The organism is Streptococcus suis, from assembly GCF_017601095.1.
GTDB classification, from domain to species: domain Bacteria; phylum Bacillota; class Bacilli; order Lactobacillales; family Streptococcaceae; genus Streptococcus; species Streptococcus suis_Z.
Genome location: NZ_JAGFUX010000001.1, coordinates 115,186 through 298,117, shown reverse-complemented (window position 1 = coordinate 298,117; position 182,932 = coordinate 115,186). Strand labels below are relative to the sequence as shown.

Sequence of the window (182,932 nt, the reverse complement as noted above, 5' to 3'; positions counted from 1 at the left end):
GAAATCCATGTTGCTATATCGAATCCTGTATATTCATCTTCCGAATAGACAGTCTCAGTTTCAAATTCATCGTATAGACCTTCACCAGGACCAGCAGATAGTTGGATCTCAGATAGGACTTCCACAGCAAATAGCGGAATAATTTTATTGTGAGTCCCTTGTTCTTGAAGTAATTCTTCAGCATACTTATCTACTTTTTCCTGGTTCTGTAAAGAAAGCAGAAGATAAGTATTGACTATTTTATATTCTGACTCAAAATATGTTTCAGGAACATCTAATAGGATAGCCAGTTGTTTGAGATTGCTTTGGTTTGGTTTAGTCTTTTCATTTTCCCAATTGAAATAAGAAGAGCGGTTTATATCAAGTTTATCTGCTAGTTCAGATTGAGAATAGCCAAGTGTTATTCGTCTTTCTTTTAATCGTTTACCAGAAAACATACTACCTCCTGAAAACTATTGTTGTTTTATAAACTAACAAAATTATATCATAAAAGATTTAAGATGCAAGAGGAAAGTAATGTAAAACATATCCTGAATTTGTAATTTAAAAATAATAGAATAATTTATGTGATATAATTTCAATAAATAACTTTTCAAACTAAATATGCGAGGTTCAGATAGTCTGTATGATATCAAGAATTATAATACAAAACTTTAAACGTTATCAGAATATTGATTTTACTTGTAATTCTGAAGTTAATATTTTTGTTGGGGAGAACGGTTCTGGGAAATCAACTCTATTATATGGAATTGGTTTAGTGCTGAGCGGTAGTCACAGTCAAATTGAAAGAAGTAGTTTGTCTAGTATCATTAATCAAGAAGCGATTATAGAATTTATGGGGACAAGGGATATCAATCAGCTCCCTGAGGTCTTCGTTGAAATTTATTTTGATGAATCAAGTACTGAAATTTCCTCTAACTTCAATATTGAAGGGAAGCATAACTCTCAAAAAATCACAGCTTTTGGACTTTCATTAAAAATAACACCTAATCAAGACTACATAGCTGAAATTACTTCTGTCTTAAATAATAGTAATTGGACAGTCTTTCCTTTTGAGTTCTATAGAGTTGAATTTTTGACATTTTCAGGGAAAACCTATTCCTCTTACAATAAACCATATAAGTTTCTACATTCAATGATAAATACAAGTCTTATTGATACACAGCAAGAAATTCAAAAACGTATTCATGAGGTATATTTAGATAATATATCAGCTGAAGATAGAGCAAAAGTTAATCATAAATATAGAATAAATTCACTTAATTTTTTAAATTCTTTAAGGAAGGACGAATTGTTGAAGGAGAATGCTTCAGAATTCCAACTTCATTTTGATGAATCAGAAAATTCATTTAGAAATTCAGTATCAGCTGTAAAAAATGGTATAGATATAAAAAATTTAGGGCAGGGTGAAAAGGTATTATTAGGGGTAGAGAATGCATATAGTCACCTCAAGGAAACAGTTAAAATACTACTTATTGAAGAGCCCGAAAATCATTTGAGTTTCCAAAATCTCCAGAAATTAGTCAATATGTTGAGTTCAAATACTGGAGTTCAAGTTTTTATTGGAACACATTCAAATATGATTGCTTCAAGATTAGGAGTAGATAATCTGCATTTCTTAGACAATGGTCAGATATCTAAACTTGAAGGACTGAATAGAGATACGATACGATTTTTCCAAAAATCTACGAATCAGAATTTATTAAATTTTTCTCTTGGTAAGAAGATTATGCTTGTTGAAGGGAATGCAGAGTATATTTTAATGGAAAAATTTTTTGAAATGATTCATTCAAAAAAGCCTGAGGATTTTAACGTATCAATTATCTCTGTAGATGGATTAAGTTTTGAAAGGTATTTAGAAATTGCTACTTGTTTTGTAGATAAGAAGGTGGTAGTAATTACGGATAACGATAGTGATTATGCAGGAAATGTACAGTCAAAGTACAGTTCATATCAGCAATTCCAGAATATAAAAGTTTCTTCTGATTTAGATAATGATAATCAAACATTTGAAATATGTATTTATAAAAATAACAAAGGTTTGTTAGATTCTTCAGGTTTAACTAAATCCAAAGATTTACAAGGATACATGCTCAGAGAAAAGGCTGAATTTGCATTAAGATTACTAGAGCACTTGGAAACTGATAATATAAGCAAAAAATTTATTATACCTAATTATATTAAAGAGGCGATTGAATGGATAATAAAAGATTGATTCATGCGGTTGCTGGAAGTGGCAAAACAACTAAAATAATTGAAAGTATTGATCCTCAAAAAAGAAATCTTATCCTTACGTACACAGAGACGAACCAGAATACAATCAGAGCAAAGCTGATTGACAAATTTGGCTACATTCCTGAGTCTACTTTTATTTTTGGTGTCTTTGAGTTTCTATATAGTTTTTGTTTAGTGCCATATTTAGGGAAACGACCAAAAGGAATAAACTTTGACTATGAAACTCAAGGAAAGATTGACAATAATTCTATAGATACTACTGGTAGAATTATTCAGAATCAACTTTCTAAGTCATTATTAAGGGGGTTCTTAATTTATAAAAGGAACAATATCCCATTTGATAATTCATATTTGGAGAGAATTGATAAATTTTTTGATTGTATTTATGTAGATGAGTGTCAGGATTTTGAATCAGATGATTTTGATTGGCTTCTGAGTTTAAGTAATCTTAAAGCAGAAGTGTTGTTGCTTGGAGATTTTTACCAAAAAACCTTTAGTACCTCTAGGCGAGGGAATAAAGGAAAAGGAATCCATTCGAGTTTTGAGAATTGGATAAGAGTTATTTCTGATTCAGGATTTGAAATTGATTTGTCAAGTTTGTCAAAAAGTTATCGCTGCCCAAAAATAGTTTGTGATTTCATTGTTGAAAAATTAGCAATTGAAATTTCATCACAGCTAGAAGAGAAGTACTCTGCCCAAATTACTCTCATAGATTCACAGGATAAAATAGAATCAATAATGGCAGATGACAATGTTATGAAACTTTTTTATCAAAAATCTTATGATTATGATTGCAAAAGTCAGAATTGGGGGGATAGCAAAGGCTCTGAATATGACAATGTTTGTGTAGTATTAAATCCAACAACATATAAATTATTCGCAGCTGATTGCTTAAATGAACTTTCTTCACAAACTAAAAGTAAATTCTATGTTGCATGTACACGTACGAGAAGAAGCTTATATTTTGTAAAGCAATCTGATATAGAAAATTATCGAAAAAGGAGATAACATGAAAATAGTTAAAGATATATTTATTAAAAGACCAATGATGTGGCAGTATTATCTATCACTTTTTTTAGAGATTCCTATTGTTTTTTGGTTTATTAGAAATATTCCTCAAAATTTATTTGAATGGGTTACCATGGTAGGTTATATTATTATTTCTGTTAGATACTATATAATAAATCGTGGAGATATGAAATATTATTTTATTTCGGTATCTAATCAGTTAAATAAGGAATACACTCTCAAATTTTGGAAATATTTTTTTAATTCACTACGTACAAGTACTAAGTATATTTTTATGGGAATTTTTTTCCAAACTATGTTACAAAGTTTATTTGGGGAATTAATTATACCAGGTATAGGAATTTCAACTTATAGTTTTCCATTATTAGTAGTAATGTGTCTTATTATATCGAAGATTTTATTCGATATAGCTAGAATGCCCCCTGTATATCTTTTGAGCTATGTGACTATTCCTTTGTTTACTTTTTCTTTAGTAGGAATAGAAAAATCTTTGCTAAGTTGGACTTTTACATCAATAATACTATCAAGTTTAGTACCTCAATTTTTAAATGAGGATATAAAAATATTACAAAAAAAGAATTTTTTAAAAATTATGAATAATACAGCTGACAATGAGAATAAAGAAAAATTTACAAGATTAAAATATCAGGTTTTATTATTTATACCATTCATATATCTTGCACTCATTATTTCAGAAGTTTTAATATACAATGATGAATTTAATTTCTTATACAATTATTTATACGATAGGCATGAAAATATTCTAAATATCTCATATTTGTCAGATTTAAATATGATTGTTACGATTGTTAAAGTATTGGTAGTATCATTTATCTTGATTGTATTCATTGAGTTTAAAGATATTATTATTGATAAGTTATCGAAATTTATTATAATTAAAGTTTTAAAAAATGAATTTAATGTTGCCTTATATGGACAATATAATAAGGTATTTTTTAGAGATAAAAAATGGCAGTTCGATGAGTCAGATAATTATTGCTGTACTAAAAATAGATTTCAAAGTAGTGAAAAAAATGTATATACTTATGAGAAAGGGATTATAAAAACTAAGTCTGGTAATTCCAAAAATATTAAAATAATATCCGAGGACATTTTGATTATTGATGATACCTATTATGTAAAATCTACTTCTAAAATTTACAAAACATTGCCACAAAAAAATAAGTCAATTGGATTAAAATTATTGAAAAGACCAGATTATAGCATCATTATATTCCCACTTATTTTGTTAACTATCTCCATAGTTGGATCAATACTAGCAAACAATTTTATGACTAATAATTTTAGAGGAGAATATGTTTTTGCTGATGTGAAAGATGGAATTATAAACAGTGTTGATAAGTCTAAAAAAATTGAATTTAAGAATAATGAAATTTTATTAAATAAGCAAATTTACAAAGTAGATAATGTCTCCATGCAAATAATAGATAGTAATTCTGAAGTAGTTGGATCATACAATAAACAAGGTATTCTTGTATTTAAAGACGATTCCCAAAATATAAGCTATTATATTTTGAAGTCTTCTCAATTATTTACAAATATAACTACAAAATAATATTGTTTGTATGTTATTTTTGAGAGCCTTGGCTCTCTTTTTTCTTACTCTTATTTTCAATTCTGTGATACCTTTTCCAAATCTTTCTTGTTATCCTAATCTCATTCAATTGAAAATCAAATCTTGATTTTTTCACTGGGGGTTTGGGGGCGAAGCCACCAAGTTATCTTATCGTCGGCTGACAAACCTGCAAGGTTTGTGATCAGCTGGCGATATGATTTTTGGGATATTGTGGACACAATATCTGAGCTCGCAAAAGCCGAAAAAGGAAACTTTGAGGCTTTTAGGAAGTTCCCGTATCAGATACGGTATCGGTGCTAACCCGATAGAGGGAAATGTAAGAAGGAGTGAATCATCATGACAGAGACTTATCGGACAATTCGTAAGGAAATCAACTTGACGCTTGAGGAATTTGAGCAGATTCAACAACTGATGATGAAAGAGAATGCGGAGCAGTTTTCTCCCTTTGTCAGACAAAAGCTGTTGGACCTTGTCAATAACAAGGATGATATCAGAGATTGGTTTATTTTTTGGCAATCTCAAAAAATCGAACAAATCAGTAGAGATATTTTACAAGTAGCAACTCTAGCAGAACGAGACCAACAAGTCACATCAGAACACTTAAGAATTATATTGACTTGTGTTCAAGAACTGATGGCAGAAGTGGAGAAGACAGTACCACTCAGTTTAGAATTTCGAGATAAGTATATGAGAGGTTAGCTATGGAAAATCGTTACCGAACTAATCTCAAAAAAGTATTTCTAACAGACCAGGAACTTGCGACCTTGAACAATCATATCAGTCAAAGTTCTTGCACAAATTTTTCTGCTTATGCCAGAAAAGTTCTACTTAATCCCAATATGACCTTTTTAACAATTGACACTAGCAACTATCAAGACTTGATTTTTGAATTACGCCGAATTGGCAATAATATTAACCAGATAGCCAGAACCGTCAATCAGACAAAACTTCTGACGGTAGAGCAGCGAGATAATCTGAAATCTGGCATAGGTCAACTGATTGCGGAAGTCGATAAGGACTTCGATGTCAAGTGCCAAAAGTTGAGGGCATTTTATGGTAGTCACTAAGCATTTTGCTGTTCATGGCAACAAATACCGTAAAAGTCTTATCAAGTATATTCTGAATCCAGATAAGACTGACCAACTCAAATTGGTTTCAGATTTTGGAATGAGCAACTACCTAGACTTCCCAAATTACGAAGAAATAGTTGAGATGTATCAGGCTAATCTTGTCAATAATGATAGGCTTTACAATTCTAGAAATGACCGACAACAGGTCAAGCAAACTAAAATTCATGCTCATCATCTTATCCAGTCATTCTCGCCCGAAGATAATTTAACACCTGAAGAAATCAATCGTATTGGTTATGAGACGGTAAAGGAGTTGACTGGAGGAAACTTTCGCTTTATTGTGACGACCCATACAGACAAACATCACCTGCATAATCATATCCTCATCAATTCAGTTGACCTCAATTCTCATAAGAAACTCAAATGGGATTATGCCCAGGAGAGAAATTTACGGATGATTTCTGACCGCCTTGCCAAAGAAGCAGGTGCCAAAATTATCACACCGAACCGCTATTCTCATGAGAAGTTTGTGACCTATCGCAAGAGTAATCACAAATTTGAGTTGAAGCAACGTCTTTATTTTCTGATGGAGAATAGTAAGAACTTTGGTGACTTTATATCTAAGGCAGAAGCCTTGAATGCTCAGATTGATTTTTCAAGAAAGCATGCTCGATTTTTGATGACAGATATGCCTATGAAGCAAATCATCCGAGGCAAGCAGTTAGATAAGCGTCAACCCTATACCGAGGAATATTTTCGAGAGCAATTTGCCAAGCGAGCGATTGAGAAACGCTTGGATTTCCTCTTACCCAGAGTTTGTGACCTTTCACAGCTTTTGGAATTTGCACAAAAACTCAACCTCACTATTTCGATGAAACAAAAGCATGTGGCTTTTACTCTAACAGAAAATGGCCATAGCATTACAGTCAATAATCAAAAACTTAGTTCTACAAATATCTATGATGTTCAATTTTTCGAGAGCTATTTTGAGAAACGCGGTGAAGTTCCTGCTATTGACCAGTCGCAACTTATTTTTGACTTTGAGGGATACTGTGAGGAGCAAGATAAGGACAGGCTAGCTTATGAAGACTTACAAGAGGCCTATCAAGCATTTAAGGAGAAACGAGACCAGGTTCAGGAGTTTGAGGTTGTTTTAGCTGACCATCAGATTGATAAATTAGTTAAAGACGGTCTTTTTATTAGGATGAATTATGGCGTAAAAAAAGACGGCTTGGTCTTTATCCCAAACCGTAATTTAGATATTAAAGAGACAGAGAGTGGCAAACACTACTATGTTTTTATCCGTGAGACCGCACAATTCTTCATTTACAACAAGGAGGCGTCCGAACTCAATCGCTATATGCGAGGGCGTGAACTCATTCGTCAGTTAACCAATGATAGCAAGAGTATTCCAAGAAGACGACCAACCATTGATACACTTAAGAAAAAGATTGAAGAGATAAATCTCCTTATTGACTTGGATACGGAGAATAAGTCTTATCAAGAGGTTAAAGATGAGATTATTAAGGATATTGCTCAATTAGATTTAACCATTACAGAGTTGCAGGATCATATAGCTCATCTCAACAAGGTTGCGGAAGTCTTGCTTAATCTGAACAACAACGATATAGAGAACCGCCGCTTGGCCAGATATGATTATTCCAAGATGAATCTTACTGCAGCTATAAAACTAGAAGAAGTTGAGAAAGAGATTGAAGTTTTTCAAAATGAACTTAGTAAGTGCATAGATGAATATGAATATCTAGTTAAAAAATTAGAAAATTTTAGTGAAATTTTAGATAATATTGGTATAAATAATAGGAATGTTGAGATTAAATTTAATGAAACTATTCCACTTTAGTCACCAACTAGATGGATAGAAAAATTAACAAACGGACTCTTTAAATTTTCATAGACTCCATTTGTTAGTTTTTGGTTTCATATTTTCAATTTTAGGCGGGCTAAGATATTTTTTGAGACTCAGCTTTATATATAATAATCTACTTTATGTAATCAAAATCACTGTCAATCCAATTATTCTTTGAATCACCTTGCTTTTGTAAAACGATATTTCTACTTCCATTATTATATGATACAATAATTTTATAGCGTTCACCCTCTTTATCGTGACCTGTTAATTTCATATCAAAATTAGTAATTGCCATTATATCTTCAATAGTTGAACAATTTTCGTAAGTTTTCAATAAAGTTTTATCAATACTTAAGATTTGGTCCTTATCCCAATTTGGTTCATCAATTGTAACACTATCAAAAATGAAGTCTATGTATTTGTTTGGTTTACTGTTAATGTATTGAATTAAGAATTGATTATCATCAATAACTATTTGCTTCACCTCTAAATCAGGATATTGATTTATATAGTTTCCTTCAAGGAATTGCAGATAATTTTGATTTATTATCTTAATCAACTGAGGCTCTATCTCTTGGTAGTATTTTGCATAAACTTCATTAATGTAATTATATGCCGGAGAATTTTTTCGATAAGCTACTACACTTTCTGATTTTTTTATTATCAACTCCCCTTTATCATAAGTAAAAGTTGATTTTAGCTGATCCTTATCTGTGAAAGTCATAGTTCTTTCATCAACTACACCAGTAGCTGCTTTTCCTTTTACATTACCATTTTCTATAGTAAATGAAATCTCGTCATTACCCTCCAAAATTGCGGCATAAGAAGAGTAGTCACCATCATATGAGGTTGGTTTGTCATTTGATTTTTGACTTGAACAGCCAGTAAAAGTGAATATAGCAAGTAAAATAATCAATAATTTCATCATATTAGCTTTCCCTTTCTTTACGTACTAGTTTACCTGTCTCGATATCGAGTATGAAATCACATACATCAGCGACTTTATTCCCATGATCAATAAACAATAATATATTATCTTTGAGATTTTCAAACATAAATTTTAATAACTTATTTTCTGTGTCAGAATCTATATTGGAGAAGCCTTCGTCGAAAATTAATATTTTCCTACTACTCAATATCGTTCTGCAAAATGAAATAATTTGTTTTTGTCCTTCAGATAGATTGCTACCATTTTCATATATACTAGTTTCAAAACCGTAGTCTAAATTTTTAAGAAGATTTTCGAATATCCCTGATCTTACCATTTTATTAAATAGTTTGGTTTGTTCAGATGAGTTTCCGTTAACAAATAGATTGTCATACAAGGAACCAGAGAAAACTTTATTTTCAGATGATGAGTAACCGATGGTGTTCCTTATGGTATCTACTGATAATTTTTGATAATTTTTACCATCTAAGTAAATTTCACCTTGATAATTATCAATTAATTTTATTAAAATTTTAGCAAATGTACTTTTTCCGCTTCCATTAGGTCCTTTTATAAATATTTTATCGCCTTCGTTAAATTGAACAGATAAATTATTTATTAGATTTTTGGAACCATAAGAAAAAGTCAGGTTATTAATTTTTATATTATAACTATCCAATTGTTGGTTTTGTCCATAGTTCTCAGATTCTACTTCTTTATATTCTAAAAGTCGTTCAAAAGATACTACAAATTGTTGATGCTCTTTTTGTAAAATAAACAAGCTTGCTATAGAGGAAAGAAACATACCGGTTAAATTTTGGAAAACTATCATGTTTCCTAAAGAAAGTCTATTCGATTGAATTAGACCTATGCCGAACCAGGTAATCAACAACATACCTAGTTCTTTTATGTTAGTGGTTATAAAATTAAACTGATTTTCTAGTAAATTGGCAACTCTTCTAATATCCATAAGTTTTTTAGTAGCTATTGACAATTTTTGTAAATAATTTTTTTCAAGTATTTGAACTTTTATAAGTTCAAATATATCTATACTTTCACTAAATTTGGTTATTACTCTAGCTTCATACTCCATTGTTTCTCTTTGCTTTTGAGAAAATTTCGGAATCATATATAAACAAGTGATAAGATAGAGAAGACAAATTATGATTACAATCAGAAATAAATCTACCCGAATATTAATCAATGTCGTTCCAATAACAATAATCATAATAATATCTGATAAAAATGTTGTAATAACTTTAGAGATAAAACCACTTAAAGAATTTATATCATCAAGTCTTGTTAATGAGTCACCTACTTTTTTTGATTTGATAAATTGTGAAGGTAATGAGATGAACTTTTCAAAAAATTCATTTTGTAATAGTAATTGAATTTTTATGTCAATTTTAGTAAGCAAATTTGAGGTTATATAGGATATAATATTTTTAAAGAAATAGAAGCCTACCAACATTGAGAAGAAAATATTTTTTTCTATTAGTATTGAATTAAAAACTGTAATACTATTATTATTTCCAATGTGAATGAAATTATCAATAATTACTTGATATGCTTTTGCACTTATAATTGAAAAGACAGAAACACCAAAAATTAGTGTAGAAGCAACATATAAAACTCTTCTATACGGGTATATTAAACTTAATGTATCTTTAATGCTTGTTCTAGCATAGATTTTGAATTTCTGAGATTTTGGATCAAACGCTACAATGTTTCCTGTCCATAAATCATTAAATTCATTAATATTTAGTTGTTTATCACCTGAACTAGGGTCAAATATAAATACTTTGCTATTGAAAATATTTTTTATTACTATAAAATGTGTAAGTCCTTCGCCCTTATTAATATGTGCAATAAAAGGAAATTTTATTTCTTTCTTCTTTATAGCCTGTATTAGTTCTTCCAAATTACCTTGAAGCCCTTCAGCATAAACACCAAATATATTAGAGGTTTCGATTATATCTTGAATGGATGAACCATATGCTCCTCTATGCATTCTTTTTTTTACTTCATGTAATGATACTTTATTTTTAAATCTACTTAAAACGGTCGAAAGAGCAGCTGCAGCACAGTCTAACTCATCATATTGAAGAAATTTTTTGTAAATCATGTTAACCTCACGTATTTCTTATCTCTATATTTTTTGAGTTTATATATAAGGAATGATAAAATAAGTGCAATAAAAATCAAGGATAAATAAACCAAAAATTCATGTACCATTGGAACAGAGCGTAATTCTATTATATTAATGGTTGTTAGCTTTATTTTATCTAAATTATTATATATAGGAATGTCGTCTTGGATAGGAAATTTTGGAGAGTATTGGCTAATATAGTTTATATAGATATTGGAACAATAATTTGATAGTCCTATCCCTAAAACAAAGGATAGCATGATAGATAAAATATGATGTTTTATAAACTGTTTGTTATTTCTTATGTTTGAAAATGAATAGACATAGTAAATAACCAATGATATAAATGAAATAACTACGATTGAAATAGTTATTTGAGGAAAAATTTGATAGACATCATATCTCTCCAGACTATATAATACTTTAACATATGGGAATAGTTTTAATTTCGATGCAAGTTTGTCTTTTATACTATTTGTTGCTCTATTATTTTTAGGAACAATACTGATTTCATAGGTTTGAAATGACTCTAGATGTTTTAAAAGTTTATCATTATCTGTAATAGTGTTTCCATAAAAATCTTTTATATTTTCAAACTCAGCAGGAGATGTTTCAATTTGTTTAGCTAATAATTTTGAATTAATTATTTTTGCATAATTATTTGTAATATAAATATTTGTTGATAGTAAGTTAGTATAAAATTGTGATTCTTTAGAATCTTGACTTACCAAGGAAGTAGTATTAGCTTTAAAAATACCAATAATTTCAATTGGAATTAATATAATGTCATCATGATCGGTAGAGTCATGCTCGTGTTCGTGTTCGTGTTCAAAGCGATTACCGATAGCTTTTATATTATAACTATCTCCAATTTTTAAATTATTTTTCCTGGCAAAATTCTCGGATATTAATGCTACATTTGATTCTTGAGTTATTTCTTGCTGATTAAATACCCTACCATCTATTAAAAGTATTTTTTCGATAAACAAGTCATATGGAAATGGCTGATTACCTCCAATAAATTTTATATGTTTTAAAGGATCGTTTTCGCTCAGGTTATCTTGTACAACATATGCAGGTGTACTTACACTCATGTATTCAACTTCAGGGAAATTACTTATTTGATCTAAAGTATCTTTATCTGGATAAGTTCTTATAATAACTTTACCTGCGTTTATGTCTGATGCAATTGTATTAAAATTTTGAGCAATCCCTATCTTGTTACCAATAATAGTCTCAAGATAATAGTTCAACCTCACATTTCCTTCTAATATGCTCCACGAAAAAATTAAACTTAATAATATTAGTAATTCAAGTAATATTTTTCTAGTTTTCAATTTTTTAAACATAAAATAATCTCCCCAATCTTATACTATATAACTATTATACATTATTTGTTTAACGTTGTGTGATAGAAAACGTAAAAAAATTAAGCGCTTTCAATTAAATTATTGCTTTTCTGCCTTAATTATGTTATCATCAATTTAAAGTACAATACAATCTATTGTTAATTACATTTTTTGCTTATAAAGGAGGCAATCATGAAAAAATTATCAATTAAACAAAGTTCAGAAGTAGTGGGTGGATATCGTTGGAAATGTAAGCATACGTACCATAGCAAATGGGCTGGTAATACTTTTGTTAGTTCTTGGCATGCTTTCTTCGACACAGCCAATACTGCAATGAATGAACATAGACGCACTTACGGTCACACAGATACTTGGATTTCTGCATAGTAATATTTAATTTTTGTATTGTACCTTAAAAGCCGATAAAATCGGCTTTTAGATTTTTATTATGCTAAGTACAGGCAAATAATCATCATCCTTTTAGACTATGAATCCGTTAACTTTTTGGTAGTGTATATATATTTGTATTTTTATAAATTCTTTTTTAGACTCATAATTTAAAAAATATTGAATATACTAATATGCTCTTCTGTTATTTAATAAATTCCAAGGAGAATTATGATTGACTTCGAAAACAAATAATAAATATCTACACTCATTTTTTTTAATAGGCTTAGCCTCCCTCATTCTTTGTTTACCTCAAATTATATCAGGAAAAATGATTTTAGGTTCGGACTCAATATTTCATTTCAATCGATTTTATGACACGTCTCAACAATTCAAAAATCTAGATTTTCATTATTTTATTTCATTATATGGCTTTCAAGAATCTGGTCGTATTGTTAATGCCTTATATGGTCCTTTTTTTGCTTATTTTCAAGGAATATTAGTTTTAATCAGTAGGAATTGGTTTACATATCAGTTATTTTCCAATTTCTGTTTGTATAACTTAGCAGGATTTTCCATGTATATTTTTTTAACAAAAGCTAAGTTGGAAAGGAAGTATACACTTATTGGAGCTATATTATATTTATCAACTTATTCTATTCAATATTGGATAATTAGGCAGGGGTTTACCTCTTGGGGAGCTGCCTTACTTCCTCTAGCATTGAGCATATTGTTTAAGTTTTATCAAACAAAGAAAATACCAAAGTGGTATTTGGGAATCTTAACAGCCTTAGTATCACAAATCCATATGTTGTCAGCATTCATTTTAATACTGATGTATATTCCATTTTTTATTTATATTTTTTTGAAAAATAATAAAAAAATAGTCTTTTTAAAGGATTTGTTTATTGAAATATGTCTGTTCTTCTGCTTAACGTTGAATATTTGGGGTAGTTATTTTATTGTATTAAAAGGTAATCGTCTAATACCTCCAATTGTCAATATTAATATGAGTTTGAATACTATTAATCAAAATAGCTATTATTGGCTATTAAATCCTGCGATTCTGTTTTTCATGTTAGTAGCAATTTATCATATATTTTTTTTAAAATGGAAGAGGATAAATAATGCAGAGATAAAAATATGGTTTTGGGTTATGACGGCGTTTTTAGTGCTATCATCTAGTTTAATACCATGGTCTTATTTGGTAAAGATAAAAAATCCTTTCGCAGAGTTAATTCAATATCCGTTCAGATTTTTTGTACCTGTTTCTATTATTATTATTTATCTTTTTCTAAAATTGGTTCAATCTAAGCAACTCCTTATATATCATAAAAAAATGCTTCTCATTTCATTCCTTGCATTATCCTTACTTCAAACACTTACCTTAGTTGCTATTACCACGAATAATTGGGATTCTAACAGTAATTTCATGCCCTCAAAGTATAAAGTACATTTTTTGAGCGATAGTGCTAATATCAAAAAGTCATTTTATGATGCTAATAAGGAGAAAGCTCTGAATATGGTTGCCAAGGGAACTCCCGATTATCTACCACTCTATGGTGAAAAAGATGAGAATATTAATTACTATGACATGTACTTAGAAAAGATTGCTTATCAGAAAAAAATAAAAAAATCTATTAAGGATGGGAAACTGATTATTGAGTGGACGGCAAATGCAGACAAGGAAGTAGAATTACCAATCATCGTTTACAAAAATACCATTTTAGAAATAAATGAAAAAATAATACCACACGATCAAATATCTTTGAGTCAAATAGGTACACCAAAAATTGGTCAAATTCCTTATAAGGAAAATCGCATAACCCTTTCATATAAAATACCAAGGGAGTTTACAATATTTTTAGTTATAACTTTTTTGACATGGTTACTGATAGTAGTTATCTTGTTAAAAAAAATGATAATTTGCCTAAGGAGTTAATATGTCGAAACAAGAACTTTCAATAATTATTCCGTGTTATAATGAGGAGGAGACAATACCTTCTTTCATAACTACAACAAAATTAGTAGAAAAACAGTTGAAAGAAAACTTGCAATTTAATTATATATTTGTTAACGATGGTTCCAAAGATAAAACTCTAGATGTTCTTAGAAAAATTTCCGATAAGTTTGAAAATGTCCACTATCTTTCATTTTCTCGTAATTTTGGGAAAGAAGCAGCGCTCTTAGCAGGTTTAAAAGAAGCAAAAGGTGATTTTGTAGCGATAATGGACGCAGACCTTCAAGATCCACCAGAAATGTTGACTGATATGTACCGAATAATCCAACATGGTTTTGATATAGTTAGAACTAAAAGAATTGATCGCAGAGGTGAGCCGATTATTAGATCGTTGTTCGCAAAACTTTTTTATAAGTTGATAAATGTTGTATCTGATACGAAATTAGTTGATGGAGTTCGTGATTTTAGTCTTATGACTCGGCAGGTTGTCGACAGTATCCTAGAATTTAATGAAGTTAATCGTTTTTCTAAAGGTATTTTTTCCTGGGTTGGATATAATGTTACCTATTTGCCTTATGAAAATAGAGGACGTGTAGCAGGAAAAACTTCTTGGAGTTTTTGGGGTTTACTTCGTTACTCGTTGGAGGGTCTTGTTAATTTTTCTGAGGCGCCTTTAAATATTGCATTCTGGGCCGGGACATTTTCCTTTATCTTATCTTTAATAGGTGTTTTGTTTGTTGTTGTGAGAAAGCTAACAATTGACGGAAGTGTATCTGGTTGGGCTAGTCTTGTTACAGTTATTTTATTTTTAGGTGGATTGCAGTTGATGGCACTTGGAATAATTGGTAAATACTTATCAAAAATATTTTTAGAAACTAAGAGAAGACCAATATATATCATAAAAGAGAAGAGTTTATAGTTTGTGCCAAACTCTATTAAACAAAGCAACGGATTTGATGCCGTTGCTTTTTCTTTATAAAATTACACCGTATCTCGCAGTTTTTCTAAAATTGATATAGTAATGACTTATCCTTAAATAGTAAGAACTTAATTTAAAAACTATCTGATTTTTGGTCGAGGTGTCATAAGATAAAATATGTTTTAAATGATTTTTTTCAATAAAAATTGAATTATTCTAGTTCATGGAATAGAAATTGCCAAGAAAGATTACTTACTTTCTTTTAAATATTTAGACTATTGCCAAAGGTTTATAGTGGAAAAAAATTAAGTATAGTTACTATTATACTACAATAGCAACTTACTCAATATTTTACTCATGGTGCTAGTTAATCTTGAAGTATCTCAGATTGTAAGCCAGTATAATTTGCTCCAGCCTTAACCGCAGACCTGCTAAACCTCTAGTCAGTGTGTGTTCTATATCAAAAAGACCGCAAATCTCTGAGAAGCAAGTCTCAATGGTTCGTCTCATAGCCATCAATTTCCAATGATTATGTTGTTTAGCTCCTGCCATATTTTGGCGTTAGGGAGTCCATAGATGATAGCCTTTTAAGATCAAATGATCTTTAAGTTCCTTACTAAGATAGCCTAAATCTGCCAAAATATAAGGTTGTCGGCAATTTTCTAGTAAGTCATCAACTGCCCTACTATCATGGACTGATGCAGGTGTCACAACATAATTCAGAATATAGCCTGATAAAGTTACCAACATGTGTACTTTGAATCCATAGAACCACAGATGTTTGGAAGCATTGTAGCCAATATCTGCTGAGTCGTTAAAAATACGTGTTCTATAGTTACGAACAGGTTGGCAAAGTGGCAAGGGAAAGCTATCTATAATAACAATGGAACCAGGTGAGATTTGAGTATTCATTGCTTGTCTAATGACTTGAACTAACCAAATTAATTGTCTTGCTCGTCGATTAAAGCGACTTCTTTCAAGAAGTTGGCCGCAAGGAAAGAGTTGGCAGATACGGTAGAAATGCCGTTGTGACTTAATCCCTAGTTCAGCGTGCAAAAGAAGCAAGACTAATAGAGATTCGTCTGAGACCTCGGACAAGCTAATGTTACGACGGTGTTTTAAGCCATCTAGACAATAATCACGATAGAGCTGATGGCAAATTTTTGATAATTGCTTCAAATTCCATTGTAAGTGATGGGATTTAGCGGTATACTGTAAGTGGCTCATTTGGACTACCTCCTGTTTGTTTCGGCACTTACAGTATAGTCCTTTTGGGCTTTTTATTTATTTTGAGATTAACTAGCACCACGATTAATATTTTATTTAAAATTAATTCATGCATATTTTGCATAAATTAGTTAATTTGATTATCGCTCACTTACAATATTAGTAAGAGGATTGATAATGTATATTAGATTAAAGAATTTAAGAGAGGATAACGATTTATCTCAAAATCAGATTGCTATGTATCTTCACTGTTCACAATCGGCTTATTCCAGAATAGAGAGTGGGAGACAGGATGTGCCTACTCTATATCTAAAGCAATTAGCGAGATTGTATGATGTAACTACAGATTATATTTTAGAAATGGAAAAATCTAATTATTAATAATCCTTTGTCCTTTGACAACTGAATAGACCAAGGTGGGACTTTCTTATTTGTTGAGCAGTTTAGTCTGGTTCGCCATGATATGAGCGACAATAATCAGCTATAAAATAGAATGGTAATCTATTTGCCAAGATACAAACTAAGGACAATGATACTTCTGCACGTTCAGGCTGCCAGCGATAAAGGACAGCGGGTGAGATTCCCATGTATGACCTAACCAGTCATTCCCACTGAGGTCATTATTTTAAATTTAAGGAATAATATAGTATGACAAAAACAACAACAGAAAATGAGACATCGCAGGTGGTCATTGAAGGCTACAAGGTAACGGTAAAGATTACCGATAAGCCACTAAGTCTAACGGATATTTTAGATGATTTACTTGGCAAAAAGTTAGAGAAAATATAAACTTTTAGCGGACAATTAACAGTACATTATGTAAAATAGAATGGTAGAACTTTAATCCTTGATCGATCCGCACCTAAGAATATCGATTAAGGAGAAAACAATGACACAAGCCTGTATTTATTTACGCCTATCACGAGATGATGGAGATAATATCGAAAGTAACTCCATTGTCAATCAGCGTTCACTTTTAAGAGACTACGCTGAAAAGCATGACCTTATCATTTTAGAAGAATTTGTAGATGATGGTATTAGTGGTTTAACCTTTAATCGTCCTGATTTCAACCGCATGATGACAATGGTTAATGAGAAAAGGATAGATACAATTATCGTCAAAGACTTATCTCGGTTTGGGCGAGACTATATTGAGACTGGGAAGTATATTCAAAGGATCTTCCCTTCTATTGGTGTGAGGTTTATCTCGGTCAATGATCATTATGATAGCTTGACTGCGGATACAAATGAAACACACCTAGTTCTGCCGATTAAAAGTCTTATCAATGATAGCTACTGTCGGGATATTTCCATGAAAGTCCGTAGCACACAAAAGGCTAAGCGCCAGAACGGAGAATTTATAGGAGCATTTGCTCCTTACGGTTATTGCAAAGACGATAACGAGAGGAACCACCTAGTAGTGGATGAGAGTATTCGTCCTATCATTGAAAAAATCTTTACGCTCAAGCTAGAGGGGTATTCTTCAAATAGGATTGCTACTTATCTTAATCAAGCTGGCATCGCAACCCCACTTCAACATAAGAAATCTTGTCAAGAAAATTACAAGGGATTTTATGGTACCTCTAATCAGTGGAGTGCCAAATTGGTTAATCGTATTCTGGTCAATAGAGTTTATACAGGGACTTTGGAGCAGGGAAAACATACGAAACTGAATTACAAATCGCAACAGTCTCTAAAGGTCAGTCCAGATGACTGGGTGCGGGTAGATAACACACATGAAGGTATTGTATCTGAAAGCACCTTTGAGATTGCCAATCGCTTATTACTTAGAGATGTCAAGAATGGAAAAGGTCAGCCTTCCTTGTTTGTAGGCTTACTCTTTTGTAAAGACTGTCAATCGCAGATGATACAGCGAAAAGTCCGTTACAAGCAAACAGAGACTAATCAGTACATTTGTAGTACATACAACAAGGGACAAGGTTGTAGCCGTCACGCTATTAAGCACGATAGTCTACTGGAAGTCATTTCAACCTTGATAGCTCAACACCTAGAGTGGAAGTCCTATCTGATTGAACGTATCCCTGACTATCTGTCAGAAGAGTCATTTCTTGAAATTGACTTTACGCTACTAGTGACCGAACGAAAGAAGTATGAGCGATTACTCCACTCCCTGTATGTGGACCTAGATGATGGTCTTATCAATGAGTCGGAGTATCAGGAATTTCAGCGACATTATCGCCAAAAGCTGAAGCAGGTTGAAGAAACCATTGCTCTTAAAAAAGGATTGGCTCAGGAACTCTATCATAAGCTTCAAGATAAGGAAGCTTGGTTGAAGCAGTTAAGTGAGTTGAGAGACACAGACTACTTAAACCGCTTGACATTGGTTTCTCTCTTAGATCGGATTGATATTGGAGAAGACCATGAGATTACGCTAGTCATTCATGATATGAAAGAGATGGATATGCTCCAACAGTTTTCACATCTGGAAACGGAGGTGGTTTGATGGCTCGCACGAAGAACCGCTACCGTACAGAAGAAACAGAGACCATTCAGGTTACAACTTATCGAACTGGTATTTACATTAGATTATCGAAGGAAAGAACAGAAACTTGGAGAAATAAATCACAGTCATTAGAGACACAAGAAAGCTTGGCGAGAACATTCGCCAAAGATAAGGGCTTAATGGTTGTTAAGACATATACTGACTATGAGTATTCAGGCACGAAGTTTAATCGCCCTGCCTTTCAAGAAATGATGGAAGATGTCAAAAAGGGCCTTATCAATTGTATTCTGATTAGAGACTTATCACGTCTAGGTAGGGATTATATTGAGATGGGGCGTCTTATTGATAAAGTTTTCCCTTTCTTGGGTGTTCGTTTCATCTCTATCAATGATAACCTTGATACCCTTAACGGATTTGAAGAAAAGAAGTCGTTTGAGGTAGAAATCAAGAATTTGGTTAACGACCTTTATTCTAAGGATATTTCAAAGAAAGTGACAGCTAGCCATATTTACCAAGCTAGTCATGGCTATTTTATTGGAAGTTTTGCCCCCTATGGGTATCAGTTGGACAAACAAGAACATGGTGTCAAACTGATGATAGACTCTCTTGTAAAGCCGATTTTAAGAACAGCTTTCGATATTTTAGCCCAAGGAAAATCCATTAGTAAAGTAACGGCATATCTCAATAAAGCTAGAGTTGCAGTTCCAACCGTATATAGGCGAACTGGACAACTCTATCGTAGCGAAGGTGATCGAACAGAGTGGAGAAATTCGACTATCCTTCGTTTAATCCAAAGTCCTGTTTACCAGGGACATCTTGTGCAGCGTAAAGCCAATAAAACTCTTACGGAGACGGATTATATTCGATTTGAATACGCTCATGAAGCTTATATTACTCGAGAAGAATATGATAAAATCGTTGCCTATCTTCAGAGCAGACGGAGTATTAAAAAAAGGACACAGCCTAAGACGACTAATCGATACAAGGGATTGATTTATGCTCAAGGAAATTCTAAGCAAATGTATCGCTATTGTCGTCACTTTTCAAATCAGAAATCTGACTATGATTATTATTACTTCACGGACTATGTTTATGATCCTCAAACATCTGAAAAACAGACGGTTTATATTAGTGAGATAGCTTTGGATAAAATAATCTCAGAGTTGCTTCAAGCAGAAATCGAACGTTTAGGAATAGCTGAGCAGCTACTGTCTAAGTTGAAAACTAAAAAAGATGATTGTATTAAGGTTTATTATAGGCAATTAAGACAACACCAACAAGCTATCTTACGATTACGAGAAGAAATAAGTGACTTATATGCTTCATATAGTTTGGTACGAACGGACAAAGTAATCTATCTCACTCAAAAATCCGGAAAGGAAGCCCAAATCGAGACACTATCACAGGAAATAAGACATTGTGAGACGGCTATCGGGCAACTGGAAGAAGCACATCAGAAGCAGATAAGTTGGGTAAAATCGCTAACTCAATGCCAAGAAACAGAGACTCTAACCTCAGAACTATTACAGGCAATTATTGAACGCATCGAAGTTGACGTGAATAAACAAGTAACGATTACTTTTCGCTGTCAGATAGGAGGTGCAGACAATGTCTAAAGTGGCTTTATATCTTAGACTATCTGTCGATGAGGCTGGAACTGATGAAAGCAATTCTATTGTCAATCAAAGATACTTGCTTCATCATTTTCTTGATAATTCGTCTGATTTTCAAAACTTTCTGCGGGAAGAATTTGTGGATGACGGTTTCTCAGGGACAAGCGTCAATCGCCCTGCTTTTCAGAGATTGATGGTCAGAGTAAAATCTGGCGAGATTCGTCATATTATTGTTAAAGACCTCTCACGATTTATGCGTGATTATCTGGAGTTAGGGAACTATCTGGAAAATATATTTCCCTTTCTAGGTGTGAGGTTCGTTGCCCTAAATGACCAATATGATAGCCTGACTTCAGAGAATAATGGTGTAGAGATTGACGTTCCCTTTAAGAATTTGCTTAATGAATTTTATGCCAAGGATGTTTCAGAGAAAGTTAAAAGTGCGATGAACAGCATGAAACGCTCTGGAAAAAACATGAGTTGGTTGCCACCATTTGGCTATATCAAGGATCCAGAAGACCGATTCAAGATTATCATTGATGAGGCAGTTGCACCAATTGTTAGACGTATTTTTACCTTGTACCTTGATGGTAATAGTTATCAAAAGATTGCTCGCATCTTGAATAAGGAACAAGTCATTACCCCTGCAGAGCGAAAAATGCAAATTAGTCAGGCACGTTACGAAAAGTCTCTCCGACTAACAAGAGAGCAAGAGAGAAATGTATGGAGCGTAATAAATGTTGCTCAAATTTTGAAGAATGAAGCCTATAAGGGAACTTATCTCTATAATACTCGAACCTACATAAGGGGGAAGCATGTTTTTCTACCAGAATCAGAGTGGGAGCGAATTGAGAATAATCACGAAGCGATTATTTCGGCAGAACTATTTGAACAAGTTGCTCGATTAAAAGCTAAGAAGGTTACCCAGAAAAAAAACTCTCAGCCTACGAAAATTCCTAGTATTTTGACAGGTCTTATTCGTTGCGAGCATTGTGACCATTCTTTAATTGGACATTACAATCATCAAGGTTACCAATATTTTTCCTGTCGCTATTGTAAAGGACAAGGTGAAAAAATGAAGTCCTGCCGAGTAGATAGGATAGAACAATCAATCAAGGAGAAGCTTGGACAAGAGGTGGTTAAGCCTCGTCGAATTGCTTCTAAGACTAGAGTTCTTAGAGAGATTGAGCGATTAAAGAGACAAAAACTATCCTTTTTCCAAGACTACAAGGATAGCCTGATGACTAGGGAGGATTACATTACTAAGAAAATGGTAATAGACAAAACTGTTAGGAATTTAGAAGAACAGCTGAAAGAAGTTAATACATTTCAGTTGTTGAGTAATGATAGGTTAACAAAAGAAATAGTTAGCACTCACATTGAAAAAGTAGTTGTTGACTGCCTCGGATTTTTTACAGTTATCTATAAATAGTTGAAGAGGAGACTTGAATCGTATCAAGTCTCTTTCTTGATAGGTTGATTTGTGATACAATTAGTGTGAAATCTAGTAAATAAATAGTGTCAGTTACTTGACATAAGAGGGTCACGTTGAAGAAGGCGAAAATTTCCACGATTCAGTGGTCCGTGAGGTTCAGGAAGAAACTGGCTTGGTCATTCACAAGGCCCGTCTAGTTGGTATTAAGCATTGGCCTGATCAGGATGGTCATCGCTACATGGTCTTGCTCTACAAGGCGACTGACTTTTCTGGGCAGATTCGTTCCTCAGAAGAAGGTGAGGTTTTGTGGGTGGACAAGGCAGAGCTGGCAAACATGGACCTAGCCTATGACCTGCTTGAAGTCCTCAAAGTCATGGATAGCCCTGATTTGTCGGAATTTTTTTATACCCAAAAAGATGATAAGGGAGAGTGGGATAAGAATTATCGTTAAGAAACAGGTTTCAAACCGGTTTCTTTTTTATTTTTTTCAAAAGATACAAAAAATGAATAAATATTCACTTTCATGTTGACAAATGTATAAAAATAAATTATACTGAGAACATCTTTTAATGAGAACGGTGGAAAAATATGGTTATTATAGGTTTTAAAGCCCGATGGGCTATCAAATGAAGTGGGTATAAATATACGTTTTTTGAATGGAAGGAGAATAAGTATGAATTTGAAAAAGATTGTAATGGCAAGTTTTACAGCAGTAGCTGCTATGACCTTGGTAGCTTGTGGGAGTTCTGCAACTGATACTGAGGACACATCTCTGTCAAAAATTGAGGAAAAAGGCAGTCTGGTTGTGGCCTTGAGTCCTGAATTTGCACCTTTTGAATTTAAGACCTTGGTGGATGGAAAAGATACCTTGGTTGGAGCAGATATCGAATTGGCGAAGGTTATCGGTGAGGAACTGGGTGTGGAAGTTGAATTTTCAGCAATGAGTTTTGATAATGTCTTAACCAGCGTTCAAAACGGAAAAGCAGATATTGCGATTTCTGGAATATCAGCCACTGAGGAACGGGCAAAGGTATTCGACTTCTCTCTCCCTTATTACACCTCGACAAATAAAATTATCATCAACAAGTCGGATGTGAATGAATTTACCGATCTTGATTCCTTAGCAACAGCCAGCTTTGGGACACAAAAAGGTTCCATTCAAGAGCAAATAGCCAAAGAGAAATTTACTTCAGCTACCATCGTCTCTCTAACGTCAAATGGTGAGCTGGTCAATCAGCTCAAGTCGCAACAATTAGATGCGGTCGTATTTGAAGAACCAATTGCTATGGCCTATGTTGCCAAAAATGATGACTTAATGCTTCTTGATGTCGAAGTAACAAGTAGCTATTCAGATGCCTATGCTATTGCCATGCCAAAAGGAAGTGAAGCCTTGAAGGAAAAAATTGATACCATTGTGAAAGACTTAGTTGAATCTGGTAAAATGGATCAATTTGTTCAAGAAGCATATGATCTTTCTATTCAGCAATAAATCTTAACACTAAGCGTTCAATATACAGTAAAACTCCTAGAATTCTAGGAGTTTTTTGATGATAGAATGATAATTTTAGAGTGGTAGAAGGGGAGGTCTGAAGCTTAGCTTTTTCTTGAATGAAGTAGCCATTGTGCCACTAGTTTGATTATCAAAGTCGAGCTGAACAAGATTGCAAAGAAATAACCTGAGAATACCATCAATTGTTTCCAAACAGGCTGGCTGGTTAAGCCTGGTTGTAGTATGGGATAGTCCAGTTGGAAGCTAAAGGAAAATAGACGAGAAGAAATATATAAGCTTATCAATAAGCAAGTGAACCAAGCCAGTCCTAGACCCAAGCAGGTCAAACTGAGATGGGTAGAGTAGGATGCCGGGCTAATTTGATTCATGATTAAAAAACTGCGGTGGTGTTTGCGGTCGGAAATGACCAACCAAAGGGCATGAGCAATAAGCAGCAAGGGGAAAACGTAATAAAGAGATGGAAAGAGATTGCTTAATAACAAGTAGAAATCTTTAGGAGCTTTCTGATAGCGATGGATTTTGTTCCTGCTGACCAGTTCGCCGAGAAGGAAGGTTTCTTCCTGAAGTTGGTTCAGGGTAAAACCGTATACTTGCTGTCCTGCTTGTTTCCAAGTCAGTAGTTGCCTGTAAAGTTCCAATTGTAGGCGGACTACCGTTTGACTTTTTCCTTCCAGGTGTTCTTTTTCTAGGTAATCTGCAGATAATTGCATCACTGTTCGGTAGTGATTTTCCATCTCAGCTGTCCAATCTTTCTTCGCTCGATTTTCTGGCAAGAGGGCTTGGCTACTTTCCTTGTTTAGACGGATAAGTTCTTGTCGTTCTTCCTGAGCCAACTGGTCGGCTTGAAAAAGGGTGCGATAAGATAGCCCAAAAACGAGTCCACTGATGGCTAAGAAGGAGATTAGCAGGATATGGTGACGCAGCAAACGTCGTAGAAAAAACGGAAACAAGCTCATTCTTTTTTCTCCTCTCCGAAAATTTCTGTATAGAGCCGCTCAGCTTGACCTTGAACAGGATGGATAGAGAGTAATTGGATTGGGAGACTTGTCAGGGCCCGCATCACCTGATCAAGACTGACTTCATGACTATCGATTTGTATCAGATTGTCTTTCAGATAGAGGGGAAAAGTCTTTGAAAGAGCTTGAAAAGCTAACTGATTGTCACTAGTATCAATTTGATAAACCTGCCCTACTGTCGATAAGCTTCGTTCGATTAATTTACCATTTTTCAAAAAAAGGAGCTGGTCAGTCAGTTGATCCACTTCGTTGAGGTGATGAGAGGAGACGATGATTGTTGATCCATTTTTTGCCATTTTTAGCAGTAAATTCCGGGTTTGGATATAGCTGGCTGGGTCGAGTCCATTGAGTGGTTCATCCAAGAGAATCAGTTCAGGCTCAATCATGATTCCAAGAGCTAGCAAGAGGTGTTGCTTCATACCAAGTGAGTAGGATTTGACAGGTCGATGGACATAGTCTGCAATTCCGATTTCTTCAATGACCTGTGCAGTTCGTTCTTTATCCAATCCTTGTGCCTTTTGCACGAATTTTAAATGCTCTAAGCCAGTTAATTCAGGGTAGAGAATGCGGTTGTCTTGTAAATAAGCAAACTTTTGATAGATTTTTCGATCGGTATTTGGCAGTCCTAGAATATCAATGCTACCTTGGTCGGGTGTTTGGAGGTTGGCGATGCAGTCCAATAAGGTTGTTTTTCCTGCCCCGTTTGGACCGATCAGCGCCCAAATCCCTGGTCGGTCAATTTCTAGAGACAATTGATCTAGAATGCTACGTTTTCCATAGGTTTTTGATAGATTGTGAATGGCTAATTTCATCATTTAAACCTCCCTAGTATCGTGAGTGAGACTGAAATAGAGTAGTCCATAGACCAAGCAACTTGCAATAGAAAGAACAAGGTAGGCATGGGAGAAGGAGAATTGCTGGTTATTGGTATGAACCAGTAGGCTGCCATCTGCGATAGCGCCAGCATTCCAAAGGGCAAAAGGATTTAAAGGATGCTGGATCCAAGATCCTCCGAGGGCAAAACCCAAGGTCAATAGACAGCCAGCCAAGGGACTTTTTGTCACATGTGTCACCAATTGAGCCAAACCGAGGATTAAAAAGAGATAGAGAAGTTCCAGCCCAAAACTGATCAAAACTGCCTGATAAATCGGCTTGATGATTAGCTCCACCTGGGAATGAGGGACAAAGGTATCGATTCCATTTGAGATATAGTGAGTGATAGGGTAGGACCAGCTAGAGGCGCCATTTACCAGAAAAATGATTGAATAGTGAAGAGTATAAACAGTTATATAAGAGAAAAGGAAGAGTCCAAGAAAGGCAAGGGCCTTGTGACTAATGATGGTTCGAGGTGACAAGCCCACAGTTTTTAGGAAGCGCCGTTGCCGATTGAGCCCTGTTTGATCTTTTGTATAAAAATCAGCAAAGAGCAGAAGAAAAAGTGGAAGTAGGTAGAGAATTCCCCAACCTTTCAGGCTAAACCAAATCTGATGACTAGTACCTTTTAGAGCCTGCTTGCCCAGTCGATAGATTAATTCCCTGTCAGCCTCAGTCTCAAACTGATCAAATTCGGTCAGGAAATAATCAACAGGAAAGGCAGTAGGTAGTTGGAGCTCTTTTAGATAGCGGGAAACTGCAACAGTGTTTTCAATCGTCTGGCTAGGAATATCATAACTATCATAGGTCGTGGAGACATAAGCACCATCTCTAAAGAGATTCTGAATATTTTTCGTGTAAAAATAATTCCAATCTTCCTTTTCAACTGCTTCCAGTTCCATTTTGTAAGTATCTAAATAGCCCTCAATAAACTCTTTTTCCTCTTGATAGCTAGCCTCATCAATTAGCTCTTGTTGGTAGGCTGCCTCGATTTCATCCCCAAGATGCTCGAATCTGGACAGGAATTGCTGGTAGTATTGAACCTTTTCTTCTTTTGCTACCTGATGGTTGTAGGAGAAATAAAGGGATTGGCCCAAAAGCAGAGCGCCTAGAAGAAACATGAGGAAAACAAGTTTTTTCTGTCTAAAGAATTGTTTGAGTTCGATTTCTAGCATGTCTTCTCCTTATATTTTTTTGTATTTGCAAGTATATTATATAATATACTAATTTTCTATGCAAGAAATCCTACTAGAGAAAGCTAAAAAAAAGAAGAAAGTAAGCAATTTTGCAGGTTTTTATCCAGAAAAACTTGAATATTTGCAAAAATATGCAAAAAAATTGAATAAAAATACAACAAATTTGTTGACAAGTGAATAAAATTCATTTACAATAGACTCATCCCTAAGAGATTGGATCTAGGGGGGAAGAAAAAGAAACAAAGGATTATGATATCATGGGAATTAAAAAAATTTTACTTGCAGCTACTACATTGATAGCAGGTTTTAGCTTGGCAGCTTGCTCTTCATCGACTGATTCTAGTCAAACAACTCTTGAAAAAATTCAAGAAAAAGGGACCTTGGTAGTCGCAACCAGCCCAGACTACGCACCATTTGAATTCCAAACCTTGGTAGATGGAAAAAACCAAGTGGTGGGAGCAGATATTCTCTTGGCACAAAAAATCGCTGATGAGTTGGGTGTTGAACTTGAAATCTCATCTATGAGTTTTGACAATGTCTTGTCAAGTGTACAATCAGGTAAGGCAGATATTGCTATTGCAGGTCTTTCTTATTCAGAAGAAAGAGCTCAGGTTTTCGATTTCTCTGAAAGCTACTATCAAATCGAAGATGTCTTGTTGATTCAACAATCAAACTTGGACAGCTATACTAGTCTAGATGCTCTATCAGGTAAAAACCTTGCGGTACAAAAAGGTTCAACTCAGGAAACCTATGCCAAAGCTGAGATGAGCATGGCAAATATCGTATCTTTAACTTTAATGGGTGAAGCAGTCAATGAATTGAAATCAGGTCAAGTAGAAGCAGTTTTGATGGACTCTCCTGTTGCAGCTGGTTATGTTTCACAGAACTCTGATCTTGCGGTTGCTAATATTAGCTTCCCAACAACGGAAGAGAACTCAAAAGTTATTGCTATGCCAAAAGGAAGTGATGATTTGAAAGCAGCTATTGATGCTGTTATCAAAGAAGTCGTTGCTTCAGGCGAGTTTGAAACCTTCTTAGAAGAAGCAGCAACCTACACCGTTTCAGAATAATAAAATAAAAAAACTTGCCAGGCAAGTTTTTTTATTTGTCAGTCAAAGGAGCTACTTTGGCTTGCAAGTAATAGGTTGTCAAACGAGGGATGGTCAACTTAACACCAGTTTGGTCTGGATAGATGGTAAATTGCTCGATTGGAAGAGCGTTAGATGAGAATACAAGTTTGTATTCCCTATCAGCAGGCAGATCAAGCTGAACATCATAAAGGTCTTGGTCATTAAAATTATTGACAACTAGAATCTCTTGCTCATCACTAGTCCGAGAAAAAGCATAGAGATTGGCTTCAGGATCAATCTTAACCCAGTTGAAGCCTTTTTCATAAGCCTTGTAGTCGTATTTCCAGAAGGCATCGTGTTCTCGATAGAAAGTTGCTAGTTCCTTCATCATCTGGTGGAAGGACTGGTGAACAGGGAAGTCTAGCAAGGTCCAGTCCATTTCTGTGTACTCATGCCATTCACGGATATGGCCCCATTCATTGCCCATAAAGAGCAATTTTTTACCTGGATGAGCAAAATAATAGCTGTAATAGGCACGGGCAAGGTGGAACTTATCTTCATAGTTGCCATTCATCTTGTCAACGATGGAGAGTTTTCCGTGGACCACCTCATCGTGTGATAGTGGCAAAAGAAATTGCTCGGTTTGGTTGTAGTACATACCGAAGGTCAATTCATTAGAATGGTGCTTGCGGTAGATAGATGGTCGCTCCATGAATTTTAGGGTATCGTTCATCCAACCCAGGTCCCATTTCATATCGAATCCGATACCACCTTGTTCGAGTGGATGAGTAACTCTCGGATAGCTGGATGAGTCTTCCGCAATCATGAGAACACCCTTGAATTCTTGATGGACGAGGGCATTGACCCTTTTGATAAATTCAACAGCGGAATGGTTGATTTTACTTTCTTCTGTTTCTCCACGCCAGTAGAGTAAGTAGGAGAGGGCATCGACACGGATTCCATCAAAATGAAACTCCTTGAGCCAATATTTGATATTGGAAAGGAGGAAGGAGCGTGTGAATCCCTTGCCTAAGTCAAAATTGGCAGTTCCCCACTGACGGTTTTCACGGTCGTGTTCCTCTGGATATTCATACAACCAACTGCCATCAAACTGATAGAGTCCATGAGCATCCTTGCAGAAATGTAGTGGAACCCAGTCTAGAATCACACCAATACCAGCTTGATGACATTGATCCACCAAGTATTTGAGTTCATCAGGCTTTCCGTAGCGACTGGTTGGACTGAAATAGCCAGTTACCTGGTAGCCCCAAGATGCATCAAGTGGATGTTCCATGACAGGCATGAGTTCGATATGGGTATAGCCGTTCTCTTTGACATAGTCAATCAAGAGCGGAGCGATTTTCTTGTAGGAATAAAAGGCTTCTGCAGGTGCCCCCGATTCGTTTTTATTTGCAAATTTCTGTTTCCATGAACCTAAATGAACCTCGTAGATGGAGACGGGGGCTTCTTTGAAGTTGTAATCAACGCGCTCATACATCCAGACATCATCTTTAAATTTATAGCGGCTGTTGTAGGTTAAGGAAGCAGTATCTGGCCGCAGTTGGCTAAAACGCGCAAAAGGGTCAGCCTTGTATAGTTCCCATCCCTGGTGGGTGACCAATAGATACTTATAGGATACCAAGGACTTAATATCTGGGACGTAGAGGCCGAAAATTCCTTGGCCCTGATTTTCCATCTGGTGGGTCCGTTGCCAGTCATTAAAATCTCCAATGACAAATACCTGGGCAGCATTTGGGGCATAGACTGTAAACTGGATCCCCAAGATCTTGTTCCCTTTTTTGACAAAATGGGCACCGAATTTATCATGGAGGGAGCTATGCTCACCTGACTGCATGAGGTAGAGGTCGAAATCACTAAAATTGGTCATATATCTCCTTTCACAAAACCAGCCTAGCTGGCAGTTTGTCATTTTGGGAAAGCGTGAGTAGACGAATCCCACTTCCTGTTTGAATTTGGAAATTGAATGTTCAGAGGAATGCTCTAATAGCTATACTTTTTCTAAAAACCTCCAACAACCAGTGTGATTGTTGAAGGTTTATCTTTTTTCAAATGAACGATTAGAGGTTCTCTAGGCTGTAATTTCCTCGTAGAGCCAAATATATTTTTGGGCGGAAGCCTGCCAAGAAAAGTCTCTTGTCATGGCTTCTTTGACCATAGTTTCCCAATCGGCAGGACGAGTATAATACGTTTCAAGGGCAAAATCATAGACTTGTTTCATGTCGTAGGCGTTCTTACCTCCGAAACTAAAGCCTGTTCCTTCCTTGGTTTCGATGTGGTATGGGGTTACAGTGTCAACCAAACCGCCTGTCTCACGAACTAAAGGTAGGGTTCCGTAGTGCATGGAAATGAGCTGACTGATTCCACATGGTTCAAACATAGACGGCATCAAGAAGAGGTCGCTTGCTGCATAGATTTGATGAGCAAGAGGCTCATTGTAGCCACGGTAGAAGGCAAATTTTTCAGGATAGGCATGCTTGAAGTGATGGAAGGCATTTTCAATGTCTGTTTCACCATTTCCTAGAATAACAAACTGCACCTGAGCCTGAAGGAGATGGCCAAGAACTTCTGTTAATAGATAGAATCCTTTTTGCCAGGTCAAGCGTGATACGATTCCGACCAAGATGACATTTTCGTCTTGTGGCAAGCCAAATTGAGCTTGAAGTGCGAGTTTGTTCTTTTTCTTATCGGAAAGGTTAGCGAGACCATAGTTCGCAACCAAGAGTTTATCTGTTTGACTGTCCCAACTATCGTAATCAATACCGTTGACAATACCGACGAGGTCATGGCGCCGAAGTTCTAGCACATGCTGCATATTTTCACCGAATTCTTCGGTCAGGATTTCACGAGCATAGGTCTCAGAAACAGTTGTCACCTTATCTGCATAGAGGATACCAAGCTTCATAAAGCTGATACAATCATCATGGAAGCGAGCAATGCCATCGAGATAGTAACTATAATTCATTCCCAAAGCAGACCAAAGGGCCTGTTTATGGAAAATACCTTGGAAGGCAAGATTATGGATGGTAAAGACGTGTTTGATGCGGCAGAATTCTTCGCGGTAACTATAGAAAGTTCGGCAGAGGAAGGGGATAGCCGCAGCATGCCAGTCATGGCTATGGATAACATCTGGGAAGAAGTGAAGGGCTTCCAAGAGTCGACAAGTCGCATGCTGGAAGAAGCCAAAGCGCATGGCATCATCGTCATAACCATATAGTTCATCCCGTTCAAAGAAATCACGGTGTTCGATGAAGTAAAAGGTTACTCCGTCAACTACCTGGCTATAGACATTGGCCATTGATTGGATATCGCCAGCCCGTACATCAAAACTAGAAACATAATCGAAATCAGCATGGTTGTTGATGGCGATTTTTTTATAGAGTGGAAGGACGACACGAATATCCAAGCCCTGATGAACTAGCTCTTTTGGTAGAGAACCAATTACATCGGCCAAGCCACCTGTTTTAATGAATGGCAGTCCCTCAGATGCGACAAAGAGAACGGATTTTTTTGTCATGGATACTCCTTATCTAGATGATCTGGTGAGCCTTTAAGTAGGCAGGTGAAGTCGTACTTCCTTTGATATCTGTTGGATGGATAATCTTGGTTGATTTATCGATAATGGCATTCTCAATGTTGGCGCCGCTCTTAATGGTCACACCATTCAAGATGATGGAGTTTTTGACAACAACGCCTTCTTCGATGACAACATCCCGGTCGATTACAGAATTTTCGACTTGACCATTGATATTTGCACCGTTAGAAATCAAGCAACGTTTTACTTCAGCGAGTGGGCCATAAAGGCTTGGAGAACTGTCGCTTGTTTGTGTGTGGATTGGCCAATCGTGTTTAAACAAGAGTTTGCGCGTGTCTTGGTCAATCAATTCAATCTGAGTATTGAAGTAAGAAGAAACGGTATTGATGCATGCAACAAAGTCACGGTGGGCATAGCCCATGATCTTGTACTGGTCCACCATATCGCGGAGAATATCTTTGAGCCAATAGAGGGAAGACACCTTGTTGGCACGTGTAATCAACTCGATAAAGGTAGTGCGTTTCATGATATAGGCTTCAAGTGAAACGGGACGATTTTTGTATTTGCCGTGGTTCTCTTCGAAGGCAATAACTCGCTTATCGTCACCGAATTTCAAGGTTTGACAACCAATAAAGTTTTCCTTGGCATCCGATACATTTTTATACAAGACGGTAATGTCTGCTCCTGTTGCTTGATGCTCAGCCATTACTTTTGTAAAATCTTGGCTGTAAATAAAGTAAGAAGGTGCAATGAGGACGTACTCTTTGGTTGAATTTTCAATGTAGTGGATGTTTTCTGAAAAGGCATTGATATCGTGTTGGTAAACGGAATTTGGATCAGTCGCACTATTTAAAAGACGCAGTGAGCCACGTTTGCTGTTGATATTGTAATGCTTACCAGTTCCTACGTGCTGGATAGTCGACCGCATTTTTGCAGGCATATAGACTTGGAATTCTGTGATTCCAGAGTTTGACATGTTTGAAAGTGGGAAGTCGATTAAACGATAGCGTCCCAAGAAACCGAAAGCTTGTACGCCGCGGTGGTCCATGACATCACCAAAATGAACATTGTTTCCTTCGATATTGACGATTCCGAGAGTATTTCTTAACATAAGCTTCCTTTCTTACTTGGTTACATTCTTATCAATGAGGAGAATTTGGTCTTCTGTTCCAGCTAGAGTAACGCCTGCAGCGATTTTGACATTTTCTGCGACGATGACATAGTCTAGAGAGGCGCCTTCACCAACGACAGCACCTGGAAGGAGAACAGAGTTTTTAACAATTGCTTCGTGCTCAACTTCAACATCAGTCGAAATCACAGAGTGTTCTACGAAGCCATCAATAATTGCACCCTTGTCGATATAGGCTGATTTGACAGTAGCAGAAGAACCAATTACTTGAGCAGGAGAACCCTTGTCCTCTGAATAAATACGCCAAGTACGGTCTGACAAATCTAGGTCTCCTGCATGATCAATCAAGTCCATGTTGGATTCCCAAAGACTGTTGACTGTACCCACGTCTTTCCAGTAGCCACGGAATGGATGAGCAATCAACTTGCGGCCATCTGCTAAGTATTTAGGAATAATATCATGTCCGAAATCGTGAGAAGAAGTGTCCAATTTGTCGTCTTCTTGTAGGTATTTTTTCAACGTCTTCCAAGTGAAGATATAGATACCCATTGAAGCTAGGTTGCTCTTTGGATTTTCTGGTTTTTCTTCGAATTCTTCAATGCGGTAATTTTCATCCGTGTTCATAATGCCGAACCGAGATGCTTCTTTGATTGGGACTTCAATGACTGCAATGGTTGCATCCGCCTTATTTTGAACGTGTGTATCAAGGAGTTTATCGTAATTCATCTTGTAGATGTGGTCACCAGAGAGAATCAAGACAAACTCAGGATCATGAAGGTCGATAAAGTCGATGTTTTGTGTAATGGCATCAGCTGTACCTTTGTAGAGTCCAAAGCCTTCGATTTTTTCACTCGGTGGGAGGACAAAGACACCAGATTCCTGTACATCCAATCCCCAACGTTGGGATTGGGCAACATAAGAGTTAAGCAAAACTGGTTCATACTGGGTCAAGACACCAACGATATCAATACCAGAGTTTGCACAGTTACTGAGTGGGAAGTCGATGATGCGGTATTTACCACCGAATGCGACAGCAGGTTTGGCAACTTTCTTTGTCAAACCCTCTAGACGAGTACCTCGTCCACCAGCAAGAATCATAGCTAATAATTTATTTTGTGCCATGTCATCACTCCTTTAACATATGATAGGTATATTATAGCACAAAAAAAAAAAGAATGAAAGCGATTTCTGTAAATTCGTATAGAAAAGTTACAGAAATACTTTCATCCTTGTTATTACAACAAGTAAAACGATTTTGTTAATCGAATTTGACTTCCTCCAATAGGAAGTTGATGAATCGTTCACCCATATCCGACAGCATGGTTTTTTCATGCTGGATATAGACTAACTCAATCTGGTCGTCGTAATCAAGTGGAATGGACACGATATTGTCACCATTTAGGTTGGAATTAAGGATACCAGTTGCGATGGTATAGCCATCCAAACCAATCAAAAGATTAAAGAGAGTCGCCCGGTCAGAAACGACGATGGACTTTTTATGGTGTTCTTGAGAGAGGATTTCTTCTGAAAAATAGAATGAATTGTGAATACCTTGCTCATAACTGAGATAAGGAAAATCAACCAAGTCTTCCAAAGTCAAGACTTCTTTTTGAGCGAGCGGATTGGTCTTACTGACAAAAACATGAGGATGAGCAGTAAAAAGATGAGTGTGGCTAAGGCGATTGTCGTCCAAGAGTTTTAAAAGAACATCCCGGTTAAAATTATTGAGGAATAGCACGCCAATCTCTGAACGGAAGTTTTTCACGTCATCGATAATTTCCCAAGTCCGCGTTTCCCGCAAGAAGAGCTCGTAGTCTTCCATCTCTGTCTCTTTTAAGAGAGAGACGAAGGCATTGACTACAAATGCGTAGTGTTGAGAGGAGACACTAAAGAGTTTCCGCTTGGCACCAGGATTTTTATAGCGTTCTTCTAATAGCTCAGTCTGTTCAACCACCTGACGAGCATAGGAAAGAAACTCCATACCATCCTTGGTCAAGGTAATTCCTTTTGGATTGCGGTAGAAAATCTTGATCCCCATCTCTCTTTCCAAGTCTCGTACGGCATTAGACAGGCTTGGCTGGGTGATAAATAACTGCTTAGAAGCTTCGTTCATACTGCCTGTTTCGGCAATCTTGATAATGTAGTGTAACTGTTGTATTCTCATAATTCTATTGTACCATGAATTGACAAAAATATAAGAAAAATGTATAATGCCAACAATAAACCTTTAACTGAGTCCAGAGAGGCGAAGAAGGAAACAGGAATAAGAAGGCACATTCTGCCTTTTTTCGTGTAACCTTGCTAGCCAGCAAGGTTTTTTCTCTCTATCGACCTTTCTGTTTTCCCTGAAAATAGAAAAGGAGTACAGATGGCGTTAAAAGAAGATTTAGTGATTGTTGCGCAGCAGGAGATTGCCAAAGGGATTTTTTCCCTCATCTTAGAAGGCGATATGGTTAAGAGCATGTCCTGTGGCCAGTTCGTTCATATTCGAGTTCCTGACCAGTCCATGGTTCTCCGCAGACCTCTTTCGATTTCACAGATTGACACCGCAGCAAGACAGTGCCGCCTGATTTATCGAGTGGAAGGACGGGGGACGGATTATTTCTCCAAAATGACAGTGGGACAGACCCTGAATGTTCTGGGCCCCTTGGGTAAGGGATTTCCGACTGACTTTTTGGAAAAAGGCAGAGCTGTTCTTTTGGTTGGAGGAGGGATTGGTGTTCCCCCTCTGGTTCAAGTCGCAAAAGAGGCTGCTCAAAAAGGATGTCGCGTTTTATCAGTCATTGGATTTGCTCATAAGGATGCGGTCATATTAGAAGAAGAACTGTCAGCTTATGGTGATGTATTGGTGACCACTGATGACGGAAGTTACGGTCAGGAAGGAACTGTCGCAAAGGTGATTGATAACTTGAAAGAAGACTTTCAAGCCATCTATTCTTGCGGTGCAGCGGGGATGTTAGTTTATCTGGATAAGACTTTTCAGGACCATCCTCATGCTTATTTGTCTCTTGAGGGGCGGATGGCATGTGGCACAGGAGCCTGCTATGCCTGTGTTGTCAAGCCTAAGCAGGGGAAAAACCATGAAAATGTCCGAGTGTGTAAAGAAGGGCCAGTTTTTGAGACTGGCAGTCTGTCCTTATAGGAGGTAAAGCATGAAAAATCCACTGACTGTTTCCTTACCAGGTTTAGAGTTGAAAAATCCCATTATTCCCGCATCTGGCTGCTTTGGATTTGGGCAAGAATTTGCGGAATTTTATGACTTAAATCGCCTTGGATCCATCATGATAAAAGCGACGACTCGACATCCTCGCTATGGCAATCCAACACCTCGAGTCGCAGAGACACCGGCAGGTATGCTCAATGCCATCGGTCTGCAAAATCCAGGAGTGGATGTGGTCCTGGCTGAAAAGCTTCCCTGGTTAGCTAAACACTATCCATCATTACCAATTATTGCCAATGTCGCTGGTTTTTCTAACGACGAATATGCCTATGTATCAGGAAAGATTTCACAGGCTCCGAATGTCAAAGCCATTGAACTCAATATTTCCTGTCCCAATGTAGATCATGGCAAAAATGGCTTGCTGATTGGGCAAGTTCCTGAATTGGCCTATGCAGCTGTAAAGGCGGCGGTAGATGCTGCATCTGTTCCAATTTATGTCAAGTTAACACCAAGTGTGGCAGATATTACCCAACTTGCTAAGGCGGCTGAAGATGCTGGTGCAGCAGGACTCACCATGATCAATACCCTTGTAGGCATGCGGTTCCATCTCAAAAATAGACAACCGATTTTGGCGAATGGAACAGGTGGCATGTCAGGTCCAGCTATTTTTCCTGTCGCTCTAAAACTCATCCGACAGGTTGCACAAACAACTCGTTTGCCAATTATCGGTATGGGGGGTGTTGATTCAGCTGACGCTGCCCTTGAAATGATGATGGCTGGGGCGTCAGCGATTGGTGTAGGGACTGCCAATTTTACAGATCCATTCGCCTGTCCCAAGATTATTGATCAGCTACCAGTGAGGATGGATACGTATGGAATCGAGAGTTTGGAAAGTTTGCATCGACTTGTACAGTCTGACCTGGGGTGGGCTGATCATTGACAAGCACCAAATAAAAGAGTAGTATAGAAATAGTTAAAAACCTTTAACTGAGTCCAGAGAGGCGAAGAAGGGTCACAGGATAAATAGAGGCGGAGTCTAGGCTCTCACTCTCTTTTGGTGCAACCCTTGCTGATTTGGCAGGGGTTTTTGTGTCTGAATTTTGGAGGTCTTATGAGAGAATTATCCCCAATTATCGCCCTAGATTTTGCCAGTTTAGAGGAGGTCAAGGCCTTTCTAGCTCAGTTTCCAGCAGATGAGCATCTCTTTGTCAAGGTTGGGATGGAGCTGTTTTATGCGGAAGGTCCAGCGGTCATTCGTTATATCAAGTCACTAGGTCATCGGATATTTTTAGATTTGAAATTGCATGATATTCCACATACGGTTGAGTCGGCCATGCGGGTACTAGCGACACTGGGTGTCGATATGACCAATGTCCACGCAGCAGGCGGCTTTGAGATGATGCAGGCGGCTCGGAGGGGACTAGGGCAGCAGGCTCGCTTGATTGCGGTGACCCAGTTGACGTCCACTTCAGAGGAGCAAATGCAGAGCGACCAGAACATTCAGACCAGTTTGCAGGAGTCCGTTGTCCACTACGCTCGGTTAGCAGACAGGGCCGGTTTAGACGGTGTCGTCTGTTCAGCTCAAGAAGTTGGTCTTATCAGAGAGGTTACCCAGCCAGACTTCATCTGTCTGACACCCGGCATTCGACCAAGTGGCAGTGACATCGGAGATCAAAAACGTGTCATGACTCCAGGACAAGCGGCGCAAATCGGATCTTCCTACATCGTTGTCGGCCGTCCGATTACGCAGGCGGATCATCCTCTTCAGGCCTATCAGGCTATCAAGCAGGAGTGGAGTGGTCATGACCAGTAAGATTTATCAGGCAGTGATTGACCGTCCGCTAGGCTACCAAGATTCTTGGGGAAATGTGTATCCCCTTAACTACGGCTACATTCCCAACCTCATAGCTGGTGACGGTGAAGAGCAGGATGTCTACGTCCTTTCAAGAGCCGTTGAGCAGGCAGTGACGCACTTTGAAGGTCGACTGGCTGCTGTCATTCATCGGCGAGATGATAATGAAGACAAGTGGGTCCTGACAGGAGCAGATGAAGTGGTTAGTTTGACACAAATCACAGAAGCAACATACTTTTTAGAACAGTATTTCGATTCATGGATCGAAATGATATAGAAAAGGAGTAAAATTATGACACTTTCAAGTAAAATCGCATCGCACTTATTGGATATTAAAGCAGTTTATTTGCAACCCGACAAGCCATTTACTTGGGCTTCAGGCATCAAATCTCCTATCTACACAGACAATCGCATCACCTTGTCCTATCCAGATACACGCAACTTGATTGAAGATGGTTTTGTTCAAGCAATCAAGGCAGAATTTCCAGAGGTCGAAGTCATTGCAGGAACTGCAACAGCTGGAATTCCTCATGGTGCGATTGTGGCTGACCGCATGAACCTGCCATTTGCCTACATTCGAAGCAAGGCAAAGGAGCACGGTGCAGGTAATCAGGTTGAGGGCCGTATTGTCAAAGGGCAAAAAATGGTTGTGATTGAAGACTTGATTTCAACCGGTGGCTCTGTTTTAGATGCCGTTGCAGCTGCTGAACGAGAAGGGGCAGAAGTGCTTGGTGTGGTGGCAATTTTCACCTACCAGCTTCCAAAGGCAGACCGAAATTTTGATAATGCAGGTGTTAAACTGGTTACGCTCTGCGATTATTCTGAGCTCATCAAGGTGGCAAAAGTGCAGGGGTATATCAACGCGGACGGCCTCAGTCTCTTGAAAAAATTCCGCCAAAATCAAGAGGATTGGCAAGATTAAGAAAAACTGCGCATGATTAGTGGGAAGAAATTCATGAAAATGGTATAATTTTTTTCATGTATAGATATTTCTTTTCCATTTTGCAAAAATGCATGCTAGTGCTGACTATTTTTTGGTTGGGCACAGCCCTATATTTTCTATTTAACCTTTCTTTGCTTGCAGGATTGGCTAGTCTGATTTTTGGTTTTTTAGCTGTTCGCAAACGTGACTGGGTCAAGGCCTGCTGGAGGTACCTGATGGCACGTAAGCCATGGGTTATGGTTGTAGCTCTGCTGTTTCAGTTACTGGTCTTGTTTTCAGCAAACCTGCTGGTCCGTTCCGATGCGGCAGTTGTCTTGAATGGTGCCCTAAAAATCTTGCCAGACTTGTCCGTTTCGAGTTATTTGTCGCGCAATCCCAACAACTTGTCTTTATTTTTAGCGGAGCGCTGGCTTTATAATCTTTTGGGTGAGTGGACGATTTGGGTTTTAGAAGCCATCGGTTTTATCTGTATGAATGCAACAGCTCTCATTTTATATCGAGCCGGTAAGGACTTTCTAGACCAACAATTGGCGGATATGGCCTTTACATTTTACATGTTGATGTTGGGATTTTCTCCCTATGTCATTCAAACTTACACGGATGTTGCGGGCTTGCCTTTTTTGGCGCTTCAGGTTTACTTGATTTTGAAAGCCCTGCAATCAGAGACGGTGTCGTGGAAGAACATGTTTGGTTTGGGCCTAGTAGCAAGTCTAGCCTTTACCTTTAGACCAACTGCTGCGATTTCCATTATTGCCTTCTTCATGGTTTCGTTGTTAAAAGGCAATTGGAAGAAATTGATGCTCTCATTTTCTCTCTTTTTAATTAGTTTTGGTTTATTCTACGGTGGAAAAACCATTATAGAACAAGAGCAAAGGGAAGTTGTTATTATTCAAGATGAGGCCTTGGCCAAGAGTTGGTTGACCTTTATCAACCTTGGTTTGACCTATACAGGAACGGATCAAGAGGACATGAAGGCAGGGCTTTTGACCTACATTGATGAAGAACTGCATACTGTCTATAACAACGGAATGTTTGCTAATAAAAATGAATGGGCAGAAATCAAGCGCCGTTTGTCAGAATACACTGTTTGGACCTTTGCCCAGCATTTGGTGGTCAAGTTGAACAACACCCTATACGACGGGACCTTGAATTGGATTTATCGTAGTCCAGAATTGGAAAAAACTACCTACATCTCTCCCCACTATCCGCTTACTCAAAATAACGGGCTTGCCCAATGGGTGCGAGAAACGATCTTGGAAAAGGATGGGGAAAATTTTAAGGCCTATCAGCTTGTGAAACAAATTTGTTGGATTTTGTTGGTGATTGGCTTGGTGTATTCTGTTACGCATTATGTACCAGATGAAAGAAGGCAATTTGTTATCTTGACGGTGTTTGGTGGTATTCTCTTTTTGATGATTTTTGAAGGTGGTAAGGCGCGCTACTTGCTTCAATTCCTACCTCAAATTGTCTTTATGGCAGCCTTTGGCTGGTCAGATTTAGTAAAGAAAGAAGGTAGAAAATGATCTCAGTAATCGTACCATGTTACAATGAGGAAGCCTCTATTCCCATCTTTTATCAGGCCATGGAAGCCGTGCGTTTGGAAATGGGAGAGGTATTTGAATATATTTTTGTAAATGATGGTTCTAAAGATCAGACGCTTGCTGTTTTACGAGAAGTTTCCAGCAAGGATCCAGCTGTGAAATACCTGTCTTTTTCACGCAATTTTGGCAAAGAAGCTGCTCTCTATGCAGGTTTGAAGGAGTCAACTGGTGAATTTGTGACAGTCATGGATGTTGATTTACAAGATCCTCCACGTATGCTGATTGAAATGAAGACCATGTTAGATGCGGATGCAGAGCTGGATTGTGTCGGAACACGTCGTGTCAATCGTGATGGTGAGCCTCCTATTCGGAGTTTTTTTGCAAAACTTTTTTATGCCTTGATGAACAAAATCAGTCAAGTAGAGGTGGTTGATGGAGCTCGAGATTTTCGTTTGATGAGACGGCAGATGGTGGATGCTATCTTAGAAGTGTCGGAATACAACCGCTTTTCAAAAGGCATTTTTGCCTGGGTTGGGTTTGAGACCAAGTACCTTCCTTACCAGAACGTTGAGCGTGTAGCAGGGGAGACAAGTTGGTCTTTCTGGTCGCTCTTGTCTTATTCGATAGAAGGGATTATCAATTTTTCCGAAGCCCCGCTTAATATCGCTTCATTTGTTGGTTTTTTCACCTTCTTACTCTCTCTCTTTCTCATGGTTGTAGTGGTTGTTAAGACCTTGGTTTTCGGAGATCCGACAATCGGCTGGCCATCGACTATTTGTATTATCCTCTTTTTAGGTGGGCTCCAATTGATGACGATTGGTATTTTAGGGAAGTACCTAGCAAAAGTCTTTATGGAAACGAAAAAACGCCCTATCTACTTGATCAAAGAAAAAAATAAATAAGGAGCTGTGATGCAACATTCTGCCTGGCATGAACAGATTAAGGCTCAATTGCCTGAGCACTATTTTGGGAAAATCAATCAGTTTCTAGATACTGTCTATGCAAGTGGGACGATTTATCCACCTCGTGAAAAAGTTTTCGCTGCCATTCAGGAAACTGCCTTAGAAGATGTCAAGGTCGTGATTCTAGGGCAAGATCCCTATCACGGACCTGGTCAGGCTCAAGGTTTGTCCTTTTCAGTTCCAGAAAGCATACCCGCTCCGCCTTCTCTCCAAAATATCCTAAAAGAACTAGCGGAAGATGTAGGGGGGAAAGCAAGCCATGATTTGACATCGTGGGCGCGTCAAGGAGTTCTCTTGCTCAATGCCTGTCTGACTGTACCTGCTGGCAATGCCAATGGGCATGCAGGTCAAGTTTGGGAGCCCTTTACTGATGCGATCATCCAGGTGGTGAATAACTTGGAGCAACCGGTAGTTTATATCCTCTGGGGAGCATATGCTCGAAAGAAAAAGGCTCTGATTACCAATTCACGCCATCTGATTATCGAGTCTGCCCACCCGAGTCCTCTATCAGCCTACCGTGGATTTTTTGGTAGCAGGCCCTTTTCTCAAACCAATGCCTTTCTAAGAGCCAATGGGGTTCAGGAAATCGATTGGACTCACTCTTAGAGAGATTACTGCCTTGCTTCAAAGCACTAGATAAAGGAGACGTTTTATGCTATTGATTAAAAATGGTCGGGTTTTAGATCCAAAGTCGCAGGTTGATAAGGTATGTGATATCCTAATCGATGGTCAAAAGATAGTAAAAATAGCAGAGCAGCTGGACAGTAAGGACTGTGAAGTCATTGATGCGACTGGACTGGTTGTCGCTCCAGGGCTGGTTGATGTCCATGTTCACTTTAGAGAACCTGGTCAGACCCATAAAGAAGACATTCACACTGGTGCCTTGTCAGCAGCAGCGGGTGGCTTTACATCGGTAGTGATGATGGCCAACACCAATCCAACAATCTCGACAGTTGAAACCTTGCAGGAAGTCTTGGTGTCAGCTCAAAAAGAAGCCATTCATATTTATAGCGTTGCAACGGTTACCCATCAGTTTGATGGGAAGAATATCACGGATTTTGCCGCTTTGAAAAAGGCTGGCGCTGTTGCCTTGTCTGATGATGGCATCCCATTGACTAATGCGGCGGTTGTCCGTGCTGCCATGCAAGAAGCAAAAAAACAAGACATGCTCATCAGTTTACATGAAGAAGATCCTGATTTAAATGGAATTCTGGGTTTAAATGAAGGGATTGCTGCCAAGCATTTTCATGTCTGTGGTGCAACTGGTCTGGCTGAGTATAGCATGATTGCACGAGATGCCATGATTGCTTATGAAACAGGTGCAAAAGTCCATATCCAGCACCTATCAAAAGCTGAATCAGTCAAGGTTGTGGCCTTTGCCCAAGGATTGGGTGCCAAAGTATCGGCGGAAGTTGCTCCCCAGCATTTTTCACGAACAGAAGACCTGCTCCTGACCAAGGGAGCCAATGCCAAGATGAATCCCCCGCTTCGGACAGAGTCGGATCGATTGGCTGTGATTGAAGGGCTGAAATCAGGTGTCATTTCGGTAATTGCGACAGACCATGCACCGCACCATGCGGATGAAAAGGCTGTCTTAGACATCACGCAAGCTCCTTCTGGTATGACAGGTCTTGAGACCTCGCTTTCCTTGGGCTTGACCTACTTGGTTGAAGAAGGACATCTCAGCTTGATGGACTTGCTAGAAAAGATGACCCTGAATCCAGCGCGTTTGTATGGCTTGGATGCGGGTTACTTGGCTGAAGATGGTCCAGCAGATTTGGTCTTGTTTGATCCACAGGCACAACGACTGGTTGGAGAGACTTTTGCTTCAAAATCCTCAAACTCTCCATTTGTTGGTGATTTATTAAAAGGCGAAGTTCTGTTGACTATCGCTTCTGGGAATATTGTTTATCAAAAAGTCTAGGTCATCTAGGCTTTTTCGTTTGAAAATGGCAAGAAAGTTTTCAGGCGGCATTTTCAGAATGACGAACATTTTTTGTTTGAAAAGGGTTGCAATATTTTGTTTTTCTGAAAAATAGTGTATAATACTTCAGGAATTATATTTTAGAAAGGATTTTTATGAAGAAGAAAACCTTACTTTTGCCAGCTTTATCTGGTCTTTTGTTGGCACCCTTTGTTTTGACAGAGGCAGTGTCAGCAGCAGAAGTTACCACAACGCCTACGAGTGAGGCAGTTGCGGTAACAGCAGATTCAAGCAGTACAACTGCTTCAACAGCGGCTACTGGAACAACCACAACAACCAGCACTCCTGCCACAGAGACTCCTACGTCTACTAGCGCAGCAACTCCAACTAGTGAGACAGCAAGTTCGACCAGTGAGACAACTACTTTAACAGCAACTGAAGCAACAACGGTTGCGACAAGCGAAGTGGAAGCGGTTATTTTGCATACTAATGACGTGCATGGGCGAATCTTAGAAGACCGTGGTGTCATTGGTGATGCGAAGGCAGCAGCCATCATTGCAGATGAGCGGACAAAAGCGACAACTACAATCGTTGTTGATGCTGGAGATGCCTTCCAAGGGATGCCAATTTCGAACAGCACTCAAGGTGAAGACAGAGCAGCCATCATGAACCAAGTTGGCTACGATGCCATGGCAGTTGGGAATCATGAATTCGATTTCGGCTTGGATCAGGCAGTAAAATACAAAGAACTGTTGAATTTCCCACTCTTGAGTTCCAATACCTATGTAGATGGTGCCCGTTTGTTTGAATCCTACACAATCGTTGATAAGGATAAAACAGTTGTCGGTGATGAATTTGTTGTCATCGGTGTGACAACACCAGAAACAGCTACCAAAACTCACCCACAAAACATTGTTGGTGTTACCTTCAAGGAACCAATTGACGAAGTGAATTTGGTCGTTGATGAAATTGAGGCAAGAGCAGATTCTGCTGGTGTTACCTACAAAAACTACATTATTTTGGCTCACTTAGGTGTGGACACTACAACTCCAGAATCTTGGCGTGGTGATACACTTGCAAAAGCCCTCTCAACCAATGCTAAGTTGGCTGGAAAACGTGTCATCGTAATTGACGGTCATTCCCATACAGTTTCTTCAACTACTTATGGTGATAACGTAACTTACAGCCAAACTGGTTCTTATCTGAACAATATTGGTAAAATCACTCTCAAGTCCAACCAACTCTTGGCTGAAACCAGCTTGATTTCAGCTGCAGATGCAGCAAGCGTGACACCTGATCCGACAATTGCAGCCTTGGTAGCAGACATAAAGGCAAAATATGAAGCTGAAAACGCAGAAGTTGTAATTGCCAATAACCCAGTCGAACTCAACGGAGAACGTTCAAATGTTCGTGTTCGCGAAACAAACCTAGGTAATATTGTTACTGATGCCCTCTATGACTATGGACAAACAGGATTTAGCAACAAGTCAAGCTTGGCTGTGACAAATGGAGGAGGGCTTCGAGCAAGCATTAATAAAGATCAAGCTGTCACAAAAGGCGATATCATTGCAGTTCTCCCATTTGGAAATAGCATCTCACAAATCACAGTAACAGGTCAGCAAATCAAGGATATGTTTGAGAAGTCGGTTTCTGCACCACACCAAGTCAACAAAGAAACTGGCGAAGCTGTCTTAGACGCAAATGGCCAACCATTGCTTGAAGCAAGTGGAGGATTCTTACATGTTTCTGGCGCCCAAGTTTTCTATGATGTAAATCTTGAAGCAGGCAATCGAGTGCAGTATATTTCAATCTGGAATCCAGATACGGAAAGCTACGATGCTCTTAATTTGGAAGCGACTTATTATCTAGCGACAAACGACTTCTTGGCTGCAGGTGGTGACGGCTATACCATGCTCGGTGGTGCCCGTGAAGAGGGTCCATCTATGGATAGCGTATTTGCTACCTACTTGAAAGAAGTAGCAAGTGTTAATCTTCTGAACCTTTATGAAGAAGTAAACCCTGAAACACGCCTCTTCTCAGTGAATAGCAGTCTGGATTCAGATGGTGATGGTTTTGTTGATTTTGTAGAAGAGATTCTTGGATTCGATCCGAATGATGCTGCTTCAAATCCGGATGCTGTTGTGACTCCACCTGCTGACAATTCAAATAACCAGTCAGCAACGGATTCATCAGGTCAAATCTCATCTGACACAAACAAGGATTCAAACAAACCAGGAACTCCTGCTGTGAAAACTCCAGGTCAAGCAGGTCCGAAGCAAGTAAACCAAGCTAGTCTTCCAGCTACTGGAAGCAACCAATCTGCCCTTGTTAGCATGATTGGACTCGGATTGGCAGGCATCGGATTTGCCTTGAAAAAACGCAAAGAAGTAGAATAAAAACTTTTTATCAAGAGTTTTTAATGAAATCGTGACGAACAACCCTAGGGGGTTGTTTTTCTCTTTTTACCAACCACCCTTTGGCTTTTTTACTCAATAAGAAAAAGCACCATTTTGAGGTGCTTTTGTAGGTTAGAACTTATTTTATCTTGACTTGTTTCGTAAGGTTGAGACCAAAGGGAACGAGATTTTCCTCTTTTTTCAGGATACGTTGGATATTTTCCTTATGTCTCACAATGACGAAACTACCAAGAAAGACGACAATCACCGTAAAGAGTCCGTCATAGCTAGTCAGTAGAAAGTGTATTGCGGGAAATAGCAGAGCTCCTAAGATAGCTGCTCCAGCCGCCACTACACTTGACATGGAAACCATGGAAGTCAGGTAAAGGCAAAGGGCAAATACTAGAATTAAATAAAAACAGAAGGCCGGAGCAAATCCCATTAACATACCTGCTGACGTTGCCACAGCCTTTCCACCCTTGAAATTAGCAAAGATTGGGAAAGTATGTCCTAAGACCGCCACCAAGCCAAAGACGATTGGAGAAATGCCCTCTGCATGAAGCAGAACTGGCAACAGGGTCGCAAGCGTACCTTTTAGAAAATCAATCAAAAATACAATGGTTCCAGCCTTTGGCCCCAGTATGCGAAAGGTATTGGTTGTCCCGGTATTTCCAGAGCCATGCTCACGAATATTTATCTTAAAAAAGGCCTGGCCGATCCAGAGACCTGATGGGATAGATCCCAATAAATACGCTGTCAATAATAGTAAAACATTCAATAACATGGTTTCATTATAGCATATTTTTAGACAGTCTGAGACCAAAATGTTTTTGAAACCCTGTTCCATCGGATTCTCCAGCAGAAAAATTTTGCAAAAATGCTCAAAAACTTGTAATATAGTAAGGATGACAAGTATGGAGGTCAGTTTTGGCTAAGAAAGAGATTAACATAAATAACTATAATGACGATGCCATTCAGGTACTGGAAGGGTTGGATGCTGTTCGCAAGCGCCCTGGTATGTATATCGGCTCGACAGATGGGAACGGTCTGCACCACATGGTCTGGGAGATTGTCGATAACGCTGTCGATGAAGCGCTGTCTGGTTTCGGTGACCGAATTGACGTGACCATTAACAAGGACGGCAGTCTGTCCGTTTCCGACCGTGGTCGTGGTATGCCCGTTGGTATGCACGCTACCGGCAAGCCAACCGTAGAAGTCATTTTTACCGTTCTCCACGCCGGTGGTAAGTTCGGTCAAGGGGGTTACAAGACCTCTGGTGGTCTCCACGGGGTTGGTTCTTCGGTGGTTAATGCCCTGTCCAGCTGGTTGGAAGTAGAGATTACTCGTGACGGTGCTGTTTACAAGCAACGTTTTGAGCAGGGCGGAAAGCCAGTCACGACTTTAGAGAAGATTGGCACCGCACCAAAATCAAAAACAGGTACAAAGGTGACCTTTATGCCTGATGATACCATTTTCTCAACGACTGATTTCAAGTTCAACACCATTGCCGAACGCCTGAAAGAATCAGCCTTCTTACTCAAACAAGTCACCATGACCCTGACAGATGAGCGGACAGGCGAGCAAGAGGAGTACCACTATGAAAATGGCGTTCAGGACTTTGTATCCTACCTCAACGAAGACAAGGAAACTCTGACACCAGTCCTCTATTTTGAAGGAGAAGATGCAGGATTCCAAGTCCAAGTGGCCATGCAGTACAACGATGGTTATTCAGACAACATTCTCTCCTTCGTTAACAACGTTCGGACCAAGGACGGCGGTACCCACGAAACAGGTCTCAAACTAGCCATTACCAAGGCCATGAACGACTATGCTCGCAAGACCAACTTGCTCAAGGAAAAGGACAAGAACTTAGAAGGTTCTGACTACCGTGAAGGTCTGTCGGCAGTTCTTTCAATCCTTGTACCAGAAGAGCATTTGCAGTTTGAAGGACAGACCAAGGACAAGCTGGGCAGCCCGCTTGCTCGTCCTGTGGTGGACGGCATTGTGTCGGACAAGCTGACCTTCTTCCTTCTGGAAAATGGCGAGCTAGCATCGAATCTAGTTCGCAAGGCCATTAAGGCGCGTGACGCCCGCGAGGCTGCTCGTAAGGCGCGTGACGAATCCCGAAACGGAAAGAAAAACAAGAAAGATAAGGGCCTTTTATCAGGGAAACTCACCCCAGCCCAGTCCAAAAATCCAGCAAAAAATGAACTCTATCTGGTCGAGGGAGATTCGGCTGGAGGCTCTGCCAAACAGGGCCGTGACCGCAAGTTCCAAGCCATTCTACCCTTGCGTGGTAAGGTGATCAATACCGCTAAGGCGAAGATGGCAGACATCCTCAAAAACGAAGAAATCAACACCATGATCTACACCATCGGTGCAGGTGTTGGTTCAGACTTTACGCTAGAAGATGTCAACTATGACAAGATTATTATCATGACCGATGCAGATACGGATGGTGCCCACATTCAGACCCTCTTGTTGACTTTCTTCTATCGTTACATGAGACCCTTGGTAGAAGCAGGTCGGGTTTACATCGCCCTTCCGCCGCTTTACAAGATGTCCAAAGGCAAGGGCAAAACAGAAAAGATAGCTTATGCTTGGTCTGATGGGGAATTAGAAGATCTCCGCAAGGATTTTGGCAAGGGCTTTATCCTCCAACGCTACAAAGGTCTTGGTGAGATGAATGCCGATCAGCTCTGGGAAACAACCATGAACCCTGAAACCCGTACCCTCATCCGTGTCACCATTGAAGATTTGGCGCGTGCTGAACGCCGTGTATCTGTCCTTATGGGCGACAAGGTTGAACCACGCCGGAAATGGATTGAGGATAATGTTAGGTTTACGCTAGAAGAAAACACAGTATTTTGATGAACAGTTTTTCTCTTATGACAAAGAAAGTATGGAAGACAAGATGAAAAAAAGATTTTCTAAAAAACAGGCAATCGAGGAAATTCAAAAGAGATACCAGAAAGCTGAGTCACTATTGAAAGATGATTCCAAAATGGAACCCTTCTTGGAAAAAATAGAAAAGAAAATTAAATGGATTCCCTTTTTAGCTCAGGAATTTAAAAATATTCCCATCATGATAAGTATGGTTCGAAGCTATTTGAAACGAGATTATACCAAGATTCCTAAGAGGACTATTCTCGCAATTGTTTCGGCTTTAATCTACTTTCTCTCACCTGTAGATGTAGTTCCAGACTGGATTCCATTTTTCGGGCAGATGGATGATGCGCTGGTTATAGCAACTTGCTGGAACTGGGTTAATAAAGACATTGAAGATTATCGGGCATGGAAGAAGCTGCGCTCGGCAGAAAATATAAACAAACCCTAAACAAGGTGGTGTTCCCATTGAGCAACGCTTTGAAAAAAGAAGATATAGATATTATTATGCTGTTACAAGTATAATTAGCAGTAAACTTTTTAACACAAAATAATAAAATAAGAAAAAGGAATATTATGAGTAATATTCAAAATATGTCCCTTGAGGACATCATGGGAGAGCGTTTTGGTCGCTACTCCAAATACATTATTCAGGAGCGGGCTCTACCGGACATTCGGGATGGTCTGAAACCTGTTCAGCGCCGTATCCTCTACTCTATGAATAAGGACGGCAACACATTTGACAAGGGCTACCGAAAGTCTGCCAAGTCAGTCGGGAATATCATGGGGAATTTCCACCCGCACGGTGATGCCTCTATTTATGATGCCATGGTCCGCATGAGTCAGGACTGGAAAAACCGCGAGATTTTGGTGGAGATGCACGGGAACAACGGTTCCATGGACGGCGATCCGCCAGCAGCCATGCGTTACACTGAGGCTCGCCTATCGGAAATGGCTGGTTATCTGCTGGCCGACATCGAGAAAAAGACCGTGCCTTTTGCTTGGAACTTTGACGATACGGAAAAAGAACCCACTGTGCTACCAGCTGCCTTCCCTAATCTCTTGGTTAATGGAGCGACAGGAATTTCAGCAGGGTACGCGACTGACATCCCGCCGCATAATCTGGCGGAGGTCATCGATGCCGTTGTTTACATGATTGATCATCCAACAGCTAAGTTAGAAAAGCTAATGGAGTTCTTGCCTGGACCAGACTTCCCAACAGGTGCCATTATCCAAGGGGCTGACGAAATCAAGAAAGCCTATGAAACTGGTAAGGGCCGTGTCGTAGTTCGTAGCCGTTGTGAAATCGAACAACTCAAGGCTGGTAAGAAACAGATTGTCATTACCGAGATTCCGTATGAAGTCAACAAGGCTGTTCTGGTCAAGAAAATTGATGATGTACGTGTCAACAACAAGGTTCCTGGTATTGCCGAGGTGCGTGATGAGTCAGACCGAACAGGGTTGCGGATTGCCATTGAGCTGAAAAAAGACAGTGATGAGCAAACCATTCTCAACTACCTTTACAAGTACACCGACCTGCAAATCAATTACAACTTCAACATGGTGGCCATTGATAACTTTACACCGCGTCAGGTCGGCTTGCAGAAAATTCTGTCCAGCTACATCGCCCACCGTCGTGAGATTATCATTTCCCGGTCTAAGTTTGACAAGGAAAAAGCAGAAAAACGCCTCCATATCGTAGAAGGTTTGATCCGTGTCATTTCCATCTTGGACGAGGTTATTGCCCTTATCCGTGCTTCTGAAAACAAGGCTGACGCCAAGGAAAACTTGAAAATTAGCTATGACTTCAGCGAGGAACAGGCAGAGGCTATCGTGACCTTGCAACTTTACCGTCTGACCAACACCGATATTGTGACCTTGGAGAATGAAGAAGCGGCTTTACGCGAGCAGATTCAAACCTTGGCAGCTATTATCGGCGATGAGCGGACCATGTTCAATCTCATGAAGAAGGAACTGCGTGAGGTCAAGAAGCAATTTGGCAATCCTCGTTTGAGTGAATTGCAGGATCAGGCAGAAACGATTGAGATTGACACCGCCAGCTTGATTGTCGAAGAAGAAACTTTTGTCAGCGTGACCAAGGCAGGCTATATCAAACGGACCAGTCCGCGTTCTTTCAATGCCTCAACGCTGGAAGAAATGGGCAAGCGGGACAATGACCAGCTGATTTTCTTACAGAATGCCAAGACAACCCAGCACCTCTTGCTCTTTACCAACCTTGGAAATGTCATCTACCGACCTGTCCATGAGTTGACAGATATTCGTTGGAAGGATATTGGTGAACATCTGAGCCAGACTCTCATGAACTTTGATACCAATGAAGAAATTATCTTCGCTGAATTGGTAGAGAATTTTGAAGAAGGAACTTATTTCGCGGTGACCAAACACGGTCAAATCAAGCGTGTGGAGCGGAAGGAGTTTACTCCATGGCGGACTTACAAGTCCAAGTCAACCAAGTATGCCAAGCTCAAAGATGCGGATGATGTGGTCATTACTGTATCGCCTGTAGTCTTGGATGACATCATGCTCATCACAGAAAAGGGCTACGCTCTGCGATTTAACATCGAAGAAGTGCCAATCATCGGTGCCAAGGCGGCCGGTGTCAAGGCGGTCAACCTCAAGGATGAAGATGTGGTGGCTGCGGCCTTTATCAGCAATACCAGCTCCGTCTATCTCCTGACCCAGCGTGGTAGTTTGAAGCGGATGGCGTCGGAGGAAATCCCTGTGACCAGCCGTGCCAAGCGTGGTTTGCAGGTGCTTCGCGAACTCAAGGCTAAGCCTCACCGTGTCTTTGCGGCGGGGCCAGTATTGACGGATCAGGGTGATTTTGACCTCTTTAGTACGGCAAATGAAGATGAAACGACTAGTCAAGTGCTTCATGTCCAGTCCAAAACGGGTAAACTCTATGAAGTCGATGTGACCCAGCTCAGCCTGTCTGAACGCACCAGCAACGGTAGCTTCATTTCGGATACCATTTCTGATGAGGAAGTTCAATCTGCCTGGTTGAAATAGGAGAAGCAAGTGAAGAAGAAATACCTTGTACTCCTGATTCTGATAGTAGTCATGGTTTTGACATTGCTTGCTATGAATCTCTTTCCTGCTTTTGAGGAATGGCTTCACCAGCTGTTTGGTTGGTACTAACAAATGAAGAAATCAACCCGCTCAGGCGGGTTTTTCTATTACATAATTTATTTGAGTATTTTCTGTAAAATGATATAATTAGAATGTATCTTTGAATTATCATCGTTTGATTTATGTAATTTTTAAAATTTTATAGAGGTGAGCATATGAAAAGATTTGTTCCGTTTTTGTTTTTGCTTCTGACCTGTCTTACAGCTTGTCAAAAAAATAAGACTGATAGTGTGGAAGATACAGCTGCTAGCATTTCATACATTGATAGTTCAGACAAATTATATGGAAAATGGCAAAAGAATTTTAGATATGCATTTGTAGCATCGGATACTTCCACTTTGATGATGGCAGGTTTTTCTTTGGAGGAGAATCAAGAGGTTCAACTCTATCGTTCAGGTAGTGAATTGATGGCTTGGAATCAAGGAAAGATTGTCCGAGGGACCTTTAGACTAAAATCCTATGATAAAAAGGAAACTGTTGAAACGTATTTGATTTTGGATGGAAAAACGACAACTGGTACGGAACCAGAAAGGATAAAAGTTTTACCAGACTTAGTTGTGCAAATTGATGTTTCTGAAGCAGAATTACAAAAAGCAGATCCTGAGCGTAAAGGGGATGAGAAAACTACTTTTTATGCCTATCAGACAAGCGATGGGATTTTGGTGCTGACAAATGGTAAGACAGACGAAGACTTGCAGGTCTTCATAGCTTCCAATGATGCTGTACAAACATCATCCTCAGTTTTTCCAGAGACTTTGCTTGGGACGTGGTATGGTTGGGAACCTAGCTTACAAACCACTTTTACTAGAACGTTTTATGAGGACGGTCGTGTGGAGAAGAGGGGATCGAATGGACGAATCGATGTTGCCTATGTGGAGAGAATGGTCCCAATAGAAACGATTCCACATCTTTACCATTATATTTTAGATGCCGATAAAGAAAATAGCATCTTTGCAGTATATGATGGTTTCGGCGATATATTTACCCCTAAAGTTGAATATGGAATATTTGTGCATCCAGAAGGGAAATTCCTCAATTCGATTGTATGGGGATTAAAAGAAGATGAAGAGTTTAATTATCGTCCGGACCCTAGTTTTTTCCAAGGATTTGTTCAACATTCCTATAGTATGATAAGAAATAAGGAACAACTATTAACAAGTGATTCGAATAATGGATTGATGCACCTTTGGAGTCGCAATCAGTCCCAAGAACTTGCAACTTTTATGGCGAGTTTTGGAGAGAGAATGGGGCAAAGTCCTTATAACTTGATACATCAAAGTGAGCATGTTTTATACAACGAGAATCAATTAGAAGTAAGTTACAATTTGTTGACACCCAAAGATTATACAATCGTAGCTACTTATGAGTATATTATTGATCAATCTACCGTTCATCGTTATTATTTTGCTATACGAGAAGACCAAACTGCAACAGTTCTGTACACTAATGTCAGAGATGCGTCGTTGTATTATGTAAAAACCACCGAAAACCAAGAATTATTGCAAGGATTTTCTGAACTTGTGAATCTACCAATCAGTTCGGAACAGTTAGCGGAACAGTAGTATCATGTTTTTGTAGAGGTGTTATAAAAATGCGGGTTATTTGAAAAAGCTAAATCTAGTGCTGGCTGCAGTTGTCTGCTTGCTCCAAGCAGGATGTCAAATACAACAGGTCACAGTAGAAAATGTGGCTGAAGGGACAGCCACAACAGAAAAAATAATCCTGCTTGGCAGGGGCGTTATCGACAGATTAGTAGTCATGGCAGTTTGAATCTTGTAGAGATAAAAAATAATGCTGAATTTGTAGCGAGTGGAGAGAGAGGAAGTACCTGGTTTAGTCTCGAAAAAGTCTATTATGAATAACATTTCATAGGATTCTAAAATTTTCAGAAAATTCCATTATTTCCTTGTGAATTTCTTTAAAAAAGGTTATAATAAGAAAATCAATTGTAAAGAAGGATTACAGTTATGACAGTAAACATCGACTGGGAAAACCTTGGTTTTTCCTACATGAAATTGCCTTACCGCTTTATTGCCCAGTTCAAGAACGGCCAGTGGTCTGAGGGCCAGCTGACAGAAGATGCAGAACTTCACATTTCAGAAAGCTCACCAGCTCTCCACTACGGCCAGCAGGCTTTTGAGGGCCTCAAGGCCTATCGCACCAAGGAGGGAAAACTCCAGCTCTTCCGTCCTGACCAGAATGCCAAGCGTCTGCAGCGAACAGCCGACCGCTTGCTCATGGAGCCTGTTCCGACGGAACTCTTTATCAAGGCCTGCAAAGAAGTGGTCAAAGCCAACGCAGACTACGTTCCTCCCTATGGAACTGGCGGTACCCTCTATCTTCGTCCGCTCCTGATCGGTGTTGGCGACATCATCGGCGTAAAACCAGCCGAAGAGTACATTTTCACCGTTTTTGCTATGCCGGTTGGCAACTATTTCAAGGGCGGCCTAGCTCCAACCAACTTCCTCATCCAAGACAAGTACGACCGTGCAGCACCTAACGGAACTGGGGCAGCCAAGGTCGGCGGTAACTACGCAGCATCGCTCTTACCGGGTCAATATGCCAAAAAGCAGGGCTTCTCAGATGTGATTTACTTGGACCCAGCTACCCACACCAAGATTGAAGAAGTCGGGTCTGCAAACTTCTTTGGGATTACAGCCGATAACGAGTTTGTTACACCAATTTCACCGTCAATCTTGCCGTCTATTACCAAGTATTCTCTCTTGTATCTAGCAGAGCATCGTCTGGGTATGAAGGCTGTGGAGCGTGAAGTCCTTGTCGAAGAATTAGACCAGTTTGTCGAAGCAGGAGCCTGCGGAACAGCAGCCGTTATTTCTCCAATTGGAGGCGTTCAAATAGCAGACAAACTCCATATTTTCCACAGTGAAACAGAAGTGGGTCCAGTTACCCGAAAACTCTATGAAGAATTAACAGGCATTCAGTTCGGTGACATCGAAGCACCAGGAGGATGGGTTGTAGAAGTAGAATAAAGCTGAGTGCTTTTCAATGATAAAGAAATAAAATTGCTTTTTTACAAGGCAATTTTATTTTTATTGACTGTATGGTGAAGTTAATGAATATTGACTTTGAAAGTCTATCTGTATTACAAAATTATTCCGTCAAGATTTTAGAGGTGTTTTACTTCAAATTACGAACATTTTTGATATAATGGAATGTAGAGAAAAAATTCTCTGCATCATAGAAAGGAATATCATTTATGGATAAAAAAACAGATGATATATTGAATTTTCTAGATATTATTAATCTTTTTAAGAAAAATATTATATTAATCGCCGTTTGTGCCTCGATTGGAGGCGTCATTATGGGATTGTATGCCAGTTTTGGTGTAACTCCCCAATATGAATCAAGTGCACAACTTTTGGTTGCACAGGATCCTATTGACATGGGTACTACTAATACCTACGCACAAGCAGCGACTTCTATTCGAACAAATTTGGAAATGATTCCAACCTACCGGGATATTTTATACGGTGTTCCAGTGTTAGGTAAGGTTTCAGAAACCTTTGGTAGCGACTATTCAGCTGCCTATTTGAAAGAGCGACTTAGCTTTGTTCAAACAGAGGACTCTCAGGCCTTCGTTGTGAAACTACGGTTAGATGATGCGACAGAAGCGCAAGCGGTTTTGGAAGAAATTACAACTGTCTTTAGCCAAACTTTACAAGAAATTTATAGTGAAGGTTTTGGGAAAGTTGTTGTTCTATCCCCAGCTTCCTACAATAGTAGTAAGGTTTCACCAAGTATTGTGAAGAATATTGTAACTGGTATTCTGGGAGGGATTTTCCTCTCATTTGGCTTTGTTCTTACACGAAATCTCTTGGATAGAACTGTCAAGAATGATGCAATCTTGCAAAATCATAACCTAACACTCTTAACAGAGTTATATGGTTTGAATACAAAAGAAATTGGAAGTGCACATTATCATGAGAGAGTAATGGTAGAAAGTGAGTTAAAGTAATGTTTTTTGGGAAAAAGAAAAGACAGCGGATCTTGCATAAGCAACAGATGCAAGGGTCACCACTTTATTCTGCAACTCAACCAAACAGTTTAAATGCTGAACAGATTCGCGTTCTCCGTACAAATTTGGAATATGCTCAATTAAACGGTAAAGTGAAGTCAATAGGTGTTACATCCTCTATTCCAGGGGAAGGAAAATCGACTGTTTCCGCCAATTTGGCACACAGTCTGGCATCTGCAGGTAAAAAGGTATTAATTGTGGATGCAGACTTACGAAAACCAACAGTTCACCGAACTTTTAGATTAAAAAATGTTCGTGGGTTAACAGACTTAGTTATTCATAGTGAAGATCGGTTTACGCGGCATTTGAATTATTTGTCAGATATTGACTTGTATGTGTTGACATCCGGACTAATTCCTCCGAATCCTTCAGAATTACTACAGTCAGAACGAATGACTCAGTTAATGACTGAGTTGGCAGATTTTTTTGATTATATCATTTATGATTTACCTCCAGTAAACAGTGTAACTGATGCACAAATCATGTCGAGAAAAGTAGACGGAATGATTCTTGTGGTTCGTCAGGAATATGTTTTGAAGACGGAATTGGAGAAGAGTTTGCGTAATCTGAATACTGTCGAAGCAAATATTTTGGGCTATGTAATGAATGATGTAGCCATTGGACAAAAGGATTCATACTATTACTATTATGGTTCTGATACAGAACAGTCAGAATAAAAGCAATCATTATAAAAAAAGAGGAGCTAGATTCGTTAGCTCCTTTATTGACTTTATTTTGAAAGCATAGATGACAAAAGGCGTCCAATTGTATAGTTTGATGGGAGAATATACACTTTGATGAAGTAGCGGTGGAAAGACAGGGAATCCTTATAGAATGTCTTCACAAATGGATTGCTCAGATAATGTAGTGAATCTAGGTGTTTTTTTGCATACCGATAAGCTGATTTATCTCCAATTTTGACTGCATTTGCAATCATTTGAAGTAAGTCTTCAATCATCTTAAAGTGAAAATAGTCTTTGTAGTCTGGATTTCTTTCACCCATGATACGGTTGTTTTCCATTGATTTTCGATTGTTTTCAGGTGCAGGTGTTGTACTAAGAGATCCTTCTCTCGAACGATAGATATACAGTTTTTCTGGTACTGTTGTGATGTTCTCCGCATGAATCATCAACTCAAAGTAAATACCTTCCCCCATACCTGGTAAAAATCGAAAGTTGATTTTATCTATTAATTTCTTGGCAACCATTCGGGCAGTTGGTTGGGTATTATGAAAAATATCCTTTAGTTCTGCTTTGCCATAAATCGGCTTGTACCAGACGGATTTTTCTTTTCCGTCAGAGGAATAGGTCCCTGTGTCACAAAGAACTAAATCTGCCTCATCAATGGAGGCTTGTTGATAGAGTTTCTCAAACATATCTTTTTGAAGGAAATCGTCTGAGTCAACAAAAGAGATAAACTGACCAGATGCTCGCTCTATTCCTTTATTTCGTGCTTCACCAACGCCAGTGTTGGTTGGTGAGTTGATTACAAGCACCCGAGAATCTTCTTGTTCATATTTTTTCATGATGGATAAAGATTGGTCAGTCGAGCAATCGTTGACTAAAATAAGCTCGATATCTGACAAACTTTGATTTAAGATGGATTCGATACATTCACCAATATATTTTTCTGTATTGTAAACTGGGACGATGATTGAAACTTTTGGCACAGTTGATGTCCTTTCTTTTTTTACATTATATCATAGAATGTTACAATTTTTGAGAAACTGATGAATTCAAAAGAAGTATGACCCAATTATTTTTATTTTATTGTTTCAAATGTTATAATGGAGTGTTAGTATGATTGTGATAAGGAATGAATTATGAAAAAAAGAAATGGAAAATGGGAAAAGGATAGTCTATGGAATCCTAGTCATTTCTACCCTAGACTCGTCCATTGTACACATTATTTCCAGCTAACAATGCAAGGAGAAGTGACTTTTTATGGATAATAAACAGTTTAACAAGTGGAGTGTTTACTTTTTCTATATTTCAATTGTTATTTTTCCTCTTAATATGTTATTGTCGCTTCTTCTTCAGAAGACTGGATTTGCATTTCTCGCTGCGAGAAGTATTTATATTTGCTATGCAATTGTTTACATGTTTGCAGTGGTCATATTTGCGCGCTTTGGAGTGTCAATAAAGAGGGTAGTTGCACTCTACGCCATTTATTTTTTATATTTTATCTTCTATTTGACAGCTGATCCCTTTGTGAAAGATATTTTTTCTGGGGTAGTAATGATGATGATCTACCTTTACTATCTTCCTTACTCTGTTTTGATTCTATCTAGAATAACGGACTTCTCTTTGCTGTTTTCAAGTAAGTGGATTGAATATACTAACTATTTTGTCATCTGTATTGCTTTCATTGTTAAGTATGTCTTCAATGATGTGACCAATTACATGACTTATTCCTATAACTTACTGCCGATTTGGATTTTGTTCACTTTAAATTTTATCCATCGTCCAACTTTAATCAAGGCTGGAATCGCAATTATTATGCTTTTGGAAGGTGTTATTTATGGAGCGCGTGGTCCATTAATTTGGTTGGCAGTGGGTGGAGTATTGGGTTTGTTTCTAGAACTGATAGAAAATAAGGTCATTCGACATCTTACCCTAAAGAAATTCTCACGTTTCATTTTTAGCCTTGGAATATTTGCTGGAATCTTCTTTCTCGTAAGACAACGATTGGGATCCATCGAAATTGAGGGTTCCTATATCCTTAGTCGATTACAACAGGGAGATTTAGGAGATAGTACAGGAAGGGTTGTCATGATTGACACTGCACTTTCGTATTTGAAGCTTATGGGGGGGGAAATTAATGGCCTATTCTTTGATAGAACCATTATGCCTGAAAAAATATACGTCCATAATTTTATACTTGAAACTTTGCTTGCATTTGGTTGGTTTCTAGGTGGTTTCATATTACTGTTTATTTTCTTGATTTTTTGCAAGTGCTTCCTCATGTCAAATGCTGTCAATAAAAAAATGATAATCTTCGCTGTATCTTCTTTCTTTTTAAAATATTTTTTATCAGGTAGTATGTATGAAGGTGAAAGTTTTATTATTTTACTAGCTATTTTCTTTGCTATATATCAGCAAGAAAAAACAAGGAATTCCAATTTATGATTCATAAAAAAAACTCCGTCAATTTCAAGTAAGGTTACTTGATAACTGATGGAGTTTTCTTATTTCTTAAATTGAAGGAGATTCTTGTTCAAAATGATTCTATTCAAGAAGTAGCTGATAATTGTTGTCAAGAAAATGCTGATGCATCCAAAGACAATCCAAGTGAAGAAGGAATGAATTTTATTTACTTGAGGTAATAAAAGTAGGTTTGAAAAGAGAAATACACATGCATCAACGAGCAACTGTTTATTCAGTAATCGTAGGCCGATTTTTAGAATATGAGTATAGGAGTACCACATGTAGTAAATCAAGCTGAATAAAAGGGCAGTGGCAGTTCCAATTGCAACCCCGACAATCTGCCATTCAAAAACAAGAGCGAGAGACAGGCCAAGATTTAATATTGCTTCGAAATATGTTCCAAACTGGGTATTTTTAAAGTCTCCTTTGGAAAAAACCAGGGTCCGGTAGGGCAAGCGTAAGGCATAAAACAGAATAGCAAGTGTCATTAGATAGCCGAATGCAGGTTGGTTATAATTGGCATCGGTAATTTTTTGGGTGTACAGTACAACAAAAGGTGTGACCAGTTGGAAGGTACTACTAATAAAAATAGTAGAAGCCGTGTGTAAGAGCCATTCCATTTTATGAAATTGAACTTGTAAAAGCTTTGTATCTTCCATGTGTAGAGCACGGCCCAAAAAAGGACGAAGTCCACTTGTTGCAGCATTTAAAAATGTCTTTATTCCTTGAAAAACGGTATTGTAAACGGCATAAACTGAAACTTGTGATAGGCTGGCAAACATGGACAAAATGACAATATCCGTGCTCTCTTGGATGGTGTAAGCAATGTGTTGACCAATGCCATACCATTGTTGGTGGATTTGGTAAGCACTATCTCGAAGAGTTTTGGAAATCCGATAATGATGATGGACATAATAGTTGATAAAAACTGGAGGAAGGATAAAAACTAGAGCTGAGGCAAATTTAACCATAAGGACAGTCTGTCCTGACTGGATTAAAACTAGGGTAAGAAGTAGATTGAGGATATTGGCTGTTCCTTGTAATATTTCCTTGATATATGCCTTTTGGTCGGAGCCAAGGATAATTTGACTGGTAATCCCGAGGAAAAATTGTAGTAAGTGTGAGAGTGACAAAACCAAAATCAATCCTATAATTTGTCTCTGAGAAAAATCTCCAGAGAGTTGAGTGGGTAAGAAAATACAGAGGCAGCCGATATATATAAAGAGGGCAAAGCCGATTCGGTTAAAAAAAGCTTGCGATTTATAATAGATAGTCGAGAGTAGTGCCGTATCTTTATCTAATAAAGGTTTGTACATACTAGCTTGAATGACGGCTCCCATCCCCAAATCTAAGAGACTAATTAGGGTCAAATATTGAGAAATACTGGACATAAGTCCATTGACCTCAGACCCGTAGGCAGTGATGAAGAGTCGAGGTAAGATAAGACTACAAACGATGGAGATGACCTTATTTAGCAAGGAAATAAGACCATTTAGTTTAAGAGATTTTGTATTCACGGTGTTTACTTTCAAGTGGAAATTTCATTTCAATATCTTTGATATATCTAAGGAATTTTGATACAATAAATTGATTGAAATGGAAAAAATATACTGAGACTTGACCTATCTTCTAACGCAAGTTGAAGAGATATTTGGTTTTTAGAAACGTTTTAAAGGCTGAATATCCTAATAGAGAAACTGTCCAATAGAGTATTGGAATAGGTTTTGGACTAATTAAAATGGATTGATGAAGGTGTTTGCGAGTTTGTTTGATATTTTCTAATTTGAAATGGCGCATAGCTAGGTAGTATTCTTGAAAAGCTTTCAACTCTTTCGGAGGAATTAATTGTAGTTTTTCGTTTATTTCAGTTGCTCTCTCTGTGACAATTGTATAGCCTTGTATAACCTTAGTTGCGTTTTTAGAGATACTATCTGTTTGAACTTCGTAGATAACAAGGTCCTCTTCAATTTTGTAGCCCTTGCTAATTTGCAGTAATTTTAGAAAGAGGTCCCAATCTTGACAGCTGAGGAGTTCCTGATCTAGCCCACCAACTTTGAGAAAGAGAGATTTTCGAACCATTAAGGTAGAAAAACCTCCAAGGTTATTTTGTTTCAATGTTCCTTGAATGGGGATAGTTCCTTCAGGTAGGTTATGTATTCCTTTAGCTCCAAATCCAGTTACAACAAAACCAATATCTTTTTGGTTTTGAAGAATCCTCATTTGTTTTTCGAGTTTTGTAGGTAGAAAGAAGTCATCTGAATCGAGAAAAGCTATGTAGTCACCTCCGGCATGCTCGACACCGATATTACGACAGGCATTAGCACCACAGTTTGTTTCTAGAGCAATGAGTTTGATATTGTTTTGATTCACTTGTAGAGACTGGATAACATTTATGGAGTTATCTGTTGAACAATCATCGACTATGATGATTTCAACTGGGGAATAGGTTTGATGATTTACGCTATCAATGACCTGCTCAATCATATGGCCACGATTGTAGTTTGGGATAACGACGGATATTAACGGATTCATATTCTCTTCTTTCTATTTAACTTCGAACATTATCTTACTACACATTTCATTATTTTTCAAATAATACTCTAAAAAGGATTTAGAATGACTAATATAAAAGATATGCCACTTGTAAGTGTTATCATACCTATGTATAATGCGGAGCAGTTTATTCAAGAGACTATTCAGTCAGTGCTTGCCCAGACTTACCAAGTATTTGAAATTATTGTAGTGGATGATCAATCTAGCGATAACTCTATGGAGACTGTTCGGTCTTTAATAGCTAAGGACAGTCGTATTAGGCTACTACAAAATGAGGTAAATTCTGGTGTTGCTGTAGCCAGAAATGCTGGTGTAGCAGAAGCGAACGGTCGTTTTATCTGTTTTCTTGATGCAGATGATCTCTGGTTATCAGATAAGCTGGCCAAACAAGTGAGTTTTATGTTAGAAAATAGCTATGCCTTTTCTTTCACTTCCTATCAGTTTGCGGATGAGAATGGTTTGCCAATCAAATCTCCTGTCCATGTACCAGGTAGACTATCTTATAAAGAAGCTTTACGGAAACATACTATTTGGACATCTACTGTCATGCTAGACTTAGAACAGTTAACTAAACAACAAATTGAAATGCCGAATGTACGCAGGGGGCAAGACACTGCAACATGGTGGAAAATTTTAAAAGTGACAGACTATGCATACAGCATCGATGAGGTACTTTCATTGTATAGAAGAACCTCTGACTCATTATCAGCTAATAAATTGTCAGCTATCAAAAGAACTTGGAATCTATTTCGAAATGTCGAGGGATTATCTTTTTGGGAAACTATTTTACCGTTTTGTGGCTATGCATACAACGCAATAAAAAGAAGAATTTAAGGAGAAATCATGGTTGTACTTGTAGCGACACTGGAACACGAAAATATCGACCAACTGTTGATGGAAATGAATCTAAGTACAGTTGAATCGATTGTTATCAACCAATCTCGTTCAGCTAGAGATGAGACAAGTGTACTTCAAAGAGAACAAGCAACGATTGTTCATAGTCGTAGGCTTGGCTTGAGTGCCAGTCGAAATGAAGCATTATCTTATGCGAACAGCGGAGCTATCTGTCAAGTTGCAGATGACGATTTGGTATTTGTCGATAACTATCAAGAGATTGTGAATCGGGCTTATCAAGAATACCCTGATGCCGATATTATTATTTTTTATGTTGATTTTGAGAATCATGCTATTAAAAGACCACGACTCTCAAAAGGGAAACTATCCTATCTAGATGCTATGCGAGTATCCTCTGTTCAGATTAGTTTTAAAAAATCTAGTTTTGAAAAGGTTGGATTATCGTTTGATGAACGATTTGGCATAGGCGCTCAATATGGATCAGGAGAAGAAACAATTTTGTTGTTTGATGCATTGGGTAAAGGCCTCAAAATCTACAGTTATCCAGAAAAAATTGCCAGTTTGAGAGACAGAGAATCCCACTGGGATCGTTCCAATACACCGGAAAATTGTCGGAAACGAGGAGCCATATACAAACGAATGACAAAGAGATGGTACTGGCTATTGATACTTCAATTTGCTATTCGAAAAAGAAAAATGATGTTGCCAGAAATATCAATGGTTCAAAATATTCGCTACATGTTACAAGGTGCAAAAAATTTTGAAACTTTTGATTGAAATATGATACAAAGAGGAATTTACTATACGAAAAATGATGACTTTTAGGAAAAATCAACACCAGAATCCAAGAAAAAAATTCTTAATATTTAAGAAAGATATCAACAGTACTTTACACAGAAATTATGGGGGGGGGACGTTTTCAATGATCGAAAAAAATAGCTTCTGGTCCAACCTTATATTTATTCTAGAGGCTGTATGTATGCTAATTGGTTTGTATTTAGCACTCCATCCAGAACATAGCCTTAGTTTTTCGCCTGAAGAATTGGATGAATTTGTGCTTGCAATTCCTTGGTTAATACTCTTCTATATTTTTATAAATAATGTATTCGATACGAATATTTATTATAATCAAACAAAAACGAATATTGTCATCAACACCTTAATAGTACAAGTCATTTTCTCAATTGTCCTTTCAATTGTTTGTACACTTTATGTTGAAACATTTTTGATGGATTTAAAATTTATTGTTTTCTACTTTATTTTTTCATCAGTAGTTGCTATTACCATCCATCTTGGGATTTTCAATTTCTTTATCCATATGATTAGACCAAGGCGGGTTCTCATTTTAGGTAAGCCAAAAGCTGTTTTTAAGGCAGTAGATAACTTTGATTATTCATCCGAAACTCTTCATCGCATTACACATTTAGTGATTGGAAATTATTTTAACAACTTGAAAAAAGTTGTTGAAGAGGTTGATGTAGTTTATATTGCTGGTGTTTTAGAACCAGCAATTAGCCAAGAGTTGTATAACTATTTGATTCGTAAAGACAAGATTGTTTATCTAACTTCGACAATTGAAAATTCCGTTTCGATTAATGCTCAATTATTGAATATTTCAGATGAAAGTATCATCCAAGTTTCTCCTTACTATCTGACTAAAGAACAAGCGGTAGTAAAACGTCTTATGGATATATTGGTATCATTCACATTGCTAATTTTGCTTTCTCCAATTATGTTGCTAACTATTATTGCCATCAAGTTAGAAAGTAAAGGTCCAGTCTTTTACCAACAGGAACGTGTGACACTTGGAAATACAGTTTTTCCAATTTTAAAATTCCGTTCAATGGTAACCGATGCAGAAGCTAAGACAGGCCCTATCTTAGCTCAGAAGAATGACAGTAGGGTAACAAAAGTTGGACAGTTTATCCGAACGACACGGATAGACGAAATACCGCAATTGATAAATGTATTAAGGGGTGAAATGTCGATTATCGGTCCGCGACCAGAGAGACCAAATTTCGTTAAAGAGTTTACAGAGATCAACCCGTTTTACCCATTGCGCCACAATGTGAGAGCCGGTATCACTGGCTATGCACAGGTTTATGGAAAGTATACTTCCGATTTTGAGAGTAAACTTAAGTTTGACTTATTGTATATAAAGAAATATAACTTTTTGCTGGATGTTAAACTCTTATTAAAAACTATATTGACAGTGTTCGACAAGATGAGCTCTCAAGGACAATCTGATGAGTCAAGTGTTGCAACCCCTTCTAAATTGAATAATGATATTCAAATTTTAAAATAAACATAATTTCTCATTCGCAACAGCTTGGACTTGCAAGCTGTTGCCTTTTTTTGTAAAATGGGAGGAGTGGTTTGACAAAATAGGAGGGAATTATGGCAAAAAAAGATAAGAAAATTGAGATCCAAATTGAGGATAGCAAGGTGTCAGTAAACGGACAAATGTTTCCTGGTTATCAACTAACAATCGGAAAAAAGGTGATCGGTGAGATCGCTGAGTTGGAAGAAAACCAGTTTGCTGTTGTAAAAAACGGAAATACGGAAAGTTTTTATAAAAAATTGGAAAAAGCAGTCGGAAATGTCATTGAAAATTATAATTTGAGTAACTAAGCCCTTGTAATCATAGCTTTTTTATGGTAGAATAAAGGCTGTTGGTGCTTAGGAAAGATAGCGAAGAGGCTAAACGCGGCGGACTGTAAATCCGCTCCTTCGGGTTCGGGGGTTCGAATCCCTCTCTTTCCATTGAACAGGATACAAAAGACATTAAGAAATCCGTATGAAAATAGGAGGCTGACGCTGAGTGTTGTTTACACTCAAGGAAGGCTATCTATTTTCCTAAGAAATGAATCTCGAGTTCAATTTCTTAAGATGAGATTTGTTTGTATCTATCTTTGGGGTATCGCCAAGTGGTAAGGCAAGGGACTTTGACTCCCTCATTCGTTGGTTCGAATCCAGCTACCCCAGTCAAGGTACTAGAGGAAACTCTAGTTCGTCAAAGATGTCATATTGTTGTTTGTCCTTGCGTGTGCCTTAAATAAAATATATTTTATGTTGGGTCGAGAGGCCTGATTGTCGGAGGTTTTTTTATAATGAACGAATTTGAAGATTTGTTGAACAGTGTGAATGAAGTAGCACCTGGTGATGTGGTAACTGCTGAAGTGTTGACAGTTGATGCAACTCAAGCTAACGTAGCTATCTCGGGTACTGGTGTTGAGGGCGTATTGACTCTTCGTGAGTTGACAAACGACCGTGATGCTGATATCAACGAACTCGTTAAAGTTGGTGAAACACTTGAATTGTTGGTGCTTCGTCAAGTAGTAGGTAAAGATACTGATACAGTAACTTACCTTGTTTCTAAGAAACGTCTTGAAGCGCGCAAGGCTTGGGACAAGTTGGTTGGTCGTGAAGGTGAAGTCGTACCTGTTAAAGTAACTCGTGCGGTTAAAGGCGGTCTTGCAGTTGAATTTGAAGGTCTTCGTGGGTTCATCCCAGCTTCAATGATTGACAGCCGTTTCACTCGTAACACTGAGCGTTTTGTTGGTCAAGAATTCGATGCTAAAATCAAAGAAGTTGATCCAGCTGAAAACCGCTTCATCTTGTCGCGTCGTGATGTAGTTGAAGAAACTGCAGCAGCTGCACGTGCAGAAGTATTTGGTAAATTGTCAGTTGGTGAGGTTGTAACGGGTACAGTTGCACGTATCACTAGCTTTGGTGCTTTCATCGACCTTGGTGGTGTGGATGGTTTGGTTCACTTGACTGAATTGTCACATGAGCGTAACGTATCTCCTAAATCAGCTGTAACAGTTGGTGAAGAAGTGGAAGTTAAAGTTCTTGCTATCGATGAAGAAGAAGGACGCGTATCATTGTCATTGAAAGCTACTCAGCCTGGCCCATGGGATGGTGTTGAGCAAAAATTGGCAGCTGGCGATGTGATCGAAGGTAAAGTAAAACGCTTGACTGACTTCGGTGCATTTGTTGAAGTATTGCCAGGTATCGATGGTTTGGTTCACATTTCACAAATCTCACACAAACGTGTTGAAAATCCAAAAGATGCTTTGTCAGTTGGTCAAGAAGTAACTGTTAAAGTTCTTGAAGTGAACGCAGCTGATGAGCGTGTATCACTTTCTATCAAAGCTTTGGAAGAGCGTCCAGCAGCAGTTGAAGGTGAAGAAAAAGAAGAAAAACGTGCACCACGTCCACGTCGTCAAAAACGTGAAGAAAAACGTGATTACGAATTACCAGAAACTCAATCTGGATTCTCAATGGCTGACCTTTTTGGTGACATTGAATTGTAATTCACATAAAAACTTGCCTCGTGCAAGTTTTTCCTTTCCACCCTTAGTGTAATGGATATCACGTAAGATTCCGGTTCTTGAGATGGGGGTTCGATTCCCTCAGGGTGGATTAGAAACACCTTAAAAAGCCCTTTAAATCGGGCTTTTTTTGTTCCTTATCCCAAATTCGACCCAAAAGATTATAAAAGTAAGCTTATTAGAACATCTATTGGCTAAATAAATTTGCGATGTTTCGTTATTTTTGGTACTATATCAATGCTAACCTTTTAGTTCTGCTTCCTTAGGACAGACTAAATAGTAGAAAAATCCTGGAGTGTAGGCTTTTCTATATACTTCTGATTTTGGAGGGCACTCGTGCTACATTTTGAAAATGATTACAATAAAGGAGTTCACCCGGCACTCTTGCAAGCCTTGGTGGAAACAAACCAAGAAGGAGTGTCAGGTTATGGTACAGACCGCTATACCCAGTCAGCTATCGAGAAAATTCGTCACGCGACCGCTTGTCCTCAAGCTCAAATCACTTTTCTGACCGGCGGTACTCAGACCAATCAGATTGCCATCAATTCCATGCTAGCTTCTTTTGAGGGTGTCATAGCAGCAGATACAGGTCACATTTCTACCCATGAAGCAGGAGCGATTGAGTTTTCTGGTCACAAGGTCTTGACCCTTCCGCATCAAGAAGGCAAGATTTTTGCAGCGGACATCGATCAGTTGCTGGCAGACTTTTACGCCGATTCCAATCACGAGCACATGGTCCATCCCGGTATGGTTTATATCTCCCACCCGACTGAGTATGGCACGCTCTACACCAAAGCGGAGTTAACTGCCATTGCTTCCGTCTGTCGGAGCTACCAAATTCCTCTGTTCTTAGACGGGGCTCGTCTTGGCTATGCCCTGGCTTCTCGTGACACAGACGTGGATTTGCAGGCAATAGCAGAGCTGACAGACCTATTTTACATTGGTGGAACTAAAATGGGTGCCTTGATGGGAGAAGCCTTGGTCTTCACCAAAAACAATCAACCCAAGCATTTTACCAGCATTGTCAAGCAACACGGGGCCTTGTTGGCTAAGGGGCGTTTGAATGGTGTGCAGTTTGACCGTTTATTTACAGATGACTTGTATCTGGAACTAGGCCGTCATGCGATCGAAATGGCAGAGCAACTCACTCAAATTTTGGAAGAAAAAGGCTTTCAATTCTATCTCAAATCACCAACCAATCAGCAATTTGTCATCGTAAAAAACGACGAATTAAAACGATTGACAGAGGCTGGTATTGCTTATGGTTTCTGGGGAAAATATGACCAAGACCATACCGTTATCCGCTTTGCGACCAGCTGGTCAACCAGCCAGGAAGATATGGATGCATTGAGAAATAGATTATAGAAAATAAAAGAAGAAAGGATTAACCTTTCTTTTTTGACTGTAGAAAATGGTAACGATAAACTGCATACCGTTCAATCAGTCGGTAGCAGATAACTCCTGTGATTGCTTGAACTAGGAGGACGATGTGTTTTTCTAACGGTGCTTGTATGGTAATACCAAATAAGATACCGACGAGTGTTCCGCCTAGCATCATCCACCATAGGTACTTAAAGGGCTTGTATTGCCCGTCTTTCTCTTTGACTTCATTAGAAAGTCCAACAGTACAACCTGCCAAGACCCCCATTGGAATGTACGAATGACTGTCAAAGGGAGCAGGTAAGAACATTGAGAGAAGAAATATTTGAATCAGTGAAAAAAGTAACAACCATACTAAAATAGGTATTCTGAGAATAAGGTATTTCATACAGCACCTCCTGGATTTAGTATAACAAATCCAAGGTCGCCTATCAAGTTTTTTTACGCTACTGATCAGAATTCGAACCAGTTGATTTAGACTCTGTTGACGTTTCACTAGTAAGTTGACTAGGGGCGAAATTGGTTGCCCTATCGCTTGAAGAAGGGATGGTTGATGAGGCTGTATCGGCGGAGCTAGTAGTGCTTTTTGAAGACACAGAGCTAGTGGAGGGTGGGAGTGTAGTAGTTTCTTCATTAGAAGAACTAGTGTGGACAGTCTCATGTTCAGTTCCTGTGTTGGTATCTTGGTATATGATAAGGGTCGTAGAATTTGTATTTTCCTGCGTCTGACTATTCGAACTAGCTGAGAAGGAATAGATGGTAATGGTAGCAGTGATAATACCAAGTATTGAGGCTATGGTTGCAATGACTTTTTGTAAGGTCGAAAAGTGGTGCCTTTCAGTTTTAGTCTTACTATTTTGTTCAAATTTTTGTTTACGAGAGTAGATTTCCGTCATGGTCATTCCTCCATTTTTCAGTATAGAATGTTAGAGTTAAAAATGTCTTAAAGAGTGGAAACAAGATGTGAAACATGATAAAATAGGTCTATTGCAAACAAAGGAATGAAGACATGATTTATTTTGACAACGCAGCCACGACCCAGGTCTATCCAGAAGTTCTCAAGACCTATACGGAAGTGGCGACAAAAATCTGGGGCAACCCATCCAGCCTCCACAATCTTGGAAGTCAGGCAACCCGTATTTTAGAAGCATCCCGCAAGCAAATTGCAGAGTTGTTGGGGAAAGATAGCAAGGAAATCTTTTTCACATCAGGTGGCACAGAGGGGGACAACTGGGTCATTAAGGGAGTAGCTTTTGAAAAGGCACATCTGGGCAAGCACATTATCGTCTCAGCTATCGAGCATCCAGCGGTAAAAGAGTCAGCTCTTTGGCTCAAAACACAAGGTTTTGAGGTGGATTTGGCTCCGGTCAATGCCCAAGGTTTTGTCGATGTTTCAGCCTTAGAAAGCTTGATTCGTCCAGATACCACATTGGTTTCTGTCATGGCCGTCAACAACGAAATTGGTGCCATTCAGCCCATTCAGGAAATTTCTCAACTGTTAGCTGATAAGCCAACAATCACCTTCCATGTGGATGCCGTTCAGGCAATTGGCAAGGTGCCAACGGAAGGGTATTTGACAGACCGAGTTGATTTTGCTAGTTTTTCAGGTCATAAATTCCACTCTGTCAGAGGAGTAGGTTTCGTCTATGTCAAAGCAGGCAAGAAAATCGCTCCGCTATTGACAGGAGGAGGACAGGAAAGCGACAAACGTTCAACCACGGAAAATGTGGCTGGTATCGCAGCAACAGCTAAGGCGCTCCGCTTGACCTTGGACAAGGCAGCAGAAAGCCAGAAGCGACTGACAGCTATGAAGCAGATCCTGGTGGATGAATTGGGCAAGTATGCTGATGTGACGGTCTTTTCTGGAATAGATGGCTTTGTACCCAGCATTTTGACCTTTGGGATGAAGAACATTCGTGGTGAAGTCATCGTCCATGCTTTTGAGGAACATCAGATATATATTTCGACCACCTCAGCCTGCTCGTCCAAGGCAGGTAAACCGGCTGGAACCCTGATTGCCATGGGAGTACCTCAGAAGCTGGCTCAAACGGCCGTCCGTATCAGCTTAGACGATGATAACGACATGGGGCAAATCGAGCAATTTCTCACCATTTTCAAACAAATTTATCAGAATACACAGAAAGTAAGGTAGTATGAATTATTCAGAAATTATGATTCGCTATGGCGAATTGTCAACCAAAGGGAAAAACAAGATGCGGTTTGTTAACAAACTGCGTAACAACATCAAGCACGTCCTTTCAGTCTATCCAGAAGTGACCGTTTACTTTGACCGTGACCGTGGGCATGTCTATTTGAATGGGGCGGATTATCAGGAAGTGTCAGCTTCTTTGAAGAAGATTTTTGGTATCCAAAATTTTGCGCCATCTTATAAGGTTGAGAAGTCTGTTCCAGCCTTGAAAGAAGCTGTTGTAGCGATTATGCAGTCTATTTACAAGGAAGGGATGACCTTCAAAATTGCGGCACGTCGCAGTGACCACAGTTTTGAATTGGACAGTCGTGACCTTAACCAAGTCCTTGGAGATGCTGTTTTTACTGCCATTCCAAACGTTCAGGTACAGATGAAGTCGCCAGACATTACTTTGCGAGTGGAAATTCGTCCAGACGCTGCTTATATTTCCCATGAAGAAATCAAAGGGGCAGGCGGACTTCCAGTTGGTACTTCTGGAAAAGGAACACTCATGTTGTCAGGCGGTATTGATTCGCCTGTTGCGGGCTATTTGGCTCTCAAACGTGGGGTAGAAATTGAAGCTCTTCACTTTGCTAGCCCTCCATACACTAGTCCAGGTGCTCTTAAAAAAGCCCATGATTTGACCCGTAAATTGACAGCCTTTGGTGGCAATATTACATTTATTGAGGTACCATTTACTGAAATTCAGGAGGAAATCAAAGAGAAGGCACCTGAAGCCTACTTGATGACCTTGACACGCCGCTTCATGATGCGGATTACAGACCGAGTTCGTGAAGAGCGTGGTGCCATGGTTATTATCAATGGTGAAAGTCTAGGACAAGTGGCAAGTCAGACCTTGGAATCCATGCAGGCTATCAATGCGGTGACCAATACACCTGTTATCCGTCCAGTCGTGACCATGGACAAGTTGGAAATCATTGATATTGCTCAGGAAATTGATACCTTTGATATTTCCATCCAGCCATTTGAGGATTGCTGTACTATCTTTGCCCCTGACCGTCCAAAAACCAATCCAAAAATTAAAAATGTTGAACAGTACGAAGCTCGCATGGATGTTGAAGCCTTGGTGGAACGTGCTGTAGCAGGAATTATCGTGACCGAAATCACACCCAAAGAAGAAGTGACAGATGAAGTGGATAATTTGATTGCTGATTTATTATAAATTGAGTTATAAATTGAATCTCCGATTTGCGGAGATTTTTTTTCTTCCTATAGTGAAATTTGTATGGTAAAATTATACATTGCAAAATATTTTTCTATATAAGGAGAAGTTATGAAAAAAGGAGCGCTAACAGGATTACTTCTGTTCGGCATGTTTTTTGGTGCGGGGAATTTGATTTTTCCTCCTGCACTTGGTGTACTTTCGGGTGAGAATTTCTGGCCGGCTATTTTAGGCTTTGTGGTTTCAGGTGTTGGGATCGCGGTTATAGCTTTGATTGTGGGAACTCTCAATCCCAAAGGCTATATTCATGAGATCTCACGGAAGATTTCACCGCTTTTTGCAACTGTTTATCTGGTAGCCTTATACTTGGCTATCGGACCCTTCTTTGCTATTCCACGGACTGCGACAACGGCTTTTGATATGGGGATTGCTCCCTTGTTGGAAGGGCAGAATCTACAAGTATGGTTGTTTGGTTTTACGGCCTTATATTTTGTAGCTGCTTATTTGATTTCACTGAATCCATCTCAAATTTTGAATAGTATTGGTCGTATTTTAACTCCTGTTTTTGCGATTCTGATTGTCATTCTGGTTGTACTTGGTATTGTGAAGTATGGTTCAATAAGTTCTCTCCCTGCTTCTGAAGCTTACTCAGCAGGTCAGGCTTTTGGTACTGGCTTTATCGAAGGGTATAATACTCTTGATGCTTTAGCTTCAGTTGCTTTCAGTGTGGTTGCTGTGGCAACTCTGAAACAGCTAGGTTTTGCTTCTAAAAAAGAATATGTTTCAACCATTTGGGGTGTGGGCATTGTTGTTGCCTTGGCTTTTAGTGCATTGTATGTAGGATTGGCTTTCTTGGGCAATCATTTCCCTGTTCCAGCAGATGTGTTGGCTTCTGATACACACAAGGGTGTGTATGTTTTATCGGAAGCTACACAAGCAATTTTTGGTCCGTCTGCTCAGATATTTCTAGCTCTTATGGTAACGGTGACCTGCTTTACGACAACGGTTGGCTTGATTGTTTCTTCAGGTGAATTTTTCGCGGAGCGTTTCCCACGTTTTAGCTACAAAGTATATGCGACAATTTTTACTTTGATTGGTTTTGGGATTGCCAATCTTGGTCTAAGTAAGATTATCGCTTTTTCGATTCCAGTTCTCTTGGTCCTCTATCCGATTACTATTTGCTTGGTAATGATTATTATTGTGAACAAATTGTTGCCACTTTCTGTTTATGGAATGCAGTTGACAATAGGAGTAGTAACGGCTATGTCCCTTGTGGAAGTATTGGCAGGTCAATTTGGTTGGACAGCTGTTTCAAAAGTTATCTCAGCTTTGCCATTGGCTGGACAATCATTAGCATGGTTATTACCAGCCTTTATCGGAATCGTCCTTTCTCTGTTCTTACCAAACAAGCAGGAGAGCGAAGTTTTCGAAATGTAGAAAAAATGAATTAAAACACTTGCTTTTGCAGGTGTTTTTGGTATAATAGGAGTGTTGACTATGCACACATCCTGTGCAACCGCACGAATGCCGTTCTTTCGTTGAGAGTAGAGTAAGTGGTTCGTCCCACGGTACTAGGCGAGTCTTCACATCAAATTCGGGCAAGACCCAAAAATCATAGGAGGTGCATAATGAGCACATATGCAATCATTAAAACTGGCGGCAAACAAGTTAAAGTTGAAGTCGGTCAAGCTATCTACGTTGAAAAATTGAACGTTGAAGCAGGTCAAGAAGTTACTTTCGAAGAAGTAGTTCTTGTTGGTGGTGAGAAAACTGTTGTGGGTACTCCACTTGTAGCAGGCGCTACTGTTGTTGGTACTGTTGAAAAACAAGGTAAACAGAAAAAAGTTGTTACCTTCAAGTACAAACCTAAAAAAGGTAGCCACCGTAAACAAGGTCACCGTCAACCTTACACAAAAGTTGTTATCAACGCTATCAACGCTTAATCGCGTAGCTTGAAGCAATCATTACAGAAATTCGGAGGAATAACATATGTTAAACTTGAATCTTGCTAACTTGCAATTTATGGCCCACAAAAAAGGTGGAGGTTCAACGTCAAACGGTCGTGACTCACAAGCTAAACGCCTTGGTGCGAAAGCAGCTGACGGCCAAACTGTATCAGGTGGTTCAATCCTTTACCGCCAACGTGGTACGAAAATCCATCCAGGAGCTAACGTAGGTCGTGGTGGAGATGATACTCTTTACGCTAAAGTAGAAGGCGTTGTACGCTTTGAACGTAAAGGTCGCGATAAGAAACAAGTATCTGTTTACCCAATCGCAAAATAAGTCTGAAAATGGCTTAACAATAGGCTTTCCGAGATTTCGGAAGGCCTGTTTTTTTGTTTTGGTACCCATATTTCAAAAAGTCAATGTAGCATGTGAATTTACTGACCACTTTAGAGTTGTCTGGGTATCAATTGCAGACACACAAAGCCCCCGTTTATCCTTGGTGTGAATAAAAAGCCTGATTTAGATGGAGATCAAAAAGGCATCATTCCAGAGCAGGCTATCGAGAATGCGAACGCTCAGGCCAACCAGAGAGCCCTAGAGCGGTCTATTCGGCACACCAAGGAACAAATCTATGAAGCAAAGAAACTAGACAACACAGAGCTAATCGAGCGCTATACATCGAAGTTAGGCAAGCAGAAAAGTGCTTTAAAATCCTATCTTGATAAACACAAGTTTCTTTATCAGGATAGAGAGAGGGAGAAGTATCAGAAGGACCCTGTGTATTGGGCAGATACAGAGTTGAGGCAGAGAAATAAAATCAAGAAGGAAAAGTCTGAATACGATGAAATTAAGAACTTATTAGGTGAATACGCTCCATCATCACTAGCAAAATATCGAAATATGAGATATAATAACAGTGAAGAATACAAAGAGCTAAAATCCTTGGTCAATAGCATTGAAACAATGCTAGAAGTTAGAAAAAACACTGTTACACTTGATGACGAAAAAGTTCCCGTATTATCTCAACCTAATAGCGCTATTGATTTATACAAAGATGGCGAATTAATTCAACGTCGCTACTTCGGTAAGACTGGTAAAGCTAAGTTTGACATTGATAACACCGATCATATGAGGCCTGATATCCATAAGATAGTCCCACATTCCCATGATTGGACTTGGTGGAAAGATGAGAAAGGCAATCCTAAGAAGAAACGTTCAAAAGAGAGAGAATTAACTTTAGCTGAACGAATCGCAAATAAAGATTTGAAAGGAATTAGACATGATGAATAGTTTTTTTAAATCCCTAGACGATTTCAGAGAAAGCATAGAATGTGGTGAAGAATATAACCTCAAGTTGAATGGAATAGACTACTACATTGGCTATTCAGGGGATGATAATGTAATTTCTGAACCTTTTGGTGTCAATGAGCAAAAATTTAGTAGCTTTGATGAATTGTTAGACCTTGACTTGCACGGTACAACTTTAAGAAAAAGCTGGATGTTGTTAACAGCATAATAATTTAAGCATTCGAGATATCGAGTGTTTTTTGTTTCAAAAAAACAGAAATGAGAAACTATGAATAGGCGAATGAAGCATTAATATCACCTAGTATTATCCGAATTAAACGAGAGTTTCAACAAATTTGTACATTTTTTGATATAATAGGAAGAATAGTAATTTGAAGGAATTAGATATGAATATTCAACAATTGCGCTATGTGGTGGCGATTGCCAACAGCGGGACTTTTCGTGAGGCGGCTGAAAAGCTCTATGTCTCCCAACCGAGTTTGTCCATTTCTATTCGGGATTTAGAGAAGGAGTTGGGGTTTCAGATTTTTAGTCGGACCAGTGCTGGTACAGTTTTAACCAAGCGAGGGATGGAGTTTTATGAGCAGGCTCAGAACTTGGTCAAGGGATTTGATAAGTTTGAAAATTATTACTTGCAGGTTGAAGAAAAGGAGAAGAGCTTTTCCATTTCCAGTCAGCACTATGATTTTCTTCCCCCTCTGATGACAGAATTTTCAAAAACACATCCGCAATACCCTCATTTTCGGATTTTCGAATCAACCACTGTTCAGATTTTGGATGAAGTGGCTCAGGGCTATAGTGAACTGGGGATTATCTACCTCAACAATCGTAATACCAAAGGCATTATGCAAAAATTGGAAAAGTTGCAACTGGAAGTTTTTGATTTGATTGATTTTCAGACCCATGTTTATCTGAGAGAAGGGCATCCATTAGCCCAAAAAGAAGTAGTCCAATTGGAAGACTTAAAGGGCTTGCCGACGGTTCGGTTTACCCAGGAAAAAGAAGCCTATCTCTACTATTCAGAAAACTTTATTGATACATCGGATTCGCCCGTTGTGTTTGATGTAACCGATCGTGCAACCTTAAATGGAATCTTGGAGCGGACGGATGCCTATGCAACTGGTTCAGGATTTTTGGACAGTGAGAGTGTGAATGGTATCGTTGTGGTCCCATTGGAACATGGGATCGACAATCGAATGGTTTATGTGAAGAGAGAAAACTATGAACTTAGTCAGTGTGCTAAGGATTTCGTAGTCTTGATGGAGGATTATTTTGCAAAACAAAAACATACTAACTAGAGTGCTAGGGATTCTCGTGTTGGTTGCAAGTTTGATTGGCTTGGATCAGTGGCTCAAGGCTTGGACAGTAGCCACTATTGAGCTCGATACGGTTGTGGATTTTATCCCAGGTTTTATGAGCCTGGCTTACTTGCGCAACTATGGTGCGGCTTGGTCAATCCTGCAAAACCAGCAATGGTTTTTTACGATTGTAACGCTAGTTGTAATGGCAGGCTTGGTTTGGTATTTGGCAAAATCAATCCGTGGCAGTTTGTTTACCTTGTTTAGTCTATCCTTGATTATAGCAGGTGGTTTGGGAAACTTTATTGATCGCTTGCGCTTGGGTTATGTAGTGGACATGTTCCACCTGGATTTTATCAGCTTTCCTGTGTTCAACCTGGCAGATGTTTGCCTGACTGTTGGAGTGGGCTTGCTGTTAATTTGTATCATGAAAGAAGAGAGTAATGGAAGTAAAAGTTGAGATTGGTGGCGTTCGTCTAGACAAGGCCTTGGCGGATTTGACAGATTTGTCTCGTTCAGTTGCCAATGAACAAATTAAGGCTGGTCTGGTTTTGGTCAATGGCCAAGCCAAGAAAGCTAAATATAGTGTGCAGGCAGGAGATGTGATTTCTTATCAGGTGCCAGAAGTGGAAGAAATCGACTATGTGGCTGAAGATATCCCTTTAAAAATTGTCTATCAAGATACGGATGTTGCTGTGGTCAATAAACCTCAAGGTATGGTGGTTCACCCATCTGCAGGCCACACATCAGGAACCTTGGTCAATGCCCTCTTATACCATGTGAAAGATTTGTCAGGCATCAATGGTGTTTTGCGACCAGGAATTGTTCATCGGATTGACAAGGATACATCTGGCTTGCTCATGATTGCCAAAAATGATGAAGCACATACAAAACTTGCAGCTGAATTAAAAGAGAAAAAATCCCTCCGTAAGTACCTGGCCATTGTACACGGTAATCTGCCAAATGACCGTGGTGTGATTGAGGCGCCGATTGGTCGTTCGGAAAAAGACCGAAAAAAACAGGCTGTGACTGCTAAAGGGAAAGAAGCTGTCACTCGTTTCCAAGTTTTGGAGCGTTTTTGCGATTATACCTTGCTTGAGTTGACCTTGGAAACAGGACGAACTCACCAAATTCGTGTCCACATGGCCTATATTGGGCATCCAGTTGCGGGTGATGAAGCTTACGGTCCAAGGAAAACTCTTAAAGGGCATGGCCAGTTTCTTCATGCACAGACACTTGGATTTACTCACCCAAGAACGGGAGAGTTAGTCGAGTTTACGGCAGAAGCGCCAGCTATTTTCCTAGAAACACTTGAAAAACTACGTAAGACAAATGGTTTATGAAAACCTGTTCATCTTGCCCATTTGCAAAAAATCTGCTAGACTAGTAAGGAAAAATAGAAGGAGATTGTGAAAATGGAAACTTTGCCAAATTGCCCAAAGTGTCATTCTGAATATGTTTATGAAGACGGTGCCCTCTTGGTTTGCCCTGAGTGTGCTTATGAGTGGAACCCAGCAGATGTAGCTGAGGAAGAAAGTGGACCTGTTGCAATTGATGCCAATGGTAATCGTTTGGCGGATGGTGACACGGTAACTCTGATTAAGGACTTGAAAGTCAAGGGTGCACCAAAGGATCTTAAGCAAGGTACGCGTGTTAAAGGTATTCGTATCGTCGAAGGTGATCACAATATCGACTGTAAAATCGATGGTTTTGGTGCCATGAAGTTGAAGTCAGAATTCGTTAAGAAAATCTAAAAAAAAGGACTGGTCAATCCAGTCTTTTGTCGTTTTTGAAAGGATAGTATGAAGAATCAAAGTTTTTTATTTTATAGCAGGTGTTTACTGGCTGCTTTAGCGATTGCGGGAACTGCTCTAGAAATCATTAAATATGGTATTGGCATGCTCATGTACTACACGGTGCAGTCTAACCTGTTGGTATCCGTTTTTGCGGTCTATATGGTTTATGCCATGACCAAGGGAACGGACTTGCAGACTAGCAAGTTTCTACGGATTAAGGCAGCGGTGACTATGTCCATTTTGATTACCTGTGTGGTCTATCATTTTATGTTGGCACCTTTGGCAGATGATTTTTGGCGACTGGAAAATTTGCTCTGCCATTACATCGTTCCTCTCTATTTCTTGTTGGATACCTTGCTGGTGGACCGTCAGCGGCAGTACAAGTGGTTTGATCCGATTTGGTGGACCGCTCTGCCCTTGTTTTATATGGTTTTTGGTTTGATCAATGGCTTTTTTATCAAGATTCCCATCCCAGATGCCAAGGACAGTCCCTTTGCTTATTTCTTCCTAAACGTGCCAAAGTATGGTTGGCCTTATGTTTTGACCTATGCAGGTGTAATCTTTGTGGCTTATCTCGTTGTTGGATTTTTCTTGTTTTTTGTCAAAAGCTGGCGCGCCAATCGAGTAGGGGCTAACCAGCCAACTGCCTAAAGACGAACGATTTTCAGAAAAAATGGAAAATCTTGTCTTCTGGCACAATTTGTGCTATACTTTGCTTAATCAATCCTTTAATATCTGTCCCGTGAGGCAGTCAAGGAGAATCAAGTAAAGAAGGTGGCTGGCTCTACCTGTATTTTCTGAAGTCTCCGAAAAGGAGACTTTTTTTCATGAAAAGGAGTAAGGAATGAAAACAAAAGTGATCGTCGATGACATGACCATGAAACGGGCCATTACCCGAATTACCTATGAGATCATCGAGCGCAATAAGAATTTGGACACTATTGTCCTAGCTGGGATCAAAACCAGAGGTGTCTTTATTGCTCGTCGGATTCAAGAGCGATTGAAGCAGTTGGAAGGAATCGATGTTCCCCTGGCTGAACTGGATACCAAACCATTCCGAGATGATGTGAAGGTGGAGGAAGATACAACGCTTATTACAACGGATGTCAATGACCGAGATATTATCTTGGTTGATGACGTGCTATATACCGGCCGAACAATCCGTGCTGCGATTGACAACGTGGTTTCTCTTGGTCGTCCTGCCCGTGTCAGCTTGGCCGTACTCGTTGACCGTGGTCACCGTGAATTACCTATCCGTGCAGATTATGTTGGAAAAAATATTCCAACCAGCCGTTCGGAGGAAATTATTGTACAAATGGCTGAAATTGATGAGCAAGATGCGGTCTTGCTAGTTGAAAACGCCTAGTCTTGGCTAGAAAGTTTGGGGATTCCTGATGACGGTTGACAATGGACAGGTGAAATTGCCACATGTGGTGTCAATGGAAGAGCTGACAACTGAAGAGGTGATGGGACTAATTCAGCGAGGGCTAGCTTTTAAAAATGGGCAGGCCCAGCCAAATTCTGTTTCGCATCTTGTAGCAGCAAATCTCTTTTTCGAAGACTCCACGCGCACGCACAAGTCGTTTGAAATGGCAGAAATTAAGCTAGGAATGGAACGGATTGATTTTAACGCCAGCACAAGTTCGGTAAATAAGGGTGAGACCTTATATGACACAATTTTAACAATGTCAGCTCTGGGTGTGGATGTCTGTGTTATTCGCCATCCAGCGGTTGAATATTATAGAGAACTGATTGACAGTACGACTATTAAACCAGCGATTGTCAATGGAGGGGATGGCTCTGGTCAACATCCCAGTCAATCTTTGCTGGATTTGATGACAATCTATGAAGAATTTGGATCTTTTTCAGGTTTGAAGGTTTTGATTGCTGGTGACTTACGTCATTCGAGAGTAGCTCGTTCCAACATGGATATTCTCCACCGCCTAGGCGCTCAGCTATTTTTCTCAGGGCCTAAGGAATGGTATGATTCTGCATTTGATGTGTATGGAAGCTTTGTGGACTTAGACCAGGTGATTGAGGAGCTGGATGTTCTCATGCTCTTGCGTGTCCAACATGAACGCCATGATGGGGCAACAAGTTTTTCAAAAGAAGCCTATCATCAGACCTTTGGATTGACAGAAAACCGCTATAAGCTATTGAAACCAGAAGCCATCATCATGCATCCTGCCCCTGTCAACCGCGGGGTTGAGATTGTAGACCAGCTTGTGGAAGCTGAAAAATCTCGGATAACAGTCCAGATGGAAAATGGGGTGTATGTACGGATGGCCATTTTAGAGGCAGTTCTAGCCGATCGGGCATAGGATTGAAACGTTAAGAGACTCCAGAGAGGGTCCACGAAAGAGGAAACAATGGGAAAAAGACTTTTAATTTTGGAAGATGGGACAATTTTTGAAGGGCAAGCCTTCGGAGCTAACATTAGTGTGACTGGTGAAATTGTCTTTAATACTGGTATGACAGGTTACCAAGAATCTATTACGGATCAGTCCTATAATGGGCAAATTTTGACCTTTACCTATCCCTTGGTTGGAAATTATGGGATAAACCGTGATGACTATGAATCGATTCGTCCGACCTGTAAAGGTGTGGTCGTGAGCGAGTGGGCAAGACGGGCAAGTAACTGGCGCAATCAGCTTACTTTGGATGAATTTTTGAAAGCCAAAAAAATCCCTGGTATTTCAGGAATTGATACGCGGGCTCTGACAAAGATTATTCGAAAACATGGGACCATGAAAGCGACGATGGCGGATGTTGGGGATTCTGTCGAACACCTATCAGATCAGCTGCGTGCGACAGTCTTGCCGACCAATAATATTGCACAGGTTTCTACGAAAACGGCCTATCCAGCTCCAGGAACGGGTAAGAATATAGTTTTGGTGGATTTTGGATTGAAGCATTCTATTTTGCGCGAGTTGGCAAAGCGAAACTGTAATGTAACTGTTGTCCCTTACGATACCAGTGCCCAAGAAATTCTAGACTTAGCGCCAGATGGAGTGATGCTGTCCAATGGCCCGGGAGATCCAGATGATGTTGCTGATGTTTTGGAAATGATTCGGACTGTACAAGGTCAGATTCCAATCTTCGGAATTTGTATGGGACACCAGTTGTTTGCCAAGGCCAATGGCGCCAAGACCTACAAGATGAAATTTGGTCACCGTGGTTTTAACCATGCTGTCCGAGAAATTGCAACTGGTCGAGTAGATTTTACCAGTCAAAACCATGGATTCGCAGTATCGAGAGAAGACTTGCCGGAATGCCTTATGATAACTCATGAGGAAATTAATGACAAATCCGTTGAAGGAGTACGTCACCGCCATTATCCTGCCTTCTCGGTCCAATTCCACCCAGATGCAGCGCCTGGTCCACACGATGCAAGTTATCTTTTTGATGAATTTATGGACTTGATTGATGCCTTTCAATCGCAGAGATGATTCTGCCAAATTGGAAGGATTAGAGTGAGTGATGGGAAGACAAAATAGACTAATCTGTTAGAGTATTTTGTCCTTCTAGCCAAAGTTCTAGTGACCTTTGCTAACTTTGATACTAGCAGTAAGGTTTATCTAATATCGAGCTAAACCTTACTGCGTCGGACTTATCTTATTTAATGTCGCTCAGAGAGGCGACGAATAGAAAGGAGAAGATACAGGTTCGAGTTTCCTATTCGAACACGCCCTAAGGTCTGTGCGAAAAAGATAAACGTCGTCTTGATGCTTGAAGCATCAGCGTCGCGTTTCCTATTTTCGCTTTGTCCTCTTAACGGGCTTTGTATCATACATTATGCCAAAACGTACGGATATTAAGAAAATTATGGTGATTGGGTCTGGTCCGATTATTATCGGTCAGGCTGCGGAGTTTGATTATGCTGGGACTCAGGCTTGTTTGGCTTTGAAGGAAGAAGGCTATAGTGTTGTCTTGGTCAATTCAAACCCTGCGACCATTATGACAGACAAGGAAATAGCAGACAAGGTCTATATTGAACCGATTACGCTTGAATTTGTCACACGGATTTTACGGAAGGAGCGTCCAGATGCTCTCTTGCCAACCCTGGGTGGTCAGACTGGTCTCAATATGGCCATGGAATTGTCTAAGGCTGGTATTTTAGATGAGCTTGGAGTTGAGTTGTTGGGAACTAAACTGTCTGCAATTGATCAGGCAGAGGACCGCGACCTCTTCAAACAACTCATGGAAGATCTCAATCAGCCTATTCCTGAGTCAACGATTGTAACGACAGTTGAAGAAGCTTTGGAATTTGCTGCTGAAATTGGTTACCCTGTCATTGTTCGCCCAGCCTTCACGTTGGGTGGTACTGGCGGTGGTATGTGTGCCAATGAAGAAGAACTGCGTGAAATTGCAGAAAATGGACTAAAATTGTCACCGGTGACCCAGTGTTTGATTGAACGTTCGATTGCTGGTTTCAAAGAAATTGAATACGAAGTGATGCGCGATGCGGCTGACAATGCCTTGGTCGTATGTAACATGGAAAACTTTGACCCTGTGGGAATTCATACAGGAGATTCTATCGTATTTGCCCCAACACAGACGCTTTCAGATATTGAAAACCAGATGCTGCGTGATGCCAGCCTCAGCATTATTCGTGCCCTCAAAATCGAAGGGGGCTGTAATGTGCAATTGGCACTAGATCCACATAGTTTCAAATACTATGTCATTGAAGTAAACCCACGGGTTTCTCGTTCATCTGCCTTGGCATCAAAAGCAACGGGCTATCCTATTGCAAAATTGGCAGCAAAAATTGCGGTTGGCTTGACCTTGGATGAAATGGTGAACCCTGTTACAGGAACAACCTATGCCATGTTTGAGCCTGCACTTGACTACGTTGTGGCAAAAATTCCACGTTTCCCATTTGATAAGTTCGAAAAGGGAGAACGTCGCCTTGGAACGCAGATGAAGGCAACTGGTGAGGTCATGGCCATTGGTCGCAATATCGAAGAAAGTTTGCTCAAGGCTTGCCGTTCTTTGGAAATAGGAGTCTATCACAATGAAATGCCTGAACTCAGCCAAGTGACAGATGACCAATTGGTTGAAAAGATTGTCAAGGCACAGGATGATCGTTTATTCTATCTTTCAGAAGCCATTCGACGTGGCTATACAGTAGAAGAATTGGCTCAGTTGACCAAGATTGACCTTTTCTTCCTTGATAAGCTGCTTCATATCTTAGAAATCGAGCAGGAATTGGCAACGGATTTTGATAATATTGATTTATTGAAAAAAGCCAAGAAATATGGTTTTGCAGACCGCAAGATTGCGGAACTCTGGGGCAGAACTGAATCCTACATCCGTCAACTACGGACAGAGCACAAGATTGTCCCTGTTTACAAGATGGTGGACACCTGTGCGGCCGAGTTTGAAAGTGCTACACCTTATTTCTATTCAACTTATGAGTGGGAAAATGAGTCCAACCGTTCGGAGAAAGAATCTGTTTTGGTGCTGGGTTCTGGCCCAATCCGTATCGGACAGGGTGTGGAGTTTGACTATGCGACGGTGCATTCTGTCAAGGCTATTCAGGCGGCTGGCTACGAAGCCATCATTATGAACTCAAACCCTGAAACAGTGTCAACTGACTTTTCGGTCTCGGACAAGCTTTACTTCGAGCCCTTAACCTTGGAAGATGTCTTGAATGTGATTGACCTTGAGAAACCAAAAGGGGTTATCGTTCAGTTCGGTGGCCAGACGGCCATCAATTTGGCAGAGCCATTGGCCAAAGCAGGTATTCCAATCTTGGGGACACAGGTGGCGGATTTGGATAGAGCTGAAGACAGGGATTTATTTGAGAAAGCTCTGAAAGACCTAGGTATTCCACAGCCACCAGGCCAAACCGCAACCAACGAAGAGGAAGCACTAGAAGCGGCCCGCAAAATTGGTTTCCCGGTACTTGTTCGTCCCTCTTATGTCTTGGGCGGTCGTGCTATGGAAATTGTCGAAAATGAAGCGGATTTGCGTTCTTATATGAGAACGGCGGTCAAGGCTTCGCCAGAACATCCTGTTTTGGTGGATTCTTATATCGTCGGTCGTGAGTGTGAAGTCGATGCCATTTCAGATGGTAAGGATGTCTTGATTCCAGGTATTATGGAACACATCGAACGTGCAGGGGTTCACTCAGGTGACTCGATGGCCGTTTATCCGCCACAAACCTTATCTAAAGAGGTGCAGGCGACTATTGCAGACTACACCAAACGCTTGGCAATCGGTCTCAACTGTATCGGTATGATGAACATCCAGTTTGTTATTAAGGATGAAACGGTCTATGTCATTGAGGTCAATCCTCGTGCCAGTCGTACGGTGCCATTCTTGTCCAAAGTCACAGACATTCCAATGGCTCAGGTTGCAACCAAATTGATTTTGGGGCAAAGTCTTGCGGAACTGGGTTACCAAGACGGTCTTTATCCTGAGAGCAAGCAAGTGCACGTCAAAGCACCTGTATTCTCATTTACAAAATTGGCTAAAGTTGACAGTTTGTTAGGACCAGAGATGAAGTCAACCGGTGAGGTAATGGGGTCAGATATGACCTTGGAGAAGGCTCTCTATAAGGCCTTTGAAGCAAGTTACCTGCATTTGGAAGATTTCGGCACTATCGTCTTTACAGTTGCAGATGAGGACAAGGAGGAGGCCTTCCGTCTAGCGGAAAGATATCGTGAAATTGGCTTTATTATTGCGGCTACAAGTGGTACGGCAACTGCCTTCCAAGCCAAGGGCTTAGACTGTCTGCCTGTTGGTAAAATCAGTGGAGACCAAAGAGAGTCGATTCCTCAGCTGGTCCGTAAAGGCAAGGTGCAAGCCATTGTCAATACAGTAGGCAAAAAGCGTGTGGCAGACGTGGATGGAGAGGTCATTCGTGCATCTGCTATCGAAGCAGGAATTCCGCTTTTTACAGCCTTAGACACTGCCGCGGCCATGTTGGCTGTGCTAGAAAGTCGCAGTTTTTCGACGCGAGCAATTTAGGAGATAAAAAATGAAGGTTCATTTAGTGGATGAGTTTGGGAAAGTAAAAGAAGTGAAGGCTGGTTTTTCATGGACAACCTTTTTCTTCAAGTTTTTTGTACCTCTGATTCGTGGTGATCTAAAATGGTTTGCGATTATTTTAGTAGCATTCTTGTTTGCCTTGTCAATTGATCGTCGCTTTGATATTCCCTTTATCAATACTGGCTTTGGGATTTTGTGGGGCTATCTCTACAATAGAATCTATATCAAGGAAGCCTTGGCAAAAGGATGGCGTCCGGTTAGTGAAGCTGATCAGGAAGCCATTCGCCAATTTCTACAATCTTAAGCCTTGATTCACAAAGAGATTTAAGCGTGACTTCGTAAGAAGTCACGCTTTTCCTTTTCATGTCACGTAGTAGAACTCTTATATGTACATGCTTGATTCGTATAGTATTTGATTTTTCTTTGAGAAATAGTATAATAAATTTAAAGAGAGGTGAGAGTGATGAATAGACCTAAAAGTACACCAACAATTCAGATTATTCTGAGGATAATTTATGTGATTGCGTTGATTTATTATTTATGTAACGGTAATGTATTTTTTGATTATGTCATCATTGCCACAGGAATCGGAGCATTTTTTTCTCCAATAATATATTTTTTATTAGTAGGGGTTGCTGTTTTTACAAATTATAATAAGTAGCTGTTACTAGTTTTAGATAGATTTCCAGAATTGACACCTAATATTTCATTTTAGGTGTTTTTTTTGTATTCAAAAGAAGGGAGAGCAAATGGTAACACCTCTTGGTGCAATGCGAATTGAACTAGAATTAGATAGTTCAAAATTTTCGAGTGGACTCAATGCCAGTAAGAAGGCTGTTAATTACTTTAAAGCTGAAGCTAAGGCGTTAGATGGCGATGGGGCTTATTCAATTTCAGCAGAATTGAGTTTTTTTGATATAATGTTCAATATGAATGTAATCGTCACAACAAGTCTACGGATGAATCAGACATTGGTTTTATGGGCACAGGAAATAGCAGAGCAGCTCAATCTAGACTATCAAGACCGTCGAAAGAGGTCTGTCCAGTCTATCCTAGCAAAAACAGAAGCTGATGCGGTACTGGTTGTTTATCAGGACCAGCTAGTCTTGGAAGAAAAAACTGGGCAACGGTTCTTTTTCCATCCCGATACAGCTATCTTGCGGATCAAGTCTGGTCGAGATCCGCTTTTGGAGTTGCTTGGACCAGATGAACAATCTGTCCTAGACTGCACCATGGGTCTAGCATCTGATAGTATTGTCCTAGCTAGTGCGGGTCATCAGGTGACAGCCTTGGAGAGTTCACAGCTTATTCATTTTATGGTGAGCCAGGGGTTAAAAGAGTATGATAGTGGCAAAGAAGTGGTTAATCAAGCCATGCGGTCTATTCAGACAATTTGGGCAGATAGTTTGGCATATTTGAAAGAGCAGGCCGATTTATCAGTTGATGTCATTTACCTTGACCCCATGTTTTCGCAGGAGATTACGGAATCGGATAATCTTGCCGGACTAAAACCCTTTGCCAATTACTCAGCTCTTTCTGAAGAATTTTTGAGCGAATGTAGGCGCGTGGCGCGTGAAAAGATTATTTTAAAGGCGCATTTTAGAGATCAGACATTTGAAAAATTTGGTTTTAGACGCCATATCAGACCCAATCAAAAATTTCACTATGGAGAAATCATCTTGGAGAACGAAAAATGAAAATACTTGTAACAGCCTTTGATCCTTTTGGCGGAGAGTCCATCAATCCAGCACAAGAAGCTGTCCGTTTATTACCGAAAAAGATCTTGGGTGCAGATATAGAAACCTTGTTTGTTCCGACTGTGTTTCACTTGTCTGCCCAACAATTGGAAGAGAAGTGGGAAAGAAGTCAACCGGATGTCGTCTTGTGTATCGGCCAAGCAGGAGGGCGGCCTGATCTGACTCCGGAGCGCGTTGCTATCAATTTAGACGATGCACGAATTCCAGATAATCAGGGGCAGGCTCCGATTGATGCAAGCATTCGTCCAGATGGTCCAGCAGCCTATTTTTCAACCTTGCCCATAAAAGCAATGGTTCAGGCTATTCGTCAGGTTGGACTACCTGCTTCGGTGTCAAATTCGGCAGGGACCTTTGTCTGCAATCATCTCATGTATCAGGCCCTTTATTTGGCTGAGAATCGCTTTCCAAATTGTAAGGCAGGTTTTCTTCATATTCCTTTCTTACCGCAACAGGTAGTTGATAAGCCAGGTCTTCCATCGATGAGTCTGGCGGATATTGTCCGTGGTTTGGAAGCAGCCATAGAAGCACTTGTTCAGGTTGGAGATGGTCAGGATATCCTCATGCAAGATGGAAAGACACATTGAGGTGTGAGATGAGAGAAGAACGAATTCAAGAGATGGAGGCTGCCTTTCAGCAACAAGAAGCCTTAATGCGTCAAGTGGAATCCTTGCTAGCTCAACTAGAAACTAGTCAGCCTATTTTTCAAGAATTATTAGCTTATTATCAGTCGTCACAATTTCTATCTGATATGGAATGGGCAGATCGTCAGGAAAGCCTGCCATTTCCTTGTGGAATATTGAGTCAAGATGGTTTTTACAATTTTTTACTGGAGCGTCAGGAAGTTGGGAAAAGTCTTACAGAAATCGGCAAGGAATGGAGTCGTTAAAAAATCAAAAGGATGTCAAGTTTTTTTCTTGACAGGCTCAAAATATGTGTTATAATAGAACATGTGCTAAATAGCTCTGCTATTTCACCGAATAAAAAATATAAAGAAAAGAGAATATTTAAAAATGGCAGTAAAAATCCGTTTGACTCGTATGGGTTCTAAAAAGAAACCTTTCTACCGTATTAACGTTGCAGATTCACGCGCACCACGCGATGGTCGTTTCATCGAAACAGTTGGTACTTACAACCCACTTTTGGCTGAAAACTCAGTAACTCTTAAAGAAGAGCGTGTTCTTGAGTGGTTGGCAAAAGGTGCACAACCATCTGACACAGTTCGTGCCCTTCTTTCAAAAGCTGGTGTATTGGCTAAATTCCACGATCAAAAATTCTCTAAATAAGAATAGTAAGCGAGAACACTTATGGACATGATTGAAAATCTGATTATCTCAATTGTGAAACCCTTGATTTCACAGCCTGAAAGTCTGACGATTAAAATCGAAGACACACCTGAATTTTTGGAATATCATTTAGACTTGGATCAGTCTGATATTGGCCGTGTGATTGGTAAGAAAGGTCGCACAATTTCGGCAATCAGAACAATCGTTTATTCTGTTCCAACAAGTGATAAAAAAGTTCGTCTCGTTATTGATGAGAAATAAGTAATTCCACCCTTGGGTGGTTTTTACTTTTGCTTGGGGGGCTAGATAAGTCCCCTCTTCTTTTGAAAGGGGTAATGATGCAGTTAATTTGGTCCTATTTAAAAAAATATCCAAAATGGTTGGTTTTGGATTTGGTTGGTGCCTTGTGTTTCGTGGTGGTCAACTTGGGTCTGCCAACTTTCTTGGCTCGAATGATTGACCAGGGGATTACCAAGCAGGATCAGGGGCAGCTTTATTACTGGGCTTTGATGATGCTCTTGATTGTGGTCTTGGGGATTGTTGGTCGGGTTGTATTGGCCTATGCGGCGGGGCAGTTGACTACCAATATTGTCAAGGATATTCGAAATGATCTCTATGAGAAAATACAAGATTATTCCCACCATGAGTACGAGCAGATTGGGGTTTCGTCTTTGGTGACACGGATGACCAACGATGCCTTTGTTCTTATGCAGTTTGCGGAGCAGGTCTTGAAGTTGGGGATTATCACGCCTTTGATGATGATTGCCTCTGTTATCATGACCTTATTGACCAGTCCAGGTCTGGCTTGGACGGTGGCAGTAGCTATGCCTTTCTTGGTTTGGGTTATTGTCTATGTGGCTATTAAGACCCGTCCTCTGTCTGAGCAGCAGCAAAAACGCTTGGACACCATTAACCAGTATGTGCGTGAAAATCTTATGGGTTTGCGGGTCATTCGTGCCTTTGCTCGTGAAGATTTTCAGGAGGAGCGGTTTGAGGAGGTCAATCAGGACTATACCCAGACCTCGAAACGCTTGTTTAACTTGACGGGTTTGACCGAGCCGCTGTTTGTGCAGATTATCATTGCGATGATTGTGGCGATTGTCTGGTTTGCCCTTCCTCCTTTGGCAGAGGGAAGTTTGCAGATTGGGGACTTGGTGGCCTTTATCGAGTATAGTTTCCATGCTCTTTTTTCATTCTTGCTCTTTGCCAATCTCTTTACCATGTATCCTCGTATGGCGGTTTCGAGCCGGCGGATTCAGGAAGTTTTGGACATGCCCATTTCCATTTCCAAGAATGAAGACGGGATTACAGAGACAGAAACGCGTGGTTACTTGGAATTTGATAATGTGACCTTTGCCTATCCTGGTGAAACGGAATCGCCTGTGTTGCACAATATTTCCTTCAAGGCTAAGCCAGGAGAAACCATTGCTTTTATCGGTTCGACAGGTTCTGGTAAGTCTTCTTTGGTCAACTTGATTCCGCGTTTCTACGATGTGACCTTGGGTCGAATCTTGGTAGACGGTGTGGATGTTAGACGTTACAATCTAAAGGCTCTCCGCAGCAAGATAGGCTTCATTCCGCAGAAAGCTCTGCTATTTACCGGAACAATCGCGGAAAACCTCAAGTACGGGAAGCTGGATGCGAGTTTGGCGGAGTTGCATGAGGCGGCGGATGTGGCCCAGGCCAAAGACTTTATCGAGAGCAAGGAGGAGCAGTTTGACACCCACTTGGCAGAGGGCGGGAGCAACCTGTCGGGCGGGCAAAAGCAACGCTTGTCCATTGCCCGTGCTATTGTCAAGCAGCCGGATATCTACATCTTTGATGATTCCTTCTCGGCCTTGGACTATAAGACGGATGCAGTTTTGCGGGCTCGCTTGAAGGAAGTGACAGAGAATGCGACGGTGCTGATTGTGGCTCAGCGGGTCGGGACCATTATGGGTGCGGACCAGATTATCGTGCTCAATGAAGGCGAGATTGTCGGTCGCGGTACCCATAGTGAGCTCATGGAAAACAATGACATTTACCGTGAGATTGCTAATTCACAACTTAATCGCCAGTCCTTGACTGAGACAGAAGAATAGGAGGAAGTCATGAAAGAACAGAATGTATTTGGCCGTATCTGGCTCTATTTGAAAAACTATCAGGCTTCCATTTATCTGGCTGTTTTGATGAAGGTTGTCAGTGCGGTTATGAATGCCTTGGAGCCCTTTGTGTTGGGCTTGATCATCACGGAGTTGACCGCTAATCTCTTGGATATGGCAAAAGGTGTGGACGGTGCTGGTATCAACACCAGCTACATTGCAACTATGTTGGCAATCTACGCCCTGCGTGCCCTTTTTTACGAACTGGGTGCCTATTTTTCCAACTATTTCATGACCAAGGGTGTGCAGTCGGCTATTCAGCAGCTCCGCAATGACCTGTCTGCCAAAATCAATCGGATTCCAGTTGCCTATTTTGACAAGCACCAGTACGGTGATTTGCTGGGTCGATTTACTAGCGATGTGGAAACGGTGTCCAATGCCCTGCAACAGAGTTTCTTGCAGATTGTCAATGCTGTTTTGACCTTGACTTTGGCCTTGAGCATGGTCTTCTACCTAAATGCTTCTTTGGCGGTAGTGGTCTTAATTTTGGTGCCTGTAACTTATTTCTCGTCCAAGTTTATCATCGGCAAGTCCCAGCCCTATTTCAAGCAACAGGCTGATGCTCTCGGCCGCCTCAACGGCTTTGTGCAGGAAAACTTGACAGGTTTCAACGTCCTCAAACTCTACGGACGCGAGGAGCAGTCCACTCAAGAATTTCGCCAGATTACCGAGGATTTGCAGGCAGTTGGTTTCAAGGCTAGCTTTGTTTCAGGCTTGCTCATGCCAGTCGTGCAGGGCTTTTCCAACCTGACCTATGTGGTCATCGCCCTCTTGGCAGGTCTCAAAGTCCTAGCGGGGCAGTTGACCATTGGTAACATGCAGGCTTTTGTTCAATATGTCTGGCAGATCACCCAGCCAGTTCAAACCTTGACTCAGCTGGCACCCCAGTTGCAGTCTGCCAAATCCTCCCTGGAACGCATCTTTTCTGTCCTCGATGAGCTGGATGAATCTACCGCCAATGCGAGCGAACTAGACCAAGCCCTGACCGGACAAGTCAGCTTTGAGAACGTTGAATTTGGCTACGCAGCCGATAAGCCCCTCATTCGCAACTTCAACTTGGAAGTTAAACCTGGTGAAATGGTGGCTATTGTCGGACCGACTGGTGCAGGAAAGACAACCTTGATTAACCTGCTTATGCGGTTTTACGATGTCAATTCAGGATCTATCAAGGTGGACGGTAAGGATATTCGGGACTTATTTCGTCAGTCCTACCGTCGCCAATTCGGCATGGTCTTGCAGGATGCCTGGCTCTACGAAGGGACTATTAAGGAAAACCTGCGTTTTGGCCGTCTGGATGCGACGGATGAGGAGATTGTCGAAGCAGCAAAAGCAGCCAATGTTGACCACTTTATCCGTACCCTACCAGGTGGCTACAACATGGAGATGAATCAGGAGTCCAGCAATATCTCTCAAGGACAGAAGCAGCTCCTGACCATTGCCCGTGCCCTCTTGGCTGATCCAGCAATCTTGATTCTGGACGAGGCGACTTCCTCAGTCGATACCCGTCTGGAACTCTTGATTCAAAAAGCTATGAAACGCCTCATGCAAGGGCGGACCAGCTTTGTCATTGCCCACCGCCTCTCAACTATTCAGGAAGCGGATAAGATTCTCGTCCTCAAAGACGGACAGATTATTGAACAGGGCAACCATGATAGCCTACTGGCGGACAAGGGTTTCTATTATAACCTCTACCAAAGCCAGTTTAGTGAAAGTAAATAACGAAAGAGGCTGGGACAAAAGTCCTGGCCTCCTTAGTTTTTTTTTTCGATAGTTAAACTTGACGCAGTGGTTGAGTGGCTTTAACAGTCCAGTGGAATGTTAAAGGTTGGAGATAAGATTTGAACAGCAAATCTCAGCAATTCGTGTTTTACACTCCAAATCTGGCCTCTACGGCTGACGCGAACAAAGTTCGCTCTATTTCCAACCTCCAAAGGTTCCCCAAACCTTTGGAGCTGTGCGGGGGTGGGCTAACGAATCATCGAACCCTGCAGGTTACCGATTTTTGTCCCACTCCCTTTTTCAACTTGTGAAATCAACTCTATCATGGTAGAATGGAATGATAGAAATCCAAAGGAAGTTTGTATGAATTATTTTAACGTTGGTAAGATTGTCAATACCCAAGGCTTGCAGGGAGAAATGCGGGTTCTATCTGTATCAGACTTTACAGAAGAACGCTTCAAAAAAGGATCAAAACTAGCTCTTTTTGATGATAAGGACGTGTTTGTCCTGGAAGTGGAGATTGCCAATCACCGCAAGGCCAAGAACTTTGATATCATCAAGTTCAAGGGGATGTACCATATCAATGACATTGAGAAGTACAAGGGCTTCAGCCTGAAAATTGCGGAAGAAAACCTGTCAGACTTGGATGAGGGTGAATTCTACTACCACGAGATTATCGGTTTGGATGTCTATGAGAATAACCAGTTGATCGGACAGGTCAAGGAAATTTTGCAACCTGGTGCCAACGATGTCTGGGTTGTCAAGCGAAAAGGTAAGAAAGACTTGTTGCTTCCCTACATTCCACCGGTTGTTCTTAATGTTGACATTGAAAACAATCGGGTCGATGTGGAGTTGCTAGAGGGGCTGGACGATGAAAATTGATATTTTGACCCTCTTTCCAGAGATGTTTGCCCCCTTGGAGCATTCTATTGTTGGCAAGGCACGGGAGAAGGGTTTGCTGGAAGTCAATTACCATAACTTTCGCGAACAGGCAGAAAAATCACGTCACGTTGATGATGAGCCTTATGGTGGTGGACAGGGCATGTTGCTACGGGCCCAGCCCATTTTTGATACCATGGACCAGATTGAACATACCAATCCTCGTGTTATCTTGCTAGACCCTGCTGGGCGGACTTTTGACCAAAGCTATGCAGAAGAACTTGCACAGGAAGAGCAGTTGATTTTTATTTGCGGTCACTATGAAGGCTATGATGAGCGGATTAAGACCTTGGTGACAGATGAGATTTCCCTCGGAGATTATGTTCTGACAGGTGGAGAATTGGCAGCCATGACCATGATTGATGCCACGGTCCGCCTGATTCCAGAGGTTATTGGCAAGGAAGCCAGCCATACGGATGACAGTTTCTCATCAGGCTTGCTGGAGTATCCGCAGTACACCCGTCCTTACGAATATCGGGGCATGGTCGTGCCCGATATCCTCATGAGCGGCCACCATGAAAATATCCGCAAATGGCGTCTGGAGCAGAGTTTGAGAAAAACCCTGGAACGCAGACCAGACTTGCTGGAGCGGTATGAATGTACGGCAGAAGAAGCAAGATTACTAGAAAAAATAAAAGCAGAGAAGACAGCAGACTAACTGTCTTTTCTTGATAGGAGAAGACATGGTAGAGTTTAGAAAAGAATTTGAAACGGCAGAGCCCTATAAGATTGCTAGCCGTGCCACCTACAACCTAGGGGACAATGAAAATCGCCTGATTGACTGGTCCTTTTTAGCGGAAGAAACCCTCAAAAGCCTGCAAACCAGTGAGCTGACCTTTTATGGCGACAACCGCTATGCTGAACTCCTGACAGCTTATGCTACCTACGCCAAAGTCAAGCCAGAGCAGGTGACGGTTGGTGTGGGCTCAGACTTCCTCATTCACATGATTATCACCACCTTTCTCAAGAACGATGATGTTTTCTTGACTGTCAATCCAGACTTTTTTATGTACCAGGTCTATAACACCATGCACGGCAGTCAGTTTGAGCGGGTGGATTTGGATTGGGAAAAAGGCAGCCTCAGCTTGTCTGCGGATAAGGTGCTAGCCCATGCCCAAACAGTAGGAGCCAAGGTCATCATGCTGTCCAACCCCAATAATCCGTCTTCTGTGGCTCATGACCCACAGGAATTGGAAAAGATTATCGCCAACTTTTCAGGCTTGGTGGTCATAGATGAAGCCTATATCGAGTTTGCAGCTTGTCCTAGCTTTGTTGAAAAAATCAATGACTATGACAATCTGATTGTCTTGCGGACCTTGTCTAAGGCTTTTGGCTTGGCGGGTGTCCGACTGGGCTTTGCCCTTGCTAATGAAGGCTTGATTTACGAGATTGACAAGGTCATTCCGCCTTACAGCTTGTCCAATTTAGCCGCTCGAATGGGTACCGTTGCTCTCGGTTATACTGAGCAGGTTCTTGCCTGTATCGAAGACATCAAAGAACTGCGACAGGACTTTTTAGCCTTCTTAGAGACCTTGCCAGAAGTACAAGTTTTGCCAAGTCAAGCTAGCTTTGTCACCTTCACGGCACCCTGGGCAGCCCAGTTGCATCAGGAAGCAATAAGTAATGGCTGGAATTTCAAATATTACACCGAGGGTCGATTAACCAACTATATCCGCATGTCCATGGGTCGTCCTGAAGAGATGGAAAAGATGAAAAGTAGAATTAGAAAACTAGTGGAAGGATAATTTCCGCTAGTTTTTTAATTTTTTGAAAGTTTTTGATAGAAAATGATTGACATTGATAGATTTTCCTGTATAATGATTTTTGTAAACGATTGCAGGAGGTGGACAAAATTCTAAAGTCTGAACGCAAACAATTGATTCTAGATAGGTTGGCTGAGCAGCAGTTTGTCCGATTAGAAGAATTAATTGACATTCTAAGTACATCAGAATCAACTGTTCGTAGGGATTTGGATGAATTAGAAGCTTCTGGAAAACTACGCCGTGTACACGGTGGTGCGGAGGCACCGACCAATTTACAAACGGAAGAATCCATTCAAGTAAAATCTGTCAAAAACGTTCAAGAAAAGCAGCAATTAGCACAAGCTGCCGCGGCTTTGATTGAAGATGGTGATGTGATTTTTATCGATGCAGGAACAACGACGGACTTGATGATTCCTTATTTGAATCAAGTAAACTTGACCGTTGTGACTAATTCGATTCACCATGCGGTGAAATTGGTGGAACGTGCTATCAAAACGATTATCATTGGTGGTTTTGTTAAGGAATCAACAGACGCTTCTGTTGGTCCCCAAGCTGTTGAGCAGATCCAACGATTGAACTTCGACAAGGCTTTTCTAGGAATGAACGGAGTTGATAAGGACTATCTCACCACACCTGATGTGGAAGAGGCAGCTATTAAACGAACAGTTTTGGAAAATGCCAAGCAACCCTTTGTTCTGGTAGATTCTTCCAAGTTTGGACAATATTCCTTTGTAAAAGTTGCTCGAGTCGAGCGGGTCAGCCTCATCACTCAAAGTCGTGACACAGTCTTGTTAGATAGTTTAAGAAAAAAAACGAGGACAATAGAAGTATGATATTTACAGTAACGCTGAATCCAGCGATTGACTATATCATTCGCTTAGAACAGGTTGAAACTGGTAGTGTCAATCGAATGGACAGTGATGATAAATATGCTGGTGGAAAAGGGATTAATGTTAGTCGCGTCTTAAAGCGCTTGGGCTATCCCAACACAGCAACAGGTTTTTTGGGCGGCTTTACGGGCCAGTTTATCAAGGATGGCTTGGATAGCGAAGGCATTACAACTGATTTTGTAGCTGTTGACCAAGATACACGGATCAACGTGAAAATTAAGGCAGACCAAGAAACGGAAATCAACGGTTTAGGTCCAATTGTGACCGATACTCAATTGGCAGAATTAGAAATGGTTTTGGCTGGTTTAACTGACCAGGACACAGTTGTCTTTGCCGGTTCAGCACCGGCTAGTCTTGGAAATGAAGTCTACAATAGACTGATTCCTGTGGCGAAAAAAGCGGGGGCTCAAGTAGTTTGTGACTTTGAAGGGCAAACTCTTCTAGACTCATTAGCTCACCAACCACTCTTGGTCAAGCCGAACAATCATGAATTGGAAGCTATTTTCAATGTTGAATTGAGTGGCATTACAGACATCGAGACCTACGCTAAGAAAATCTTAGAAATGGGTGCTCAGAATGTTATCATTTCCATGGCAGGGGATGGGGCTTTGTTGGTCACTCCAGCAGCTACTTACTTTGCCAAACCAATCAAGGGTACAGTGAAAAACTCTGTCGGAGCCGGAGACTCCATGGTGGCAGGATTTACTGGCGAATATGTTCGCTCACAAGACCCAATCGAAGCTCTCAAATGGGGAGTTGCTTGCGGTACGGCAACAGCCTTTTCAGATGATTTGGCAAGTATCGAATTTATTAAGGAAACTTATGAAAAAGTTGAGGTAGAAACACTATGAAAATTCAAGACGTTTTGAGAAAAGATGTCATGTTGCTTGATTTGCAAGCGACAAGCAAGGAAGCAGTTATCGATGAAATGATTGCTAGTTTGGTTGATAAAGGTTATGTCACTGATTTTGATGTTTTCAAAACAGGTATCATGAACCGTGAAGCACAAACAACTACTGGTCTTGGCGACGGTATTGCCATGCCACATGCTAAGAATGCTGCTGTAAAAGAGGTAACAGTTCTCTTTGCTAAATCAAACAAGGGCGTTGACTATGCAAGTCTTGATGGTCAACCAACTGACTTATTCTTCATGATTGCAGCTCCAGAAGGTGCCAACGACACACACTTGGCTGCCCTTGCTGAATTGTCTAAATACTTGATGAAAGCTGGTTTTGCGGACAAACTTCGTGGCGTTTCTAGCCCAGAAGAAGTCATTGCAGTCTTTGATACAGCTGAAGCAGCAGACAAGGCGGCAGAAGAAGTGGTTGCAGCTCCAAGTGGCGATCGTCCATTTATCGTTGCTGTTACAGCATGTACAACTGGTATTGCTCACACTTACATGGCAGAAGAAGCTCTTAAGAAGCAAGTTGCTGAGATGGGTGTTGATATCAAGGTTGAAACAAACGGTGCTTCAGGCGTTAGTAACAAACTAACTGCTGAAGACATTAAGAATGCGGCAGGTGTAATCATCGCAGCAGATAAGGCTGTTGACATGCCTCGTTTCAATGGTAAAGCATTGGTATCTCGTCCAGTTGCTGCTGGTATCAAACAACCAGAAGAATTGATTAACATCATCTTGGACGGTAAAGCGTCAACTTATACAGCGACAGAAGGAGCAGCTACTGTGGAATCTTCAGAAAAACTCAGCCTTGGTAAAGCATTCTATAAACACTTGATGAGCGGTGTTTCTCAAATGTTGCCATTCGTTATTGGTGGCGGTATCTTGATTGCCCTTGCTTTCTTGTTTGATAACTTGCTCGGTGTACCAAGCGACAGTCTTGGTAGCCTGGGGTCATACAACGAAATCGCAGCGATGTTCATGAAGATTGGTGGAGCAGCCTTTGGCTTCATGTTGCCACTCCTTGCAGGTTACATTGCTTACTCAATCGCTGAAAAACCAGGTTTGGTTGCAGGTTTCGTAGCTGGTGCAATTGCTAGTAGCGGTCTTGCTTTCGGTAAAATCCCTTATGCAGCTGGTGGTGAAGAAACCCTTGCCCTTGCTGGTGTATCATCTGGTTTCTTGGGTGCCCTTGTTGGTGGTTTCCTTGCTGGTGGTGTAGTGCTCGTTCTTCGTAACGCTTTGCGTAACATGCCAAAATCACTCTAAGGTTTGAATGCAATCTTGCTCTTGCCACTTTTGGGTACAGCTATCACTGGTTTCTTGATGTTCTTTGTCAACATCCCAATGGCAGCTATCAACACTGGTATGAACAACTTCCTTGCAGGTCTTGAAGGTAGCTCTGCTATTCTCCTCGGTCTTGTCCTCGGTGGTATGATGGCAGTCGATATGGGTGGTCCAGTCAACAAGGCAGCTTATGTCTTCGGTACGGGTACCCTTGCAGCAACTGTTGCAGACGGTGGTTCTGTTGCCATGGCAGCGGTTATGGCAGGTGGTATGGTTCCACCGTTGGCAGTATTCGTTGCAACCCTTCTTTACAAAAATAAATTCACGCAAGAAGAGCGTAACTCAGGTTTGACAAATATCGTAATGGGTCTGTCATTCATCACTGAAGGTGCGATTCCATTTGGTGCAGCTGACCCAGCTCGTGCAATCCCAAGCTTTATCGCTGGTTCTGCTCTTGCAGGTGCCTTGGTAGGTTTGTCGGGTATTCAATTGATGGCTCCACACGGTGGTATCTTCGTTATCGCCTTGACTTCAAATCCATTGCTTTACATCCTTTATGTATTGATTGGTGCGGTTGTGTCTGGTGTCCTTTACGGAGCTCTTCGTAAAGCTAAATAAGTTTGAAAACCTTGTCAAGTGACAAGGTTTTTTCTCTTTTCTCCTATTATTTATGGTATAATAGGGATGAATATTTTCGTGTAAGGAGTTTAGTTATGGAGATTATCCGCGATAAAGAGTTTGTTAACCAGTACCATTTTGACGCCCGTAATAAAGAATGGGAAAAGGAGAACGGTGTTCCAACCACCAAAATCAAGGTTGACTTTCAACTTTTAGAAAGAAGTCAAGAAAAAAATACTACAACCTTAGTTAATATCCTACGATTCATGATTGTCTTAGAGCATCATGTGATTTCAGGTGCGTTTAGCCAACGTGTGCAATTGGTTGACCGCTTGGTACAAGAACCAACAGAATTTACAGCTGAAGAGAAACATACCTTGATAGAACCACTATTGGATATCTTAAAACGAATGACATACGATGTGACAGAAATCGCATTCGATGCACCTGGTGTGAACTTGGAGTTTTAATCAATGAAATTAGCAATTATCACGGATTCTTCAGCAAGTTTGGCCATTTCAGAGAGTCAAAAGAACAATCTTTTTGTTCTTACCATTCCTGTTACTATTGATGGTGAATCCTATGTTGAAGGTTTGAATCTAACGGTAGAAGAATTCTACGAGAAAATGGCCCAATCCAAAGAATTACCAATGACCAGCCAGCCTAGTTTGATGGAACTGGAAGAGATTTTGGCGAGTTTGAAAGAGCAAGGTTATACTCATGTCATTGGTCTCTTTTTGTCATCAGGAATTTCAGGTTTCTATCAGAATATCCAATATTTGAAAGATGAATTTGACGGTTTAATAGTTGCCTTTCCAGATACCAAAATCACTTCAGCTCCTTTGGGAATGATGGTAGAAAATGTACTCAAATGGGCAGAAATGGGTTTGGATTTTGAGACTATTTTGTCTAAACTAGATCAGCAAATCCAAGCAACTAAGGCCTTCATTATGGTGGATGATCTCAATCACCTGGTAAAAGGTGGCCGCCTATCAAATGGTGCTGCCTTATTGGGCAATTTGTTGAGCATCAAACCCATTCTTCATTTTACTTCCCAAGGAAAAATTGAAGTTTATGAAAAAGTTCGGACGGAGAAAAAAGCAATCAAGCGCTTGATTGATATTCTCCAAGAAGAAACAGCAGAAGGGCAGTACCAGATTGCTATTATCCATGCCAATGCGCCTGAAAAAGCTGAAAACTTTAAAGTGCAGCTGGAAGAAGCAGGTGTTGGTAGTGATTTGCCAATTGTATCATTTGGTTCGGTTATTGGCACACATTTGGGAGAAGGGGCAGTGGCCTTTGGAATTTCTCCCATTATTGAATAGGAGTTTGCATGACAATTAAGGTAATTATCGCAGGATTTAAAGGAAAAATGGGCTCTACGGCTGTTGAAATGGTCAAGGGTGACGCAGAACTTAGTCTGGCTGCCTTTGTGGACCCCTTTGCGACAGAGACAGAAGTAGATGGTGTTCCAGTTTTCAAGACAAAAGAAGAAGTGGCTGGCCTAGAAGCGGATGTTTGGGTAGATTTTACAACGCCAAAATTTGCCTATGAAAACACTCGCTTTGCCTTGGAAAACGGCTTTGCACCTGTGGTTGGAACAACGGGCTTTACCCCTGAAGAAATCGAGGAATTGACTGCCTTGTCTGCTGAGAAGGGCTTGGGAGGCTTGATAGCCCCTAACTTTGCTATTGGCGCTATCTTGCTCATGCAATTCGCAGCTCAAGCAGCCAAGTATTTCCCAAATCTTGAAATCATTGAATTGCACCATGACAAGAAGAAGGATGCACCGAGTGGAACAGCTGTTAAGACGGCAGAACTGATTTCCCAAGTGCGTCAGTCACAAGTTCAAGGGGCAGCGGATGAAGAAGAGTTTATTGCTGGAGCTCGTGGAGCAGAATTTGATGGCTTCCGTATCCACTCAGTACGCTTGCCAGGCCTTGTTGCCCATCAAGAAGTGATTTTTGGGGCACAAGGGGAGGGTTTGACCATTCGTCATGACTCTTATGATCGTATTTCCTTTATGGGCGGTGTCAACCTTGGCATTAAAGAGGTGGTCAAACGCTCACAACTCGTATATGGTTTGGAACACTTACTATGAAATTAACCAATGTGCCTTCTGAATTTCAGGAGGCTTTGCCGATTTTAGAGAAAATAAAAGCAGCTGGTTACGAGGCATATTTTGTTGGCGGATCTGTGCGGGATGCTATTTTGGGCAGAGCCATTCACGATGTCGATATTGCCACCTCCAGCTATCCGCAAGAAACTAAGCAGATTTTTCCGCGGACTATCGATGTGGGGATTGAGCATGGAACTGTCCTAGTCTTGGAAGGCAACAAGGAGTATGAAATCACCACCTTTCGGACAGAGGAAGAGTATGTAGATTACCGTCGTCCCAGTCAGGTTTCTTTTGTACGTTCCTTGGAAGAGGATCTGAAACGCCGCGATTTCACGGTCAATGCCTTTGCCCTCGATGAAGAAGCGGAGATTATTGACCTCTTTGATGGGATGACGGACTTGGAAAACCGTACCCTACGTGCTGTTGGTATTCCTGCTGAACGCTTTAACGAAGATGCCCTTCGGATCATGCGAGGTTTTCGCTTTGCGGCGACCTTGGACTTCGTGATTGAGCCGACGACTTTTGAAGCCATGGTCCAAACTGCACCGCTTTTGGAAAAAATCTCCGTGGAACGCAGTTTTATCGAGTTTGATAAACTCTTGATGGCGGATTTTTGGCGAAAAGGCTTGCGCGCTATGATCGATTCTAAAGCCTACAATTTCTTGCCTGACCTAGCAGAAAAGGGAGAGCAATTGGATAATATGCTGACCAGTTTAGTAGAGAGCTTCCGATTTTCTACTTCTGAACAGGCTTGGGCTATGCTCTTTGTCTGCCTAGGTGTTGATAACATCAAGTCCTTCCTGAAAAAATGGAAAACCAGCAATGATTTCCAACGCAGCGTGGTCAAGCTGGTAGAGATTTACCAGCTCCGCCAAGTAGGACCTGTTACCAAACAAATCTCTTTCAAGTATGGCAAAGAATTCTTGTGCTTGGTAGAGGAACTTCGTCAGGCACAAGGACTTGTCACAGATTTTGAGGGAATTGACCGCATTGACCAAGATTTGACTATCCATGACAAGCATGAAATTGTTGTCAATGGAGGACATCTGATGAAGGCATTTGACCTCAAACCAGGTCCAGTCTTAGGCAATTTGCTCAAAGAGGTGGAATTCCAGATTGTGGAAGGACAGCTAGAAAACGAAGAGCAAGCGATTATGACATTTGTGAAAGGAATCTTAGAGAATGAGTGATTTTATCGTTGAACACCTGACTAAATCTGTCGGAGATAAAACGGTCTTTGCTGATCTGTCTTTCATCATCCATCAAGGCGACCGTATTGGAATTATTGGTGTCAATGGTACTGGAAAGACTACGCTTCTGGATGTCCTGTCAGGTCGTATCGGTTTTGACGGAGACGTGTCGCCTTTTCGCACAAAAAATGCCTATAAAATTGCCTATCTGACCCAAGAACCTGATTTTGACGAAAGTAAGACAGTTTTAGACACTGTTCTTTCTTCTGACCTTCGTGAAACCCAGTTGATTCGTGAATATGAATTGCTTTTGTCTAACTATGACGAAACCAATCAAGCAAGACTGGAGAAAGTCATGGCAGAGATGGATTCTCTCAATGCTTGGGAGATTGAAAGTCAGGTCAAGACTGTCTTGTCGAAACTCGGTCTCACAGAACTTAACGTAACCGTTGCTGAGTTGTCAGGCGGTCTGCGTAGACGAGTGCAATTGGCTCAAGTCCTCCTTGGCAATGCTGACTTGCTCTTGCTGGATGAACCGACTAACCACCTTGACATTGATACCATTGAGTGGTTGACGACTTTCTTGAAAAATACCAAGAAATCTGTTCTCTTTATTACCCACGACCGCTATTTCTTGGACAATGTGGCGACACGGATTTTTGAATTGGACCGCGCCATCTTAACCGAATATCAGGGCAATTACCAGGATTATGTTCGCTTAAAGGCAGAACAGGACGAGCGAGATGCCGCTCTTCGCCATAAGAAAGAGCAGCTCTACAAACAAGAGCTGGCTTGGATGCGCAGACAACCTCAAGCTCGTGCTACCAAGCAGCAGGCCCGCATCAATCGTTTTCATGATTTGAAAGGCGACTTGGCCCACAAGGTTGACGATAGCGAATTGGAAATCAATTTTGAAACCTCTCGTATCGGTAAAAAGGTCATTAACTTTGAAAATGTCAGCTTTTCCTATCCTGACAAGCCCATTTTAAAAGACTTTAACCTGCTCATTCAAAACAAGGACCGCATCGGTATTGTTGGTGATAATGGTAAAGGAAAATCCACTTTACTTAATTTAATTGCTGGTGATTTGGTAGCTAATAGCGGTAAACTGGATATTGGGGAAACCATCCGTATCGGCTATTTTTCTCAGACCATTAAAGGTTTAGATGAAAGCAAGCGGGTCATCAATTTCTTGCAGGAAGTGGCAGAAGAGGCCAAAACGACCTCTGGTATGGTTTCTATTGCTGAACTCTTGGAGCAATTCCTCTTTCCACGTAATACCCATGGTACCCTGATTGAGAAATTATCAGGTGGGGAGAAGAAGCGACTTTATTTGCTGAAGATTCTCTTGCAACGGCCCAATGTTCTCTTACTAGATGAGCCAACCAACGACTTGGACATAGCGACTTTGACAGTCTTGGAACATTTCTTGCAGAGCTTTACTGGTCCAGTCATTACCGTTAGTCACGACCGTTATTTCCTAGACAAGGTGGCTAATAAAATCTTGGCTTTCGAAGATAGCGGTATAGAGACTTTCTTTGGCAACTACACAGACTATCTGGATGAGAAGGCCTTTCTGGCTTCCAGCTCTGCTATTTCATTGGAAAAACCAAAGGAGAAAATCGAGAAGGTAAAAGAAAACAAGAAGCGGATGTCCTATTTTGAAAAGCAGGAATGGGCGACCATCGAAGGGGATATTGCAGGCATGGAGGAGCAGATTGCGGCAATCGAGGCGGAAATGTTGACCTGTGGTAGTGACTTTACAAAATTGTCCGATTTGCAGAAGGAGTTGGATGGGAAAAATGACTTGCTCTTGGAAAAATACGAGCGCTATGAGTATCTGAGCGAACTGGAGGGCTAGATGAAAGTTCTTGTCATGTCTTATATGGTCATCTATCTCTTGGTGACCTTGGGTGCAGCCCTCTATAGCTATTTTATGACCAAAAAAATGAACGCTTTGCGCTTAATCTTGACGGTTTTATCCATGCTCTTGCTAGCTGTTTCACTCTATTTTTACAGTCAGGCCTATCACGATGTACAAATGGTGGGCTTTGCTATGGGCTTCACCCTCATCTCCACTCTTTTTCTTTATAATGGAACCAAGGAAGGCAGTAATTTTACAATCGTTATGCTGTTTTCCGTTGGACGCTTTATCTTACATATTCAATTTTTGGTATTGCTCTATCTTTTCAGATAGGGCATTTTTGTCCGTACAAATTTATGAAAAGGCTTTACGCAAACCTTTGCGTTATGGTATAATAAAGAAAATATACACGCAAGGAGAAGCTTATGTCAAAAAAAATAATCGGTATTGATTTGGGTGGTACTTCTGTTAAGTTGGCGATTCTAACAACTGAAGGTGAGATTCAAGAAAAATGGTCTATCAAAACCAATATTTTGGATGAGGGAAGTCACATTGTTCCTGATATTATTGACAGTATCCAGCATCGCTTTGAAACCCACGGTCTAACCAAAGACGATTTCCTAGGAATTGGTATGGGGTCACCTGGTGTAGTCGATAGTGAAGCTGGAACGGTTATTGGAGCCTATAACCTCAACTGGATGACCTTGCAATTGGTCAAAGAGCAGTTTGAAACTGCCCTTGGTTTGCAATTCTTTATTGATAATGATGCCAACGTAGCAGCTCTTGGTGAGCAGTGGGTTGGAGCAGGTAACAACAATCCAAACGTTGTCTTTATGACCCTCGGAACTGGTGTTGGTGGTGGAGTCATCGCTGCTGGAAACTTGATTCGTGGTGTCAAAGGTGCTGGTGGGGAATTAGGTCATATCACGGTTGACTTTGATGAACCATTTGCTTGTACCTGTGGTAAAAAAGGGTGCTTGGAGACCGTAGCTTCTGCGACGGGAATTGTCAACCTCAGCCGACGTTATGCGGACCAATACGCTGGTGCTTCTAAGCTTAAGCAGATAATTGATGACGGGCAAGATGTAACAGCAAAAGATGTCTTTGACTTGGCAAAAGAAGGCGATGATTTGGCCTTGATTGTTTATCGTCATTTCTCAGAATACCTTGGTGTAGCTTGTGCCAACATTGCAGCTGTCCTCAATCCTGCCTACATCGTACTAGGTGGTGGCGTTTCTGCTGCAGGAGAGTTCTTGCTAGACGGAGTTCGTAAGGTGTTTGAGGAAAATAGCTTCCCACAAATTAAGGAAAGCACGCAAATTGTCTTGGCAACTCGTGGCAATGATGCTGGTGTCTTGGGGGCGGCGTCACTCGTTTTGAAATAAATTTGGAAAGCAGGGGTATCTCTGCTTTTTTTGTTCTTTGCAATTCCGGACTGTTTAAACATACTGTTTTCTATATGAATGTGTGATGAAAGTTACACATAATATTTCCAAATTTACCTTATATTTTTGATTAAAATTTTTCAAACACTCTGTCACATGGAGAGCAAATTTTCTGTAGTTATATTTCTCAAATTATCTTTTCTATTGTAAAAAGTAATAGATTTCACATTTTAATTTTATAATTATTCAAAAAACAAGTTCTGTTCTATGAAAGTTTATAAATAGTTATATAATTGTTTGAAATATTAATATAAAAATGGTAAAATCATCGCAAAAATACTATTAATATAGACTATATACTTTTCTAGGAGGATAGATAGTGGAAAAGAATAATAAATATGGTTTTCGTAAACACAAAGCAGTTAAAGGGCTAGGTGTTGCTCTACTAGGTACTGTAAGTGTTCTTGCAGGCTCATCATTGGTATCTGCTACTGATCAAGCTACTTCTGAAGTAGTCCAAACCAATCGAATGATAGATGCCACAATTAGAAGGGTAAATTATCACGATTTATCTGAAGAACAAAAAGACCGCATTAAATTTGGTAAGATTGACGAACAACTGTCCTGGATTAATTCAGAAACAGGTAATTTCGAATGGATTACTGGATTTGTAGCTGTATATCAACCAAATGGTGAAAGTCAAGTAGTGCCAATTTCCCCAAGTACGGATAATCCCCAAAAATCAACCACAGGTTCTGGTGTGAATCAGAATACTTTGAAAAACATTTTACCAAAGAGTGGTACAGCGGAAGCAAATACACTATTTGTCGCAGGGTTAGGACTTCTTTTATTTGGAGGCTATTTACTCTTTAAAAATAAGAAAACTGGTAAAAGAATTGCTGTGGCCTTGTTAGTTAGCGGATCAATTGGTGTCTCTGGCCCTGTACTAGCTAATTCAACATCCTTTATTGAATTGGTTGAAAATGTTACACTTCAATTAAATTCAAGATTCACATTTACACCTAAATCGGAGGCTAATTGGGAATACATTGGATACTATCCAGAAATTGCATCTGTACCTGCAGAAACACCTACAAGCCCAAATACTCTAACTTCATCAGATTTGAAATCTGAGTCACAGGAGCACAAAGGAAAGGTTACAGTTCACTATGTTGACGAAAACGGAAACATAATAGCTGATTCGAAAGAGCTAGTAAACGCAGTTGTTTCCACCACTTATCGTACTAAAGTGACAATCAATGGTCTAGAAAAAGTCATAGAAAACACTGTACCTACTGAGGTTGACTATGATACTTCGGCACTTAAAGTCAATACTATTTTGTTTAATGGGGCAAGCTATGAATATGTATCTGTTAAAGGTAGTGAAACAGGAAAAGTTGTGGCAGGTGAGACGGAAGTTACTTATGTTTACCGCAAAGTGACTCAACCTGTCGTAATTCGTGAAGAGCTTGAACCAATCCAAGAAACAGGTAAGGTCACAGTTCATTATGTTGATGAGGCTGGCAATAAACTTGCAGATTCTAAAGAATTGGTAAATGCCATTATTTCGACAACCTTCCGTACCAAAGTAACCACTGACGGTGTTGAAGAAATTACAGAAAACAAAGTAGTTAGCGATGCTAGGTACAACGCAGCCTCTGTTAAGGCAACTAGCTTGGAATACAATGGTGCAAGCTATGAATATGTATCTGTCGAAGGTACCGAAGCAGGCAAAGTTGTGGCAGGTGAGACGGAAGTTACTTATGTTTACCGCAAAGTGACTCAACCTGTCGTAACTCGTGAAGAGCTTGAACCAATCCAAGAAACAGGTAAGGTCACAGTTCATTATGTCGATGAGGCTGGCAATAAACTTGCAGATTCTAAAGAATTGGTAAATGCCATTATTTCGACAACCTTCCGTACCAAGGTAACCACTGACGGTGTGGAAGAAATTAAAGAAAACAAAGTAGTTAGCGATGCTAGGTACAACGCAGCCTCTGTTAAGGCAACTAGCTTGGAATACAATGGTTCAACTTATGAATATGCATCTGTCGAGGGTAGCGAAACAGGCAAAGTTGTGGCAGGTGAGACGGAAGTTACCTATGTTTACCGCAAAGTAACTCAACCTGTCGTAACTCGTGAAGAGCTTGAACCAATTCAAGAAACAGGTAAGGTCACAGTTCATTATGTTGATGAGGCTGGCAATAAACTTGCAGATTCTAAAGAATTGGTCAATGCCATTATTTCGACAACCTTCCGTACCAAAGTAACCACTGACGGTGTTGAAGAAATTACAGAAAACAAAGTAGTTAGCGATGCTAGGTACAACGCAGCCTCTGTTAAGGCAACTAGCTTGGAATACAATGGTGCAAGCTATGAATATGTATCTGTCGAGGGTAGCGAAACAGGAAAAGTTGCGGCAGGTGAGACGGAAGTTACCTATGTTTACCGCAAAGTAACTCAACCTGTCGTAACTCGTGAAGAGCTTGAACCAATTCAAGAAACAGGTAAGGTCACAGTTCATTATGTTGATGAGGCTGGCAATAAACTTGCAGATTCTAAAGAATTGGTCAATGCCATTATTTCGACAACCTTCCGTACCAAAGTAACCACTGACGGTGTTGAAGAAATTACAGAAAACAAAGTAGTTAGCGATGCTAGGTACAACGCAGCCTCTGTTAAGGCAACTAGCTTGGAATACAATGGTGCAACCTATGAATATGTATCTGTCGAAGGTACCGAAACAGGCAAAGTTGTGGCAGGTGAGACGGAAGTTACTTATGTTTACCGCAAAGTGACTCAACCTGTCGTAACCCGTCAAGAACTCGAACCCCTTCTTGAAACTGGTACAGTAAATGTACACTTTTCTGATGAGGAAGGTAAGGTTCTGGCACCATCAAAAGTTCTAGTAAACACGATTGTAAGCTTCACCGAACGGACCGAAACAATTACTGATGGAATCTCAAATATTGAAGAAACCAAGCGTGAAACCAATGCAAGCTACGATGCAAGCAATCTAAGACCTGATCGTATCGAGTTTGAAGGTGCATTATACGAATATACTTCTGTAAATGGAGCAGTATCTGGTAAAGTCTTACCGGGTGAGAACCATGTAACTTACATCTATCGCAAAGTACCGAATACGGTTGAAGAGTCAACACGAGAAATCAAGGGTAAAGTTATTACTCGCTATATCGATGAAGTGACAGGTCAAGAAATTCTTCCTGAAACCATTGTAAAAGAGGGGGTTATTGCCCTTGAGAAGACAACGGTAACTAAAGATGCCTTGGGCAATACTGTAGACACCCAAATTTCGAGTACTCCTGCTAGCTTTGACTACAGTACTGAAGCTGATAAGATTGTCAAAGAGGTAGAGATTGCTAAGAAGCGGACTGTTGCGACAAATTGGATTAACCCTGAAACCCAGCAAACTGGCCTTGTTGAAAATAATGCAGCTCAAGGTTTATTAGATAGTCTGACTAGCCGTGTTCGTATCTATTCTCCAAGTAACTCAGGGGATCCTGATAATATTGCTGAAACACTGGATTACGTTCGTAATGAAGGATTTGATGAATCTTCGCAAACGATTGTAGAAATTGGAACAGGTAATAATACTACCATATATGGTACGAGGGATTATACAGACTATAGTTATTCCTATACAAGACCATCTAGAGCTATCGTACCTGAAGCTGAATATGAATTCAGTCGTGTGGTTGGTGAAGAAGTGGGATCTAGTAATCAAGAAGTACAGACCATCACCTATTATTACAGGCCAAAAGTTGTAGAAGTTAAACCAATTATCCAAAAAATTGAACCAGCGGTTCTGCCTGTTGAATCCGTCAAACCTGCCAATACCGTGGAAGAGAGCCAGCGAGAGATTCATGGTAAAGTCATAACACGATATGTAGATGAGACGACTGGTCAAGAAATTTTGACAGGTTCAACTGTTGCTGAAGGGGTTGTAGCAATCGAAACAACCACCACAACCAAGGATCACAAAGGCAATGTAATAGATACCCAGGTGACCACAGAACCAACAAATCTTCAATACGATACTACTGCAGATAAGGATTTAAACAACTCACGGATTGCTACTATGAGGGTTGCACCGTTAGAAGCTCTTAATGCTCTGACAGGTCTAACAAGTCCGATTGAAAACGGTAGAGCAACAGTTGCGGCAGAAACCTTGGATGTGTATATACCTCTGACCGATCCTCAGTTGGATGGTAAATTCCTAAGCGACCGCTATGCAAGTGAGAGAGGCTTTGATACTACAACTGCCCAACTAATTGAATCTTCTTCGGTAACTTTAAATAGAGGTCCAAATAAACCTCAAGCGATTCTAATCTCTAACATAGTGACACAAGAAGGAGTTGTAACTCCTGAGCTAGAGTTTGCTAATGGTCAAGTTTATTATGTACAGCACTATGTTTATACCAAGCCAGTTGATCTTGAAGAAAACCCTGTACCATATGCATTTACCAGAGTCGACAAAGCTGAAACCGGTACAGTTGAGGAAGGCGTAACAGTTGTAACTTACTACTACAAACGAGTCAGTCTATCAGTAACTCCTCAATCAGATTCAATAAATATTTACTTTTCAGAAACGACCTTGAAAGCCTGAGTAAAGCTATTAGGAGGACCACTGTGACTGTATATACTCTAAGAAGTTGGATGACCGATAAGTCATTTGGATATGAAACCACGCAGGTTTTTCGACAAAACGTATTAAATAACTTGGGTATTTCCAACTACATTTTACTCGGAACTCCTTATTCAACACCATTTTGGAAGGAACAGCTTCAAGCACAAGGCTATAAACTGGATAATGTTATTATCTTACCTCATCTTTTTTCGGATATTGACACTTGCCTGCGTTCCTATCAACTAGCTGACTTTGAAGCTGATTTAACAAAAAAGCACATCATCTGGAAGGATAAACAAATTCTCTCTCCAACGACAGCAATGTATACAACTGAGGAGGGTTATTATGACCTGAACTTAACTGCTGAAGGAAATATATTATCCATCATTGAACGAAGTTTGAAGTTGGAGTTAAAGTCAGTAACTTCTGTTTTTGAAAAGCCATTTTTTACCAATTTTTCGGATGACAGCTTCTGTTATTACGATAAAAATGGCAATATTGTCCTACAAGGGAGAATTGAAGATAAAGAGTGTTACTATTTTTTCCAAGGTAAAAAATGGACCATGATCGATCTATTTGTGAACTTTTTGTCAGAGAGAATTGTTCCTAATCAAGATATTGTCTTAAACGACCAGTTTATTAGCCAGACGTTAGAAAAATTTTGTCAAGATCAAGGCATTACCTATCGCTTTATCCTTCATTACAACCATTACTTTTCACAAAAGAATGTCGAAGGCTACAATATTAAACTTGGAAAAGAAATTTTTGTTGCTAGTCCCTACATTATTGAGCCACTGGCTAAAGATGGCATTCATGCAGAGTTCCTTCCTCCTATTGCAATTCAAGTAGCTCAGCAGCCGCCTAGAGGCTTGAAGAGCAATAAGCTACTTCTGGTTGGTAATATATATGATCACAAACGAGTGGCTATGGCAATCCAGGCTATGAGAGAAGTTCCTGACTTAGAGCTTCATATTTATGGAGGTCGGGTTGAAGCAATTCAAGCATTAAAAGAACAGCACACGATTCCAGACAACGTGATTTTCAAAGGCTTTGTCCCTAGTGGACAAATTCCTCGGTCAGATTATTGTGCTTATCTATCTTGCTCCCTTAGTGAAATGTTTGCTAACGCAATGGTAGAATGTCTTGGACTTGGCTTGATACCTATACTTTCCAGGGTTGATTTTGGACATAATCAAGTCTTGGAAGAGTTGGGTATCTACCAACAATGTGGTTTCGATAGTGTGGAAGATCTTGTGAAAGCCTTGAAAAATCTAGCAAGTCTACCTCTAGAAGATAGGCAGCAATTGTCTAATAAAATTCTTGACTATGCCAACAAATTCAGCTATGCGGAAGCACAAAAGCAGTATAAGTTTGCTTTAGGTTATAACTAAATTCATGAAAGCAGGGCATCCCCCTGCTTTTTTCAATTCCGTTGTCACATTTTCAATATATACATATATTGAAAATAATTGTTTGATGGTTTAAACTAGAAGTAGAAAGGAGTGTCGGTTCATGAAACAAGTAAACATATCTAAACTGCTTGATTATCTAACTATCGTTGGTCTTTTGATTTTACTGTCTGCATTTTTCCTTGATTACTGGATTCGTGACTGGTTTTTCCCATCGAGTTGGGGTAACGTAGCGACCATGATGATTTTGCCAATATTTGGGGCGCTCATTCTCATCTTGTCAATCTATTACAAAAAACTTTGGACGGGTATCATCAGTATTCTATTGATCATTTCCTTTCCTTTGTTCTTTGGCTTGGGCTATGTTCTCTTCGGTCCATAGAAGGAGTTATTTATGAATATGACCCTATTAAGACGGCTAAATATTGTCCTCTATAGCATTGCTGCTATTCTCATAATCATGCTATTTTTACCAATTGGCCAATGGTTTAATCTTGCAAATGTGAATTTTAAACTGACATTTTTCATCATTCCATTTTTCGGACTAGCTAGCTTACCAACGGCAATTTATACGAAAAATGTTCGTCAGATATTGTTGAGTGTCGCCTTGGTTGCTTTGTATTTTATACTGTTCAGCCTAATAACTGCTCTATCTGGTTTATTCCAACTTAATTACTTTTCATTCTTTTTCAAATGAGAACTTCGGTGCAAAACTGGAGTTTTTTGCTAGAGTTTGCTATACTAAGACCATGACGAAAGCAGATAGTATTTTTAAAGAAAACATTCATAAGATTATGGAAGAGGGCGTTTTTTCAGAAAATGCTCGTCCACGATACAAGGATGGAAACGTTGCCAACTCCAAGTATATTACTGGTTCCTTTGCTGAGTACGATTTGGCCAAGGGGGAGTTTCCCATTACCACACTAAGACCAATTCCGATTAAATCCGCCATTAAAGAAATTCTCTGGATTTACCAAGACCAAACCAATGACCTGTCTGTCTTGCAGGAAAAATACGGTGTTCAATATTGGAATGACTGGGAAGTAGATGGAACAGGGACCATCGGTGAACGCTATGGTGCAATTGTTAAAAAGCATGACATCATCTCAAAAATCCTCAAACAGCTGGAGGAAAATCCATGGAATCGCCGCAATGTGATTTCTTTGTGGGATTATGAGGCTTTTAACCAATCGCCAGGCCTATTGCCTTGTGCCTTTCAGACCATGTTCGATGTTCGTCGAGTGAATGGAGAGATTTACCTTGATGCAACACTGACTCAGCGGTCAAATGATATGTTGGTGGCTCATCATATCAATGCTATGCAGTATGTAGCTCTTCAAATGATGATTGCCAAGCATTTTGGTTGGAAGGTAGGGAAGTTTTTCTATTTCATCAACAATCTCCACATCTATGATAATCAGTTTGAACAGGCTGAGGAATTGCTCCGTCGAACGCCTTCAGAAATTGAGCCTCGTTTGGTCTTAAATGTCCCAGACGGTACCAATTTCTTTGATATTCGGGCAGAAGATTTTGAGTTGGTGGACTACAATCCAGTTAAACCGCAGTTAAAATTCGATTTAGCAATTTAACTGGATTAGCAGTCAGAACTTCGTTCTTTTACTTCGCTTCTTTAATTATAAGCTCGGGCTGAAACAGTTCCCCGAACTGTTTCACTTTCCAACTTTCCACAGTCCTGGACTATGGAAGCCAGTTAAACCGCAGTTAAAATTCGATTTAGTAATTTAAGATGAGGGCTGTTTTCCAACAGCCCTTATTTCCAACTACCACTACATTTGTTTCGTGAGTGGCGGTACCTGCTAGAAATTATTTTAGGATATACTTGTTTAGATTTTACTAAAACTTTGCGCTTGCCCCTACTTGGCAAGTGCATTTTTGTTGGAAATTTGATAGAATGGTAGAATGAGAAAGTGAGAGGCTATGACAAAGAAAATTTCAGCTATTTGGGCTCAGGATGAGAAGGGCTTGATTGGGAAAGAGGGGCATTTGCCATGGTCTTTGCCAGCAGACTTGGAACATTTTAAGGCAGTAACATCTGGACATGCCATGGTTATGGGGCGATTAACTTTTGATGGTATGGGCCAGCGTGTTCTTCCGAATCGTCAGACCCTAGTCTTGACGAGAGATGAAGATTATCATTTTGAACATGATAGGGTGATGATTTTCCACTCCGTAGATGAAATATTAGATTGGTACAAACAGCAGGATCAAAACCTCTATGTGATTGGAGGTAGTCAAATTTTTTCAGCATTTGAACCATTTTTAGACCAGGTAATAATGACCGATATTCATGGGCAATTTGAAGGTGATGTTTATTTCCCCAACGACTTTGATTGGTCAGCTTTTGAGGAGAAAGACTTGCTTTTTCGTGAGAAAGACGCTGCTAATCCAGCGGACTTTACAATTCGTGTTTTTGAGAGAAGAGTGAGCTAATGCAGAAGAGTTTATTTGGGCTTTTTACAGCCTTTTTGTGTGGAATATGTGTGCTATGTTCCTTGCAAGCCATGCAGAAAAGACGCTATGGGCTTGCAGCCTTATTTATGCTGAATGCTTTTACAAATCTTGTTAATAGCATTCACGCCTTTTATGGCTTTTTGTTTTAAGAGAAATATGAAATATTGAGGTAGTCATGGCTGTACAAACAGAATTTATCCATTGTTCTTTTTGTGGAAAAAACCAAGAAGAAGTAAAAAAAATCATCGCAGGTAACAATGTATTTATCTGTAACGAGTGTGTGGAATTAGCACAAGAAATCATCCGAGAAGAACTAGCAGAAGAAGTGCTAACTGACTTGGCAGATACACCTAAACCACAAGAGTTATTGAATATTTTGAATCACTATGTGATCGGACAAGATCGTGCCAAACGTGCCTTAGCAGTAGCGGTCTACAACCATTACAAACGCATTAATTTTCAAGATAGTCGTGATGAAGATGATGTGGATTTGCAAAAATCCAATATTCTAATGATTGGCCCAACTGGATCAGGAAAAACCTTCTTGGCTCAGACCCTGGCAAAAAGTTTGAATGTTCCCTTTGCTATTGCGGATGCGACAGCTCTTACAGAAGCAGGTTATGTTGGTGAAGACGTGGAAAACATCCTCTTAAAATTGCTTCAAGCCGCGGATTTCAACATTGACAGAGCTGAGCGAGGCATTATCTATGTCGATGAAATCGATAAGATCGCTAAAAAAGGTGAGAATGTTTCCATTACTCGTGATGTCTCAGGTGAAGGTGTTCAGCAGGCATTATTGAAAATCATCGAGGGAACAGTTGCCAGCGTGCCACCACAAGGCGGACGTAAGCATCCAAACCAAGAAATGATTCATGTTGACACTAAGAACATTCTATTTATTGTCGGCGGTGCCTTTGATGGTATCGAGGAAATTGTCAAACAGCGTCTTGGTGAGAAAATCATTGGTTTCGGTCAAAACAATCGTGCTATTGATGAACAGGATTCCTATATGCAAAATATCATCGCAGACGATATTCAGAAGTTTGGGATTATTCCTGAACTGATTGGGCGCTTACCTGTTTTTGCTGCTCTCGATCAGTTGACCACTGAAGATTTGGTGCGCATTTTGACAGAACCGAAAAATGCCCTTGTGAAACAATATCAGACCCTTCTTTCTTACGATGATGTGGAATTGGAATTTGACCAAGATGCACTTCAAACGATTGCTGAAAAAGCCATCGAACGAAAAACTGGTGCACGTGGTCTTCGCTCAATTATTGAAGAAACTATGTTGGATGTCATGTTTGAAGTACCAAGTCAAGCAGAAGTCAAGCGTGTACGTATTACCAAAGAAGCAGTTGACGGGACAGATAAGCCTCTCTTAGAAACTGCGTAACTCAGTCAGTTGGTTTCCAACTGACTTTCTTTCAGAAAGGAATCCTATGGAAATCAATACCCATAATGCCGAGATTGTACTTAGTGCAGTCACAAAAGCCCAGTATCCACAAGATGATATGCCAGAAATTGCTTTAGCAGGCCGATCCAATGTTGGAAAATCCTCATTTATTAATACCTTGCTAGGACGAAAAAATTTAGCCCGGACATCCAGTAAGCCTGGTAAGACCCAGCAACTAAACTTTTATAATATTGATGATAAACTCCGCTTTGTCGATGTCCCAGGCTATGGCTACGCAAAGGTTTCAAAAACTGAACGTGCAAAGTGGGGCAAGATGATTGAGGAATATTTGACTAGTCGAGAAAACTTGCGTGCAGTTGTGAGCTTGGTTGATATGCGCCATGATCCGTCAGCAGACGATGTACAAATGTATGAGTTTCTCAAGTATTATGAGATCCCTGTGATTATAGTCGCAACAAAAGCAGATAAAATCCCACGAGGAAAATGGAACAAGCATGAAGCTGCCATTAAACGGAAACTGGACTTTGAAAAATCGGACCGCTTTATTGTCTTTTCATCCGAAACCCGACATGGCTATGATGCAGCTTGGGAGGCTATTTTAGATCATTTATAAGAATTTCTAATCAATTTAGAAATTCTTTTATTTTTTTGAAGAAAATCCTTGCAATCAAGAAGAAGATATGATAAGATGATTAAGGTTTGAAAAAACTGACCTAAGACAGTAGGGGAGCTGGACTCATAAACATCCTACCGAGGCACAAAACGATTATTGAGATAAACGTATTTGTACTTTCGTGTCTAGGTTTAGGTGCGATTTTTTTGTACCTAGCCCAAAATAAAAACGGAGGTAAACTAAATGAGTGAAGCTATTATTGCTAAGAAAGCAGAATTAGTGGACGCTGTTGCTGAGCAGATGAAAGCAGCTACATCTATCGTTGTAGTTGATGCGCGTGGTTTGACTGTTGAACAAGATACTGTTCTTCGTCGTAACTTGCGTGGCGAAAACATTGAGTACAAAGTTATCAAGAACTCAATCTTGCGCCGTGCTGCTGAAAAAGCTGGTCTTGAAGGACTTGTTGAATTGTTCGTAGGACCATCAGCTGTTGCATTCTCAAACGAAGATGCAGTAGCACCAGCAAAAGTTATCTACGATTTTGCTAAAACTGCAGATGCTCTTGAAATCAAAGGTGGTGCAGTAGAAGGTAAAGTTTCTACTAAAGCAGAAATCGAAGCCCTTGCTACATTGCCAAACCGCGAAGGAATGCTTTCTATGCTCCTTTCTGTACTTCAAGCACCTGTACGCAACGTTGCATACGCTGTCAAAGCAGTTGCAGAAAAAGAAGACGCAGCTTAATGCGTCAATCCGTAGCCTGAGGCTACAAACAAACATTATTTATTTATAAAAAATTTGGAGGAAATTACAATGGCATTGAACATTGAAAACATTATTGCTGAAATTAAAGAAGCTACTATCCTTGAGCTTAACGACCTTGTAAAAGCTATCGAAGAAGAATTTGGTGTAACTGCGGCTGCTCCTGTAGCTGTTGCTGCAGCTGGTGGTGCTGCTGAAGAAGCTAAGGATTCATTCGACGTTGAATTGACATCTGCTGGCGACAAAAAAGTTGGCGTTATCAAAGTTGTTCGCGAAATCACTGGTCTTGGCCTTAAAGAAGCTAAAGAACTTGTTGACGGTGCACCAGCTCTTGTTAAAGAAGGCGTTGCAACTGCAGAAGCTGAAGAAATCAAAGCTAAATTGGAAGAAGCGGGCGCTTCAGTTACTCTTAAATAATAGAGTTTCCAAGCAAAATGAAAGCCTATCACTTGATGTGGTAGGCTTTTTCTTTGATATTTTACTTGAATAAAATGGTTCTTCTTGTTATACTATTCTTAGAAAGGTGATGTAAATATGAAAAAGAAGATGAAAACAGTTTATAGTTTCCTAACATTTGTATCTGTAGTTAGTCTCAATGCCTATTTAACCAGTCAAGTGGTTTTTGGCAAACGAAGTGACTACACAATCTAGTGAACAAGAAACCGCAACCACAACAAGTGATTTAACTACAAGCCAGTCTTCGGTGCCACAGAGTCAGGCTGCAACAGAAACTGCATCAGTTTTAAAAGATGTTAGTAACAATTCAATAAATGACGAAACAGCCGATACATCACAAGGCTCGCAAGTCCAACAAGTTCCCCAATCTTCTGAGACGAGTGCATCTAGTGAGAAAATTACAGAGACAAGTCAAGCAAATCAGGCTCAGACAAGTGTTGGAACAATTCAAGCAGTAGCTACTTCTGCAGTTAGTACTTCATCAGCTGCTGTTCAAGCTAATACAGATTTTAGGAGCGTTGTAAATGCTCAACCTGCTCCTGAAGTAACGACGCTTGTGACTACAGATTCCAATCGAATTGCTCTTCAATACACTGGTCAAATTCCAGCAGGAGAAACGATAAAGTTTGCGGTTTGGTCTGATTCAAAGGGACAAGATGACCTGGTTTGGTACCAAGCAGATGTTACTGGTCTAGCCTATTTGCAGCTCAATCGACATAAGTCTTATGGACTCTACCATCTACACACCTATTCATTTGCTAGTGGACGTGGACCAAAAGGCCTTAAAAATCAAACCTTTAATCTCGATAAACCACAACCAAAGGTTAGAATTGAACAAACCAGCAATACCAACTATCGCTTGACAATCAGCGAAGTTGGTCCAACCATCAGTCACTTGAAGGTTCCGATTTGGTCTGGATTCAATGGCCAAGATGATATTAAGTGGTATCCAGCAAGTCCAAAGGCTGACGGTACCTATCAGCTGGATATTTCAGTAACTAACCATAAATCGAATTTTGGCAAATATTATGTACATGTATATGGGGATTCAATCATAGAAGGCAAAACGATTGCTCTTGCTGCAACAAATGGATTTGAACATTGGGACAGTCGTCCAGAACCTGAGGTTAAGCTCGTTCATACATCGCCTTCTGCGACCTATTTTGATGTTCGTTTGGATGGAAAAGTTGAAGATCGAACTGTGAAGGAAATGGCAGTCGCTGTTTGGTCCGTACAGAATGACCAAGATGACTTGAAGTGGTATAGGTCCAAACCGATATCCAATCAAGCAAGTGAGCGAATCTGGTTTAAAAACCATGCTAATGAATCTGACCAATACCATGTTCATGTTTACTTGACCTATCACGATGGCCGTCGAGAGATGAAAAACTTAGGTCCAATTGTGTTCGAAAAACCAGCTACTCGAAATGATGTTAACCATGAATTAATTGAAAAAGGTTTTGCTCTTCAATTAGATTCTAATGAGGTAATGGATTATACTAAGGTGCGCTTCGCAGTCTGGTCACAGGAAGCAGGACAAGATGACCTCAAATGGTATTCGGCAGATAAAAACGGTAGTGCCTTAGCAGCCTATCAAAACCACAAAGGTTATGGTTTGTACCATATCCATACCTATACATTTGAAACCGGAAAGCCAGTTTTTCTTCATGGAAAAACCTTTACCATTGATAAACCATCGGTTACGACTAAGGTTGAAAAGGTGAGTTCATCTGAATATCGCGTAACAATTTCAGATGTTCCATATTATCTTTCAGACATAACTGTTCCAGTTTGGAGTACACAGAATGGTCAGGATGATTTGGTTTGGACTCCGGCTAAGAAAGTAGGAGATAGGACTTATCAAGCAAGCATTCACTTGGTAGATCATCGTTTTGACTTGGGACAATATTATGCCCATGTTTATGGAAACAGTCTCTTAACCAAGAAACGTGAGGGTTTGGGAACGACAGAAGGCTTTGTTGTCAAGGACTTGGGTCCACGAACAGGTACTATATCAGTTTCCGATGTCAACTTGGTTATGGGAACCTTTAAAGTGACTATTTCAAACATTTCCTCACCAACAGGTCTCCAATCTGTCATGGTACCAATTTGGTCCAATAAAAACGGCCAAGATGATATTATTTGGTATCAGGCGAAGAAGGGAACAAATGGCACTTACACAGTGGATGTTGCTGCTGCAAATCATAAGTATACCGACGGTATCTATTCTATTCACCTCTACTACAAAGATTCGGTTGGCAAACTCCATGCGGTAGCAACCAGCAGTGTCACCTTAAATCTGGCTGAAGTACCTGAAAAACTCTACACAATTGGTCGTAGAAAATTCAAGATTATCGGAACATTTGCACCCTCTTACAAGTCCTTGGAAAATCTTTCCAAGGCGCTTGATCAAATTGAAGGTCAAGGATATGGCGTTGGCTTCAAGTTGATGGATATCAATAGTCGAATGGGAATTGAATATAATGCTTCTACAAAATATTATGGAGCTTCTACGATTAAAGGTCCCTATGTAGCTAGTCTTGCCTCACAAAGTCCAGCAACAACTGTTTCTGAACGTCAAACCATGCTCAATATCTTGCGTTATTCCAGTAATGAAGGATATGCGAACTTACGAACTCGGTATGGATCTTCCAGTCTGTATAATTGGGGAAATCAAGCCGGTATCCCACAGGCTAGTTTACGTGACCTTTACCCTTATTTAAGTGCTAATGATCTCTTTGGCTTATGGCACACTAATTATAAATACTTCAATAGCTCTGCCAAAGGAAGAGAAGTTGGTTCGTGGTTCGAAAATCCAAACCTTTCACCGATTCATTCTGTTCTAGGGAGTGGTTTGAAAACCCAGACCAAGGCAGGTTGGATTGGTTTGCCAGGATATCGCTCAGCAAGCGATGGCGGAATTGTATACACACCAAAGGGGAACTACATTGTGTCGATTATGTCCAATGCAGATGGGCGTTTGGGTTTACTAAATTCAACGGTTTCAGCCTTGCATGCTATCCATCAGCAAATTAAACCTTAGTTTTTGAAAATAATGTTAACAATTCTGAAAAGTATAAATTCTTTACAAGTTAGAATCTGTATGTTAATATAAAAATATGGAGAAGTGTAATGAATAAAGAAGATAGTAAAGAATTAAAGTACATTGATAATCGAAGAATGGAATTAGAAGCACGATTATCAGCTTTGAGAAATCAACGAGGTTACTTAGGCAAAGAGATTGCAAAGCTCGCAGCAGATTTGAATTCACTTAGCCAGAGAGCTTATTCACTCAAAAAGAGAAGTGGCCTGATTGTCTCAGAAGAAGCTCTTTTGGCTTACCTTGAGAAGATTGAAAAGATCGATTTAGAAGCTCCTATTCGGCAAATAACAGAAGATGAAAAGTTATTAGAACAAGTAAAAACGCTTGGAAACGGAACTTATCCAGTTTCAAGCGGTGCATTTCGAGTGGTCGTAAAAGATAACATCGTCATCAATATTTTGTTAAATGAATCAGAGTCTTAGGAATTGTTACATAGCAAGCCGCCATGTGCGGCTTTTTTGTTTTGGACAAACATATTTTCTTTTCACTTTTGAACATGGTATAATAGTTAAGATAAGGAAAAAGTATGTAAATACAAATGAAAGAGGAGGAAAACGTTACATGGCAATTATTCAATGGTTGAATAATTACCATGGTGTGAGAGACAAAGTAAATTGACGATAAAATAGAGTTGCTAACCATGTAAAGCCTTGATTAATAAGGCTTTTTATAATTTTTAATACAATTCTATTTTTTATGATATTTTTCTTTGCTATGCAATAATGTGCAATGATAATCAAAATTTGCCCAAAATTCTGCCCAATTGGAGATTAAAATAAAAGATGTATTGTAAATTGCAATACATCATACTTAACCTAATCAATAAATTTATTAATTATATACTTTTTATAATCTATTTTTTTCCATCGATCAAGTATTATTTTTTCAATGGTAGTGCTTTTAGTTCTCGAAGAGAGAAGGTCGTTATAGATAGCTATCCTAGTTTTGCTGCCAAATGGTTGTAGAGAAATCATTTTCATTCCCATTTCACTGAAATTTTGCTTAGGAGTTGTTGATTGAATTTTGTCACAATAAATGAATTGGTCCATAATTTTTAATATTATTAAAGTTTGCCACGTTATCATTTTTGAAAGTATGTACTTCTTGTCCTTACTTTGAATAATGCACTCATTAATCAATTGTCTTCTAATCCTACTTTTATTTTTATGAGATTTGATAAACGGTAGTTTTAAATGACAAAAAATTTCCTCATCTAAGGCAATTGACATGGATTTTTCTAGTGCAGGAGTTAGAATACCAGAGAAGAAACGATGAATATAATAACGATTGCCAAACTCATTAAAATAGTAATTCAATGTCCGGTCAGTTAATTGTACTGATTTTTTTATTTCAAGAATGAGATTGTTGACAGCTAGATTGATCTGTTCTTTAAAAAAATTTTTTATGGTCTCGTCAGTAATGTTTGATAGGATTCGTGAACCAAGCAACTCCGTAATTTTCCCTTTTTTTATTACAAATTCAAGTCTATAAATTCTATAACCATGATTTTTAATATTCTCTAAATGATTGTCCGATTGTGCCTTGGCTGTTTTATCATATAAAACTATCGAATAGTTGTATCCTAACTTTGCTGAAATGATGTGATGTTCAAATGGATCGTCATCTATTCCCACATACCTTGATTTATTTGGTTGTTCAACTTTTGAGAAGATTCTTAGTAGAAGTAGTCTTGTCTGATATGAAATTTTTTCTAATGTAGAAAAGGTGTAAGCAATCTCAATTCCTTGAATTATGATATCTTCTTCTGTTGGATGGATAATGTCAATATTTGAAAAGAGAGTAATACAGGTTAATACGTTTTTCAATCTTGACATTATTTGTTTCATTGTAGAAGTTTTTACATTCAAATCACCTACAATTAGTCGAACGAAACAATTACATTTCATATCAAAATTTGGGTTATTAAAACTAAAAATGATTTTCCCAAAAGTTGGAGATAGTATTTCAATTTCTTTTATTCTGCCATCTTTATTATAAGATGAATTGATATCTAATTCAAAAAAGTTCTCAGCAATAGTTGTAGTCGTAATACTATCTACGTTTGTCACTTCCGTCTCAAATTTTATGTCAATTCCATCTATACCTAAAAATCCTGGATTTTCTTGAAAACATTGTTTTATTATTTGGTCATTCCTAGTGTATTTTTCTGAATTTCTATAAATCATTGTTAACTCTTTTCTTTTCTCAAATAATATTATGACAGAATATGACATCGTAAAGAGTATTTTTGCCGATTTTAAGTAAATCATCAAATTATTCTAAATTATTATTTGTTTCTCATTATAAAATGTAATTCGTTACAGTTACTGTCAAACGCCAAAGCGAAAATTAAGTACAGAGACAGCCATTAAAGCCAAGCGATTATAAAAAATTGGCATTCCTGACGCTAATGCTTTGGATTTGTTTGTGCTGCGTAGAATATATAATTCATTACGTAGATCATAAATAAAATTCTACGCTTTCTTTCGTATTGCTTAATTGGTTCGATTTTCAATTTCTGATGGCCTTTTTCCCATCAGATAATTAATAATCTTGAGACTGTTGCACTATTGTCCAAACTTGATGTTGAGCATCATATAAACATTGAAATTGATGAGGAAGATTTTAGGTCCATTAATAAAAAAAACGCAACATATCCAGAGATAAAAGAATATGTTTTGAAAATGTTTGGTTTTAAAGTTTCAAGTCTGTACATTGCACAAGTAAAACGCAAGTATGATTTAATTGAACGAGAAAATTATAATATATCTAGAAAAGCAGATGGCGACCAACATGTCACAAATTGTCCAAAAGAAAAAGAAGAAACAATCAAAGATGCACTGAGATATTTCGGTATGATATAATTAAATTTTTGGTATAGGCATTTGTAATCTAAAGAGATATTATAGAAATGACAACATAAAAAATATGATTCTATTTAAATAAGAACAGTGTTATTTTTATATTCTATCTAATTGTTATCTGAAATTTATTCAATAACCAAAGTTTCAATATTGTCAAATCCTCTCTAACAAATTATTCTTTTGCTATCGATAATTAAATTAATATCCGCAATTGAATTTTATGTAATTTATATGTACTTGGAGCAATACTCCACTTTGGTATAAAGCTGTATGTTTCTTTTTCTATAACCTCAATCCACGTCGAGACGGTAGCATTATTGTCCAAACTTAATGTCGATAAGCATATAAGTGTTGAAGTAGAGCTAGATGAACTTGATTTGACAAGTGCGGAGAGCAAAGCTACTTATGCTCAGATTAAGGAATATATATTAGAAAAATTTGGTTTGAAAGTTTCAGCACTCTATATTGCCCAGATTAAAAAGAAATGTGGAATAGAGTTGAGAGAAAATTATAATAAGTCAAAAAAAGAAAAACAAGTTATTCCACAATGTACACCTGAGAAAGAAGAAGCTATCATGGATGCGTTAAGGCATTTTACAGAAAGAACAACATCAAAAGCCTGATGGTGTTATAACAAAAAAGATAAACGGAAAAACCTTTATAACAGAGATATATTTTGACAAAAAGAGCAAAGATACATTTCAAGATAAATTGTTTAAGGTAGTGAAAGCGGAACGGAAATAGTGAAAACAGAAATTTTGTATATATCATTTAGGTTCCTTTTTATCCGTGCTGCATGTGGGAGAAAATAGGAAATTTGACAATAGAAAAAATGGCTTAAAAATGGTATAATGTTGTTGATTATTCAGAGAGAAAAATTAGAATTAAGACGAAAGCAATGTAAAATTTAAGGAGGGCAATCATTTGAGATATATACTTTTATTGCGTGGGATAATTGTGGGTGGAAAGATTAAAATGAATATAAGCGAAAGGAGAAATTATGAATAAAATAATCCATTGCAAGGCACTCTTAAACTGTTCATCAGAAAGAGCATTTTGTTTATTCACTAAGAATGAAGAGATTATAACTTGGCTAACAGAAAAATCAGAAATAGAACCTTGGGTTGGTGGGAAATATGAACTTTTTTGGGATAAAAATGATAATGAAAATAATAGTACTTTAGGGTGCAAAGTAACAGCATTTGAATTGAATAAACTATTATGCTTCAATTGGAAAGGTCCGGTACAATATGCGGATGTAATGAATGTTGCAAAACCACTGACTCATGTATGTATTACATTCTTTGCAGAAAAAGAAAATAAGACGGAAATTCATTTGATTCATAGTGGTTGGGGAGAGGGAGAAAAATGGGAACAGGCACGTTTATGGTTTGAAAAGGTTTGGAAACAGTCATTTTTAAGACTGGAAAATTTGTTTTAATATAAGCGTATATTGATAAATTAGAGCGTAGACAGTTAATTACAGCTTTGATTTCTGAAATTCAAATTTACGAAGAAAAGCAACCGAATGGACAATGGCTAAAATCAATTACATTTAAACTTCCTATCATCGATGAAGATTTAAATATAGGTTTGGACAATGATGAACAAGTTGAGTGTGTTGCTCTGCTCGTAAAAGCCTAGAAACCTTTGAACGAAAGGGATAATGAAAAGCCTTGATTGCAAGGCTTTTTGTCGTATGGGGGAAGTATTAGAGTGAGAAATTTTTTGGAGTGAGTAGAAGTGATAGCAGGAATTATCAAAATCTATTTCCATTTACCCTGTGGGTACGTGTTTGTTTCCATTGACAAGGAGTTTTTGGGAATAGAAACGTACCCACCTCTAATATCGCCTTAATGGTCGATTGAAGTGTGAGTTCTGAAATTGATACAATACAATTTAACTTTTTTTGAAAAAAATTCCAAAATTTATTTTGCATTGCGAATATAATAAGTGAGAGCAAGTTGCTTACTTATTAATGATGAAGAGGAAAAGTAGAATGACAACAATTTTTTTAACAAAAACAAACTGCACTAATTGCGGAAAACAAAGTACTTTTGAAAGATTTGATATGGCTTTTTGTGATTGGTAAAAGACTTTGAGGGTATGATATAATAGCGCAGAATTTTAGTATAATTAAGATGTAGAAAATTAATGGGAAAACAGCAGGAGAAGATAAATGATATTGAACACAAAGCGATTAAATATACGACCGTTTAGATCAGATGATATCGAAGATACTTTTGAGATTTATACTGATGCAGATGTATGTAGATACCTTTTAGAAGATGAATGGAATACTAAAGATAAAGAAGAGTTCGAAAAGAAAACTAAAAATAACAAATTAGAGGAGAACTCGAGCTTAAATCTTGCTGTAGTATTGGATAAAAAGGTTATTGGTGATATATCCGTTTGGTATACAGGCATGAAACAAACTGTAGAGATTGGATTTGTATTTAACCCAAAATTTTCTGGGAAAGGTTATGCAAATGAATCGGTTGAAGCCGTAATAAAAAAATTATTTGCTGAATATAATATTCATAGAATTCAAGCAAATTTAGATGCTAGAAACATAGCCTCTAAAAAATTATGTCAAAACCTTGGGATGAGACAGGAAGCACATTTCATAAAGGATTATTGGAATAAGGGTGAATGGACAGATAGCTTCGTATTTGGAATGTTGATTACAGATTTGAAGAAATAATTCGTAATACGTTACTCATCAGATTATAGCATGACGGTGAACGAGAACTTTGTTACATTTAGTAAAGGAATTGTCCAAGCTTTAGAATACCCTGCACATGTACTTGTTGCTTTTAATAAGGATACAAAGGTAATGGGTATACAAGTTTGTCGGGCAAAAACTAGGGGAGCATTTTCTTTTTCAAAACCTGTTGGGGAGCAAAAAGGTATTGTTCAGGTAGGTCATAAAAATTTAAAAGAAACACTCTTAACAATCATGAGTGAATGGAAATCTGATAAGTGTTATAGGGTAGAGGGGATTCACATTCCTGAAGATAAGGCATTTGTTTTTGAATTAAAGGATTTTGAGGAACTATCTGACTTTCGTAAAAACGACAATAAATAGTAAGGAACGAAGATAAAAATTATTGGTGGGAGTACAACTATTGTATTCCTGCCATTTTCATATTTTTGTAAGGGGTTTCATGTTATAATATATTGTAACTATATACATTTTTTCGAATGAATCGTGTACAAGAGGTATTGCTTTATAGAATCTTTATGTTTGATAACACATTTATTATCATACAAGGAGGTGCATTAAATATTCATGAAAATGTCAGTTTATCTGCTATAAATCTGTCTAGATTTATAGCAAAAAATTTTGCAATCATAGAGAATATGATGAGTCGGAGTAATATTTTGAAATATATTTGATTTAAAGAGGAGACCTAGTATCAATGGTAACTTTTCTAAAGTAGTACAGATACCAAAAGATGAGGCACTTAATTTAGGGAAATGACCTGCTTCAAAAAGGTAGGTTTGATATTGAAGACCGAGCAATAGCAAGTTAGTGGGAGAGAATATGGTAAAATTTGAACTTGTTACATCAGAAAATGGCACCTATACTTATCATTATTATCCTGAAGGTGATTTTATATCAGAGCCAGGTGTCATTGAATTAAATTTAAAAAATGAGAGTATCTATCTAGTTAAGTTAGCTGATAGGGACTTTGAACGGTATGTTACTGCCGAGGAAAGAAATAGCCTGATAAAATCTCTCAATGATATGATTGCTGAGGAAGGCGGTAATGATTTTGAAGAATATGTTTCTGAGGGGTACACCAGAAGATTTTATGCAGATCAGGCTATCTCTGGTATTATAGACGGTTTAGAAAAAGGTAATCCACCAGAGAATGGCATGAGAGCTTGGTATTGAAAGTGGTACAAACTAAAAGGAGCATAAGACTCCTTTTTAGTTTGTAGAGTAGCTTTGTCTTTATTGTGACAAATTACTTGAGGAATGGTGTGAAAGTTGTCTTTTTAATTTTACAGTAGTAGCTCAAGCTTTAAGCCGTTTCTGCTTGACGTGGCAATCAGATAGTAACTCACTCAATTTATAAATTAAAGTTTTTCAGAACGTATAGTTGACAGAGGTGTAACACTTGTGTTAATATGAATGAGAGGTGATAGATGTGGCTACAGATAAAAATCGTATTATGATTAGTTTAGATGATAAGAATCTTGAGAAATTGGAATTGCTCATTGAAGATGCTCGTGATAGGCGAGGTATGAGATTGACAAAATCGCAGATTATTGAACTATTACTGAATACAGTTGATTATTTTGATGATATTATGGGAGCAATCTATTCAAAAAAATAAAATATATTTTATTTTTTTGAATATTGGTGTTGCACTAGTGATAAAAAGGTGTAGAAATGGTTGTTTATATAAAAGATAGCAGTAGATTAAGTGAAGTATCTATTAATAAGTATAATGCTCAAGTAGGCGCTCATTTATTAGGAGAAGAAGTAGTGTTATATAGTGATTTTAGTGAATTAGAAACTTTAACCCGTGAAGATCTCATTATTGACTATATTGCTGAGACGAGATTATTGTTGTCTTGGATGGGAATAGATATACCAGTTATTGACTACCCAGAGGAGCTTTCTGAATTTTATGGTCGCACTATCCGAGAGGGACTTATGGGAGAGATTGTCAATATTCCTGATAATTGGGGCAAATTTATTAAGCCCAAAGCTGGTTCAAAGGTTTTTACAGGAAGAGTAGTTAATGGGACCCGAGATTTGGTTGGTATTGGATTACCATTTGACTATCCTATTTGGATTAGTGATATTGTAGAATTTGTTGCAGAGTGGCGCTGTTTTATACTTAATGGAGAGGTACTGGATGTTCGTCCATATACAGGTGACTATCATGCCCAGTACGATGCCAGTGTTATTGACAAAGCGGTTGCTGCTTGGGGTAGTGCACCTAGGGCTTATGGTTTAGATATTGGTGTTACTAAGGATGGTCGTACATTAGTTGTTGAAGTAAACGATGGTTATGCTCTCGGAAATTATGGTTTATCACCTTTAAAATCCATTAAATTTTCTAGAGCTAGATGGGAAGAAATGGTTGAACCGTATTTTAGCAAAAATCCAGTTTTTGACTTTTCTTTGGTAAATAATAGGTAAACATATTTTCTGATGAGCTTATTGTTCTCGATAGGCTCAATATTGAATTGAATGTAGTGATCTCGGTTGTCTTCGGCATTATCCTCATTGAGCTTGAAGAAATTTATGAAAGCATATAAATAAGAACAGTAAATCGAACTGCTCCTATTTTTCTGCTAAATATGTTGTAGTTTTCTTATATGTATAATGGTAGATTAGCGGATTCTCATCTACGGTACTTACCTCAAATATGAAGAAGTGATCACGGTTATCTCTTGCCTTTTCCTTATTTAGGACAAAGTAATTCTTACGAGAAGTCGCCATTGTTTTGATGATATCATCAGTCAGGAAGGTCAATGGAATATTCATATTGGAGTAGCGGTAGAAGTCACGTTCAAAATCTTGGTAGCTCTCGCTGTAATAGTCCATTTGAAGGTGATTACGCTGAAACTCAAGCTGATTCATAGAGCACCTCCTCTACAAGTTCAATACTAATTATGTCGTTCAATTTCAAATTGATGTGACCTGTTGTAGTTTTTATCAAAATGAAATCTTTGTTCAGACTTGGTATTGTCCCAGTGTAGGAAACTCGCTTGTTTTTTTCAACGACATGAATGCGTGTGTGCAATTGCCCAGTGTACACTTGACTGAGGAGTAATAATTTCTTCTCTAGTGATAAATCAGACATATACGTTACTTTGTTTGCATCATCAGAAAGAGCAGATGTATGCTCAGATAGGAAAAATCCCATCCATTTTTGCATCTTAGTATCCTGGTACTCTCTTGCTGACTGAAATGGCAAGTATGAACGATCAATCATTTTAATCCCTCCAATCCACCAGCGGAATGACCACCGATAAGTTTACTGCGTTCTATATTTCTGGAACCTTCGGTTAGGACGGTTCCTTTTTGAATAGCTAAAAAGCCAAACTGTTCTCTGACAACATCAATTGCTGTCTGAAGTCTATTTTCTTTTTCAATTTGTTCTACATCATCAAAAAGTGACAGTAGAGTAAAGTTTTCATCTACAAAGCCACCATAAGACACACCGATTTGCCTCACTGCACCAGAGGTGTATTTCTTTCGGAATAATTCAAGTACATGACCAACCATTGTTTTTGGAAGATTTGCTGGGTCAATTTTTTTCTGAGCATTAATTGATTTTTTCATCTCAGTTCTAGAATAGCCAATATGAATAGAAACGACAGTAGCTTTTTTATGTGCCGAGCGAAGACGGTTAGCAACTTGGTCAGCCATTTCAGCTAATACGATTTCAATTTCTCTTTGGGTTCTGTAATCTCTAGGAAGTACTTGAGAATTACCCAATCCTCGTGATTTTGGTTTATAGGGGTCATGGACGTTGCTCTCGTCAACTCCATTTGCGTGAAACCAAAGCTGAACTCCGACTTTACCGAATTCTTTTTTGAGAATATCGGGATTGAAATTGGCCAGTTCTTTGATTGAATGAATACCAAGTTTTTGTAAATGAATCTCTGTTTTATTGCCAATCCCCCAAAAGTCTGATAATTTTGGTATGGACCATACTTTGGTTTCTACATCTTGGTATGACCAGTTAGCCCTCATTGTAGCAGTTTTCTTAGCTTCATTATCTAGAGCTAGTTTAGCTAGCAGGGGGTTGGAATTGCTCATGCCTACAGTTGAGATAATACCTGTTTTACGGTAAATATCTCTCTGAATCATAGCGGAAACATTATCTAACTTATCTTTCCTTGACATTGACTTATCAGAAATAAAGTAAGAAAGTGAGCTAGTAAGGTCGATAAAACCTTCATCAATTGAATAGGGGAGAATGTCATCTGGAGCAGCATAGTCTTGAAAGATATGTTGAATCTCTAGATTCTTCTCAATATATCTGTCCATTCGAGGAGGAACGATGAGTGTACGCTTTGCCCAGTGTTCGATGAAAGATTTATACTTCGGTGTTACCTCAATGTCCTGCTTCCATGCATTCTGATAGCTGAATTTACGAGTGTTTATATCAAATGGCAAGTCGTAGGAACGCCCTACATTTGCTTTTCCAAATACTTTCTTAAACATGGGAGAAGAAGCTAGTATTAATCCTGCTGAGTTATCTGCTCGGCTCATGACACATAATGATGTGTAGAGTGGATGCAAACCTCTATCCACACATTCTACCGAAGCGTAGAAGGACTTCATATCGAGGAAGGCTATGTCACTTTGAGGTTCTATAGAGTAGTCAATATAGCCCATAAGATTATCTCCGTTTGAGTTTCTCTAGCTCTTCGATAAGTTCACCGATGTAATCAGTGATGTCGTATTCGAACTTATCAGGAGTGAAGATAATGCGTTCATCCTTTATGTAAATCATTTCTTTAACATTCATTGGAATTGTCATCCTCCTCAGTCATTGCGATCAAAATAGAATCCTCTATTAAAAAAGCGTAAGGATAGATTTTTGCATCCTCATTTTGAGGAATAAGAATTTCATCGAATCCTTCATTTTCTAGCCGCTCTTCAAAGTTGTCCATATTGAAAATTTCAACTTTACAATCAGGATTGAAACCGTATGTTCCAAGTTCTAAAATATCTTTCAATTTCATGACTATACTCCCTCGACAGGCATAAAGTGACCTACAACTAGACCAACAATTTTCGGCTCATCTTCATAAGGGATGAACTTTTCAGGATAGTCCTTATTCAGGGAAACCATTCTGAACCCATATTCTTCGCGGTAGAGTTTTTTGATATAAACTGAGTCATTCCATGATAATGCATAGACAGCTCCATCATAATCGAATCCGTTCGAGCGAATAAGCGCGACTTCACCACTCTTATAGACAGGCTCCATAGAATCTCCCTCAATCCAAGCTGCAAAGTCGTAACCGTATTGTTCCTCATCTGAGTAGACTGTTTCAGTTTCAAACTCGTCAAAGAATCCTTCTCCGAGACCAGCTGAGAGTTGGATATCTGATAGCACTTGGACTGAGAAGAGTGGAGTTACTTTAGAGGTTTGTTGGGAAAGAAGAAGCTCCTCTACAAAGTCTTCTGCCTTTATCTGATTATCAGGAGATAACTGAAGATAGTTATTGACGATATAGTATTCAGATTCAAAATAAGTGACAGGGACATCAAGGATAGCAGCGAGGGCAATGAGGTTTTTTTTGTTAGGGACGCTCTTTCCATTTTCCCAATTATGAAACGCAGTTCTATTAACTCCAATTTTAGAAGCAATTTCGGATTGTGATAACTTTTTTTCATTTCTTCGATTTTTCAGACGTTCTTTTGAAAACATAAAAACCTTCTTTGTTAAATTATAGATTAACAAAATTATAACAAATTTGGACAAAAAAGCAATAAGTAAAATAATTTGTATTGTATTTTAGATGATTGTGATAAAATACAAGAAATACACTCAATTGAATGGACTAAATAAAGGATAGGAAAGAGTTCTATGAGAAAGAAAAATGAGCTACCTTCTAATTTTTATAACGATATGAATGATATTCTGAAAAAATTTTCACACACGAACAATGTTGAGGATTGTAAAATTGCCATGAGAGATTACATACAACCTCACTGCCTCGATTGCTCAATTGAAAAACTAGATGAGGCTTTTAAACAAATACGTCGTGACTTAATTGAAGAACAACTACCAGAAGATGAATTGACTGCAAATTATTGGCATGAAATAGTGGATATATTAAATAAACCATTTGGAATCTCGAATAAAATTGAAGGAAACGGGATAAGTGAGGAGGATTTTGAAGAGATAGTAAAATATGCTAATATGCAATACAAAAATGCTTTTAAAAAATTGCGAAGTATCGAAAATTAACAAAAGAAAGTGGGAACTTCAATCGTTCGAAGTCTCCACTTTTTTCTATTTTTTTATTGCTCGATTACAATATCTTCTGCCACTAATGTTTCAAAGTTCACTATTTCCTCATTTAATAATTTTTCTGTGGATATTGGTAATGCATAGACATATACTTTGTCACCAACCTTAAATTTTATGTCACTGACTCTCATTTTTTTGCTGTACTGAATTTTGACTTCATTATCATTTTCATCTTTAATTTTAAGTTCAATCCAGATGGAATTGTTATTAACATTCATATTAATAACAGTTCCATAAACAAAAAATTTTGCAAAATGCTTTGGGAATGCAAATCCATTCGACTTTGATAGGTTGAAATAATTTGATATTTCCGTTTGCACTACAGTTAGATTATCAGCAAAATAATGTTGATTCTTAAATTTATTCGAATTAATAACATTGTTCAAATGTCCTTCGATGTAAACATTCGTACCTTTAATTGGATATAAAATATTTGGATCATATCTGAGTGTTAAATATGTATGTTTACGACCTGCACCATTTCGAATGAATAAGATAAATGATGGTGCGCAATCTTTATCGTTAATTTCAATAATTTTTCCTCTTGCGAAAATAGTGTTTCGGTTTATGTTTTGTAGATTATTTTGATTCCTCATATTATGTCCTCCATTACTTCAATATTCTACAAATACATTATGTCAGAAACAATAAATCAAAAAAATTGTTACAAAATGTAATTTGTTACAGTAACAGATAAACGCCAATGTGATAAATTTAAAACAGATACAGCCATTAGCGCTAAACGGTTATATTCGATTGGCATTCCAGAGGAAATAGCTTTTGATTTATTTGACCCACGCAGAACATAAAGTTCGTCGCGTAGGTCATAAATGAAGTTTCTACGCTGTTTTTCGTATTGACTTGGTGATTCATTTTTTAATTTCTGATGTCCTTCTTCCCATTTTTTGATTAGGAAATTTGAAAGTGTGTGTTTCATTTTTGGGTTTTGTTGAATCTTTTTAAGGTAGAAGAAGTAGCTATCTCTTGAATGTTGAGCACGTAGCGCATGTAAATTAATATGGTTATTCATCTCTTCTTCTTTGAATACTAATTCGTTTTTCCCGATTCCTTGAAAAGTTTTCCTTACTATTTCAGCGTCTTTAGGCAATATATATTGCATCTGTTTCTTTCCCCCTTTTCCCCTTTTAACATAAACATAACAATTGCCATATTCATCTTCTTTAAAATCTGAACCAGTAAGGTGTTTGAGTTCGTTACGACGAATTCCAACGACTTTCTGAAAGTTTAAAAGGCGAGAGAAGCGAGAGTTCAATTCTTGTTTTTTCCCTTGTTCATTAGCCTCATGTTTTCGTCCTCTAACTATTTTATCGCTTGTTCGTTTTTGTTTTTTGATGCGATTGAGGTTGATTCCGGAAGCTTTTGCGATTGGAGCGAGGTATGTATGAATAGTTGCGGGAGTGTACTGTTTTGGATCTTGTTGAAGATCATCATGATATTTTTGAAGAACTTCTTCTGTAATATCAGAAATTTTCTTTATTCCATTAACCTTAGCCCATTTAGAAAAACGAGTAGCAGAACGTTTGTATGAAGTTCGAGATGTATTGTTTGTAACATTTTTAGTTGCTGAGACGAATATATCATGTTTCAAAGAATTCCTTTTTCTTGGCATTCTCTTTCTCCTTTCTTTCTTAAAAATGCTTGTTACTGTTAAATTGCCTCCCACCCTTTTTAATTACGAGCTGGGTATGCTCCGATAATTTTCGTTGAGGCTGTCCTTTTGGACTATCGTTTTCAATATTCTTCAGTAGCACCGTTGAATATCTCAAAAATTATCGTTAAGTCATTGAACTGGTTATTTTTATATCGAACTTTCGTAATTTACTTTGTATTAAACACTTTTTTCTGTACTATATTTTTTGATAAATGGTTATTCTGTACTCATTTCATTCGTAGAATAACCATTTATTTCACTATTTTTTCACATTCTCATTATGGTCAATGACACCCAATAACAAGAGAAGTCTGTGCATTTGAAATTTCATTTTTCACCGAGTCCAGTGTTGATAATCAAATGATACAGTATTCCACCTCCAATCTCTATTACATCAATTTTATTCAATAGTATTATGTCATTTTTTGAAAAAAATAAAAAAACGAGTAGATAATGTTCGCTCGCTTGCAAGTATGTTCTGCACGTTTTTTTATTTTCACGTGAAAGTGGCATAATATAGTCAAAATAGGAAGTGAGGTTCAGTTTATGAGTGGATAAAAATAACTAAATATAGCGAGGATTTAAGAAATTTAAAGAAAGGAAAGTAATGTATGAAAAAATTATTAGAATCTAATGAGGTACTCATTAAGCATATAAAACACGAAATATTTTCTGCAGAAGAAGAAGCTGCAGAAAATGGGAGAAGAACAGATTTTTCTTTGATACCGTACGTAACAGATGATTACTATGAATTACAATTAGAAAATGATGGTTCCAATATCGTGGTAAAGGTATTTGATGAAACAGAAGAATCAGATGCGCTTGTCATTATTGAAATGACTTATCCAGCTTATGACCCATCGATAACTTCTTTCTCGTTTTCAAATATGGAAAAGGATATTCAACATTTCCTAAATGCTCTGAAAGTTATTTTTACACATTATTGTAATGGTAACTGGTATGTTGCGATTTCAGCAATTCAAGCTTTGGGATTTGATAATTTTCTGGAAGGAAATAAAAAATCTATTTTATCATCTTAACTGCTTCTACTTGAAAACAAAATTAGTTAATATTTCAACTTGATTTTATTAATCTTGCTTTTTCAAATGAATGATCAATAAATTACAGTTATTCTTTTATATGATAATACAAAAACGCTCCAGTTTGATTACTAGAGCGTTTTATGTGTAGCAGGAGAAGAGACGATTATCTTCAAATTGTGAGGACAATAATATATTAGTTTATTGTGTAATCAATGTGTTTCGCTTTATTAAAAATATTTTTTTCTATATATAAATTCCAAGAATGTTGGACTATCACCCATGAAATTCGATAAAAACTATTATGAATAATTAAAGTTATTGAGAATTCAATCCATATATTATGAAAGACTATTTGTTGCTACAAATTTGAATAAAAAAATTTTTTATCAAGATTTTCATACGATTGTGGCATAATTGCTTTTGAGAAAAGAAAGTGGATTTTAATATGAATTCAAAAAATAATAAAAATCTGTATGAGATGAAATACAGTAACGGCAGTGGATGGGCTGATAAGCAAACTCTTTTAAAAATTTGGTCTGGATTATCAATACATACCTTGAATAGATGGCTACGTGAAATGAGAGCAAGTAAAAAATTTCGTGATGCCGTTATTAATCCTTCACATAAGACAATGTTTGTTAAAATTGATCGCTTTGAAGAATTTCTAAGATATAAACATCGAACGAAAATAAAACGATAAAGCAAAAAAAAGAAAAAAATGGTAAAATAGTTTGGTTAGCTATCTATTTTATCGTTTTTAAAGAAAGGAATAATATGTATTTAGAAACGAGAGTAGATAAAAATGGAAATGAAACCTATGTTGTGATAGAACGTTATACAGATCCGATTACAAATAAGATTAAAAGAGCTTCCGTTTCCTTTAAACAGAATAGTCCAAAGGCTATTCGACAAGCAGAACGTGAATTGTTGGACAAAATTGACAGAATCGTCAATGAATTAGAATCAAAATATAAATCGAAAAAAATAACTACGTTTGGAGAGTTAATTGAACATTGGTTTTCAACTTGGTCTACAACTGTCAAACCTAACACCGTTAAACGTGAAAGATTGGTATTAAACAGACTTTCCGAGATGCTTCCTAACGACATACTTTTAGAAGTTATTACTCCACTTTTAATAAGAAATAGTTTAGAAGAATATCGAGTTAAATATAATGCTAGTCATTCAACGATGCAACATATTAAATCAACCTTGAATAAAATTTTTGATTATGCAGTCCTGCATTCTGTTATTCCCTATTCTCCATCCAGAGTTATTAAACTTTATGCTTCAATTTCAGATAAGAAAGAACGCAAAGAACGTAAAGAAGCAAAGTTTTTGACAGAAGCAGAAGTCCAAGTTCTGTTTTCAGAACTAAATAAGCGAAGGAATAAAAATTACTTTGATCTAGCAATTTTTCTGGTAGGTTCAGGCTGTCGAATTGGAGAAGCCTCTGCGTTGCGTGAGACAGATTTTGATTTTGATAAACAAAGTGTTGAAATTTCAAAGTCACTACAATCGCATGACCTGAAAGTTGAAGATTTTTATGATGATTCAACAAAAACTACGGCTGGTGAGCGGACAATCTTACTTCCAGATTTTGTTATGGAGGCAGTTCAACGAGTTTCCATTCGTAATAAAGATTTTCAAACACATATGACAACCCATCCATCCGAGGCATTTTGGGAAAATGATTATCTTTTTAAGACAGAGTATGGTTCACCAATCACCTCGCAAAGTTTTCGAGCTATTCTGACACGAATCAATAAAGATTTACGAAAAAACTGTGAAGCTCGGTATGGTTTTAAATGGAACAAAAACGTTGTACCACACAGTTTCCGTCATATTCATATTTCAGCTTTGAGAAATAATAATGATGTACCATTAAAAGAAATTCAATTAAGAGTTGGACACGTTGAAGTAGAGACAACTAATGGATATACACATCTTGAAGTTGGGACTCAAGAAAAATCAGTTCAAGCAATCACAACTTATTTTAATAAGCTTGATTTTGCCCAATAACTGCCCAATTCTTATAAAAAATATCAAGTTAGGCTCATAAAAGCCCAAAGTAAAGGAGTTTTAATCCCATGGCAACAATTCAATGGTTTCCGGGCCACATGTCCAAGGCTCGCCGGCAGGTGCAGGAAAACATCAAGCACGTTGATTTCGTGACCATTTTGGTCGATGCCCGCCTGCCCCTATCCAGCCAAAACCCCATGCTGACCAAGATTGTTGGTGATAAGCCCAAGCTTATGATTTTAAATAAGGTTGATTTGGCAGACCCTGTTCGTACAAAAGAATGGCAGAGCTACTTTGAAGGTCAGGGCATTCGTACCCTTGCCATCAACTCAAAAGAGCAAGTGACGGTGAAAAAAGTGACCGACGCAGCCAAGAGCCTGATGAAAGACAAGATTGTACGCCTACGCGAGAGAGGTATTCAAAAAGAAACCTTGCGGACCATGATTATCGGTATTCCAAACGCTGGAAAATCCACCCTCATGAACCGTCTGGCAGGTAAGAAAATCGCCGTCGTCGGCAACAAACCAGGTGTGACCAAGGGGCAGCAGTGGCTCAAATCCAATAAAGACCTTGAAATCCTTGATACACCGGGGATTCTCTGGCCTAAGTTTGAAGACCAAGAAGTCGGTCTCAAGTTGGCTCTGACTGGGGCTATCAAGGACCAACTTTTGCCTATGGACGAAGTCACTATTTTTGGTCTGGACTATTTCAAGGCAAACTATCCAGAACGCCTGCAGGAGCGGTTTAAGGGTATGGATTTGGAGCAGGAAACGCCTGAACTCATCATGGACTGGACCAAGAAATTGGGCTTCCGTGATGATTATGACCGTTTCTACAATCTCTTTGTCAAGGATGTTCGAGATGGTCGTTTAGGCACTTATACATTAGATAGGGTGAGTGACTTAGATGGCAACGATTAAGGAGGTGACTGCTCTGCTGGCTCAGGTGGACAGTCTGGCTAGTCCTGTCTGGGCAGACTTAGCTCAGGATGAGCGAGCAGGGGTTCAGACTGCCATCAAGAAACGCCGTAAGGAGCTGGAAAAAGAAGCAGCAGAAGATGCCCGCTTAGAAGCTATGCTATCTTACGAAAAAGCCCTTTATGAAAATGGGGTGGAGTTCATCGCTGGTATCGACGAAGTCGGCCGGGGGCCTCTAGCAGGTCCGGTGGTGGCAGCGGCGGTAATCTTGCCCAAAGGGTGTAAAATCCGCTACCTCAACGACTCCAAGAAAATCCCCAAGTCCAAGCACGAGGCCATTTACCAAGAGGTCATGGAACGGGCGCTGGCAGTTGGTGTGGGAATAAAAGATGCAGCTGTCATCGATCGGGTCAACATCTACGAGGCAACCAAGTTAGCCATGCTGGAGGCTTTGGGTAAATTAAGCCAGAAACCTGACCACCTGCTCATCGATGCCATGAAGTTGGATACGCCCATACCGCAAACTTCCATCATCAAGGGAGATGCCAATAGCCTGTCTATCGCAGCAGCCTCAATCGTTGCCAAGGTGACGCGGGACAAGATGATGGCGGACTATGACAAGGAGTTTTCTGGCTATGGTTTTGGCAAGAATGCAGGTTACGGAACAGCAGAGCATTTGGAAGGCTTGAACAAGCTAGGTATCACATCCATTCACCGAAAGACCTTTGAGCCCATCAAGTCAATGCTAGCAGGAGGGAAATCGTCGTGACGGTATTTTTCTGACTGTCCTTGTCACCAATTACTATCATGTTTTTAGAGCTCTGCTATTGGCTCGAAAACTAAAGATAAAATGTATCGGCTATGGAGTCAAGACTAAGTTTTATTTCAGTCTCAATGCCTTCATTCGTGAGTTTTTTGGCTATCTGGTCATGACGAAAAAGGCACATTTACTGTTCCTTGGAACTGTTTCAGTCCTCTTTTGTCTTGCTATGATTGTCAGTTTAATCTACTAAAAACAGCCTCTAGAATAATCTAGAAGCTGTTTTCTTATGGGGTAATGATGTTTTCTGGTAAAGCCATTCTATAGAGAGAATAAGCTCCGTCTAGGTTTTTTACCTTAAAGCCCTTTTCTTTTAAGATACGTTCGGCTATGTACGAGCGAAGACCACTGTGACAGCTGGCAATGTATTCTTTTGACTTGTCCAATTCGCCAATTCGGTCACGCAATTGGTCCAAAGGAATAGGAATAAACTCTCTAAATTGTCCATTCGCGACTTCACCAGGATTGCGGACATCCAACAAGATTTTGCCGTTTGCTAGCTCCACATCTAACTGGTGCCATTGGATATTTTGGCTAATCCCCTCAGCAATATTCATGGCAGCGTAGCCAATCATATTGACAGGGTCTTTGGCTGAGCCAAATGGTGGAGCGTAGGTCAATTCAAGCTCTGGTAAATCAAAAATCGTCAGTCCAGCCTTGATAGCAGTGGCAAGGACGTCTATCCGTTTATCTACTCCCTTTTGACCGACTGCCTGGGCACCGAAAATTTTGCCGTCAGTTGGAGAGAAAATGAGTTTTAAAACAATATCAGTCGCACCAGGATAATATCCTGCATGGTCTTTTCCAGTAGTATGAACGACGGCATATTCATAGCCGAGTGATTGGACAGTACCTTCGCTCAATCCTGTTGAGGCAGCAGCCAGGTCAAAGACTTTAACGATAGCTGTTCCAATAGAACCTTTGTTTTTTCTAGCAAGTCCAGCGATAACATCCGCCACCTGTCTGCCTTGTCGGTTTGCAGGAGAAGCCAGAGAAATCAAGGCGTCTTGACCAGTAATTTCTTGCTTGACGACAATAGCATCCCCAACGGCATAAATATTCTTCTGACTAGTTTGGTAGTTTTGGTCAACAAGGATACCTCCGCGGAGACCCAGTTCAATTCCAGCATTTTTAGCCAGTTGACTATCTGGGGAAACTCCGACTGAGAGAATGGTCACATCAGATGACAAGATTTGTCCGTTAGACAATTCGACTACCTGACCATGTTCATAAAAAGCAGTAACAGACTGCCCTGTGATAACCTCGACACCCTTACTTGTTAACTCTGCTTCAACATATCGAGCCATTTCTAGGTCAAAAGTAGGCAAAACATGAGGTGCCTGTTCAACAAGTGTGACTTTCAGGCCTTTCAAGGCAAGATTTTCAGCCATTTCCAGACCGATAAATCCTGCACCAATTACCACAGCATGACCAGACTTGATCTGGTCTAGTTTATTCATAATCTTGTCCAAATCAGGTACATTACGAAGTGTAAAAAGATTTTCAGCTTCTTCAATACCAGATAGATTTGGAATGACAGGCTTGGCTCCGGGTGATAGGATTAGTTTGTCGTAGCTTTCAACCACTTCACCAGCTGGTGTTTTGACAGCTACAGTTTGATTGTCAGCATCGATACTAATGACTTCATGGAAGGGGTGGACATCTAGATTAAAGCGTTGTTTCAAACTCTCTGGCGTTTGGAGTAATAAGCTATCATGCTCTGCTATTTCACCAGAAATATGATAAGGTAAGCCACAGTTAGCAAAGGAAACATAAGGTCCTTTTTCGAATACGATGATTTCAGCGTCCTCCATGAGACGACGCAGACGGGTGGCAGCAGACATACCGCCAGCAACCCCACCGACAATAATAATTTTCATTTGAACCTCCTAAATAATTTCTCCTGTCCAAGCATTCATACCGCCTTTTACGTTGATTGCTTGATAGCCTTGAGATGTTAAGTAATCTGTCGCACGTTGGCTACGCATGCCAGATTGACAGATGATAAGATAGTTCTTGGTTTTGTCGCCTTTAAATTGGTCAAGTTGACTTAAGGGCTGGTTGATAGCTTGTGGAATATGACCACTAGCAAATTCGTCAATTTCGCGGACATCTAATAAGATTGTATCCTGCTCATTCATAACTTGTGGCAAATCATTAATTGATAGACTCTGTTTGGATGAAAAAATTCCAGATAATAATTGTTTTAGCATTTTGTATCCTCTCATATACCCTATAGGGTATATAAAATATAACAAATAGAAAGAGTGATTGTCAAGTTTTAGAATTGACATTTTTTGATACAAGCAGTACCATATAGGATATGAATGCAGATAAAAAAAAGATGATAAACCGTTTAAAGCGTGCCGAGGGACAGCTCAGAGGCATCCAGAAAATGATTGAAGAAGAGCAAGAGTGTATCGATATTGTGACGCAGTTAAGTGCTGTTCGTTCCAGCATCAATAGCATGATGGGAATGGTTATTGCTCAAAAAGTTCAGGATTGTATTGAGCACCCTTCTGACAGTCCCGAGGAACAAGAAGCCAGGCTAGCAGAAGCTATCAATTTGATTATAAAAAAATAGGGGTGAGGGTATGCTAACAGAAAAAGAGAAAATGATTGCGGGTCAGTTCTATCAGGCCTGGGATCCAGAATTGTCTCAAATGCGAGCGACGGCTCGTCATAATATGAGGACTTTCAATACTGAGATGGACGGTGGCAAGCGGTCAGATTTGCTAAAAAACTGGTTCGGAAGTACAGGCGAGCAGATTTTTATGGAGCCCAATTTCTACTGCGACTACGGTAGCAATATTCATGTCGGAGAGAATTTCTACGCTAATTTCAACTGTACGATGCTTGATGTCTGTCCGATACGAATCGGAAAAAATGCTATGTTGGGTCCAAATGTCCAACTGCTGACTCCTTTGCATCCCTTGGATCCAGTTGAGCGAAATTCAGGCATAGAATATGGAGCTCCTATTACCATTGGTGATAATTTTTGGGCTGGGGGCGGAGCCATTATCTTGCCAGGGGTAACGCTAGGTGACAATGTCGTTGTCGGAGCGGGATCGGTGGTGACCAAATCCTTCGGTGACAATGTCTTGCTGGCTGGAAATCCCGCTCGTATCATCAAGGAAATTCCTGGCAACCATGAAACAGCTTAGGCTGTTTTTTTCTGTATTTTGCGAATAGATAAGTTGAGGTGAAATTTATGAATAATTTTGGACTATTTAAGCTCTAGAAGATGGCCAAATTTTACGATTCAGGCCTGCCGTTACCAAAATGAAGCAAATTTACTGGGAGTATTCTATTACTTTTAAGAGACCGTTTAACTGTTTCTTTTTTTTGCGAATTAAAAGATAGGAGGTCATATGAACAATTTCGAACTATTTAAACTAAAGATGGCTGGTCTCAGCAATTTGCAACTCAACCGCCTCTTGGCTGTTTACCAAGATTCTGCTAAAAAGATCAGTTTAAAAACAATCTGTCACATTTTAGACTTGAGAAAACCCAGTCTTTTCATGGAAAATTACCATTCTTTGGATAGCAAGGAATGCCGCAAGCTATTTCAACGTTTCCCTTCCTTTTCAATTCTAGACGAGACTTATCCCTTGGAATTGAAACAGATCTACAATCCCCCTGTCTTGTTGTTTTATCAAGGAGATTTGAGTTTGTTGAACCGTTCTAAGATTGGTATTGTCGGCTCTCGAAAAGCCAGCTCAGGAGGTATCAAGTCAACTGAAAAAATCATAAGAGAACTCCAGAATCAGTTTGTTGTGGTTAGTGGTTTAGCACGAGGGATCGATACGGCGGCCCACATGGCTTGTTTGAAGAATGGTGGCAAGACCATCGCAGTAATTGGTTCTGGTTTGGACCAGTATTATCCAAAGGAAAACAAGGCCTTACAGGACTATCTATCTAAGCATCATTTGGTTTTGTCTGAGTATCCCGCAGGAACCCAGCCCTTGAAATTTCATTTTCCTGAGCGCAACCGAATCATCGCAGGGCTATCCATGGGGGTGGTAGTTGCAGAAGCTCGCCTACGGTCTGGAAGTTTGATTACTTGTGAACGAGCCTTGGAAGAAGGTCGGGAAGTATTTGCTATTCCTGGTAGTATTTTAGAGCAAAATTGGCTTGGATGTTTGCAATTGATAAAAGAAGGGGCAAACTGCGTTACATCAGGATTTGACGTGATTAATGAGCTAAAAAAATAAAACAAGTTTTCCTATAGGAAAATAAAAATCTTGACAGGCTAGAAAAAATAGTTTATTCTTTTTGAGGTCCTAGAGTTTGAATATGATCGTATTCTAGAAATTAGTCAAAAGGAATCAGAATGGCAACAAAAACAGCAACTAAGAAAAAAGCAAGCCCTAAAAAGAATTTGGTCATCGTAGAGTCGCCTGCCAAGGCAAAAACGATTGAGAAATATTTGGGACGGAACTACAAAGTAGTGGCATCTGTTGGACATATTCGTGACTTGAAAAAATCCAGCATGTCGATTGATTTTGAAAATAATTATGCCCCAGAGTATATCAATATTCGAGGAAAAGGTCCTCTGATTAATTCCCTGAAAAAAGAAGCTAAGAATGCCAAACAAGTCTTTCTGGCGAGTGACCCGGACCGTGAAGGAGAAGCAATTTCTTGGCATTTGGCACACATTTTGGGACTTGATGAAAATGATAAAAATCGTGTTGTATTCAATGAGATCACCAAAGATGCTGTAAAAAATGCCTTCAAGGAACCACGCGCTATCAACCATGATTTGGTTGATGCTCAACAGGCTCGCCGTGTTTTAGACCGTATCGTAGGCTATTCCATTTCGCCCATTTTATGGAAGAAGGTTAAGAAAGGTTTGTCAGCTGGCCGTGTGCAATCTGTGGCTCTGAAGTTGATTATCGATCGTGAAAATGAAATTAACCAATTTAAACCTGAAGAATACTGGACAATTGATGGAACCTTTAAGAAGGCCAGCAAGAAATTCCAAGCATCCTTCTATGGGTTAGATGGTAAAAAAGTAAAGATTGAAAACAATGAGCAAGTAAAGGAAATCTTGGCTCGCTTACAAGGGAATGATTTTTTGGTAGAGCAGGTTGAGCGTAAGGAACGCAAGCGAAATGCTCCACTACCTTATACCACATCAACTCTACAGATGGATGCAGCAAATAAAATTAATTTCCGAACCCGTAAAACCATGATGATTGCCCAGCAACTTTATGAAGGAGTTAGCCTTGGAACAGGTGGTTCGCAGGGTCTGATAACCTACATGCGTACCGATTCAACTCGTATCAGTCCAGTTGCTCAAGCTCAAGCTGCAGACTATATTACAGAACGATTTGGTGCTAGCTATTCTAAACATGGCAGCAAGGTAAAAAATGTCTCTGGTGCCCAGGATGCGCATGAAGCCATTCGTCCATCTAATGTTTACCTAACACCAGAATCTATTGCCAAATACCTAGATAAGGACCAAATTCGACTTTATACCTTGATTTGGAACCGATTTGTAGCTAGTCAGATGGCGGCAGCTGTCTTTGATACCATGAGTGTTCGCTTGGGACAAAATGGTGTGCTCTTCGCAGCGAATGGTAGCCAGATTAAGTTTGACGGCTACATGGCAGTTTATAACGATGCAGATAAAAACAAGATGTTGCCAGATATGGAAGTAGGTGATACTGTCATACGGACTGCAACAAATCCAGAGCAGCACTTTACACAACCGCCAGCTCGTTATTCAGAGGCAACCCTTATCAAGACCTTGGAAGAAAATGGCGTTGGTCGGCCATCGACTTATGCACCAACCATTGAAACTATTCAGAAACGCTACTATGTTAAACTGGCAGCAAAGCGCTTCGAACCAACCGAATTGGGAGAAATTGTCAATAAATTAATTGTCGAGTTCTTCCCTGACATTGTCAATGTGACCTTTACAGCTGAGATGGAACAAAAATTGGATGATGTCGAGATCGGTAAGGAGCAGTGGCAGAAAGTCATTGATGGCTTTTACCAATCGTTCAAAGTTGAATTGTCAAAAGCCGAAGACCAAATGGAGAAAATCCAAATCAAAGATGAGCCAGCTGGTTTTGATTGTGAGGTTTGTGGACATGAAATGGTCATCAAGCTAGGTAAATACGGTAAATTTTATGCTTGTAGTAATTTCCCTGATTGCCGTAATACCAAACAAATCACCAAAGAAATCGGCGTAACTTGTCCAGACTGTCAAAAAGGTCAGGTTATCGAGCGCAAGAGCAAACGTAATCGTCTATTCTATGGTTGTGATCGTTATCCAGAATGTGAATTCACCTCATGGGACAAGCCAGTCGGTCGTTCCTGTCCAAAATGTGACCATTATCTCGTAGAGAAGAAAGTCCGTGGTGGTGGCAAACAGGTTGTCTGTCCAAATGGAGATTACGAAGAAGAAAAAGTAAATTAAACAAAAAACTGCTCCTAAAAAGGGGCAGTTTTTGTTGAAATTTTCTTGAAAGATAGTATAATAACAAGAGAAAAGAGAGGTGATAAGATATGAAAGCCTATAAACATTATATTTTTGATTTCTATGGAACCTTAGTCGATATTGAAACGGATGAAAACAAGTTGGAATTGTGGGAGAAGTTAGCCGAAATTTATCAATCTTTTGGCAGTACCTATGGTGCCCGCCAGTTGCGCAGCTCTTTTCAAGAGATGGCCAGTGAGGCGGAGTTGGATTTGATTCGAATTAGCCCCTATCAATATGTAGAAATTGATTTAGAGAAAGTCTTTATTCAATTGTTGATAGATGAAAAATACCGCCGTCAAACTAAGAATGAACCAGCAGATTTAAAAACCTTTGGTCAAATGGTGGCTTCCATATTTAGAGTCCTGTCACGTGAGAAATTGACGACTTATGCCAATACCTTGTCAACACTTGGTTATCTAAAGGATAAGGGTAATCGTCTCTATTTATTGTCCAATGCACAACGTGCTTTTACGCAGGCTGAAATTGAAATGACTGGTTGTGCTGAATATATTGAAAGTATTTACATTTCCTCTGATTATCGAATCAAAAAACCTGAACCGGAATTTTTACAGGGTGTTTTGAACGAAAACCAGTTAGATCCTGCTGAGACGGTTCTTGTTGGAAATGATCTGACGACGGACATTGCTATCGCACAAGAACTAGGGATAGACGCTATACTTTTGAACACATTCCCTTATTCTCCAGAGGAGATTCAAGCTTATCGAGAATTAGGCTGGAATTTTGAAGTTATCGAGGATATCGCTCAACTTTTGTAATTGGTTATTGTTTAGTTTGAAAATATTCGACAAAGCATTTAAAAAGGAAGAATACGATTAAAATGGTAAACTCAATTGAGGAAGTTTTAGACTTATACAAGAAAGCGGTTTTAGAAAAGAATCCGAACTTAATGCTTTCCTTGTATTGTGACGATGTTGTCATTTACGATGTAGCTGGTCAATGGTCTATGTCGGGCAAACAGGACTTGGCAGACATGGTTGCAGCTTGGTTTCAAGAGATTGGGACAGATAAGGTAGCAGTGGAGTTTTCAAATCTAGCAATCCACGAGTCCCAAACCTGTGCCTTTGCCTATTTTGATGCTCGGTTTTCAAAAATCGGCTTTGAGCAGTCTGTCACAGATCGTTTCACTATGGGCCTTATTTACGACCAGGGCTGGAAAATCAAGCACCAGCACGCTAGCCATCCATTAAAAATCAGCCATTGATAGTTAACGTAAATTATATTACGTAAAAAATGAACTACTTTCATACTATGAGAGTAGTTTTTGTCTTTTCCAGCCATTTTCTGATATACTAGATAGGTTAAAAAAATTAGAAAGGTTCTGTTTTGGGTCATTCCCAAACAGTAGTCAGCTAGTCTGGCTAGAGGTATTAGTTTCATGTCTCAAACCCACATTAACGTTATCGGAGCTGGTTTGGCCGGCTCAGAAGCAGCTTATCAAATTGCCAAGCGTGGCATTCCCGTCAAACTCTACGAGATGCGTGGTGTCAAGCCGACGCCCCAGCACAAGACCGACAAGTTTGCGGAGTTGGTTTGTTCTAACTCTTTCCGTGGTGATAGTTTGACCAACGCTGTCGGTCTTCTCAAGGAAGAAATGCGTCGCTTGGATTCCATTATCATGCGGGCTGGTGAGGCTCACCGTGTGCCTGCTGGCGGTGCTATGGCCATGGACCGTGAGAATTTCTCCCAAGCGGTCACAGATGAGATTCACAACCACCCACTGATTGAGGTCATTCGCGGTGAGATTACAGAAATCCCTGAAGATGCTATCACAGTTATTGCGACAGGGCCTTTGACGTCAGACGCCTTGGCGGAGAAGATTCACGCGCTCAATGGTGGCGACGGTTTTTACTTCTACGATGCGGCAGCACCGATTGTGGATAGCTCGACCATTAACATGGACTTGGTCTATCTCAAGTCCCGGTATGACAAGGGAGAGGCTGCCTATCTCAATGCTCCCATGAACAAGGAGCAATTCACCGCTTTCTATGAGGCCTTGATTTCAGCCGAGGAAGCACCGCTCAATTCCTTTGAAAAAGAAAAATACTTTGAAGGCTGTATGCCGATTGAAGTCATGGCTAAACGTGGTATCAAAACCATGTTATATGGTCCGATGAAGCCAGTTGGTCTGGAATATCCAGATGATTACAAGGGGCCACGTGATGGCGAATACAAGACACCTTACGCAGTTGTCCAGCTCCGTCAGGATAACGCAGCAGGTAGCCTTTACAATATTGTTGGCTTCCAGACTCACCTTAAGTGGGGTGAGCAGAAGCGGGTCTTCCAGATGATTCCAGGGCTTGAAAATGCGGAGTTTGTCCGCTACGGCGTTATGCACCGCAATTCCTACATGGATTCGCCAAACTTATTGGAACAGACCTTTGCGACCAAGAAAAATCCAAATCTGTTCTTTGCAGGTCAAATGACAGGAGTAGAAGGCTATGTTGAGTCTGCCGCCTCTGGCTTAGTGGCCGGTATCAACGCTGTTCGCCGTTTCCGAGGCGAGGAGCCGGTCATCTTCCCACAGACCACAGCCATCGGAGCTCTGCCATTCTACATCACCCACACCGAAAGCAAGCACTTCCAGCCTATGAATGTCAACTTTGGCATCATCAAGGAGCTAGACGGTCCGCGGATCCGTGATAAGAAGGAGCGTTATGAGGCAATAGCAGAACGTTCCCTCAAGGACTTGGAAGAGTTTTTGATGGTTTAAGCCGATAGTTTTCCGACGAAAAGTATCGGGAAAACTTGGATGGTAGATGGTAAACTGATAGGGAAAGGGGAAGTTGATGATAAAAGAGTTCAATGCAACCGTACGTTACCTAGAGTCCGTTTTAGAAAGCGAAATCGATGAACGGGAATTTTTGCGCATATCAGGATATTCCGTTCCCATGTTTAGTCGTCTCTTTTCGATTCTGACAGATATGTCCTTGTCAGAATACGTTCGGTTACGAAAGTTGACGCGAGCTGCTATGGACATTCGTGAAGGACAGGCAAAGATTATAGATATAGCCCTTAAATATGGGTATGAATCTTCGGATTCTTTTGCCTTTGCCTTCAAACAATTTCATCAGATTTCTCCTAGTCAAGTGCGTAAGGGGGTGCCTTTTAAGGTCCTCTTACCCTTGCAACTATCATTAACCATCCAAGGAGGTAAAGAAATGGATGTTCGTATTGAAAAGAAGGCTGGTTTTACAGTTGCTGGACTTCTTCGCACAGCAATCAGTAACGAAGTGTGTCCGCAGGTATGGGAAGACTTGTTCAAGAACCATACTTATGAAGAGTTAGCTGCTCTAGGAAGTGGGCAGTCCTTTGGAGTTTGTACATTAGCTCAAGCGGATGAGACGATTAATTATATGGCTGCTTATGATGTCACAGATAGTGAAAAAGCGACTAAGTTAGGCTTAGAACTTCTTGATGTTCACGAAGCTGACTATGCTATTTTTACCCTAACAGGCCCTGTTCCTCAATCTATTCATGCAGGATGGCGTTATGCGCTAGAAACTTTTTTTCCTGAACACGGCTATCGCCATTCAGGTGCACCAGATTTTGAGTACTATTTTGAAGGAGACATGAGTTCCCCAGACTACCAAATGGAACTCTGGATTCCCATTGTGAAAGCATAATGTACAGGACACCTTCGGGTGTCTTTTGTGTTATACTGGGATTAGAAAAGCGGAGGAGAAATACGATGCACCACGATACTTGGAAGGGAATTATTCTGCAGAAACAAGGTCTGTTGAACCCCCAGTCTGTTCAGCAAATCTGCCGAAATCTCAACGGCTTGCAGGCCCAGTTTCAGCCCTATGTTCATGTCGGATTTCGCAACCGTATGACAGCAGAGGATTTTCATGAGGGGAGCTGGCAGGAGGAGCTGACACGTCAGTGGTCCATTCGGCGAACGGTTCATGCCTATCTCAAGTCGGAAATTCCTCTCTATATCCACGAGGGGCGGATGGCTAGTACCGACTATCTTCAAACCGTCGGTCGCGATGATTTTTCACCTCAAACCAAGCAGAAGTATCATCGGCTCATCCTAGAAGCCTTGGAACAAGCTCCTATGACCCGCGAGGAGCTGAAAATCCTCTGTCGTGCGGAAAAAATGACGCAGGTAGAGGAGAAGCAGGTTTTCAACGCTTGGGGCGGCCTTTTTCGCTACATGGTCGAGCGTGGGGAAGTCTATCAGGAGTACGGTGCCAATCGTTTTCATCGCCTGACAGACTTTCAGCCACTTTCACGGGAAAAAGCAGAGCTGGAAATCGCACGGCGGTATTTTTCAGGTTTTGGTCCTGTCAGCTTAGCGGATGCCCATTATTACTTCAAGGAAAATAAATCTACGGTGCTAGATTGGATGAAGCAATTAGATTTGAAAACTATAGAAGTAGCAGGGGAAGAACGCTTCTATCTAGGAAAATTAGAAGAAGCAGAAGTACCAGACTGCCTCTTCATTGCAGGTTTTGACCAACTTTTGCTAGGTTACGAAAAGAAAGCCAATCCCATCTTTGATCCCAAGCATATTCGGCAGATTTATACGCTGACAGGCATTGTCAAACCCGTTGTTTTCTACAAGGGACGACTGGTTGCGACCTGGCGACGTGATAAGGACAGGATTGAATTGGCTATATTTGAAAATCTGACCAATCGTGAACTGAAAGAACTGGAACGTTACCGTCGAGTCTACGAGGAACGCTTGAAAACTGAGCAAAAATTGTTCGGATAATCCGAAAAGCGACGTAATATAACTAAATTTTCTGAATATTTCAGAAAATCTGTGGTATAATACTAAAAACACTGTTTAGAAAGAGATAGCAATGAATAAGTCCTACTTTTATTTGGATATGAAAACGCATGAATTGGAAGTGCCATTTACTACTAGAAAACGCCGAGTCCGTGTTTTATTGCCAAAAGGATATGAGGAAGATACGGATAAAACCTACCCTGTTGTCTATTTCCATGACGGGCAAAATGTCTTGTACAGTAAAGAAGCCTTTTCAGGGCATTCTTGGAAAGTCATTCCAACTATCAAGCGAAATCCTGATATTGCAAAGATGATTGTTGTGGCCATTGACAATGATGGTGCCGAACGTATGCACGAATACGCTGCCTGGAAGTTTAGCGAGATGGGTATTCCAGGTGTTCAGTTTGGTGGCAAGGGTACTTTATATGCCGAATTTGTTATGGATGTGGTCAAACCTTTTATCGACCAAACCTATCGAACTAAGTCCGATAAAATCCATACTGCCATGATTGGCTCATCACTTGGTGGCAACATCACTCAGTTTATGGGATTGGCCTATCAGGACCAAATTGGCTGTCTGGGAGTATTTTCATCAGCTAACTGGCTCCATCAAGAAGCCTTTGACCGTTACATTGAGCGACAAGCCTTAGATAAGGACCAACGAGTTTATATCTACGTTGGAACAGAAGAAGCAGATGATACTGATAAAACCCTGATGGCAGGTAATATCAAGCAATCTTATATCAATTCCTCGCTAACTTACTACCGTCAATTGATAGCAGGTGGAATTGATTTGGATAATATCGCCTTGGAAGTTGTTTCCGGTGCCGTCCACAACGAAGAAGCTTGGGCAGCTTATCTGCCAGATTGCTTGCGCTTTTTAAGCGAAAAATGGTAATGTAAAGAATTAGTTAGGAGAATGAATATGCATGTAGAATTTTTAAGTCACTGGTCAGGTAATCTCGGTCGTGAAATGAATGTCAACCGTTATGGACACGCAGGTATTCCTGTGGTTGTTTTTGCCTCATCAGGCGGTTCGTACAATGAATACGCAGATTTTGGAATGATTGAAGCTTGTCGTGGCTCTATCGAGGCTGGTCATGTTCAATTTTTCACCCTAACCAGTCACGATAAGGAAAGTTGGTTGGCGGACTGGAAGTCTATTCATGATAAGGCTGAAGCTCACCGTGCCTATGAACGTTATGTGATTGAAGAAGCGATTCCATTTATTAAACATAAAACTGGCTGGTTTGATGGTATGATGACAACTGGTTGCTCGATGGGAGCTTATCACGCGCTCAATTTCTTCCTCCAGCATCCAGATGTATTTACAAAAGTTATCGCCCTTTCAGGTGTCTATGATGCTCGTTTCTTCAACAACAACCATGATTATGGTCATGATGATGCAGTCTATCAAAACTCACCGTCTGATTACATCTGGAACCAGAATGATGGTTGGTTCATCGACAAATATCGCCAAGCAGATATCATTGTCTGCACAGGCTTGGGTGACTGGGAACAAGATGGTTTAGACTCTTTCTACAATCTGAAACGTGCATTTGAAGAGAAAGATATCCCAGCTTGGTTTGACACTTGGGGCACCGATGTGGCTCACGACTGGGTATGGTGGAGAAAGCAAATGCCATTCTTCCTTCACTCCATCGGACTATAAAAATTAGAAAGGACTGCCTATGAATTATCTCGTTATTTCCCCTTTTTATCCAGAAAATTTCCAACCATTTACCATTGAATTGGCTAAAAAAGAAGGTGTTACCGTTCTAGGTATTGGACAAGAACCTTATGAACAATTACCAGATGAACTCCGCAATGCTTTGACAGAATATTTCCGTGTGGAAGATTTGGAAAATATCGATGAAGTCAAGCGTGCAGCGGCTTTCTTGATTTACAAACATGGTCCAATTGACCGTGTAGAATCCCATAATGAGCATTGGTTGGAAAATGATGCAGCCCTCCGAGAACAATTTAACATCTTCGGAGCCAAACCCAAACACCTGAAAAAGACTAAATTTAAGTCAGAAATGAAAAAATATTTCAAAAAAGCAGGAGTTCCTGTCGTTCCAGGTGTGGTGGTTAAAACGGAGCGCGACTTTGGCAGAGCTTTGAAGAATGTTGGTTTCCCAATGATTGCTAAGCCTGACAATGGTGTCGGTGCGTCTGGTACTTTCAAAATCGAAAATAAAGAAGATTTTGATCGGTTTGTGGATACATGGGATCAGAAAACTGCCTACTTTTTTGAGAAATTTGTCAATTCGAGTACGATTACAACCTATGATGGTTTACTGGACCACGAGGGGAATGTTGTTTTTGAAACTGGCTTGACCTATGTCCACACACCATTGGAGCTTATGTTGTCAAGAAAAGACAATGCCTACTTTATCGAGAAGGAATTAGATCCAAAGTTGGTGGAATATGGCAGAGCTATTATAAAGGCTTTTGGTATGAGAGAGCGCTTCTTCCATATTGAATTTTTCAAGGAAGGTGATGACTATATCGCTATTGAGTACAATAACCGCATGGCAGGTGGCTTTACAGTGGAAGCCTACAATTACGCACATTCTATTGATTTGTTTAAGGATTATGCTAATATTGCGACTGGTGGTACTCTAGAGGATAGAAAATTTGACCCTCAATACTGCTTGGTTGCGACCCGTCGTGATACAACGGACTATGTTCACTCAGCAGATGATATTCATCAGAGATTTGCTGATAAGATTAAGACAGTTAAACGAATGCCAGATGCTTTTGCAGAACTACAAGGAAATGATGCCTACCTCCTTGTAACAGAGAGCAAGGATGAGTTGGATGACATGATTGCTTTTATTGGGGAAGTAAAACAATAATTTGTAAGCCGTATTGTTAATATACGGCTTTATTTTTGGTTTTATTCTTTTTTAGTGTATAATATAATAAAAATTATTTATTGGAGTATTTATGATAAAGAAAATAGGATTAATTTGTATGTTTGTCTTGCTTACTGCTTGTCAAGTGAAGCAGTCTTCTACTTCAGAGTCTACAAGTTCAAGCGAAGTTGCTAGTAGTTCTTCAACAAACAGTTCAGAGCTCGTGTCTTCGAGTCAAGATTACAGTGAGTATCAAACAGTTATTGAACGGTATCAAGAAAATATTGGGAAACCTATTTCTTCTCTTGATCAAAGCCAAGTTTCCAGTTATTTATCCTGGTTAGAGATCTATAAAACTGTTTATACTGGTGCATATTATTCCCAATATGATATAAACCATGATGGGATTGATGAATTATTGATCACATTAGAATATTCAAATCAAAAAGTTTTAATTGATCTTTATACATTAAATTCAACAGGCGAAATAACTCGATTAGCAGATTATTTTCGTAAATCTGGACCTGAAATTGGTGAAAAAGTGACAATTTGGCCATTGGAGGATGGAACTTTATCGTTAGAATCTGCAGGTTCATTCAGAATTTACGAAATGACTGGGGATGCTGAAGGACTAAAACAAGTTTCTGAAAGCTCCCCAACTCCATCTAGTTCGCCAGCCATTGATTTAAGAAGCTTAGAGTGGAATGAATTAGAAGCTTCAACAACTACCTCATCAGAAATTCAATCTTCTGTTGACTTGCAAGTGATTGTTCAAGGTGATTACTCGAGTTTAGCTGGAACTTGGTCAAATGCTCGAGGGAATACAATGATTGTTAAAGCAGATGGAACGATTACATTCCCAGACTATCCTGGTGAAGTTGAGTATTGGCAGGAGCCGTCTTTAGAAGCTGGAGGTTATGTACGATTAACACGATTTTCACCAAATCGAATGACTTCTCCAGGTGTTCCATTCTTATTGGTACCTGAAGGAGTTGCAATTCCTGCAGATAGATTCGTTGATGGCTTAACGGATATTTCTGATTCTTCTAAAGTTCGATTGTATGGTTCTCAAGGATTAAATACTCCAGAAGGTGTTGCAAACGAGACTTATTATCGTCAATAGACTTCAAAGTTAGGGTCGAATTTAAAAATTGACTATGAGTTTGCCATTTTTTATTGCTGAAAATTAAGGTTCCTATCGAAGGGGAACAATTTTAATAAATGAAAAAAGAATTTGGTCTGTTAAGCACCAAATAAAATGGACAGTTAAAAAAGGTAGGTTTTTAGAAGGTATGCTTCCCTAAATTCTAAGGGAGACATACCTTTTAATTTTTCTTGTAGTCTGTGCCAATTATACCAGTCAATGTACTCCCTGATTTGTTGGATGTGGACTTCCCTATCCTCAGGCGGAAATAGTCTCAAGGATTCACTCTTCAAGTGGGAAAAGAAATTCTTACATGCCGCATTATCATAACAATTTCCCTTGCCAGAATGAGAAATGGTCACACCGTATTGATCTAATTTTCGGAGATACTGTTGATTGGTATATTGAAAACCTTGGTTAGAATGAAGGATACAGACTTTGGTTGAATCCCAAGAATTGTGAAAAACCAGGTCTTTATTGTCAAAAACTAACTTGTTATCATTGAAATCTGATAGCGTATAGGCTAAAATGGAATTGTCATAACAATCTTTTATGACACTTAATAGCATCCTCCCTTGTTTGTGGTCAACGTAGCTGACATCCGTCGTCAGTTTTTGGAGAGGACGTTCTGCTTTAAAGTTTCGGGCAAGCACGTTGTAGTGGACGTGTCTTGCCTTTTCATTTATCTCTCGTTGCGTGCAGGATTGATACCGCTTCTTCCGAATCGGAGACTGGTGACCAAGAATACGCATATAGCGCAAGACCGTCTTAGGGTTAGGAGAAAGTTGATAGTGTCTTCTCAGATGATAAGAGATGCAGCGATAGCCTTTTTGAGTGTCATGGAAGATAGCTGTAATATTTTGGGCTAAGTTCGTATCAAACTGTTTATAGACCGGTCTCCCCATGCTCAACCAAAGGTAGTAAGAAGACCTGGGGAAGCCGAAATAGGCGCATAAAGAGGAGACAGAGTAACGATCTTTCAATCACTCCACGACTTGATAGAGGTGGACTCTTCTCACAGATTGAGGAGAGTCCTTAAGGTCTTTAAAATTGCATTCTCCATTCGTAGATAAGTATTCTGTTCCTCAAGGGTCATCTCTTCTAGATTCCTTGTTTTGGGACGATCAGTGGACTTTCTACCTCGTAAATCTTGGGAGAGTAAAGTAAGGTCTTCTAGGTATTTTCTTGTCCAAGTTAAAACTTGGTTGTCTGATTTTAAGCCATATTTTTTGACATTAGAAGGCATCTCTCCGCTCTTTCCGCTGAGGTAGTCTTCAACTATCTGTAGTTTGAACTCGGGTGGATAGTTGGTGAACTTGCTTCCTTTTTTAGCCATGAAAAAAGAACCTCCTTATATGGACAGTCCATATAAGTGGTTCTTTTCAGATTTTATCCAAACTCTTGTTTCATTACAATCTTGTAAGTTTTTAGGTCAGAATTGTAAGGGAATTGATGGCTAATCTATTCTATAATAGACTCATAAGAAAACGAAAGAAGGGAATCATATGTCATTCAAATTTTTACAAGCCAAGAAAATGGAAGAAACGCTATTCTCAGAAAAAGAGAGAGCTAAACTCATTGAACAAGCCATATTCTTTGAAGAGCTCTCCCATGATTTGCAAAGTATGCGATTTATGGCATACTAGAGGGAGACAGAAAAGGTGTTGACCTAGTAAAGAAGTATTATGAAACAGTAAGAAGAAAAGATAAAAACTATTAGGAGTTTGTATGTTATTAGAAATCAATCATTTAGAAAAAGTTTACCGCACACGTTTTTCAAAAGAGGAAACGCGTGCCCTTCAAGATGTGGACTTCAAAGTCGATAAGGGTGAATTCATTGCAATTATGGGCGAAAGTGGCTCTGGAAAAACGACCTTACTCAATATTCTAGCAACCCTGGACAAACCAACTCGTGGCTCTGTTCTTTTGAACAATCAAGATATTACAAAAATCAAAGAGAGTAAGCTGGCCGATTTCCGCCTGCGTAACCTGGGCTTTGTCTTCCAAGATTTTAACCTCTTAGATACTCTGTCTATCCAAGATAATATCTTTTTACCTCTCGTATTGGCGCGAGCTAGCCATCAAGAAATGGAGAAAGGTTTGAAAGTGCTGGCTCCCAAACTGCGCATTCAAGATTTGTTGAAAAAACGTCCTTTTGAGCTGTCTGGTGGACAGAAGCAGCGCGTGGCCATTGCCCGTAGTTTGATTACACAGCCACAGATTGTCCTAGCGGACGAGCCAACTGCCGCCCTTGACTATCGCAATTCGGAAGACTTGCTGAATTTATTTGAGGACATCAACCTAGATGGACAAACCATTCTCATGGTGACTCACTCAGCCAACGCAGCTAGTCATGCTAAGCGAGTACTCTTTATCAAGGACGGGCGGATTTTCCACCAATTGTACAAGGCAGGTAAGAGCAATCAAGACTTTGCCAAGGAAATTTCGCTCAATATGTCTGTACTTTTAGGGGGTGAGTAGATGTTTTACCTCAAACTTGCTGGGCAAAATATCCGAAAATCCATGGGTGTTTTTGCTCCATTCGTTTTAGCCAGTCTTGTGCTATTTACTCTGATTTGTTCCATGTTCTTACTCATGCTAAGTCCAGTTATGGAGACCATGGGCTCTGGTGCCGTTTCTATCGGTCTTGGTGTTGTTGTTCTGACCATTTTCTCGGTCATTATGGAGATTTATAGCTTTAATTTCCTGATGAAACAACGGGCGAGAGAATTTGGTCTCTATAACATGCTGGGGATGAACAAGAAAAAAGTAGCCTTGATAGCCAGCTTAGAATTGATGATGATTTTCTTGCTAGTTGTGGTTCTTGGTTCTGTCTTAGCTGGTGTGTTTGCAAATGTTCTCTACTTGATTTTTGTCAATATAACACATTATAGTGATTTGCATTTTGGAATAGCCCCTTTGGCCTTTGTCATGACCGCCTTTCTCTTTGCTGGTATCTTCTTTCTCTTGGAATTGCTAGCCATTCGGACCATTGGCAAGACCAGTCCACTGATTTTGTTTCGAGCTAGTGAAAAAGGAGAGAAGGAGCCAAAAGGCAATGTCCTTCTGGCTGCCCTTGGTGTATTGGGACTGGGTGTTGGCTACTACCTGTCACTTTCATCGAAAGCAGCAGGGGTAGCTGTCATCTATCGGTTCTTCATCGCTGTGCTCTTTGTCATCGCGGGGACCTACTTGTTCTACATCAGCTTTATGACTTGGTATTTGAAGGCTCGTCGGAAAAACAAAGGCTATTTTTACACGCCAGAGCATTTCATTACCACGTCGCAGATGATTTTCCGTATGAAACAGCATGCAACTGGTTTGGCAAATATTACCCTCTTAGCAGTCATGGCCTTTGTGACCATTGCAACAACGACTTCACTTTATACTGGCATGTCAAGCATGACAAGTGGTCTTTATCCAAAGGAAACATCTATTACCTACAAAGTTGCGGATAGAAGTCAGGGTGAAAGTGCCTATCAGCAATCGGTGCTCAGCCATTTTCCAGAAAAAGCGGAAGATAGTCTGTCCTACCTGACCTACCAAGCTGGTCTGGTCTATGACGGTGGGAAGGAGATTGTCATTAGTCCAGAAACCATTGCCAATCCAGACTTTAGCAAAATAGCCTTTACCTACTTCGTCACCCAAGATGATTTCCGGAAGTTGGGCAATGACCTGCCAGAGCTTGCTGCCAATCAAGTGGTCTTTATGCGTCCGAGTGAAAAACCATTGCTGAAGAAGCTTGTTTTGGGCGATCATACCTTTGAGAATGTAGCCAATCTTGACCAGGCTATTTTCCCAGACATCACCAATACGCTAAATGCCGCCGTTATGGTAGTCAGTGATGACACTGTATTGAATACTGTTCGTGAGTATTATGAGTCCAATAATCCGCAAGGCTATCAGGTTAGCCTGGACTACCGTGTCTTTACCGACTTGACTGATGAAGAGGTTACTTCAATTGGTGAGCAAACTGGGGACTCTTATAATATCAACGATGCAAACGGAGAATTCCTAGGATATGCTATGCAAAAATCCGATTTCAACAATTTACTGATGGGCTTTAGAGGCGGTTTCCTCTTTACAGGTTTCTTGCTGGGAATTAGTTTCCTACTGGGTGCAGCCTTGATTATCTACTACAAGCAGTACTCGGAAGGGCATGAAGACAAGAAATCCTACAAGATTCTACAAGAAGTGGGCATGAGTGCAACAGCAGTCAAAAAGACCATTAACTCGCAAACACTTACGGTCTTCTTTATGCCACTAGCTATGGCGACCTTGCATTTCATGATTTCTCTTGTTATGCTTAAGCAAATGCTATTGACCTTTGGTGTCACCTCTTCGCTTATGATTTATACCGTCAGCGGAATTACCCTACTGGCAGTCGCTCTGATTTACTTTGTCATTTACAAGTGGACCAGCCGAACCTATTATCGTATTATTGAACGGTAGAAGAAGTCTCGCCTTGTGCGAGATTTCTTGCATTTTATAACTGCATCAGTAAATGAAATTAGGACAAGTAACGATGTATTTGGTACAATATTAGCATGAAAAAAGAAAAGATTTATATTGTTGAAGATGATGAAATGATTGTCCAGCTCTTGAAGCAGCATTTGGGAAAATCGTATCAGGTGGAAAGTGTGCAGAATTTCCGAGCTGTCAGTCAGGAAGTTGCTGAAATCAAACCAGACTTGGTGCTGATGGACATTAGCCTGCCTTATTACAACGGTTTTTACTGGACGACAGAAATCCGTAAAACCATGACTATGCCTATTATCTTTATCTCCTCTAGCGATGATGAGATGAATGCGGTCATGGCCATGAACATGGGTGGCGATGATTTTGTTTCCAAGCCTTTTTCACTGGGAATTTTGGATGCTAAAATCGGTGCCTTCTTGCGTCGGGTTAATCAATTCAGCAAATCAACCGATTTGTCTATCGACCAGTTCCAGCTTAGTTTGGACGGGCGATTTTCAAATGAATCGGAACAGGTTCAACTTTCACCTACGGAAACCAAGATTTTGTCCGCCTTGCTAGAAAGACAAGGGCAGATTGTTAGCAAGGATGAACTCTTGGAAAAACTCTGGGAAAATGAAGAATTTATCGACCAGAATACGCTCAATGTCAACATGACCAGATTGCGTAAGAAGGTGAGCGAGGTCGGTTTTGAACGTATTCATACTGTTCGTGGCGTGGGGTACTTGGTCAAATGATAACAAAATTTATCCGTGAATTCCGTAGTTTTTATTTCTCATATATTGTTTTGTCTGGCAGTTTTATCTTGCTCTTCTATCTCTATCAATTGCCCAGCGAATTTCTACAAAACGCTCTGCTATTGTCCCTAACCTTCTTAATCCTTCTGACTGCAGGGCTTTTCTGGAAGTTTCGCAACCGCATGAGGGCCTTGGAAGACTATGTCCATGAAGAAGCTCTGCCTCTGCTGAATAAGCCTGTGGACCTTGCCTATCTCAACTTGATTGAGGCAGAGAAGGAGGCGACGCGGGAGCAGCTTTTGGTCTATAAGTCACGAGAAGAAGACCTGCAAGCTATGGTCAAAATGTGGTCCCATCAGATGAAAGTGCCTCTGGCTGCCCTGTCTTTGATGAGCCAGACTGACAATCTCAACCAGCAGGATGTCAATCACCAGCTCTTGCGCTTGGATAATTACATGGCCAATCTCCTCAATTACCTCAAACTGACCAACCATTCTAGCGATTTTCGATTTGAGCAGGTGGAAGTAAGAGAAGTGGTGGTCGATTTGGTCAAAAAATACCGCAATCAGTTCTTGCAAAAAGAGATTTCGGTGACCATTGATGGAAATTGGCTACTGAAAACCGATAAGAAATGGCTCAGTTTTGCCCTGTCACAGATAATCGACAATGCCCTCAAGTACAATAAGACTGGTGGTAAGGTGGTCATTGAATTGAATGGGGGAATTTCCATTTCCGATACGGGAATTGGCATTCTGGCTGAGGATATTCCTCGCCTGTTTGACGAGGGATTTACAGGTTTTAATGGCCGTGAACATCAAAAAGCGACAGGTTTTGGGCTTTATTTGACAAAGAGTGTTTTAAGTCAATTAGATTTAGGCATTAAAGTGGAAAGCCGAGTAGACGTCGGCACCACTGTAACCATCACCAAAGTACAGTAGAAGCTGTAATTTTCCCTTTTGAAACCACTTTAATTTATGATATACTTGACATAGTTTGAATTAGGAGGTTACTATGTCCCATCATCACGTCTTGCAAAATGGATCAGATATTCGTGGAATTGCTATCGCTACAGACGAATATGCTGTCAATCTCACTCCACAAGCCACCAAGGAAATCGTTCGTGGCCTGATTCATTGGCTAACTCAGAAGCCAGAACTGGCTCAAGCCTATCAAGAAGGACAGCTCAAGATCGGTATCGGTCGAGACAGCCGCCTCAGCGGTCCAGATTTGGTCGCTGCCTTTACAGAAGAAGCCGTTCGTCTGGGAGTTCAGCTGATTGACTTTGGCATGGCCACCACGCCTGCTCTCTTCATGAGCACCCAGTACCCTCAGTTCAAGTGCCATGCTGGTGTCATGATCACTGCTAGCCACCTGCCTTATTACTTCAACGGCATTAAGATTTTTTCGGAAAATGGCGGAGCAGAGCATGAAGATATTGACTTCATCCTCTCGCATAGTGAAGACTTGCCAGCTTCTTCCCTTGGAAATGTCACCACTGCAGACCTGATGACGCCTTACTCCCAAGACCTCGTAGGCAAAATTCGCTCAGCCTGTGACGGACAAGAAAAACCACTGATAGGTCTTAATATTATCGTCGATGCTGGAAATGGTGCAGGCGGATTTTTTGCTGAGAAAGTGTTGGCAGAATTGGGAGCAGATACCACAGGCTCACAATTCCTAGACCCAGACGGAACTTTCCCAAACCATGTTCCAAACCCAGATAACAAGGAAGCTATGGAAAGCATTCGTCAGTCCGTCTTGAAGCAAGGGGCAGATCTAGGCATTATCTTTGATACAGACGTTGACCGTGCCGCCCTGGTCACCAAGTCAGGTCAAATTCTCAATCGTAACAACCTGATTGCCGTTCTCAGCCAGATTGTCCTAGCTGAACATCCAGGAACCAGCATTGTGACCAATTCCCCAACAACTGAACACCTTAAAGTCTTTATAGAAAGCCTGGGCGGTAAACAAATTCGCTATATTTCAGGCTACCGTAATGTCATTAACCGTGCTATTTTAGCAAACCAAGAGGGAATTGACTGCCAGTTGGCTATCGAAACCTCTGGACACGCTGCCTTTAAGGAAAATTACTTTCTTGATGACGGAACCTATGTGGCGGCTAAGATTCTCATGCTCTTACCAAAACTGCAAGCGGAAGGCAAGTCTTTGGACGACTTGATTGCCCAGCTCAAACAACCGCTTGAAACCCAAGAAGTGCGGTTCAAACTAGAAGCAGAAGATTATCGCGTACTGGGTGAACAGGTCATTGCTGATCTCCGCCAAACCAGTCTCGAAGGCTTTGCTTTTAACCCAGAAAACGAAGAAGGAGTGCGGTTTGACCTGACCGAGCCTTATGGTGACGGCTGGCTCTTGCTCCGTATGAGCCTCCATGAGCCACTCTTGGTCTTGCAGGTGGAGAATGACCAGACTGGCTATATTCCTGCCGTTTTACGAACACTCTCAACCTTTTTGGACCAGTACCCAGCAGTTAATCAGGATAAATTGAAAGAATTGATTTAGATAAAAAGAGGAGTAGGCTTTGTGCTTACTCCTTGATTTGTTTACATAATTTATTTTACGTAACATTATAGCTGATCCAGAGCATTTTTCTGCTCATCGTTGACGATATGGGTGTAGAGGTCAGTGACCTGGGTATTGGCATGGCCCAGCTGATGACTGACTAGAACTTGCGACTTGGTGGCATCGTAGAGCCGTGTTGCCAGCGTGTGACGGAGTTTGTGGGGTGTCACACGTATCTTGAAGTCCGCAGAATATTTGGCCACCATTTTTTCAATAGAAGAAGCATCGATACGATTGGGCAGACCGCGGTATTCGGATAGGAAGAAGGCTGTATCCGTTTTTTCAGCCTTGTAGCGTTGCTGACGGATGCTCAGATAGGCTTCCAGATAGGGCTTAGCAAAACCAGCCACATTGACCGAGTCCCGTTTACCACCCTTACGGGTTACTTCGATCATCATCATATTGAGGTTGACATCTCGAAGATCCAAATTCACCGCCTCTGACAGACGGACTCCAGAAGCCAAGAGAAGTGCCAGAATCGCCAAATCCCGCTCCTTATTTTTCTGGAAGGATGAGAGGGCACGTTTGGATAACTTTACCTGGTATTCTTTATCGACATAGTCCAAGAACTCCATCGTTTCATCGCCCAAAAAGATCTTTTGCTTGATATTCTCCGCCCGCGCTGCCAAGGTTTCCTTCTTCTTCTTGGTGGACACCTTCTTCATGACATTACGGTAGAAGTAGGGCTCCCCCTGCTCATTTTCCACTTCTTCGGTTAAATACTTGAAGAGACTAGAAAGTGCCGACAGAGTACGGTTAATGGTGGTCTGCGACACACCATTCTGCGTGGTATTGGCGTTCAGCAAGGGACGCTCCCGCAGATAAAGAATAAAGGCCTCCATATCTTTCTTGGTTAGATGCTCCAGAACATCCAGCGGAATGTCAGCAATCCGTTCAACAGACACCAAATCTGAATCCTGTAACCACTCAAAAAAACGACGGTATTCTTTCAAGTATTCGTACAAGGTTGTAAAACTGTAAGGCACAGCCAACTTTGACTGATAATATTCCATGACATACCAAGGCATGATTTCCTTCAGTTGATCAATTTTTTCCAATAACAACTCGCGTCTCATCATTTTCTCCTGATTTTAGTTTACTAGTTTGAAAAGTACAAAATAATACCCCTTAGAAAATCCAGTTTTTCCAAGAATAATGTACATTTTTTGAGAAAAAATTTTTTCCGGTTATATGACTAGTAGTATAGCATAAACTCATATAACTTTCAAGAAAATTATAGTTTTTCGGAAAGATGTGTGGTGGTATGTTAGATTAATAACCAAAAAAAATTTTTTAGGAAAAATTAGCCTAAAATGTACTTTATTCAAGGCTAAACTGGAATTTCTAGATACCCTTATTTTTCCATAAAAATGTACTTTATTAACTAGAAAACTGGAAATTTTTTCAAAAGTACATTTTTCTAGTTAATTTGATGCCCAAAACTATATTATCGGATATAGAGATACCTCATTTTTAACCAAAACAAAAACAGATCTATAATTCTCTGGGTGTTGTAAATTATTTTATTATTTCAAATTCTTCGGCTGGGTATAAATAATCTTCTCCAGATTTATCTACAACACGGTACCATCCATGTTCTATAGAAAGGATTTCATAAATTTTCCCGTTATCCAAAGTATGAGATTCGGTCTTACCAATATATTTAGCTCGCATTACAACCACCTCTTGACTTTAAATTCAACTTTACCTATGTTTTTCGCCTGATACCAATGAGCTTCTATCTTACTGCTGGTAGATAATCTGCAATGCCTTTTACTTTTTCCAATCTTTTGCATTTGAGCGACATTCTCTAACCAATCGACGGATATAAACAATCTGACTTAGAACATCCTTCCCAGCAATTACTTCAATATTTGTAATTTTACTGCCACGTTTAATCAAATAGTCTCCTCTAACAGGAAACCCTATTTGAACATAGATGTCTCTAGCGTTAGTACTTAGCGACTGGCGAATACGATGAAGATGAAATTATATTACGATTAGAATTCTAAGAAAAAGTTTACACAAAATAAATTATGTAAACAAAATTAACTTCTTTGACTGAGCTGCAGGATTAAATCCATAGCTGTTTTTCGATTGCGGAAATAGATTTTTACCCCACTCGATTTCAAACGTTTGGTAAAGGCGCTTTGACTGAGTTTCATTTTCTCAGCAATTGGCTTTTGTTTGAAATCTTCTTGATAGATTTTTTGGGAGATTAAGGTCTCAAACAGATCCGTTTGCGAACGATTCCAAGCAGCTTTGATGAAATCGCTAGAAGTTAGCAAGGGGTTGATCACACGATCGATTTGCTTGTATTCAGATGAAAATGCAATTTTGCTGGTGCCGTAGTCATGGTTGTCATGAATGAAGTCAATAGCCTTGCGTGCTTCCCAATAAGCTGGACCATCTGCTCCAATACTTAGCTTTGGATTGATAGCTGTTAGAATCTCACCCAAACCAATTCCAAATCGAATCTCCACCTCATCACGAAAAGCTATTTGGATTTGGTCAATCATCAAAAAGATATAAGGGTTAGGCTTGCATAAAGCTTGAAATTTATCTCCCTTTGTAATGGTAAAAGGTGATGCGAAGTCCTGAGAGAAGGAATGATTGATTCTACTCAGCTGTTGTTTTAGTCGCTCTTGAATACTAGAGCGGTTGGAAATCTGTTTTGAATTGACAATATCTCCTATTATTGCGATATAATTCATAACTTGCCCTTTGTTTCTATTATAACGGACAATATATAAGTTGTCCATTAAAAAGGACATTTTCTATTATTTCTATTATAGCGGAAAGTATTTGAGTTCAAAAATCATTTTTTCTGCTTTGCTACTTCTATTTTATATTGCTGTATCTTACTTCTTCGAATAAAAAGTAAAAAGAAGAGATCATTTTCTCTTCTTTTTGGCTTTCTTAATCTTGTTGGCTTGGCGTTTCATGGCCTGTTTCATAGCGAATTCACCGATTTTACCTTTCAATCCGCCTCCAAACATTTGGGACATGTCTGGCATACCAGCACCTCCCATTAGTTGGCTCATATCCGGCATGCCTGCACCGCCCATCATATCTTCAAGAGCAGACATATCCATACCGTTCATATTTGGAATGTTTTTAGGGAGATTATTTGGATTGATTCCCATTTGTTTCATCATTTTGTTCATGTCGCCTGACATGACACCCTGCATCATGGTTTTCGCTTGGTTGAAATCCTTGATAAATTTATTGACTTCGACAAAGCTATTGCCAGAACCGTTAGCAATACGACGGCGACGGCTAGGTGTCAACAAATCAGGATTTTCACGTTCGGCTGGTGTCATAGAAGATACGATAGCTCGTTTTCGTGCAATTTCACGCTCGTCAACTTTCAAGTTGGCAAGGGCTGGGTTACCAGCCATACCTGGAATCATCTTCAGCAGGTCTTCCATTGGTCCCATATTCTGAACTTGGTCCAATTGATCGATGAAATCGTTGAAATCAAAGGTATTCTCACGCATTTTTTCAGCGAGTTCCAATGATTTCTTCTCATCATATTCTTTGCTGGCTTTTTCAATCAAGGTCAGCATGTCACCCATGCCCAGAATACGTGAGGACATACGGTCTGGGTGGAAGGTCTCGATGTCGGTGATTTTTTCACCAGTACCGGTGAATTTGATTGGCTGACCAGTAATGTGACGGACAGACAAGGCTGCACCACCACGTGTATCGCCGTCAATCTTGGTCAAAATCACACCAGTAATAGCCAGTTGATCATTGAACTCACGCGCAACGTTAGCAGCTTCCTGACCAATCATGGCATCGACGACCAAGAGGATTTCGTTTGGCTGAGCAAACTCTTTGATTTCTCTCAATTCGGACATAAGGGCTTGGTCAATCTGCAAACGACCGGCCGTATCAATCAAGACATAGTCATTGTGGTTGGCTTTGGCTTGCTCCAAACCTTGACGGACAATTTCTAAAGCTGGGACCTGGTTACCTAGCTCAAAGACTGGTACATCAATTTGTTTACCAAGGGTTTTCAACTGATCAATGGCAGCTGGACGATAAATATCCGCCGCAATCAAGAGAGGACGAGCATTCTCTTCCTGTTTGAGTTTGTTGGCCAGCTTACCTGTAAAGGTTGTTTTACCCGCACCCTGCAAACCAGCCATCATGATAATGGTTGGAATTTTTGGTGATTTGATAATGTCAGACGTTTCAGAACCTAATACAGCAGTCAATTCTTCATCAACGATTTTGATGATTTGTTGGGCTGGGTTCAGAGTGTCAATGACTTCGTGACCAATGGCACGTTCACGCACTTTTTTGATAAAGTCTTTGACAACTGGAAGGGCTACGTCGGCTTCTAGTAAGGCCAAACGAATTTCCTTAGTTGCTTCCTGAATATCACTCTCAGAAATTTTTCCCTTACGGCGAAGGTTTTTAAAGACGGATTGTAGACGCTCCGTTAAGCTTTCAAATGCCATTTTCTTCTCCTTAATCGCGATTATCTATACTGGACAAAATCAATAATTTTTCTTTTAAAGCCTCATCATCTGGATAGGTTTCTAAGAGTTCATCCAAAATTTGACTCCGGACTACATAATCAGAGTACATGTGCAGTTTCATTTCATAGTCCTCTAATAACTTTTCGGTCCGTTTGATATTGTCATAAACAGCTTGACGACTTACTTGAAATTCTTCTGCGATCTCAGCCAAACTATAATCATCTGCATAGTAGAGCTCGATGTAATTCATCTGCTTGTCGGTTAGTAAGGCAGCATAGAATTCAAATAAGGCGTTCATTCGGTTGGTTTTTTCAATTTCCATAAGATTTATTATACCAAAAATCTCTTCTCTTGATAACTTTTGAAATCAGTTTCAACACTTATTTACATAATTTTTGTTATGTAATATCAGTTATTCTCCAGATAGAACTCAAAACGCTCCCCAACATACTGACTATTGACAAATTCAAAAGCCTGACCATTTTCCAAATAGGAAACTTGGCGCAATGCTAGGATAGGATGGTTTTTTGAAATGTTCAACAGCTTGGCAATTTTGTCATTTGCAAGTCGGGCATAAATGGTTTGCTGAGTTTTTCCAAGTTTAAAGCCGTTTTTGGTTAGGGTTTTATAGAACTGATTGGTGACCTCTTCTTTTTTCATGTCTTGAATAAGCCGAGCGGGAATGCTAGCTACTTCATAGACAACCGGAACCGCATCCGCAAACCGCACGCGCTCCATTCGTATCACAAACTCCCCTTTTTCCAAAGCCAGTACATCAATCTCTTTTTCATTTGGCTTTGTTTTAACGAAAGAAAGGACACGACTTGAAGGTTCTTTTCCCTGAAGTTGGACAATTTCTGAAAAAGAGGTCGTTCCGCGCATTTTTTCTTGAACACGTGTATTGGCAACGTAGGTGCCTGAACCGACCTTGCGTTGCAGCACTCCTTCTTCTACCAGCAGGGTAACTCCTTGGCGCAAGGTCATACGAGAAACACCAAATTTATCTGCCAAATCTCGTTCACTCGGCAGTCTCTGTCCGATGGCCCAAATGCCCTGATCAATTTGTTCTTTAATTTTATCGTGAATCGTTATATAAGCTGCTTTCATCCTGGCTCCTTTATATCTTCTATTCTATCAAAAAAAATCCATTTTAACTAGAAATTCCCAAAATCATACTCAAACAGACTTGTCGAAAACTTTCTTAAAATATTTGGTGATACAACTGCAATTTCCGAACAAATGAAAAACTTATTTCCGACTTCGATAGTCTTTAAATGATTTATAGCTTCTTGTGGAAAATAGTCTTGATTTATGTTAGAATAAAAAACATACATTTAAAATATTCAAAAGGAATGAGGACAGAATGACTAAACAAGATGTTCAAAAGATTATTGTTCTGGATTACGGTAGCCAGTACAATCAACTCATTTCACGTCGTATTCGTGAATTTGGGGTCTTTTCTGAATTAAAAAGCCATAAGATTACAGCTGCGGAAATCCGTGAGATTGCTCCAATCGGTATCGTACTTTCTGGGGGACCAAACTCCGTTTACGCAGATAATGCTTTCGATATTGACCCAGAAATCTTCGAATTGGGGATTCCAGTTCTAGGCATTTGCTACGGTATGCAGTTGATTACCCATAAATTGGGTGGTAAGGTTGTGCCAGCTGGCGAAGCTGGTAACCGTGAGTACGGTCAGTCAACGCTTGAACTCAAGGCTGAGTCAGCCCTGTTTGCTGGAACACCGCAAGAACAGCTTGTTCTCATGAGCCACGGTGATGCAGTAACTGAAATTCCTGCTGATTTCCACCTGGTTGGTCTTTCCGCAGACTGTCCTTATGCTGCCATTGAAAATACTGAACGCCGTATCTACGGTATCCAGTTCCACCCAGAAGTCCGTCATTCCATCTATGGAAATGACATCCTAAAAAACTTTGCTCTTTCTATCTGTGGAGCAAAGGGCGACTGGACAATGGAAAACTTCATCGATACAGAGATTGAAAAAATCCGTCAGACAGTTGGCGACAAGAAAGTCTTGCTCGGTCTGTCAGGTGGTGTCGATTCTTCTGTTGTTGGGGTCCTTCTCCAGCGCGCTATTGGTGACCAATTGACCTGTATCTTCGTTGACCACGGTCTTCTTCGTAAGAATGAAGGCGATCAGGTTATGGAGATGTTGGGTGGCAAGTTCGGCCTCAATATTATTCGCGTCGATGCTGCTAAGCGTTTCTTAGACCTACTTGCTGGCGTATCTGACCCTGAGAAGAAACGTAAAATCATCGGTAATGAATTTGTTTACGTCTTTGACGATGAAGCTAGCAAGTTGACCGATGTGGAATTTTTGGCTCAAGGAACGCTTTATACGGATATTATCGAGTCTGGTACGGATACGGCTGAAACCATCAAGTCCCACCACAACGTTGGCGGTCTGCCAGAAGATATGCAGTTTAAGTTGATTGAGCCACTCAATACTCTCTTTAAAGATGAAGTTCGTGCCGTCGGTACTGCTCTTGGTATGCCTGATGAAGTCGTGTGGCGCCAACCATTCCCAGGACCAGGCCTTGCCATTCGTGTCATGGGTGAAATTACTGAGGAAAAACTTCAAACCGTTCGTGAATCTGACGCTATCTTGCGTGAGGAAATCGCCAAAGCTGGGCTTGATCGCGATGTTTGGCAGTATTTTACGGTCAATACTGGCGTTCGCTCAGTAGGTGTTATGGGTGATGGCCGTACCTACGACTACACCATCGCCATCCGAGCTATCACTTCTGTCGATGGTATGACAGCTGACTTTGCCAAACTACCTTGGGAAGTCCTTCAGAAAATCTCTGTCCGCATCGTAAATGAAGTCGATCACGTCAACCGCATCGTTTATGACATCACCAGCAAACCACCAGCAACGGTTGAGTGGGAGTGATAGAGCCTGGGGATAGGCTCTATCAGCCAGTCCATCACGACTAATTTACCCGATGCCTAAAAACGAAAGAGCATCGTTGTCTGGGGATAGACTGTTTTACCCGACACCTAAAAATAATAAAGCGTCGCTAGTCCAGTGGACTAATTTACCCAATGCTTGAAAAGTTGTAAGCCCATAGAAAGTCTATTTTCTATGGGCTTTTTTTCATAAAAACTGATTTATATCTACTTGTCTCCTTTAGTTTTATGTGATAATATATAAATGTAGAAAGGTAGGGGTTCTTATGCAAAAAAATTGGAAAAAACTTGCTTTGGGATTGCTTATCATTTGTTTAGTTGGTTTTGGTCTTCACTGGTTTGGCAAAGAACAGAATCGTTTGCTGAACGAGCAGTTTGTAGCCCTCAACTTACGGATCAATGATGATATGGGAACCAAGATTGATGCCATTGGAGGTCCACAGAATCCGAGAATTATTGAATTTCTACAGCGAGATAACCAGACTGCTATCAGCCAACGAATCAGTGCTGCTTCTGACGAAATACTGAAAACAGCAAAAGCTGATAGTCTGACTCAGAAAGAATGGATTGTTCTCTATCCACAAACTCGTACTAGCCCTTTTGAAAATGCGACTTCTTATGCAGTTATGAAAACAAGAATCAGAGCAGACTGGCTTCAAGTTACGACCAGCCAAGAGGAAGAACTGGAAATCTTTTATGAAAAGACAGATGAGAGCTTGCTTACCTTGGAAGACTTGGTTGCAGACAAGGATATTTTTCGATCTCAATTAGAGAAGATTTTGGCATCATCTTCTACTGCCAGTGTTGCTGCTCAAAAAATCAATGAGGAACTCATCAAAACATTTGCAGCAGATGATTGGTCTGATATATCCTTTCGCTATGAACAGCAAACCCTCGTTTTGCCAACAGCTATTATCTCCATGTCCGCTTTTGTAGAGAGTTTGAATGACACCTATTTTTCAGAGCAGACTTTGGCAGAATTTCGATCCCAAACTTCTTCTGCAACTGCAATTGATTATCCATAAGCAGTAAAAAACTGTCTTTGATATTCCAGTTGTGAATTAAATATTTTACATAACCTATCTTAAGTTATATCAAGTAAGTTACCTTATTTTTCTTCTAAAAATATTCAATAGAAGCAATTGAATCTTCAAAATATAAAACGGTGTTCCGAATTTGTAGGAACACCGTTTTAATTAGTTTTTCATTTCTTATTCTAAGTATTAATGGTAATTTATGGTGTATAAAGCAGTTGATTGTTGTCTCCGTAAATCACACCGTTTTGATAGACCCAGATTAGACTATCATCGGAACCTTGTAGGAGATTGTAAGGAACGGATTCTGTACGAGTGTAGTTTCCTTCTATCACGATCCAAGCCTTGTCTCCGATTTTCTCAGTCGCATAATCAATGCTGACCTGTCCACTTTCAAGTGTCACACCAGTTTCCAGGTTGCTTTGAGAATGGGGGAGAGCGGTTGATACACGATAAAATGGATCAAAGTTTTCAGTTGAGAGAACGTTTTGCGCTCCAAAAAGTCGGTCTTTTGTTTGGTCAGAAGGATCAGAACCATCTGCAAAAAATTCAGACGGGATCTCCATACCTCTAGGAACCAAGACCAAAGCATAGCCACCTGCACCAGAACTAGCTTGAACACTAGTTGTCAATAAACCGTTTGACCATACAAACTCTCCTGACCAAAATGAATCTTCAGATACAAGGCCGGTTTGGTCAAATACTAATATATTTCCTTGGCTGTTCATCCATGTGCCCGCCAGACTAGAAAAATCTCCAGCGGCAATTGCATCTAAATTCAACGCCGTATCCGTTTGAGTTTCTGAACTACTAGATGACGTTGATGAGCTAGTCGTAGAAGTCGCTTCAGTACTGATAGTAGTTGTTTGTGAACTTGTTTGGCTGGTAGAAGAACTGCCTCCACTTTCTTGCTTGGAAATCGTGCTGCAGGCAGTTAAAAAGAGACTAGCCAGTAGTGACAGACTCAAAGTTTTTACAAAGGATTTATTCATGTTTACTCTCCTTCTCTTCACGATGGATTAAAAATCCAGTAGCTTGTTGGCGGGCCATAATGGTCATATCCGAAATCTGCACATGTGCTGGTTGATTGGCGACGAAAAGAGCACAATTTGCGATATCCTCTGCCTGTAGAGCCTCGACACCTGCATAAACTGATTTTGCCCTTTCTTGATCACCTTTGAAACGAACCTGACTAAAATCTGTCTCAACAATGCCAGGTTGTAATGTCGTTACCTTAATATTGCTGGCCATAGTATCAATTCGAATACCATCACTAATAAAACGTACAGCTGCCTTGGTGGCCGCATAAACGGTAGCACCAGCGTAGGCATAAATACCCGCAGTTGAACCGATATTGATGATATGTCCCTTGTTTTTCTCTACCATTTTTGGTAAAAACTGGCGTGTCACAGCTAATAGCCCGCGAACATTGGTGTCGATCATGGTCAGACTATCGTCCAAATTACTATCCTGATAGGGTTCTAGGCCAAGAGCTAAGCCTGCATTGTTTATCAGAATGTCAATTGACCCATGTTGGGCTAAAATAAGAGATGAAACCTCTTTAACAGCTTCAATCTGAGTGACATCGAGCTGGTAAACCCAGACATCAGTTGAAAATTGCACTTCTAACTCGAATTTTAAGTCCTCTAATCGTTTTAAACGGCGTCCTAGTAAAATCAACTTGTCACCATTTGATGCGAAGGTTTGCGCCATCGCTCTTCCAATACCGCTAGTTGCTCCTGTAATAAGAACTGTCCGATTCATTCCATCACCTCTTTCATTAGTATTATAGCATATTCCACAAAAAAGCGGGATTATCCCGCTAATCAAATTATATAAACCACTTCATAAACCGAATGAGGTACTGGTTGAATTCAACTTGTCGAGAATAGTAGATATTTCCGCCATTCACATACAACTTTCCCCCATTTAGCACCGCTATCGGGTGGTAATAGGTATAGGTCTCACCATCAGAATTGCCCAGATTAGGAGCAACGATGTTAAGGGAATAGTTCTTTGATAACTCGATAGTATGTTCACCACCATTTGCAGCGACATAGGAAATATATCCTGGCCCATAATTATAGGCTTGCACAGCTGTCCAACTGTCCACATTTGCTGCTTTTGCTGCTGCAAACATCTGATTGAGATAAGCTACTCCTACTTGGATACTTTCTCGACTATCTGTAATGGTATTTGTCGTCCCTGTTTCAGCTTCACTAGACTGCATGACATCTGCCTTCAGCCCCTTGGTTTCCGTATATATCATCGCCAGAATCAAGTCCTCACTTGCTGAGCTTTGGCTTGAAATCAATACTTCTTGTATAGTGCTTTGAAAGGTCAAAACCTGTTTCACGTTTGTACGAATCACATAAAACTGATAGGCTAAGAAAACAAGGACGACGAGAAAAATCGTTCTTGTTAATTTTTTCATTTATTTACTCTTAATATCTTCTATGTTCTTAATGAGAATGGAATAAGTCCCATTATCATTTTGAATAAACTCTACTGATTCAGCATCTTCATAGATTGCGTTAGGCACAATCAATTCAATGCCATTTGATAAGGAAAGTTTTTGGTTTTCAAATTTCTTGAGCTGACGACTACTATCAATCTCATCGAAAGAAATCTTATCTGGAATGACTTCTTTTAATTGATCAACAAAATTCAAACGAGCAGTCAAATTGTTATCGAATAACTGATCAGCTAATTTTTCAGGAGAAAGTTCATTGTCTTCTTCCAAATGGTTGAAAATAGCTGATTTGACCTTGGATTGAAATTGGAAATCTCCTTGGTGAAAATTGTCCGCAATTTTTTGAGCTGTCTGTTCTACTGCTTTGATAGATTTCTTTGCAGAAATGGCTGGCGTGACCTGCAAGAGATTATCTGAAAAGTAATGAAGAAAGGCTCCATTATGCTTAATTCTCTTTTCAATCAAATAATACTTGCGCGTCTGTAAATTGATAATCAGGGCTTCATCTGGCGTAGAGCCTGCTCCTGGTAGATTGTTTTGAGTGATTTTTAGCGGACTATCACTTTCTGAACCAACGTGAGCTAGGTTTTCACGCAGGGCAATTCTTAGAAAGGCGAAATGTTCCACACCAATTCTCTCAAACTCGATAAAGATTAAATCATTGGTCTTGAGATTTTCTGAAATGGAAAATTCTTCTTTCCAGAGGCCAGCAATCTTGACAGAATTGGTCAGTAAATCCTCTTTTAAATAATCAAGAAAAGGACTATCTGGCTCAAACTGTCCAGTTTTGGCTTCATCAGAAAACACACGCTCGATTTTCTTGCGCAAGTATTCTTCAATTTTAGGGCTGACAGTCAAAAGCTGGTCGGCAAGGACCAGCTCTGTGTCATCAGGACTAAATTGATGTATAATAGCTTTTTTTACAAATATATCCATTATAAACCTTCGTAAAGTGGGAAGCGGTCTGTTAAAGCACGTACTTCTTGACGAACTTCTTCAAGAACTGCTTCGTTTTCAGCATTTTCAAGGGCTTTGATTGTCAACTCAGCAACCTTACGCGCTTCTTCCTCTCCAAAACCTCGGGCTGTGATAGCTGCTGCACCAATACGAATACCACTAGTTTTGAATGGTGAGAGCTTTTCGTAAGGAATTGAGTTTTTATTGAGAGTAATATTCACTTCATCTAAGAGATGTTGTGCAACTTTACCATTCTCAACTACTTTTGTCACATCAACCAAGAAAAGATGGTTGTCTGTGCCACCTGTGATGACTTTGAAATTAGGGTTGGCAAGGAAGACTTCTGCCATAGCCTTGCTATTATCAATAATTTTCTGAGCATAATCTTTAAAGGCTGGATCCAAAACTTCTTTGAAGGAAACAGCTTTCGCAGCGATAACGTGCTCAAGTGGACCACCTTGGATACCAGGGAAGATGGCAGAATTGATTTTCTTGATAAGCGCTTCATCATTAGTCAAAATCAAGCCACCACGAGGGCCACGAAGAGTTTTGTGGGTTGTGGTCGTTGTGATATGAGCATGAGGAACTGGGTTTGGATGAAGACCTGCTGCTACAAGACCTGCAATATGGGCCATGTCGACCATCAATTTAGCACCAACTTCGTCTGCGATTTCACGGAATTTTGCAAAATCAATGATACGAGCATAGGCTGAAGCACCTGCTACAATCAGTTTAGGCTGCACTTCTTTTGCCTGCTCTAAAATAGCATCATAGTCAAGCAAACCAGTTTCTTCGTCAACGTTGTAAGCCACAAAGTTATAGGTTTGTCCTGAGAAGCTTACTGCAGCACCGTGGGTTAAGTGACCACCGGCTGACAGGTCCATACCCATGACAGTGTCACCTGGCTCAATCAAGGCCATGTAAGCCGCGCAGTTGGCTTGGCTACCTGAGTGTGGTTGAACGTTGGCATACTGAGCACCGAAGATTTCTTTAGCACGTTCAATGGCAAGGCTTTCGATGACGTCAACGCACTCTGTACCACCATAGTAACGACGACCTGGGTAACCCTCAGCGTATTTATTGGTCAAAATAGAACCTTGGGCAGCCATAACTGCTTTAGAAACAACGTTTTCAGAAGCAATCAATTCGATATTGTTTTGTTGGCGTTTTTCTTCAGCTTGAATAGCTTCCCAAACTTCTTTGTCGAAATCTTTGTAGTCAACTTTGTCAAAAATCATTTACGGTACTCCTTTATAAGTGTTTGAAAAAAATAATGCAATTTGTCAAATTTGTAGCCCAAATACTTGAAAAACGATGTGCTTGATTACGAAGTTCAGACAAATCAATTCTCAAATTCAATTTCAGGAACAGCTGCTTGGATTTCTTCTTGGCTGATACTACCTTGTCGAAGTATTCTAGCTCTTGGTCCTGAAAGATCTAAGATCGTTGAATCAATTCCGGTCAATGCTTGGTCATCTGCAAATCCTTCTATTTTTTCGGAGAATTGCGATAGGAGCTTGCTAAACTCTTTCCCACTTTCTTGACCTGAGACATTAGCTGACGGTCCAATTAAAGGACCGGTTTCTGCAATCAAACGTAAGGTTTTTTTGTGCTTTGGCAGACGAAATCCAACAGTATCCAGACCTGAATTAACCCAAAAAGGAACATTATTGTTCGATTTTAGGATAATTGTTAGCGGTCCTGGCATAAACCTATTATACAGTTTTTCCAGAAAAAAGGGTGGATTTTGACTAAAAAAATAAATATCGTTCAGGTTTGAGACATTTAAGTTCATGGCCTTGTCCCTCGGACGTTGTTTCAACTGATAGACACGATTGACCGCCTCTTCATTTAAGGCTTGGGCAAAGAGTCCATAGACTGTTTCAGTTGGTAGGATAACAGCACCACCACTTTCAAGAATTTTTCGGAGTTTATCCATTGTCATCCGCGACAACCTTTCTATCTTGACCAAATTGGTCTTTGAGAACTCGAATTCGCTTTTTGGGGAGATGCAGAGTGAGTAAGTCGGTTAGGTCTTGCCCTTGCTTGTAGCCAATTTCAAAGTAGAGTTTTCCATTTTCCTTTAAAAATGCCCCTACTTGCTCCGCAATTTGACGATAAATGGCTAGCCCATCTTCTTCTGCAAATAAGGCCAGATGTGGCTCAGAAGTCAATACATTGAGCCCAACTTCATCTGTGTCATCTGGTGAGATGTAGGGTGGATTGGAAACAATGATATCAAACTGACCTGTCACTGCTTGTAAGACATCCGATTCTAGAAAGTGAACTGAGACTTTGTTGGTTCTTGCATTTTCCTGAGCCACTGCTAGGGCATCCTTTGAAATGTCAACTGCTACCACTTCCCAATCAGGTCTAGCTTTTGCAAGGGAAATTGCAATAGCGCCACTTCCTGTACCGATGTCTAAGATACGCAAACCTGCTCTGCTATTTTCCTGCAAAATCAAATCAACTAACTCTTCTGTCTCTGGCCGCGGAACGAGTACTCGCTCATCTACCGTAAACTCCAAGCCATGAAAATCAGCCTTGCCAATAATGTACTGGGCAGGCCGGTGCTGGGAAAGTTGCTGAAAAATATGGTTTAGTAGTTCTTGGTCATCTGGACTAACTTCCTGACGGAGCAGGAGGAGATATTCCGTAAAATTCAGTCCCTTTAAGCCACGAAAGGTGAAGGACAGGGATTCTGCCTCTTCACCGGCTGCGACTAATTGTTCTTCGTATGCTGCAAATAATTGAGCGTAATTCATTATTTATTAAGCTCTTCCAGTTTTTGCGTTTGATCATAGAGCACGAGGGCATCAACAACTTCGTCCATCTTTCCTGACAAAATAGTATCCAGCTTTTGCAAGGTCAAGCCGATACGGTGGTCTGTCACACGGTTTTGTGGGAAGTTGTAAGTACGGATACGCTCTGAACGATCTCCTGTACCAATGGTTGATTTACGCTCTGCATCCTGTTCATCTTGGGCAATCTGGGCAAAGTGGTCCGCAACGCGGGCACGGATAATTTTCATGGCCTTTTCACGGTTTTTCTGCTGAGTCCGTTCTTCCTGCATCTCCACCTTGATGTTTGTTGGCAAGTGAACGATACGGACGGCAGTCGCAACCTTGTTGACGTTCTGTCCACCGGCGCCAGATGCGTGGTAGATATCAACACGGAGGTCTTTTGGATCGATGTCATATTCCACTTCTTCAACTTCTGGCATGATGAGGACAGTCGCTGTTGAGGTGTGGACACGACCTTGGCTTTCTGTCACTGGGACACGTTGGACACGGTGAGCTCCTGATTCATACTTGAGTTTTGAATAAACGGATTGACCAGAGACCATGGCAACTACTTCCTTGATACCACCAACACCGTTATAAGAAGCCTCCATGACTTCAAAACGCCAGCCTTGACCCTCTGCATACTTTTGGTACATAGTCAAAAGGTCACCAGCAAAGAGGGCGGCCTCGTCACCACCTGCTGCACCACGGATTTCCAAGATGATATTTTTGTCATCGTTAGGGTCTTTTGGCAAAAGAAGGATTTTCAGCTTTTCTTCGTACGCCTCTTTATCAGACTTAGCTTGTTTAAGTTCTTCCTTAGCCATTTCCTCCAAATCAGCATCGCCAGAAGATTCTTTGATCATCTCTTCTGCATCGATGATGTTTTGAAGTACATTCTTATATTCACGGTAGGCTGTTACTGTATCACGAGTTGCCGCTTCTTCCTTAGACAACTCCATAAAACGCTTGGTATCACTGACCACATCAGGGTCAGACAACAATTCACCAAGTTCCTCATAGCGGTCTTCCACCGCCTGTAATTGATCGTAGATGTTCATAAAATTAAGATATTAAAGGCGTTAAACGAACATAGCAAAAATAGGAGTTTTGACGAAGGACGAAAGCGTCCTAGGAAAAACTATCTTTTTTGCACAGTTCGTAGCCCGAATTCAGTTCCTTTCTAAAAATTTGGAAAGAACACACTTCTAGTTAGCTTGTAGGGCGTGTGCAGTTCTATTAAGATACAAAGCCCGTTAAGCAAGCACAGTCAAAATAGGAATTTCGACCAAGTGTTACAAACACTTGGAGAAATTATCTTTTTGACACAGCTTGTAGGGCGTGTTCAATTCCTTTCTGTAATATATAGGTCATGAAATAGGCACAGTTCGTAGCCCAAATTCAGTTCCTTTCTAAATATTTGACCGAACAAACTTCTAGTTTGCTTATAGGCGTGTTCAAGTCCGATCTCCAAATATGGGCAGATTTGTAACTCCATATTTCTTTATTTGATTCAAAATGGCTATATTTCTGGCGAAAAATAATGTTTGCGGCAAACTGGGATGTAGGTTTCATTTCCACCAATTTGAATTTGAGCGCCTTCATAGGTTGGTTTTCCGTCTTGCGTTCGCAACACCATAGTTGCCTTTTTGGAACAATACTGGCAGATTGTTTTAATTTCATCCAATTTGTCTGCCAAAAGCAACAAGTGTTTGGAGCCTTCAAAGAGTTCATTTCGGAAATCATTTTTCAGACCAAAAGCCATAACTGGAACATCCAATTCGTCTACCACTCGTGCTAAGTCATAGACATGATGACGGCGGAGAAATTGCGCTTCATCAATCAAGACACAATAAGGACGAGGTTCCATTTTCTGAATGTAACCAAAAATGTCCATCTCATCATCAATTGCTACTGCTTCACGTCGCATACCAATACGGCTTGAAACAACGCCAAAGGCATCACGAGTGTCCAAGGCAGAGGTCATAATGACGACAGGCTTACCTTGCTCTTCATAGTTATGGGCAACTTTAAGAATTTCAATGGTTTTGCCAGAATTCATCGTCCCATATTTATAGTATAATTGAGCCACTTTTCACTTTCCAATCTTAAAATTTCACTCCCTCCATTTTATCATAATTTGACCATTTAGGAAATAGAAAAACAAGCCCGATTTGAGCTTGTATATACGATTAAAAATTGATTTTTTCCAGCATCTGTTTTTCCTCATTTTTCATCTGCTGACAAAAATCCTCATAGCCCGTGTAAGTTTGAGGAATCTGGAAGTGATAGCCAAATAAATTACCACCCATTCCAGCTAACTCCCCGATTTTTTCCAAACCTGATTTTTCAGTACTTGGTTGGATAAAACCACCTTGTTTCGCTTGTAAGATATGCAAATAGGTTGTTAACTGATTATAGTCATTACGGCTATCTAAAATGCGTTTATATTTTGTATCAATGGGGATTCCTTGATAAACAAAATCAGGATAGCGGGGCGAATGTACTGGATTTTTAAACAAATGGAGAGTTTTTAATTTCGAATCTCGGCCATAGTGCTCCCAATTTGTAACTTTTCCGATGTATTCCTCCCAAAGCCATGCAATGTCAATCAGAAAACCATTGATATTGTGATGGTGAAACCCAAAATGTATCTTCTCCTCCTGCAAAATTCGGATACAAAGATCTTGCAAATGACCATATTCTTCATAATAGCCGTGCCTAAGCGGAGAATTGATGTTTTTCAACAACACAGCCCCTCTATCCATTAAAGAATACGTAGGTGTTAGTTGTCGAATTGCTTGAACATTTTCTCGAATGATTGGTTCAGTGTCTAGGATGAAGGCATGGTGATGACATATTTTTTCAATAGTATGTCTAATGAGCTGGTTTACAGGATTGTCAAATGAAAACTCCCTGGTCTGATAGGCAATGCGACCTGTAAAAAGGGTATTTTGTTGGATATGTCGTGAAATATCAATCCGTCCCCTTATATGACTATCATTGTAATTATTCTTAACATATTCTTTATAAATCCCCTTTGACATAGCCTGGTTCAAATAATAAGGGAACAGAAAGACAAGCAAGTCATAGAAAGATTGATTTCGCTGACTATTTAATTGATGTTTTGTAACATTGTAGTGGAGGACAGTTTCCAACATGTATTGTAGAAAGAAATCATCCCCATCGTCAAGACTAAACCTTGACCGAATCGTCATACTATCCCCTTGACCAATAAGAAAACCAGCGATGTTACAAGTCCACCATTGTCCATTTCTCAATTCAAAAATTGATTGGTCCGCTTTGAGGTCTGAAGATTGTTTTAAATTTGGTGGGAAAAGCAGGAAATCTTCCCTAGACAACTGCTTTAAAGTTCGGTTACTTAGATTCTCTACGAGCAAATTTGGGCTGATTTTTGAATTGTCTGTGACAAGATAGTGAACCATCATCCCTACTCTCCGTTAAAATAGATTGATTGTAGCTGTTTCAATTTTTCAGCAGAATGCGGATCACCACGGAAATAGTCTTTCAAAAGTGGCTGGAGTTTTTTGGTCCATAGCGGAGCTTCATTTATCGTTAGCTCTGGCGAAGAAGAATCTTTGAAATAACTAGCCCCAATTTGATAATCTGCAGACAAACCACAAATAGTAATAATAGCCTGATTCAAGCGAAACATCTGCTCTTTGACAAACTGAGGTAAATCCATATTTTTAGCGGACTGTTCGGCTGTAATTTCGATAAAGGTAAATCGCCTTCGCATCGCAAAGTCGAATGTATCCACTGATCGATCAATATCATTCATTGTTCCAATGATGTAGACATTTTCTGGAATATAGAACTTTTCAGTTGGATTTGTGTGTAAATTTGCATACTGGGTAAAGACCGCCCCCTTTGTCCCCCTGTAACTTGGATCTAGCGAGAAGAACAGTTCACCAAAAATTTTACTCATTTCACCCCTATTTATTTCATCAATAATAAATACATAGGGCTTGTTTGTAATGGTAAGTTGGCTTTCTTTTAGCTTCGGCAGGATGTAAGTTTCGAAAATTGGGGTTTTATAGGTTGAGTGGTAGTTCATTTCTCCCCACTTCCCAGTTTCCAAGTATTCACGAACATTTTCTAAGGTCAGACTGGCTTCAGAACCTCCAGGGACGATATAGGTGATATTTTGACGACTATTGACTTTAAAATGAAAATTATTAAGCTGTATTATATCATTTCCAATGGATTGAAGAAAATCCTGCCAAATTGTGTTCACATCTGCATCCGACATTTGCCCAGCTTTAGCCTTCTCACAGAAAATCTTAAATATTCCATCTCGTAACTGAAAACCAAGACTGCTTCCTACATTTACAGGTCTAAGTCCTTCCACAAAATCTGTGTAATCATAGCTTGGGTGGAATTGAACAAAACCAAGACGCTCTTCTTCTTCAATAGTGAGTTGCTCTATATCTTGGACACGTCCTCCGCTGATGATATCAGCTGCAATCTGCTGGGCAAGATATGTTTTACCTGTCCCTGGAGCACCACGAAAAATCACATTCTTTGCTTCTAACAAGGTCGAGCTATACTGATTTTTCAAAAACAAGTCTTCTTCCTTTACTGAACTGTTTGAAGGTAATACCTCATTTCGAAATTCCCACAAAATAAAACTTAGTATTTCAGCATTCAACTCTGGGTGCCGTTCTGAAAGGATTTTCACCAACTGATAGTTTTGTTTATAAACCCCACCTAATTTTTCAAGTGGAAGCAAGTTTCCCCAAATTTCTTTTTGGTTGGTTTGAAGATTGAGACCTGTAAATACCTTACATTCACTATAAATACAAAGTAATTTTGTAACCATCGCAGAACGACTAAAGAATGAATTTATATTAAATTCATCATGATCAAATTCTAAGACTAAACCTCTCTGAATAATCGCAATTAAATCATATTTCAAACGAGAAAATGCTGTAGCCAATTCTTCAGGGGCTAACGGTTTATTATTCTGATTACAATAGGAAGCTAGTTCTTTGCTCCAATAAATCCCAAATTTTCCAGCATTCCCGCCTCGGATTCCTAAATACAAATCTCGATATTTCCCATGTTCCAATTCGTAGCAAAGCGACTTATTTTCAGGGCCCTTGCCGGTTACATAGTCATCCAAATCCATATCCTTCAACCGTTCTAAGGGCCAGGTCTGCAAGAAATCATTTACTAATTTTTGGTTTTCCTCCTGCCACAATCTTGCCTTTGCCAGTAAATCAGACTGATTAGCAAGATACCATTCTGAAAAATAATCTAGACTTATTTTTGACATACATACCTCCTAATTTATTCTATTATACTCTATTAATTAGCATGTTAACAAGAAAAAAAAGCCCGATTTGAGCTTGTTTGATATTAGGTCAAAGGTAATGTTAAGAAATTTCCGACACACTCAAAAATGATTTTAGCTGCCTTTGGTTTCCACTTGTAGAGCATAACACATCCATAGATTAAGCTGAGGAAGGAAAATGCAAGAAACAAGGGGCCTTCCCATATAGTTTGATAATAAACAGTTATTACTAGATACAAAAATAATCCAGCCAGTAAGAAGGATAAAATCATACGATAAAAATAATTCATAAGCTATTACCTCCTATGTACGTGTAGATTAGCATAAATTGTAAGCGATGTCAATTGCTTACTTATAGAAAGCAGGTGAAATTTATGCTATACTGAAACGAGCAAACTAAAGGAGAAACTATATGCCATTTGTACGAATTGATTTATTTGAAGGACGCACGGAAGAACAGAAAATTGCTCTGGCGCGTGAAGTGACCGAGGTTGTGTCACGAAATACTAAGGCACCCAAAGAAGCAATCCATGTTTTTATAAATGATATGCCTGAAGGAACCTACTACCCACAAGGCGAAATGAAACGAAAATAAGAAAATCCAGAAAGAAATTTCTGGATTTTTAGTTTGTTAAGATGGCATCCAGGTTAGATGGTAACTCAACAGTATATTGGTAAGGTTTCATCAAAAATGTTTTTTGATCTTTTTCATATAAATAGTAAGTCTCTTCCTCCACTTTCATCACCAACAATCGGTCAGGATTACTTGGCTGATCAGTTGCACTGGCATTATTGAAGAAATAGGGCTTGGTAGATTCTAACTGAAGCAAAAAGAGCTGGGCATCCTTTCCAGAAAGTTCCTTAAGAAGCTGGTTATTTTCTGTCAAGACAAGAGATTGGGAATTGGGTAATTCAACTGACCATTTGACCTGACTAAAAATCAACAGGGTTACAAGAATAATAAGACATAGATAGAAAGTAAGTGATTTTTTCATAAACCTGACTCCTTTTGAATCCATTTTAATCGTAAGTTAAGGCTAATACCGCAGCAGAAAATACCGGTAATCAGACCAATCCAAAAAGCTTTTGGACCAAGTTTTAGCCAGGCATCCAGGAACCAAGCAAGGGGAAAAGTTATGGACCAGTAAGAGACCAATCCCAAAACGAAAGGAACGCTGGTATCCTTGTAGCCACGCAGGATTCCTTGTATAGGCGCCGTGAAGGCATCTGCTAATTGAAAAAAGAGGGCAAAGGTGAGGAAACTAGCCGTTAACTGGATAAAGTCCGCTTCTTGACCGTAGAGGCTAGCTACCCATTGACGATTGAAATACAAAAAGGACAGAGTTAAACTAGCAAATGCCAAAGCAGTCAAACGTCCAATCTGAGTATAGGAACGCACCGATTCACCATCACTTGCGCCGATTTCATACGAGATGACAATCGGCAAGGTCATAGACACACTCAAAGGAAAGGCATAGAGCAAAGTCGCAAAATTCATGGCTGCCTGGTGAGCAGCAATGGTCAAGGAAGAATAGTTTGACATATAGAGGCCGACAACTGCAAAAATCGCGACTTCTGCAAAAACTTGTAAACCAATCGGTAAGCCAATACGCAGGCCTTCTTTAATCCATTTTTTATGGATGGGCGTCCATTTCCAAATCGAAAATGCTTGAATGGCCGAGTGAAACTTGGTCACTAAGAGAATGATGAACAATAGGCACCAGTAAGCAAGACTTGTACCCAGCCCAGCTCCTGCTCCTCCGAGGGCTGGAAGCCCCATTTTCCCATAAATCAATAAATAGTTAAAGAGAGAATTCAAAGGTACCAGCAGCAACATTAGGTACATGGACAGTTTTGTCAGGCCTATACTATCAAAAAAAGAGCGACAGATACTGAACAACAGAAAGGGAGGCAGTCCAAATGCCATATAAAAGAGATAAGTCTCTGCTACCTGTCTAACTGCTGTTTCTAGTTGCAGATTGGCTAAAAACGGCCGAGCTAAAAAGAGCAGACAGGTTAAGAAGAAAATGGACAGTCCAATTCCAATATAAACAAAAGAATGAAAAATCGTACGAACTTTTTCCTTATCTCCCTTCCCCAATTCCTGCCCAATCATGGGAATCAAGGCTGAGACAATTCCAGTTAAGAAAGAAAAAAGCGGATTCCAAAGGCTAGTCGCCATAGAAACACCTGCTAAATCGGTCGTGCTAAAACGGCCCGTCATCATGTTGTCTATAAATGAGGCAGAAAAATTTGCAAATTGATAGATTAAAATTGGGATAAAGAGTTTGAGAAAGAGGCTCCAACGCTCTCTAGTAGAACCAGTTTTATACATAACATCTCCTTATTTTATCGTTTCTATTGTAACAAGCCTAGAAAAAAAGTGCAAATCAAAGACGGAC

The 182,932-nt window shown here is 39.7% G+C and carries 179 protein-coding genes, 3 tRNA genes, 6 pseudogenes and 2 other annotated features; of the genes and pseudogenes, 135 read left to right on the top strand and 53 right to left on the bottom strand.

Annotated features, from left to right (window positions below):
• Positions 1–437 (bottom strand): helix-turn-helix domain-containing protein (locus J5566_RS01515; protein ID WP_208561773.1); only part of this gene is annotated, 437 nt, incomplete at its 3' end.
• A 188-nt stretch (positions 438–625) separates the two neighbouring features.
• On the opposite strand from J5566_RS01515, the gene J5566_RS01510 reads away from it, so the two are divergent.
• The 6 genes from J5566_RS01510 (at position 626) to J5566_RS01485 (ending at position 7,792) form a co-directional block, all read left to right on the top strand.
• Positions 626–2,215, top strand: a complete 1,590-nt coding sequence (locus tag J5566_RS01510) for an ATP-dependent nuclease (RefSeq protein ID WP_043028867.1) — start codon at positions 626–628, stop codon at positions 2,213–2,215.
• Complete coding sequence (locus J5566_RS01505) at positions 2,197–3,243, top strand: RNA helicase (RefSeq protein WP_208561772.1); 1,047 nt, start codon at positions 2,197–2,199, stop codon at positions 3,241–3,243. The genes J5566_RS01510 and J5566_RS01505 overlap by 19 nt, the downstream gene beginning before the upstream one ends.
• 1 nt (position 3,244) lies before the next feature.
• On the top strand, positions 3,245–4,840 hold the full coding sequence (locus tag J5566_RS10465; RefSeq protein ID WP_228381813.1) for a hypothetical protein: 1,596 nt from the start codon (positions 3,245–3,247) through the stop codon (positions 4,838–4,840).
• Positions 4,841–5,197: 357 nt separating this feature from the next.
• Positions 5,198–5,560: an SAG1252 family conjugative relaxosome accessory protein gene (locus tag J5566_RS01495; protein ID WP_172037563.1), complete on the top strand. Its 363-nt coding sequence runs from the start codon at positions 5,198–5,200 to the stop codon at positions 5,558–5,560.
• Positions 5,561–5,562: 2 nt separating this feature from the next.
• Positions 5,563–5,928, top strand: coding sequence for a MobC family plasmid mobilization relaxosome protein (locus J5566_RS01490; protein ID WP_105114595.1), 366 nt, complete (start codon positions 5,563–5,565; stop codon positions 5,926–5,928).
• Positions 5,915–7,792, top strand: coding sequence for an SAG1250 family conjugative relaxase (locus J5566_RS01485; protein WP_208561771.1), 1,878 nt, complete (start codon positions 5,915–5,917; stop codon positions 7,790–7,792). The genes J5566_RS01490 and J5566_RS01485 overlap by 14 nt, the downstream gene beginning before the upstream one ends.
• A gap of 139 nt (positions 7,793–7,931) precedes the next feature.
• On the opposite strand, the gene J5566_RS01480 is transcribed toward J5566_RS01485, so the two are convergent.
• From J5566_RS01480 to J5566_RS01470, 3 genes are read right to left on the bottom strand one after another with little or no spacing between them, the layout of a single operon-like run.
• Complete coding sequence (locus J5566_RS01480) at positions 7,932–8,726, bottom strand: hypothetical protein (RefSeq protein WP_208561770.1); 795 nt, start codon at positions 8,724–8,726, stop codon at positions 7,932–7,934.
• 4 nt (positions 8,727–8,730) lie between these two features.
• Positions 8,731–10,854 carry a peptidase domain-containing ABC transporter gene (locus J5566_RS01475; RefSeq protein WP_208561769.1) on the bottom strand — a complete coding sequence of 708 codons (2,124 nt, stop codon included), beginning with the start codon at positions 10,852–10,854 and terminating at the stop codon, positions 8,731–8,733.
• Complete coding sequence (locus tag J5566_RS01470; protein WP_208561768.1) at positions 10,851–12,227, bottom strand: hypothetical protein; 1,377 nt, start codon at positions 12,225–12,227, stop codon at positions 10,851–10,853. Before J5566_RS01470 ends, J5566_RS01475 begins: the two co-directional genes overlap by 4 nt.
• A gap of 192 nt (positions 12,228–12,419) precedes the next feature.
• On the opposite strand from J5566_RS01470, the gene J5566_RS01465 reads away from it, so the two are divergent.
• The 3 genes from J5566_RS01465 (at position 12,420) to J5566_RS01455 (ending at position 15,493) form a co-directional block, all read left to right on the top strand.
• Positions 12,420–12,614 carry a hypothetical protein gene (locus tag J5566_RS01465; RefSeq protein ID WP_172039039.1) on the top strand — a complete coding sequence of 65 codons (195 nt, stop codon included), beginning with the start codon at positions 12,420–12,422 and terminating at the stop codon, positions 12,612–12,614.
• 235 nt (positions 12,615–12,849) lie between these two features.
• Complete coding sequence (locus J5566_RS01460) at positions 12,850–14,556, top strand: hypothetical protein (RefSeq protein WP_244228914.1); 1,707 nt, start codon at positions 12,850–12,852, stop codon at positions 14,554–14,556.
• 1 nt (position 14,557) lies between these two features.
• The gene (locus J5566_RS01455; RefSeq protein WP_105114599.1) at positions 14,558–15,493 is read left to right on the top strand and encodes a glycosyltransferase family 2 protein; all 936 of its coding nucleotides are present in this window, start codon (positions 14,558–14,560) and stop codon (positions 15,491–15,493) included.
• 363 nt (positions 15,494–15,856) lie between these two features.
• Here J5566_RS01455 and J5566_RS01450 read toward each other — a convergent pair.
• Positions 15,857–16,720, bottom strand: a pseudogene (locus J5566_RS01450) (IS982 family transposase).
• Positions 16,721–16,897: 177 nt separating this feature from the next.
• Here J5566_RS01450 and J5566_RS01445 point away from each other — a divergent pair.
• The 7 genes and pseudogenes from J5566_RS01445 (at position 16,898) to J5566_RS01415 (ending at position 23,721) form a co-directional block, all read left to right on the top strand.
• Complete coding sequence (locus J5566_RS01445; protein ID WP_105114600.1) at positions 16,898–17,101, top strand: helix-turn-helix domain-containing protein; 204 nt, start codon at positions 16,898–16,900, stop codon at positions 17,099–17,101.
• Positions 17,102–17,368: 267 nt separating this feature from the next.
• On the top strand, positions 17,369–17,509 hold the full coding sequence (locus tag J5566_RS01440; RefSeq protein ID WP_172039041.1) for a hypothetical protein: 141 nt from the start codon (positions 17,369–17,371) through the stop codon (positions 17,507–17,509).
• A gap of 100 nt (positions 17,510–17,609) precedes the next feature.
• Positions 17,610–19,184 (top strand): recombinase family protein, encoded by a 1,575-nt coding sequence (locus J5566_RS01435; protein WP_172037557.1) that lies wholly within the window; start codon positions 17,610–17,612, stop codon positions 19,182–19,184.
• Positions 19,184–20,800: a recombinase family protein gene (locus J5566_RS01430; RefSeq protein ID WP_172039043.1), complete on the top strand. Its 1,617-nt coding sequence runs from the start codon at positions 19,184–19,186 to the stop codon at positions 20,798–20,800. Before J5566_RS01435 ends, J5566_RS01430 begins: the two co-directional genes overlap by 1 nt.
• The gene (locus J5566_RS01425; protein ID WP_208561767.1) at positions 20,793–22,229 is read left to right on the top strand and encodes a recombinase family protein; all 1,437 of its coding nucleotides are present in this window, start codon (positions 20,793–20,795) and stop codon (positions 22,227–22,229) included. Before J5566_RS01430 ends, J5566_RS01425 begins: the two co-directional genes overlap by 8 nt.
• A gap of 121 nt (positions 22,230–22,350) precedes the next feature.
• Positions 22,351–22,683, top strand: a pseudogene (locus J5566_RS01420) (8-oxo-dGTP diphosphatase); the annotation flags it as partial.
• Positions 22,684–22,905: 222 nt separating this feature from the next.
• Entirely contained in the window at positions 22,906–23,721 is an 816-nt protein-coding gene (locus J5566_RS01415; protein WP_244228913.1) for a transporter substrate-binding domain-containing protein, read from the top strand.
• 104 nt (positions 23,722–23,825) lie between these two features.
• Here J5566_RS01415 and J5566_RS01410 read toward each other — a convergent pair whose 3' ends face one another.
• The 3 genes from J5566_RS01410 to J5566_RS01400 are packed head-to-tail and all read right to left on the bottom strand — an operon-like array spanning position 23,826 to position 26,806.
• Complete coding sequence (locus J5566_RS01410; RefSeq protein ID WP_208561765.1) at positions 23,826–24,698, bottom strand: hypothetical protein; 873 nt, start codon at positions 24,696–24,698, stop codon at positions 23,826–23,828.
• Complete coding sequence (locus tag J5566_RS01405) at positions 24,695–25,573, bottom strand: ABC transporter ATP-binding protein (protein WP_244228912.1); 879 nt, start codon at positions 25,571–25,573, stop codon at positions 24,695–24,697. The genes J5566_RS01410 and J5566_RS01405 overlap by 4 nt, the downstream gene beginning before the upstream one ends.
• A complete protein-coding gene (locus J5566_RS01400; RefSeq protein ID WP_208561764.1) occupies positions 25,574–26,806 on the bottom strand; it encodes a hypothetical protein in 1,233 nt (410 codons plus the stop codon).
• Positions 26,807–26,864: 58 nt separating this feature from the next.
• Between J5566_RS01400 and J5566_RS01395 the strand changes: the two genes are divergently transcribed.
• Positions 26,865–27,008: a hypothetical protein gene (locus tag J5566_RS01395; protein ID WP_208561763.1), complete on the top strand. Its 144-nt coding sequence runs from the start codon at positions 26,865–26,867 to the stop codon at positions 27,006–27,008.
• 82 nt (positions 27,009–27,090) lie between these two features.
• Positions 27,091–27,897 carry an ABC transporter substrate-binding protein gene (locus J5566_RS01390; protein ID WP_208561785.1) on the top strand — a complete coding sequence of 269 codons (807 nt, stop codon included), beginning with the start codon at positions 27,091–27,093 and terminating at the stop codon, positions 27,895–27,897.
• 31 nt (positions 27,898–27,928) lie between these two features.
• Here the strand turns inward: J5566_RS01390 and glgB are convergent, their stop codons facing one another.
• From glgB to J5566_RS01365, 5 genes are all read right to left on the bottom strand, one after another.
• The gene (gene glgB / locus J5566_RS01385; RefSeq protein ID WP_208561762.1) at positions 27,929–29,785 is read right to left on the bottom strand and encodes a 1,4-alpha-glucan branching protein GlgB; all 1,857 of its coding nucleotides are present in this window, start codon (positions 29,783–29,785) and stop codon (positions 27,929–27,931) included.
• Positions 29,786–29,986: 201 nt separating this feature from the next.
• Complete coding sequence (gene glgA, locus J5566_RS01380; RefSeq protein WP_208561761.1) at positions 29,987–31,432, bottom strand: glycogen synthase GlgA; 1,446 nt, start codon at positions 31,430–31,432, stop codon at positions 29,987–29,989.
• Between the two features lie 13 nt (positions 31,433–31,445).
• The gene (gene glgD, locus J5566_RS01375; RefSeq protein WP_208561760.1) at positions 31,446–32,561 is read right to left on the bottom strand and encodes a glucose-1-phosphate adenylyltransferase subunit GlgD; all 1,116 of its coding nucleotides are present in this window, start codon (positions 32,559–32,561) and stop codon (positions 31,446–31,448) included.
• A gap of 12 nt (positions 32,562–32,573) precedes the next feature.
• A complete protein-coding gene (locus tag J5566_RS01370; RefSeq protein ID WP_208561759.1) occupies positions 32,574–33,701 on the bottom strand; it encodes a glucose-1-phosphate adenylyltransferase in 1,128 nt (375 codons plus the stop codon).
• A gap of 136 nt (positions 33,702–33,837) precedes the next feature.
• Positions 33,838–34,743: a LysR family transcriptional regulator gene (locus J5566_RS01365; RefSeq protein WP_158454686.1), complete on the bottom strand. Its 906-nt coding sequence runs from the start codon at positions 34,741–34,743 to the stop codon at positions 33,838–33,840.
• Between the two features lie 204 nt (positions 34,744–34,947).
• Between J5566_RS01365 and J5566_RS01360 the strand changes: the two genes are divergently transcribed.
• From J5566_RS01360 to nt5e, 10 genes are all read left to right on the top strand, one after another.
• On the top strand, positions 34,948–35,721 hold the full coding sequence (locus tag J5566_RS01360; protein ID WP_208561758.1) for a dihydroorotate dehydrogenase electron transfer subunit: 774 nt from the start codon (positions 34,948–34,950) through the stop codon (positions 35,719–35,721).
• A 10-nt stretch (positions 35,722–35,731) separates the two neighbouring features.
• Positions 35,732–36,679 (top strand): dihydroorotate dehydrogenase, encoded by a 948-nt coding sequence (locus J5566_RS01355; RefSeq protein WP_208561757.1) that lies wholly within the window; start codon positions 35,732–35,734, stop codon positions 36,677–36,679.
• Positions 36,680–36,850: 171 nt separating this feature from the next.
• Positions 36,851–37,552, top strand: coding sequence for an orotidine-5'-phosphate decarboxylase (gene pyrF, locus J5566_RS01350; protein WP_208561756.1), 702 nt, complete (start codon positions 36,851–36,853; stop codon positions 37,550–37,552).
• Positions 37,542–37,868 carry an inorganic diphosphatase gene (locus J5566_RS01345; protein ID WP_208561755.1) on the top strand — a complete coding sequence of 109 codons (327 nt, stop codon included), beginning with the start codon at positions 37,542–37,544 and terminating at the stop codon, positions 37,866–37,868. The genes pyrF and J5566_RS01345 overlap by 11 nt, the downstream gene beginning before the upstream one ends.
• A 15-nt stretch (positions 37,869–37,883) precedes the next feature.
• Positions 37,884–38,513, top strand: a complete 630-nt coding sequence (gene pyrE, locus J5566_RS01340; protein ID WP_208561754.1) for an orotate phosphoribosyltransferase — start codon at positions 37,884–37,886, stop codon at positions 38,511–38,513.
• Between the two features lie 236 nt (positions 38,514–38,749).
• Entirely contained in the window at positions 38,750–40,057 is a 1,308-nt protein-coding gene (locus tag J5566_RS01335) for a glycosyltransferase family 39 protein (RefSeq protein ID WP_348002271.1), read from the top strand.
• Positions 40,054–40,977: a glycosyltransferase family 2 protein gene (locus J5566_RS01330; RefSeq protein WP_205030658.1), complete on the top strand. Its 924-nt coding sequence runs from the start codon at positions 40,054–40,056 to the stop codon at positions 40,975–40,977. The genes J5566_RS01335 and J5566_RS01330 overlap by 4 nt, the downstream gene beginning before the upstream one ends.
• Before the next feature lie 9 nt (positions 40,978–40,986).
• Positions 40,987–41,643, top strand: coding sequence for a uracil-DNA glycosylase (locus tag J5566_RS01325; protein ID WP_208561752.1), 657 nt, complete (start codon positions 40,987–40,989; stop codon positions 41,641–41,643).
• A 46-nt stretch (positions 41,644–41,689) separates the two neighbouring features.
• Positions 41,690–42,961, top strand: a complete 1,272-nt coding sequence (locus J5566_RS01320; RefSeq protein WP_208561751.1) for a dihydroorotase — start codon at positions 41,690–41,692, stop codon at positions 42,959–42,961.
• Between the two features lie 155 nt (positions 42,962–43,116).
• Positions 43,117–45,357, top strand: coding sequence for a cell surface ecto-5'-nucleotidase Nt5e (nt5e, locus tag J5566_RS01315; RefSeq protein ID WP_208561750.1), 2,241 nt, complete (start codon positions 43,117–43,119; stop codon positions 45,355–45,357).
• Between the two features lie 139 nt (positions 45,358–45,496).
• Here nt5e and plsY read toward each other — a convergent pair whose 3' ends face one another.
• A complete protein-coding gene (gene plsY / locus J5566_RS01310; RefSeq protein WP_208561749.1) occupies positions 45,497–46,141 on the bottom strand; it encodes a glycerol-3-phosphate 1-O-acyltransferase PlsY in 645 nt (214 codons plus the stop codon).
• A 143-nt stretch (positions 46,142–46,284) separates the two neighbouring features.
• Between plsY and parE the strand changes: the two genes are divergently transcribed.
• The 8 genes from parE to J5566_RS01270 all read left to right on the top strand — a co-directional run bounded on the left by parE (position 46,285) and on the right by J5566_RS01270 (position 56,106).
• On the top strand, positions 46,285–48,228 hold the full coding sequence (gene parE, locus J5566_RS01305; RefSeq protein ID WP_172073204.1) for a DNA topoisomerase IV subunit B: 1,944 nt from the start codon (positions 46,285–46,287) through the stop codon (positions 48,226–48,228).
• 43 nt (positions 48,229–48,271) lie between these two features.
• Entirely contained in the window at positions 48,272–48,694 is a 423-nt protein-coding gene (locus tag J5566_RS01300; protein ID WP_208561748.1) for a YkvA family protein, read from the top strand.
• 125 nt (positions 48,695–48,819) lie between these two features.
• Positions 48,820–51,273, top strand: coding sequence for a DNA topoisomerase IV subunit A (parC, locus tag J5566_RS01295; RefSeq protein WP_208561747.1), 2,454 nt, complete (start codon positions 48,820–48,822; stop codon positions 51,271–51,273).
• Between the two features lie 275 nt (positions 51,274–51,548).
• Positions 51,549–52,955: a DUF4767 domain-containing protein gene (locus tag J5566_RS01290; protein WP_208561746.1), complete on the top strand. Its 1,407-nt coding sequence runs from the start codon at positions 51,549–51,551 to the stop codon at positions 52,953–52,955.
• A gap of 40 nt (positions 52,956–52,995) precedes the next feature.
• Positions 52,996–53,163: a hypothetical protein gene (locus J5566_RS01285; RefSeq protein WP_208561745.1), complete on the top strand. Its 168-nt coding sequence runs from the start codon at positions 52,996–52,998 to the stop codon at positions 53,161–53,163.
• A 197-nt stretch (positions 53,164–53,360) separates the two neighbouring features.
• Positions 53,361–54,383 carry a branched-chain amino acid aminotransferase gene (locus J5566_RS01280; RefSeq protein WP_208561744.1) on the top strand — a complete coding sequence of 341 codons (1,023 nt, stop codon included), beginning with the start codon at positions 53,361–53,363 and terminating at the stop codon, positions 54,381–54,383.
• 227 nt (positions 54,384–54,610) lie between these two features.
• Entirely contained in the window at positions 54,611–55,369 is a 759-nt protein-coding gene (locus J5566_RS01275; RefSeq protein ID WP_208561743.1) for a YveK family protein, read from the top strand.
• A gap of 32 nt (positions 55,370–55,401) precedes the next feature.
• A complete protein-coding gene (locus tag J5566_RS01270; protein ID WP_279630926.1) occupies positions 55,402–56,106 on the top strand; it encodes a CpsD/CapB family tyrosine-protein kinase in 705 nt (234 codons plus the stop codon).
• A gap of 53 nt (positions 56,107–56,159) precedes the next feature.
• On the opposite strand, the gene J5566_RS01265 is transcribed toward J5566_RS01270, so the two are convergent.
• Positions 56,160–57,098: a glycosyltransferase family 2 protein gene (locus J5566_RS01265; RefSeq protein WP_208561741.1), complete on the bottom strand. Its 939-nt coding sequence runs from the start codon at positions 57,096–57,098 to the stop codon at positions 56,160–56,162.
• 274 nt (positions 57,099–57,372) lie between these two features.
• Between J5566_RS01265 and J5566_RS01260 the strand changes: the two genes are divergently transcribed.
• Positions 57,373–58,557 (top strand): hypothetical protein, encoded by a 1,185-nt coding sequence (locus J5566_RS01260; RefSeq protein ID WP_208561740.1) that lies wholly within the window; start codon positions 57,373–57,375, stop codon positions 58,555–58,557.
• A 59-nt stretch (positions 58,558–58,616) separates the two neighbouring features.
• Here the strand turns inward: J5566_RS01260 and J5566_RS10745 are convergent, their stop codons facing one another.
• Both J5566_RS10745 and J5566_RS01250 read right to left on the bottom strand, forming a co-directional pair.
• Positions 58,617–60,092 carry a lipopolysaccharide biosynthesis protein gene (locus tag J5566_RS10745; RefSeq protein ID WP_208561739.1) on the bottom strand — a complete coding sequence of 492 codons (1,476 nt, stop codon included), beginning with the start codon at positions 60,090–60,092 and terminating at the stop codon, positions 58,617–58,619.
• A 112-nt stretch (positions 60,093–60,204) separates the two neighbouring features.
• On the bottom strand, positions 60,205–61,107 hold the full coding sequence (locus tag J5566_RS01250; protein ID WP_279630925.1) for a glycosyltransferase family 2 protein: 903 nt from the start codon (positions 61,105–61,107) through the stop codon (positions 60,205–60,207).
• 84 nt (positions 61,108–61,191) lie between these two features.
• On the opposite strand from J5566_RS01250, the gene J5566_RS01245 reads away from it, so the two are divergent.
• The 9 genes from J5566_RS01245 (at position 61,192) to J5566_RS01205 (ending at position 67,682) form a co-directional block, all read left to right on the top strand.
• Positions 61,192–61,962, top strand: coding sequence for a glycosyltransferase family 2 protein (locus J5566_RS01245; RefSeq protein ID WP_208561737.1), 771 nt, complete (start codon positions 61,192–61,194; stop codon positions 61,960–61,962).
• Positions 61,963–61,971: 9 nt separating this feature from the next.
• Positions 61,972–62,760, top strand: coding sequence for a glycosyltransferase (locus J5566_RS01240; RefSeq protein ID WP_208561736.1), 789 nt, complete (start codon positions 61,972–61,974; stop codon positions 62,758–62,760).
• Positions 62,761–62,794: 34 nt separating this feature from the next.
• Positions 62,795–64,288: a sugar transferase gene (locus tag J5566_RS01235; protein WP_348002270.1), complete on the top strand. Its 1,494-nt coding sequence runs from the start codon at positions 62,795–62,797 to the stop codon at positions 64,286–64,288.
• 92 nt (positions 64,289–64,380) lie between these two features.
• On the top strand, positions 64,381–64,614 hold the full coding sequence (locus J5566_RS01230; RefSeq protein WP_208561734.1) for a DUF2969 domain-containing protein: 234 nt from the start codon (positions 64,381–64,383) through the stop codon (positions 64,612–64,614).
• Between the two features lie 51 nt (positions 64,615–64,665).
• A tRNA-Tyr gene (locus J5566_RS01225) sits at positions 64,666–64,746 on the top strand.
• Between the two features lie 150 nt (positions 64,747–64,896).
• Positions 64,897–64,968 (top strand) — tRNA-Gln (locus J5566_RS01220).
• A 125-nt stretch (positions 64,969–65,093) separates the two neighbouring features.
• The gene (gene rpsA / locus J5566_RS01215) at positions 65,094–66,299 is read left to right on the top strand and encodes a 30S ribosomal protein S1 (RefSeq protein ID WP_208561733.1); all 1,206 of its coding nucleotides are present in this window, start codon (positions 65,094–65,096) and stop codon (positions 66,297–66,299) included.
• Between the two features lie 37 nt (positions 66,300–66,336).
• A tRNA-Arg gene (locus tag J5566_RS01210) sits at positions 66,337–66,408 on the top strand.
• 245 nt (positions 66,409–66,653) lie between these two features.
• A complete protein-coding gene (locus J5566_RS01205) occupies positions 66,654–67,682 on the top strand; it encodes a threonine aldolase family protein (protein ID WP_208561732.1) in 1,029 nt (342 codons plus the stop codon).
• A gap of 19 nt (positions 67,683–67,701) precedes the next feature.
• Here the strand turns inward: J5566_RS01205 and J5566_RS01200 are convergent, their stop codons facing one another.
• On the bottom strand, positions 67,702–68,007 hold the full coding sequence (locus J5566_RS01200) for a hypothetical protein (RefSeq protein WP_244228910.1): 306 nt from the start codon (positions 68,005–68,007) through the stop codon (positions 67,702–67,704).
• A 136-nt stretch (positions 68,008–68,143) separates the two neighbouring features.
• On the bottom strand, positions 68,144–68,593 hold the full coding sequence (locus J5566_RS01195; protein ID WP_208561730.1) for a DUF6556 family protein: 450 nt from the start codon (positions 68,591–68,593) through the stop codon (positions 68,144–68,146).
• A gap of 113 nt (positions 68,594–68,706) precedes the next feature.
• Here J5566_RS01195 and J5566_RS01190 point away from each other — a divergent pair, with 113 nt between their 5' ends.
• From J5566_RS01190 to J5566_RS00945, 50 genes and pseudogenes are all read left to right on the top strand, one after another.
• Entirely contained in the window at positions 68,707–69,849 is a 1,143-nt protein-coding gene (locus J5566_RS01190) for a cysteine desulfurase family protein (RefSeq protein ID WP_208561729.1), read from the top strand.
• Between the two features lies 1 nt (position 69,850).
• Positions 69,851–71,068 (top strand): tRNA uracil 4-sulfurtransferase ThiI, encoded by a 1,218-nt coding sequence (gene thiI, locus J5566_RS01185; RefSeq protein ID WP_208561728.1) that lies wholly within the window; start codon positions 69,851–69,853, stop codon positions 71,066–71,068.
• Positions 71,069–71,179: 111 nt separating this feature from the next.
• Positions 71,180–72,505: a branched-chain amino acid transport system II carrier protein gene (brnQ, locus tag J5566_RS01180; RefSeq protein ID WP_208561727.1), complete on the top strand. Its 1,326-nt coding sequence runs from the start codon at positions 71,180–71,182 to the stop codon at positions 72,503–72,505.
• Between the two features lie 67 nt (positions 72,506–72,572).
• Positions 72,573–72,661 (top strand) — a sequence feature (ribosomal protein L21 leader region).
• Positions 72,662–72,696: 35 nt separating this feature from the next.
• On the top strand, positions 72,697–73,011 hold the full coding sequence (gene rplU, locus J5566_RS01175; protein WP_002941330.1) for a 50S ribosomal protein L21: 315 nt from the start codon (positions 72,697–72,699) through the stop codon (positions 73,009–73,011).
• A gap of 46 nt (positions 73,012–73,057) precedes the next feature.
• Positions 73,058–73,351, top strand: coding sequence for a 50S ribosomal protein L27 (gene rpmA / locus J5566_RS01170; protein ID WP_029943444.1), 294 nt, complete (start codon positions 73,058–73,060; stop codon positions 73,349–73,351).
• A 120-nt stretch (positions 73,352–73,471) separates the two neighbouring features.
• Positions 73,472–74,305, top strand: coding sequence for a phage minor capsid protein (locus J5566_RS01165; RefSeq protein ID WP_208561784.1), 834 nt, complete (start codon positions 73,472–73,474; stop codon positions 74,303–74,305).
• The gene (locus tag J5566_RS01160; protein ID WP_172059062.1) at positions 74,295–74,531 is read left to right on the top strand and encodes a hypothetical protein; all 237 of its coding nucleotides are present in this window, start codon (positions 74,295–74,297) and stop codon (positions 74,529–74,531) included. The genes J5566_RS01165 and J5566_RS01160 overlap by 11 nt, the downstream gene beginning before the upstream one ends.
• A gap of 178 nt (positions 74,532–74,709) precedes the next feature.
• A complete protein-coding gene (locus J5566_RS01155; protein ID WP_208561726.1) occupies positions 74,710–75,621 on the top strand; it encodes a LysR family transcriptional regulator in 912 nt (303 codons plus the stop codon).
• The gene (gene lspA, locus J5566_RS01150) at positions 75,596–76,081 is read left to right on the top strand and encodes a signal peptidase II (RefSeq protein WP_244228909.1); all 486 of its coding nucleotides are present in this window, start codon (positions 75,596–75,598) and stop codon (positions 76,079–76,081) included. Before J5566_RS01155 ends, lspA begins: the two co-directional genes overlap by 26 nt.
• The gene (locus tag J5566_RS01145; RefSeq protein ID WP_208561725.1) at positions 76,065–76,964 is read left to right on the top strand and encodes an RluA family pseudouridine synthase; all 900 of its coding nucleotides are present in this window, start codon (positions 76,065–76,067) and stop codon (positions 76,962–76,964) included. The genes lspA and J5566_RS01145 overlap by 17 nt, the downstream gene beginning before the upstream one ends.
• A 72-nt stretch (positions 76,965–77,036) precedes the next feature.
• Complete coding sequence (locus J5566_RS01140) at positions 77,037–77,375, top strand: zinc ribbon domain-containing protein YjdM (protein WP_044759226.1); 339 nt, start codon at positions 77,037–77,039, stop codon at positions 77,373–77,375.
• A 48-nt stretch (positions 77,376–77,423) separates the two neighbouring features.
• Positions 77,424–78,068, top strand: a complete 645-nt coding sequence (locus J5566_RS01135; RefSeq protein ID WP_208561724.1) for a Pr6Pr family membrane protein — start codon at positions 77,424–77,426, stop codon at positions 78,066–78,068.
• 193 nt (positions 78,069–78,261) lie between these two features.
• Positions 78,262–78,783 (top strand): bifunctional pyr operon transcriptional regulator/uracil phosphoribosyltransferase PyrR, encoded by a 522-nt coding sequence (gene pyrR / locus J5566_RS01130; RefSeq protein ID WP_208561723.1) that lies wholly within the window; start codon positions 78,262–78,264, stop codon positions 78,781–78,783.
• A 28-nt stretch (positions 78,784–78,811) separates the two neighbouring features.
• The gene (locus J5566_RS01125) at positions 78,812–79,738 is read left to right on the top strand and encodes an aspartate carbamoyltransferase catalytic subunit (RefSeq protein ID WP_208561722.1); all 927 of its coding nucleotides are present in this window, start codon (positions 78,812–78,814) and stop codon (positions 79,736–79,738) included.
• Positions 79,739–79,786: 48 nt separating this feature from the next.
• Positions 79,787–80,866, top strand: a complete 1,080-nt coding sequence (locus J5566_RS01120) for a carbamoyl phosphate synthase small subunit (RefSeq protein ID WP_208561721.1) — start codon at positions 79,787–79,789, stop codon at positions 80,864–80,866.
• A gap of 346 nt (positions 80,867–81,212) precedes the next feature.
• The gene (gene carB, locus J5566_RS01115; RefSeq protein ID WP_208561782.1) at positions 81,213–84,392 is read left to right on the top strand and encodes a carbamoyl-phosphate synthase large subunit; all 3,180 of its coding nucleotides are present in this window, start codon (positions 81,213–81,215) and stop codon (positions 84,390–84,392) included.
• 10 nt (positions 84,393–84,402) lie between these two features.
• Entirely contained in the window at positions 84,403–84,717 is a 315-nt protein-coding gene (locus J5566_RS01110) for a hypothetical protein (protein WP_208561720.1), read from the top strand.
• A gap of 159 nt (positions 84,718–84,876) precedes the next feature.
• Positions 84,877–85,074, top strand: coding sequence for a hypothetical protein (locus J5566_RS01105; RefSeq protein WP_208561719.1), 198 nt, complete (start codon positions 84,877–84,879; stop codon positions 85,072–85,074).
• Between the two features lie 268 nt (positions 85,075–85,342).
• Positions 85,343–86,110 carry a class I SAM-dependent methyltransferase gene (locus J5566_RS01100; RefSeq protein ID WP_208561781.1) on the top strand — a complete coding sequence of 256 codons (768 nt, stop codon included), beginning with the start codon at positions 85,343–85,345 and terminating at the stop codon, positions 86,108–86,110.
• The gene (gene pcp / locus J5566_RS01095; RefSeq protein ID WP_208561718.1) at positions 86,107–86,754 is read left to right on the top strand and encodes a pyroglutamyl-peptidase I; all 648 of its coding nucleotides are present in this window, start codon (positions 86,107–86,109) and stop codon (positions 86,752–86,754) included. Before J5566_RS01100 ends, pcp begins: the two co-directional genes overlap by 4 nt.
• A gap of 8 nt (positions 86,755–86,762) precedes the next feature.
• Positions 86,763–87,056, top strand: a complete 294-nt coding sequence (locus tag J5566_RS01090; RefSeq protein ID WP_208561717.1) for a DUF4298 domain-containing protein — start codon at positions 86,763–86,765, stop codon at positions 87,054–87,056.
• A 124-nt stretch (positions 87,057–87,180) separates the two neighbouring features.
• Entirely contained in the window at positions 87,181–87,453 is a 273-nt protein-coding gene (rpsP, locus tag J5566_RS01085; protein WP_158454794.1) for a 30S ribosomal protein S16, read from the top strand.
• A gap of 21 nt (positions 87,454–87,474) precedes the next feature.
• Positions 87,475–87,714: a KH domain-containing protein gene (locus tag J5566_RS01080; RefSeq protein ID WP_158454796.1), complete on the top strand. Its 240-nt coding sequence runs from the start codon at positions 87,475–87,477 to the stop codon at positions 87,712–87,714.
• Positions 87,715–87,791: 77 nt separating this feature from the next.
• Complete coding sequence (locus J5566_RS01075) at positions 87,792–89,534, top strand: ABC transporter ATP-binding protein (RefSeq protein WP_208561780.1); 1,743 nt, start codon at positions 87,792–87,794, stop codon at positions 89,532–89,534.
• A gap of 9 nt (positions 89,535–89,543) precedes the next feature.
• Positions 89,544–91,313 (top strand): ABC transporter ATP-binding protein, encoded by a 1,770-nt coding sequence (locus tag J5566_RS01070; RefSeq protein WP_208561716.1) that lies wholly within the window; start codon positions 89,544–89,546, stop codon positions 91,311–91,313.
• A 363-nt stretch (positions 91,314–91,676) separates the two neighbouring features.
• Positions 91,677–92,195, top strand: coding sequence for a ribosome maturation factor RimM (rimM, locus tag J5566_RS01065; RefSeq protein WP_208561715.1), 519 nt, complete (start codon positions 91,677–91,679; stop codon positions 92,193–92,195).
• On the top strand, positions 92,185–92,910 hold the full coding sequence (trmD, locus tag J5566_RS01060; RefSeq protein ID WP_208561714.1) for a tRNA (guanosine(37)-N1)-methyltransferase TrmD: 726 nt from the start codon (positions 92,185–92,187) through the stop codon (positions 92,908–92,910). Before rimM ends, trmD begins: the two co-directional genes overlap by 11 nt.
• Before the next feature lie 25 nt (positions 92,911–92,935).
• The gene (locus tag J5566_RS01055) at positions 92,936–93,997 is read left to right on the top strand and encodes a pyridoxal phosphate-dependent aminotransferase (RefSeq protein WP_208561713.1); all 1,062 of its coding nucleotides are present in this window, start codon (positions 92,936–92,938) and stop codon (positions 93,995–93,997) included.
• A gap of 98 nt (positions 93,998–94,095) precedes the next feature.
• Positions 94,096–94,848, top strand: a complete 753-nt coding sequence (locus J5566_RS01050) for a DeoR/GlpR family DNA-binding transcription regulator (protein WP_348002269.1) — start codon at positions 94,096–94,098, stop codon at positions 94,846–94,848.
• Positions 94,845–95,756 (top strand): 1-phosphofructokinase, encoded by a 912-nt coding sequence (pfkB, locus tag J5566_RS01045; RefSeq protein ID WP_208561712.1) that lies wholly within the window; start codon positions 94,845–94,847, stop codon positions 95,754–95,756. Before J5566_RS01050 ends, pfkB begins: the two co-directional genes overlap by 4 nt.
• Positions 95,753–97,708, top strand: a pseudogene (locus J5566_RS01040) (PTS fructose transporter subunit IIABC). The gene pfkB and the pseudogene J5566_RS01040 overlap by 4 nt, the downstream one beginning before the upstream one ends.
• Positions 97,709–97,803: 95 nt before the next feature.
• Entirely contained in the window at positions 97,804–98,178 is a 375-nt protein-coding gene (locus J5566_RS01035) for a DUF1149 family protein (protein WP_208561711.1), read from the top strand.
• A 3-nt stretch (positions 98,179–98,181) separates the two neighbouring features.
• Complete coding sequence (locus J5566_RS01030; protein ID WP_208561710.1) at positions 98,182–99,033, top strand: DegV family protein; 852 nt, start codon at positions 98,182–98,184, stop codon at positions 99,031–99,033.
• Between the two features lie 8 nt (positions 99,034–99,041).
• A complete protein-coding gene (dapB, locus tag J5566_RS01025; RefSeq protein ID WP_208561709.1) occupies positions 99,042–99,809 on the top strand; it encodes a 4-hydroxy-tetrahydrodipicolinate reductase in 768 nt (255 codons plus the stop codon).
• On the top strand, positions 99,806–101,017 hold the full coding sequence (locus J5566_RS01020; protein WP_208561708.1) for a CCA tRNA nucleotidyltransferase: 1,212 nt from the start codon (positions 99,806–99,808) through the stop codon (positions 101,015–101,017). Before dapB ends, J5566_RS01020 begins: the two co-directional genes overlap by 4 nt.
• A complete protein-coding gene (locus tag J5566_RS01015; protein ID WP_208561707.1) occupies positions 101,010–102,878 on the top strand; it encodes an ABC-F family ATP-binding cassette domain-containing protein in 1,869 nt (622 codons plus the stop codon). Before J5566_RS01020 ends, J5566_RS01015 begins: the two co-directional genes overlap by 8 nt.
• Positions 102,879–103,214 (top strand): hypothetical protein, encoded by a 336-nt coding sequence (locus J5566_RS01010; RefSeq protein WP_208561706.1) that lies wholly within the window; start codon positions 102,879–102,881, stop codon positions 103,212–103,214.
• 92 nt (positions 103,215–103,306) lie between these two features.
• A complete protein-coding gene (locus tag J5566_RS01005; protein WP_208561705.1) occupies positions 103,307–104,266 on the top strand; it encodes an ROK family glucokinase in 960 nt (319 codons plus the stop codon).
• Positions 104,267–104,645: 379 nt separating this feature from the next.
• Positions 104,646–108,893 (top strand): MucBP domain-containing protein, encoded by a 4,248-nt coding sequence (locus J5566_RS01000; protein WP_208561704.1) that lies wholly within the window; start codon positions 104,646–104,648, stop codon positions 108,891–108,893.
• A gap of 23 nt (positions 108,894–108,916) precedes the next feature.
• Positions 108,917–110,305: a glycosyltransferase gene (locus J5566_RS10740; RefSeq protein WP_208561703.1), complete on the top strand. Its 1,389-nt coding sequence runs from the start codon at positions 108,917–108,919 to the stop codon at positions 110,303–110,305.
• A 121-nt stretch (positions 110,306–110,426) separates the two neighbouring features.
• Complete coding sequence (locus J5566_RS00990) at positions 110,427–110,705, top strand: hypothetical protein (RefSeq protein WP_208561702.1); 279 nt, start codon at positions 110,427–110,429, stop codon at positions 110,703–110,705.
• A 12-nt stretch (positions 110,706–110,717) separates the two neighbouring features.
• Positions 110,718–111,020, top strand: coding sequence for a hypothetical protein (locus J5566_RS00985; RefSeq protein WP_208561701.1), 303 nt, complete (start codon positions 110,718–110,720; stop codon positions 111,018–111,020).
• A gap of 52 nt (positions 111,021–111,072) precedes the next feature.
• Entirely contained in the window at positions 111,073–111,912 is an 840-nt protein-coding gene (locus J5566_RS00980) for a thymidylate synthase (protein WP_208561700.1), read from the top strand.
• A gap of 349 nt (positions 111,913–112,261) precedes the next feature.
• A complete protein-coding gene (locus tag J5566_RS00975) occupies positions 112,262–112,774 on the top strand; it encodes a dihydrofolate reductase (RefSeq protein ID WP_208561699.1) in 513 nt (170 codons plus the stop codon).
• A 196-nt stretch (positions 112,775–112,970) separates the two neighbouring features.
• Positions 112,971–114,191 (top strand): ATP-dependent Clp protease ATP-binding subunit ClpX, encoded by a 1,221-nt coding sequence (clpX, locus tag J5566_RS00970; RefSeq protein ID WP_208561698.1) that lies wholly within the window; start codon positions 112,971–112,973, stop codon positions 114,189–114,191.
• A gap of 46 nt (positions 114,192–114,237) precedes the next feature.
• Complete coding sequence (gene yihA / locus J5566_RS00965; RefSeq protein ID WP_208561697.1) at positions 114,238–114,825, top strand: ribosome biogenesis GTP-binding protein YihA/YsxC; 588 nt, start codon at positions 114,238–114,240, stop codon at positions 114,823–114,825.
• Positions 114,826–114,906: 81 nt separating this feature from the next.
• Positions 114,907–115,041 (top strand) — a sequence feature (ribosomal protein L10 leader region).
• A 27-nt stretch (positions 115,042–115,068) separates the two neighbouring features.
• Positions 115,069–115,566: a 50S ribosomal protein L10 gene (rplJ, locus tag J5566_RS00960; protein WP_158454841.1), complete on the top strand. Its 498-nt coding sequence runs from the start codon at positions 115,069–115,071 to the stop codon at positions 115,564–115,566.
• A gap of 69 nt (positions 115,567–115,635) precedes the next feature.
• Entirely contained in the window at positions 115,636–116,001 is a 366-nt protein-coding gene (gene rplL, locus J5566_RS00955; RefSeq protein WP_105138695.1) for a 50S ribosomal protein L7/L12, read from the top strand.
• A gap of 217 nt (positions 116,002–116,218) precedes the next feature.
• Complete coding sequence (locus J5566_RS00950) at positions 116,219–119,083, top strand: GBS Bsp-like repeat-containing protein (RefSeq protein WP_208561696.1); 2,865 nt, start codon at positions 116,219–116,221, stop codon at positions 119,081–119,083.
• Positions 119,084–119,172: 89 nt separating this feature from the next.
• Positions 119,173–119,565 carry a hypothetical protein gene (locus J5566_RS00945; protein ID WP_208561695.1) on the top strand — a complete coding sequence of 131 codons (393 nt, stop codon included), beginning with the start codon at positions 119,173–119,175 and terminating at the stop codon, positions 119,563–119,565.
• A 393-nt stretch (positions 119,566–119,958) separates the two neighbouring features.
• Here J5566_RS00945 and J5566_RS00940 read toward each other — a convergent pair whose 3' ends face one another.
• Complete coding sequence (locus J5566_RS00940) at positions 119,959–121,329, bottom strand: hypothetical protein (protein WP_044678187.1); 1,371 nt, start codon at positions 121,327–121,329, stop codon at positions 119,959–119,961.
• 384 nt (positions 121,330–121,713) lie between these two features.
• Here J5566_RS00940 and J5566_RS00935 point away from each other — a divergent pair, with 384 nt between their 5' ends.
• From J5566_RS00935 to J5566_RS00890, 10 genes and pseudogenes are all read left to right on the top strand, one after another.
• Positions 121,714–122,007 carry an RNA methyltransferase gene (locus J5566_RS00935; protein WP_125265538.1) on the top strand — a complete coding sequence of 98 codons (294 nt, stop codon included), beginning with the start codon at positions 121,714–121,716 and terminating at the stop codon, positions 122,005–122,007.
• 296 nt (positions 122,008–122,303) lie between these two features.
• Positions 122,304–122,630, top strand: a pseudogene (locus J5566_RS00930) (23S rRNA (uracil(1939)-C(5))-methyltransferase RlmD); the annotation flags it as partial.
• On the top strand, positions 122,599–122,751 hold the full coding sequence (locus tag J5566_RS10780; protein WP_079394206.1) for a transposon-encoded TnpW family protein: 153 nt from the start codon (positions 122,599–122,601) through the stop codon (positions 122,749–122,751). The pseudogene J5566_RS00930 and the gene J5566_RS10780, both read left to right, overlap by 32 nt.
• Before the next feature lie 256 nt (positions 122,752–123,007).
• Complete coding sequence (locus J5566_RS00920) at positions 123,008–123,448, top strand: SRPBCC family protein (RefSeq protein WP_044678192.1); 441 nt, start codon at positions 123,008–123,010, stop codon at positions 123,446–123,448.
• Positions 123,449–123,471: 23 nt separating this feature from the next.
• Positions 123,472–123,651, top strand: a pseudogene (locus J5566_RS00915) (recombinase family protein); the annotation flags it as partial.
• 535 nt (positions 123,652–124,186) lie between these two features.
• Positions 124,187–124,711 (top strand): GNAT family N-acetyltransferase, encoded by a 525-nt coding sequence (locus tag J5566_RS00910; protein WP_044678196.1) that lies wholly within the window; start codon positions 124,187–124,189, stop codon positions 124,709–124,711.
• A gap of 30 nt (positions 124,712–124,741) precedes the next feature.
• A complete protein-coding gene (locus J5566_RS00905; RefSeq protein ID WP_052502438.1) occupies positions 124,742–125,095 on the top strand; it encodes a hypothetical protein in 354 nt (117 codons plus the stop codon).
• A gap of 459 nt (positions 125,096–125,554) precedes the next feature.
• Entirely contained in the window at positions 125,555–125,908 is a 354-nt protein-coding gene (locus tag J5566_RS00900) for a hypothetical protein (RefSeq protein ID WP_044678199.1), read from the top strand.
• Positions 125,909–126,164: 256 nt separating this feature from the next.
• Positions 126,165–126,353: a hypothetical protein gene (locus tag J5566_RS00895; protein ID WP_044678202.1), complete on the top strand. Its 189-nt coding sequence runs from the start codon at positions 126,165–126,167 to the stop codon at positions 126,351–126,353.
• Positions 126,354–126,409: 56 nt separating this feature from the next.
• Positions 126,410–127,168: an ATP-grasp domain-containing protein gene (locus J5566_RS00890; protein ID WP_208561694.1), complete on the top strand. Its 759-nt coding sequence runs from the start codon at positions 126,410–126,412 to the stop codon at positions 127,166–127,168.
• Here the strand turns inward: J5566_RS00890 and J5566_RS10775 are convergent.
• Genes J5566_RS10775 through J5566_RS00865 form a run of 7 tightly spaced genes read right to left on the bottom strand, consistent with a single transcriptional unit; the run spans position 127,051 to position 130,421 of the window.
• Positions 127,051–127,302 carry a DUF5960 family protein gene (locus J5566_RS10775; RefSeq protein WP_432215578.1) on the bottom strand — a complete coding sequence of 84 codons (252 nt, stop codon included), beginning with the start codon at positions 127,300–127,302 and terminating at the stop codon, positions 127,051–127,053. The genes J5566_RS00890 and J5566_RS10775 overlap by 118 nt on opposite strands.
• A 10-nt stretch (positions 127,303–127,312) precedes the next feature.
• Positions 127,313–127,612, bottom strand: coding sequence for a DUF5960 family protein (locus J5566_RS00885; RefSeq protein ID WP_024052923.1), 300 nt, complete (start codon positions 127,610–127,612; stop codon positions 127,313–127,315).
• Positions 127,599–127,967, bottom strand: coding sequence for a hypothetical protein (locus J5566_RS00880; RefSeq protein WP_024052924.1), 369 nt, complete (start codon positions 127,965–127,967; stop codon positions 127,599–127,601). Before J5566_RS00880 ends, J5566_RS00885 begins: the two co-directional genes overlap by 14 nt.
• On the bottom strand, positions 127,964–129,379 hold the full coding sequence (locus J5566_RS00875) for a Y-family DNA polymerase (RefSeq protein WP_105117910.1): 1,416 nt from the start codon (positions 129,377–129,379) through the stop codon (positions 127,964–127,966). Before J5566_RS00875 ends, J5566_RS00880 begins: the two co-directional genes overlap by 4 nt.
• Positions 129,380–129,383: 4 nt before the next feature.
• Positions 129,384–129,512 (bottom strand): hypothetical protein, encoded by a 129-nt coding sequence (locus J5566_RS10655; RefSeq protein WP_014636309.1) that lies wholly within the window; start codon positions 129,510–129,512, stop codon positions 129,384–129,386.
• On the bottom strand, positions 129,502–129,729 hold the full coding sequence (locus J5566_RS00870; RefSeq protein WP_044678207.1) for a hypothetical protein: 228 nt from the start codon (positions 129,727–129,729) through the stop codon (positions 129,502–129,504). Before J5566_RS00870 ends, J5566_RS10655 begins: the two co-directional genes overlap by 11 nt.
• Before the next feature lie 2 nt (positions 129,730–129,731).
• Positions 129,732–130,421: an XRE family transcriptional regulator gene (locus J5566_RS00865; RefSeq protein ID WP_029170896.1), complete on the bottom strand. Its 690-nt coding sequence runs from the start codon at positions 130,419–130,421 to the stop codon at positions 129,732–129,734.
• Between the two features lie 159 nt (positions 130,422–130,580).
• Between J5566_RS00865 and J5566_RS00860 the strand changes: the two genes are divergently transcribed.
• Positions 130,581–130,964 carry a hypothetical protein gene (locus tag J5566_RS00860; protein WP_044678212.1) on the top strand — a complete coding sequence of 128 codons (384 nt, stop codon included), beginning with the start codon at positions 130,581–130,583 and terminating at the stop codon, positions 130,962–130,964.
• Between the two features lie 53 nt (positions 130,965–131,017).
• Here the strand turns inward: J5566_RS00860 and J5566_RS00855 are convergent, their stop codons facing one another.
• A complete protein-coding gene (locus J5566_RS00855) occupies positions 131,018–131,623 on the bottom strand; it encodes a hypothetical protein (RefSeq protein ID WP_044678214.1) in 606 nt (201 codons plus the stop codon).
• 68 nt (positions 131,624–131,691) lie between these two features.
• Positions 131,692–132,657: a site-specific integrase gene (locus J5566_RS00850; protein WP_208561693.1), complete on the bottom strand. Its 966-nt coding sequence runs from the start codon at positions 132,655–132,657 to the stop codon at positions 131,692–131,694.
• Positions 132,658–133,310: 653 nt separating this feature from the next.
• Here J5566_RS00850 and J5566_RS00845 point away from each other — a divergent pair.
• The 6 genes and pseudogenes from J5566_RS00845 to J5566_RS00820 all read left to right on the top strand — a co-directional run.
• On the top strand, positions 133,311–133,739 hold the full coding sequence (locus tag J5566_RS00845; RefSeq protein WP_044678218.1) for a hypothetical protein: 429 nt from the start codon (positions 133,311–133,313) through the stop codon (positions 133,737–133,739).
• Between the two features lie 448 nt (positions 133,740–134,187).
• Positions 134,188–134,442 carry a hypothetical protein gene (locus tag J5566_RS00840; RefSeq protein ID WP_044678220.1) on the top strand — a complete coding sequence of 85 codons (255 nt, stop codon included), beginning with the start codon at positions 134,188–134,190 and terminating at the stop codon, positions 134,440–134,442.
• 74 nt (positions 134,443–134,516) lie between these two features.
• A complete protein-coding gene (locus tag J5566_RS00835) occupies positions 134,517–135,764 on the top strand; it encodes a tyrosine-type recombinase/integrase (RefSeq protein ID WP_044678221.1) in 1,248 nt (415 codons plus the stop codon).
• A gap of 68 nt (positions 135,765–135,832) precedes the next feature.
• Entirely contained in the window at positions 135,833–136,684 is an 852-nt protein-coding gene (gene ylqF / locus J5566_RS00830) for a ribosome biogenesis GTPase YlqF (RefSeq protein WP_208561692.1), read from the top strand.
• Positions 136,671–137,450: a ribonuclease HII gene (locus J5566_RS00825; RefSeq protein WP_208561691.1), complete on the top strand. Its 780-nt coding sequence runs from the start codon at positions 136,671–136,673 to the stop codon at positions 137,448–137,450. The genes ylqF and J5566_RS00825 overlap by 14 nt, the downstream gene beginning before the upstream one ends.
• A gap of 19 nt (positions 137,451–137,469) precedes the next feature.
• Positions 137,470–137,694 (top strand): annotated as a pseudogene (locus J5566_RS00820) (hypothetical protein); the annotation flags it as partial.
• A gap of 34 nt (positions 137,695–137,728) precedes the next feature.
• Here the strand turns inward: J5566_RS00820 and J5566_RS00815 are convergent.
• Positions 137,729–139,381 (bottom strand): FAD-dependent oxidoreductase, encoded by a 1,653-nt coding sequence (locus J5566_RS00815; RefSeq protein ID WP_208561690.1) that lies wholly within the window; start codon positions 139,379–139,381, stop codon positions 137,729–137,731.
• Between the two features lie 9 nt (positions 139,382–139,390).
• Positions 139,391–139,714 (bottom strand): rhodanese-like domain-containing protein, encoded by a 324-nt coding sequence (locus J5566_RS00810; RefSeq protein WP_208561778.1) that lies wholly within the window; start codon positions 139,712–139,714, stop codon positions 139,391–139,393.
• 110 nt (positions 139,715–139,824) lie between these two features.
• Between J5566_RS00810 and J5566_RS00805 the strand changes: the two genes are divergently transcribed.
• The 13 genes from J5566_RS00805 (at position 139,825) to J5566_RS00745 (ending at position 152,731) form a co-directional block, all read left to right on the top strand.
• Positions 139,825–140,085: a metal-sensitive transcriptional regulator gene (locus J5566_RS00805; protein WP_208561689.1), complete on the top strand. Its 261-nt coding sequence runs from the start codon at positions 139,825–139,827 to the stop codon at positions 140,083–140,085.
• Between the two features lie 10 nt (positions 140,086–140,095).
• Positions 140,096–140,665, top strand: a complete 570-nt coding sequence (locus tag J5566_RS00800; protein ID WP_208561688.1) for a sugar O-acetyltransferase — start codon at positions 140,096–140,098, stop codon at positions 140,663–140,665.
• A gap of 207 nt (positions 140,666–140,872) precedes the next feature.
• Entirely contained in the window at positions 140,873–141,715 is an 843-nt protein-coding gene (dprA, locus tag J5566_RS00795; protein ID WP_208561687.1) for a DNA-processing protein DprA, read from the top strand.
• A gap of 119 nt (positions 141,716–141,834) precedes the next feature.
• Positions 141,835–143,928 (top strand): type I DNA topoisomerase, encoded by a 2,094-nt coding sequence (topA, locus tag J5566_RS00790; RefSeq protein WP_208561686.1) that lies wholly within the window; start codon positions 141,835–141,837, stop codon positions 143,926–143,928.
• Positions 143,929–144,017: 89 nt separating this feature from the next.
• Positions 144,018–144,767, top strand: a complete 750-nt coding sequence (locus J5566_RS00785) for an HAD family hydrolase (protein ID WP_208561685.1) — start codon at positions 144,018–144,020, stop codon at positions 144,765–144,767.
• A gap of 62 nt (positions 144,768–144,829) precedes the next feature.
• Complete coding sequence (locus J5566_RS00780; RefSeq protein ID WP_208561684.1) at positions 144,830–145,213, top strand: YybH family protein; 384 nt, start codon at positions 144,830–144,832, stop codon at positions 145,211–145,213.
• Positions 145,214–145,387: 174 nt separating this feature from the next.
• Positions 145,388–146,722, top strand: a complete 1,335-nt coding sequence (gene trmFO / locus J5566_RS00775) for a methylenetetrahydrofolate--tRNA-(uracil(54)-C(5))-methyltransferase (FADH(2)-oxidizing) TrmFO (protein WP_208561683.1) — start codon at positions 145,388–145,390, stop codon at positions 146,720–146,722.
• 76 nt (positions 146,723–146,798) lie between these two features.
• On the top strand, positions 146,799–147,635 hold the full coding sequence (locus J5566_RS00770; protein WP_172027291.1) for a GyrI-like domain-containing protein: 837 nt from the start codon (positions 146,799–146,801) through the stop codon (positions 147,633–147,635).
• A 65-nt stretch (positions 147,636–147,700) separates the two neighbouring features.
• Complete coding sequence (locus J5566_RS00765; protein ID WP_208561682.1) at positions 147,701–148,729, top strand: DNA glycosylase AlkZ-like family protein; 1,029 nt, start codon at positions 147,701–147,703, stop codon at positions 148,727–148,729.
• A 91-nt stretch (positions 148,730–148,820) separates the two neighbouring features.
• Positions 148,821–149,645, top strand: coding sequence for an alpha/beta hydrolase (locus J5566_RS00760; protein ID WP_208561681.1), 825 nt, complete (start codon positions 148,821–148,823; stop codon positions 149,643–149,645).
• 27 nt (positions 149,646–149,672) lie between these two features.
• On the top strand, positions 149,673–150,419 hold the full coding sequence (locus J5566_RS00755) for an esterase family protein (protein ID WP_208561680.1): 747 nt from the start codon (positions 149,673–149,675) through the stop codon (positions 150,417–150,419).
• Between the two features lie 19 nt (positions 150,420–150,438).
• Entirely contained in the window at positions 150,439–151,608 is a 1,170-nt protein-coding gene (locus J5566_RS00750; RefSeq protein WP_208561679.1) for an ATP-grasp domain-containing protein, read from the top strand.
• Between the two features lie 91 nt (positions 151,609–151,699).
• Positions 151,700–152,731, top strand: a complete 1,032-nt coding sequence (locus J5566_RS00745) for a DUF6287 domain-containing protein (RefSeq protein ID WP_208561678.1) — start codon at positions 151,700–151,702, stop codon at positions 152,729–152,731.
• Between the two features lie 143 nt (positions 152,732–152,874).
• Here the strand turns inward: J5566_RS00745 and J5566_RS00740 are convergent, their stop codons facing one another.
• Both J5566_RS00740 and J5566_RS00735 read right to left on the bottom strand, forming a co-directional pair.
• Positions 152,875–153,735 (bottom strand): IS3 family transposase, encoded by an 861-nt coding sequence (locus J5566_RS00740; protein ID WP_208561677.1) that lies wholly within the window; start codon positions 153,733–153,735, stop codon positions 152,875–152,877.
• Positions 153,736–153,767: 32 nt separating this feature from the next.
• The gene (locus J5566_RS00735; RefSeq protein WP_208561676.1) at positions 153,768–154,088 is read right to left on the bottom strand and encodes a transposase; all 321 of its coding nucleotides are present in this window, start codon (positions 154,086–154,088) and stop codon (positions 153,768–153,770) included.
• A 169-nt stretch (positions 154,089–154,257) separates the two neighbouring features.
• On the opposite strand from J5566_RS00735, the gene J5566_RS00730 reads away from it, so the two are divergent.
• The 6 genes from J5566_RS00730 to J5566_RS00705 all read left to right on the top strand — a co-directional run bounded on the left by J5566_RS00730 (position 154,258) and on the right by J5566_RS00705 (position 160,485).
• Positions 154,258–154,398: a hypothetical protein gene (locus J5566_RS00730; RefSeq protein ID WP_208561675.1), complete on the top strand. Its 141-nt coding sequence runs from the start codon at positions 154,258–154,260 to the stop codon at positions 154,396–154,398.
• A gap of 82 nt (positions 154,399–154,480) precedes the next feature.
• Positions 154,481–155,233: an ABC transporter ATP-binding protein gene (locus tag J5566_RS00725; RefSeq protein ID WP_208561674.1), complete on the top strand. Its 753-nt coding sequence runs from the start codon at positions 154,481–154,483 to the stop codon at positions 155,231–155,233.
• Positions 155,234–157,204 (top strand): ABC transporter permease, encoded by a 1,971-nt coding sequence (locus tag J5566_RS00720; protein ID WP_208561673.1) that lies wholly within the window; start codon positions 155,234–155,236, stop codon positions 157,202–157,204.
• A 95-nt stretch (positions 157,205–157,299) separates the two neighbouring features.
• Positions 157,300–157,965 (top strand): DNA-binding response regulator, encoded by a 666-nt coding sequence (locus J5566_RS00715; protein ID WP_079270236.1) that lies wholly within the window; start codon positions 157,300–157,302, stop codon positions 157,963–157,965.
• Entirely contained in the window at positions 157,962–158,903 is a 942-nt protein-coding gene (locus J5566_RS00710) for a sensor histidine kinase (RefSeq protein ID WP_208561672.1), read from the top strand. The genes J5566_RS00715 and J5566_RS00710 overlap by 4 nt, the downstream gene beginning before the upstream one ends.
• A gap of 73 nt (positions 158,904–158,976) precedes the next feature.
• Positions 158,977–160,485, top strand: coding sequence for a phosphomannomutase/phosphoglucomutase (locus J5566_RS00705; RefSeq protein ID WP_208561671.1), 1,509 nt, complete (start codon positions 158,977–158,979; stop codon positions 160,483–160,485).
• Positions 160,486–160,550: 65 nt separating this feature from the next.
• Here J5566_RS00705 and xerS read toward each other — a convergent pair whose 3' ends face one another.
• The 7 genes from xerS to J5566_RS00675 form a co-directional block, all read right to left on the bottom strand.
• Positions 160,551–161,621, bottom strand: a complete 1,071-nt coding sequence (gene xerS / locus J5566_RS00700) for a tyrosine recombinase XerS (RefSeq protein WP_208561670.1) — start codon at positions 161,619–161,621, stop codon at positions 160,551–160,553.
• A 442-nt stretch (positions 161,622–162,063) separates the two neighbouring features.
• On the bottom strand, positions 162,064–162,219 hold the full coding sequence (locus J5566_RS00695; protein WP_172003515.1) for a hypothetical protein: 156 nt from the start codon (positions 162,217–162,219) through the stop codon (positions 162,064–162,066).
• 99 nt (positions 162,220–162,318) lie between these two features.
• On the bottom strand, positions 162,319–162,447 hold the full coding sequence (locus J5566_RS10650; RefSeq protein WP_261308950.1) for a hypothetical protein: 129 nt from the start codon (positions 162,445–162,447) through the stop codon (positions 162,319–162,321).
• Between the two features lie 146 nt (positions 162,448–162,593).
• Positions 162,594–163,259: a SatD family protein gene (locus tag J5566_RS00690; RefSeq protein WP_105206699.1), complete on the bottom strand. Its 666-nt coding sequence runs from the start codon at positions 163,257–163,259 to the stop codon at positions 162,594–162,596.
• Between the two features lie 180 nt (positions 163,260–163,439).
• A complete protein-coding gene (gene ffh / locus J5566_RS00685) occupies positions 163,440–165,014 on the bottom strand; it encodes a signal recognition particle protein (protein ID WP_208561669.1) in 1,575 nt (524 codons plus the stop codon).
• A 10-nt stretch (positions 165,015–165,024) separates the two neighbouring features.
• The gene (locus J5566_RS00680) at positions 165,025–165,357 is read right to left on the bottom strand and encodes a putative DNA-binding protein (RefSeq protein WP_208561668.1); all 333 of its coding nucleotides are present in this window, start codon (positions 165,355–165,357) and stop codon (positions 165,025–165,027) included.
• Positions 165,358–165,443: 86 nt separating this feature from the next.
• Positions 165,444–166,142, bottom strand: coding sequence for a GntR family transcriptional regulator (locus J5566_RS00675; RefSeq protein ID WP_208561667.1), 699 nt, complete (start codon positions 166,140–166,142; stop codon positions 165,444–165,446).
• 256 nt (positions 166,143–166,398) lie between these two features.
• On the opposite strand from J5566_RS00675, the gene guaA reads away from it, so the two are divergent.
• Both guaA and J5566_RS00665 read left to right on the top strand, forming a co-directional pair.
• Positions 166,399–167,949: a glutamine-hydrolyzing GMP synthase gene (guaA, locus tag J5566_RS00670; RefSeq protein WP_208561666.1), complete on the top strand. Its 1,551-nt coding sequence runs from the start codon at positions 166,399–166,401 to the stop codon at positions 167,947–167,949.
• A gap of 283 nt (positions 167,950–168,232) precedes the next feature.
• Complete coding sequence (locus J5566_RS00665; protein ID WP_208561665.1) at positions 168,233–168,991, top strand: hypothetical protein; 759 nt, start codon at positions 168,233–168,235, stop codon at positions 168,989–168,991.
• A gap of 209 nt (positions 168,992–169,200) precedes the next feature.
• On the opposite strand, the gene J5566_RS00660 is transcribed toward J5566_RS00665, so the two are convergent.
• From J5566_RS00660 to J5566_RS00610, 11 genes are all read right to left on the bottom strand, one after another.
• Positions 169,201–169,992, bottom strand: a complete 792-nt coding sequence (locus tag J5566_RS00660) for a DUF6287 domain-containing protein (protein ID WP_208561664.1) — start codon at positions 169,990–169,992, stop codon at positions 169,201–169,203.
• Positions 169,985–170,764, bottom strand: a complete 780-nt coding sequence (locus J5566_RS00655) for an SDR family NAD(P)-dependent oxidoreductase (protein ID WP_208561663.1) — start codon at positions 170,762–170,764, stop codon at positions 169,985–169,987. Before J5566_RS00655 ends, J5566_RS00660 begins: the two co-directional genes overlap by 8 nt.
• Positions 170,765–170,831: 67 nt before the next feature.
• A complete protein-coding gene (locus J5566_RS00650) occupies positions 170,832–171,434 on the bottom strand; it encodes a lysozyme family protein (RefSeq protein ID WP_208561662.1) in 603 nt (200 codons plus the stop codon).
• Positions 171,435–172,409, bottom strand: coding sequence for a nucleoid-associated protein (locus J5566_RS00645; RefSeq protein WP_208561661.1), 975 nt, complete (start codon positions 172,407–172,409; stop codon positions 171,435–171,437).
• The gene (glyA, locus tag J5566_RS00640) at positions 172,409–173,668 is read right to left on the bottom strand and encodes a serine hydroxymethyltransferase (RefSeq protein WP_208561660.1); all 1,260 of its coding nucleotides are present in this window, start codon (positions 173,666–173,668) and stop codon (positions 172,409–172,411) included. The genes J5566_RS00645 and glyA overlap by 1 nt, the downstream gene beginning before the upstream one ends.
• A gap of 104 nt (positions 173,669–173,772) precedes the next feature.
• Positions 173,773–174,375 carry an L-threonylcarbamoyladenylate synthase gene (locus tag J5566_RS00635; protein ID WP_208561659.1) on the bottom strand — a complete coding sequence of 201 codons (603 nt, stop codon included), beginning with the start codon at positions 174,373–174,375 and terminating at the stop codon, positions 173,773–173,775.
• On the bottom strand, positions 174,362–175,195 hold the full coding sequence (gene prmC / locus J5566_RS00630) for a peptide chain release factor N(5)-glutamine methyltransferase (protein WP_208561658.1): 834 nt from the start codon (positions 175,193–175,195) through the stop codon (positions 174,362–174,364). Before prmC ends, J5566_RS00635 begins: the two co-directional genes overlap by 14 nt.
• Positions 175,195–176,274 carry a peptide chain release factor 1 gene (gene prfA / locus J5566_RS00625; protein ID WP_208561657.1) on the bottom strand — a complete coding sequence of 360 codons (1,080 nt, stop codon included), beginning with the start codon at positions 176,272–176,274 and terminating at the stop codon, positions 175,195–175,197. Before prfA ends, prmC begins: the two co-directional genes overlap by 1 nt.
• Before the next feature lie 461 nt (positions 176,275–176,735).
• Entirely contained in the window at positions 176,736–177,305 is a 570-nt protein-coding gene (locus tag J5566_RS00620; RefSeq protein ID WP_167785401.1) for a thymidine kinase, read from the bottom strand.
• A 100-nt stretch (positions 177,306–177,405) separates the two neighbouring features.
• Positions 177,406–178,662: a 5-methylcytosine restriction system specificity protein McrC gene (locus J5566_RS00615; RefSeq protein WP_208561656.1), complete on the bottom strand. Its 1,257-nt coding sequence runs from the start codon at positions 178,660–178,662 to the stop codon at positions 177,406–177,408.
• Positions 178,663–178,664: 2 nt separating this feature from the next.
• Positions 178,665–180,365: an McrB family protein gene (locus J5566_RS00610; RefSeq protein ID WP_244228918.1), complete on the bottom strand. Its 1,701-nt coding sequence runs from the start codon at positions 180,363–180,365 to the stop codon at positions 178,665–178,667.
• 577 nt (positions 180,366–180,942) lie between these two features.
• On the opposite strand from J5566_RS00610, the gene J5566_RS00605 reads away from it, so the two are divergent.
• Positions 180,943–181,125 (top strand): 4-oxalocrotonate tautomerase, encoded by a 183-nt coding sequence (locus tag J5566_RS00605; RefSeq protein WP_172044455.1) that lies wholly within the window; start codon positions 180,943–180,945, stop codon positions 181,123–181,125.
• A 28-nt stretch (positions 181,126–181,153) separates the two neighbouring features.
• Here J5566_RS00605 and J5566_RS00600 read toward each other — a convergent pair whose 3' ends face one another.
• Positions 181,154–181,525 (bottom strand): hypothetical protein, encoded by a 372-nt coding sequence (locus J5566_RS00600; RefSeq protein ID WP_208561654.1) that lies wholly within the window; start codon positions 181,523–181,525, stop codon positions 181,154–181,156.
• A complete protein-coding gene (locus J5566_RS00595; RefSeq protein ID WP_208561653.1) occupies positions 181,522–182,865 on the bottom strand; it encodes an MATE family efflux transporter in 1,344 nt (447 codons plus the stop codon). Before J5566_RS00595 ends, J5566_RS00600 begins: the two co-directional genes overlap by 4 nt.
• Between the last annotated feature and the right edge of the window lie 67 nt (positions 182,866–182,932).

Coding starts and splice junctions, on each gene's coding strand:
- J5566_RS01510 (WP_043028867.1), top strand. CDS start 626: ATGATATCAAGAATTATAATACAAAACTTTAAACGTTATCAGAATATT.
- J5566_RS01505 (WP_208561772.1), top strand. CDS start 2,197: ATGGATAATAAAAGATTGATTCATGCGGTTGCTGGAAGTGGCAAAACA.
- J5566_RS10465 (WP_228381813.1), top strand. CDS start 3,245: ATGAAAATAGTTAAAGATATATTTATTAAAAGACCAATGATGTGGCAG.
- J5566_RS01495 (WP_172037563.1), top strand. CDS start 5,198: ATGACAGAGACTTATCGGACAATTCGTAAGGAAATCAACTTGACGCTT.
- J5566_RS01490 (WP_105114595.1), top strand. CDS start 5,563: ATGGAAAATCGTTACCGAACTAATCTCAAAAAAGTATTTCTAACAGAC.
- J5566_RS01485 (WP_208561771.1), top strand. CDS start 5,915: ATGGTAGTCACTAAGCATTTTGCTGTTCATGGCAACAAATACCGTAAA.
- J5566_RS01480 (WP_208561770.1), bottom strand. CDS start 8,726: ATGAAATTATTGATTATTTTACTTGCTATATTCACTTTTACTGGCTGT.
- J5566_RS01475 (WP_208561769.1), bottom strand. CDS start 10,854: ATGATTTACAAAAAATTTCTTCAATATGATGAGTTAGACTGTGCTGCA.
- J5566_RS01470 (WP_208561768.1), bottom strand. CDS start 12,227: ATGTTTAAAAAATTGAAAACTAGAAAAATATTACTTGAATTACTAATA.
- J5566_RS01465 (WP_172039039.1), top strand. CDS start 12,420: ATGAAAAAATTATCAATTAAACAAAGTTCAGAAGTAGTGGGTGGATAT.
- J5566_RS01455 (WP_105114599.1), top strand. CDS start 14,558: ATGTCGAAACAAGAACTTTCAATAATTATTCCGTGTTATAATGAGGAG.
- J5566_RS01445 (WP_105114600.1), top strand. CDS start 16,898: ATGTATATTAGATTAAAGAATTTAAGAGAGGATAACGATTTATCTCAA.
- J5566_RS01440 (WP_172039041.1), top strand. CDS start 17,369: ATGACAAAAACAACAACAGAAAATGAGACATCGCAGGTGGTCATTGAA.
- J5566_RS01435 (WP_172037557.1), top strand. CDS start 17,610: ATGACACAAGCCTGTATTTATTTACGCCTATCACGAGATGATGGAGAT.
- J5566_RS01430 (WP_172039043.1), top strand. CDS start 19,184: ATGGCTCGCACGAAGAACCGCTACCGTACAGAAGAAACAGAGACCATT.
- J5566_RS01425 (WP_208561767.1), top strand. CDS start 20,793: ATGTCTAAAGTGGCTTTATATCTTAGACTATCTGTCGATGAGGCTGGA.
- J5566_RS01415 (WP_244228913.1), top strand. CDS start 22,906: ATGAATTTGAAAAAGATTGTAATGGCAAGTTTTACAGCAGTAGCTGCT.
- J5566_RS01410 (WP_208561765.1), bottom strand. CDS start 24,698: ATGAGCTTGTTTCCGTTTTTTCTACGACGTTTGCTGCGTCACCATATC.
- J5566_RS01405 (WP_244228912.1), bottom strand. CDS start 25,573: ATGATGAAATTAGCCATTCACAATCTATCAAAAACCTATGGAAAACGT.
- J5566_RS01400 (WP_208561764.1), bottom strand. CDS start 26,806: ATGCTAGAAATCGAACTCAAACAATTCTTTAGACAGAAAAAACTTGTT.
- J5566_RS01395 (WP_208561763.1), top strand. CDS start 26,865: ATGCAAGAAATCCTACTAGAGAAAGCTAAAAAAAAGAAGAAAGTAAGC.
- glgB (WP_208561762.1), bottom strand. CDS start 29,785: ATGACCAATTTTAGTGATTTCGACCTCTACCTCATGCAGTCAGGTGAG.
- glgA (WP_208561761.1), bottom strand. CDS start 31,432: ATGACAAAAAAATCCGTTCTCTTTGTCGCATCTGAGGGACTGCCATTC.
- glgD (WP_208561760.1), bottom strand. CDS start 32,561: ATGTTAAGAAATACTCTCGGAATCGTCAATATCGAAGGAAACAATGTT.
- J5566_RS01370 (WP_208561759.1), bottom strand. CDS start 33,701: ATGGCACAAAATAAATTATTAGCTATGATTCTTGCTGGTGGACGAGGT.
- J5566_RS01365 (WP_158454686.1), bottom strand. CDS start 34,743: ATGAGAATACAACAGTTACACTACATTATCAAGATTGCCGAAACAGGC.
- J5566_RS01360 (WP_208561758.1), top strand. CDS start 34,948: ATGGCGTTAAAAGAAGATTTAGTGATTGTTGCGCAGCAGGAGATTGCC.
- J5566_RS01355 (WP_208561757.1), top strand. CDS start 35,732: ATGAAAAATCCACTGACTGTTTCCTTACCAGGTTTAGAGTTGAAAAAT.
- pyrF (WP_208561756.1), top strand. CDS start 36,851: ATGAGAGAATTATCCCCAATTATCGCCCTAGATTTTGCCAGTTTAGAG.
- J5566_RS01345 (WP_208561755.1), top strand. CDS start 37,542: ATGACCAGTAAGATTTATCAGGCAGTGATTGACCGTCCGCTAGGCTAC.
- pyrE (WP_208561754.1), top strand. CDS start 37,884: ATGACACTTTCAAGTAAAATCGCATCGCACTTATTGGATATTAAAGCA.
- J5566_RS01335 (WP_348002271.1), top strand. CDS start 38,750: ATGGCACGTAAGCCATGGGTTATGGTTGTAGCTCTGCTGTTTCAGTTA.
- J5566_RS01330 (WP_205030658.1), top strand. CDS start 40,054: ATGATCTCAGTAATCGTACCATGTTACAATGAGGAAGCCTCTATTCCC.
- J5566_RS01325 (WP_208561752.1), top strand. CDS start 40,987: ATGCAACATTCTGCCTGGCATGAACAGATTAAGGCTCAATTGCCTGAG.
- J5566_RS01320 (WP_208561751.1), top strand. CDS start 41,690: ATGCTATTGATTAAAAATGGTCGGGTTTTAGATCCAAAGTCGCAGGTT.
- nt5e (WP_208561750.1), top strand. CDS start 43,117: ATGAAGAAGAAAACCTTACTTTTGCCAGCTTTATCTGGTCTTTTGTTG.
- plsY (WP_208561749.1), bottom strand. CDS start 46,141: ATGTTATTGAATGTTTTACTATTATTGACAGCGTATTTATTGGGATCT.
- J5566_RS01300 (WP_208561748.1), top strand. CDS start 48,272: ATGAAAAAAAGATTTTCTAAAAAACAGGCAATCGAGGAAATTCAAAAG.
- parC (WP_208561747.1), top strand. CDS start 48,820: ATGAGTAATATTCAAAATATGTCCCTTGAGGACATCATGGGAGAGCGT.
- J5566_RS01290 (WP_208561746.1), top strand. CDS start 51,549: ATGAAAAGATTTGTTCCGTTTTTGTTTTTGCTTCTGACCTGTCTTACA.
- J5566_RS01280 (WP_208561744.1), top strand. CDS start 53,361: ATGACAGTAAACATCGACTGGGAAAACCTTGGTTTTTCCTACATGAAA.
- J5566_RS01275 (WP_208561743.1), top strand. CDS start 54,611: ATGGATAAAAAAACAGATGATATATTGAATTTTCTAGATATTATTAAT.
- J5566_RS01260 (WP_208561740.1), top strand. CDS start 57,373: ATGGATAATAAACAGTTTAACAAGTGGAGTGTTTACTTTTTCTATATT.
- J5566_RS01250 (WP_279630925.1), bottom strand. CDS start 61,107: ATGAATCCGTTAATATCCGTCGTTATCCCAAACTACAATCGTGGCCAT.
- J5566_RS01245 (WP_208561737.1), top strand. CDS start 61,192: ATGACTAATATAAAAGATATGCCACTTGTAAGTGTTATCATACCTATG.
- J5566_RS01240 (WP_208561736.1), top strand. CDS start 61,972: ATGGTTGTACTTGTAGCGACACTGGAACACGAAAATATCGACCAACTG.
- J5566_RS01235 (WP_348002270.1), top strand. CDS start 62,795: ATGATGACTTTTAGGAAAAATCAACACCAGAATCCAAGAAAAAAATTC.
- J5566_RS01230 (WP_208561734.1), top strand. CDS start 64,381: ATGGCAAAAAAAGATAAGAAAATTGAGATCCAAATTGAGGATAGCAAG.
- rpsA (WP_208561733.1), top strand. CDS start 65,094: ATGAACGAATTTGAAGATTTGTTGAACAGTGTGAATGAAGTAGCACCT.
- J5566_RS01200 (WP_244228910.1), bottom strand. CDS start 68,007: ATGTTCTTACCTGCTCCCTTTGACAGTCATTCGTACATTCCAATGGGG.
- J5566_RS01195 (WP_208561730.1), bottom strand. CDS start 68,593: ATGACGGAAATCTACTCTCGTAAACAAAAATTTGAACAAAATAGTAAG.
- J5566_RS01190 (WP_208561729.1), top strand. CDS start 68,707: ATGATTTATTTTGACAACGCAGCCACGACCCAGGTCTATCCAGAAGTT.
- thiI (WP_208561728.1), top strand. CDS start 69,851: ATGAATTATTCAGAAATTATGATTCGCTATGGCGAATTGTCAACCAAA.
- brnQ (WP_208561727.1), top strand. CDS start 71,180: ATGAAAAAAGGAGCGCTAACAGGATTACTTCTGTTCGGCATGTTTTTT.
- rplU (WP_002941330.1), top strand. CDS start 72,697: ATGAGCACATATGCAATCATTAAAACTGGCGGCAAACAAGTTAAAGTT.
- rpmA (WP_029943444.1), top strand. CDS start 73,058: ATGTTAAACTTGAATCTTGCTAACTTGCAATTTATGGCCCACAAAAAA.
- J5566_RS01160 (WP_172059062.1), top strand. CDS start 74,295: ATGATGAATAGTTTTTTTAAATCCCTAGACGATTTCAGAGAAAGCATA.
- J5566_RS01155 (WP_208561726.1), top strand. CDS start 74,710: ATGAATATTCAACAATTGCGCTATGTGGTGGCGATTGCCAACAGCGGG.
- J5566_RS01145 (WP_208561725.1), top strand. CDS start 76,065: ATGGAAGTAAAAGTTGAGATTGGTGGCGTTCGTCTAGACAAGGCCTTG.
- J5566_RS01140 (WP_044759226.1), top strand. CDS start 77,037: ATGGAAACTTTGCCAAATTGCCCAAAGTGTCATTCTGAATATGTTTAT.
- J5566_RS01135 (WP_208561724.1), top strand. CDS start 77,424: ATGAAGAATCAAAGTTTTTTATTTTATAGCAGGTGTTTACTGGCTGCT.
- pyrR (WP_208561723.1), top strand. CDS start 78,262: ATGAAAACAAAAGTGATCGTCGATGACATGACCATGAAACGGGCCATT.
- J5566_RS01125 (WP_208561722.1), top strand. CDS start 78,812: ATGACGGTTGACAATGGACAGGTGAAATTGCCACATGTGGTGTCAATG.
- J5566_RS01120 (WP_208561721.1), top strand. CDS start 79,787: ATGGGAAAAAGACTTTTAATTTTGGAAGATGGGACAATTTTTGAAGGG.
- carB (WP_208561782.1), top strand. CDS start 81,213: ATGCCAAAACGTACGGATATTAAGAAAATTATGGTGATTGGGTCTGGT.
- J5566_RS01110 (WP_208561720.1), top strand. CDS start 84,403: ATGAAGGTTCATTTAGTGGATGAGTTTGGGAAAGTAAAAGAAGTGAAG.
- J5566_RS01105 (WP_208561719.1), top strand. CDS start 84,877: ATGAATAGACCTAAAAGTACACCAACAATTCAGATTATTCTGAGGATA.
- J5566_RS01100 (WP_208561781.1), top strand. CDS start 85,343: ATGAATGTAATCGTCACAACAAGTCTACGGATGAATCAGACATTGGTT.
- pcp (WP_208561718.1), top strand. CDS start 86,107: ATGAAAATACTTGTAACAGCCTTTGATCCTTTTGGCGGAGAGTCCATC.
- J5566_RS01090 (WP_208561717.1), top strand. CDS start 86,763: ATGAGAGAAGAACGAATTCAAGAGATGGAGGCTGCCTTTCAGCAACAA.
- rpsP (WP_158454794.1), top strand. CDS start 87,181: ATGGCAGTAAAAATCCGTTTGACTCGTATGGGTTCTAAAAAGAAACCT.
- J5566_RS01080 (WP_158454796.1), top strand. CDS start 87,475: ATGGACATGATTGAAAATCTGATTATCTCAATTGTGAAACCCTTGATT.
- J5566_RS01075 (WP_208561780.1), top strand. CDS start 87,792: ATGCAGTTAATTTGGTCCTATTTAAAAAAATATCCAAAATGGTTGGTT.
- J5566_RS01070 (WP_208561716.1), top strand. CDS start 89,544: ATGAAAGAACAGAATGTATTTGGCCGTATCTGGCTCTATTTGAAAAAC.
- rimM (WP_208561715.1), top strand. CDS start 91,677: ATGAATTATTTTAACGTTGGTAAGATTGTCAATACCCAAGGCTTGCAG.
- trmD (WP_208561714.1), top strand. CDS start 92,185: ATGAAAATTGATATTTTGACCCTCTTTCCAGAGATGTTTGCCCCCTTG.
- J5566_RS01055 (WP_208561713.1), top strand. CDS start 92,936: ATGGTAGAGTTTAGAAAAGAATTTGAAACGGCAGAGCCCTATAAGATT.
- pfkB (WP_208561712.1), top strand. CDS start 94,845: ATGATATTTACAGTAACGCTGAATCCAGCGATTGACTATATCATTCGC.
- J5566_RS01035 (WP_208561711.1), top strand. CDS start 97,804: ATGGAGATTATCCGCGATAAAGAGTTTGTTAACCAGTACCATTTTGAC.
- J5566_RS01030 (WP_208561710.1), top strand. CDS start 98,182: ATGAAATTAGCAATTATCACGGATTCTTCAGCAAGTTTGGCCATTTCA.
- dapB (WP_208561709.1), top strand. CDS start 99,042: ATGACAATTAAGGTAATTATCGCAGGATTTAAAGGAAAAATGGGCTCT.
- J5566_RS01020 (WP_208561708.1), top strand. CDS start 99,806: ATGAAATTAACCAATGTGCCTTCTGAATTTCAGGAGGCTTTGCCGATT.
- J5566_RS01015 (WP_208561707.1), top strand. CDS start 101,010: ATGAGTGATTTTATCGTTGAACACCTGACTAAATCTGTCGGAGATAAA.
- J5566_RS01010 (WP_208561706.1), top strand. CDS start 102,879: ATGAAAGTTCTTGTCATGTCTTATATGGTCATCTATCTCTTGGTGACC.
- J5566_RS01005 (WP_208561705.1), top strand. CDS start 103,307: ATGTCAAAAAAAATAATCGGTATTGATTTGGGTGGTACTTCTGTTAAG.
- J5566_RS00990 (WP_208561702.1), top strand. CDS start 110,427: ATGAAACAAGTAAACATATCTAAACTGCTTGATTATCTAACTATCGTT.
- J5566_RS00985 (WP_208561701.1), top strand. CDS start 110,718: ATGAATATGACCCTATTAAGACGGCTAAATATTGTCCTCTATAGCATT.
- J5566_RS00980 (WP_208561700.1), top strand. CDS start 111,073: ATGACGAAAGCAGATAGTATTTTTAAAGAAAACATTCATAAGATTATG.
- J5566_RS00975 (WP_208561699.1), top strand. CDS start 112,262: ATGACAAAGAAAATTTCAGCTATTTGGGCTCAGGATGAGAAGGGCTTG.
- clpX (WP_208561698.1), top strand. CDS start 112,971: ATGGCTGTACAAACAGAATTTATCCATTGTTCTTTTTGTGGAAAAAAC.
- yihA (WP_208561697.1), top strand. CDS start 114,238: ATGGAAATCAATACCCATAATGCCGAGATTGTACTTAGTGCAGTCACA.
- rplJ (WP_158454841.1), top strand. CDS start 115,069: ATGAGTGAAGCTATTATTGCTAAGAAAGCAGAATTAGTGGACGCTGTT.
- rplL (WP_105138695.1), top strand. CDS start 115,636: ATGGCATTGAACATTGAAAACATTATTGCTGAAATTAAAGAAGCTACT.
- J5566_RS00945 (WP_208561695.1), top strand. CDS start 119,173: ATGAATAAAGAAGATAGTAAAGAATTAAAGTACATTGATAATCGAAGA.
- J5566_RS00940 (WP_044678187.1), bottom strand. CDS start 121,329: ATGATTTATAGAAATTCAGAAAAATACACTAGGAATGACCAAATAATA.
- J5566_RS00920 (WP_044678192.1), top strand. CDS start 123,008: ATGAATAAAATAATCCATTGCAAGGCACTCTTAAACTGTTCATCAGAA.
- J5566_RS00910 (WP_044678196.1), top strand. CDS start 124,187: ATGATATTGAACACAAAGCGATTAAATATACGACCGTTTAGATCAGAT.
- J5566_RS00905 (WP_052502438.1), top strand. CDS start 124,742: ATGACGGTGAACGAGAACTTTGTTACATTTAGTAAAGGAATTGTCCAA.
- J5566_RS00900 (WP_044678199.1), top strand. CDS start 125,555: ATGGTAAAATTTGAACTTGTTACATCAGAAAATGGCACCTATACTTAT.
- J5566_RS00890 (WP_208561694.1), top strand. CDS start 126,410: ATGGTTGTTTATATAAAAGATAGCAGTAGATTAAGTGAAGTATCTATT.
- J5566_RS00885 (WP_024052923.1), bottom strand. CDS start 127,612: ATGAATCAGCTTGAGTTTCAGCGTAATCACCTTCAAATGGACTATTAC.
- J5566_RS00880 (WP_024052924.1), bottom strand. CDS start 127,967: ATGATTGATCGTTCATACTTGCCATTTCAGTCAGCAAGAGAGTACCAG.
- J5566_RS00875 (WP_105117910.1), bottom strand. CDS start 129,379: ATGGGCTATATTGACTACTCTATAGAACCTCAAAGTGACATAGCCTTC.
- J5566_RS10655 (WP_014636309.1), bottom strand. CDS start 129,512: ATGAATGTTAAAGAAATGATTTACATAAAGGATGAACGCATTATCTTC.
- J5566_RS00870 (WP_044678207.1), bottom strand. CDS start 129,729: ATGAAATTGAAAGATATTTTAGAACTTGGAACATACGGTTTCAATCCT.
- J5566_RS00865 (WP_029170896.1), bottom strand. CDS start 130,421: ATGTTTTCAAAAGAACGTCTGAAAAATCGAAGAAATGAAAAAAAGTTA.
- J5566_RS00860 (WP_044678212.1), top strand. CDS start 130,581: ATGAGAAAGAAAAATGAGCTACCTTCTAATTTTTATAACGATATGAAT.
- J5566_RS00855 (WP_044678214.1), bottom strand. CDS start 131,623: ATGAGGAATCAAAATAATCTACAAAACATAAACCGAAACACTATTTTC.
- J5566_RS00850 (WP_208561693.1), bottom strand. CDS start 132,657: ATGCCAAGAAAAAGGAATTCTTTGAAACATGATATATTCGTCTCAGCA.
- J5566_RS00845 (WP_044678218.1), top strand. CDS start 133,311: ATGAAAAAATTATTAGAATCTAATGAGGTACTCATTAAGCATATAAAA.
- J5566_RS00840 (WP_044678220.1), top strand. CDS start 134,188: ATGAATTCAAAAAATAATAAAAATCTGTATGAGATGAAATACAGTAAC.
- J5566_RS00835 (WP_044678221.1), top strand. CDS start 134,517: ATGTATTTAGAAACGAGAGTAGATAAAAATGGAAATGAAACCTATGTT.
- ylqF (WP_208561692.1), top strand. CDS start 135,833: ATGGCAACAATTCAATGGTTTCCGGGCCACATGTCCAAGGCTCGCCGG.
- J5566_RS00825 (WP_208561691.1), top strand. CDS start 136,671: ATGGCAACGATTAAGGAGGTGACTGCTCTGCTGGCTCAGGTGGACAGT.
- J5566_RS00815 (WP_208561690.1), bottom strand. CDS start 139,381: ATGAAAATTATTATTGTCGGTGGGGTTGCTGGCGGTATGTCTGCTGCC.
- J5566_RS00810 (WP_208561778.1), bottom strand. CDS start 139,714: ATGCTAAAACAATTATTATCTGGAATTTTTTCATCCAAACAGAGTCTA.
- J5566_RS00805 (WP_208561689.1), top strand. CDS start 139,825: ATGAATGCAGATAAAAAAAAGATGATAAACCGTTTAAAGCGTGCCGAG.
- J5566_RS00800 (WP_208561688.1), top strand. CDS start 140,096: ATGCTAACAGAAAAAGAGAAAATGATTGCGGGTCAGTTCTATCAGGCC.
- dprA (WP_208561687.1), top strand. CDS start 140,873: ATGAACAATTTCGAACTATTTAAACTAAAGATGGCTGGTCTCAGCAAT.
- topA (WP_208561686.1), top strand. CDS start 141,835: ATGGCAACAAAAACAGCAACTAAGAAAAAAGCAAGCCCTAAAAAGAAT.
- J5566_RS00785 (WP_208561685.1), top strand. CDS start 144,018: ATGAAAGCCTATAAACATTATATTTTTGATTTCTATGGAACCTTAGTC.
- J5566_RS00780 (WP_208561684.1), top strand. CDS start 144,830: ATGGTAAACTCAATTGAGGAAGTTTTAGACTTATACAAGAAAGCGGTT.
- trmFO (WP_208561683.1), top strand. CDS start 145,388: ATGTCTCAAACCCACATTAACGTTATCGGAGCTGGTTTGGCCGGCTCA.
- J5566_RS00770 (WP_172027291.1), top strand. CDS start 146,799: ATGATAAAAGAGTTCAATGCAACCGTACGTTACCTAGAGTCCGTTTTA.
- J5566_RS00765 (WP_208561682.1), top strand. CDS start 147,701: ATGCACCACGATACTTGGAAGGGAATTATTCTGCAGAAACAAGGTCTG.
- J5566_RS00760 (WP_208561681.1), top strand. CDS start 148,821: ATGAATAAGTCCTACTTTTATTTGGATATGAAAACGCATGAATTGGAA.
- J5566_RS00755 (WP_208561680.1), top strand. CDS start 149,673: ATGCATGTAGAATTTTTAAGTCACTGGTCAGGTAATCTCGGTCGTGAA.
- J5566_RS00750 (WP_208561679.1), top strand. CDS start 150,439: ATGAATTATCTCGTTATTTCCCCTTTTTATCCAGAAAATTTCCAACCA.
- J5566_RS00745 (WP_208561678.1), top strand. CDS start 151,700: ATGATAAAGAAAATAGGATTAATTTGTATGTTTGTCTTGCTTACTGCT.
- J5566_RS00735 (WP_208561676.1), bottom strand. CDS start 154,088: ATGGCTAAAAAAGGAAGCAAGTTCACCAACTATCCACCCGAGTTCAAA.
- J5566_RS00730 (WP_208561675.1), top strand. CDS start 154,258: ATGTCATTCAAATTTTTACAAGCCAAGAAAATGGAAGAAACGCTATTC.
- J5566_RS00725 (WP_208561674.1), top strand. CDS start 154,481: ATGTTATTAGAAATCAATCATTTAGAAAAAGTTTACCGCACACGTTTT.
- J5566_RS00720 (WP_208561673.1), top strand. CDS start 155,234: ATGTTTTACCTCAAACTTGCTGGGCAAAATATCCGAAAATCCATGGGT.
- J5566_RS00715 (WP_079270236.1), top strand. CDS start 157,300: ATGAAAAAAGAAAAGATTTATATTGTTGAAGATGATGAAATGATTGTC.
- J5566_RS00710 (WP_208561672.1), top strand. CDS start 157,962: ATGATAACAAAATTTATCCGTGAATTCCGTAGTTTTTATTTCTCATAT.
- J5566_RS00705 (WP_208561671.1), top strand. CDS start 158,977: ATGTCCCATCATCACGTCTTGCAAAATGGATCAGATATTCGTGGAATT.
- xerS (WP_208561670.1), bottom strand. CDS start 161,621: ATGAGACGCGAGTTGTTATTGGAAAAAATTGATCAACTGAAGGAAATC.
- J5566_RS00695 (WP_172003515.1), bottom strand. CDS start 162,219: ATGCGAGCTAAATATATTGGTAAGACCGAATCTCATACTTTGGATAAC.
- J5566_RS00690 (WP_105206699.1), bottom strand. CDS start 163,259: ATGAATTATATCGCAATAATAGGAGATATTGTCAATTCAAAACAGATT.
- ffh (WP_208561669.1), bottom strand. CDS start 165,014: ATGGCATTTGAAAGCTTAACGGAGCGTCTACAATCCGTCTTTAAAAAC.
- J5566_RS00680 (WP_208561668.1), bottom strand. CDS start 165,357: ATGGAAATTGAAAAAACCAACCGAATGAACGCCTTATTTGAATTCTAT.
- J5566_RS00675 (WP_208561667.1), bottom strand. CDS start 166,142: ATGAAAGCAGCTTATATAACGATTCACGATAAAATTAAAGAACAAATT.
- guaA (WP_208561666.1), top strand. CDS start 166,399: ATGACTAAACAAGATGTTCAAAAGATTATTGTTCTGGATTACGGTAGC.
- J5566_RS00665 (WP_208561665.1), top strand. CDS start 168,233: ATGCAAAAAAATTGGAAAAAACTTGCTTTGGGATTGCTTATCATTTGT.
- J5566_RS00660 (WP_208561664.1), bottom strand. CDS start 169,992: ATGAATAAATCCTTTGTAAAAACTTTGAGTCTGTCACTACTGGCTAGT.
- J5566_RS00655 (WP_208561663.1), bottom strand. CDS start 170,764: ATGAATCGGACAGTTCTTATTACAGGAGCAACTAGCGGTATTGGAAGA.
- J5566_RS00650 (WP_208561662.1), bottom strand. CDS start 171,434: ATGAAAAAATTAACAAGAACGATTTTTCTCGTCGTCCTTGTTTTCTTA.
- J5566_RS00645 (WP_208561661.1), bottom strand. CDS start 172,409: ATGGATATATTTGTAAAAAAAGCTATTATACATCAATTTAGTCCTGAT.
- glyA (WP_208561660.1), bottom strand. CDS start 173,668: ATGATTTTTGACAAAGTTGACTACAAAGATTTCGACAAAGAAGTTTGG.
- J5566_RS00635 (WP_208561659.1), bottom strand. CDS start 174,375: ATGACAATGGATAAACTCCGAAAAATTCTTGAAAGTGGTGGTGCTGTT.
- prmC (WP_208561658.1), bottom strand. CDS start 175,195: ATGAATTACGCTCAATTATTTGCAGCATACGAAGAACAATTAGTCGCA.
- prfA (WP_208561657.1), bottom strand. CDS start 176,274: ATGAACATCTACGATCAATTACAGGCGGTGGAAGACCGCTATGAGGAA.
- J5566_RS00615 (WP_208561656.1), bottom strand. CDS start 178,662: ATGATGGTTCACTATCTTGTCACAGACAATTCAAAAATCAGCCCAAAT.
- J5566_RS00610 (WP_244228918.1), bottom strand. CDS start 180,365: ATGGATTTGGATGACTATGTAACCGGCAAGGGCCCTGAAAATAAGTCG.
- J5566_RS00605 (WP_172044455.1), top strand. CDS start 180,943: ATGCCATTTGTACGAATTGATTTATTTGAAGGACGCACGGAAGAACAG.
- J5566_RS00600 (WP_208561654.1), bottom strand. CDS start 181,525: ATGAAAAAATCACTTACTTTCTATCTATGTCTTATTATTCTTGTAACC.
- J5566_RS00595 (WP_208561653.1), bottom strand. CDS start 182,865: ATGTATAAAACTGGTTCTACTAGAGAGCGTTGGAGCCTCTTTCTCAAA.